Below are 226,163 nucleotides of genomic sequence, written 5' to 3'. Positions count from 1 at the left end.
CAGACCAAACAGAATCGGCTCGTTAATCTGGAAGATGCCTGACGGCAGCGCCAGCTTAGCCACCTGACGGTGATCCGCACGACGTGAGCCGATAAAGATGGCGATAATCAGACCGAGCGTTGCCCCGGAACCACCCAGCAGGATGTAGGAATCCAACATCGGCTTAGCCCAGAAGTGGAACTCTTTACCCGCGGCGATAGCGGCTTCAACAGAACCGTACTGGTTGTACAGCGCGATGTTTTCCAGCGCCCATGGGGTCATGATGCCGTTATCCAGCGCGGTCAGCGCCAGTGAACCGTGTACACCAAAGAACCACAGCAGGGAGTTGAAGATAACGTAAGCCCAGCCCACCACGCTGCCCATTGACGCCAGCGGTTTGGAGATGGAGTCCATGATAATCTGGTGGAAGTTGCTGCCATGGTTCGCCAGCAGCCACGAGATAATGCCGAATACGGACAGGATCAGGAAACCGGGAATCAACGCCGAGAATGAACGCGATACCGAGGCCGGTACGCTATCCGGCAGGGTGATAACCCAGTTGCGACGGATAACGAAGGTGAACATTTCTGCCACCAGCAGGCCAATAATCATGCCCGAGATAATGTTCGCCCCACCCAGCCAGTTGGCGCCGACCGCATAGGCTTCGCCCACGCTGTAGGGAGTCACGGTCATAAATGCGGCGACCGACAGCAGGCCTGCCGCCAGCGGATCGACTTTTCGCTCTTCGGCCAGCGCCATGCCGATAAAGAACGGCGCCATCAGCGACATAATGCCTAACGTACCGTTATAAACGTTACCGCCGATGGCTTTAAAACCGTTTAATGTTTCAATGGTTGAGCCATCCAGGCGAATACCCATTGAATAGAAGAAAGAACCTTCACCAAAACTCAAAAATACGTTGTTGATTAATACGAACATGGCCCCCGCAAGGGTCAGCGGCATTAATTTAATAAAGCCGTTTTTAATCGCATTGATGTGCGGTTGCTTTCCTATTTTAACAGCAAAAGGAAGGAGTACCTTTTCAAGCGAGTCAATCACTTTACTCATATCAAATACCCTTTAAAGCCGTAATTGAATAATTACGGCATGATGTATGAAATTACTCTTTGACGGGAAATAAACTCTCACTTTTCATTTATTCGCAAGTTCCATATTGCCGCAGTGGACATTGCCCCGGCGAAATCACGAAAAGATATCGAGTTTTAAAATAAAATTATTGTGCAGCAGCTTTCTTAATGGCCGCAACGGCCGCTTTCAGGACACCTAAACCATCGACTTTGCCATACAGCGTAGAGTCGATAACTTCCACCGGCTTATTCGACAGCAGCCGCTGAATTTCTGGGAGCATATACGCAATTTGTGGGCCTAATAATACGACATCAGCTTGCGGGCCTTTTTCTCCGGCCAGGGTTTCCGGATAGGCTTCAATGATGACCGGCACTTCATATTTTTCTGCCTGTGCACGCATTTTTGAGACCAGCAGTGATGTAGACATTCCAGCCGAACAGAACAAATAGATGTGTTTCTTTTCCATGAGCGCTTCCTCAATTTGTAAGACCTGGCGGCTTCAGAATCACCTTATGTCTGAAAGCCGGCTAAGGCGTGTCGTCATTCGATTAATATTGTTTATGCATTGAGTATACGGCATCGTTCGGGGCCTGGATAATTCCTGGTTAATCAAAATTGTCTCTCATTGACCTCGCGTTTTGACAACCTTCACATTTCCCTCAAATAATTCGCGCAATTAAATAAGCATCAGGTGCCATGAAAAAGCCCGACCGGTGGTCGGGCTTTCGTAGATCTAAGCGTGATGAACTACTTAGTCGTGCGCGGGTCGGTATCGTATTCGGCACAGGTCTGGTAGCCAGAGTTCATAACGTGTCCGGTCTCATCGAGGGCGACAAAGTAGGTCTCCATTTTACCATCTCGTTGACCCAGGATGTAGGTCTGACAGGTTCCGCGAGCATGGATCATGGTGACCTCAGATGCTGGTTTACCCGCAATCTGCAGGACCTGTGAACGGGTCATACCTTTTTTCACATCTTTAACCACCGGCTGCGTGAACTGGTCAGCGGTACGATCGTAGGCAGTACAACCAGCCAGAATGGTCAATACTGCTGCTGCGCCTAAAAATCCTGCAAAATGCTTGTTCATATTCCGTCCTCTTTTATTCGTGTGTTAATAAGCCTGGAATAAAAACCGTTATTTTTCAAGCTGAAGGTCCAAATCGGCTAAATTTAAGATCTTTCTAATAAAAAAACATAGCCTAAATAATTCGAGTTACAGGACAAGAGGCGAAGCCGAATTGAACAGCGCTTGCGCTGGCCCTGAAGGGGTGAGGCCATAGGCCGAATCACGCGGCGACGCAGGGAATCCCCAGGAGCTTACTCAAGTAAGTGACTGGGGTGAGCGAGGACAAATTCGTCGGGAACGAATTTGAACGCTGTTCACAGCGCCCGAAGGGCGAGGCCCAGGGATGGGCCGAGTATTGCCAACGTACATGTAACTTGAAGTATGACGGGTATATGTCGTTGATTGCCTTCTTTTACATCAGTCAAAACTGTGATCCTTGTCGTTTTACCGTCAAAGAGGTAGCTTAAACCCTAACTGGCAGCCAAACAGATTCACTTCCCGGAGGGCGCAATGACGCTACAACACGAAATTATTCAGGCGCTGGGTGCTAAGCCCCAGATTGATGCTGAAGGCGAGATCCGCCGCAGCGTGGATTTTTTGAAATCCTATTTGCAGACCTATCCTTTTATACAGTCCCTGGTGTTGGGCATCAGCGGCGGCCAGGACTCAACGTTGACCGGCAAACTGTGCCAGCAGGCTATCAATGAACTGCGTGCCGAAACCGGGAAGACAGACCTGCAGTTTATCGCCGTGCGCCTGCCCTACGGCGTTCAGGCGGATGAGCAGGACTGTCAGGACGCCATCACCTTTATTCAGCCCGATCGCGTGCTGACGGTGAATATTAAAGGTGCGGTACTGGCCAGCGAGCAGGCACTACGTGAAGCCGGCATCGAGCTTAGCGACTTTGTTCGCGGCAATGAGAAAGCCCGTGAACGCATGAAAGCCCAGTACAGCATTGCCGGCATGACTCACGGCGTGGTGGTCGGTACCGACCACGCCGCAGAGGCGATTACCGGCTTCTTCACCAAATACGGTGACGGTGGCACGGACATCAACCCGATCTTCCGCCTCAACAAACGCCAGGGTAAACAACTGCTGGCCCACTTAGGTTGCCCGGAGCATCTCTATAAGAAACTCCCTACCGCCGATTTGGAAGACAATCGCCCGTCCCTGCCAGATGAAGTGGCCCTTGGCGTGACTTACGAAAATATCGACGACTATCTGGAAGGCAAAACGCTGGATGCAAAAATCGCTGGCATCATCGAAGGCTGGTATCTGAAAACTGAGCACAAACGCCGCCCGCCGATCACCGTCTTCGACGATTTCTGGAAAAAATAGCGCCGCCCCTGTTTACCACACAACCCCGGATTCCACCGGGGTTATTTTTTGCGGCGAAGCGCAGAAACCGTATACCACACACACGAAAAAACCGCCGGTCCTGCCCAAAGCCATACGGCAAGTGTTGGGCAAGACCGGCGGTCTTCATTCAGTGTGCTGAATTACTCAGCTGGTACAGGCATTTTACCTTCTGGCGCTTTGCGATCTGTCAGATGCTTCTCAAAATTCGCATTGAACTGTTTTTTCTGTTCCGGCGTCAGAATGTTGTAAATCTTGTTCTGGGTTTCCATACGGGAAAGCGCCATTGCTTTGTGCTGGGCTTCCATCTTGTCAATCTGCGCTTCCGCCTTCGCTTTATCAAAGGTATCGCTGGCAATCAGGTCATGCATTGCGCGGCGCTCGTCCAGTGACGGACGTTTCATGTTGTCGCGCTGGCCTTTCATAATGTCGCGGACCTGCTGTTTCTGGGCATCGGTCAGGTTCAGACCTTTGAACATCATCTCATGCGGGCCGCCATGCATCCCTTTATGATGCATCATCGGTTTGCTATCGGTTTGTGTTGCAGTGGTATCGGCAGCGTGAGCCAGGTTAGCGGCACCCAGAGCCAGCGTAGAGGCAACAAACAGAGCAGTAATCTTCTTCATATTCAGTCCTTACTTTACGTTATTCTTACGGCGATTTGCCGTGTTTACGAGATAAACTTTACGACGTTTATCGTCAATTAGTCAGAGCAAGAGTAAAACAATGAAAGTGTAAAAAACAGTTTCTCGTCAATTATGGAGAAAATAAGGAAGGGAGGAAAATTATTGCAACAAATGTTATTTAACAGGCTGTTTTTAATGACATTCACCAAAACTATAAAGCAACACAGATTAAAAACAAAGCATTTATCCAGGAATAATCCGCAATCAAATCTCAAAGCACGAAAAAATAAGAACGGAAATGAAAAATGGCTGCGGGCAATTAACAAAGCCGCTCGCTTGAGCGGCAATGATATTCAGGTTCTGGTTCAGGTGATGCGCTCCAGCATCAGCCCGGCGCGCAGGCCCGTCGCCACTGATGGGTTAGGAAACAGCACGTACTCCTGGGCCTTTTCCACCGTATAACGCGTTTCACCATCTTCTGCCAGCAGGGTACCCGCCGTAAAGGCGGTAAAGTTGAGGGTCTGCGCCGACATATGCAGCTGGAAGTTATCACTCTTACGGATAATCTGCTGCACCACCCGGTAGCGCAGCGGCGCCGCGTCGCTGTCGACCACCGTCAGATCCCCCACCAGCAGGCGTATTAAAGCCTTGCGAGTCATGGCGAATTGCGTAAGGTCATTCTCACCAAACGGCAGCGCCTTACCCAGCTCAAGCGTGCAGGAGAGCGCGTCAAAATGTTCGCTGCTGTAATGACTGAAGGTTCCCGCCGGCTGCTGATGGAACACCAGCGCCTCCAGCCCGGATCCTGCCAGCCAGTGTAAGAATCCCTCGTCCCACGGCGTTTCCCGCGCCGGAAGCACGCCAAAGCGTGTATGCCGCGACCCGCGGATGGCCGTATGTAAATCCAGGTGCCAGCGCAGTCCCGTCGAAGCGGCATAAAACCGAGTCAGCGTCTTTTCCAGCAAACGCGCTCTGCGGGTCTCCTCACCGGCGGGAAACTGCTGCCAGCGCCCACCAAACATCCGATTGATATCGCTATCGAGGTAGCGTTTGTCCGCGCGTAGCGCGCCAGGGTTGCCAAAAACCACCAGCAGCCGCCAGCGCAGCGGTAGCTCGCCGGTAAACAGCTGCTGGAGCAGATCATGCGTCATCTCTACCGGTGCGGTTTCATTGCCGTGCAGGCCTGATGAGAGCACCAGCGAACGCTCACAACGGGCGTGTGGAGTCAGTTGCAGCACGCCGCAATCCAGCCAGTGCCAACGAAAATGGGCGGTTTCGCCATGAAAATGATGGGGCAAGCGCCCCGCCAGGGTTAATGCCAAAAAGTCGTCCACGACGCCTCCTCGTAAAGATAAACACAACCGCCGCTATTGCTGGAACGGGTAGACAGAGCCGATCTGCAGGATTTGCGTCAGCCGGTCGAGAGCCTCGCGGCCTTCGCTCAGCAGCTGCGGGTCCGCCAGATCCGCCTGGGTCAGACGGTCGCGATAGTAACGCTCAACCCAGTCGTTGAGGGTGGCGAATAGCGCGTCGTTCATCATGACCGCCGGGTTGACGGCCCGTAGTTCCTCTTCACGCACCACCACCCGCAAGCGCAGACAGGCCGGACCGCCGCCGTTGGCCATGCTTTCGCGCAGGTCGTACACCTGCAGCTCATCAATCGGGTTATCTTCCGCCAACAGCTGGTTCAAATAGCGCCAGACTCCAGCATGTTCCTGTGCCTCCTGAGGCAAAATCAAACGCATCGTGCCATCGGGTTTACTCACCAGCTGGCTGTTGAACAGATAGGTCGCCACCGCGTCTTCTACGCTGACGGCGCGGGTCGGCACCACTAACGGCATAAAACCGACCACCTGCCCGGCCAGCTGCTGCATCAGCCGAGACTGATCGACAAACGCCTGCTCATGACAAAACAGCACCTGTTGATTGCTGACCGCAATCACATCGTTATGAAACACGCCTTTATCAATGATCGCCGGGTTCTGTTGGGCAAAAATCACCTGCCGCGGGTTAACCTGATTCAGGCGCGCCACCGCTTCACTGGCTTCGCGGGTCTGTCGCGCCGGATAGCGCTGTGGGCGATCGCCATTGCCGCCCTGCTGACGGCCATAGATAAAGAGCTGCAGGCCGGGGGCGCCATACTCCGCGCCCAGCCGGTTATGATTTGCCGCCCCTTCATCACCGAACAGCGCTACCTGCGGGAGCGCCGAATGGACCGCAAAATGCTGCGGGTCGGGAAAGATCGCCCGCAGCAACGCCTCCGTGGTCGGCGCTTCACTGGCGCGATGGAATTTATCGTTAAGATTGGCAACCGTCAGGTGCACACGCCCGTCGAGGGAATCGGCGGATGGCGACACCGTAGCCGCGTTAGCCACCCACATCGAGGAAGCCGAACTGACAGCAGATAGCAGCTCCGGTGCCTGCCGGGCCGCCTTCTCGATAACCTGCGGGTCGCTGCCGCTGAACCCCAGCTGGCGCAACAGCGGCACATTCGGCCGCTCCTGCGGCGGCATCACCGCCTGCGGATACCCGGCATCCGCTAACACCTTCATCTTCTTGAGCCCTTGCTGTGCAGCCAACAGCGGACTGGAGACCCGATAGCGGTGTCGGGTCGAGGCCTCATTACCAAAGGATAACCCGGCATAGTGATGGGTCAGGCCCGGAAGCCCGTCAAGGTTCAGCTCCCAGGCTTTCATCGTGTCGTACCCCGCCAAAAGTCGAGACCTGGGCTGAGGGTTTCCGGCATGGTCAGTGTGGGTGTTTCGAGGCTGGCCATCGGCCAGGCGCAATAATCGGCAGCGTACCACGCTCCCGGGCGATGGTTACCGGAGGCACCGGTCCCGCCAAAAGGCGCGGTACTGGCCGCGCCGGTCAGGGGTTTATTCCAGTTGACGATCCCGGCCCGCGCCTCCAGCAGCAAGCGGTCGAATTTCTCCCGGTCGGCCGAGATCAACCCGCATGAGAGGCCGAAGCGGGTGGCGTTTGCCAGCGCTATCGCCTGATCAAAATCGTCATAACGCCAGACCCCAAGCAGCGGGCCGAAGACCTCCTCATCGGCTACCTCAACCACCTCTGTCAGCTCGATAATTCCCGGCGTTAACAGCGAGGTACCGGCCTGCAGCAGCCGGGGTTCCAGCAGCGTGATGCCGCCGCTGGCAACCAGTTTGAGCCAGGCCTGATGAACCTTGTGCGCCGCCTGGGCAGAGATCAATCCTCCCATGAACGGCTGGGGAGATGCATCCCATGCGCCAGGAATTAAATTCTGTGACACTGTCACTAATCGACTAAGGAAACGATCGCCGGTTTCGCCCCGCTTCACCAGCAGCCGACGCGCGCAGGTACAGCGTTGCCCGGCGGTGATAAAGGCCGACTGAATCGTCAGATGCACCGCCGCATCAATATCCTGCGGTTCATCAACGATCAGCGGGTTGTTGCCTCCCATTTCGAGCGCCAGAATTTTTTCTGGCTGCCCGGCCAGCTGGCGATGCAGCTGAAAGCCGGTCGCTGAACTGCCGGTAAACAACAGGCCGTCAATATCCGGCCGGGCGCTGAGCATTTCACCGGTTTCACGACCGCCCTGCAGCAGGTTCAATACTCCCGGCGGCAGCCCCGCTTCGGCCCACAGTTTCACCACCGCCTCACCGCTGTGGGGCGTCAGTTCGCTGGGCTTGAACACCAGCGTATTGCCGGCCAACAGTGCCGGTACGATATGACCATTAGGCAGATGACCGGGGAAATTGTAGGGGCCAAATACCGCCAGCACTCCGTGCGGCCGGTGGCGCAGCGTCGCGGCACCATCACTCATATCGGTCTGCGCTTCACCGGTACGGCTATGGTAGGCTTTCAGCGAAATGGCAATCTTGTTGATCATCGCGCCGATTTCCGTAGCGGCCTCCCATTGCGGCTTGCCGGTTTCCGCCGCGATAATCGCCGTCAGCGCAGCTTTATGCGTCTCCAGCAGCATGGCAAATTTTTCGACGATCGCCTGCCGGGCGCTCAATGGCTGTCTGGCCCACGTCGGGAACGCGCGGCGAGCGGCCTCCACCGCCTGGGCGACCTGTTGTGCATCGGCGTCATTACCCTGCCACAGCAGCAGCTGGCTGACCGGATCGGTTTTCGTGCGCGCCGGGCCGCGTCCGCTCTGCCAGTCGCCGTTAATCCATAAACTCATGATTTTTTCTCCTCTGGGATCAGCCGGACCAGCCGCAGCCGATCGCCGGCGTGGCATTTCAGGACATCCAGTTGACGGGCGCTTAATAGCAGACGATCGGTCTGTGGATCGGCCGGAACCAGCATGGCGCGAAACTGCTGATACTGTTCATTGGCCACCAGGCAAAGCGGCCACTCCCCTGGAGCAGGTTGTCCCTCAGCCACTGTCACCAGTCGGCTTTTACGAATCGCCCGCACCCGCTCAATGTCGCACTCCAGCGTCGGCCCGCCGTCGAAGATGTCGATATAGTTGCGGTATCGGAACCCTTCTTTCTCCAGCACCGCGCGAGCCGGTGCGGTTTGCGGGTGCACCTCACCAATCACCGCACGCGCTTCGTCGGATAAAAAGTCGATATACAGCGGATGTTTCGGCATTAAGGCAGCGATAAAGGCTTTTTGCCCGGTACCGCACAGATAGTCGGCGCGGGCAAACTCCATGGCGAAAAAGCGTTTGCCGAGGCTTTCCCAGAACGGCGAGTAGCCATTCTCGTCAATCACGCCGCGCATTTCTGCTACCACTTTTTCATTAAAGTGCTCGCGAAACGCGGCCATAAACATAAAGCGCGACTTCGACAGCAGGTAGCCGTTGCCCTCTTTGCGCCAGGCGGGGTCGAGGAACAGCGTGCACAGCTCGCTACTGCCGGTGTGATCGTTGCTGAGAAACAGGGTCGGCAGCGCGTTGTAGACGTTAAGCTCTTTCGAGGCATGCACCTGCGTCCCCACGCGGTAGTTGTACCAGGGATCGTTCAGCCCTACCGCTACTTCAATGGCGCAGATCCCCACCACCTTGCCGCTGACGCTGTCTTCCAGCACGAACACGTAACCCTGTTCGCTTTTTGGCAGCTCTCCACGCCAGGTCTTCATTGAGCGCTCAATGCGTGCCGCCAGCGTGGCTTCATCCGCCGGCAACGACGTCAGCCCGCCACCGGTCTCCCCGGCAAGGATCATCAGACCGGCCAGATCGTCTGGCGCAACCGGACGGATCACCATCATGATGACACTCCCGCAAGGAAGTGGCGGCAGGCCAGCTCAAAGCGATCCAGCCCGGTGTTCACCTCTTCCTCACTCACAATCAGCGCCGGGGCGAAACGCACCACGTTGGCCCCGGCAATCAAAATCATCAGCCCGTCTTCCGCAGCCTGCGTACTGATGGCTTTCGCCTTGCCGGCCCAGGCATCGTTCAGTACGCAACCGATCAGCAAGCCCATGCCACGGATCTCCTTGAACAGGCCGTAACGGGCGTTAATAGCGTGCAGTCGTTCGCTAAACCACTGATGACGTTGCTTGACGCCGTTCAGCACCGCCGGCGTATTGACGATGGACAGCACTTCGCCCGCTACCGCACAGGCCAGCGGGTTCCCGCCGTAGGTGGTCCCGTGGGTCCCCACCGTCATGACACTGGCGCAGGTTTCGCTCGCCAGCAGCGCGCCAATCGGGAAACCGCCGCCCAGCGCTTTCGCCGTCGACAGCAGATCCGGTGTCACGCCATAGTGCATGTAGGCGTACAGTTCGCCGGTACGCCCCACACCAGTCTGGACTTCATCAAAAATCAGCAGCGCCTGATGGGCATCGCACAGTTCACGCAGGCCGCGCAGAAACGCCGGGTCGGCAGGCACCACACCACCTTCACCCTGCATCGGTTCCACAATCACCGCGCAGGTGTTGTCATCGATCAGCGCGCGGGCGGCATCGAGATCGTTATAGGCGGCATGCTGGATCTGCGGCGGCAGCGGCGCGAAATCCTGAGAATAAGCCGGTTGTCCGCCAGCGGAGACGGTAAACAAGGTGCGCCCGTGGAAAGCGTTGTTGAATGCCACGATGCCGCTTTTCTGGCTACCGAAGCGATCGTGGGCGTATTTGCGCGCCAGCTTCAGCGCCGCCTCGTTGGCCTCCGCACCGGAGTTACAGAAGAACACCCGGTCGGCGAAGGTGGCGTCGATAAGCTGTTTCGCGAGACGCAGGACCGGCTCATTGGTGTAGCCGTTGCCGGTGTGCCAGAATTTTCCGGCTTGTTCCGTCAGCGCCTTAACCAGCCGCGGGTGAGCATGACCAAGCGCGTTAACCGCGATACCGCCGGCAAAGTCGATGTACTCTTTGCCCTGCTGATCCCACAGGCGCGACCCTTCACCACGTACCGGAATAAAAGCCGCCGGCGCGTAGACCGGCATCATCCATTCATCAAAGTTGCTACGCGTAATTGACTGAGACATATCGACCTCTTCCGGTAAATAAAAAGTATGAATAATGTTAAATATTATGGGTTGTTACGCTGTAAATGTAGATTGCACACTTCGTGCCAGCCAGCAGTAAAAGTGCATAAACCGGGGTCGATAACGGAATATCAAGGAGTTACAAAAGCATATTATTCACATTAAATGCATAATTAGTGAATAACTATCTTATATTGCGCCACAGGCAGTGAATAAAACAGGAGTGTTATGCATGAGTGAGATATAATTCTGCATTTGTGATCGTATACGAAATTTATCGTAAAAATCCGCCCTTTTTTGGCGCAACTTGCGCCAGCATGGTGCGCAATAGCAACCCACGCCACGCCTATAACACTAACAGGCACAATAAAATGCCTTCCGGCAGCCAGCCCGACGAAATTCTGCTACCATCCCTGCACTATTCACCTTGCACAGTGGCAGCGACTATGAAATTTGTCTCTTTTAATATCAACGGCCTGCGTGCCCGTCCTCACCAGCTGGCCGCCATCGTCGACAAGCACCAGCCCGACGTGATCGGCTTACAAGAAACTAAAGTGCACGACGACATGTTTCCTCTTGAAGAGGTCGCAAAGCTCGGCTACAACGTGTTCTACCATGGGCAAAAAGGCCACTACGGCGTGGCGCTGCTGACCAAAGAGACGCCGGTCTCGGTACGTCGTGGGTTCCCTGATGATGGCGAAGAAGCCCAGCGCCGCATCATCATGGCGGAGATTCCCTCGGCATTCGGTAACGTCACGGTCATTAACGGCTACTTCCCGCAGGGGGAAAGCCGCGATCACGAAACCAAATTCCCGGCCAAAGCGGCGTTTTATCAGAACCTGCAAAACTACCTCGAGAGCGCGCTGAATAAAGACAATCCGGTGCTGATCATGGGCGATATGAACATCAGCGCCACCGACCTGGACATCGGCATCGGCGAAGAGAACCGCAAGCGTTGGCTGCGTACCGGTAAGTGCTCGTTCCTGCCGGAAGAGCGTGAGTGGATGGATCGCCTGATGGGCTGGGGGCTGGTCGACACCTGGCGCCAGGCCAACCCACAAACTAACGATCGTTTCTCGTGGTTTGACTACCGCTCTAAAGGCTTCGACGACAACCGTGGGCTGCGTATTGACCTGCTGCTGGCCAGCCAACCGCTGGCCCAGCGCTGTGTTGAAACCGGCATCGATTACGAGATTCGCGGCATGGAAAAACCATCGGATCATGCGCCGATCTGGGCCACCTTTAAACCGTAACGCCATCGCACTACCGACTCTCCCGGCCTTCACGGTCGCGGAGAGTCGCGTTTTCCTGAGCAACATCAATAAATCAGCGGTAAGACATTGTTGTGATTCGTCATTTGTAATACTGTCTCGCCCACTTTTCCCGGTGGGAAAGCGCGCGCGACACAGGGTTGATACAGGAGACTCCGCAATGCAAAAGAAGCCGTTACCCGGCAGAATATAAGCTGCTGATTATTATCGCCCTGCTCTCTGTTCTGACCGTCGTTATCACCTTTTCCGGCTTCGCCGACCTGATTACGCATTTTCATCATCTACAAACCCTCATCCGCCAAAGCGGTGCCCTGGGCTGGACGCTGTACATCGCCCTGTTTATCGTCGCCACCCTGTGCCTGATCCCCGGCAGTATTCTGGTGATGGTGGGCGGCGTGATCTTTGGCCCGATCTGGGGAACGATACTCTCTCTGTGCGCGGCGACGACGGCATCGGCGTTCTCTTTCCTGCTGGCCCGCTGGCTGGGGCGCGATCTGCTGCTGAAATATGCCGGCCATAGCGCCACCTTTCAGGCGATCGAACGCGGCATGGCCCGTAACGGCAGCGATTTTTTAATTTTGACCCGCCTGATTCCCCTGTTTCCCTACAATATCCAGAACTACGCTTATGGCCTGACGGCCATTCCGTTCTGGTCATTCACGCTGATCTCCGCTCTGACCACTCTGCCTGGGCTGTTCATCTACACCCTGATGGCCAGCGAGCTTGTCCGGGAGGGGATCACCCTGGGGTTCGTGCTGAAGCTAAGCCTCGCAGGCCTGATCTTATTTGGCATCATTCAGGGGGCAAAAATCTTTGCCCGCCAGCGGCAGATTTCTGCCGACGGGTTACAGGTGAACGATGGCGAAAAATAGCGGGTCTTTAGTCTGGTACGGGCGTACCACGCTCATCGTCGCGGGGATAATTGCGCTGCTCGCCTGGTGGCTGATCCCCAGCGTCAACGCCTTTATTGAGCACAGCCTGGCGGCATTTTCCGCGTTAGATCAGCAGGCTATTGAGCGCTTTATTGACTCTTATGGCGCTCAGGCGGCGCTGGTCTCCTTTGCCTTAATGCTGTTACAAGCAGTGGTTGCCCCGCTGCCCGCCTTTCTGATCACCTTTGCTAACGCCTCGTTATTTGGTGCCTTCTGGGGCGGGCTACTCTCCTGGACCAGCGCCATGGCCGGCGCGGCACTGTGTTTTTATATCGCCAGAATTCTCGGTCGCGAAGCGGTGGAGAAACTGACCGGCAAAACGGTACTGCATGGGATGGACAGCTTCTTCGAGCGCTACGGCAAACATACAATTTTAATCTGCCGGCTTTTGCCGTTCGTCCCCTTTGACCCTATCAGCTACGCGGCCGGCCTGACCTCGATTCGCTTTCGCCAGTTTATGCTGGCCACCGGCATCGGCCAGCTGCCTGCGACTATCATATACTCCTGGGCAGGCAGTATGCTGACCGGAGGCACCTTCTGGCTGGTCACCACATTATCGATTCTGTGTGCTTTGGCGTTGATTATCTTTATCGCCAAAGCCTGTTATCTCGAACGACATAAGAGGAAGTCCTGATGCGACTGCCGCCGCTCGACACGATCCCCCTGATCCTGCGCCCGCAGGCGTGGCTCCATCGTCGCCACTACGGCGAGGTGCTCAGCCCCATCCGCTGGTGGGGACGTATCCCGTTGGTGTTTTATCTGGTGTCGATGTTCGTCGGCTATCTGGAACGTAAACGCTCGCCCCTCGACCCGGTGCTGCGCTCGCTGGTCAGCGCCCGTATTGCCCAGATGTGCCTGTGTGAGTTCTGCGTGGATATCACCAGCATGAAGCTGGCGGAACGCACCGGTAGCGTCGATAAACTACAAGCGGTGGCCGACTGGCGTCAAAGCCCGCTGTTCAGCGAGCTGGAACGGCTGGCGCTGAGCTACGCCGAAGCCGCCAGCCTCACGCCGCCCACCGTTGATGATGCGCTGCGTGCCCAGTTGGTCGACAGCTTTGCCCCTCAGGCCCTGACCGAGCTGACGGCGCTGATCGGTTTACAAAATCTCTCTGCCCGCTTTAATTCCGCCATGGCGATCCCGGCGCAAGGTTTGTGTCAGATCCCCACGGCCACCTCTTCCGACACCAGATCATAAGGATATGGGTATGCGCTATTGTTTACTCTGGCTGGCGGCGCTGTGGTTCACGCCGACCATCGCCAACGCCGGTGAAAGCTGGCAGCTCATCAAAGACCAGGCTCGCGGCCAGACCGTGTGGTTTAACGCCTGGGGCGGTGACCCCGCGGTGAATCGTTACCTCGATTGGGTCAGCGACGAAGTGAAACGCGACTATGCCGTCGATCTGCGGATCGTGCATATCGCCGATGCCGCCGATACTGTCAAACGCCTGAAAAGCGAAGCCCGGGCCGGGCGCAAGCATAATGGCTCGGTGGATCTGCTGTGGGTCAATGGCGAGAACTTCCACAGCCTGAAAGCCGCCAGGCTGCTGCAAACCGGCTGGGCAGAGTCGCTGCCTAACTGGCGTTACGTCGATACCCGTCTGCCGGTCCGGGAAGACTTCTCCGTCCCCACCGATGGCGCCGAATCGCCATGGGGTGGCGCGCAGCTGACCTTTATTGCCCGCCGTGCACAAACGCCGATGCCGCCCAACGATCCGCAGGCTCTGCTGGATTTCGCCACCGCGCATCCTGGCACCATCACTTACCCGCGCCCGCCAGACTTCACCGGAACCGCTTTTCTCGAACAGTTGCTGATTAACCTGACGGAACGACCGGAGGCACTGCGTCAACCGCCTAACGCCAAAAGCTATGCCGCGGTCACCGCGCCGCTCTGGCACTATCTCGATCAGCTCCATCCTCAGCTATGGCGCGCAGGACGGGACTTCCCCGCGTCCCCCTCGCGGATGGATGCGATGCTGACTAACGGCACCCTCGCATTATCAATGACATTTAACCCGTTGCACGCTCTGCAGAAAGCCGCCAGCGGCGAACTGCCGCCTGACAGCTACAGCTTTGGCTTCAAACGCGGCATGCTCGGTAACGTCCATTTTGTGGCGATCCCGGCCAGCGCCCGCGCCTCTGCCGGGGCCAAAGTGGTCGCCAATTTTCTGCTCTCACCCACGGCGCAATTGCGCAAAGCCGATCCGGCTATCTGGGGCGATCCGAGCGTGTTAAATCCCGAATCGCTCTCCCCCCAGCAGCAGCAAGCGTTGCAGGTGCTGATGCCGCAAAACAGACCGCCGGTGCTGGCGGAACCACACGCAGCCTGGGTTGATGCGCTGGAGCAGGAATGGTTGCGGCGTTACGGTACGCACTGATCCTGCTGGCGTGGGGAAGCATGGTGCTGATTTATCTGCCCGTGCTCCCCGGCATCGCGCTGATGATCGCCCCAGCGCTTCAGCTTACCAACTGGCAGGCGCTGTTTGCTGACCCACAACTGTGGCAGGCGTTGGCCGCCACCGTGGTTTCATCGCTGCTGGCGGTGGCGGGCGCGGCACTGATCACCCTGACGATTGTTAGCGCGCTGTGGCCCTCTCGCAGTTGGCAGCGGCTGGCATCCCGTCTGCCGCTGCTGCTGGCGGTGCCCCATATTGCTTTCGCTACCGCGGCGCTGCTGCTGTTTGCCGAAGGCGGCTGGTTCTATCATGTCTGTACCCTGTGTACCCCCTTCGCCGACCGTTACGGTATCGGCCTGGGGCTAACCCTCGCCGTCAAGGAGAGCGGTTTTTTGTTGTGGGTGGTGTATGGCCTGTTGGGAGAAAAACGGCTGGCGGAGCAGGTTACGGTGATGAAAAGCCTCGGCTACGGCCGCTGGCAGTGCCTGAAATGGCTTATTCTGCCGATGCTGCTGCCCGCGATGACGCTGGTGCTGATCGCCACCACCGCGTGGAGCCTGTCGGTGGTCGATGTGGCGCTGGTGATTGGCCCGGGAAACCCGCCGACGCTGGCGGTACTGGCCTGGCAATGGTTAAACCAGGGCGATGAACTCCAGCAGGCAAAAGGTGCCCTCGCCAGCCTGCTCCTGTTGCTGATCCTCGTGGGTCTGATCGCTGGCGTCTGGGGCCTGTGGCGTCTCTGGCAGCGGCAGCCCCCGGATCTGCGCGGTATTCGTCGCCCGCAGCCGAAAGCGCGCGCCGGTCGACTGCTGGCAGGCCTTCTGCCGTTTTGCGGCCTGGGCTGTGCGTTGTTTCTGATCTGGCTGGCATACGGCGCCGCGCCGGTCAGCGGCAGCCTCGGCACCAGCCTGACGCTGGCTCTGCTGGCCGCGCTCCTCGGTGGCGTGCTTTGCTTATTATGGTTGGAGTGCGGTCCGTCCCGCGGCGATAGCTGGGTCTGGCTGCCGCTGGTCTTACCCGCGCTCCCGCTGGCGGACGGACAGTATCAACTGGCGCTGTACGCCTGGCTGGACGGCCAACTGATGACCGTATTGTGGGGCCATTTGCTGTGGGTGATCCCATGGATGTTATTTATTTTGCGCCCGGCGTGGCGGCAGCGCGATCCGCGTATGACACTGGTCGCCCGCACCCTTGGCTGGGGACGCGGTAAGATATTCTTCCGGGTCACGCTGCCGTTGATGCTGCGTCCGCTACTGGCGGCGCTGGCGGTCGGTTTTTCGGTGAGTATCGCGCAATATCTGCCTACACTGTGGCTAGGGGCCGGGCGGATGACTACCCTCACCAGTGAAGCCGTGGCGCTTAGCGCCGGCGGCGATACGCAAACCCTTGCAGCACAGGCCTTATGGCAACTGCTGCTACCGGCGTTCTGTTTTACCCTGACTGCCCTGCTGGCCTTTGTGGCGGGCCGCTATCGCCGAGGATTACGCTAGTGCTCACCGTCAAGAATCTGACCCTGACACAACACCATCAGCCGCTGCTGCGCGAGGTCGGGTTTTCCGTGCGAGCCGGTGAAGTGCTGACGCTGATGGGTCCTTCCGGCAGCGGGAAATCTACGCTGTTTGCCTGGATGGTGGGCGCACTGGCGGAACATTTTCAGGCCAGCGGCGAACTGTGGCTGGCCGACAGTCGCTGCGACACGCTGCCCACCGAACGCCGCCGGATCGGAATTTTATTTCAGGATGCGCTGCTGTTTGACCACTTCAGCGTGGGGCAAAATCTGCTGCTGGCGCTGCCGGCAGAGGTACGCGGCGGCGAACGCAAACACCAGGTGCAACAAGCACTGGAGCGGGCCGGGCTTGCCGGGTTCTTTTCCCGCGACCCAGCTACCCTGTCCGGCGGTCAGCGGGCGCGAGTGAGCCTGCTGCGAGCGCTGCTGGCACGGCCGCTGGCGCTGCTGCTGGACGAGCCCTTTAACCGCCTGGATGCCGAACTGCGCGCTGATTTTCGCCAGTGGGTCTTCGATGAGCTGGCGCGACTGGCGATCCCCGCCGTGCTGGTGACTCACGACAGCCACGATATCCCCGAGCGTGGTCGCTGTCTGAAAATGAGCGACTGGCAATGAAACCCCGGCTAACCTGCGTTACCGCAAAGAATTCGCCAGCGCCGCAGTGGAGAATGTGCGCTCAATTTTCTCTTGTCGGGCATTTCGATGAAACGTGTTTCTCAACTGGCCGCACTCGCCCTGCTGATTGGGCTTGCTGCTTCTACCACCTCCGCCGCTGAAACCATGCCAACGCTGACGCTCTCCGCCTTGCAACAACAGCACGGTGTCGCTATCGATACCCGTCTGAGCGCGTTCTACAACGGCTGGCCCCAGTCCGCTAACGGTCCCCAGGGCCATGAGCCTCAGGCGCTGAACCTCTCCGCCAGCTGGCTCAGCGCCATGAGCGACGACCAGCTTGGCGCCTGGGCGAAACAGCACCAGCTGCGGGCGACCTCACCGGTAGCGCTGTACGGTAGCGAAGAGGACAACCGCAAAGTGGCGACTCGTCTGCAGGCCGCAGGATTTACCCATCTCAGCACGCTGAGCGATGCGCTTACCCAGGCCGACCGCTTGCAGAAATTGCCGCATTTTGAGCAGTTGGTTTACCCGCAGTGGCTGCACGATCTCCAGCAAGGCAAAGCGGTCACCGCTGCCCCGGCCGGAGAGTGGAAAGTGCTGGAGGCCGCCTGGGGTGCGCCGAAGTTTTATCTGCTGAGTCATATTCCCCGCGCCGGGTACATCGACACCAACGAGGTGGAGAGCGAACCGCTGTGGAACAAGGTCTCTGATGACAAGCTGAAGGCGCTGCTGGCAAAACAAGGGATTCGCCACGACACCACGGTGATTCTCTACGGTCGTGACGTGTATGCGGCGGCCCGCGTGGCGCAGATTCTGCTGTATGCCGGCGTGAAAGACGTTCGGCTGCTCGATGGTGGCTGGAAAACCTGGTCCGATGCGGGCCTGCCGGTAGAACGAGGCACGCCACCGGCGACGACACCGGCGCCGGACTTCGGTGCGCCGATTCCCGGTCAGCCGCAGCTGATGCTCAATGAGGAACAAGCACGCGCACTGCTGCATCGTCAGGATGCGTCGTTGGTCAGCATTCGTTCCTGGCCTGAATTTGTCGGCACCACCAGCGGCTACAGTTATATCAAGCCCAAAGGCGAAATCGCCGGCGCCCGCTGGGGACACGCCGGAAGTGACTCGACCCACATGGAAGACTTCCATAACCCGGACGGCACCATGCGCAGCGCCGACGATATCGCCGCCATGTGGCAGCAGTGGAACATCCGCCCGGATCAGCAGGTGGCGTTCTACTGCGGTACCGGCTGGCGCGCCTCTGAAACCTTCATGTATGCCCGGGCCATGGGCTGGAAAAATGTCTCGGTGTATGACGGCGGCTGGTACGAGTGGAGCAGCAACCCGAAAAACCCGGTACAGCGCGGAGAACGCGGCCCCCAGAGTAGTCTGTAATGTCCTACGCCTGACGCTGAAGCTGCTTCAGCGTCAGGTAGCCACTGTAAATCCGGGTGGCGGTCGTCAGCCAGCACAGCGCACCAAAAAGCCACGCCAGCCACGCAAAGTGCGCCGGAAACAGACAGCAGAGCACAAACAACAGGATCGTTTCACTCCCCTCCGTCAGCCCTCCCAGATAGTAAAAAGATTTGTGAGCGTAGCCCGGGTTATCAATCTGATGCTTTGCCGCCAGCGCAGCAAAGGCGAGGAAACTACTGCCGGTGCCGATGAAGGCAAACAGCAACCAGCCGCCTGCCACCGCGTTCTGTGCCGGATCGGCGAGAATAAAGCCAAACGGCACCAGCGCATAAAACAGAAAATCGAGCGCGATATCAAGAAACCCACCGGCATCGGTCAATCCCCGACGACGCGCCAGCGCGCCATCCAGACCGTCCAGCAGGCGGTTCAGCACAATCGCCACCAGCGCCGCGCCGTACCAGCCTAACGCCAGAAACGGTAACGCCAGTACGCCAATGGCGAAGCCGGTCAGCGTGACGCCATCGGCGGTCACACCGATGCGCTCCAGACGCGCGGCACAGGCATTGAGTAACGGTTTCAGGCGGGGGTGTAGATGACGATCGAGCACGACATATCTCCAGCGGGCTAAAGGTTGTCTGGTACAGACAAAGACGGTGATAATAGGCCATTATCCCGCAAGGAACGATGATTCAGATGCAAAAAACGCTTGATGTAGTCGCAGCCATTATTGAACAGGATGGCAACATTCTGCTGGCACAGCGCCCTGTCCACGCCGATCAGCCTGGATTATGGGAGTTTGCCGGTGGCAAAGTCGAGCCTGGCGAGAGCCAGCCCCAGGCGCTGGTCCGCGAACTGCATGAAGAACTCGGCATCACCGCCGAGGTGGAACGCTACATCGCCAGCCATCAGCGTGAGGTTTCCGGCCGCCTGATTCACCTGCACGCCTGGTGGGTGCCACGTTTTCGCGGGCTTCTCACCGCTCGCTACCACCAGCAACTGCACTGGTGCACCCCGCAGGAAGCGTTAACCTTCCCACTTGCCCCGGCGGATATCCCGCTGCTGCATGCCTTTATCGCTCAACGCACGACCGACCTTCCTCGCTAATCTTCCATCTGGCGTCATCGGTTTTAGTTATGACCGGCGCCAGATTATAAATTTTCCTGTCTGGTTAATTTTTCCTTGCTTGCCTAACGATTCCCGGTGGTATAGTCGGAAAACCGGCTTTTTCAAGGGCCGCATAATAAAAAAACAGACCCAAAATCATTCAGATTGCCGCGCAACGGCCGCTAACACACTTTGACGCTGGCGACGAGGCAATCTGAAATGTGACGCGAATACATGCAACCACAACCATAAGGTGAAATTATATCTATGGATCAGATGTGCACTCTGGAAAGTTTTCTCACCCGCGTTCAACAGCGCGATCCTCAGCAAACCGAATTTGCTCAAGCCGTCCGCGAGGTCATGACCACGCTGTGGCCTTTCCTTGAGGAAAATCCGCGCTATCGCCAGCTCTCGCTGCTGGAACGTCTGGTTGAACCAGAACGTGCTATTCAGTTCCGTGTGGTTTGGGTCGACGACCGCAATCAGGTCCAGGTTAACCGTGCCTGGCGCGTGCAGTTCAACTCCGCCATTGGCCCGTACAAAGGCGGGATGCGCTTCCACCCGTCGGTTAATCTGTCGATTCTCAAGTTCCTCGGCTTTGAACAGACCTTCAAGAATGCCCTCACCACGCTGCCAATGGGCGGTGGCAAAGGCGGTAGCGACTTCGATCCGAAAGGCAAAAGCGATGGCGAAGTGATGCGCTTCTGCCAGGCGCTGATGACCGAGCTGTATCGTCATTTAGGCCCGGATACCGACGTTCCGGCGGGCGATATTGGTGTTGGCGGTCGCGAAGTCGGCTTTATGGCCGGGATGATGCGTAAGCTCTCCAACAACAGCGCCTGCGTCTTCACCGGTAAAGGTCTCTCCTTCGGCGGCAGCCTGATCCGTCCGGAAGCGACCGGTTACGGCCTGGTCTACTTCACCGACGCGATGCTCAAGCGTCACGGTCTGGGCTTTGAAGGAATGCGCGTTGCGGTATCCGGTTCCGGCAACGTGGCGCAGTACGCAATCGAAAAAGCGATGGAGCTGGGCGCTCGTGTCATCACTGCCTCCGACTCCAGCGGTACCGTGGTTGATGAAGCCGGCTTTACGCCGGAAAAACTGGCCCGTCTGTGCGAAATCAAAGCCAGCCGTGACGGCCGGGTTGCCGATTACGCGCGCGAATATGGCCTGGTTTACCTCGAAGGCCAGCAGCCGTGGTCCGTGCCGGTTGATATCGCACTGCCATGCGCCACCCAGAACGAACTGGATACCGATGCCGCGCGTGTGCTGATTGCAAACGGCGTGAAGGCCGTCGCTGAAGGCGCCAATATGCCTACCACTATCGCCGCCACCGACCTGTTCCTCGAAGCCGGCGTCCTGTTCGCGCCGGGCAAAGCGGCCAACGCCGGCGGCGTTGCTACTTCGGGCCTCGAAATGGCGCAGAACGCCGCGCGCATGAGCTGGAAAGCCGAGAAAGTCGACGCGCGTCTGCATCACATCATGCTCGACATTCACCACGCCTGTGTTGAATATGGCGGCGAAGCTCAGCAGACCAACTATGTCCGTGGGGCCAACATCGCCGGGTTCGTCAAAGTGGCTGACGCCATGCTGGCGCAAGGCGTTATCTAACGCCCACCGGTTGCCCGGCGTCCTCTGTATAAGGACCAGGGTAGCACCTATAAAAAAACCCCGGTCAACCGGGGTTTTTTATGACATTTAATCATGTGAATTTTAACGGATTGTTTTTCCCGCTTTCCGCATATTTTTGTCTCTTACAGGGATTAGCTCAGATTCGGTCTGACTCGTTTCTCTACCCGTATGCAATCCTATCTAACAGTCCGTCTGGAGGAATTATTTCAGTTCCAGCGCGTCAATCACGCTGGCAATATCTGCGATATCACCTGCCGACAGTGGCTGAAGAGGACGAGGTAAACAATCTGTATCAGTCAACCCAAGTACGCCGGCGGCGGCGGCAATAACCCGTATACTTGCTCCATGTTTACGGAAAAGCGCCCACAAAGGCTTAAGGCGGTCTGTCAGGGCCGTAACGCGCTCATGATCGTTCGCCGCCGCTGCTTCAGTGATGTGTTTCGCCGTCTCAGGGAACAAACCACCGCACACGGAATACCAGACTTCACAGCCAGCGTTTAATCCCAGTCCGGCATAAGCATCTCCACTAATGCCGATGGTGACGCCTGGCCGAAGATGTTTGCGTAATGCCTGCACCCGCTGAGTCGCTGCTGCCTGGTTATCCGGGACGCCAGGGATCTTAACCGAATGAACCCCCTCCAGTGATGAGAGAAGACCGTGCAGTTCATCCGAAAAGGTACAATGCGTAGTGGCTGGATTATCGTAGATGCAAACCGGTACAGATACGCGCCGGGTAACGGTCTCAAATAGTGCGAAGATTTCTTCATCACGAAGCGACTGGTAGCTGACCGCCGGAAGAAGTAAGGCATCTGCGCCAGCAGTTTGCGCATCGTCAGCCAGTTGCAGAACGGCATCCGTGCTGACTGCCCCCACGCACACTATCACAGGGATGTCCCCGGCAAGCTGTTTTGCCAGAGTAGCGACGCGCTGGCGTTGTTCGCGGGTCAGATATGCGTAGCTTCCGGTTGAGCCCAGGATACCCATAGAATCAACCCTGGCATCTGTAAGACGGGAAAGAATACGACTGAAGCCCTTTTCGTCCACGCCACTGGCGGTGATTGGGGTTAATGGGAACGCAGACAGACCGGTAAACATGGTGTTTCTCCTGAATGATATTACTGGTGTTGTTCTTCTATGAGCGCAACATCAAACCACAGACCTGGCATCATTTTTTCCAGACCATTGGTCAGCATCGCCCCGGCTTCGTGAAGCTTCTCCAGCGGCATCTGCGGCAGACTCTCCAGAATGAACCACATCTCCTGAGCCTCCACGCTTAATCGAGTTCTGATCCCCTGTCGCCAGTTCCAGCGGCGGCAGGTTACGCCTGAATCATCGCACCAGATAACTTCGCCTTGTGAAGGATATTCAACGACGATTTTACCCTCTTTCACAGTATCAAAAGGCTCAGTGCCTTTTGCCACAACCAGACGTGGTAACCCCTGATAGACAGCAATGTTTTCGCCACCAACCGGTACGGCGTAGCGGAGGCTAACTGCGTTATAAAGATCAACGATGGGATCGAGCGCTGGCATAGTACCGTCACGTAACACGCGCTTACGTAACGCATCCGCTGAACAAGGAGTGCGCTTGGGTTTAGCGCCAAACTGTTGAAAAACCTCAGCCCATGCAGCCAGATGGGGTTCCGCCCATTCAGGCTTATCGGCCAGAACCGCTTCACATGCTTCTCGCAACGCAGCTTCTCCAATATCAGGGTTCGTCACCGGTGCGGCTTTTACGTAGATGCTCAGTGCCCGGAAGCCGGGTGCGATACGATAAATTTCAGGGGCAATTGACGGAGATACTGTTAACACGGGATAATCCTGTAATGACCAATTTACTCCATGATAATGACCGATGACCAAAAAAGTCAATTTAATGACCGATGCCAGTTCGATTGTCAGCACCGTGAATGAAGCGGTGTCTCAGCGGATAAAGCTGTACCGTAAGCAAAAGAAAATATCGCTCGATGAACTGTCCCGCAGGGCGGGCGTCAGTAAGGGGGCGCTGGTTGAGATTGAGGGATGCCGGGCGAATCCCAGCATTGCCCTGTTATGTCGCCTGGCTGCCGCGATGGGGGTTTCAGTGGCCGACTTTGTGGATGTCAGTTCAAAACCGACTGTGCATCTCATTGCTGAAGATGAGATCCCTGAATTGTGGGAAGGCGAAAAAGGCGGGAGAGCGAGGCTGCTCGCAGGGTCCGGTGGACCTGATATGACAGAGCTTTGGATGTGGGAAATGCAACCGGGGGAAAAATTTGCTTCGCCCGGCCACACGGAAGGGACGCTTGAATTGTTTTATGTTCAAACAGGCACGCTCACACTCGGCGTTCAGGATCACCTCTATCTGGTCAAGACCGGTTGCTCGGCAACCGCCAGAACGGACGTTCCTCATTTCTATGAAAATCAAGGGGAGCAGCCGCTGGTTTTCATCATGACAGTAAACGAAAAAGCGTCCTGAGCGTTACCCAATATAGAGGTCAATCCTGACCAGTAAGGTTGTCTCATCACCAGTAAGTCCAGAAGGATACTTTCAGTGAATAATCAGCATCTGAGTTTTACTAAAGATAATTTTACTGTCACAACCGATCCCTCTTTTTTCCAGCTGGAAGCCATTCAAGATTATCTCTCGCAATCGTCGTGGGCGCCTGGCATTGATATCGATACTGTCAGGTTATCAGTCCAGAACAGCCTTTGTTTTGCGCTTCTGGATGGAACAAGACAAATCGGCTTCGCCCGTCTGGTGACCGACTATGCCACCTTTGGCTATCTGTGCGACGTCTACGTACTGGACGATTATCAGAAAGGGGGTCTTGGTCGTTGGCTGATTGAATGCTGTCATGCCCATCCATTGATGTCACGTCTGCGACGGATAATGCTGGTAACCGACAGCGCGCCCTGGCTATACCAGAAGTTAGGGTATAGCCCATTGAACCGGACAGATTTTGTCTGGCAGATCAATCGACCAGACATTTATCGTAATAAGACAAGCCGATGACTTATACTTTCGGCTAATGATATCAACGTTATGAAAAACCCCGGATAACCCGGGGTTTTTCATTATGGATTGTCAGGCGCCGGATCTGCCGCCGGTTTTCGCGCTTTCGGTTTAGCTTTGGCCTTACCCTTGCTGAAGTTCTTTTTGCCATCGCCTGGGGCGACGATACCGCGGAACTGGCGCACCGGCGTGCTTCGGGCCTGCTCAATCAACTGGTGCAGCGTGCCGACCAACGGCTGCATAAAGTCCTGATAACGGCACTGCTTTTCGCTGATTTGCGTCAGCACTGACTCCCAGTGGGCGGTCATATCCGGACGGGCCGCCATTTCCGGCAGCGAGTGGATCAACGCCCGTCCCGCGTCGGAAGAGTGAATATAGCGCCCCTTTTTAACCAGAAAACCGCGCTTAAACAGCAGCTCGATGATCCCGGCGCGGGTTGCTTCCGTTCCCAGACCGTCGGTCGCGCGCAGGATTTTTTTCAGGTCTTTATCCTGCACAAAGCGGGCGATCCCGGTCATCGCCGACAGCAGCGTCGCATCGGTGAAGTAGCGCGGTGGCTGGGTCTGGCGTTCGACGACTTCGCCCTTTTCACACAGCAGTTCATCATCCTTCGCCACGACCGGCAGCGGCGTACCGTCGTTCTCTTCATCGCGCTCTTTGTTGCCGAGCAGCGTCCGCCAGCCGGCTTCCGCCAGGAAGCGCGCTTTGGCAACAAATTTACCGTTAGCAATGTCGAGATCGATCTGACACTTACGGAACACCGCATCCGGACAGAACTGCATCAGATACTGGCGGGCAATCAGGCCATAGACCTTCTCTTCGTTATCCGACAGCTTCACCTTGCTGCTACGGGCTGTCGGGATGATCGCATGGTGGGCATCAACCTTTTTGTCATCCCAGCAGCGGTTGCGGATCTCCGGGTCAACCACCGGCTGCGGCAGCAGATCGGCGGCATGCACCGCGATAGCATTCAGTACCGCATGGCGACCGGCGAAATGCTCCTCCGGCAGGTAGCGGCTGTCTGAACGCGGATAGGTGATCAGCTTGTGGGTTTCATACAACTTCTGGCAGATATCCAGCACGTTCTGCGCACTGAAACCAAAGCGTTTCGCGGCTTCAATCTGCAGCGCCGAGAGCGAAAACGGCAGCGGTGCTGGTTCGGAGTCTCGCTTATCGTTATAGGCGGTCACCAGCGCCGGCTGGCCTGCAATGCGCGCCACAACGTGCTCAGCCAACGGACGATGCAGTAAACGGCCCTCTTCATCTTGATAGGGTTCGCAGGCCTCGCTTGGCTGCCAGGTGGCGACGAAACGTTCCTCTTTCGGCGTCACGATATGCGCTTTGACGTCAAAGAAATCTTTGGCCACGAAGTTCTCGATCTCTTCGTCACGCCGCACCACCAGCCCCAACACCGGCGTCTGTACGCGGCCGACCGATAGCACGCCCTGATAGCCGGCATTACGGCCCAGCAGCGTATAGGCGCGGGTCATATTGATGCCATACAGCCAGTCGGCACGGGCACGCGCCAGGGCCGACACGCAGAGCGGAATAAATTCGCTGTTGGCGCGCAGACGCGAAATCGCCCGTTCTACCGCCTGTGGGTTCAGGTCGTTAATCAGGCAGCGCTGCACCTGCTGACGTTTTTCCGGCGCCAGCTGCAGGTAGTCGAGCACTTCGTCTACCAGCAACTGCCCCTCTCTGTCCGGGTCACCTGCGTGAATCACCTCCTGCGCATCGCCAAGCAGACGCTTGATCACGTTGAGCTGTTTGGTGACCGACGGTTTGGGCTGCAGCTGCCATTTTTCCGGCACGATGGGCAGGTCGAGCAGGTTCCAGCGCGCATAGCGGCCGTCATAGACGTCCGGCTGTGCCTGCTCCAGCAGATGGCCGATACACCAGGTGACCACCTGGCCGTTGCCACACTCGATATAACCATCACCTTTCCGGTGAGGTTTGGGTAGCACTTCAGCGATGGCACGCCCGAGGCTGGGTTTTTCCGCTATAAACAACCGCATGTAATCAACGGATCTCGATCATTGGGCGTCCGCCCCGGGCGGTCACCAGCTCGCCGATGGCGGCCAGTTGAATGCCGAACTCTTGCGCAGCGGCACAGACTTCGGCCTGCGCATCCGGCGTCACCGCCAGCAGCAGGCCGCCGGAGGTTTGCGGATCGCACAGCAGATCGCGCCACTCTGCCGGCATCTCGCCCATCAGGTGACCATAGCTGGCAAAGTTGCGACCGGTACCGCCAGGCACCGCGCCCGCCGCGATATATTCTTCCACACCCGGCAGTTTCGGGATATCGGCGTAGTTAAGCAGCGCCTGTACGCCAGCACCACGGCACACTTCACTCAGGTGGCCCAACAGACCAAAACCGGTGACGTCAGTCATCGCTTTGACCCCTGCAATGTTGGCAAAGGCCGCCCCGGCGAGGTTCATCTGACACATGGTTTCCGTTGCCAGTCCCTGGTGTTCGGCTTTCAGCAGCGATTTTTTCTCTGCCGTGGTCAACACGCCAATCCCGAGGGGTTTGGTGAGGTAGAGGGTGCAGCCCGCTTGGGCGGTGCTGTTTTTCTTGATGCGCTCCGTTGGTACGACACCGGTCACTGCAAGGCCGAAAATAGGTTCCGGGGCGTCAATGGAGTGGCCCCCCGCCAGAGAGATACCGGCCTGCTGACAGGCAAAGCGCCCACCATCTACCACTTCGCGGGCAACTTCCGGCGCCAGGGTATTGATCGGCCAGCCCAGAATGGCAATCGCCATGATCGGTTTACCACCCATCGCGAAGATGTCGCTGATGGCGTTGGTGGCGGCGATACGCCCAAAGTCGAATGGATTGTCGACAATCGGCATAAAAAAGTCGGTGGTGCTGATAATGGACGTGCCGTTGCCCAGGTCGTAGACCGCAGCGTCATCGCTGGTCTCATTGCCGACCAGCAGGTTCGGATCGATAAACTTCGCCCGATCGCTCTTGAGGATCGTTTCCAGCACTTTAGGGGAAATTTTACAACCACAACCGGCTCCGTGGCTGTATTGCGTTAAACGAATAGCTTGCTCGCTCATGGACATCTCCTGTCATTGCAATCCCGCTATGGTAGCGCTCAAACGCCAAGGTAGTAAGTCCGTCAGTCTTAAATCGCGAGTGGTTGCTCATTAAGCAGACAAAAGTCCGATTTTACCGCTGGAGGGGGTGACAAATACAAGTTCTGCTGCATTTATCGCAAATGGCACATTTTCCGTGCCAATTCAGTAGAGAGCGTTTCAACACTCGCCCGGCATGTCATACCTGCCGGGCTGTCAGATGGCGATCAGAAACGGATCACAAACGGTGCGGTATCAGGCTGCGAAACGGTGGTTGAAGCTTTCAGCTGCGGCGTACCGAGATAGAGAAAACCGACGATTTTATCCTGCTCGCGACAGGCAAACCCGTCACGAACCACCGGGCTTTCGGTCAGGGCGCCGCTGCGCCAGATGCCGTTAAAGCCCTGCGCGACTGCCGCCATCTGCATGGCCATCACCGCACATCCCGCCGACATCTCCTGCTCCCACTTAGGCACCTTCGGATGATCTTCGCAACGGGCGACGACGGTAATAATCAGTGGCGCACGGAACGGCGCGCTACGGGCTTTTTCAATCCCTTTTTCATCCTGCCCGGCGGCAATCGCCCCTTTTTCCAGCAGTTGGCTGAAGCGTTCGCGACCATCATCAGCAATAATATAAAAGCGCCACGGCTGCAGCGTGCCGTGGTCCGGGGCACGCAGGCCAGCGCGGAGAATATTTTCCAGCTGTTCACCGGCCGGAGCCGGCTCGGCCAGGCGTGAGGCGCTGCGGCGGTTAACCAGTAGTTCGAGAGCATCCATCTGTATAACTCCTGTGATGTCATTTTTCATAAAATTAACATGCGCGAGAATTTTGTTACAGCACGACCGGTGATTCCTGCTGACAACCGCCAGCCGTCTCTTTAGGATAACCGGACGCGGCAACCCCAGCGGTTAGCCCATTTTTAACAATGTTAGGGAGAATACATGCGAACTCTTTGGCGGCTGCTCGCCGGATTTTTTAAATGGACATGGCGGGTACTCAACTTTATTCGCCAGCTCGCACTGAACCTGGTATTCCTGCTGCTGGTCCTGGTGTGTGTTGGTATCTGGGCGCAGTTCAGCAGCACCACAACGGAACATGCCGCACGCGGCGCGTTGCTGCTGGATATTACCGGCGTGGTGGTGGATAAACCATCCGCCAGCAGCAAGCTCGGCGTTATCGGTCGTCAGATTTTTGGTGCCAGCTCCGATCGCCTGCAGGAAAACTCACTGTTTGATATCGTACAAACCATTCGTCAGGCCAAAGATGACCGTAACATCACCGGTATCGTACTGGATCTGAAAAATTTTGCCGGCGGCGATCAACCGTCGATGCAGTACATCGGTAAAGCCCTGCGCGAATTCCGCGACAGCGGTAAACCGGTTTATGCCATTGGCAGCAGCTACAGCCAGGGGCAATATTATCTGGCGAGTTTCGCCAATAAAATCTGGCTGTCACCACAGGGTGAAGTCGACCTGCACGGTTTTGCCACCAACGGGCTGTACTACAAATCACTGCTCGATAAGCTGAAAGTGTCGACCCATGTATTCCGCGTCGGTACCTATAAATCAGCGGTTGAGCCGTTTATCCGCGACGATATGTCACCGGCCGCCCGTGAAGCAGATAGCCGCTGGATTGGCGAACTATGGCAGAACTACCTCAACACCATCGCGGCTAACCGTCAAATCACGGCACAGCAGCTGTTCCCTGGCGCTCAGGGCCTGCTGGACGGCCTGCGTAAGGTGGATGGCGATACCGCCCAATACGCGCTGAGCAATAAACTGGTTGATGAACTTGGCACCTCCACCGAGGTGGAGAAAGCGCTCACCAAACAGTTTGGCTGGAGCAAAGCGGATAATAACTATCGCGCCATCAGCTATTACGATTACAACGTCAAAACGCCGGCCGATCAGGGCGCCTCTATTGCGGTGATCTTTGCTAACGGCGCGATCATGGATGGCGAAGAAACCCCAGGCAACGTCGGCGGTGACACCACCGCGGCACAGATCCGCGATGCCCGTCTCGATCCGAAAGTGAAAGCGATCGTCCTGCGGGTGAACAGTCCTGGCGGTAGCGTCAGCGCATCCGAAGTCATTCGTGAAGAGCTGGCGGCGGCGAAAGCAGCCGGTAAACCGGTAGTGGTTTCCATGGGTGGCATGGCTGCATCAGGTGGTTACTGGATCTCCACGCCGGCTAACTACATCGTGGCGAACCCGAGCACCCTCACCGGCTCCATCGGTATTTTCGGCGTGATTAACACCGTTGAAAATACGCTGGACTCGATTGGCGTGCATACCGATGGCGTGGCGACCTCTGCACTGGCGGATGTGTCCACCACCAAATCTCTGCCGCCTGAAGTACAGCAGTTGATGCAGCTGAGCATCGAGAACGGTTACAAGCGCTTTATCACGCTGGTGGCTAACTCACGTAACAGTACGCCGGAGAAAATCGATCAGATTGCTCAGGGCCACGTCTGGACCGGTGAAGATGCGAAGGCCAACGGGCTGGTCGATAGCCTTGGCGACTTTGACGATGCGGTGGCAAAAGCCGCTGAACTGGCGAAGCTGAAGCAGTGGCATATCGATTACTACCAGGAAGACCCGACCTTCTTCTCAATGGTGGTTGATAGCCTGACCGGTTCAGTGCGTGCTTCACTGCCGGCCGCGATACAGGCCTGGCTGCCGGCGCCAGTCGCCGCCGCGGCCAATGTGGTCAAAGCGGAGAGCGATAAGCTTGCCGCGTTCAACGATCCACAAAACCGTTACGCCTTCTGCCTGACCTGCGCCAACATTCGTTAATCCCTTCCCGGCAGATACGCCCCGCAGACGTTGTTGTTGATGTCAGCGGGGCGAACCCGCTCCAGCAATCTTAGTCTGAACTCCCCCCGACCAACGCAGCTGTGACCTTAAGTATGTGTAATTTTCGGTACGTCACTTTATACTGCGCCTGTCTACGTACAACCTAAGCGATGATATGCAAAAGAAATCGATTTACGTTGCCTACACCGGTGGGACCATCGGTATGCAGCGCTCTGAACACGGTTATATCCCCGTTTCCGGCCACCTGCAGCGCCAGCTTGCGCTGATGCCTGAGTTCCACCGTCCGGAGATGCCGGATTTTACTATTCATGAATATGAGCCGCTGATGGACTCTTCCGATATGACACCGGAAGACTGGCAGCATATTGCTGACGATATTCGCGCCCATTATGACGAGTACGATGGCTTCGTGATTCTGCACGGCACCGATACCATGGCGTTTACCGCCTCGGCGCTGTCGTTCATGCTGGAGCATCTGGGGAAACCGGTTATTGTGACAGGGTCACAAATCCCCCTGGCCGAGCTGCGTTCCGACGGACAAATCAACCTGTTGAATGCCCTCTACGTTGCCGCCAATTACCCCATCAATGAAGTATCGCTGTTTTTCAACAACCGACTGTATCGCGGCAACCGCACCACCAAAGCCCATGCCGACGGTTTCAATGCTTTCGCCTCCCCGAACCTGGCCCCGCTGCTGGAAGCCGGGATCCACATTCGACGCCTCGGGACGCCGCCTGCGCCACAGGGCCAGGGGGAGCTGATTGTCCACCCGATCACCCCGCAGCCCATCGGCGTGGTGACCATCTACCCGGGTATTTCTGCCGATGTGGTGCGTAACTTCCTGCGCCAGCCGGTTAAAGCGCTGATCCTGCGCTCTTACGGCGTCGGTAATGCCCCGCAAAACGGCGAGTTTATCCAGGTGCTCGCGGAAGCCAGTCAACGCGGGATCGTGGTGATCAACCTGACCCAATGCATGTCGGGTAAAGTCAATATGGGCGGCTATGCCACCGGTAACGCCCTCGCCCAGGCCGGTGTCATCAGCGGCTTTGATATGACCGTTGAGGCGACGCTGACTAAGCTACACTACCTGCTGAGCCAGAATCTGAGTGTCGAGGCCATCCGCCAGTTAATGCAGGAAAATCTGCGCGGCGAGTTGACCCCTGACGAGTAAGGAGAACCGATGACCCATCGCGCACTTTTGTTGGTTGATTTACAGAATGATTTTTGCGCCGGCGGCGCGTTGGCCGTGCCGGAGGGTGACAGCACTATTGATGTCGCCAACCGACTGATCGACGCGTGCCTGGCCCGGGGTGAACCGGTCGTCGCCAGCCAGGACTGGCATCCGGCGAATCATGGTAGCTTCGCCAGCCAACATCAGGTCGAACCCTACTCGCAGGGCCAGCTTGATGGCCTGGCGCAGACGTTCTGGCCAGATCACTGCGTGCAGAACAGCGAAGGTGCAGCGCTGCATCCGCTGCTTCAGCAGCAGGCTATCAACGAGGTGTTCCATAAAGGTGAAAACCCGGCGATCGACAGCTATAGCGCCTTTTTTGATAACGGACATCGCCACAAAACCCGGCTCGATGCGTGGCTGCGGGAACGCGACATCAGCGAACTCATCGTCCTTGGTCTGGCGACCGATTACTGCGTCAAATTTACCGTGCTGGACGCCCTGGCGCTTGGCTATACGGTGAACGTGATCGCTGACGGCTGCCGCGGGGTCAACCTCGAGCCGCAGGACAGCGCCCACGCCTTTATGGACATGGCCGCCGCTGGCGCCACGTTGTATACCGCCGACGACTGGCTGGAAACGCAGCCTTAATCCTGCCGTGAAGTGTGCTCATCAGCTCATCCCCCGGTCACGCCTTGCTTGACGGGGGATGAACTGGTGCCAACCGTCGCCGGGTCGTCCGGTCGGTTACTGCAGTTTAAACGTGGAGATCGGCTTGGGTGCAATGCCGAAATCTTCTTTCAGCTGCTGCTTGCTCTTCATCACCATCTGACCGTTGGTATCGATGGTCATATGCTGAGCGTCGCTGTTATGCCGCGCCTGATAGAGCATCACCAGCTGCAGGCTGTTCTCTTTCTGTGCCTCGGTTAACGCCACGCCATCCGGCCATTTTCCCAGCTCCACCGCGGTCACCAGACGTTGGTAAACTTCGGGGGTCATGCTGTCTATCATTTGTTCGATTTCCATGGTCCGCTCGACTCCACGTTGGAATAATTTGCTGAATCGTTTCTCTAACCTTTAATTTGCTCGCCGTTATCGTCGTCGTTGAAGCTTAATGACGCCGAATTTACGCAAAAACGCTCGCCGGTAGGTTGCGGGCCGTCGGGGAATACATGCCCCAGGTGGGCATCACAATTTCCACAGCGAATTTCGGTGCGCTGCATGCCGTGCGAGTAGTCGTTCAGATAACGAATTGCCTCGTCGCTGACCGGCTCGTAGAAGCTCGGCCAGCCGCAACCTGAGTCATACTTCGAATCCGAGCGAAACAGCGCCGCATCGCATACCAGGCAGTGGTAGATGCCGTCGCGCTTGTTGTGGAGCAGTCGTCCGGTGAACGGCGGCTCAGTACCGTGATTCTGCGTCACGTAAAACTGCATCTCACTCAAGTTTTTTTTGAGTTCGTCTGAGGAGGGTTTATTCGCCATGTGCATGCATCTCACTGTGAAAGGACAACGTTATCGGGCGATTCTAACAAAACATTAACAATGAAGCGTGGACTTTTGTTCTAAACTTATTCGATGCCAAAAGGCAGCCCAGATAATTGTGATTTACATCACATTTTTATCTTTCCCGACCTTTAAAATTCCGCGCGCAGCCCCAATATGGAATTGGGCTCAAAGGGAGAGTGAGGCAGATCAATGGTGCGAAGGTATGCTCAGTATTGATTTGTCGCAATGATTGACACGATTCCGCTTGACGCTGCGTAAGGTTTTTGTAATTTTACAGGCAACCTTTTATTCACTAACAAATAGCTGGTGGAATATATGACTATCAAAGTAGGTATCAACGGTTTTGGCCGTATCGGTCGCATTGTTTTCCGTGCTGCTCAGGAACGTTCTGACATCGAGATCGTTGCAATCAACGACCTGTTAGACGCTGACTACATGGCATACATGCTGAAGTATGACTCCACTCACGGCCGTTTCAACGGTACCGTTGAAGTGAAAGACGGTCATCTGATCGTTAACGGTAAAAAAATCCGTGTTACCGCTGAACGTGATCCGGCTAACCTGAAGTGGAACGAAGCAGGTGTTGACGTTGTTGCAGAAGCAACTGGTCTGTTCCTGACTGACGAAACCGCTCGTAAACACATCACTGCTGGCGCGAAAAAAGTCGTTCTGACTGGCCCGTCCAAAGACAACACTCCGATGTTTGTTAAAGGCGCTAACTTTGACAAATACGAAGGCCAGGACATCGTTTCTAACGCATCCTGCACCACCAACTGCCTGGCTCCGCTGGCTAAAGTTATCAACGACAACTTCGGTATCATCGAAGGTCTGATGACAACTGTTCACGCGACCACCGCAACTCAGAAAACCGTTGATGGCCCGTCTCACAAAGACTGGCGCGGCGGCCGCGGCGCAGCTCAGAACATCATCCCGTCCTCTACCGGTGCTGCTAAAGCAGTAGGTAAAGTACTGCCTGAACTGAATGGCAAACTGACTGGTATGGCGTTCCGCGTTCCTACTCCGAACGTATCCGTTGTTGACCTGACCGTTCGTCTGGAAAAAGCTGCTTCTTATGAAGAAATTAAGAAAGCAATCAAAGCTGCTTCCGAAGGCGCAATGAAAGGCGTTCTGGGCTACACCGAAGACGACGTTGTATCTACCGATTTCAACGGTGAAGTTTGCACTTCCGTGTTCGATGCTAAAGCTGGTATCGCACTGAACGACAACTTCGTGAAACTGGTTTCCTGGTACGACAACGAAACTGGTTACTCCAACAAAGTTCTGGACCTGATCGCTCACATCTCCAAATAAGTTGAGATGAGAATCTGATCCAAAAAGGCGACTTCGGTCGCCTTTTTTTATGTACACGCCACCCCGCATGCAGCCTGTGCACTGGCTGTCTTCTGGGGGATGGAGGTGTCACGCTAACGAAGGATTGCACCATGATTAATAAAATTTTTGCTCTCCCGGTTATTGAAGAAATCTCGCCTGTTCTGTCCCGCCGTCAGCTCGATGAGCTGGAACTGATCGTTGTTGACCATCCGCAGGTTAAAGCCTCCGTCGCCTTCCAGGGCGCTCATCTGCTGTCGTGGAAACCTGCCGGAGAAGAAGAAGTCCTGTGGCTGAGCGGGAACACGCCGTTCAAAACCGGCGTCGCGCTGCGCGGCGGCGTACCGGTGTGCTGGCCGTGGTTCGGCCCGTCGGCACAGCAAGGTCTGCCTTCCCACGGCTTCGCCCGTAACCTGGCGTGGACGCTGAAAGGCCATGATGAAGATGACAGTGGCGTGATGCTGACCTTCGAACTGCAAAGCAGCGATGAGACCCGTCAATACTGGCCGCATGACTTCACCCTCTATGCGCGCTTCAAACTGGGCAAAACCTGCGAGATCGAACTGGAAGCGCACGGCGAGTTTGAAACCACCTCCGCGCTGCACACTTACTTCAACGTCGGTGATATCGCAGCCGTTAAAGTGAGCGGCCTGGGCGATCGTTATATCGATAAAGTTCAAAACGCCGAAGAAGGCGTGCTGAGCGAGGGCGTACAAACTTTCCCGGATCGTACCGACCGCGTATACCTCAATGCCGAAGCCTGCAGCGTGATCCACGACGATGCGCTGAACCGCAATATCGACGTTGTCCATCATCATCACAGCAACGTGGTGGGCTGGAACCCAGGCCCGGCGCTGTCCGTGAGCATGGGCGATATACCGGATGATGGTTACAAGACCTTCGTTTGCGTGGAAACCTGCTGCGTTACCGAACCGCAGAAAACCAGCGAAGAGAAGCCTTCTCGTCTGGCACAAACTATCCGTGTCGTGAAACGCGGATAACCCCTGCCCTCCCGCGATGCGGGACACGCCGGATCAAAAACAGGGCGCTAGCGCCCTGTTTTTATAGCTGACGAACGTCCGTTACCAGAATCCCACCAGCTTCATCCACGCACCGCCCAGCACTAACCAGATAGCAATAGACGCCAGCGAAACCACAAAGCTGACGCTCCACCACTGCCCGGTGGTGTTATAGCCCGAACCAAACAGCGCCGGCCCCGGGCCACCCGAGTATTGCGTCAGACCCATCGACAGATTAGAGGTATACCCAAGCACCAGCGCGGCGAAAAGCGGCGGTACGCCGACGGAAACCGCTACCGCCAGGAAAGCCAGATACATCGCGGAAATATGAGCCATCGCCGAGGCGAAGAAATAGCGGGTATAGAAATAGACCACCACCAGCAGTAAGAACACGGTGATCCATTCAAAATGCCCGACATACCCGACAATGCGCTCCGATATCCATTTGATCATGCCATATTTGTTGAGCGCGTTAGCCATCATCACCAGCACCGCGAACCAGAACATGGTGTCCCAGGCGGTTTTTTCTTCAATGATGTTTTTCCACGACATGATGTTGCTGATCAACAGCACCATCAGCCCAATAAACGCCGAGAGCGTGGCGGGAATAGAAAAGAAGATGTCCCCGACGGTCCAGAGCAAAATCAGCAGCACAAAATCAAAAGCGAGGATTTTCTCTGCCAACGACATCGGCCCCATTTTGCGCAGCTCTTCACGGGCAATAGCGGGGATCTCCGGCGTTTTCTTCAGCTGCGGCGGATAAATCGCATAGATCACCAGCGGCAGCAGGATCAGTGAGGCAATCCCCGGCACGATGGCCCCAACAAACCAGGTCGTCCAGGTGATCTCGATTCCCTGACTTCTCGCCAGCTCAGCCACCAGCGGATTGCCGGCCATGGCCGTTAAAAACATCGTACAGACGATGGCATCGATCTGTGACACGCAGATCATCAAGAACGCCCCGGCTTTTCTCGCCGTCGCCCCAGGTTCGGACTGGTAGGCAGTGGCGATGGACTGGGTAATGGGGTACATAATTCCGCCCCCTCGCGCAGACGCCGAGGGGATCCCCGGCCCAAGCACCACGTCCGACAGAGCCAGGCCATAGGCTACCCCCAGCATGCTGGATCCGCACTTAGAGATAAACCACAGCGCTACCCGTTTCCCCAGCCCGGTCTTGATCACCGCCCGTGAGATAAACATCGCGATACCAATCAGCCAGATAGTGCCATTGGCAAACCCGGATAACGCCGCGACCTTGTCGCTCTTACCCGGCGAGAGAGGCGTCACCCCCAAAAAGGCGGAGACGATCAACGCAATCATCGTCACCGCGCCCATCGGGAGCACCTTCAGAATAATGGCAAAGATAGTGGCGGCAAAAATGGCAAACATCTGCCAGGCGTGGAGGGTGAGCCCATCGGGCGGTGGCGTAAACCAGATAATCACACCGAAGAGTATTGTCAGAACGGCTTTCCACAGCGGGAAAGCCAGCTTCACATCCAGGGGCTGAGTAGGTTCAGTCATATGCATCTCCTTTTTCTTGTATCTTTAAGGGGATACTCACAACTGAGCCATGATTCTCATCAACAAAGCGCCAAGGTTTTTTTAGCTAAAGAGTTCTCTTTTACACCATATCCAGCGGCGTTTTGTGGCCCGGAGCCGGAAAAGCCTGTTCCATCAGTGCGATATCGTGCTCATCCAGCACCACATCAAGCGCGGCGGCGTTCTCTTCGACGTGGGACACACTGCCGGCTTTTGGAATCGCGATCACGCCCTGATGACTGATGACCCACGCTAATAACAGTTGGGCTACGGTGATGCCTTTTTGCATAGCCAGTTGGTTCAACGCAGGATGGTTCATTAAGCCATTGCGCAGGCGACCTGCCTGGGCCAGCGGGCTGTAGGCCATCACCGGTAGCGACCGTTGCTGGCACCACGGCAGCAGGTCGTGCTCAATGCCGCGTGACGCGAGGTGATAGAGCACCTGATTGGTGGCACAGCGGGTGCCGTCAGCCACCTGCCACAGCGCCTGCATCTCGTCCACATCGAGGTTTGAGACGCCCCAGCGGCGTATTTTTCCCTGCGCGACCAGCTTCTCCATTGCCTCAACGGTCTCGGCGAAGGTGAACTCCCCGCACCAGTGCAACAGATACATATCGAGATAGTCGGTGTGCAGGCGGCGCAGGCTGGCCTCGCAGGCGGCCACTATTTTTTGCCCGCCGGCATTCCACGGATAGACCTTGGAAACCAGCATCACCCGGTCACGCAGACCACGAATCGCCTCGCCCACCACCTCTTCTGCCCCGCCATCGGCGTACATTTCGGCGGTATCGATCAACGTCAGCCCTTGCTCAACGCCCGCACGTAGTGCAGCGACTTCATGCGCGCGCCGGGCACTGTTTTCGCCCATAAACCAGGTGCCCTGCCCGATAGCAGGAACCACCGCACCCTCGCCAAAACACACTGTTTTTCCCATCATCGACTCCTCGGATTATGCTGCTGCACCACCGCAATGCAAAACGGGGCGCAACGCCCCGTTATGATGCATGAATTTCTTCATTGTGGTGCACAACGACTGCCAGTCAGAAGGTGTAGGTGATCCCGGTAGAGATCAGACCGCTCCAGGATTTGTCCACCATCGGGCTGTCGGTAATTTCATCGGCCAGGCGGGTGTAGCGTGCGACGCCATAGACGCTCCAGTCACCGAGGAAACGATAGTTTGCTGACAGCTCAAGGTAAGGATTCCAGCTGCTGTCCGGGTCGTAGCTGCGCATACCGCTACGATTTGACTCATGCTGTGACACACCGTAGTAGTATTCGTTCTGATTGTCGCTGTTCCACTCGAGGCCAATGCCCGGCGTCACGGTCAGGTTGCCGTTGGTATAGCGATACAACCAGGCCGCATCCCAGGTGATACCGTTGCTCTGATTTAGAGTATCGCCCGCGAGAGTGGTGCGCAGAAAGCCATATTGCGTGTTGTGGATATAGGTCAGCCCGGCCATCATGGTGGTTTTACGACGGTCCAGTTTGCGCATTTGCTCGCTGTCGCTGTCGCCCGGTTTGAAGTACATCGGCGACCAGTAGGCGGTAATAGACAATTTATCGCTATTGTCATTCCATAAATAGTAACCGCCACCTAAGCCGTGAAACCAAAAACTGTCGCTCTCATAGCTGATCGCCGGGACCGGATAGACATCGACATCATATTGTTTATACGGGCTCTCGACGATACCCACGCCGGCCCCTAACGTAAATTTCCCTTCAGCGTGGGCAGCTGAAACAGATGCTGCAAGGCACACACTGAGTGCCAGCGGTTTGATCTTATTCACAATCCATTTTCCCGTTTGTCAAATAATACGCCCCGGCAGTTTAACGTCGTAGACCTCATGCCTCAAATTCTTTACCCGTCATTACATAAAACCATTCAATTTGGCATCAACCTGTGACCATTCGCTTGCAATGAAATGACACCACGGTGACAGCACCTGGCAATAGATGCGAAATAGCCGCACTTTTCCGGATGAGTTATTGATATGTCATTGAAATTGTATTTTGGCGGCATGCAAGTTTTCTAAATGCATCTACGCTTTAATTTAGAAGACGTCTTTCTGCCGCACGCGATCTTTATCCCCCCAACAACCTGGCATAAGGGTTGCTGGAGAATCAGTGAACGTCGTGCAGTTTACCTCTTCCGGGAGCTCCCACTATTCATATGAACGGCTCTCAACTTGTGCTAAAAACGAAAGGACGGCATGCCATGAATATATTCGATCACTATCGCCAGCGTTATGAAGCTGCCAAGGACGAAGAGTTCACACTGCAGGAATTTCTGACCATCTGCCGGCAAGATCGCAGTGCTTATGCCAACGCGGCAGAACGGCTACTGATGGCTATTGGTGAACCAGTTATGGTCGATACGGCCCTGGAGCCACGGCTGTCCCGTCTCTTTTCAAACCGGGTAGTCGCACGCTATCCGGCATTTGAAGAGTTTTACGGTATGGAAGATGCTATTGAGCAGATCGTTTCTTACCTGAAACATGCCGCGCAAGGCCTGGAAGAGAAGAAACAGATCCTGTATCTGCTGGGGCCGGTCGGGGGTGGTAAATCATCGCTGGCCGAACGGCTGAAGTCCTTGATGCAGCGCGTTCCGATTTACGTCCTCAGCGCTAACGGTGAACGTAGCCCGGTCAATGACCATCCGCTGTGCCTGTTTAACCCGCAGGAAGATGCGCAGATTCTGGATAAAGAGTATGGCGTACCGACCCGCTACCTCGGCACTATTATGTCGCCGTGGGCGGCAAAACGTCTGCATGAGTTCGGCGGCGACATCACCAAATTCCGCGTCATCAAAGTCTGGCCCTCCATCCTTGAGCAGATTGCCATCGCCAAAACGGAACCCGGTGATGAAAACAACCAGGATATTTCGGCGCTGGTCGGTAAAGTGGACATTCGTAAACTGGAGCACTATGCCCAGAACGATCCGGACGCCTATGGCTACTCCGGCGCCCTGTGCCGTGCCAACCAGGGGATTATGGAGTTCGTCGAGATGTTTAAAGCGCCAATTAAGGTGCTGCATCCGCTGCTGACGGCTACCCAGGAAGGTAACTATAACGGTACCGAAGGTATTTCCGCCCTGCCGTTCAACGGCATTATTCTCGCCCACTCGAACGAATCGGAATGGGTGACATTCCGTAATAACAAAAACAATGAGGCCTTCCTCGACCGTGTGTATATCGTCAAGGTGCCTTATTGCCTGCGCATTTCCGAAGAGATGCGTATTTACGAAAAACTGCTCAATAACAGTGAGCTGACCCACGCACCTTGCGCGCCCGGCACCCTGGAGACGTTGTCCCGCTTCTCTATTCTCTCGCGCCTGAAAGAGCCGGAAAACTCGAGCATTTACTCCAAAATGCGCGTTTATGACGGTGAAAGTCTGAAAGACACCGACCCGAAAGCGAAATCCTACCAGGAGTATCGCGATTACGCCGGCGTTGATGAAGGCATGAATGGTCTGTCCACCCGCTTCGCCTTCAAAATATTGTCACGCGTGTTTAACTTTGACCACGCCGAGGTCGCGGCCAACCCGGTGCATCTGTTCTACGTGCTGGAGCAGCAGATCGAGCGTGAGCAGTTCCCGCAGGAACAATCGGAACGCTATCTGGAGTTCCTCAAAGGCTATCTGATCCCGAAATACGCCGAGTTTATCGGTAAAGAGATCCAGACCGCCTATCTGGAGTCCTACTCCGAATACGGGCAGAACATTTTCGACCGTTATGTCACCTATGCGGACTTCTGGATCCAGGATCAGGAGTATCGTGACCCGGATACCGGTCAGCTGTTCGACCGTGAGTCCCTGAATGGGGAGCTGGAAAAAATTGAGAAGCCTGCCGGGATCAGCAACCCGAAAGACTTCCGTAACGAGATCGTCAACTTCGTGCTGCGTGCAAGGGCCAACAACAATGGCCGCAATCCAAACTGGACCAGCTACGAAAAACTGCGCACGGTTATCGAGAAGAAAATGTTCTCGAATACCGAAGAGCTGTTGCCGGTCATTTCGTTCAACGCCAAAACCTCAACCGACGAGCAGAAAAAACACGACGATTTTGTCGACCGTATGATGGAGAAAGGCTATACCCGCAAGCAGGTCCGTCTGCTGTGCGAATGGTATCTGCGTGTACGTAAATCGTCCTGACGGAGCAGCCCGGCAGTGAGGTCACTGCCGGGTATATAACAACTGCGTATGCCCGAATCAGTCGGCGATGGGCGTGGGAACAGCCCAGGGACAGCGGCCTGCAAAGCAGACCGCCATGGCTTGAGTGATGAACGGCAGAGTTGGCAATTGCGGTACAGGAGGGCATATGACCTGGTTCATAGACCGGCGCCTGAACGGGAAAAATAAAAGTGCGGTGAACCGCCAGCGCTTTTTGCGCCGTTATAAGGCGCAGATAAAACAATCGATCTCCGAGGCAATCAACAAGCGCTCGGTCACCGATATTGACAGTGGAGAGTCCGTCTCCATCCCAACGGACGATATCAACGAACCGATGTTTCATCAGGGTCGCGGAGGGTTGCGCAGCCGCGTGCATCCCGGCAACGATCACTTCGTTCAGAACGACCGTATCGAACGCCCTCAGGGCGGCGGAGGCGGCGGCGGGAGCGGTCAGGGGCAAGCCAGCGCCGATGGTGAAGGCCAGGACGGGTTTGTCTTTCAGATCTCCAAAGACGAGTACCTTGATCTGCTGTTTGAGGATCTCGCCCTGCCGAATCTGAAGAAAAACCAGCAACGCCAGCTGACCGAGTTTAAAACCCACCGCGCGGGCTTTACCGCTAACGGGGTGCCGGCCAATATTAGCGTCGTCCGCTCGCTGCAGAATTCGCTGGCGCGGCGTACTGCCATGACCGCCGGAAAACGCCGCGAGCTACGGGCGCTGGAAGAGGATCTCGACACCATCAGCAAAAGTGAGCCGGCGCAGCTGCTGGAGGAAGACCGTTTACGCCAGGAGATCGCCGAGCTGCGGGCCAAAATCGACCGGGTACCGTTTATTGATACCTTTGATTTGCGCTATAAGAACTACGAAAAACGGCCTGAACCTTCCAGCCAGGCGGTGATGTTCTGCCTGATGGACGTGTCGGGTTCCATGGATCAGGTGACTAAGGATATGGCCAAACGTTTTTACATCCTGCTGTATCTGTTCCTCAGCCGGACTTATAAAAACGTCGAAGTGGTCTATATTCGCCACCATACCCAGGCCAAAGAGGTCGACGAGCATGAATTCTTCTATTCGCAGGAGACCGGCGGCACGATCGTCTCGAGCGCCCTGAAGCTGATGGATGAAGTGGTGAAAGCACGCTATGACCCATCGCAGTGGAATATCTATGCGGCACAGGCGTCCGATGGCGATAACTGGGCCGATGACTCACCGCTGTGCCATGAACTGCTGGCGAAAAACATCCTGCCGGTGGTGCGTTACTACAGCTACATTGAGATAACCCGCCGCGCGCACCAGACGCTGTGGCGTGAATACGAGCATCTGCAGGAGAAGTTCGATAACTTCGCCATGCAGCATATCCGCGATCAGGAAGATATCTACCCGGTCTTCCGTGAACTGTTCCACAAGCAGGGTACAGAAGTGAAAAACTAACCCGCAGATCGGCCAGCGACGCGACGTTGCTGGCCGATTTTTTATCTTCCCCTTCCCCGGCGACATGCACCAGCCATGAACGCCGTTGATACGGCATTCCGCATTAGAAGTTGTATTTCACACCGACGCGATAACGCGTTTGTCGCTCATCCGTCACTTTACTGCCCGAGATGTTGCCGATAGCCATATACGGCGACCAGTTCTTATCGATTTTGTAGGTCAGTTTGAAATCATGGGTCCATTCATAGCTTTCATTATCTGACAGAATCACCCCTGCAGAGTTGGCTTTTTTATAGTCAAACTCATAGTCCAACTGATAGTCAGTGAAGAACTTCCACGACAGAACGCTGGTCAGGTTATAGCCGTTCTCTGAAGTGTCCTTTTTGGAGCCGATATTGGTAGAGTTACGCTTGAAGTACGGGCGATAACGTAGCGTGGCGCTGACATCCTTACTCAGGTTGACCTTGCCACGCAGATAAGGACGATAGTTGTTTGAGGTGGAGCTACTATCCAGCGAAAAACCCGGTTCAACCTGAAAGGTGTCATTGATTTTATAGACATAGCTGGCGATCGCTTCTGTACCGTTACTGACGGTCTCATGCCAGGCTTTATCTTTCTTCTGTGATCCCTTCCATTTGCCTTCCAGCGACAGACCAAAACCATTGGCAAAGCGATGAGACATTAGCAATCTGTCTTTATGGTTATTACCACCGCTGTCGTTAATTTCGTGACGATAATCGAAAGTCACCGCCTGAGCTGAAATGCTTAAAAGTGAAGCTGTAAGTAATAAGAATGGACGTAACATATGACCCTCTATTTTTATATTCCAAAGGTAAGGAAATTCCCTGCGCATTACCCCCCAAAGAATTCAAATTGCTGGTAGGCGGCAAGGCCGCCAATCCCCAGACAACTTGAAGAATGAAAGGTATAGCCGGTGAATGAATAAAATCATTTTAATAATGGGTGTGTGGTGCCGGGTGCCTCCCGGTGAATTGGGTGCTGAAACACCAATCCGTCCATAAAAATAGAAACATCATCAGAGGATACTCTCATGTCAGCATGACCCCTCCGCATAGGGGGATTCACCACACATAATTCCACCACCTGTATTAAAAACAACAAGCAATGATTAAATGACTTTATGGATTACACTTTCACATAAATTGAAATATCGTTTTGAGATCGCGATCCAATTATTTATAGACAAATTTAAATTTATTAAAATACATTTACTAAAGAAAATCCTAAACAACCACCACAGTAAATACAATGAGTTACATAAAGTCACCAGCAACTCACCATTTAATCGTCTGAAAAAAACAGGCCAGAAATCCAAAATAAATTAAAAATCGCCCTGGAGAAAAGATAAGATATGAGCAATAAAATATCGTAAGCTTGCCTGGTAACTTTGCGACTGACAGCGGCTGCAGGCTAAACAAAAGACAAACCAATTTACTGACATGGTTGATTTGTTGGGGCCGCGACACAACACTCAGAGAAACATCTGCGGTGAATTCATAAAATAACCGCATCACGACCGCTGGAGTCTCACGATGACTATCTATGGAAAGGACAGCTTTTACCTCTATGGGATAGAGAAAATTCTGAAAGAGTTACATCCTGAAGGGAATAAAAACAATAATAGTGGACAACCATATGTGTATGTCACCGCCGGCATGGAGGTGCATGAAATATACTCTTTGTTATTGACCAGGCCGCCAGTGCACCACTCTGTATTTATAACGTCTGAGCGTTATTTGGATACGATAAATCAACTTTTCCCGGGATTAATAAAATTATATCTGCCGGAGCGGCTGGGCGTCGAAGCATTACGGCAGGCGCTGTGGGTGATGCGCTTGTTAGGGCAACAAAACAAAATGGCGGGCTATCTGCCCCATCCCTTCAAATTTACCACCGAGGAGCAACAGATCATGAGGCTGCTCATACGCGGGCACTCGTTGGGAGATATAGCCCGGATTCGGGGCGTCAGCCCGACCACGGTCAGCGTCCAACGCAATGGCCTGATGAAACGCACGGGTACGAAAAGCCTGCAGGAGCTCTGCTCACTCTATAGTGCTCTGAACCCCCATTAACAAAAACGGCCCACGGTGCAATACCGCGAGCCGTTGACGACGGAGCACAAGCCGTTAGTGAAGTCGCCGCGCGTCAGGCCGTTTCGACACTGGCGCTTTCTGGCAACACCCCACTCTTCATCTCCGCCATCACCAGGCCAGCGATGTCGGCGTGCTGATGCACTTTCCCGCACTGCAGAATGATCTGTCGTGCATTGTCGTAGCCCGGCGCCCACAGTCGGTTATTCAGCAGCACATCTTTATAGATGGCAATCAGCGGTTTCTTCCACGCTGCCGCCATATGCACAACTGAGGTATCAGGCGAGATAATCAGGTCGGCACCGGCAATGAGTGCCATCGCGTGATGCAGAGTCTTAAACGGGTTGATGCTCACCCCTTCCGGTAACGGGAGGCGGATTTCATTCCGGTGATCGAGCAAAATAATGTGCACGTCAGAGTAGGCTTCGCGCAGCCTGTCGATGATGGTCGACAGTTGCTCCTGCGACAAACTGCGGTCCGCATGGCCTGCAAAAATATTAATAACGATCTTTCTCCCGGCCAACCCGCCGAGATAGGCACGGACTTGCTGATCAATATCCGCTGGAATATGCAGGTCATATCCCTCAAGGTGGCTGGCATCAAGATGCAGATAGTCGGCAATAAAGGTAAAGGTTTTGCTGACATGCCAGTGTTCACAATCAAAGGCAAAAGATTTGGTGTAATGGTTAATCGATGCCCATTTATTAAAGCCCAGTACCGATTTTGCTTTTATTTGTCGCAGTAACAACATGCGGTGTATGGGCATATCGAAAAGCGAAGGGTCAATAACAATATCGTACTTATTATTCGCCAGCTCATTAATAACAGACTTAGGAACGTTATGGGTAAATTTACGCAGAAAATCGCTTGAGGAAACATTCTCTGCTTCATAGATCCGGCGGATGCCTGGATGATTTTTCATGACCAGGCTGTTCGATTTGGTCAGCAGAAAATCGACGATATAGCCCGACTCATGCAGGCATTTCACCAGCGCCGAATCAACGACGACATCGCCTATCGCACCTTCATTGCGCATCAGCAGCACCGTTTTCGCCGACGATAACGCGGTGTCACTGCGCTTGTGGTTGTCCCATAAGGTTTTCGCAATATAAACACGCATAACATTGCGGACTTTCTTAGTAAAGTAATTACGGCGCCTGTTCAACTCCCTTATTTTTTTGAATTTTCGGGGGGATACGCGCACCGCGGTGTTTGCTTTCATCATAACCTCGTAACCACAATCAATAACATTCCTGCTGGTTTTGTTAAGGACTAAATAAAATAAGAAAAGTTCGATTGCGTAATATAAATCTTTACACCAGGAACATTCCAGCACTTTCCTTTGGAGACAAAATGAGTAAATTATGAATTAATTACGGATAATACCGTAGGTCATTAACGCCGACCGGCATAGACTGGCAATTCATCGTCACCAACGGTTTTCATCTCTTAAGAAGAAGCTTATGCTGACGGTTTTGCCATGGTGGAAGTCATAAGATGAACGAGCCGGAAAAACAGGATACCCATCGTCAGTTGCTCGAACTGCTTGATAACAATCAGGCGCACTATCGCGTGGTAGAACATGAGGCCGTCGGCAAGTGTGAAGCCGTTTCAGACATTCGCGGCACGGCGCTGGGCCAGGGTGCAAAAGCGCTGGTCTGCAAAGTCAAAGGCAACGGCGTGAATCAACATGTGCTGGCGATCCTCGCCGCCGACCAGCAGGCCGACCTGTCGCGTCTGGCGCAGCATCTTGGCGCACGCAAAGCCTCACTGGCCAGCCCGGCCGAGGTCGATACCCTTACCGCCTGCGTTTTTGGCGCCATTCCACCTTTCAGCTTCCATCCCGCATTGCGGCTGATCGCCGACCCGCTGCTGTTCGATCGCTACGCTGAAATCGCCTTTAATGCCGGCCTGCTGGAAAAATCGATTATCCTCAATACCGCCGATTATCTGCGCATTGCCCGCCCGGAGCTTCTGGCGTTTCGTCGCGAATCCTGACGCCGCCTCTGGCATACCGTTGGTTATGATTATGCAAATGCATAAATACGCGGCCGGAGAGCAAAAAAAGCCTGTTTACTCACGCTATTACGCGTAAAGTAGACAGGCTTATTCTGTTGGCAAGGATCCCTTTTTATGTTCGATACCACCCTGTTTATTCTTCTGGGGCTGGCCGCGTTGGGTTTTGTTAGCCATAACACCACCGTCGCCATTTCTATCCTCGTGTTAATTATCGTCCGCGTCACGCCGCTCAACGTCTTTTTCCCGTGGATTGAAAAACAGGGGCTGACGATCGGCATTATCATTTTGACCATCGGGGTGATGGCACCGATTGCCAGCGGTACCCTGCCACCGTCTACGCTCCTTCACTCTTTCGTGAACTGGAAGTCGCTGCTTGCCATTGCCGTCGGGGTATTTGTTTCATGGCTCGGCGGGCGCGGCGTTGCGTTGATGGGCTCACAGCCGCAGCTGGTGGCCGGTCTGTTGGTCGGTACGGTGCTGGGGGTGGCGCTGTTCCGCGGCGTACCGGTTGGCCCGCTGATTGCCGCCGGGATTATCTCGCTGTTTATCGGGAAGTCGTAGTCAGACTCGCCAGGTAGCGTCCTGGCGTCTGCCCCAGCCCCTTTTTGAACATGGTAATAAAAGCGGTGGTCGAGTCGTAGCCCAGGGTTTGCGCCGTCTGCTGCACCGTCTGGCCGCGGATCAACATTTGCAGAGCCAGAATCAGCTGTAGCTGATGCCGCCAGCGGCGAAAGCTCAGCCCGGTCTCACGCACCACCAGCCGCGCCAGATTGCGTTCGCTCATGGCAAACTCTGCGGCCCACTGCCCCAGTGTCTGCCAGCGGGCCGGATCAACCGCCATCACCTCCGCCATTTGCCGGATCCGGGGGTGGGCGGAAACCGGCAGCTGAAGATGCTCCTGTGGCTGTTGCGGTAACTCATCAAACAACACCTGCACCAGCCGCTGGGTCGTTGGATGGGTTAATTCCGCCCCACTCCGACCGGCAAGCGCCAGAATCAACTCGCGGACCAGCGGCGAGATTTTTAGCGTACAGCAATGCGGCGGCATCGCTGCCGCCTCGGGCTCAATAAACAGAAAGCTGATTTGCGCCCCGGGCGTCGCGCGATTGCTGTGGGGCATCAGCCCGGGAACCCACACCGCATACTGCGGTGGCACCATCAGCATGGCGTTTTCCACCTCGCAGGTGAGCGCGCCGTGCAGCGCAAGAATCAGTTGGCCTTTACGGTGCTGATGCAGAGGAATGAACTGCTCGTCTTCCACTACCTGAATGCGAAATGCGAGGGCCGCTTCGTGACCGCTGTCGGGGTCGTAGCCGTCAAGACCGAGTCCAATCATCATTTTGTCCGATATTAGCGATAATCTGTCATTTTAGCTTGATTTAAACAGCGAGCAAACGCGCTAAGGTAAGCGCCCTGTTTATTCGTCAGAGAACGTTATGAGTTCTGTTTTATCTTCTGCTACCGGCCGCCGCAATCTGCTGCTGATTACCGGTATTTTATTGATTGCCGCCACGCTGCGGGTCACCTTTACCGGCACCGCCCCGCTGCTGGATGCCATTCGCGCTGAATATGCGCTAACGACCGCGCAAACCGGGATGCTCACCACGCTGCCGCTGCTAGCCTTTGGTCTGATCTCACCGCTGGCGGCGGGTGTCGCCCGGCGCTTCGGCATCGAGCGTAGCCTGCTGGTCGCGTTGATACTGATTTGCCTCGGTATCGGCCTGCGTTCGCTACCTTCAACCTTCCTGCTGTTTGGCGGGACGGCAATCATCGGCTGCGGCATTGCCCTCGGCAACGTGCTGCTGCCGGGCTTAATCAAGCGCGATTTCTCCGGGCATGTTGCCCGAATGACCGGTGCCTATTCACTTACCATGGGCGGCGCGGCAGCGCTGGGATCGGCGATGGTGGTCCCGCTGGCCATGGCCGGCTATGGCTGGCGCGGCGCGCTCCTGATGTTGATGGTTTTCCCACTGCTGGCATTACTGTTCTGGCTGCCACAATCACGTAAGCCCTCGGTCGCACCGCTGACCGGCTCCGGCGCGATGCATAACCGCGGGATCTGGCGCTCGGCACTGGCGTGGCAGGTGACGCTTTTCCTCGGTATCAACTCGCTGGTGTATTACGTGATTATTGGCTGGCTGCCCGCCATCTTGCAGAGCCTCGGCTACAGCGAGGCACAGGCAGGCTCCCTGCATGGCTTGCTGCAGTTAGCCACCGCCGTACCGGGTCTGGCGATTCCGCTGATTCTCCATCGGCTGAAGGACCAGCGCGGGATTGCAATCCTGGTGGCTTTACTGTGCGCCATCAGCGCCGGCGGTCTGTGGTTCTGGCCCGGGCAGGCGGTATTGTGGACGTTGATCTTTGGGTTTGGTTCCGGTGCAACGATGATCCTCGGACTGACCTTTATTGGCCTGCGCGCCAGTTCCGCGCATCAGGCGGCGGCGCTGTCGGGTATGGCGCAAGCGGTCGGCTATCTGCTGGCAGCCTGCGGACCACCGTTGATGGGGAGAATACATGACGCCAATGGCAACTGGCAGATCCCGCTGCTCGCCGTGGCGCTGATTTCGCTGGTGATGGCGGTGTTTGGCGCCCTCGCCGGCCGTAACCGGGAGATCGCCGGATAACCTGCCACTGCACCGCTAAGCCGCCAGCACGCTGGCGGCAGCTTCACGCCCAACGGCGGTGTTAATTGCTGGCCGCATATAATAACGCCTGCACCAACGGCGACGGTCGGCCTTCCAGGGCATGACGTTCATGCTGGAACAAGGTCGCCACGAAGAACGGGTGGGTGACCAGCTCTACTGCCCGGATTTCTCCTTCGTCATCCCAGCCGGTAACCCGCAGATCGCCCTGCTCCAGTTCAGCCGCAAAGCTCTCAGAAATGCCGTAGTTGCAGTGGTAGCCCTCTTCGATATTATCGCGGCCATAGGCACGCGCAATCAGAGTGTTGGCGCGCAATTCAATCGTGTCCGATTTTTCCACCAGCGAGCAACTTAATGGCGCAATGACCATCCGCCCTTCGGTGTCGGTTTCCGCATGCGCCGCGTCCTGCCAGCCCAGGACATTGCGGGCATATTCGATAATCGCGTGCTGAAAACCACCGCAGGTTCCGAGAAACGGCACGCTGTTTTCACGCGCATAGCGAATGGCGGTAAACGCCCCTTCGGCATGTTGGTACGGACTAGCTGGTACCACCCAAATCGCATCGTAGTCGGCGAGCGCATCGGCATCATGGATATCGCGAGTTGCCAGCCAGTCATAGCGTACCGGCAGTTCCAGTACGGCGGCGGCATCATCGATAGCAAGGGGAATCGCTTTATGGGCAATCACGTCAGGATTGTAGTCGCCAACCAGGGCAATACGCAGGGGGGAGTTCATAGCAGGTTCCTTATGTCATAGCGGTTTTCGGGTAACACAAGGAAGCTCAGGTTAGCGATCTCCGGTGCAGAACACAATCCCTATTTTTGCGGGGAGAGCCTGCCGTTTTTGCGGCGCTTTCCTGCGGGTAATTTTCACCTGAAAGCGCTATGGTATAGCACAGAGCAACACCGATGGACGGAATATGAAGAGCAAGATTCTGGTCAGCGCCTGCCTGATGGGGTTTCAGGTGCGTTATAACGGCAGCGAAAAGGCCCAGCTTGCCGGGATGCTGGCGCGCTGGCAGCGCGATAACCGGCTGGTGATCCACTGCCCTGAGCTGGCCGCTGGTCTGCCAGTTCCGCGGCTTCCCGCAGAAATTGTCAGCGCCCAGGGAGCCGAGGTGATGCGGGGCCGTGCGCAGATTGTTGAAAGCAACGGTCAGGATGTCACGGCGCATTATCAGCTTGCCGCCTGGCTGGCTTTGCAGGCCGCCCAGGAATCCGGTTGCGACGCCGCGCTGTTAACCGACGGTAGCCCAACCTGCGGCAGCCAGTTTATCTATGATGGTACCTTTAGCGGACAGCAAAAACCGGGCTCAGGCGTGGCCGCAGCCCTGCTGCGCGAGCACGGTATTACGGTTTTTTCCGACGGGCAGGTTCCGCAACTCCTCGCCTGGATGACAGCAAGAGAGCACAGCAATGATCCACTGTAAACGGGTATACGATCCGGCAGACCCCAGCGATGGCTATCGTGTGCTGGTGGACCGACTCTGGCCACGCGGGATCAAAAAAGAGGCCCTGCTGCACGATGAGTGGTGTAAAACGCTAACCCCGTCCGCGGCGTTGCGTAAAGCGCTGCACGGCGGGGCTATCGACTTTAACCATTTCAGTCAGCAATATCGCGAAGAACTCGACGCCCAGCGTGACGAGGGATTACGCCTTGCCACGCTGGCTCGCCAGCAGCCGCTAACCTTGCTGTATAGCGCCAAAGATACCCGGCAAAACCATGCGCTGGTGCTGGCCCAGTGGCTGGAGACGCTGGCCTGAAAGCGGTTTATCAGGATTTGGTGGGATGATCGCGACGCCAGAGCGCCCATTCGTCGATCGTTTCACCACTCGGTAGTTTACAGTCTGAACGCGCGCCCTGAGGGGTTTGTACCGGGATCAACGTTCCCCCTTTCTGCGTACAGCAAACGGCTGCCGGGTTGGCCATACCAATCTGTTGCGGCGGTGGCGGAGCATCCTGTTGCTGAGCACAGCCAGCCAGGATCAGCGGCAGCATAATCGTCATCCACTTCATGTCTGTTCCTTCTTTGCACAGAGCGCGTATACCCAAAATAACTCGAGTTGCTTGTAGGCGGCAAGGCCGTAAATCCCCAGGAGCTTACTCAAGTAAGTGACTGGGGTGAACGGGTGCAGCCAACCCCCAAGCAATTTAAAGGATGACGGGTATATTCGCCCTGATTCTTCATGGTTTCTCCATTTTACCTACACTTTTGCCCGGTAGAGTAGCCCTTGTTCTCGAACTGACCAGAGAACAGATCATTCCATAATCAATGAGTTTTTCCCCGTCGCCCCCGACGGGGCTTTTTTGAATTTAATAAATTGAAATAAAAGGATTTATTTCAAAAGTGTCCACATATCGACCACATTGACAAGAATAGCCCCCTCTCCAGGGGGCTATTTTTATACCGCAAGACTAAGTTGACTGTTCCCGTAATGAGAAGCCGGGAAAGCGTCGCTGGGGATAAAACCTGGCGGCAAAGGATCTGTACTAGTTGAGCGCTTTGTTACCCTGCGCTCTACGGTGTTCAGCGTCGTGAATGACTCGCTGCATTCCAGATTCTGGCATTGATGGTATTGCCGGATGGTGAACTCGCTTAACCGGCGGCTGGTGCGGGTGCGGGCGTTTGCGCCGCAGTAGGGACAAACAAACATGATGATCTCCCATAGGGAGTTGAACTCATGCCTATTATGAACGTTACTGTTCAGTTTCTGCAATCCAGTCGCTTATTTTCGCCTCAAGCTCCATTTTCGTGGTAAATCCGTTATCACCGACATCATGTTCTGCCCTGGCAATAATCCAGTCCTGGGAATCTATTTCAGACTTAAAACCCGACACGTTCAGATGCATCCCCGGATATAAATCAGCACGTCCTCGCGCCAGGGTGATGGAGAATTGCGCGGCCCCTTTCTGGAGCTGGATCCATTTTGCCGCTGCTGCGCGCCTGGCCGCCGTTTCGTTCTGATAGGTTTTACGCAAAACATACACATTACCTTCAGCGCCCTCCATGTAATCCCCCTCCGGCCGGCTGCTTTTCTCCTCAGCCTTTTTTCTGGCAGTATTTGTTTTACGCTTAGTGACCTTGACCGGTTTTTTCTTGCCGAAATTAAGATCCAGCCAGTACGCCCGCACGCCGGTGTAAGCATCGCGATCGGCAATGCGGAACCTGTGACGATCTCCGCTGGCACGGGTTATCTCAGCCGATGGCAGCGCCCTACCGGATGCACTGACGCCTCCCCCAGGCAGGATAAACAGCAGACAGCCATTTTTCACGGTGGCAATGGCCCCCAGCATCTCCGCCATGCGCGTTAAAAACGACATGTCGCTCTCTTCGGTCTGATCTGCATGGTCGATCTCAATGCCGATCAGGGCCTCGCTAATCATCGGCTTCAGGTCATAACGCCGGGCTATAGCCGATACCACCCGCTCTACCGTAACATCATGCCAGGACACTTCACGCCTGACGTTCATCTCTTCGCGAAAATCTGCGCTGTGCGCGGTGATGTCGATAACATCCGGCGGCCCGCTATGCCCCACCTCGTCAACAGTGTAGAGACCTTTATAGATCAACGCCTCACCCAGCCAGCCGATGGACACCGCCAGCTCCGCACCACGTGGGGGTAAATCTGTTACCCCGTCAGAGTCATCTACTGACAGGGTTAGCTGGTCAGCATCAAAACCGTTGTTATCCGTGATGGTGAGCGCCGTAATGCGCCCTGCCAGCTCGGCGAGCAAAAACCCACCCAGCGTGATACTAAAATCAGGCTTTTTTACCGCATCACGTAACGTTTCTGAATACGTCTCCGCCGCTGTTTTCAGTGTGTCTGCAATCGCCATAACGCCCCCGTTTTTTGCTGATGATTCCACGCCCGCGCGCGGGGCTGAATCCCTTTTTGTTGTCAGCGAACGGGCAGACCAGTAAGCGCGCGACGGCGACGGGCTGAACGTTGAATATTGCCCTGAACTCAAAGAGCAACATGATGGTGAACTTATGTCTGAAACTCGTTTTCATGGCGTCCGCTCACGCGAAACTACTGACCTGCAGCGGGCAATCAATGACATTGATTCCAGCGTGATCGGTATTGTCGCGATTGCTGATGACGCCGATCCCGACACTTTCCCACTGAATACACCGGTTTTACTGACGCGGGTGCGAAATGCGTTAGGTAAAGCCGGGCAGACCGGCTCCCTCTACAAAACCCTTAAGGCCATTTCCGATCAGTGCAGCCCGCGCGTCGTGGTAGTCCGGGTGAAAGAGGCTGCCGGTGACGGAGCCAGCCAGTCTCAGGCCATTATTGGCGGGACGGATGGTGACAGCTATACCGGCATGTATGCCCTGCTGACGGCGGAAGCTAAAACCGGCTATCGTCCGCGCATCCTGGCGGTACCGGACTACGACACAGCAGAGGTGACATCACAGCTTTGCGTGATTGCCCAGAATCTGCGTGCTTTTGTTTATGCCAGTTGTCAGGGATGCAACACCGTGGCGGAAGCTAAAGCCTATCGGACAACCTTTGCTTATCGCGAACTCATGCTGATCTGGCCGGACTGGATCGCCTACAATCCGGTGACCGATGACAATGAAACGTTTCCTGCACCGGCTTATGCCTGTGGATTACGTGCCGCTATCGATAACAGTCAGGGCTGGCATAAATCACTGTCGAACGTAGTAGTGAATAACGTACTGGGTATTTCGAAGGATGTTTTCTGGGCATTACAGGCAGAAGACAGCGACGCCAACGAGCTGAACAACAATGAGATCACGACGCTTATCAAGCGCGACGGATTCCGTTTCTGGGGTAACCGCACCACCGACACCGAAACCTACACCTTCGAGGTGTTTACCCGTACCGCACAGATCCTGGCGGACAGTATTGCAGAAGCCCAGTTTACCTCTGTTGATGATCCACTGACTCCGGCCAACGTGAAAGACGTGGTGAGTGGCATCCGCGCAGCGCTAAACAAAAAAGTCACTGCAGGCCAGCTTATCGGTGCTGACTGCTGGTATGACACGCTGGACAACGGCACCACAGATTTACGTCAGGGTAAACTGATTGTCCGCTACAGCTATAGCCCGGTCCCGCCACTCGAAGATCTGACGCTCTACCAGACCTTTACTGATGATTTTTACGAACCGGCGTTCGCGTCACTCGGGGGTGAATAATGGCTGTTCCTCATAAACTGCGGCTTTTCAGCTGCTTCGTTAATGGTGATAACTACCTGGGCAAAGTGACTTCCTTCACCCGGCCAAAACTATCACGAAAAATCGAGGATTATCAGGGCGGCGGCATGCTGGGCGCGGTCGGGGTTGATCTCGGCTTTGATGCGGGTGCGCTGGATACCACGGTTGTTTTTGGTGGTGTTATCAAGGCTCTGTTTCTTGAATACGGTGCAGAAATTGACGGCACACGGCTGCGCTTTGCGGGCGAATACTTCACGGATGGTGAGAGCCAGCTTGTCGAGGTGGAGCTGCGCGGGCGGTTTACTGAACTCGACGGCGGAGATTCGAAACAGGGGGAAGATACGGAGGAAAGCTACACGTTTAAATCTACCTATTACAAGTTCTCGATTGATGATCAGCCCATTATCGAAATCGACCTGCTGAACTTCATCTACAAAAAGAACGGTCAGAACATGATCCCGGACCGCATCACTTCCGCCCTGGGCATGGGCAATTAATCACCTTTCAGGGGCGGCAATACTGCCGTCCGGAGATATCAGAGATGACCAAAAAAGCGAAAAATAATTTCACGCTGACTCAGCCAGTCGTACGTAAAGACAGCGAGATTAACCAAGTAGAAATCACCGGTGCAATAAGCCAGGCCGGATCGTTGCGCGGTCTGAACCTTATCCGGGTTGCCAATATGGATGCAGACTCCATCGCAACGCTGTTAACACGAGTCACCGCCCCTGTGCTGACGCAAAAAGAAATCAACGAAATGCACACTCTGGACTTTATCGGGCTGGCAGAGCTTCTGGTCCCTTTCTTGAATCCGCCGGAGCCTGGAGCGTCGAACATGGCGGAGACGGAGAGCGAGTAATCACCGTCGCGTTTGACCAGATCGATGATCTGGTTGCTGATATTGCCGTTATTTTTAACTGGCCGCCCTCTGAAGTTTTCGGCATGGATCTTGGCGAGGTGATAGCCTGGCGCAAACGGGCGGCGCTTCGAAGTGGTGCCAGTGATGAAGAGTCTTGATATACGCGTTGCTTTCAGCGCGATCGACAGATTTACCCGCCCCGTTAATGCTGCCCGCCAGAGTGCGGGCGGACTTTCCGACTCCCTCAGAAAAACACAATCCGCCCTGAAAGGACTCGATAAGAGCAGTGCCACTTTTCAGAGAATGACCGCGGCCGTCAGCAAAACCGACCGTTCCATCTCACGTGCCCGTGCCCGCTTTGATGGCTTGTCTGAAGCGCAACGCAAAAACGGAACGCTGACGGAAAAACAGCAGGTATTGATGACCCGGTTGGGTGAGCGTCTCGACCGACTGACTGCAAAACGCGTGACGGAAGTGGCCCGCCTCCGTGAGAGTGCATCAGCCCTGCGCCAGCATGGCGTCATGCTTTCCGGTAGTAGCGCCACTATCGGTAATGCGATACGACGAACCGATCAACTTAGTCAGTCACTTGAACGAGAAAAGCGCCAGCTGGCTGCGGTGACCATGGCCCGCAAACGCTATGAAGCTGCGCAGCAGACCGCCGGGAAGCTGCGATCCGGTGGAGCGATGGCCGTCGCTACGGCTACTGCGGCCGGATATGGTGCCGGGCGTTTCCTGTCGCCTGCAGTGGGTTTTGATGAGGAAATGTCAAACGTCCAGGCGCTGACGCGGCTTGATAAAAGCGATTCGCAGCTGGCCGCCTTACGTGCTCAGGCTAAAAAACTTGGCGCTGAAACAGCCTTCACTACACGTGACGCCGCCAGCGGCCAGGCCTTTCTGGCGATGGCTGGCTTTACGCCTGATGCTATCCGTGCAGCGCTGCCAGGCGTGCTTAACATGGCACTGGCGGGCAGTATGGAGCTGGGCGAAACAGCAGACATCGGCTCAAATATTCTTTCTCAATTTTCCCTCGATGCCGGAGAAATGGACCGCGTCAGCGATGTGCTGACAGGTACATTTACCCGCACCAATACCACGCTTAGCAGCCTCGGCGAAACAATGAAAGTTGTCGGACCGGTAGCGGCAGGACTTGGGATTAGCCTGGAAGAAGCTGCGGCTATGACTGGCACACTGGCGCGGGTGGGGATCCGTGGCAGCGAAGCCGGGACGGCAATGCGTCGCTCGCTCTCCCGACTGGCCTCCCCTACAACGGCAGCAAAGAGAGCGCTTAAAGAGCTGGGTGTAGAAACTGCCGACGCAAGCGGAAAGATGCGCCGCCCGTTCGATATCCTTCTCAATCTGCAAAAGCGTGTCTCTCGTTTCGGTGATGTGGATCAGGTTTCATTTTTCAAAGACATCGCCGGTGAGGAAGGTTTTACCGGCCTTCAGTCTCTGGTCAAAGGAGCTGGTGACGGCTACCTTCAGTCACTCTACGAACAAATCGCTGAAACCCATAAAAACCAGGAAGCGCTCGCCGTCGCTAACAAGAAGAAAGACAACCTTGGCGGTGACCTGAAAGAGCTGGACAGCGCCTGGGAGGCGTTTCGCATCGCTGTGGCAGAAACAGTAGACGGTCCATTGCGAGGACTGACACAGGGGCTTGGCAGCGTTATCGGCAATATTAAAAGCTGGGTAGAAGAAAATCCCCGACTCTCACGGACGTTGTTACTGGCCGGCGGTACCGCGCTGGCGTTGACCGCCGTCATTGGTGGCTTGTCACTGGCTGCTGGTCTACTTTTGGGGCCGCTTGCAAAACTCAGGCTGGGGTTTGCGTTGCTGTCCGGTGGGAGCGGCATCGTAGGTACGGTATCAGCGTTCCGCATATTGAGTGCTGTGGGCGGCAGTTCACTGGCAAAAATTAGCGGATGGGGTGCTTTACTCGGCGGTGTGTCTGGGCGCGCCAGCGTATTAACCAGAATGATGGTACCACTGCGCAGTGCGTTATTTGGCGCCTTTGCCTCTCCGGGGGCGGCTATCAGCACCCTGTCAAAAAGCATTGGCGGGCTGGCGCTGCGGCTAACCGGGATCCCTGCTCTGCTCGGCATCGTGAAAGGTGGAATTGCCACGCTGGGCGGTGGATTGTCCTTGCTGTTGAGCCCAATCGGTTTACTGGGCGCCGCGTTTGTGGCGGCTGGGGTACTGATCTGGAAATACTGGGGACCGATTAAAGCCTTCTTTAATGGTTTTTTTACCGGCGTTATACAGGGACTGGCGCCAGTTCGTAACGCATTTTCCCGGCTGGCGCCCGTTTTCGGGGCTATAGGGGATGGCGTCAAAAACGTCTGGAACTGGTTTAAAAAAGTATTAACACCCGTTGAGGAGAGTCGCGAGGCGCTGAACAAGTGCGCCAGCGCCGGGCAGACCTTTGGAGAGGTTCTGGGTGCTGCGCTTAGCGTACTGCTTTGGCCACTTCAGAAATTAATGGAAGGCGTTGGTTGGCTACTGGAAAAGCTCGATCTCATCCCCGACGGCATTGAAAGAGCCAGGCTGGAAGCAGCCAGGCTCCGGGCTATCCCTGTAATGTGGGAATGGGATGAAAAATCGGGGCGCATGGTCAAAAGGGAGTGGCAATGGTCCACTGAAAAGCCTGCAAGCAAAGGCAGTGTGCCACCGCCCAATGTACTCGGGGGTGACTCTGGAACAGAGCGGCGGCTGGGCCAAATCGCGGATAACACCAAAGGCCTTTTAGATGAGGAAAAGCGCAAACGTATCGGGCCGGGTGACATTGTATTTAAAAATCTCCCCCCGGCCTTTGCGGTGCGTGGTGAATGGCAGGAATCTCGGCTTGTTCGACAACCTGTTAGTGCTCGTCCGGTTATTGCTGCCGGAGAGCCATTGATTAAGCAGGCACCCGCCTGGCAGGCAGTCCGCCGAAATGAAATTAAGCGCCCGGCGGCTGCGGTGCCGGCAGATGGTTTTTCTGGTGAGATTCACGTCCATTTGCATGGCATCAAGAGCGACAATCCGCGCGAGCTGGCTCGACTTGTCGGGGAGGCTGTCCGTACAGAGATGGATAAACAACAACGCGCTGCCCGGGGTTCGTTCCGGGATAGCGATTGATTGGAGGCAAAACAATGATGATGGTATTCGGGCTTTTTGTATTTGAACTCAGGACACTGCCCTATCAGCAATTGCAGCTTTCCCGTAACTGGCGGCACGTTAAAAATGATCGTGTTGGCCGTAGCGCAAAATGGCAGTACGTTGGCGCCGGTGAGAACCAGCTGACGCTAGGCGGGTTGCTGTATCCCGAAATTACCGGCGGAAACCTGTCGTTAGGCGCCGTCTCCACGATGGCATACACCGGACTTGCCTGGCCGCTGATCGATGGCGTTGGCTCCATTTACGGAATGTATGTCATCACGGGTTTGCAGGAAACTCATCAGGAGTTTGATCGCTATGGTAAGGCGAAAAAAATCGAGTTCACACTCTCGTTGCAGAGGGTTGATGAAGATATCAGGGAGCAACTGCAAAGTGCATCTGTTAGTGAACTGATGGTAACGCTAAAAGAAGGTGCGGAGACTGCATTAAATGCAGCTCAGGAGGCGCTCGGCGATCTGACTTCCTGAGATGTAGCATGGTCATTTCTGTGTATTAGTTCAGACTTGATCAGACAGCTTTCTCTGGCGGCATATAATCAAGTCTAGCAGTCAGCGAGGAACGTACGCTGGTCTTTTACCTTCCGCACACTCGATCAATGGGCCTTTGAGCATGGTGTGGAACTATGGCTTATCCAGCCAGGTAAGCCAACGCAGAACGGATTTATTGAAAGTTTTAACGGACGCTTTCGCGATGAGTGTCTGAATGAACACTGGTTCAGCGATATTCTTCATGCCCGGAAAACGATTAATGACTGGCGGCAGGATTATAACGAGTGCCGTCCCCATTCATCGCTGGATTACCAGACACCAGCTGAATTCGCAACGGACTGGCGAAACAGGAAATATGAAGAAAAACCAACCGACATTGCTAACTGAAGGTTGTATCTAATCTTGGGGGCAGGTCATCCTCATCACACTTACAAAACCATTATTAACATAGCTTAAGTGCTAATCAAAATTGAGCCATTCACATTATATTAAATATAGCACCTTACTCAAGGTATCGTAATGCTTTGTTTTTAAACATAAATGTTTAGATTGAAAACTAAAAAATTTTAGTTGAAAATATTTGTGGTGTATGTAAAAAATGATAAAATAGTGATAAGGCGTAAGTTTGTAAAACACATGTTACATTTAAATGCTGATGAAAAAGCTTAGCGTTAATCAAAACAGGAGCAAGAAAATTGAAAGTTATTAGCTTAATCAATATGAAAGGAGGCGTTGGTAAGTCAACATTGGCTACCAATATTGCTAATCATCTTTCAGATAAACTTGGGCAAAAAATATTATTAATAGATATCGATCCACAATTTAACGCTACGCAATGTGTAATGGATACAGGCAAATATGTTGCACATATGAAAAGTGGAGGCGATAACATATGTGATATTTTTATAGTTCAAAAATTCGACTATCCACAATGACTGGTCCTTTAGTTAACACACCTAAGGAATTAACCGAAATAAAACCAATTCAATTAAATGATAATTTTCATATTATCCCTGGTAGCCTTGGGCTATATAAAATTGAAATGAAACCAGGGGAAGGGATAGAAAACAAGCTTAGACGCTTTCTTAAAATACATGAGAATGACTATGATTACGTTATAATTGATACTCCACCAACCCCATCAGTTTGGATGTCAAGCGCATTGATTGCATCTGATTATTATCTCATTCCAGCCAAACCCGACCCTCTTTCGATAACTGGTATCGATCTATTAGATAGTATTATAAATGAGAAGAGAGAAAACTTCGATCTTAAAATTGAATGTGCGGGCATAGTTTTTAATATGGTTGAAGGTAATAGTACTTTATATGAGGAAAGTCTTCGTTACTTCAGCAATCAAACACGTTGGCGTGATAAGATCTTTAAGTCATATTTGAGCAAACGCGCTGAGTTAGCAAGAAATCAAACAAGAGGCTTATTTATTAATAATTTAACGGATGAAGACATGAAGTTTTCGCTGTCTAAAATTGCTGATGAACTTCTCTCTAGAGTAGGTGACTTATGATTGACAAAAAATAAATTCAAAAGAAATTAAGCAACTATTAAACTTTTTAGAGGAATTCTCTTTTATTTCAAAAAAATTCTCAAGAATCAACTTTATTGAATTACTTCAAGATAGTTATATTGATAATTTAGAAGTTAACGAAAGAAACTCAAAGGCTAAAAATAATGATATTAAAGGTTTCCTTGTTGGGTATCTTCCTAGGATCTTGTTAGATAAAGACCTCTTCCAAAAGAATAAAGACATAGATGATTTTGCACGTATGTTAGGTATCGAAATCACCAGGCCTGAAAAAAGATCTAGAGAAGAAATGATTGGCATAATCGTGTGTGACGTTCACGAGAAAAACTCATCCGACTTAGGTAAGGCTTATAATGTTATCAATTCAATGTCAAATAACCCTCTAGTTTTGAGTAGAATAAAAGAGAGGAAGAACCTTTCTAGCGCAAAAAATGAGATTTATGACTGGAATGAAGTTATAAAAGATATATTTAATAAGGACTGACAATGTCTAGAGAACTAAACAGCGATTTCACTGAGTTAGTTACTTATTTTTCCGAATACAAATTAAAAAATGTATTCGAAAATAGCAACTCAAGAGGAAAAGTAAGCATGATACATAAGAGATATTATTCATTCATGTGTCTTGTTTATTGTTTGTATCATTTCTCTAGGGGGAAAATAGACGCCAACTTATTGGAGCGATTGCAAGAAGCTTCATCTGACCTTGGTACAACTATGTTTTTGGTTATAAATGGTGCATATAAACCAGCAAACCTAATGATGCGTAGCTGCATTGAAAATTCTTTAAAATCAATTGGTTGCTTACTAGATCCCTCAATACTTGAAGAAAAGTCATTGTTTAAGGTAATTGAACGAACTGGGGAACATCCTGTCTTCAAAAAAAACCCTCAACTATATGAAACTTTAAAAGCTGAATACGCTTCTTTATGCAGTCATGTACATACAGCAACTGTAAAAGAAATGGCTCACATAAAAGCTTTAAATGTTTTTCCCGAAATCGATTTGGTTAAAATAGATAATATTTCGAAGGTGATTGATAAAGTAACTAAAACTATGATATCAACTATCATATTAATTTTTCCTGATACTTTCTTTTCCTTTGCACTTGAGTATCGGGAAAAAATCCTCCTTAGCTTAACCTCTGCACAACGAGCCTCACTTCATTCCTTAAGTGATTAACTAATATGTATGACATAAAAACTATCCTATTGTGGTAGTTTTTATGTTCATCAAGATTACCATATCAGATATTATTGACGAATTTTAACTTTCATATTGATTTTACCATCTCTCACCTACTCTTGTAAGCATCCTCCCGCTACAAGCGGACCATGTGCATTTAGATATCTGACCTAACGTGCCATAACGCCGTAATGTCCGCTGCTGGCACAGAGCAGCCCATCAGATTAGGTTAAGTTCTGTGCTATAAATATATCAGTTCGAGTCTTAGTCAATGCAATTTATGACGGTAGTCGATACTGCAAACACGATCATTACTAACTTTTTTTATTCCGTGCGCTTCCACATCATCATTGAGACATACTCGTTGGTAACATCTATCGCTTTGTTGCTAGATTCCTTCAGGCCAGCCGAATCAATGTAGGTTCCTTCAGTGAGCGCCAACGGGCCGCTTTTCTGATTATCGGTACCGTGAGTAGTGCTGGGATCCCACGTGGCCCCGGGTGATCTGTCACCTGAACGATGCCAGTGGGGAGGCAGGTTATCAGCCTCGAGCTTTACCTCATTACTGCCGCCGGTCACACCATACTGAGAGCTAATCCGTACAACCCTTCCATCAAAGGTTTCACTTAAATCAGCCCATGTCTGCCAGGGGAAGCGATCCGCCGGGCTCTGTTCTCCTGAGATAACGATCCCGACATAAAAAATGGCGTCAACAATAGTCTTGTATCCGGCTCCATCGCTTCCCAGCCCCAGCGCCTTTAGCGCCTCAGATGGATTACTCAGATCGGACAGGTTTTTCTCTTTTTGCAGTGCGCCGGTGATGCGCGAGTCATTTCCTGCAGCTACCGTTCCCGCTTCTGTGCCAACATCTCGTGTCGCTGAGTTGCCCAGCTCCAGATTTTCCCGAGCCTCTTCAGCATCAGTTAGATCCGAGAGGTTCTGCTCGCGCCGCAAATAGCGTTTATCACCCGTTTCCTGCGTGATGGTGGCAAGTGCCGGATCGATAACCAGCTGCACATTTGAGCTATGCGTCAGTGTCAGCACCAGCGTCAGAATGATCTCTTTGATGATGGAATCTGATTGCGCCGGGAGGTATGTTGCTGGGTACGCGCCGTAAGCTATGAGCGTTCCCTTAGCGCTGACCAGCCCAGCCTCTCTGAGTGTCTTACCCGGATAATCCTGGCAATTGATAACAATCTGACCGCTGATAAACCCCTCATCGCTTGAATCAGAATCAAAGGTTTCACGGCCAAACTGACCAAAAAGCGCCGTGACCGCCGCCAGGTCATCGGGTTCGGACGGCAAAGCCACGCCACCGCCATCGCCGATAAGCACAGCGGTAATATCCACAACCTCTCCCGCCTGATACGCGGCCTCGATTTCAGCGGCACCCGCCGTGGTTAGTGTCAGTCCTGCGGCCATTATGCCTCCTCATTTTTTATCGCTGGCTCAATGCCGTACACTCCGCCAAGGCGGTCATAAAAATCATCACTGACGGTCCTGCGTTCAGCATCAATATCGCCTTCATCAAGAGAAATCACGCCAGCAGCCTGGAGCCTGTTCAGGTGCTCAAGGAAAAACGCATCGGTCTGGCAAAAGTCGATCAGGCTTTTTAGTTCATTAAATGTCTTCATAATTTATTCGTTATCCAGTTGCCGGGTAAATCGTCGTAATCGTCGAGATCTGCGCATGAATAAAACGCGTAATAATGCGCGGTGACATTCGGCACCTTACCCATAAATACCAGCCCTTTGCCGGTCAGCAATGCGCAGCTCCTGAATATTGCAGTGGTAGTGACAATCGCCGGGTAACTCTCAAGATTGAATATCGTATTGATGTCACTGCGTAATGACGAACAGCCGTCAAACAGATAACCCACCGTCGTCACCTCCGTGGTGTTGAGTAATCCAGCTCCGACGATTTCCAGCGCTAGACAGTCCGCAAACACATTGGTAAATACTGTGGCATTTACGCTTGCGGCAAAAAGGCCGGCTGGCACTGAGCGCAGATTTTTACAGCCCCTGAAGGTCTGGCCGTATGCAGTCACCAGCGGGTTGCCGCTGAACAGGTTTTCCGGTATTTCCGCCACGCCGGTGTTCTGGAACGTCGCGCCAAACGCGGTGATAAGTGGGCAAGATGCAAACAGCATAGGCGGAATCTCCGCCAGTGAACTGCAGTCGTAGAACGTTGATCCGGCGCTGGTCAGCAGGGTGTTTTGTTCCAGTAAATCTGCAGGCACTACCGCCAGCGCGGTACAGCCGGAGAACGTCAGCGTTAACGAAGTGAGATTGACGCAACCCGCAAGCAGGCCGGATGGCAGCGCGATCAGTGCGCTACAGTCCTGGAATGTGGAACCCATGCCTTTCAGGGATACCATGTCGCTGAACAGTTCTTTCGGTAGCCCGGCCAGCGCAGAGCACTTATTGAACAGGTAATCGACGGCTGTCACTTTACCGCAACCAGCAAACATATCTCCCGCGAGGGAAACCAGTGAGCGGCAGCCGGAGAAGGTGTAGCCCAGGCTGGTTAACGCGCTACATCCACGAAATGCCCCTTCGCCCACAGATACCAGAGAATGACAGTTCAGAAATGCATAAACGAATGTCGTCACCAGCGCTTTATCGGCAAAAGCGCCGGCCTCTACTTTGATAAGTGATTCGCAGTTGGCGAAAGCGTATGAGTAAGTGGTAACTTTCACACAGTCAGCAAAAGACGGAAGTGCCGTCAGGCTGCTGCAACCATAAAATACGCTGGCGAACGTTGTCGCACTGTCGCAACCGCTGAAAATATCATCGGCAACGGTCTCAAGGGTGCGGCAGCTGTAAAATGCGGAGGCGAATGTTTGCGCCAGGCTGCACCCGGCAAACAAGCCCGCGCCGACGGTTTTCAGTGAACTACAACCAGAAAATACCGTCCCGAAATATGTCACTTTTGACAGGCCAGCAAACAATTCAACGGGAACAGCCAGGAGCTGTGAGCAGCCGCTAAACGCGCCGCCAAAATGACTCGCCTCAGAGCAGGCATGAAACAGGCTGGCAGGTAATTCTGTCAGCGCTGCGCAATTCTGGAATACACCTGTGAAAATGCCTCCCGGAACATCAGCGAACATGTCGCCACGCAACACCAGAAGGTAGCGGCAGCCCCTGAAGCAGTACGAAAAAGATGTGGCTGAAACGCACCCTTTAAATACCCCGGACCCGACACTTAACAGCGCCGTGCAGCCATCAAATGCACTGTTAAAACTGACCGCAGATGTGCAGCCACTGAAGGTACTATTTCCGGTACTGGTGAGAGCGGTGCATTTTTCGAAAACAGAGATAAAGTGCGCCACTGCAGCCAGGCCGCTAAACAGCCCGTCAGGGAGGATACCCAGTGCTGTACAGCCGTAGAATGCAGATGTGAAATCTGTGGCAGCAGTAAGACGTGAGAACAGCTCCGACGGTAATTCTTCCAGAGAGGTGCAATCCCTGAACAGGGACGTGCAGCTCTGCACTTTCGGAAGATCATCAAACGCCCCGGTATGCACTCTGACAAGCCCTGTCGCGCCTGAAGCAAAGGAGGTGAGATTATCCCGGTTCCCGGTGACATAAATAATTTCACGGACGGTGTTCAGCGTCACGGAGACGTTCCCGATAGCCCGCTGAAAGCTGGCGGTTTCGGTATTCTTGACCGTTACTGTGTATTCCCTGCCCTCCTCCAGTTCACGGGTCGGAACAACCCAGCCATAAGTGGCACTGGCCGGGTCGAGGCGATACTCCCGGCTGTCGATTCCGTCTCCATAATCAACGGTGAAATCCTCATCCATGCGGACAAAGAACAGCGGACGGTTTGCATTATCGATGCTAGTGACGAACTTCATCACTGCAACCACTTTCACGCCGATCGTCGCGCTAACGCCGTTAGTTGTGGTGACGGTGACCGAGCAGCTTCCCCGCTTCACGGCCATGACCACAATGGCGCCATCGACAATCCGGGCGGTCGCAATTGTTTTGTCCGACGTGGTTACCGTAAACGTTTTATCTTCTGCGTATTCAGGGAGGATGGTCACCGTGACTGTTTCCGAGTCACCGGGGGCCAGATTTAGCTCGTCGCGGGATAAAATCACCTGCAACGGGACAAAGCGCGGCGTGATTTTCTCTGTGGCATACATGTAACCGGCCACATATGAGGTTCCCTGAAGTCGGCCAAATACATGCACGGAAAACCAGCTGCGCAGGTTTCTGGCACGCAGCACCGCGATTTTCAGATCCTGCTGGTCGTATTCCGTCACCGGTAAATCATTCTGATGTACATTCAGCCGGAAGGTGTACGGATCTCCCTTCGGATTCTGGTTGAACCATTCGACAATGTCCGTACCGAAAGGGCTGTCCACCAGGGCATGGCGGACGGCGGCAACCGTACCGCGATGGCGGTGAATGTAGTGCGCGCGCTTGATCGCATCGCGTTTCTTTTGTTCTGACCAGTCAATATTCCAGGTATCAACCTGATATTCCCACGCCAGCCACGGCAGGAGCGCCAGCGGGCAGCTGTCGGGATCTTTCACCCAGCGGATCAGATGTACTGGCAGACTCGCCAGCGCTGCAGCGCTGGCCCTGTCAATGGCCCGCTCTACGGCGGTGCCGTTAGGTGGCAGAATGCTGGCGGGATAATTAGCGGTCATGGTCCATCACCACAAGGTTTATTTTGACGGAGGTGCAATGAGGCACTTCTCCCATCGTCGCCACGACGTCGGCGGCAGGTGAATGCAAATCGACGGTAACAACGCCATCCTGATGCAGCGCCCCATCTATGCCCGACCGTGCAGCGGTGGCGTTGATGAGATGCACAGAGGCGGTGTATTCGTTCAGTGCTGCGGTGGCATTTTCCAGCACCGTGGCAGTGTCCACGCCATAAGGGACATAAATATCAGCGACCACCTGATAATTCACAATCACAGCGGAGCGGACATAATCGGCCACATAATCCGTAATCGGACGCACGTCTTCCGGGTTCACCGCTGCCAGCACTTTATCAAGCAGAGCCTGCGGGGCGGTCCCATCTCCGGTACGTGACAACACGTAGAGGAAAACTCGGCCCTCCTGGTCATGCGTCTCCGGGCCATAGGCGCGCACGTCGAGCACATCCGCATCAGCTCCCAGTGCAAAATAGTGATAGGCATTTCGGGCACCAGCCGTGCTCAGGCGTGCCCATGAGAGCAGCGTGCGGGCGCGTAAGGCCTCATCGCTTTCGTATTCAGCGTCCGCCTCGTCAGTGGCTTCGGTAATCAGCAGGCGTTCAGTGTCAAAATTACCCGCGACCTGATCGAGATCCGCTCCCAGAGCGCTCGAAAGCAGCACCGCGCGCACGGCCTCATTGATACGTTGCAGCAGATGGATCTCGCGGTAGGTGAACGCCTGCGCCAGTGCAGCCATCGGTTCAGATTCCAGCAGTAGCGCAGCAGAAACAGAAGCCTGTTGTTCCGTAGGCATCGCCGCGACAATGAGCGCCTGAACATCTGCCAGCACGGTTTCAAAATCCGGCACCTCGACGATATCAGGCTGCGGTATCTGAGATAAATCGACCGATGTTTGCACGCTAGCTCCTTAGACTGATGGTGTTGCTGGTTTCTGTCATGGTTTCGGTGATTGTGCCGGTCAGTTCAGCGGTGACGGCGCCGGTCTCGGAAAACACCACATTGACGGTGGTCAGGCTGATCCGCGGCTCCCACTGTGCCAGCGCAATGGCGGTGGCGCCCATCAGCTGCATGCGGGTGACGGTGTTCTGTGGCGCATCGAGTAAATCAGGTACCACGCTGCCAAACTCCCGGCGCATCACACGGGAGCCTGTCGGCGTGGTGAGGATTTTTGTCACGGACTGCCAGAGCTGATCGTGATCGGTCAGCACGCCGGAGCCCTCCGGATTCATACCGGTGTAACTGGCTGTCATCGCGTTCCCTCCGTCCAGCTTCCGCCGGTCTGGACCTTGCCATGACCATGGCTGTCAACCTGGACACCATTGGACGTTAACGCGCCGTTGCTGTGGGTCATATCACCGGCCATCGTCCCGCCATGGGTCAGCTCAAATGTCCGTGTTTTGAGGTGGCTGGTACACTCCACCTCCGGCGTATCCAGCGTGACGCGGCTCTCTGCCTGGATAAACGCGGTTTTAATACCGGTCACGGCCAGCGCTCCGGCATCGTCAGCAGCGTCGTAATGCAGGCGCGCGCCATCCGGTGCGGTGATGCTGATTTCCAGCAGACTGCTACCCGTCGCCGGGTTGTCTGCACTGTATGCCGAACCAATCACAAACGCGTTTTCAGGGTTGCCGCCAGGACAACCAATCCAGACTTGCTCCCCGATAGAGGGAGGCAACCAGATTGTGAATGCTCCTGCACGAGTGACGTTCCAGCGGATCCAGGTGGTCAGCAGTCTGCCTGAGCGAACGCGCACTGCTTTTGCATCCGCACTGATTTGCTCAACCACGCCCAGACGCAGAATGTTTTCCAGCAGGCGAAATAAATCGGTATTCATGACGCACCGCCCAGGCTGCCGATCACGGCGTTTTCCGTTGCGGTCATATCGGCTAGCGTCATGCCCAGCAGCTCACGTGCGGGGTACTGCGCATAAGCGCCAGGACCTGCTTCATCTTTGAGGCCGTACTGGTGAATGCGGGCAATACGTGCGGCGATGCCATCAAATCCCACCGTAACGCCGCCCGCGTCCGGTCTGACTTTCATAAACCGCAGCGTGCGCAGGCGGGTAAACATCGGTGCTTTTTTTGTCTCCGTCTGTGTCGTTGACTGGGTTTTGATTTCCAGATAGCGCTCGATATCAGCCCGGTAAAATGTACGGACATCCCGGCGTTTCTCGTCAAAACCCGTGATCGTCTGCCCGTATTTACCGCGTCCACCGCGCCAGTTTTTCAGCACCCGGACTTCGTTATTCCAGAAGAACTTAATCCCCTGCTGGGTGCGGTAAACCTTGCGACGGCGTGCCGTATAGCCGCTGCCGTCCGGGTTTTTCTGTGACGCGATGCGGCGCTGCTGACTTCTGCGCACTGCCAGGCCAATTTTGCGCGCGGTGTGGGTGCGCCCCGCCGGGCTTACGCCGTCGAGGATCTCCTGAAAAATCCGGTCCAGTTCGCTGAACATCCGATCGCTCACGCTCCAGCCTCCTGAAGCATGCCTTCAAATACCAGCTCCCAGCCCGTTGCGTGAGGCGTCAGTACTCGCGGGCGCGGCTCCGGCAAATGCTCGGCATATGGCACACCGTTTTCATCCAGCTGCACCAGTACCCGCTGGCGAACCGGTAGCTCAAACATCAAATCAGCGGTATCGTCGCTGTTAATCAGCGTGGTGAACTTTATCTGCTGGTTTTTATCCGGGTTCAGCAGCAGATCGGGCTGATTGAACCACAGCCAGGCCATCAACGGTAACGTGAAGTCATCAATGCTCCCGGCGTAGTTCATCACGAATAGCACCAGGGAATAGCGATACATGAAAGATGGCGTTTCACCGGTGGTTTCAATGCCGCCCTCTTCAACGAACACCGTCCAGGCTTCCGGGTTCGCCCGGCACCAGGTATTTGCCTTCTCGATCGCGGCGCGCAGCGTGTTTATCTTCAGCATTTATGGCTCCTTACGGGGGATCTGGCGCAGCGTGTCCCACTGGCGGATCGCGGCTTTATCGGCATTGCAGGAATCAAGCGCATCAAGCAGCCGATCGCTGAATATTGCTACCGCGCCCCATGTCACCGGCTCATCCAGCGCCGGGGTCGGCGTCTCGTCGGTCAGGCTCTCCGGTACGGGTTCACGGAGCAGCTGTATGATCGGTGCGGGTGGCGCGGTTTTGCAGGCTGTGGCTGACAGCGTCAGGCACAACAGAAACAGCGCATGTGTCACCGCTGATCGCTGTTCGCATCTCTTCACGTCGGCGCTCTCCTTCGTCGTTACGCTGCTGATCGCGGGCTTTTAGTTCCGCCAGTAATTTATGAGTCTGTAAGGTGGTCGCCTTCACTTCCTCGATAACCTGGCCGTATCCGATTGCTGTTTCGGTCAGCAGCTTGTTGCGGGTGCGGATCTCGCTCAGGCTGTCGGTCTGCCACCAGACGATGACAAGAAGAACAAGCACGGCAACGGCATAAGCGGCCTTCATGGCAAGGCACCCGCACCCAGCAGACACCAGGCTGTAAAGTCGGTCCGTCGGTTAACTAGACCTGTGGAGCGTTTCCCCCCGACATTGACAAAATCAGTCAGCCTGTAGCACATCAGCGGCCATTGTCTGGCCTGCGCGTGCTTCCAGATTGTCGTTCTCTGTTTGCGACCGTTTTTATCGGTAAACCACATCAGCCCGGAACATCCCAGATTGAGCGCAGCATCCGTCATGGCTTCAAAGGTGAACTGCGGCATGTCGGCGCCGTGGAAGTTGTTATTGATGCAGTTTTCTGCTCGCTGCAGATCGTTTATCCAGCGTCGGGCAATCTCCTGGCTGGTGTACTCGCGATTTTCCACGCCGCCGGTAGAGCCAATGCCAATAGTCAGCACCCCTGCAGTACAGTAGTAAGGCGTGCTGCGGCAGTCCTCCCAGGCAGCGATTTTCTGCTGACCTTCCGGCGATGTTCTGACGCTGCCGGGTGCCAGCGAAACGCCCAGCGCCACAATCACCGCAATCGAACACTTTTTGATGATGTTCTTCATGTCGGGTTGTCTCCGTGCAACTGCTCCAGCAGCTGCCGTTCGCGGTCCGACAGGTTGCGAGTTTCCGCCAGGTGCACAATCTGCTCGATCAATTCGTTACGGCGTTTGCTGGCCTGTTCAATGCGGCGGCGGTGAATCGCCAGCCGGGCGGCGGAAACCAGCCCAAGGAGAAGACCTGCCAGCGCCAGCTTTTCACTGACGGTCATCACACCCACGCCGGTCACCACGCCAGATGCCAGAAATGTGATGTATTCGTTTATGCGATCCAGGGTCATTCCCATAACTGGACGGTTGCCCGTTCCACCTCGCTGGTTATCACGGGCATTTCGATCTCCTGCCCGGCGTTCAAAAATATCTGGTTGCTCAGCCCCGGATTGGCTTCGAGTACCTTCTCCGTGACGCCTGTGGTTTTGCCGTAATGGCGCCAGCAAAGCTGATCAACCGTGTCGTTTTGCAGCGCCCTGACTTTCATCAGAACAGCTCCGCATAAATACGGGCTTCTTCTCGAATGTCAGCGATGCTCCAGCGCCCGTCTCGCCAGAGATCGTCGATCTGCCGGTCCAGGGCTTCTGCATCCTTGTCACCCTTTGGTGTGGTACTAACGTCCCTGTATCCTTCCAGCACGCTGGCGCGCGTAAAGGAGTAGACCGCACGCCGGAAGCGGTAAACTTTTGCGCTTTCACCGTTAATCAGTTCGACGGGGTCACCGACAGACGTCAGCAGGACAGAGGCCAGTGATTCAGCACCTTCCGCCTCCCGTTGCCTGCGCCAGTCCTTCAGCTGGTCCGCAACATGCAGCGCGGCCTCAGTCGCCATGTGCATCAGCCGGGAGGTCGTAATATCCCCGGCGATGCGGGCAGCGAGGCGCAGATCGTGGAGTTTTACTGTCGGCCAGAATGTACTGACGGTGATCTGCGCGCCGCCGTCATCCACGTCCGTCACATCACTGTCGGCGGGTCTGACTGGACGCTGTGCGATAAAGCTCATCGACGTTTCTCCGGTAGATCAGGCGGTGGGCGTCCGGTAAAAAGACCGCATAACGGGCAGATCGCCGGGCGCGCCGCCTGTGGCGCGGGGCCAGTTCGTTACATTCAGGCATTTGCTCTGGCGGCGACTTTCGTGGTCTTCTTTGCCGCCGTTGTGCGGGTGGCTTTTCTGGTGCCGGTCGCCGCTTTCGCCTGCCTGCGTGTTCGTGTTGTTTTTTCTGCTGCGGGTGGTTCAGCTGCCGGCGCCTCAACTGCGGCGGCCTCGCTGAATACAGCGCTGGTCTGCGGTACCTTTTTCAGAGCGCTGACCAGAGAGGCGATCTCTCGCTTAACGCCTGCGCCAGGGTTCAGGCTCATGGCTTCACGGAAGAGTTTTAACGCCTCGCCTTTCGTCTCTGCGTCTTCGGTAGCGCGTCGGCAAAATGCCTGAACCTTGCATAGCTTCGCGCGGACCTCATCGGGCATATCGCTGGCCCCCACGATCCCGGCTAACTCATCAAGCATGGTGATATAGCCGGACAGGTCAGCTTCGGCGTCCGTGGTGGCGAGATTCAGAATGGGATTACAGATTTCCTCTGCCAGCACCGTGGCGGCCGATCTGCGGTAGTTGTCCTCCGGCATGCTCAGGCCATGCTTAACGACATAGCGCCCGATACGCAGTGCCAACGGATAATCAAAGCAGTCCGCGGCCCACACCATCAGCGTGGAGATAACCGGATCCGCGCGTCCGCTGTCACCTTCGATCGTCCCGTCAATCCACCCTTGAAACTCCGGGAGAATGCTGGCTTTCACAGCGGCTTTCGCCTGCCTGGACTGGATCTGACTTAGCGAGGATTTATGCATGCGCAGGCGAAAGAGGATCTGCTCATGCGCGGTGCGCGTCTCTGCATCCCGCTGATCGCTGCCGCCCCGCCTCTCTGCCATGACCTGCTGGAAGTGTTTTTGTGCTGGTGTAAGCATTCGTTAACTCCTGGCGGGCGCGTTGCCCGCCTGGTTGCGGTTATTATCAGGCGAATGTCACGCCATCGATCATGGCAATCATGCCGTACTCTTCAATGACATAGTCGTCATTGCTGGACTGATAGGTCGCAATACGGTTGTAGTGCGGTTCTTCCCGGATAGAGCGGCGCAGGGAGCCTTTCTGGTAGTACACAGAGAGGTTTTTCAGGTTGGTGATTAACACCACGTCTTCCGGGATCCCCGGTACAAACACGGTCGGCAGGCCGCCGATTTTTTCCTGGCTGACAATCAGCTGCGCAGCCAGCAATTCGGTATTCGGGTTGGTCTGACTGAGTGCGTTGACTTTTGGCAGGTTCACTTTCAGCAGCAGATCGGAAGAAAGCACGGTGACCAGGCCAGGGGTACGGCGGAACCATGGATCCATGAGGCTGTGACGAGCATCGAGCACGGCGGCGTCAATATTGCCGTAGGTGCCGGATGCAATTACCGCGTTGTTCTCATCGCGGGAGGTCAGCGTGATGCCTGGCATAATGCGCTGCGGCGCTTCATCGCGGATCTTTTGCAGCCAGCCCACGCCGCAATCCTGCAATAACGGATACGCCGTGCGATCGGAGTTTTCGGAGTAGTGCGTACCATTGAAGCCAACCATCTGGCGATCCAGCCCCAACTGACGGGCCATGGCATTGCTGATCAGCGACTGAAAGTCTGGGTGACCGGCCCACGCATCCAGCTCCGCATAGGAAAGCGCATAGTCATAGTTGGTTTTGCGGCAGTGGTAGTTCTGCGGCTCTTTGTTATGGTTCGGCGCCGGGTTGCGGCGGTTGGTGCCGTCCGAGCTGTTGTTGGTGCTCGCCATCGGCCCTTTACTGCCGATCTTCACTTTCTGGCCTTCCTGCTCCTTAACCCCAAAGTGGTTAACCTGCTTCATAAAGTCGTCCGACTCCATGGCGGCCTGTTCCAGCTTTTGCTGAATAGTCGGGTCAACGCTAAAGCGATTGGCAACAGCTGAAGGTGAAACGCCATTCAGTTGTGCCTGACGCACAATATAATTATCAAATAGTTCGCGGGTCTGGTTTTCCATGATTACCTCTTAAAATTCTGCAAGCTGGGTGCTGCTGGCGCCGGTCGCCGCCGGCCGCGCGCTGTAATTCTCTGCAGGCTGGTTCTGAAGTTGACCACGCAAGGCGTTGAGTTCACTGGTCAGTTGCTTGATATCCGCTTTATCCTGCTGACGTTCCTGCTTCAGGGTGCTTAACTGGTCAATCTGGTCGCCCTGTGATTGCGCCACAGCTTCAACAACCTGGTGCAGCTGGCTGAAGCGCTGATCGTCAGTTTTCTGGCCCTTATTCAGAATGCCCATCATACGGTTGAACCAGTTGGCCCCCTCTTCACTGCGCTGGGCTGCCAGCTCGACCACTTCGGCCTCCAGCGCATCAGAGAACAACGGCGCCTCAACCTGTTGGTTGTTGAAGGCCATCACCTGCACACGCTGCTGGGCGGCAAATTTGAGACGCTCAGTCCCCAGGCTTGCCGGCGTGTCTGTCATCGCAAGGCCAACCACGTACGCCTTACCGTTAAGAGCAAATTGCGGATGCAGCTCAATGCTGGAGTAGACTTTTTTCCCGTCATCAGTGAGCTGCTTCATACGCGTTGATGCGTCGATTTCGGCATACAGTGCAGTGCGACCAGAGAGCGGACCGTCAGTGATGTCTTCAACACTTAATGCCGCCACATCCCCCATAGCGCCGAAGTCACTGCCCGGATACGGGGAAAGGTAGTGCTCGACATTCACGCGGGCGCCGTAAACATCGGGATTGTAGTTAGCCGCAGCGTCGCGAAGGTGTTCCGGGCGGATCTCGCGCCCGTCAACCGTCGCGCCAGAAACCGCAACACGGAATTTTTTACGGGCTGGTTTAGTGGTGCTGGCCATGTCGTTTATCCTGTTGGTTTGTGTCAGTCGCAGCATCATGGCATTGCGTAAAAGCCCCGCGCCACGCGGTTTTGTTGTCGGAGAACGCCCAGACCTGAAACCCCGCGCCGCCGTGATCGCGCGCGGGTAATCTCCCTGCTCAAAAGGGGGTGTGAATGATTCAGGATGCGTTTATTCGATTGCGGGCTAAGCAGCTCTACTGGCAGGGGTATCCGCCCGCCGAAATATCCCGGCTGATGGGTATCAACCCGAACACGGTTTATTCGTGGAAAAAGCGTGATGAGTGGGACGAGACGACACCGATCAAACGGGTCACGCAATCCATTGACACCCGTCTCTGCCAGTTAAGTGCAAAGGACAATAAAACCGGTGGCGATTTCAAAGAGATCGATCTGTTAACCCGGCAGTTAAAAAAGCTGGATACCGGGCAGAGCACCACCCTCTCTGGCGTTAATAAAACCAGTCGTCGCAAGAAGAAAAACCATTTCACCGACGAACAGATAGAAGCGCTGCGCACAAAAATCATCGACTCTCTCGCCTGGCATCAGCGCGGTTGGTATGAGCAACGCGATATGCGTAACCGAATGATCCTCAAATCGCGCCAGATTGGGGCGACCTGGTACTTTGCCCGCGAGGCGCTGCTGGGTGCATTGAGGACTGATGTTAAGCACGACTATCAGCGCAACCAAATCTTCCTTTCAGCATCCCGTAAACAGGCGCTTCAGTTCCGAAACTTTATCCGTAAAGCGGCTGAAGAGGTGGATGTTGAGCTTAAAGGCGGTGAGCAAATTACCCTGTCAAACGGCGCAGAGCTGCACTTTCTCGGGACGTCAGCAGCAACCGCGCAGTCTTACACCGGCCACCTGCGATTTGATGAGTTTTTCTGGACCGGTAACTTTATCAACCTGCGTAAGGTCGCCGGGGCCATGGCGACGCTGAAGGGATTAACGCGCACCTACTTCTCCACCCCCTCCAGTGAAAGCCATGAAGCCTATCAGTTCTGGACCGGTGACCGTTGGAATGCGAAGCGGCCTAAAGCGCAGCGTGTTGATTTCGATGTGACCTGGAAGAAAACCCATAGCGGCGTGCTTTACCCGGACAAAACGTGGCGGCAGATCGTCACTATTCAGGACGCCATCAACAACGGCTGGGACTATACCGACATTGACGAGATCAGAGATGAAAACAGCCCTGATGAATTTGAAAACCTCTACATGTGCGAGTTCGTCAAAGACGGCGAAAGCGCGTTCAACCTGAGTCAGTTGCTGGGTTGCGGCGTTGACGGGTACGACGACTGGCCGGACTGGAAACCTTTCGCTGGGCGCCCCATGGGCCTGCGTGAAGTCTGGCTGGGTTATGACGCCAACGGCGGCAGTGGCAATGGCGATGCCGGCGCCCTGTCCGTCACTGTCCCTCCCCTGGTGGCCGGAGGGCGGTTTCGCACGATTGAAATTCAGCAGCTGCGAGGCCTTGAATTTGAGCAGCAGGCGGCAGTGATCAAGGAGGCGGCGGAACGCTACAACGTCACCCACATTGCCATTGACGGGCAAGGCATCGGCGAGGCGGTCTGGCAGATTGTTAAAAACTGGTTCCCGGCGGCTATTTGCTACCAGATGAGCCTCTCATCCAAGCGCGCCCTGGTCCTTAAAATGCTGCAGTTAATACGCGCCGGACGCTGGGAATATGACCGCAGCGAGCAGGGTCTGGTCAGAGCCTTTAACGCCGTTCGCAAAGTCGTTACGCCCGGTGGTTTCATGACGTACGAGACGGACCGGTCACGCGGAGTGAGCCATGGTGATATGGCGTGGGCAACCATGCTTTCGATTATTAATGAACCGCTGGGCCAGGAAAGTGGCGGCGGTGGTTTCGCGATGGGGTGGTAACAGTGAAAAAGAAATACAGTAAAAAACCGGTAACCAGCACCTCCGGTTCTGACATTGCGGAGTCACTGAAGGCCGATCCGGCGCTGACAGCGTTCAGCTTTGACGGCCCCTATCCCGTGCGTGATATGGCCGACCTGCTGGACAATCTTTATTGCCTGGATAACGGGCGATACTATGAAACACCGGTAGATTTTTATGGTTTGGCTAAAGCGCCACGCCAGAGCGCCTGGCATGAGTCTGCCCTGTACTTCAAACGTAATGTGCTGACCGGCTGCTTTATCCCGCACAAGCTGCTCAATCGCCAGACCTTTTCCGCGTTTGCACTGGACTGGTTCACGTTTGGCAATGCCTACCTTGAACTGCCGCGCAATCGCCTGGGCGGACCGCTTCCCTTCCGGCATTCACTGGCAAAGTACACCCGGCGCGGGAGCACAGATCTCGATCAATACTGGTTCATCAGGCGCTGGAAAGAGGAACATTCGTTTAAACCGGGTTCAGTGTGTCACGTTCTGAATCCGGACATTAATCAGGAGGTCTACGGCATGCCGGAATATATGGCAGCGCTGCTGGCGACCAGTCTGGCTCACTCCGCTGACATGTTCCGCAAGCTCTACTACGACAACGGCTCCCACGCGGGATGTATCGTCTATATCGGTGCGGGGCAGGTTGACGATAAAAGCATGAAGGCGGTCAAGGAGACACTAACCGGTGCGCGGGGTCAAGGCGCGTTTAAAAACCTGCTGCTGCATGCGCCAGGCGGCGGCAAGGATGGCGTGCAAATCCTCCCCTTCCAGCAGATCACGGCGAAAGATGAGTTTATCAACATTAAGAACGCCACCCGGGACGACATACTCGCAGCGCACCGTATCCCGCCGCAGCTGATGGGCGCCATGCCAGAGGGAAACGGATCATTTGGGGATATCGAGAAAGCCGCCCGGGTATACGCTATCAACGAGCTGACGCCCGTAATGGAAGCGCTGAAGGTGGTTAATGAGTGGGCGGGTGAAGAAGTGATCCGCTTCAATCCCTATGCGTTGCTTTCCCCTGAGAAATAACCGCCAGATAAGTCAGTTTCTTTAAACAACATCAGCCATTTATAGCAGGCCAGCGTTTTCGCTGGCCTCATCTTTTCTGCTTTAAAAAATCCCGCATCAGTTGCCCTCTACGCATCGCTGCTTTTTTCCTGCGCGAGGCATGCCTCCACCCAAAACGACCGCTCACCGTGACGCAGAAACCGTGAAAATGCGTGTTCTGCCACCCTCCCTATCCTGACCCGCTTGCGGGGGCTTGCCCCCCGTCACCTGCGCGCAGATATCCTGTTGTTTTTCGTACATGCACAAAACCAGCCCCAGACCACATATCATGCAGGGTTAAAGGGGTAGAGCACATCAAAAAAATTGTGCAAATTTTTGCGTTGTTGTACAACGCCTGCTCCTCACATAAGGCTGACAGACAAATATCTGATAAGGTCAGCTCCGTGCGAGCAGTTGATCTTGTATTGCCCTCTTTCAAGTAATGGTCAGACCCTCATGTCCAATATGAATGTTAGATTACCGAACGTAATAGAGTAGATTCAACATCAAACAAATCATTTAATATCATACAGTTAAAAACATTCAATAGGAAAATGATGGATTATCTTTTCAGTATGTGGAAATTTATAGATGATAGTGTAAAGATGTATGAACCATACACAAATGGGGGTTATCTATCGTGGCTGAAACTAAGAATATTGATGCTGTAGCTGGTATTATTTCCAGTAAGATATTTAGGGAACTAAAATGGGAGATGAGCAAACACACTGATCTCAATTGGCCGTGTTGTTTAGACTCGCACCTCAAGCATAATCAAAAAGAAAAAACACACCCTACCGATGTGGTTTTTTTCTATAAAGATCCATATAGTGATATATATCAATACATTCAGACAGATCTTAAGTCTTATTCAAATAAGACCATAACAGACTCTCAATATGGAAAAATACAATCTACAATAAAAAGCTTAGCCCAACAGGTAGATTGCAGCGTAAGAAACTCTGAGTGGAAAGGTCTATTTCTGAATGAGATCACAGATAAATTTCAAGTACATGGAATGCTTTTCATATATAACCATGACAATGAGTACGACAAGGAGTTGCTTGATAAGATTTCAAATATTCTAAATTCAGATCTAAAATTTCCAACTAATTCTTATCTCTTTATTTTAGACCCAGTTACAATCAGATTTCTATTAAGCGTGACTGAAGATATTGCGAAGCGAAGAAATTATGAAGATTATAATGGGCAGTTGGCCGAAATACTATGGGAGAAAATTCCCCCATGGGATAGTTGTGGATTTTTTTATCCTGACAAACATAACAAATTTGCGTCTAAAGACAGGCTATTACCAGCAACTCTTGAAATGCTTACATCAGGAATGATTTTCTTCCAATACAATCATGATTTCGTCCGCGACCAGAATGGCGCTAAAATCACAAAAAAATATTAAATATTTATTGGAAAGAAGTGATAACCAAAGAGGAACAATTTGTTTTCTTAATTGAATATATATTTAACTATCAATTATTAAACCAGTTTGATAAGATTTTCATTGTTACACCTTTTAGTTCCTCTTCATCTCAATTTTTAAGAGATGCAATTACAACTTATTCCAGGATTTATTCTTTTACACTTGATAAATTGAATCGACTAAGAGAGCAATTACATAATATTTCGATCGACATGGTAACCTCTAGTATATTCCCATTTAGAGTAACCAGCAAAGATGTTAAGAAAATTTGTGATTTTTCTGGAGAGTCTAAATGAATAAGTATCAAGCAACAATATTCTCAACTGATAGTGACATATATACAGCCCTGCAATCGAATAAAATTAAGCTATCAGATAATTCCATCCGTGAAATTGCGTTTAATCGTGGTGTTTTGTTTGCATCAAATCTTGAAAGAGATGTACTGATAGAAAAAGTGTCTGAACTCCCGTTCTCATATTCTCACATTGTATCAATTCAGGATCGACTGGCAACAAATACGAACCATGAAATATATTCAATATTGCGTGTTTACGAAGGCTTCGATGTTAACAATCTATATGAAGTAGTAGAGACCGTTAAATCAGAAAGGAACAACAAATATAAAGAAGAAATTATCACTCACAGCGGCGGCCTAGGAATATATACCATCGAAGTTAAGTATACTGAATACGATTTTAGACGAGGTAAATTTCAACAAAAAAAATTAAATGGTGGAAAGATAAGCTTTATTAAGTCCAAGAATTTCACATCCGTACGATTCACTCAAACTAAGAAAATAAAAAGTATCCTCAATGATATACTTAACTATTACAAGGTTAAGGTTTTAGACACAATAAACATACAGCACATCGATCTTGCACATATTTCAGACCAGAAACTGAGAAATATGTTCGCCAAACATCTCTACGACTTTGACAACAGATCTACACTCGATGGTTTTAATTACTTTGGTCTTGAGAAAGTTAGACTAAGCAGAATAAAAACAATATTTGAAGATGATGCAGATGATCTGAGTACCCCTTCTTCGGATTTAAACTCAGATTTTGAAGGAGATGAAGGTGATGAAGGTGATGAAGGTGATAGCTCGCAAGGAATGATAAGTAAAAGTGAGGAAAATAGAAAAGATGAACATAACCGAGTATTTAGACTTAATAATGCATCTTATGATGGACATTCATTAGTTGATGCCAAGCAGATTGAGGAGTTGTGTGATGAGGGTTTCTATAGAAGCTTTATAAGATGGAAGTCACGTGTTACTTTACTAAATAACAATCCAATTGTTACTTTTGAAATTGGGTTCGAGGACAAACATTTCTGTCGTGAAATTAAAATAAGAATACTTCATAAGCAGTATTCATACTCAGGGGATGACAAGGAAAAAATCGAACCTCATGAGTTTGATTTGATTATAAAATCATTAGAGGATAGAATATTTAATGCAAATGATTTAATTATAGAAGAACTGGCAAAGCAAACATCAACGCCGATTAAAACGTTAGAAGAAGAACCGGAGGCTGAATAATGATAAAAGTCAAGGTCTTTCACACTGATGAATGCCTAATGAGAGACTTCGCTCTTAGTAAGGTTAACTCAAAAAGCTATAATGACAATGATGGATTTGGATTTGTCATCCACGATGATTTTACTGATTATTGCAAAGTTCAATATGTTGAAAAAAACACTATTGAGCGACAAATTGAAACACCGATAGGTGATTTTAGTACTATTCAAGAAGTAACATATTACAAATTTTTCTTTATCCTAAGATATAACTCTAACAATTCAATAATATTCTTGAACCCCCCGCGAAATATAAAATACGCTTCTGATATTATTCGCAGTCTAATTCCTGAGGGCTGTCACGTAAGCCAGCTAAAGTTAGATTTAAAAACATAATAGAAAGTATTAAACACATACGAAAAGGGAAGCTAAAGCGCTACGCTTAGCAATATTCTATATGATACTCAAACCCATGCCAAAACAAAATTAAACTCAACAGATGATTTATATCATTTTTATACTGAAAATTATATGAAAACAATCGCAAAAGTAGATAGCGCCATTTTTGAAATAAATGGGAAACTTTATGAGTTAACAGAATCAGGACGGATAACTTTCCAGGGAGATGATATTGAGTCCGTACTTAACTTTCTTTGAACATAGCACCCTGCTCTGCCAGGGTGCTATTTTTTGAGTTGGATCGCTGCCGTGTAGTTTTGCTGAAGCAATGCTGCCTCTGATTTTTTCTTTTGGTACTCCGAAACCGCAGCGGCATAGTTGTCTGCCCGTCGTTCCGCCTCTTGCTGTAGCTGCCCGCGCCAGCGCTGCTCTGCTTCTTCCACTGTCAGGCTCATATCTTTCGCAGCAGTGACTTTTGGGCCCCACGTCAGCGCGGCTTCGTCATCAATTGATGCGCGCAGGTCGCGCGCTATGCGCACAAAGGCTTGATCAGAGCTTTCACGGCTGGATTTTTTCAGCCTGCTGATAATCTCCTGCCGTTGCTGGCGTGAACATCTCCTCAAACCCTCGATATTCAGCGGAACTTCTGTCACTGAACTGTCGCCTGGCGCTGTTTTGTCATCTGGTACCGCCAATTCTGACGATGGTTTTTCAGTCGAAACGGAGCGCCCCGTACAGTTATTGACAGAACTCCAAGGGGCCGCGTCGCGGCCTTCTAAGGTCAAATTCTCGACCGGCGATGGCTTACGCTTCGGTACAATTTTGTAATCGTTGGTACGGGTATAAATGACCGCTTCACTGATCGTAAAAGGACAATAGATGCCGGTGATTTTGGAGACTGTGTCACCATAATCATTGCCGTTTTCGGTGTATTCGTAATTGAGGCGCACGCGCAGGCAATCACGGGTTACAAACGGGCCGCCCTGGGCATTGATGTATCCCGGCCAGTCGGGCGCATCAGCTGCAGCGCGGGCAGCTTCAAGTTCCGGGTGCAAGACAAGCTCACGACTTCCTAGCCGCCGCAGCTCCCGCCAGGTGGATACAGGCGCGCCGCCAATCTGCTGGAATTGGCGAATACTCCAGCGCGAAGCCCACGCCCGCACGCGCTTTGCCATCTCTTTAACGGGCTTGCCTGACTCGTGATCAAACTCGCCATCCATTCCATAACCGTCGATATTTTTTGAGATGTACTTCGCGATGTATCCCGTTGCCGATCCAAACTCTTCATCAATTGGTTTGGCAGTAAAACGATACTCAGCCGCGCCGCGTTCGTTTCCATCCTCTTGGAGGGCGTACTCATGAAAAATATCAGTGGCAAGTTCCACCTCTTCAGGGCGGAGAAATAACAGCAGGTGCCAGTGTGGTGTTCCGTCGTGATGTGGCTCTGCGACACGAAAACCAAATGTGCGGATGCCTTCCCTCCCCCATTTGGCGCGGACACGCGACCAGACGTTACAAAGGTACTTTTGAGTTTTGCGTGGGCTGGCGTTGCAGTATTTATCGTTACGCTTGCCTGAATGCACATGCGTGGCGTGATAACGTGACGGTGCGGTCAATGTGTAGAACATGCCAACCAGTCCCATCTCGTTAGCCATATCCTCAAAGCCACGCATGCGCACCATCAATTCATGACGGGCGATCTTCGGGTTGGAAACGCTGCCCATGACCTTATCGAGCAAGGAGCTACGCTCGCCAGTGTCCTGGTCTTCCAGCTCCATTGCCTGAAGGTATTCAAAATTGGCTTTCTTTTGAGCTATCCACTCCCTGAGGCAAGGTTCAGAGCAATAGGGTGATGCCACTTTGCTGACATGGCTAGTGGCGATCATGAGGTGCTCGCGCCAGCGGTCATGGATTTTGCGGAGCTTACCCAGCCACCACTTTTCCTTTTGAAGCCTGGCAATAACACGCAATGCATCTTCTGCTGTCAGTACTTCATCGCAGTACTGTTTCCAGCCGGGGATCGCAATGTTGAGTGAGGTCGCTTTGCTGGCAATTGCGCCGTAAGCGTAGATCGTGGAAAACTCCACATCGGCGGTTTTCTCGTACCGAAAATCAAACTCACGCATAAACTCGCTTTTCATTAAATTGGCGAGCCTATAGGCCAGTCGTTTCAGGCGCTTTTTATCAGCCCAAGGCAGCAGATGAAAATCATCACGTAGCGGAAAGAGAATTGCAGGCAGATTACTTTGCGGCAGATATTGTGCGTTTACCGCATCAACACGACGCAATACATGGCGCTCAAACGTGTTGAATAACCAGCGTACAGCCTCTTTCGGATCCCTGCGGTCCAGAGTTTCCAGATGCATTGAAAAACGCTTGCGGATAAATGCGGGGAGAGCCTGGACGCGGCGACGCAAGTGACGGGCGAGCCTTGCTCGTTCAAATGCCTTGCGCGCCTCGTTATCGCGAGGTCGCAATGGTACCCGATAAGCAACATCAACAAGATCGCTATAGACGAGCGCCTTACGCTCGCCTTTAGGGGTGAGATACTCAATTGCAGGCTCTTCGGCGTCGCTTGGATTAATAGCCCGTCGCGGGGCATTCCAGCTCCATGCCAGGACTGTGGAATCAGGCATAGCTCACCGTCGTTATCTTATTTTGCCAGGTCAACGCCACAACAAGCCGGCGCGCCAAACATTTCGGCATATGTCGCATCACCCATCACCGCCCCACAGTCCGGGCAACCTCCACCACCAAAACGACCGCAACCACCACACACGCCAAGTACGCCAATCACTTCACCGGCCATATCGCGATTTTTGGCACTGATAAAACGGCGGACGCTAAGTGAGTGGAGATTGAAAGCGGAATAGATATCACGGGTTTCGGGGGTATCACTGTTTGAGATAACTGAGTGGTTGCCGCGCTGGCGATGGGCATCGAGCAGGGTTGCAACCAGAGCTCGATGATCGTCCAGGGTGAACGGCTTGCCGTATGCGGTGAAATTGGCGGTTTTACTGGCCGGGATATATGGTGGATCGCAATAAATGACAGCGTCATTGCTAGAATATCTGGCGGCACGAATTGAAAGGCGAAAATCGCTATGCATGAAAATAGCTTTTGTGTCATTGGCCTTTTCGGCAAACAGGCGCATTTCTTTTTCAGGAAAATATGGGGCTGCATTCCTTCCAAACGGAACGTTAAATTCTCCCTTCTGATTAACACGATAAAGCCCGTTAAAACCGTGGCGATTAAGGTAAAGAAACATAGCTGCCCACTGTACCTTGCGCACCGTTCCTGTTGCAGCCAGGCGGTTTTTGCTAATGAAATTGAAACCATCGCGACAAGCGTAATAGTCCTCGCAGAAATTTCCGTCCAGAAAGTACATTCGAGTGCTTCTTATTAGCTCTTCGGTAAATCTAGTTAATACGTCGAAAAAGTTGATCAATGCTAAGTTGCTGTCGCATAGAACATACCGACGGTAATCCGTATTCATAAATACGGTACCGCTGCCAACAAATGGCTCAATCAGGCAATCAGCTTTAGGTAGATGCTTTAGCAGTTCCGGCATCACGCGGGCTTTGCCGCCTGCCCATTTAATCGGTGACTTAATCATTTGCGGCATTCCTGGTTATAGGTTTCATGGGTCATCAGTCGCCACTGCTTACCACCGTTTTTGCTGAGCAAACGCCAACGCAGGCCAATGCGGATCACGAGGTAGGCGTGTGGCTTGACGCGGGTGTAATTACGCTGTCCACGAGCAAAGCAATTCAGGGCGGCAAGCGCTCTCTTACAAACCGGCAATGGTGCGTTACAAGCAACGGATAGGTGCGAATGCATGGCGGCCCTCACAGGGATCCAATGTGTGGAGAGGTCAAGCGCTGCCAGATTTCGCAGACCTGCTCCGCTTGATATCGCGCGTCAGTGAGCGTGTAACGTGCAAGAGCGCTTCTCGCATGAGGCGCATAGTCTGTGGCAGCAGCAAGGTCGAGAAGTGAACGAATGCAGCGGTATTTTGTGCCGTCAGGAAAGATGCCTGATACCCCTGAGCGATCCACGGCATAACGAAGTGAAACCAGTTTTTCCGGGGTATCTTTGAACCATACGAATAACGCCGCGTTCCGGGGACAGGTCTTATCGGCGATGAAAGCAGCAAGGCTGCAAAGTACATCTTCTTCAGCTTCAGTTGCGCTCATCACTTCGGCGCGCCAGTGAGAGTCTTTTTTCATCCAGTCGAATGCCGTACTAATGCTGATACGGCCCTTCAAGCTTTCAGATTTGCGAATGTCTATCGAAGAATAAAAAACCTTTCCGATCTGCCCTGTTGAGGGTTCAAAAAACACAGCTTCGATGGCACACAGAGGTGATGACGGTTTCTTATTGACGTTAATCAAATCGATCATTAAGTGATTCATGTTTTACTGCCCTCGCTGATGGTTATTTCGTGGTTGGCTATCCACTGCTCTAGTGCTGAATAAATCTCTTCGGGGGTAAGGCCTTGTTCTTTCAGCAGGCCCATGCGGATGCGCAGCAATCCGAGCAAGTGGGTGCGCTCGCCTTTGCGCGCATTGGTGCTGATTCCCATAAACTCCGGATCGCTTATTCCGCCCTCTAGCTTTATCGACGTAACCGACATGCAACCTCCTGAAAAAGGCAAAACGAATCCCCGGCAAAGTGAATGCCGTTATTTTTAACGCTGGTTAATTAGTGGTTAGGGCGCGGTTTTCTTTTTATCTGCTTGAATAACCTTTCATGCCAGTAATACATGAAATCAATAAAGGTCATCCGCGCGCGTTCGTGATTACCGCGAATTGCTTTCTCCAGACCGTAAATAATTATATCAATTGATGGGCTGTTAGAGCTGACTGTAATACGCGCACCATTTCTCAGGTGGACAGTGAAACCCTGCTCAGCATTTTCTATCGCCTCGCGTATCAGCATTTCCTGTTCCCAAGATGTTTTTTCTTCGGTGAACATGGCGTACTCCGATGATCAGTTAAAGCGAGGGGGCTCCAGCCGCCAGGAGGCTCTAGCTCCCAGTTTCAGGTGTTCCAGGATCTCCGGTGTAACCTCTACGGTTACCGCTTGCGGCTGAACAAACGTCATAGCCCTCTTCAGTTGCTCAGCGCCAAGAGATAGCAGGTCATATGGTTTAGGGATCTCACCATCGGTGACGGAAATAATGATGTTGCGGAGTTCTTCAAGGGTGCATTCATCATTCTCGCCTTGAAGCATTGCGAAATGATAAAGGTGGGATACGCCATGACGTAAAAGCTGGAGAGAGTAATCATGATTCCATTCCAGAAACTCTTTATTGAAATGGAAGCATTGTAAAAGCGAGTTAATTTTGTCTGCATATTCGAGTTTCATTTTCGCCCCCAGAGATTAAAAAGCAATAAACCGCTTTTTACTCATGATTCTGTCAATCGTTCGGCATGCTTCTGATAAAGCAAAGTCAATGCCGTAATAATGGCCTGTGTGCGTAATTTGATAGCGCTGGCGGTTGTACGGTTTTTTGCGTGGGAGTTTCAGAATAGTAAAACCACAGTAGAGGCTGGTTTTGCTATTGAGTTGTGATACTGATCCGCGGCTACCGTTCTTCATGTTTCCTCCCCTGAAACCGGCTATCGACCTGACTCACCGAGACCAAGCCACATCAACCACCCTTCCCTGATCTCCTTTGGACGACTTTCGTAGGCCAGTTTCATGCCGTTGTTCCAGGCTGGAAGGTAAACCCAGTACTCGCCCGCACGGCCAGAAGTAGACAGGGGATCGGTCATCTCGATTACAGGAAGCTTCCCTTTCTCGATCATTCCTCTTACCGCAGCCGGCGTTTTCCCGATGAGTCTGGCAAATTCCTGATAAGGAACCGCATCGGTCGTGCTTGTGATTTGCTTTACCATTAACATTTCCTCGTTATTCGGTTCATGGATTGCTCTTAATGGCTTATAGTTGGCTTTAGTGTTCAATACTAAACACTTAACTGTTTACATCTAAACACCATACTATTGAGATCTAAACACCATGTCAAACGCGTTAAACGAGAAAATCGTCTTAATAAGAAAGTCTGAGTATCTAAGTAGACAGCAACTAGCTGATCTAACAGGAATTCCTTATGGGACTTTAAGTTATTACGAAAGCGGACGCTCAACCCCACCAACCGACGTAATGATGAAGATTCTGCAAATACCTCAATTTACTAAATACACACTGTGGTTCATGACCGATCAGGTTTCGCCTGAAGCCGGTCAAATCGCACCGGCACTCGCACACTTTGGGCAAGACTTAACAACCTCGCAGCACTCAGACCAAAAGATTGGTTAACAATTAACCAGTCCTACATACATTTCAAATGTCTATTATTGGTCGAAAAGTATTCATCACATAATTGCAACGCGTTGAGGCCTAAAGGCAAACGCACCCATCGGAGGGTTTTCTTATGACTATTAAGAAACTCGATGATGGTCGATATGAAGTGGACATCAGGCCTGCTGGTCGCAATGGAAAGCGTATCCGCAGGAAGTTTGATAAGAAAAGTGAAGCGGTAGCTTTCGAGAAGCATACTCAGTTCAACCATCACACCAAAGAATGGTTATCAAAACCGACGGATAAGCGGCATCTGTCTGAACTGATACAGCTTTGGTGGAATTTGAAAGGCAAGCATGAGGAGCACGGTAGGATAAACCGCAACAAGTTAGATATTTTTTGCAGGATTACCGACGATCCTTGTGCTTTTCAGATTACGAAAGCGCTGATTAGTCAGTATTACGCGGCAAGAAGAAGTCAGGGCATTAAAGCTTCTACCATTAACCGTGACCTAAACAGCATCAGTGGCATGTTCACAGCGCTAATCGAGGCCGAGTTGTTTTCGGGTGAACATCCGATCAGGGGCAGGAAGAAGTTGAAAGAAGAAGTCCCCGAAACTGGCTATCTGACAGAGGACGAAATCAAGCACTTGCTCTTTAGACTGGATGGCGACAACAAGAAGATAGCCGTTCTCTGTTTGAGTACAGGTGCTCGTTGGGGTGAAGCGGCTCGACTCAAGGCAGAAAACATCATACAGAACCGTGTGACGTTCGTTAAAACCAAGAGTAACAAGCAGCGGACTGTTCCAGTTTCAGCGGAAGTGGCAAAACTCATAGCGGATGGTAAGCGAGGGTTGTTATTTGGTAAGGCGTCTTATTCTGACTTCAGACAGATACTCAGGGAAGTAAAACCTGATCTTCCGACCGGCCAGGCGACGCATGCACTACGCCACAGTTTCGCGACGCACTTTATGATTAATGGGGGAAGCATTATTACGTTACAGAGGATCCTTGGGCATGCACGAATTGAGCAAACTATGGCCTACGCTCACTTTGCGCCCGAATACCTCCAGGACGCGATCTCGCTTAACCCGCTGAGAGGTAGCGCTGATGTGTGAAACGTCCACATAATGTCCACAGATGGGTAATTAGTTATGGCTTTCAATGGTCTTGCGTGCCGCGCAACCCCGCATTGTACCGTTGAAAGCCCCTTGTTCCGGGTGTTTCCAACGCACCCGACGGGGCTTTTTTTTCCCCGCTGCGATCGCAGGTATTCCCTGAATTAATGTGTTAAATTTGATGTATCTATGTTTACTTTTCGTGGGTAGCCGTCCCCAGCTGGATCTGCTGGGTTGTCTCCACTCGCGATCGGGAGCCGTACATTCATGTCAGATTTTATTCTTGCTCGTGTTTCGCAAACACTCGCCAACGAACATTCACTTGAATTATTAGTTCGGCAGCTGCTTGAGATGCTGGAGCTGGTGACCAGAATGGAGTCGACTTATCTGACTCGTATTGATTTTGAAGCACAGCGTCAGCTTATTCTGTATGCGCATAACAGCAGCGTCATGCAGATCCCGGAAGGGTTTTCCGTGCCGTGGAATGATTCATTGTGCAAACGGGCCATCGACGATAACTGCCAGTTCAGCAATGATGTCAACCACCGCTGGCGTTCATGTATTGCCGCTCAGGATCTGGGGATCATGACCTTTTTCAGCATCCCCGTGCGCCTCGCCGATGGCTCGCTATACGGTACGCTGTGCGCAACCAGCCGTGATAAACAGCCCTACAACCTTGAGGGAGAGCAGGTCATGGGACTGTTTGCGAATTTAATCTCTCACTATATTGAGAAAGAGACGCTGGTCGACCAACTGCGTACGGCCAACATCGCGTTAGAAATGCACTCTTACACCGATGAACTTACGGGACTGGCAAACCGTCGCGCGCTGTTTAAACACCTGACGTCGATATTTCCCCGTGCACGTGAGCAGCAGCGCAATATCCTGATGGTCTTTATCGATCTTGACGATTTTAAAGCGATTAACGATCGCTTCGGTCATCAGTGCGGCGACAGTTTCTTGATTCAGATTGGCGAACGCTTAACTGCTCACCTTGAGCCTGGCGATCTGGTGGGAAGGCTTGGCGGCGATGAATTTTTAGTGGTAGGTGCAGAGCGGGACGCCGCGCAACAGCAGGCCTTCGTCGCCACTTTGCGCCAGGCGTTAAGCGGGGTGTATCATCTCGCTGGCCACCGGATTAACTACCCAGGGGCGAGCTTTGGCGTCATTGACGTCAATCCTCAAAACCAGGATGTCGAAAGCGCGTTACGTGCCGCCGATGATGCCATGTATCAGGATAAAAAATCCCGTCGCAAAGAAACCTTTCTGCATCTTGATTAAAACAGTCGGGTAATATCCGGTATGATAGCGAGGCTTTATATCCGTCATACTTCAAGCTGCATATGTAATGGGTTCTTTTATCGCGGGCACCATGTTTAGCCCCAGGGGTAACACAATGAGATTGGGTATTCTTTTCCCGGTGGCCATCTTTATCGTCGCCGTTATTTTTCTCGGTTGGTTTTTTGTCGGCGGTTACGCGTCGCCGGGAGGCGCGTGATGAAAAAAAGCACCATTATTATGCTTATCGTCGCCATTATTGCGCTGGCTGGCGTGCAGTTCGGCTGGTGGTAATCGTATTTTTTACCCAGCTGAAATTGCAGAGTTGTCTTATCCACTCAATAACTTAACGCTATACACTCACTTCATCAGCCGATTCCGCAGGCCCTTTGCCCGCGGACGGTGGACCAGTGGAGAAGTGAGAAATGAAAAAACCGATCGTGTTAACGTTGCTACTTACGCTATGCACGCTGTTATCGGGTTGTATCGTGCATGATGGCTATCATCACGGGCGCCACCACCATCATTATGACGGCCGCGGGTGGTAATTGAGGGATTAGGCGAGCGAAGGATCACACTGGGCGAACGTCGGTTCGCCCCGTTTTATAGCAACTGACGATCAGTCCTGACGATCGGAACCTAAAAAGAAGAACCCTAGTGGAATAGAAAACAGCAGCGTGAACACGGTGCTGTAAACGGTCACCATCGCTCCTTGCAGGAAGAACATCGACACTGTCCATTCCGAATACGGCATATTGTATTCGCTGACCACGCCGCCGAACGTTGCGCGCCCTACCACGGTAAGCGCGATGGCAAACACAATCCCTACCGACAAGAAAAATTTCTTGCTGTTTTTATTGCTGATGAGTTTTTGCAGAATCATCCGGGTTCCCTTTTCACTGACCGATAATCGGCTGTATATGTAACACCAATGCAATAAAAACTGAAGGGATTTTGTTACATCGCAGTGATTACCACTGCCTGGCCGGAATGATTACCGGCCAGCGGTTCAGGATTGCAGGGTTGCCAGTCGCGCGGCAAAACCGACGAAAACAAGGCCAATCAGACTGTTACCGATTTTAGCCAGCTTGGTTTTCGTTTTCACATAGCGCGTCACGAACGAACCGGAGAGGATCAGGAAGCTCATATACATAAAGCTAATGATCTCCAGCGTCAGCGCCAGAATAAAGAACGCCAGTCCCGGCGTTTTCGCGCTTACGTCAATAAACTGCACGAAAAACGAGACATAAAAGAGGATGGCTTTCGGATTGGTCAGGCTCAATGTCAGCGACCGTTTCAGGATCGCGCTCCCCGGTTCGGCACTGGTGTCAGCATGTCCGTCCCGCTGGGTTAGCACGGCGTACAGCATTTTACCACCAAGCCATAGCAGGTAAATCGCGCCCAGATAACGAACGATGTTAAATAACACCGGAGTGGTCTTAATGAGCGTCGCGACACCGGCAAAAGCCAGCAGCATCAGCACCGCATCACCGATGAACACCCCGGCTGCCGCCAGGTAACCTTTTTTAACGCCGTGAGCAATACCGGTTTTCAGGACAAAAAAGGTATTAGGGCCGGGAACCAGGATGATAAAAATAGCCCCGACCAGGTAGGTCAAATAATTCAGTACACCAAACTCAGCGAACACGCTGCACTCCTTCGCTTTCAACAAAAAACATGATCGCGCTCACGTTAACGCAACTGCTGCGATTTTGAAAGCGCTTACGGTGCTTGTCGAATTAGTAGAGTGAACCTTCACCCAGCGGACGTGTTTTGAAACGGCGGTGCACCCACAGATACTGCTCCGGTGCGCGCAGAATCTCTTTTTCGATGACTTTATTGATATAGCTGGCGGCATCCTGCTTATCTTCACCAGGATAATCGTTCAGCACATCACTGATATATAAGGTGTAGCCTTTTCTGTCGGCTTTGCGCACCATGCTGATGCTCAGCATCTTCGCCCCTGACAGACGAGAGAGCACATAGGTACCGTTAGTGGTAGCCGCCTGAGGGACAGAGAAGAACGGAGCAAACACGCTGCCTTTCGGGCCGTAGTCTTGATCGGGGGCAAACCACACCGCTTCACCGGCTTTCAGCGCATGCACCAGGCCAGATAAATTACGACGATCGATCATCGCTTTATTCGAACGCAGCCGTCCGCGGGTCTGTACCCACTCCATCAGCGGGCTGTTGTGCGGACGATAGGTCGCCATCATTGGCCGACACAGGCCCATAGTGCGACCGCCAAGTTCCAGCGACATAAAATGCACGCCAACCACCATCACGCCCTGCCCGGCACTCAGCGCCTTGCTAAGATTCTCGAAGCCTTCAACGTCAAACCATTTTTTAACCCGCTCGTCGCTCCAGAACCAGGCCATGCCGGTTTCGATAAGCCCCATACCCAGCGACATGAAGTTCTGTTCAATCATTTTTTCCCGCGCTTCGGCGGACATGTCCGGGAAGCACAGTTCCAGGTTACGCCGGGCAATATGCTCCCGACGCTTGAGAAAACGGCGTGAGGCCTTACCCGCGCTGGTACCAATAGTATGAAGAAGTGGATAGGGTAATTGCACGATTAACCAGAGTATGGCGAGGCCAAACCAGGTCCCCCAGTTGCGAGGGTGCAGTAGACTTTTATTAAAAGCGCAAGGCATGATTTTTCCTGTAAACGTCTATAAATGGGGTAACGCTTAAGGAAAAAACGAAGTCCCTTCATCAGTCGTTAGGCGGTACGTATAGCAACTTTGACAATAGTAATCCGGCTAAATTCACTCGGGCAAGTAAAAAACGCCGCTGGCGTGAAAAAAGCATAATAACGCCACAACTGTAACAGAATGTAAAATAAAAAAGAAGCGTTGATTACAATTATTTACCGTGGGAATACTTTTTACGCTAATTATACTGTTAAGCTGATTGCACATTATTAAATCAAACAAATGTCTACAGTGACTGTTCCCTGCTACAGCCCCCGCCATCACTGGCTAAATGATGGTCAGCACCTGCCGTCAGCGCTATCGATGTGTACGTTTTTTAAAACAATAAAGGCTGCCGGCATTCGCTTGATAAAAATAGTGGTTCATTATTGCCGTCAATAATAACATTCGAACATTACATGTTGCATAACCTTTTCATTCCTTTTTTATCTATGAAATAAGAATCCCCTCAATTTTATAAATTTTGCTAATGCTTTTTACTCTCACTAAATAAACGTTCCGTTACTCGATTATAACGAATAATTATCGTTCTTTACCCTAAACCAGTGATGATGCCCTGCTGACGCTGCCCTTCATGGTCTGATACACCGAATGCGAGACAATTCATCAATCGCAACAATCACTTATTGAAATTATTGCCCGTTAGCGCCATTTTAGCTGCATTTCAATTGTAATGAGAACCATTCTCATATTAACATAAACCTTATTGATAACTTGCTTCGAACCCGGTCATGTCTCAGCTTTCCGCCACCAGCACACCTTTGACGCTTGCGTCGCTTTACCAGGCCCATCACGGTTGGCTGAAAACCTGGCTTACCCGGAAGCTGCAATCTGCCCATGATGCTGACGACGTTGCGCAGGATACATTCTTACGCGTAATGGGTGGCGATGCGCTCGCCACTATCCGCGATCCAAAATCCTTCCTCTGTACCGTGGCTAAACGGGTGATGATCGATCTGTTCCGCCGTAACGCACTGGAACGCGCCTGGCTGGAGATGATGGCCCAGTTACCTGAAGAGCTGGCCCCTTCCCCGGAATTACAACAAAGCCAGCTGGAAACCTTGCAACAGATCGATGCCATGCTCGATGGTCTGAGCAGCAAAGCCCGCGAGGCTTTTTTGCTGTCGCAGCTTGAAGGCCTGACCTACGCTGAGATTGCGGTTCGGCTGGGAGTCTCCGTCAGCTCTATCAAAAAATATATCGCCAGAGCAACCGAACACTGCCTGCTTTTCCGCCTGGAGAATGGCCTGTGAACACGTCATTAACCGAGTCCCGTCGTCAGGCGCTACGTTCAGCTTCACAGTGGTACGCGGTGTTGAGCGATGGCCGGGCCAATCCTCAGCAGGAGGCGCGCTGGCAGCAGTGGTATGAACAGGATCGCGACCACCAGTGGGCGTGGCAACAGGTGGAAAATCTGCGCCAGCAGATGGGACAACTGCCCGGCACGCTTGCCAGCCGCACCCTCAACGACAGTCGCCTGACCCGCCGTCAGGTACTAAAAGGTGTGATGCTGCTGATTGCCGGCGGCAGCGGCTGGCAGATCTGGAACAGCGAGCTGGCCACCGGGTTCCGTGCGGATTACCGTACAGCCAAAGGCATGCCGCTGCGCCATACCCTCGATGATGGCACCTTGCTCACGCTGAATACCGACAGCGCCGCCGACGTCCGCTTTGACGCCAGCCAGCGTCTGGTCCAGTTGCGCTACGGCGAAATTGCCATTACCACCGCGCACGATAAACAGCAGCGACCGTTTCGCGTGCAGACTCGCGATGGTTTACTCACCGCTCTGGGGACCGAGTTTATCGTCCGCCAGTTTTCCGCTGAAACACGCCTGACGGTGCAGCAGCACGCGGTAGAGGTTGTCTTGCCCAACGGCCTGAACACCATTATCCACGCCGGTGAAAGCCTGCACTTTACCCGCGAGAGTTTCTCCCCTCTGCAGCCGGTAAACCACAGCGAAGAGAGCTGGACTGAAGGAGTGCTCAGCTTCCGCGACCGGCCGCTACGCGAAGTTATTGCCACTCTCTCGCGCTATCGGCCCGGCATTCTACGCTGCGATCCTGCGGTCGGCGATTTACGGCTGAGCGGCACCTTCCCACTGGGTAATACCGACGCGATTTTGCACATCATCGCCCAAACGCTCCCGGTGAAACTGCAGTTCGCCACCCGCTACTGGGTCACCGTTATCGCCGCCTGAGAAAAAAAATACAAAAAATTCTCATTCTCCATTGTCCCTTTTCATCTTCTCGTACGACTTAACAGATGAAGACAACCAAAAACGATCATGGAGAACACATGACGCCTTTCCGCGTTTTACGCAAACCGATGCCTCTGGTGATGGCCATCCGTTTAAGCTTGCTGCCGCTCGCGGCGCTGACCGTGGCACCAGCATTTGCCGCCGCCCAGTTTGACATTGCCGCCGGGGATTTAGACAACGCACTGAGCCAATACGCCGCGCGCAGTGGCATCGCCTTATCGGCAGATGCCAACCTGACGCGAGGAAAACACAGCAACGGACTGCACGGCAGCTATGACGTCGAAGACGGTCTGCAAACCCTGCTCGACGGCAGCGGCCTGCAGCTGAAATCGTTGGGCAATAATGCCTGGACCCTCGAGCCCGCGCCTGTCAGCACGGAATCGACGCTGACGGTGGTCGGCGACTGGCTGGGCGACGCCCGGGAAAATGATGTGTTTGAACACGCCGGCGCCCGCGACGTTATCCGTCGGGAAGATTTCGCCAAAACCGGTGCCACCACCATGCGCGAGGTGCTGAACCGCATCCCTGGCGTTAACGCCCCGGAAAACAACGGTACCGGCAGCCACGATCTGGCGATGAACTTTGGTATTCGTGGGCTCAACCCGCGCCTTGCCAGCCGCTCCACGGTACTGATGGACGGTATTCCGGTTCCGTTCGCCCCTTACGGCCAGCCGCAGCTGTCGCTGGCCCCGGTGTCGCTCGGTAACATGGATGCTATCGATGTGGTACGCGGCGGCGGCGCGGTGCGCTACGGGCCGCAGAGCGTCGGTGGCGTGGTGAACTTCGTGACCCGCGCCATTCCACAGGATTTTGGTATGGAGGCCGGTGTTGAAGGTCAGCTCAGCCCGACCTCTTCGCAAAACAATCCGAAGGAGACGCACAACCTGATGATCGGCGGCACCGCGGATAACGGTTTCGGCAGTGCCCTGCTTTATTCCGGCACCCGCGGCAGCGACTGGCGCGAACACAGCGCCACCCGCATCGATGACGTGATGCTGAAAAGCAAATATGCACCAAACGAGGTGCATACCTTTAACAGCCTGCTGCAATACTACGACGGCGAAGCGGATATGCCCGGCGGCCTCTCCCGCGCCGACTATAACGCCGACCGCTGGCAGTCCACTCGCCCTTATGACCGTTTCTGGGGCCGCCGTCAGCTCGCCAGTCTCGGCTATCAGTATCAGCCGGATGCCCAGCATAAATTTAATATTCAGGGTTTCTACACCCACACCCTGCGCAGCGGCTATCTGGAGCAAGGAAAGCGTACCACCCTCTCCCCGCGCGAATACTGGGTACGCGGCATCGAGCCACGCTACAGCCAGAGCTTTATGATTGGCCCTTCCGCCCATGAAGTCGGCGTTGGTTACCGCTACGTGAATGAAGCCACTCACGAAATGCGCTACTACACCACTACCGCCAGTGGCGAACTGCCGACCACCGCCAGCCCGTACGATCGCGATACGCGTTCCGGCACCGAGGCGCACGCCTGGTACATCGACGATCGTGTTGATATTGGCAACTGGACCATCACCCCTGGTATGCGCTTTGAACACATCGAATCCTACCAGGACAATAACCTGAAAGGTACTCACGAGCAGGTCAGCTACAACGCACCGCTGCCGGCCCTGAACGTGCTGTATCACCTCAACGACAGCTGGAATCTCTATGCCAACACAGAAGGATCGTTCGGAACCGTACAGTACAGCCAAATTGGCAAGGCTGTGCAAAGCGGCAATGTGGAGCCGGAAAAAGCCCGCACCTGGGAGCTCGGTACCCGCTACGACAACGGCGCGTTAAGCGCCGAAATGGGGCTGTTCCTGATTAACTTTAATAATCAGTATGACTCCAACCAGACCAACGATACCGTAACCGCCCGCGGCAAAACCCGACACAGCGGCCTGGAAACCCAGACGCGCTACGATCTTGGGGATCTCAACCCGCGTCTGGAAAACCTGTCGGTCTACGCTAGCTACGCCTACGTCAACGCCGTCATCCGGGAAAAGGGCGACACCTACGGCAACCAGGTACCGTTCTCACCGAAGCATAAAGGGACTCTCGGTGTGGACTACCAACCGGGCCACTGGACCTTCAACCTCAATAGCGAGTTCCAGTCCAGCCAGTATGCGGATAACGCCAATACCGTGGAAGAGAGCGCCGACGGCAGCACCGGGCGGATCCCCGGCTATATGCTGTGGGGCGCGCGCGTCGGCTACGATTTTGGCCCACAGATGGCAAATCTCAACCTCGCGCTGGGGGTGAAAAACCTCTTCGATCACGACTATTACACCCGCTCTTACGACGATAACAACAAAGGCATTTATGCCGGTCAGCCGCGCACGGTGTATCTGCAGGGGTCAATGAAGTTCTGACCCACCGCCCGCGGCGCCGTGATATTACGGCGCTGCGGGCGGTTTTTTGCTTGCCCGGCTTCCGCCGGGCCTTGTCATTTACAGGAGCACCTATGCCGTACGTTTTGCGTCTTTTCATCGCCATGCTGCTGGTGTTCAGCGGCCCGGTTTTTGCCGTCACGGTTCAGGATGAACATGGAACCGTAACCTTCAATAATGTGCCTCAGCGTATCGTGGTGCTGGAGCTCTCCTTCGCCGATGCGCTGGCGGCGGTGGATGTCTCCCCCGTCGGCATTGCCGATGATAACGACCCGTCGCGTATTTTGCCGGAAGTCCGTGCGCACCTGAAAACGTGGCAGTCGGTCGGCACACGCGCGCAGCCCTCGCTGGAAGCCATCAGCGCCCTGCGCCCGGACCTGATCATTGCCGACAGCAGCCGCCACCGCGGCATCTATGACGCGCTGCGGCAAATTGCCCCGGTGCTGTTGCTGAAATCCCGCAATGAAACCTACGAAGAGAACCTGCATGCAGCCGCCATTATCGGTAAGGTGATTGGTAAAGACGCAGCCATGGCCCAGCGTCTGACGCTGCACCATCAGCGGATGGCCGATTTTGCTCGCCAGCTACCGGCGGGGGCAAACGTCCTGTTTGGCACCTCCCGCGAGCAGCAGTTTACGCTGCACTCCCGCGACACCTATACCGGTAGCGTGCTGGTTGCGCTGGGGCTAAACGTCCCACAGGCCATCAACGGCGCACCGATGACCACCATTAACCTCGAGCAACTGCTGGCGATTAACCCGCAGTGGCTGTTGGTGGCCCACTATCGGGCGGAAAGCATCGTGCGTAAATGGCAGCAGGACCCGCTGTGGCAAATGCTACAGGCGCAGCAACTGCATCAGGTCGTCGCCGTGGACAGCAACAGCTGGGCGCGGATGCGCGGCATTTTTGCCGCCGAACGCATTGCCAGCGACATAGTAAAAATTGTTCACCACCAGGCGGTTGACGTGCAGCAATGAAGCTTTCTCGTGGTGCCCTGTTGAGTTGGCTTGCGCCGCTACTGATACTGGCCGGCCTGTTCTGGCTGAGCCTGTTTTGCTATTCCGCGATCCCGATTACGCCGCAGGATGCGCTGCGCGCGCTACTCGCTCCCGATTCACCCTCCCTGCCCCAGGCGCTGGTGTTGAATATTCGGCTGCCGCGCAGCCTGGTCGCGCTGTTGCTGGGTGGAAGCCTGGCGCTGTGCGGCACCCTGCTGCAAACGCTAACCCACAACCCAATGGCCTCGCCGTCGCTGCTCGGTATTAATAGCGGCGCAGCGCTGGCGATGTCCCTGACCAGCGCACTCAGCCCGGTGCCATTGGCCGGCTATTCGCTGGCATTTATTGCGGCCTGCGGCGGAGGTGTCAGCTGGCTGCTGGTGATGACCGCCGGTGGCGGCTGGCGTCATGAGCTGGATCGCAACCGCCTGATTCTGGCCGGGATCGCACTGTCGGCGCTATGTATGGCGCTGACCCGCATCACACTCCTGCTGTCAGAAGATCATGCCTACGGCATTTTATACTGGCTGGCCGGGGGCGTATCGCATGTGCGCTGGGCGGAATTCTGGCAGATGTTTCCCTTTGCACTGCTGATTATTCCGCTGGTCTGCCTCTTCGCCCATTCATTGAACTTGCTCAACGTCAGCGATACCGCCGCCCATTCGCTGGGCATAAATCTTCCGCGTCTGCGGCTGCTCATTCACGCGGCGGTGCTGCTGTTGACCGGTGCCTGCGTGAGCGTTGCCGGCCCGGTGGCGTTTATTGGCCTGCTGATACCGCACCTGGCCCGCCTGTGGGTCGGTCACGATCACCGGGTGCTGCTTCCGATGAGCGCTGTGCTCGGGGCGATGTTTATGCTGCTGGCCGATGTGGTTGCCCGCGCCCTGGCCTGGCCCGGCGAACTACCGGCAGGGGTAGTGCTGGCGCTGGCTGGCGCACCCTGCTTTGTCTGGCTGGTCAGGAGGCGGGGATGAAACGACGACTGTTCAGCCTGCTGTTGTTGCTGGTTATCTTCACCGTTCTGTCGCTGCGAATGGGGGCGATTGCCCTGCCCTGGCATGCCCTGCTAGACGGCTGGCGCAGCGACAGCGAGTACCATTATGTCCTCACGCAGTATCGCCTGCCGCGCGTGGTGCTGGCGCTGATTATCGGCGCGGCGCTGGCCGTCTCAGGGGTACTTATTCAGGGGATAGTGCGCAATCCGCTGACCTCACCGGATATTCTTGGTGTTAATCATGCAGCCAGTCTGACCTCGGTTGCAGCACTCGCTTTCCTGCCGTCGCTGCCGCTGCTGTGGCTGCCGATGCTGGCTTTTGTCGGCGGCATGACGGCCATGCTGGTACTGATTGTCCTGGCGGGTTTCGCTCGCCCGATGCGCCTGGCGTTAACCGGAGTCGCGCTCTCCGCGTGCTGGGCCAGCATCACCGATTACCTGCTGCTGTCACAGCCTCAGGAGATTAACAACGCGCTGTTATGGCTGACGGGGAGTTTATGGGCACGTGATAGCGCGTTCGTCATGGTGGCCCTACCGGTTCTGGCCGTATTGCTGCCGCTGAGCCTGCTGTTGAGTCGCGACCTCGACCTGCTGGCGCTGGGCAACGAACGCGCCGGAACTCTGGGAGTTAATATCAGCAGGCTCAACGGCTACGGCCTGACGCTGGCAGTGGCGCTGGCCTCGGTGAGCGTCGCGGTGTGCGGCCCCATTGCCTTTGTCAGCCTGGTGGTGCCGCATCTTGTCCGACGCCTGGCCGGGGGAAGCCATCGCTATGTGCTGCCCCTTTCCGCCCTGGTGGGCGGGCTGGTTCTACTGCTGGCCGATCTGCTGGCGCGGACGATTCATCCCCCGATGGAGCTTCCGGCCGGGGTATTAACCGCCATTATCGGCGCCCCGTGGTTTATCTGGTTACTGGTGAGAATGCGCTAAATGGAACTAAGAACGGAAAATCTGCATGCCGGGTATGGCGAAAAACAGATCCTTAACGGACTCAATCTGACGCTCCCTGGCGGGAAAATCACCGCCCTGCTGGGGCCAAATGGCTGCGGTAAATCGACGCTACTAAAGTGTTTTTCGCGCTTACTGACCCCGACAACAGGCAAAATATGGCTGGATGAACAGCCGCTGACAACCTTAAGCTCCCGGCAACTGGCTCGCCATCTGGCACTACTACCCCAGCAACATCTGGTGCCTGAGGGGATCACCGTCCGTGAACTGGTCGGCTATGGTCGTAGCCCGTGGTTGCCGCTGTGGGGACGGCTCTCGGAGAGCGATCGGCGTCTTGTCAGCGACGCCCTCGAGCAAACCGGCATGGCATCGTTTGCAGAACATCAGCTCAGCGCATTGTCAGGCGGCCAGCGGCAGCGGGCGTTTCTGGCGCTGATCCTCGCCCAGGATACCCCGCTGGTGTTGCTGGATGAGCCGACCACCTGGCTGGATATCAACCACCAGGTTGAACTGATGAAGCTGATGCGCCAATTGCAGCAGGCAGGTAAAACCGTCGTCACCGTACTGCACGACCTGAATCAGGCCAGCCGTTACTGCGATCATCTGGTGGTGCTGAACAGCGGCAAAGTGCAAGCCCAGGGTTCGCCCGAAGTCGTCCTGACGCCCGCCATGCTGCGCGACGTTTTCAGCCTGGATGCCGAAGTCCACCCCGACCCGATTTCCCAGCACCCAATGTGCGTGGTGAAATAACCAGCTGGTGTCGCCCGGTCATGCTAATTATCCGTGTGAACCACGAAGAATCTGAAATGGCTATTCTCTATGCAGCGATCGCCAGTTCTGTTCTAAAATAGCTAAGGGCTTATGGTGAAAATAGATATGTATCAAAGTGACGCTAAATTAATACCACGGCCCCTCGCCGTTTATTTTCTTTTTATGGACAAAATGATTAACTAGCGGCCTTCACAGATTTTCGCCATGACACGCGTTTTGGCACAATGCGCGTCGGTATTGGGCGTGGGTGAAAAGATACACACTCTGGTATTCACTCATTTGGCCATTTCATCCTGCACAACAGCGACGTTATCAGGATACTGACAACCAGAATCAAGCTATTTTTCCGGGGCCCGCGAAGGGAGCAAAACGATGCGTCTCGCCTTAAAATCAGCGTTAATGCTCACCACGCGCGTTATCCAGGTGATCAACCCGGCATTGCAGCTGCATATGCAACGTACGGCCTTAATTGCCCTTGAACTGTCGCTGGCATTAAAATTGCCGCGTCCACAGCAGCAAACTATCTTCTGTGCCGCATTGCTTCATGATATCGGGGTTCTCGGTGACAAACGGGTCGTCACTACCCTCAATGATATTGATAATATCGAAGATCCCCACCAGCACCGGGGGGCTGAGATGCTTGAAGGATTAGCCTCGCTTGCGCCGCTGCTGCCGATCGTTCGCCACCATCATTTTAGCCCTGACCATAAAGGGAGCCTGGAAGAGCACATCGTCTTTTTTGCCGATGCGTTTGAACGGCTGTTATCCACCAGCAATATCACCACCGACCAGCGACCTGGCGCGATCGTCGATACCTTCCGCGCCTTGTATTATCAGATTGACCCCATGCTCTGTCACACCCTGTGTCAACTTGCAGAGAAAGAGCATTTCTGGCTGCACCTTCATCCCGGGCATATCCAGCGGATGCTGGAAATCATCGGTCCGATTAACGAGCTGTACATCGATATTGATGGCCTGAAAGATATTTGCTTATTGATTGCCAAAATTGTCGATACCTACAGCAGTTTCACCGCCAGCCACAGCATTATGGTTGGGGAAATATCCCACCGGCTCGCTACCTGTATGCAGTTGCCAGAAATTGAGTGTAAAAAAATCGAAGTAGCGGGTTATCTGCACGATATCGGTAAAATTTATATCCCGCTGGCGATTCTGGAAAAACAGGGCCAGCTAACAGGCGATGAACTCCTGCAGGTTCGTGAACATAGCTATATGACTGGTGCCATTCTCAGCGCCTTTAGCGAACTCGGTGAAATCATAAACTGGGCCTCTAACCATCATGAAAAACTCGATGGCAGTGGCTACCCCCTGCACCTGAGTGCGGATTACCTGCATCTGCCTGACCGAATCATCGCCGTTGCCGATATTTTCACCGCGCTGACGGAAGACCGTCCCTACCGCGTCGCCATGTGCTACCAGGATGCGTTACAGCTGATCGAAAATGATGTTATAAAGGGCGCGCTGGATAAGGATGTCTTCTGCACCTTACGCCAGCATGCTGGCGCTCTGCATCGTAATATTATCAGTAAGCAGCGCCGCTAATCCCCTGCCCGAGAGTGGACGGGTCGGGGGTCTATAATAAATAGAATCATTTATTCATCTGCACGCAAGGAATACACCGGTGAGAATCGCCACCATGACCAACTGGGCGTACGGGATCACCGTGTGTCTGACTATTACCTCCGGCATTGCCATGCTGATGGCTTCAAACGCGGAGAAAAGCGAACGCCAGGCCGTTCAACAAAGGCAACAATTCGATCGCTTAACCGAAGCGGTGGAAACCGACACCTGGGCCCTCTCTGACCTCGCCCGCGCGTTCGTCATCAACAAAGATCCGGAAGTGCTGCAAGAATATCGGCAGAAAGCGCAAGCGCTCACCACCATCGAGCAGCGCCTGACAAAGCTGAAAGATCATGGCGCTACCGCCCAGGAACTCGCGTTGTTGCGCGAGGGGCTACATATTGCCGATGAGCTTCAGGACGAGCAGCAAAGCGCGCTTGCCAGTATCGATCGGGGGGCAGATAAAGAAGCGATCAACCTGCTCTACGGCCACACCTTTGAACAGGAGTTGGATCGGGTGCAGACCCAGATCGATCATTTCCGCTTGATGCTCGAAGGGCGGGCCAACAACGCTATCGCCGAGGCGACGGAAAAATCGCATACCTGGCGTACCTTATCAGAAGTGATGGTCGCACTGACGGCATTGATGTTTCTGTTTGTCCTTGGCTTTATCCTGCAACGACGGGTGTTGTATCCGGTCGTGCGCTTAAGTGATGTGGTGCAGCGCCTTGCCTCACAGGATTACGCCGTCGAAGCGCCTCAGTTTTCTCAGATCGATGAAATTGGCGATATGGCGCAGGCGATTCGCATCTTCCGTGAAAATGGTCTGGCGCGTCAGCGTCTTGAGCAAGAGCGCGATGCCGATTGGGCCATCAGAGAACTTCTTGCCCGTATGACACAACGTTTACAGGGCTGTGAATCTTTCGACGATGTGGTTAAGGTCGCAGAGCTGTTTGCCCCAAACGTAGCGCCAGGGATCCCCGGGAGACTGTATATTCTGGAGACCGATCCCTGGCAGTTGCGCTGTGCTGCGCAGTGGCTTTCTCCGCCAGATGAACCTGAAATGTTCTATCCCGACAACTGCTGGGCAGTGCGGCGTGGCCAGAGTCATCCTCCGGTTAACGGTGAGCCTGATGTCGCCTGCGACCACCTGCATGCATCGTCTGTCGGCCAGTCGCTGTGCGTACCGTTGATTGCCCAGGGGGAAGCCATCGGCCTGCTCACGTTTAGTAAAGTGACGGCTGAATCCGCTCCGTCTCGCGCCTATCTGGAAGTGATGGCCGAAGCGCTGGGCCTGGCACTGGCAAACCAGCGCCTGCGCAGCGCGCTGTTGGAAAAAGCGCTGTTCGACTCGCTCACCGGGCTGCGCAACCGTCACCATCTGGATGATGCCCTGCATACGCAAATCAGCCTCGCGGTGAACAACCATACCCCGTTGAGCTGCCTGATGATCGATATCGATCATTTCAAAGCGATCAACGATCAATACGGCCATGAAGCCGGCGATCTGGTGATCAAAAATGTCGCCGCAATTATTCAACGTGAAGTCCGCGATATCGGCATGGCGTTCCGCTATGGCGGCGAGGAATTTTTGGTGCTGCTGGGCGGCAGCAATGAAGAGTCAGCCCGGGCCTGCGCGCAGGAGATTTATAACCAGGTGCGCAGCCTGACCTTGCGCTATGGTCCGACCGATCTTGGACAGGTGGACGTCTCCATTGGCATTGCCAGTTTCCCGCAGCATACCCAGAGCGATAGTCTGCTGCGGGCCGCCGATGCGGCACTGTACCGGGCCAAAGAACAGGGGCGCTCCCGAATCGTCAGCTTCGGCATGTTGAAAGCGGGATAACGGCCGGACGGCGATAAGGTGTTTATCGCTGTTTTAACAGATGGGTGGCAATGCCCCATTTCACCAGAGAGAGTGTCCCTTCGGCATAGTTGAGAATCGAGTAGCTGCCGTTGGGATGGGCATAGTGTTGAAAGCGTTCGGGGCCCGCGTGGTTCAGGCAGGAGATAGCTGCCTGAATCACATGCCCGTGGGACACCACGCAGACGCAGTGGTCGGCCGACTCGCCAGTTGCCAGCAGCGCCGCCAGGGTTCTGCTGGCCGCAGCCGCAAGAGACTCTCCGTGCAGCGGCGTCACATCAGGATCAGCGGAATAGATACGCTCAAACAAGCGTTGCTCGTCCGGGTTTAGCTGGGGGTAACTTTTCCCCTCCAGCACGCCAAATCCCCGTTCATTCAACCGGGCATCAAGACGCGTAGGGCAGGAAAAATGGTCGGCGAGCTGTCTGGCCGCCGCCACGGCACGGCCAGAGGGGGATGAGACGATCCGCTCAATTTTTTCATCAGCCAGTGCGCCAATCAGCGCCGCAATTTGACCGCGTCCGCGCTCGGTGACCGGGCTATCAAGCTGGCCCTGGAGACGATTGACGCGATTCCATTCCGTTTCGCCATGTCTGACCAACAGGATTTTCATTGGCTTTGCTGATGTGCCCCGTTAGCGGCTACTCATTGCCCCACTGATTGAGGAAGTTCGCGATCTCATCGATACGCGCTGCATCAATGGTCGCTTCAAGGGCCATCTCATGCTGTGCCGCCTCGTCGATCTCTTCGTTATTCATTAGCCGGGTGAGCAGCAACTGAAAGTAACGCGCCAGGGAATCACGTTCCGTCTCACTGACCGGGTTGGCGGTTTCCGTCGAATACTCGTCAACGATGTCATAATATTTGAGTGGTATTTCATTATTCATAACTAGCCCCTGGTTTATTACCGGTGTGCATGACAGCCTTTATTATCGGGCGTCGATCATAGCATTCCTGTTAGTTTTTTTCTGCGCTCTCTGCAACACCAGGCCTGCACGCGCTGACGTATCAGACATCGAACAGCCTCTGCGCCAGACTAACGACAACGGTATTTCGCCCCTTGCGTTTGGCTTCGTACAGCGCGAGATCCGCTTTACGCAGGACGGTGTAAACATCATTCCCATTGTCATTGAATCCCGCGACCCCCAGCGAAATAGTGACCTTTTCGCCATGCGGGAAGTCGGCATTTTCGATCGCGGCACGGATACGTTCGGCCACCTCAGCAGCCTCGTCCACGCCGGTATCCGGCAGCAGGATGATAAATTCTTCACCACCAAAGCGGCTGACAATCTGCCCGCGAGTGGCGAGCTGGCGTAAGGTTTCACTGAATGTCACCAGTACCGCATCGCCGCCATCATGCCCATACTGGTCATTGATGGTTTTAAAGTGGTCGATATCAATGGCGATGATGCACTGCTCCGCCGACGGGTTGAACTGCTTAAGCAGCGCGTTGAAACCCCGGCGATTGTACAACCCGGTCAGCGGGTCGGTCATGGTTTCATCGCTGAGGGCATTGACCCTGCGGGTCATGGTCTGCAGATGCAGGCTAAGGGCCTCTTTAAGACGCTCCGCCTCTTTGTACCACACTCTGATGTTCGCCAGTTTTTTCAGGGTGGCTTCGCTGTCGTCTGTTTGGGTAAACTCCGCCAGCTTCTCCAGAGGGGTGGATATTCTGGCCGCAAACAGCGTCACCACCGTGGCCGTCAGCAGGACGATCGCCAGGGTAAACCAGAAGGCATTGACCACCGTCTGCATCAGAATACGCGACACGCTTTCAGAGGCGCCCGAAATCACGACCTTCCAGTCGGCCTGCTTCAGGCTGGCATAACCGACCAGGCTGCCGCCGCGTTTATCATCGCCAAAAAAGTGCCCACTCTGTTCCCTGACGACCTGCTCCTGCAGGCCGGGGACCGACTGATAGCCACCCCCGACTAATTTCGGATCACGATTGAAGATTATCTTCCCGTCATTATTTATCACACTGACATCGGTGGATTTGTCATAAAAATGCATGCTGAGGATGTCACTGAGCATGCTTTCTTTTTGCAGATAAATACTGCCGCCAATAAATCCGATGTACTCGCCGGCCTGGTTAAATAATGGCTGAGAAACAAACACCACATAGTTACCGGCGGCCGAAATGAACGGCTCAGAGATAAACAGTTTCTTTTCCGCAATGGCTTTCAGGCTGGCGTTAGAATGGAGTTTCACCCCTATCAGCTTCAGGCTTTCAGGGGATGCGGCGGCGATCACAGCGTTGGCGTTCACAATCACCACTGAGTTGAAAAAACCAGATTGCAACCGCAGTCGGTCTACTTCGTTTCTCAGGTATTGCGTATCGGTGAGGCCTTTTATCTGGCTCGCGCTGTAGCCCAGTTCGCGTTGTGCGGTCACCAGGTAGCGATCCGTGGTGTCGGCCAGTTTGCGGGCGTATGCAAGGTTATTCTCGAGTAACCGGTCTTCGATGTTACCCTTTTGGAAAAGCGTCAAGGCACTGAGCAGCAGCATAGATGTGAGCAGGATCCCTCCGACTGACAACATCAGCATCAGAGTGCGCAGATGCAATTTTTTCCTGAGCATAAGCCTTCACGGTCTTTAAAGTTTTCCTTATTTTATCAGCTTTTGTGCCGGGAACATAAACCGATATTATCGGCGCTCGGTACAAACCATCGCCAACCGGCCACCGTATTCACATTGTCCTTGTCGGATCACAGATTTCAGTGAAAGCCGTCATTTCGGGCGATAATCGCACGTATTTTCGATTATCGCCATTGACCACCTCTCTCTCGCCCTCCTATTGTCAGTACCGGTTTTGAGCCCATTACCCTACAGGTTAACGCCGAGCCCTGCGAGATGGTGCAAACCCGCGTCAGTCACCCTCTCTCTGAAAATGAATGACTGACGCCATCGCTCGTGGACTCATCACGACTGCAGCTCAAACACAACAAGAAACGCCATGCGCGCTGCCAACCAGGCCGCTATCCGACAGACCTGCCTGGCAGATAAAAACACCTGATATTGCAAGGAGCCTCCGGGTAATCCGGTAAACACACATGACTAAAATCACCCACTTTTTCACAGAACTGATGCGCCGTTATCTGCCCGACCCTTTTGTCTTTGCCATCCTGTTAACGTTGCTGACCATGGTGCTGGCTTTTGTGGTCGAAGGCCGTACGCCCTTTCAGACCACAATGGATTGGGGTAACGGTTTCTGGCAGCTATTAAGCTTCACCACACAAATGGCGGTGATTCTGGCCATGGGTTACGTTTTGGCAGCGGCCCCGCTGGTGGACCGTTTTCTGAATCGGATCGTCAGTCACGTTCACACCCCGCGCACGGCAATCATTGTTGCGACCCTGGTCGGCTCCATCGGTAGCTATCTCAACTGGGGATTCGGTCTGGTGATCGGCAGCATTATTGCCAAAAAGCTGGCCCGCAGTATTCCAGGCGTACACTACCCATTGATTATCGCGGCCGCGTACAGCGGATTCACTTTTTATGGGCTGGGATTTTCCGCCACCATCCCGCTGCTGATATCGACCCAGAGCCACGCTCTGGAAGCGCAAATGGGCATCATTTCATTGCGTGAAACGATATTTTCACTGCCGATGTTGCTGACCACCGCTGTGTTGCTCGTGACGCTGCCCCTGCTCAATGCGTCACTCCATCCGCGCAACGGGGAAAAGGTCGCCGAATACCACGAGCCAGAAGCGCAAGCCGCCCCCACAAGCAGTATGCATGACGACCTGGCGGGCCATACCACTTTCGCGGCGAAGCTAAACCACAGCAAGCTCACCAGCTACACCATCGGCACGGTGGGGATGGTGTATGTGGTCGGGCATTTCGTCAGCGGCGGCGTGCTGGACCTGAACATTATCAATTACTTCATTCTGTTCCTCGGTGTGATCCTGCTGGGGACGCCCCTCAACTATGTCGAAAAGCTCAACGAAGGTATCCGGACAATTGGCGGCATTATTCTGCAGTTTCCGTTTTATGCCGGGATCATGGCGATTATGGCGGCTTCAGGGTTGGTAAAAACCATTGCGGAACTGTTTGTCCAGATTTCAACGCCGGAGACATTGCCGTTTTGGGGGCTGATCAGCTCCTTCTTTATTAATTTCTTTGCCCCTTCCGGCGGCGGTCACTGGGTGGTGCAAGGGCCATTTATGATTGACGCGGCGCAGTCGATGCAGGCCTCTCTGGCCCAGACATCGATGTCCGTGATGTTGGGTAATGCCTGGAATGATCTGGTTCAACCGTTCTGGCTGCTGCCAGCCCTGGCCATTTCCAGACTGAAATTACAGAGCATTATGGGCTACACCGTGGTCATGATGATGTGGGTGGGGATCGTTTATATGGCGGCCATATTACTCTGGCCCCATCTGGGCTAACAACGGCGTAAACCGGTAGTCATCCAATAGTCATAATGAGCAGCAAACACGAGCGTCGCACCGCGCGTTCGTGTTTGTTGTTTGCCGCTGACGACTCATGAAGGCTTTTTACTTCCCCAAAATACGCTGTATTATATTGCGCAATAAAAACACAGGCGAACATAACGCGCGATTAACACGGAATAACATGACGAATAAACTCAGTGGCTACGTCTATATCCTCGAAGTTGCGGATATAGACTTACCGGTATGCAAAATTGGCATGACCACCAGAAACCCGGTTTCCCGCTGCCAGGAAATAAATAAAAGCTCTACCGGCGATTTTATTTGGTCCGTGGCCTATTCGTTTGCGGTTAATGACTGCCAAAAATTTGAGAGCCTGATTCATCACAAGCTAACGCCCTTACGCCAGAAGAGAAGAGAGTTTTTTAACCTCGGGGCTGATGATGCCTGTAAAGCAGTGGTGTCGATCCTGGAGTCTCAACAAGACATAACAATCATCACCCCCACCGATCCAGACACCTCAGCAGTACAGCGTCCTGAGCTGAAAACCAAAAAGAAAAAGAGCCCGCAACATACCTTCTCCAGCCGGCATGATGCAGCCGAGTACAGCGCCTTGCTGCAGTCTTTTTGCACCATTCTGGGAATAAAAGGCCGGCCTTTTGGCCAGCTGAATAAGCCGTATTTTGGTATGAGCGATGGCCATGAGGGCGTCCAGTGGAATATTTCTTTGCGGCCTCAGGAGAATATTGCCCGGGTCGGCGTAAATCTTGAAGGGTTAATGTACAATAACTGGCCTGTCTCCCGGCTTATCCAGTCAGAATTATCAACGCCCCGGCTGTTAAATGTTATCCAGGAACTGGGTTCTGCGAGTGAAGTGTCGATGACATTTGCGCGAGATGCCTGGCAGGTTGCCTCAAGACCTGACATCAAAGAGAAATATATCGGCGGCAAATCCTTTACGCTGAGCGAATTAACCGCAGAGCAATGGCAACGTGTATTAAAAGAGGCGCTGGAGTGCCTGGATAAAACTCACCATTATCAAAAACGCAACCAGCAGGATGTCACCGTTATCAAAAAAGACGGCGACCATCAGGTGCGGACCATGCAAGTGTCACCTCATTTAACCATCTGGTCATCATTTGCCTTAAATAATGCTGATGAACAGACGCTCCGGGACCAGATTAACCAACTGGGTGCGATTTATCGCTGGATGAACCAGGTAAGCTAACGCTTCCCCACGTTACTCCAGCAGTTTATCGATGACCGGTCGTAGCGCGCGGATTAACTCAGCAGGCGAAGCCGGTTCTGATTGCCGTGCCCAGGCATTCTGAAACTCAGCGATTTCCACGCCGACCACCCTGGACTCTGCCAGCACCGCGCAGGCCTGTTGCAGATCGCAAAGCCCCATGCCGCCCGGATGGTTATAGTCGGTCGGCACAATCCCCGGTTCAAGCACGTCGCAATCCAGATGCATATAGACGGGACGCTGGTTAATGGCCTCGCGTAATCGTTCAAGGTAACCGGCGGCGAAGGGAATACAGGTGATGGCCTGCTCAGCGATCAGCTGTTTTTCAAAGGGATCGAGATCGCGCTGCCCGACGAGAATAATCGACCCCAGCGCCAGACCGTCACCGAGCCCGGACTGCCACAGGCCAGCCGGGCCTGATAACGCTAATCCCCCCAGATATCCCGACGCGCTGGATGCCGGCGTGTTGAGGTCGGCATGCGCATCAAACCAGACCACGCAGGCCTCGGGATGGTGCTGCGCCACCACCGGCAGGGTCGCCAGCGAAACCGCGCAGCGGCTGGTGGCGGCGAGCGAACGCCCGCCAGCGGCGTAGATAGCCGTCATATGGTTTTGCATCTCTTTTAATACCGGTAAAGCCGCCTGGAGTTCGGTCGACCAGTCTCGGTTCAGCGCCGGTTCCGGCTCACCAATCCCAACCGGCGGTAAATCCGTGATGCGGGAGAGACAATCTGCCAGCGAACGGGCCCCCGGCATCGCCAGATCGTTATGGTCGCCCGCCCGTCCCTGAAAACAGGTAAGTGTTGTCGTCATTATGCCGTCCTGTGTTGTCAGATATTCACCGCAGACAGGTTGATGAATATTTCAAAGTAAGGCAAATTAATTAAAATAAAGATGCGTAAGTTTTGCTTAATATGAAATTAAATTACTCGTTCTTAGAGACGTTTATGGAAATCATCCGCTGCGGCAGTTTTGATATGGCGTCCAGAAAGTTGCATATCACCCCTTCCGCCGTAAGCCAGAGAATTCGCGCGCTTGAGGAAGAGATTGGCCAGGTGCTCATCGTCAGAGGCAGCCCGTGCCGGCCAACACAATCGGGGACAGAACTGTACCGTTATGCGGAAAAAATAGAGTTTCTGGAAAATGACTTTTTCTCCGTTCAGGAAAAAAAGCATCAGGGTAAAGCCGTGGTAGCAGTGAATGCCGACTCCGTTGACGGCTGGTTTTTAACCGCCATTTCCAGCGCTTTTCACGAACATGGCATCGTGGTGGATGTCAGAATCGAAGATCAGGATTTTTCCGCCTCATTGCTCCAGAGCGGTGAAGTGATGGCTGCCGTAAGCGCCGATGACGCCCTGCTTCAGGGATGCAAAGTGGAGTATCTCGGCACCATGAAATATAAAGCCTACGCCTCTCCCGAGTATTATCAGGACTATTTTCGCAACGGCGTCAGTGAAGCCGCATTAAGAAATGCACCGGTGATTATGTTTAATCATAAGGATGATCTGCAGAACAAATTTATTCAGACCTTGTACTCTTCGGATATGACGCCGCCCTCGCAATTTATCCCTTCGACCTCCGCGTATCTTTTGGCCGTTTCACGCGGGCTGGGCTGGGGAATGCTCCCGGAACATCTCTCAGCCCCGCTGTGTGAACAAGGGCGCCTGGTCGACATCGCCGGGGATCATTGCGTCGATACTCGCCTGTACTGGCATCGCTGGAGCCTGAAACTCACGTTATTAGAACAGCTGAGCGAGTGCGTGCACGCTGCCGCCCGACAGGAACTGCATGTCTAGCTCTCGTCAGGCCTGCGTAAGTTCACGCAGTACGCTGAGTAAGTGCTGCGTAGATTGTTCGTTATCGCTCTGGCGATAAGCCAGACCTAATTCTCGCCATAGTGCTGGATTTAAGGCGCGAGTGACGATGCGGCTATCCCCGGAAGCAGGCGTCCCCGACTCCAGTGGTAACAAGGTCGCGCCATACCCGGCCCCCACCAGGCTTTTGATCGCATCGTTGTAATCGAGCGTGATCCGCGGCGTGGGTCGATGGCCCGAATCAGCAAACCAGTTCCCGGTCAGTTGCGATAAATGGGTGCCCGAGCCGTTCAAAATCAAGGGTTTTTCGCTCAACCACGCAGGTGTCACTACATCTGGCGTCTGCCAGTTTTCCGGCAGGAAAGCGACCACCGGATCGCGACGCCACGCATCAATATTCAGACCGGCACAGCGCGGTTGCGGCAGCGCCACAATACCGATATCCAGCGCCCCGGACTTCAGTTGTTCAAGGGTCTGCTGCGACGTAAGCACGGCGATATGGACATCGATACCGGGGTGCGACTGCGCCAGTTTTTCAATCACCCGCGGCAGCAGGTTGGCGATGGCGCCGGTTGAAGCACCAAATCTGACGCGCCCGATCAACCCTTTAGCCTGGCGCGAGATATCCTCAAGCACATAGGCAGCGTCCGCCAGCAAGCGGCGGGCATGGGTGACCAGATTTTCCCCAATGGCCGTGGGTCTGACATTTCCGCGAGTACGTGACAGCAGTTTCGCCCCCACCCGCTGCTCCAGTTCAGAAATATGCAGGCTGACCGTCGGCGGCGACAGGTGCAGCCGTTGGGCGGCCTCGTTGAACGACCCGGTCTCGGCAATGGTCATCAGGGTGCGGAGCTGATCGAGGTTGATCTCACGCATGCACGTACCTCAGGAAAACTGAATTTGACGTTAGAGTAATTCAACTTTACCAATTCTTAAAGCGGGCACAACATCATGGTTTTCACCGACACCCCGATCACAGGAGAGAACGATGACCCAGCTGTTTATTGATGGCGAGCAGGGTACTACAGGCTTGCAAATCCACGATCGTCTGCGCCACCGTTCAGACATCACCCTCATGACGCTCCCGGTTTCGCAGCGTAAAGACAAGCACCTGCGGGCTGAGATGTTGAACAGCTGCGATATTGCGATCCTCTGTCTACCGGATGAAGCGGCGCGCGAGTCGGTAGCGATGATTGAGAACCCGCATGTCCGGGTGATCGATGCCAGTTCAGCGCACCGGGTCACCCCCGGCTGGGCCTATGGTTTCCCGGAGCTGAGCGCCGACCAGGCGGATCGCATCAGGGCGTCAAAACGGGTGACCAATCCCGGCTGTTATCCTACCGGTGCGATTGGTCTGCTGTTCCCGCTGGTGAACGCCGGACTGCTGCCCGCCGATTACCCGGTCAGCATTCATGCGGTTTCCGGCTATTCCGGCGGTGGCCGGGCGGCGGTGGATAGTTACGAAAGCAAGGACGCTGCCGGGCCAACGTTTCAGGTGTATGGCCTGGGCCTGAAGCATAAACACGTGCCGGAAATCGCGCGTTACGCCGGGCTCTCTGCCCCGCCCTTCTTCCTGCCCGCCTACGGCGCCTATCGCCAGGGGATCGTCCTGAGCGTGCCGTTGCAACGGCACCTGCTGGCAAAAAACGCCGATGCCCCCACGATACATGCCTGCCTCACGCAGCATTACCGCGAGAGCCGCCACGTCAGGGTGCTGGAATCCTTTAGCGCCGACGACGCGCAGCGCCTCAATCCTGAACGATTGAATGGCACCAACGACATGGAATTAGGCGTTTTTTCAAACCCCGACAACGGGCAAATACTGCTGACCGCGGTCTTCGATAACCTGGGTAAAGGAGCCTCCGGCGCCGCCGTGCAGAATCTGGATCTGATGCTTGAGGCTCGCTGAGAATGCAGTGAGATTGACGTACCAGCACGCTTGCTTTTAATAACCACTCCGTACATATAATTGAAAATATTACGTTCGACCCGTGACTCAGTTAGAAGTAACTGTGACCGCATCCTCTGCTGCCGGTTTTGGTCTGGTTTCGCCAAACTGGGCGGGGGCAATCCTGTCGTTTATCGCGCTCGGATTAGCGTTTCTCGCATGGCTAAGCGCCCGTAAAGGATTTGCTCTGCGAGCGAGTTCATGTTGATGACTGAATATTGACAGCTGATTTAAGGCTGTCTGGCAAAACAAGACGTCCGCTACGTGCCAAAAGCTGAAGTGACTTTTGTCACAGTGCGTTTTGTTTATGACACGATAGCTTTGAATGCTCTTTTCGCTGATTTGCCTGAGCAAAGTGCAATTCCGCAGATAATCAGTAGCGCGCTAACCAGATGATATAAATGTAATGGTTCACTGAGAAACATCACGCTGAATAAACCACCACTCAGCGGGATGAAATGGGAAAACACTTCTCCACGCGTCGCACCAATCGCCTGAATGCCTTTATTCCACAACAAATACGAGAGCCACGACGGAAAAATAATCAGGTACAGCAGACCAATAACCAAACCGCTGTGACTAAATTCGGCAAGCGCCGGAATGCCATTTTTTGCCATAGAGAAAATCAATATTGGAAGAAGCACTACAGCACCGATCGTCGCGCTAACGGCCACAAACGCATTACCCCCTACTTCACGAGGTTTAAGACGCAGAAACGCGCAATATACCGCCCAGCTTGCTGCCGAGCCCATCGTCCACAGATCGCCACGATTAAGATGCTTTAGGATATCCAGATGCCATAAATCCCCCTGCATCACCAGCCAGACCACACCGAAAGAACTGATAATAACCCCAGCGATATTCTGAGCTGTTATTTTTTCTTTGAAAATGGTTTTATTGATCAATAAAACCAATGCCGGAGTCGTAGACAAATAAATGGCAGCATTAAACGACGAGGTATATTGCAGACCAATGTACAGAGTCAGTGGAAAAAGCACCTGCCCAAACAAAGCCAGGAAAGTAATTATGTGAAAAGAACGCTGCATAGCGTTCCATTGTTCACGAATCTGCCTGTGGTAGAGCGCTACCAGCAACATGGCAGTGAATGTCCAGCGAGCAGAGGATAATAGAACAGGATCGACAAGACTGACTAACAGATGGCCTACCACATAATTCCCACCCCAAAAGCACGCGGCGAGAGTGAGTAATAAATAAGGCATAACCACACCCCTCAATAATACAATTTTGTTCCCGGAACATTACCGCGAAGAAAATGGAGATGCTAATATAAAGTTTTGTCCAAATGGTATCGTTTTAAACTATGAAGTTTACTCTCAGGCAACTTGAATTTTACATCGCCTTAGCAGAAACATTGCAAGTTTCTAAAGCTGCCAGTCGTTGTCACGTTTCGCAGTCTTCCATGACAGTCGCGTTACGGAATCTGGAAGAGGCACTTAATGCACAGCTCTTTCTGCGTCAGCCAAAAGGGATCCGACTCACTTTGTCCGGGGAACGTTTTCTGACGCATGCCCGCACGATCATCAGCAACAGCCACATCGCCCTGGAGGATTTGCATCGCCAACCGGAAACGACGGCCGGAAAAGTGCGAATAGGGATAGCCCAGACGCTCTCGGCATACCTACTACCGGAAATGCTTAGTGAGATTGAAAACCGTTTTCCCTTACTGGAAATCGACTATTTCGAGGCCACGGCACCTGACCTACTGACCGCTCTGCGCCAGCAGCAGGTTGATTTTTGTCTACTACTCACTTCAAACATTGAGCGCGACAGCAACCTTGAGGTCGAAACCATTATTCGATCGCTGCGCCAGTTGTGGATCGCCCCGGGACATGCTTTGCTGAGTCAGTCTGTTATCCGCCTACGGGATATCGAGAAGCTGCCCTTTTTGATGCTCGAAACCGACCAATATCCCACGGTGATCACCCAAGTCTGGCAGCACGCCGGCTATCAGCCCAGCATCCACTTCCGCAGTAACTCCTTTGAAGCTGTTCGCAGCCTCGTCGCCCAGGGCAACGGTATCACCATCTTATCCGACCTGGTCTACCGCCCCTGGTCGCTAAACGGTCAGCGTGTCATTCGCCGGACGATTGAGGACTGCATCACCTACATGGACGTCGGCGTGGTCACCAACACCGGACAACAACTGTCAGTTCCGGCTCAGCGATTAAGGGATTTTCTACGTACGCTGATTGTGAGACTTGAGGGTAAGAGCTAAGTGCGTTGTCAAAAATCGGTTCAGGGAAACTAAAGAATGAATAGCTACAGCTTCGGTAGCCATCTTTTAAGCTGGCAGATTAGTACTAGCTTCCGTTCTTCGCACATAGCTGCCTGTCATACTGTAAGCATCCCTGCAATCCACACCATTCTCTTTTAGAGAGTCGTTTACGCGACCTTCGACAGCATGTCCGGGCGCATAAACTTATGGATGACCAGCATAAACAACAGCGACGGCACCAGCAGAATCAGGGCCGTAATAGATGACACCTGATAGTTTCCCGACATACTGGCGTTGTACAGCAGCAGCGGCAGCGTGCTGATGTCCGGTGCCCCGACGAAAAACGTACCGGTAAATTCATCCAGCGATTCGAGGAAGACAAAAATACTGGCGGCAATAATGCCCGGCGAGGCCTGCGGCAGCACAATATGCCAGAAGGTGTAAATCGGCCCGGCGCCGAGGTTACGCGAAGCCCTCGCCAGCAGCGGGTCTACGGCGGAAAAGGCCGCCATGCAGATCCATACTGAGTACATCAGGCCGTGCATGCTGTGCACCAGCACGACGCCGGCAATCGTACCGTTTAGCCCCCACTGGTAGAAAAGCCGGGCGATATTCATGTACACCGTCAGATTCGGAAACGCCTGCGGAATCAAAAACAGCAGCATGAACAGCACCCGCAGCGGCATCCCTCGCCGTGAAAGCGCATAGCCTGCCGGCACTGAAATCAACAAACTCACCACCACCGACAGCACCGCAATGAGCACGCTGGTCAGCATCGAGCCGGAAACATCACTGTAGGGACTGAACACCTGATACCAGTATTTCAACCCCCATTGGCTCGGTAACGCATGGGGGAAAAACCAGCTCTCTGCTACCGTCCAGATAAGCAAGTTCAGCAGCGGGCCAAACATCGCCAGCAGCATAAAAATCAACAGCAGCGTCTGGAGCGGCAGACTGGCGCTCAGTTTTCGACGCCCTTTCGCCAGCCACGTTTTCGGCAACGTCATACTCACCTCTTTCATAAGTCACCCCCCTTCTGTTGCAGGCTGTGACGCAGGTAAAACCACGATAGCGCACCGCAAATCAACAATGACACCACGCCCAGCGCATTAGCCACCGCGTAGTCGCCGTAAGAGTTGACGCGAAACGCCATGTCCACGGTCATCATCGTCGGCGTGCCGACGCCAATCATCAACGGCACGGACAGCACCGACATCATGGTCACGGTAGAGAGCACCAGCGCCACACCGATAGCGGGCAGCACCTGCGGCAGAATAATGTCGAACAGAATGCCCGGGCGCGAAGCCCCAAGATTTCGTGCGGCCAGGATTTGCGACTGCTCCAGCGCCGCCATTGCGCCGCAAATAAGCAGCGTGGCGAACGCCAGCTGTTTCCAGACAAAGGTAATGATGATCCCTTTCCAGCCCAGCCAGGAAATCGTCTCAATCGGCGTAAACAGATCGGTTGCCACCAGCGCATTGTTCATCAGGCCGTTTTTGGCCAGAAAGGTGCGCATCATCTGTGCTGCCACAATAAACGGGATAAACAGCGGCAGGCGGTACAAGAACCCCAGCATGCGCACAATTGGCCGACAGGGTGACAACGTGATGACCGCCGAGAGCGTGATGGAAATGACAGCCAGCAGCGCCACGGAGATCAGCACAATCACCACCGTAAAGACGATATCGCTGGAATAGAGGGCATAGACCTTAGTGAAATGGGCCAGGGTCAGTTGCCCCGCATCGTTGGTAAACGCGGCAATCAGTGAGAACCCAAGCGGGTACAAAAAGAGCACGGCGATCATCAGCGCGGCAGGGACGACCAGTAACAGATATTTCAACGAACGGCGCATAGCAAACCTGACATCAGAAAAAGAAACGCTCAGGACGGCGTCATGCCGAACCTGAGCATTAGCGATAATTAATTGGCGACCTGGCTTTCGTAGCCTTCTTTTATGTCGTCAAAGTAAGGGGCGATCGGGAAACTTTTACCGTGATCCGCCAGCGCTTGCGGGGATATTTCCGCGAACAACTTCTGCCAGGTTGCCGGATCCAGCTTCGGCTTCACGTGCTCCGCATCGATACCTGGGTACCAGTTAAACTGTTTTACGATCCCCTGCGCCTGCACCTCCGGGCTGGTTGCCAGCTCGATAAACTCACGCGCCAGCTGCGGGTTTGCCGCCTTCGCCGGGGTCACGTAGTACATCGGTTGTCCAGGCATACCCGGCGACAGCAGCGCCAGCTTGATGGATGGCGGCAGCTTGCCCTGGTCTTTCCAGCTGTAGAACATATCCACCCACACCGGCCCCATGGTGATCTCACCACGACTGAGCATATCGAGCGTACCGGCATTGCCTGGGGTAAAGGTCACGTTCTTATTGAAGGCCTTCAGCTTCTCGTATGCCTGGCTCCAGTTTTTCTCCACGCCTTTGTCGTAAGGCAGCGCAGACAGGCGCCCGGCATCCGTACCGTAGGCGTACATCCAGCCCACCACGAAACTCACTCCGGACATGCCGTTTTTGATGCCGTTATAGCCGAAAGCCTGCGGGTTTTTCTGCGCCCAGCTCACCAGCTCGTCATAAGACGCCGGGGGCGTTTTGATGGCTTCGCTGTTCCAGGCGATGGCGGTCTGGCTTAAGAACATCGGCATCACGTAGCCATCGACATTCACGCCGAGGGCATTTTTCGCGCTATCCGCGCTCACCATGCTGCCGGTGCTAATCTGCTGACGATATTTGTCCAGCAGCCCCTTTTCCACGAGTTCACCACCGGCTTTCTGGTGAACGACTGCCACATCTATATCCCAGGTCTTCGCACCACTCTCTTTTTGCGCGCTCAGTTTCTCGATGATTTTATTCGAGCCAGCATCTCCAGGCCCCGTGCCCACCACCTGCACTTTCACCCCTGGATGCGCCGCTTCAAACTTCGGCCCCAGCCAGGTTTTCACGTAATCCACCATATTCTGATCGCCTGCTGTGGCAACGTTCAGAATGGTATCAGCCTGCACGCCGTAGCTCAGAAACAAGGCCGTCACTACTGCAGTTTTCGTTTTAGTAAACATGGTCTATCCCCAAAATGAACACAATGAAGTCAACTTGCTTGAGACGATGGAAAAATATGTAAAGCAGCGGCCGGAACGTGAAGTCGTACGGATGACTGCGCAGGCCAGCACTGGGTTGAATCCGCCAGTAATACGCGCTCGCGACAGCGCACGCTGTGGCGGTATAGATTGCCGAGAAAAGCACTTTGCTCGACCACGCCATTAAGGGTTACCCCCTCGCCAGGGCCGCTGTCGGTTAATGCGTAAAGTGCTGCATCGGCGCTACGAAAATAAAGGGTACAGTCGCGTAAATCGTCGGCATAACATTCCCCTTGCTCGCTCGCGGAAATATTTGTTTTGGCGAAGAAGTCGTTAACGTTGATTTTATTGTCCGCCCCCATGAAATCAGCAACGAATGGCGTTGCCGGTCGCTGGTAAATATCTTCCGGGGTTCCTATTTGCTCTATGCGCCCATTATTTAACACCGCGATACGGTCGGCCATGACCAGCGCTTCCTGCTGATCGTGGGTCACAATTAATGAGGTAAACCCGAGGCGTTTTTGCAGAGATTTAATTTCATGTCGCACGTTGAGACGCACTTTGGCATCAAGGTTCGACAGGGGTTCATCCAGCACCAGCACGTCCGGCTCAATGGCCAGCGCCCGCGCCAGAGCAACACGTTGCCGTTGCCCGCCGGAAAGCTCGGTGACCTTCACATCCGCCAGACCGGTCAGATTAACGATGCTGAGCAGTTCCGCAACGCGGCGGTCAATATCGTCACGACGCCATTTGCGCAGTTTCAACCCATAGCCAATATTGCGTGCGACCGTCAGATGCGGCCACAGTGCGTAGCTTTGAAATACCATGGTGATATTGCGCTGCTCCGGCGCACTATGGGTAATATCACGGCCGGCAACGATAATCTCCCCGTGTTTTACCGCAATAAACCCGCAAAGCGCATTGAGAAGCGTTGTTTTTCCGCAGCCGGACGGCCCCAAAAGGGCAATCATCTCGCCTTTCTCGACATGCAGATCGATATTATGCAACACCACCTTTTCGCCATAGCTAATTTTAAGCCCGGCTATCTGTAAATAACTCATTTTTATTACCCAAAAATCGCTGTGTTGACTTTTTTTACTGCAATGAACACGTGTTCATTTGAATGTAAAAAAAATGCAATGTTGACTCGACATTATGTGAGCCTACTTTGTCGGGTATTTGTGACAATTTAATTAAGCGTCAAACATTTTTGGTGAGAACATGAAAATAGATGTGCTTGGGTGCGGTAGCGCCTTCTCCCGCGAACAAAATACCTCTGCGCTGCGGATAATCGATGAGGTGAACCGACAATGGCTAATTGACTGCGGCCCCACTATTCCACGGGCATTGTGGCAGCGTGGAGGCGACGTCAATGATATCGACGCCGTCTATTTCACCCACGTCCACCCGGACCACTGTACCGGGCTGACGGCGCTGCTGAATCACTGGCACAGCTTCTCACGTCAGAAAACGTTGATTATTTACAGTCAGCCGCAGCAGCGCCCCGTGCTGATGCAGCTGGCCGCACTCGCCAACTGGCCGCAGACCACGCTGTGTTTTGATCTCGACTGGCGCGACACCACCGACGCATGGACGTGGCACGACTGGCATATCCAGACCGCCGAAACCCGGCATGAACTCGCCAACCGCGCCATTCGTATCACCCAGGGTGAGCAGACGTTATTTTACAGCGGAGACGGTCGGCCAACGCCAGAATCTGTGGCACTGATGGAGGGGGCCGGTCTCGCTTTCCAGGAATGTGCGTCACTGACGGCACTCGGCGATGATGCGTCCCACGGTGATTTTCCCTCCTGCCTGGCGCTGTTTCAGCACCTGAATCTCCCGGCACTGGGGCTCTATCATTGTAACGACGCGATTTTGCATGACCTTAAGCGCGCATGTCAGCCCAGCAACGGGTTGTTCGTCAGCTATGACGGTCTGCAATGCACGCTTAACACACCCGTGATTTCCAGCGAGGAACGCCCGGCATGAGTTCCGTCTCCCGTAAACAGAGCGTTACCGCGCAGGATGTCGCCTACCGGGCAGGCGTCTCACGGGCGGTGGTCTCACGTGCACTGAGCAACAACGGCAGTATCTCTCCCGCCACCCGGGAGCGGGTCCTGCGCGCGGCAACGGAGCTTGGTTATCAGGTTAACTTTCTCGCGCAAGGGCTGAACCGTCGCCGCAGCCATCTGGTCGGCGTGATTGTCTCGCGCATCAGCGACCCGTTTCGCAGTAGCCTGCTGGATGCCCTGCTGAGCGAGATCCAGCGGTGTGGTTTTCAGGCGCTGGTGAGTGAAATTCACAGCGAAAAGGAGCTGGCCCACACGATGCGTCGTTTTGCCCAGTTTCGGGTATCCGGGGTGATCGTGACCTCGGGTCAGCCCCCGGAATCACTGGTGAACGAGTGCGTGTCGCAGCTGATCCCGGTGGTGGGTATCAACCGCCAGCCGGATATCCCTTTCGTGGATTACGTCAGCTCAGACAACGTCTACGGCGCAACCCTCGCTGCCGGGCAACTGGTGCGCAACGGCTGCCGTCGTTTTGGCTGGCTCAATACCGCGCATTCCACCTGGGCCGGTCGCATGCGCGGCGAGGCCTTTTATCAGGCGCTACAGACCTTAGGTGTCGACACCGCCCGCAATCTACAATCGATTATCGCCCCCATCGAAGGCTATGACGGTGGGTTTCAGGCCGCCGTCGGGGCGGATGAGACTCTTGAGGGCATCTTCTGTGCCAACGCGCAGCTCGCCTGCGGTTTTCTTGACGGAATGCGCCAGCGCGGCAGACACAGTCCGGACGATTTTCAGCTCATCGGTTTTGACAATACGCCGCAAACGGCGCAATACAGTTACCAGCTCACCACCCTGCATCAGGATGTCGAGGAGATTTCCCGTCAGGCATTAACCCGCCTGCTGGAACGCGCCGACGATCCGCTACAACCCTCGCGGACCACCTGGGTAGATGTGCAACTCATTTCCCGGCGCACGTCGCCATTACCTCAATAAGAGCAGGCTATGACCGAACAACAACACCAGTCACTATGCGCATTGATTCGCCAACTGGGCGCAGAAGCACAGGCATTACGTAATGCCGGATTACAGGTGGATAAAAAAGCGCGTCAGGACTTTGTTTCACACGCCGATCTGTATGTCGAACAAGAGATCAAACACTGGCTGAACGCCCACTGCCCACAGGATGGCTTTCTCGGGGAAGAGAGCGGGCTGCAGGCCGGTGAGCACGGGACCTGGGTGCTGGATCCTATCGACGGGACGACCAACTATATTCAGGGAATGGATTACTGGTGCATCTCACTGGCTTACGTTCGCGGAAACACAACAGAGCTGGGAATTATCTACGCCCCGGATCGTCATGAATTTTTCTTCGCCCGCCGGGGTGAAGGAGCGTTTCTTAACGACCAGCGCCTGACGCTACGCGAGCCGGATCCAGAAACAGTGGTTATCGGTATGGGCCGATCCAGCCGCGCGCCGGTGGAAAACTATACCCGCACCCTTGCCCGGGTACTCAATGCCGGCATGGAGTATCGCCGCTTTGGTGCCGGAGCGCTGATGCTCGCTCACGTTGCTACCGGGCAGGTGCATGCCTATTACGAGGAGCACATGAACAGCTGGGACGCGCTGGCGGGAATGCTGATCATTGTTGAAGCGGGCGGTGCCAGCAATGCCTTTCTTGCCGGTAATGGCCTGGTAAACGGCAATCTGGTGCTGGCCGGATGTGCCGATGTGCAGGCGCGTCTTTCCGCCCTGCTGGTCAGCCACTAAACGCTCACGTCAGTCAGCCGTCAATCTGCAAGGCCAGTCATGTCTGCTCCGTGCCAGAAAGCGGACATAGCCTGAAACTGGCCTGAAAAAATAACTTTGTTCCTGTAATTAACTTAACGTGCCGTGCTGCTTGCCAAAGAACGCTGATTACACAAAAATGAATGAACGCTCATTCACAATCGGATTGTGATTTACTCAAATCAGTCCGTTGTCAAAACAAGCAAAGGCAAACTATGACCAGTAAAACGCTCAGACTTTTATTTCCTCAATGGCAAGGTGGCAATAATCCCCCCTATCACCTTGGGTCGCTTCTCCTCTCGTATCTTTCCCCCGAATCGGATGGCCCTGTTGAGTCTGTTGCAGTCGATGAGCCCACAACGGCGCCGCAGGCCGAAGTGGATGGCATTACCGCTAAACCTCAAATTATCAGGCAGCTCAACGATGCAGCCACTCTGATTGAGAAACATGATCCCGATTCGATTGTCGTTTTTGGTGGCGATTGTCTGGTATCACTGGCTCCGTTTTCACATCTGCTCAATAAGTACGGTGATAAACTGGGTGTGCTCTGGATCGACTCTCACCCTGACGTGCAGACTGCTAAACAGTATCCAAACGCCCATGCCCATGTTCTTGGGGCACTCATTGGAACGGGTGATAAAGATTTAGTTGCTCACGTCACCACCAGGCTCAATCCCTCAAAAATAATGATTGCAGGTATTCACGATCCATTGGCTTATGAAGCTGAATATCTTGCTCGTCATCACATTGCGACTATCGGTCCTGAACAAGTCAAAAAAGACGGGAAAGACGTTATGGAATGGATTGAGAGGGAAAGTATTGAGTATCTGGCGATACACTTGGATCTGGACGTTCTCGATCCGTCACTTTTCCGTTCTGTTCTTTTCGCCAGGCCTGGCAGAGGAGAGCACGACTTTGGTGACGTGGCAGAAGGCAAACTGACTATTGAAGATGTACTCAACCTGATAGCTCAGGCTACTTCAAAAACCGCACCAGTCGGCCTGACGATTGCTGAACATCTGCCGTGGGATATGCTGAACCTCAAGAATATGCTCAGTGCGCTACCGCTGATGAAGTAACATCTGATTCCGGGAGCCAGACGACAGAGTTCAACTCTGGCTCCCGGAAGAAAACAGCGTTAAAGTCCGGGCACAGGATTAAACATCATAGACAACATGTTAAAGAAAACCGAAACCTACCATAAGCTGATTACCGCTGCTGCTGCTTGCTTTGCCGAAAAAGGCTTTAGTGCGACAAGCGTGCGTGAAATTTCTACCCGGGCTGGGATCAGTCAGGGAGCGATGTATACGTATTTCAAAAGCAAGGATGTCCTCATCAAGGCTATCGTTCTTGAAGAGCAGAGTTCTGCGTTAACAGCCCATAATGCTCCATCTGACGGCACTTATTTCGACCGCCTTTGCGAGCAGATAACTTCGTGCATAAGCGATGTAGGATACCCAGTCACGCATCAACTGTGGGTTGAAATCATGGCGGAGTCTGCGCGGAACCCTGAATTGCAAAAAACGTATATTTCCAGTGATACCATTATGCGGCAAAGTATTGCAGGGATTATCGCAGAAGGCATTGCTGCGGGAGAGTTTCGCCGGGACATTAGCCTGGAGGAAACCACGATTATACTTTTTGCCTTTATCGATGGTTTAATCGCCCGCAAAGCCATAAACGCGTCCTTCTCTTTTAGCCGTGACCTGCCTATGTTTTTTGAGCTAATGTCAAAATTATTGAAATAATGCCACGCAGGTTTAGTCAAAACGATAGCCCACGAATCGCAAATGTCTGCTTCTCGCACGCAGTGGGCGTGGACCTTCTCACAAGTTCGCTTAAAAGTTTCATTTCCATTCATGAAAAAATATCATAAATCTATCAACAACCTGGCACCGCAGATCCCTCATAGCGGAGGACCGCCGAGGGCGGGTATTAGAGAAGGGCTCAATAGAAGAGCAATTGGCGTATATTTTGCCCCCCTCTGGATCGTCAGAGGTATGTTTATCGGTAAACGCGCAGTGCGGCTGGGAATACCTCGGTTAGCCAGTCAATAAACACTCGTAACCGGTGCGTCATGTACCTGTTCTGCGGATAGACGACATAAAAAGGATAACTCGCGGGACGCCATGCCTGTAGGATCTCAACAAGTGTGCCGTTGTTCAGTTCATCTTTCGCCGCATAGTAAAAAGTCTGGATAATTCCCATCCCGGCCACGGCCGCAGCCAAATGCGCATTACTTTCGTTAACCCCGATGTGATGCTGCATCTTCATCTCCCGCATTTCACCTTCTACGATAAAGCGAAAAGGAAAGGCTCTGCCCGTCAGCGGAGACAAATAGCTCACCAGCTTATGTCCATTTCTTAATTCATCCGGATACGCAGGTACGCCAGCGGCTTTCAGGTATCCCGGTGTAGCGCAGGTCACCATCGAGGCATCACCAATATGACGGGCGATCAACGATGAGTCATCGAGAGATCCACCACGGATTACACAGTCCACGTTTCCGCTAATTAGATCCACAGGCCTATCGGACACGCCTAAATCGATTTTGATTTCCGGATAGCGCTGCAAAAAATCCGGTAATGCCGGGATCAGGACCTCACGTGCGGTAGAGCCGCCGACATCAATACGCAGATACCCTTTAGGTCTGCTCTGCGAGGCGCTAAACGAAGTGTCTATCTCCTCAATATCAATTAGCACCCGAGAGGCTTTTTCATAATAGTCCTGACCCTCTGGCGTTGCGACAACGCGCCGGGTCGTGCGATGTAAAAGACGCACACCGAGATGGGCCTCCAGTGATTTAACCAGCTTACTTAATGTGGCATTCGGCAGATTCAGTGAATCCGCTGCCCGCGTAAAACTGCCGGTTTCCACCACCCGCGTAAACGCACGCATAGCCATTAACTGATCCACGTTCTGTTTCTCCGTGTGACATCTTATTATTCACCTGTAGAAATAGTGTTTTCTATTTTTACTAATTTATCAATAATTCTTCTGTGGCTAGAGTGTGTTCACCGGCTGAATGACGGCCAATTCGAAACAACGTCGAGGATATGAATCATGAGTAAACCACTTTCAGACAAAATTGCCCTGGTCACGGGCGGCAGTACAGGAATCGGTCTTGCCAGTGCTCAGGAACTGGCGGCGCAGGGGGCAAAAGTCTACATCACCGGACGTCGTCAGCAGGAACTGGATGCCGCCATCGCATTGATCGGCACGTCGGCTAAGGGGATTCGGGCCGATGTCTCCCGTCTTGACGATCTGGATAAGGTTTACGCGCAGATTGCAGAAGAGTCGGGACGTCTGGACATTTTGTTTGCTAACGCCGGTGGCGGGGACATGCTGCCGCTGGGTGCCATAACCGAAGAACATTTTGACCGGATTTTCGGGACTAATGTTCGCGGAGTGTTATTCACCGTCCAGAAAGCACTGCCACTGCTTGGCGCTGGTTCATCCATTATCCTCACCGGCTCCACCGTTTCGGTAAAAGGGACGGCTAACTTTAGCGTGTATAGCGCCAGTAAAGCCGCAGTGAGAAACTTTGCTCGCTCATGGGCGCTGGACTTGCAGGGGCGTGGTATTCGGGTGAATGTCGTGAGTCCGGGTCCGGTCAAAACGCCTGGATTAGGTGGACTGGTTGCCGAGGAAGAGCGTCAGGGCCTGTTTGATGCACTGGCAGCACAGGTTCCGTTGGGCCGGATTGGTGAGCCAGCGGAAGTCGGCAAAGCCGTTGCGTTTCTGGCTTCTGATGCCGCCAGTTTTATCAATGCCATAGAACTGTTTGTTGACGGCGGTATGGCGCAGATTTAAAGCTGATATCACACCGTCAAATCACCCGAGGCGACGGGTTTTCAATGGATGGCTGGCGTCACGCAATTTTAACTTCACGGTGTGACAGCGCACAATACGGCTCCAGCCATCCCTGATGGGTTTTATCATCTCGCAAAACATAGCGACCGTTTGCAAATCACTTCACCATCGTCGACAAAATTTGCGAATAACTCCCTTCTTATGACGAGTTTTGGTCAGAACGGCTGCTTTGTGCCAGGAGCAGACCTTACCTCTCAGGATCCACCTGACTATCCATTAGTATGTACTGCGCAGCTTTACGGGCGTATTGATCAATCAAAGGTACAAGCCGAGTGAAATGTTCGCTGGCATAATGTGCATCGAGTGCTGCCCGGTCAGGCCATTCTTCAATAAAAATAAAATGCCCCGGATCCCTTTCATCACGGTACAAATCATAAGCAATACACAGTGGCTCTCGCTTCGTCGCCGCGATGAGTTTGCGATATAGAGGGAGAACAGTGTCGACGTATTCGGGTTTGATAAAATCTTCGGCAATGACCTTTAGCATGCGAACTCTTTTATTGAAATGATCCAATGATTTATATGGATAATGCCAGCCTTCAGGCATTTTTCAAATCTAACTTCCGCTCCTCGCTCAAAGCAGACCTTCACAGTTGTCATACACGCTTAAACCTCATCGGAACTGGGGGAAGTTAAAACGGTCTGGCATGATCGACTAAATAAAATCTATTCATTTATAAACAAAAAGTTAATTTAAATATTGTAAGGTGTGACCACAATGACACGCGAAGGCGCTATTTCATTCTCTGTTTCCGGCAAAAAGCCATGGAAACGCAGGATGGCGCTAAATGCTGACCGAGCGTCTTCACACAGGTCATGATCAATCACCGCATCCATTTTTTCAGCAGCCAGCAAACTGCGGTTCTCCTCATCCAGATCGTGGCCAATAAAGACTTTTATCTCTCGTTGCATCGCTGCAAAAGCCCGTAGAATAGCGCTGTTTCCCCCGCCTACGCTGTAAACAGACTGGATTGAAGGGTCCTGTTCCAGCGCTTTGCGCATCTGCGTAAAAGTCAGCGTATCGATACCATATCCTTCACTGACGGCGATGGTCTTCAGATACGGTGCCCGATCGCTTAGCGCCTGGATAAAGCCTGCCATGCGCTGTTCTTCTCCGCGAAAATCCTTACTGCTGAGCACGACTGCGACCGTTTGCGCTTCTTTCAAAAGCCATCGCGACAGGAGCCATGCTGCTGTGCGCCCTGCTCCGGCATTATCCATTCCCACGTAACGGATACGCCTGCTGTGCGGCAGGTCAGTGACCAGCGTGACCACCGGAACATTAAGCTCCGCCAGTTCCGCAATAGCGCTTTCAAGCAACGGATGATCGCTGGCTTTGAGCAACACGCCGTAGCTGTCATTGCCGCAGCGGCGCAGTTCACGTTGCAACTCCTCAGGCGTGACTTCTTCAAAAATGTGGCAGCGTAGCGTCAGGCGAAACGGTGAAAAGGTTTTAATTTGGCTGAGCAGCGCCGCGACTGTCAGTGAACTGAAGCGTTCCGGCGTATGCATCACCAGGTCGATCGGCAACGTGCGGCCGCTTGCAAGGCTGGTGCGCTGTTGTAATTCCAGATCGCTGATTGCCTGCGCAATGCGTCGGGCTGTACGGGGACTCACGCTGCCGCGCTGGTGCAACGCCCTGTCGACCGTAGCTTTACTCACGCCAGACTGGGCTGCGATTTGTTTGATGGAAAATGACCTTGCCATAAATTGAGGTCTTTTTGAGGTTATGTGTACATATTGTTAACCGAATGTAGCTGCTAAGGTCAGGGTAAGCAAGCGAACAAACCCGATCTCTCCTCAATAAGAAAGGACAACAAATGGACATGATTAATGGCAGTGGTTTTAACAACAAAGTGTTCGTCGTTACTGGCGGAACCCAGGGACTCGGCGCAGCGGTTACCCGTCTGCTGGTAGAGCGTGGGGCACGAGGCATCGTCATTTGCGGACGTAACGTGAAAGCCGGACGCGAACAGGCGGAAACCCTTAGCCATGGTGGATGTGAAGTGATATTCGTCGAAGCGGATATCAGTTCGCCAGAAGCCTGCAAAAAAGTGGTGGGCGCCGCAGAATCGGCCTTTGGCACACTGCATGGACTGGTGAACTGTGCAGGCATGTCGGACCGTGGCACCATCCTTGATACCTCTCCGGAATTATTTGACGCCATCATGGCGGTCAACACTCGCGCGCCTTTTTTTCTGATGCAGGCGGCGATAAAACTGATGATTGCCAGGGGCGTAGAAGGCAGCATTGTTAATATCATTACCATGACTTCCCACGGAGGTCAGAGCTTCCTGACCGCCTACGCGGCATCGAAAGGCGCCCTGGTCACGCTGACCAAAAACGTGGCCTTCAGCGTTATGCGCAACCGGATTAGAGTAAACGGCCTGAACATTGGCTGGATGGACACGCCGCATGAACACGACATCCAGCGGCAATATCATGATGCTGAAGAAAACTGGCTTGCCAGTGCTGAGCAGGCCCAGCCTTTTGGCCGATTGCTGAAGCCTGACGAGGTCGCACGTGGCGTAGCATTTCTCCTTTCAGAGGAGTCGGGAATGATGACAGGCGCGGTGATCGATTTCGATCAAAGCGTGGTCGGTTGCGGTGACAACGGCGGTTTCCAGCCACCACATGCCCTGACGCTGTGAGGTAAAAAATGAATACGCCCTATATTAATGACAGCCATATTTCTCTCAATAAGTTCGCCACGCTATGCGCACAAACCTTGCGTAAGGACGATTTCCCGCTGGCGCGTTCCGCCGATAAAAACGTACTGATCTATCATCATGATGATCTGCTTGCAGCAGCCAGAGCCGATCGTCAAACCATGCTGGGCGAACTGCATCACGCACTGTCTGGCGGACCAGGCGTGTTCGTGGTTCAGGGCTTGTACCGCGATGTCTCAGCCATAGACAGCAGCAATAAGGTGTTTGACGATATCCTCGTGAGTGAAGCGGCAAACGGTGGCGGTGGCGATCACTTTGCCAAAGCCGGTAGCAATGGACGTATCTGGAACGCGCTGCAAAAAGTCGCTGAGCGTGATGCCGATATCTTCGTCGATTACTACAGCAATCCTTTACTGGCCATGATTTGCGAAGCCTGGGTTGGCCCCGGCTATGAAATCACGGCACAGGTGAATCAGGTCCGCCCGGGCGGTAAAGCGCAACAGCCGCATCGGGATTACCATCTCGGTTTCCAGATTAATGAGGTGGTCGCCCGCTTCCCGCTGCCTCTGCAGATTCTGTCGCAATACCTGACGCTTCAGGGTGCGGTCGCGCACAGCGATATGCCGGTAGAGTCAGGACCGACGCAGCTTTTACCCTGGTCGCAGCAATATGCTGAAGGATACCTGGCATGGCGCGATCCGCGCTTCATCGAATTTTTTCAGCAGCATGCCATTCAGTTGCCACTGAAAAAAGGCGACGGGTTGTTCTTCAATCCGGCGCTGTTCCATGCCGCAGGGAATAACGTTACGCAGGACCATGTGCGTACGGCTAATTTGCTGCAGGTCTCATCCGCATTTGGCAAAACAATGGAAAAAGTGAATCACGTCAAAGTCATGGAGGCGATCTATCCCATTTTGCTGGATAAACCATTAACCGATGAGCAGTTACAGGCAGTTGTGGCAGCAAGCGCTGAAGGCTATTCCTTCCCGACCAATCTTGATACCGATCCGCCGCTGGGTGGCCTGGTGCCAAAAACACAGCAGCAGCTGTTGCTTGAAGCGTTACAACAAGGTTGCACGGCTGAAGAGTTTATTCGGCAACTGGCAAATCACGAGAGCAAGAGAAAAGCTTAGCAGCGCATATGTGGCAGGCATGACGTCATTTCCTCACATGTGGATTGCGTCATGCCAATGAGACCGGGATTCGTTTTTATCAAGTGCTGTGGGCTGGTTTGCAGTGTCACCGGTTAAGCGAATATGTTCTTACGCTCGCTTTTCGCTCCTGGCAAAACGTCGCAGCGGTCGGTTAAGTGCCAACAGCAGACGTTATGCTAATCAATAACAACGTGGTCGGTCTGGTGAATACGTTTAGCCAGTTTTTTTTCCAGTACTATGACCATCAGGGGAAACCCCATCGCAGCTAATGCACAGACTACCAGCAATCTGTCTACGTTCTGTGTTGTTATGCCATGGTCGGGCAGTAACAAGGACGACAAAAAGAATGCAAGCGTTGTTATCAGGGACATTATCGCAGCCTGTAATGAAGAAAAACTGGCTCGTTGCTCATCCGTTGGATACTGGATCGTAACCGAAGATGATGAAACCAGTCGGCTATACGAAGCACCAAGAAATAAGATAATAAATAGAACCGCGTTATGATAACCCATTGCAGGGATCAGTAAACTGAGTACAAAAAGGAGCATTGAGATTGTAGCCAGCATTAGAGCGGAAAAACATGATGTCAGAACTCCTGTTATTTTTGTAGATAGATAACCTGCCATCCCTCCGCTTAAGAACAGCAAAGGCAGTTGCTCCTGCTGGGCCCCTAAATGTTCGGTCATTAATGGGGTCAAAATGGGGATGATCAGCATTGGGCTAAACTGGACCAGTGCATTACATGAGGCGAAAATCAGGGTTTGAGCATCAATAGATAGCTTGTTCTTAGCGCGTGATTGAACTGCATCCTTGGGAATAAAAAAGGCTATAAGTGGTAAAGACAGCAGACACAGAAAACTGATTGACCACAGAGAAATATGCCAACCATAGTGTGTGCAAAAAAATAATATCACTGGCATACCAACGATACTTACCATTGAAAATGATGCAATGACCGTTGCCAGCATTTTCCCGCGGATGTTAACGGGCGAATAGTTTATCAAGATACTCATCCCCACTCCCATCGTTGTACCCCCAACCAAGCCTGCGCAAAATCGTAGAGCCAACAGCACGTCAAAATGTGTTGTCAATGTAGACATCAACGTTAGCGAACCCAACAACAACATGTTCTGCATTAAGAATCGCTTTTTATCAAATCGGTCTATCCAATAAAAAGCAGCAACACCGGAAAGAACTGCACCTAATGTGTACATGCCCGAGACATATCCAGAAAATGAAACCGGAACCGAAAACGCGTCTGCCATAAAGAAAAAAACAGGCGTTAACGCCATATATTCCAGCGCATTAGTAAACTGAATAAAGGCAATGATGATGGCTATCCGCATGAGTGTTTTATGATTAAGCATCTGAGTAACCTGTGGCATAACAAACAACCTATAAGAGAAGGATGTCAAAAGCTTATCTGCTATCAATAACCAGGATAAGATGGTAAAAACGGCATATATTGTTATCAAATATGGGATTTACTATGCGTCCGGCTCTCGACTTTATTACCCTGAAAGTGTTCGTTGCCGTGGTTGATAGAGAAAGTTTCGTTGGAGCGTCCAAAGCCCTTGAAATGCCGACATCAAACGTAAGCCGTTGTATTTCTCAGTTAGAAGAAAAACTGAACCTTCAGCTTATCGAGCGCAGCACACGTCATATGAAGCTCACCCAGGCGGGACAACTGCTCTATGCGCGAGCAAGACCGCTACTTGAAGCACTTGAACAAACTGAGGCTGAATTAACACAGGGACAGGTTCAGCTCAAAGGCCCATTACGCATCTGTATTCCCAATGAAATAGGTCCTGCATTGCTGGGTTCTGTTATTGCCGATTTCGCCTGTCAGTACCCCGATGTGGAGGTCAGCTGTGTCACAAATTTGTCAGGTTTCGACTCTCTGCGAGATGATCTTGATTTAGCTATTATTGTTAGCCGTGGTCAGATGGATGACAGTGACTACATCGCCCGTCATCTGATAACCATCCCTTGTACCATTGTTGCCGCTCCCTCCATCATTCAGCGTTATGGCACCCCTTCCCATATCCAGCAATTTGAAGAATTACCCTGCATCACAACGGTAAGCGCACTGAAAGGGGCCCCCTGGCAATTTGTCAGTGCAAAAGGCAGGTTCGAGACTATCGCAGTTAAAGGGCATTATCGGGTAAACAGCGGAGAGATGGCTGGACGAGCAGCGGTAGCAGGTGTCGGTTTTGCCATTCTCTCGAAACAAGCCTGCCAACCCTATATCAACGATGGGCGACTCATCGAGATTGAGTTTGAACAGTCAGCAGCCCCATTGCACTTGTTTGCGCTTTATTCCAATCGACGCTACTTGCCCGCGAAAACCAGAACACTTATTGATTTTATGCATCAGACGTTGAGCCAGCTCCCCCTTGTAACGTAAGGCCGTATTGAATATCCACACCAAATTGAAGGCCCGTTACTCGCTCATAGCAGCCCTGATCCCCTGCCGATTCTCCCACTCGCCGCAAAAATGGACGTCGATTCTGTCGCTCATTCCAGGCGGTGAAACCGGTTTGTTTATGCTAAAAAGGAGTTTCCCGATATTTATGTTTACCACTTCACGGAGCAGAAAATGAGAACGCAGAAGCGATGCATAGGGTATGTGGCCGTCGTTGTTGATGACTACGATCGCGCCATTGAGTATTACACCAACAAGCTGGGCTTTACCCTCGTTGAGGATACCCCTCAGCCAGGAAAACGCTGGGTGGTAGTGACCCCGAATCCGCAAAGCGACTGCAACATTCTTTTGGCACGCGCCTCAAACGACAGGCAGGAAAGCTTTATCGGCAATCAGTGTGGCGGGCGGGTATTTCTGTTCCTTCAGACCGATGACTTCTGGCGCGACTACCACGCCATGAAGGCAAAAGGGGTTACCTTTTGCGAGGAGCCACGCGAAGAGGAGTACGGTACGGTCGTTGTATTTGAAGACCTCTTCGGCAACCGCTGGGATCTTTACCAAAACAAGTAAAGTTAACGTGCCCGACGCTTTTACTCATCACAAGGACTGCCATGAATGTGTCCCGCCTCGAAAACGAGTATCTCTCCGTTAATCAGAGAACACTGCATATCTGGCGGGAACATCCCGGAATCGGTGACATCAGGAAAGAGCGCTACTACGATCCCGTCAAACTGGCGCTGGCCACAGGAATTCAACCGTCAGTACCCGATCTCGTCACGGGTCTGCTACGTGAATTACACCTGCTTATGGCCGGCGATCGACTGGCTGATATCCTCCCGCTCAGCAGCTTCCATTTTACCTTTTTGCCCCTGACGCTACCGCTGTATGCGGAGAACGAGGCGCTGCCGGCTAAAACCGAACAATTGACGACAATCTGGAGCGAATACCAGGCCAAACTCATTGTGATCAAGCAGCTCAGGCTGGTAGCGTTGCCCAGTCAGTTATTGCTGGCAGGGATCCCTGATGATCCCGCTATTGCCCTGCGCCAGTCATTCTGTGAAAGCATTTTACATTCACAATGGAAAGATGAGCTGCTGGCGCGTCATGCCGGCAGTTCCTTGCCTGCGCCATTCTGGCACAGCACGCTTTTGCGCTACGATGCGGCATGCTTACCCGCCGAATTGCGCGAATTATTTATCCGGCATCAGGCTACTCGCTTCGGCAATGTTGCTGCGGATTTGACGTTAGCGAGAGTGAATTACAACTGGGAGAAGTGCTATCCGGTCAAAGAATTCTCGTCAAAAAATTCATTTAAGCTCAGCGAATGAATTACCGAATCCGCCTTACCTCAGGATGATTCTCCGTCGCGGCTTCATGAAAAATATCATCCAGCCAGCCGGGGATTTCAGCTTCTGTGAGGTCATCAGGAATAATGACATCATAAAGCCGGGAATACTTTTGCTCTGTCAGGTCAACACGTAAAACCAGCCAGCGATCGCCTTCTCGCTGGACCCCAATGTGTCGCCCGAAGACATCAAAAATCAGCATCATAACTGTGTTTAACTCCGTGATGAGCCTAAGCGAGGATGCGTTTTCCAAGACTAACGGAATCGCCAAAACTGAGCAAACGGAGTAAGCAGTGTTCGCTATGCTCATGAAGATTGAGCCGTAACAAGACAATGATAAGATTGATTTCTGTCTGGCCCATTAAGGAACCCATTATGAATAAGGTGATTCGCAAAAATTATCCTGAGTTAGGCGAGGTAAAGGCCCCCTATGTTCACTCCGTAAGGCATGCCGATACGCTCTATATCTCGGGGCTGACGGCATTTGGCACGCCCGCACAGCAATCAGGCATCGCTGAACAGGCAGAAGAAATATTCAGTCAGATTCATAAAATCGTCACCGCAGAAGGTGCTGATTTCTCCTCTCTCATTAAAGTGACTATTTTCATTACCTCTTTTGATGAGATCAACGCCCTGCGCGAGGTACTCTACCGACATTACGGCGATCACTTGCCTGCCAGTTCGCTGGTGGAAGTCAGCCGCCTCTTTTCACCCGATCTCAAGATTGAAATTGAAACGGTATTTTCCCTCTGATTTACGCTCGTGGGGATTGCGAAACGTCGGGGCAGTGCATTACCAGGCAGCAAGGGCTATCTGGTTTACAGACCCGGTTGTCGGATAAGCACTCTCGCCCGCTAATTGTTATGAGCGGGCTCTGATAGCCCGCTTTCTCTGCTGTAAGCAGCCATCTATTGAGCTTACAGCCAGAAGTGGACATACCGATTGCTTTAAATGATGAGGGCATAAATAATCGCTTTACTAAGACTCTGGTAATGAACCCTTTTCCATCAAAGAATATGACTAATCAACTGGAACTCCTAAAAATTTTCTGTGTTGCGGCAGAGAGTGATAGCTTCAAGCAAGCAGCGATTGCCCTGGGTAAATCGCCGCAGACGGTGACAAGAGCAATTCAGGAGCTTGAAGCCAGCCGGGGGGAAATTCTTTTCTACCGGACAACGCGCAACAGCAAAATTACCCGCGAGGGCGAACTCTTCGCTATAAAGGCTAAACAACTCATCCAGAGTATGGAAAACCTCTTCCGTGTACCGTCGTCAGACGATGACAATCTGATGTCAGGACAAATTAGTCTGACGCTCCCTGCTTCACTTGGCCGACGTTTTGTTCTCCCTGCATTGATTTCATTTCGTAAGCAGTACCCGAATGTGACCATTCGCTGCACCCTCACTGATGCCCATTCAGATGTGATCGACAGCCAGATCGATATCGGCTTAAGGACGGGTTTTTTGCGTGATAATCGATTTGTAGCTCGCAAGGTTCTGGATTTTAACTTCTACCTCCTTGGTGCGCCCGAGCTGATCCAACGAGTTGGCGCCCCATCAACACTGGAGCACCTGAATACTCTGCCGGTTGTAGCATTGCTGGATAATCAGACTAACCGGTACTGGCCGTGGGGATTTGAAAACGCCCGTAGCTTTATCCCGGAATCACCAGGTTTTGTAACAGACGACCTGGAAGCTTACTGTGACGCCGTTGTACAGGGACTTGGCTTTGGCCATTTGCCCGGCTTTCTGGCGTATCCCTTTATGGATAGCGGCAGGTTAATTCCCGTGATACCTGACTTAGCATCTTCTCCCTGGGGATTATATTTATTCAGGCCGCAAAGCGGACCAGTGCCTTTACGAATTCGTAAGCTTTATGACCATCTGCACGAAAGTCTGAGCGGTCTCAGGACTTAGCACGGTGAGACATGATGTCGGCACGATTAAGACCAATTGCCTTAATCTGCACCTGAACTTCATCCGCGGAGCGCGGCGCTAAATCAAGCTGATCCAGTTGCAGTACATCCGGCCCAACAAGACGGTGGAAGCGATAGACATTTGCCATTTCAAACCTCTTTAAAGCGACCGGCCTGCAATACCGGTCTCATCAACATCGTGGGGCATTAAACATGTCGCAGCCCTGCCACTCATCATTACAGAATATCGATAACGATTTTTACGTTCGCAGAGCCGTTTTCTACAGCATCCTGCGCATCCAGTGCAGAGTCCAGATTAAAGCAGCGTGAATCAACGACCGGGTACAGCTTGCCGGCTTCGACAAGCAGTGTCAGTTGACGAAGGATCTCACCGTGATGTGCGCGTCCCTCGCCAGACAGCATTGGCAGAAGCACAAAGACCCCAGAAATGGTCGCGCAACGTAAGGAAGATGGTGCAATATTGAACTCGCCGAAAGCATAGCAACTGGTGATATGGCCGTAGTGCTTCACTGCAGGAAGTGATGCGGTAAGGACATCTCCACCGACCGTGTCGTAGATAACATCAAAGCCTTTGCCCTGGGTATACTGCTGCACGTATTCATCAACACTTTGTGTACGGTAATCAATCGCCGTTGCACCGAAGCCTTCAACCATTGCTTTTTTAGACGCTGAGGTAGTGGCATACACATCTGCACCGAAGATTCTCGCCAGTTGTACGACCATATGGCCTACACCGCCTGAACCTCCTTGAACCAGAACTTTGTCACCTTCTTTGACCTGAGCACGGTCAACCAGACCTTCCCACGCAGTTAGGAAGACTAAAGGCAGAGCGGCTGCTTCGCGCATTGAAAGGTTCTTCGGTTTGAGAGCAATGAGGTCTGCATCAACTGCGGCATATTCTGCAAGAGAGCCTTGTAGGCCGCGCACACCACCGGTCAGGCCATAGACTTCATCACCAGCGTTAAACTGAGTAACCCCCTCACCGACGCTGACGACTTCGCCAGCCAGATCGGTACCCAGCACTGCGGGGAGTTCTGGTGTGGCGTAGGTAGCTGAGCCTTCACGAATTTTGTAATCGATGGGGTTAACGCCGCTGGCGTGAATTTTTACCAGAACTTCGCCTTTACCAGGGATTGGCATGGCGATTTGCGATTCAGTAAACGCTTTAACGTCATAGCTGTTAAGGATGAGAGCTTTCATTGTGTTAGTCGGCATAATCAATCTTGTATTTGTAGAAGATGAGATCAATTTAACGCTGCGATAATAATGCGTAAATGGAGCAATCAGGATTTGACAATTCCATTATTTGGAGTAATCAGCGTAAATATTGTTGACGCCACTTAAATTTTCAGCGTTATTTAAACTGCAACTTGCCCTGTTTGGCATGTATTTATTCTCAAGCGAAGTGAAGAGAGTCAATTTGTCATGATGACCGCTCCTCGTTGCCAATTGACCTTCAGCTCATTGAGCTGGTGCGCTTCGAGCCAGTCACGGATGTTGGTAAATCCGCACTGAATCAGTTAATAATCATCACCAGCTCTCCACAGCGGACATAATCAGTATGTCGGAAGGTCTCTCAAAGTGAATGGCGCGGATTGCAGGGATGCTTAGGCTCTTATCGCAAAGGGCTGCGCCGCGGTTCTTTTAATTTCATATTGGCAAAAACTGTTATATCCTCGAATAGCATCTGGCACCGCCCAGTCTCTTAGCTACGGCACCGCCCACCGCTATGCTCTAGATTAACAACCATGAGGTTGATCATGCGGCATCCCGTAAAATTTGGTCGTATAGCAGCTGTGTTACCTGTTAAAAACATCATGATTTCAAAAGATTTCTATATCAATGGGCTGGATTTCAAAGATGTTTTTGAAAATGGAGACCCTGTGGGCTTTATGATAATAAAGCGTGAAGAGGCTGAACTGCATTTGACTCTCCAGCCACAACACAAAGCAGCGTCTTTCCCTGTTGCTCATCTTCTTGTTGATGATGCAAATGCCTTATATACCCGTTGCCAGGAAATTGGTGCCCGAATTATTAAAGGCATACAAGATAAAGATTATGGTATTAGGGCGTTTGTTTTCGCCGATCCGGATGGAAATCGCATCGATGTGGGGCAGATTTTGAGGAAGTAATTAAGGGTAAGTTGACACACAAATAGCTTTTCAATGCCGTGTTTCAGTTCGCTAAAAGCAGACCAGGAGATCGTTCATCTGGTCCGCTTCGTGCAAGAAAGCAACTGGGCTAAAATATGCAAGCAGCGCAATTCATTGCGCTGCTATGCTCAACTACGTTTACTTTAGTGCAATACGCGCCACGCTATCTTTGCCCTGTGTGGAGCTATCTTCATTAAATGCCTGCTTCAGCGAGACATACAGCGTTTGACCATCCGCCGAGACCAGCAGGCTGTTCGGATTGGTGTCGAATGACCAGCTGTTTTTCACCGCATAAGTGGTAGCATCAAGCTGCAGCACTTTCTTCGACTCGCGCTGGGATATATAGATCTCATTACGTTTACTGTTGAATTTAATACCCAGCGCATCACCCGGAAGACGTTTGATTACTTTGCCAGTGTGTTCGTCGAAGACCAGAGTGGCCTTGCCTTTAGAGTCGTCTGTGACGAACAGGCGGCCCGTAGACGGATCTTCCGCCATATTCAGGAACAGATATTCCTTTCCATCACCTGCCGTCCAGCGCTGTTCAATTTTGTAGGTCCGTGGGTTAATGACCAAAATTTCACCCGCACCATTAGCGGCATAAACGCGTTCGGTTACCGGGGAGTAAATCAAGCCCGTTACCCATTTACCGGCATTCTTGATGGTTGTTTTCAAGGTGAACGTTTTGGTATCCACCACAGAGATATATCCAGGATCGGCTACGCGACCTATGTATAATTCGTCTCCCTGCAGCAGCATTTCACGTGCACCTGGCACATCGCCATCTTTGTCTTTCTTGCCCCCCAGCATCAGGCGTTTCTGCACCTTGCCGCTCTGCGCATCAACTTGCGACACGCCGCCGTCCAGCGAATTGGTGGTGTAGAAGACGCGACCGTCGTCTTCCATCGCCATACCAAAGTTTTTCAGATCGGTGTGGGTTTCAGCCTGAGTCTCCAGAGTCACGGGGTCGAGACGGTAAATCATACCGCCATTGACGTTTTTAAAGCCCTGAGCACTGGCGACATACAACGCCTTCTCTGCAGGAGAATAGGCCAGTTCATACAGGCCATCCCCTAGTACACGCTGAGTCAACTGCGTATTGACTGGCTTCACTACGGCGACAGGCACTTCTGTTTTTTTGGCCGGTGCCTGGCAAGCCGTCAGGCTAATGGCGGCGATGATCGCAGCGGCAAGGGGAACCTGACGCGGGCTGAAAAACAATTTCATTCTTAACTCCATCGATGGAAAAAGGGATCCCGGTAGGTGGCTGCCTTAACCGGAGGGCTGAAGAGAGAATGAGAATAATACGCATTAACCAAAATGACGCAAATGTGCAGAAAACCACAGATTGCTGTGCCCTGCCAATTCACAACATAAACACGTTTTTTAAGCTGAAAATGGCCAAATTTGGCAATGAATTCACGGCGATAAAAGCCTGAACGTCAACAACCAACGTTTCGATTTCACCGCTATACATTGATTTACAGTAATTTACACAACCAGTTACACAATTAAATGAGACATTTTTAGTTTTTTTAAAGCAAATGATTATCATTGGCTTTCTCAACAAGGGCGGTTATTAACGTTAAATGCCGCAGCACCGTGCGTAATACTAAAATGTTTGGGCACATGCCGTCGCTGTGACACCCCCCCGCAAAACTTGCGTGAGAAATCGCGCCGCTACGAAGCTGGTCTCCCCTGCCGGGTTCATCCGGTTGGCTATACGAGAACGCATAGCGCTGCAATAAAAAATAAGAATTAACACAACAACACTCTTTTCGGGCGGGAAATACTATGTTTTTGGATCGCAGGGAAATCTGTGCGGGTTCGAGCGAGCCACGCATCCGTAAAACCTTCACCATCTCATTTCTGACCATGGCGATACACGCCTTTCTCAATCCAGCCCTGGCGGCAGAGGAAACGCAAACGCCGGAAGTCATGGTCGTAAATGCCAATGCGGATAGCGACGCCACGGCAGCTCAGGACAAGACAGACTACCAGGTTAAAACCTCGCGTGCGGGGACAAAACTGTTGCTGACACCGCGCGATGTACCGCAGTCCGTCAGCGTGATCACTCAGCAACGTATGCAGGATCAACAACTGCAGACGGTAAATGATGTGCTCAATAACACCACGGGCATCACCAGTAATTTGATTGACAGCGAGCGAACCTACTACTTCTCGCGTGGATTTCAACTGAGCAACTTTACCTTTGACGGTATTCCTACCACGGTGGGTGATGCCTGGAACTATGGCGATGCGGCTTCAGACACGGCAATTTATGACCGTATCGAGGTGGTTCGTGGCGCCACTGGCCTGATGACCGGGGCGGGTAGCCCGGCAGCCTCCGTCAATATGGTGCGTAAGCATGCGGACAGCAAAGAATTTACCAGTTCATTCAGCGCCAGTTACGGCAGCTGGAATAAACAGCGTTATGTCGCCGATGTGTCCACCCCATTAAATGCATCAGGATCCGTGCGCGGCCGCGTCATTGCCGGTTACCAGAATCAGGACAGCTGGTTGGATCGGTATAGTAAAAACACCAAATTCTTCTATGGCGTGGTGGATGCGGATATTACCGATAACACCACGTTATCGCTTGGCTACGATTATCAGGATGCCGATACCAAGGATCCCACCTGGGGTGGCAACCCGGTGTTCTACAGCAATGGCGCCCTGACCCATTACTCGCGCAGCCTGAATTCAGCCGCCGACTGGACCTACTATCATACAACCGCGCGCAAAGTGTATGCCGACCTGACACATAACTTTGATAACGGCTGGACGTTCCGCCTGAACGGTACCCACGCTGAAAATACCTTCAGCGATAAGCTACTTTATGTGGGCTATTTGTCATACCCGGATCAGGATACCGGCGAAGGTGCCGATGGTTTTGGCAGCATGGACCGGGGCAAGCGTGAACTGACCTCCGTGGATGGTTACGCCAGCGGTCCGTTTGAGCTGTTCGGGCGTGAGCATCAGCTGATGGCGGGTATGAGCTACAGCCGCCAGCATAATGTGACCAACAGTAGCAACGGCATCACGGATGAAGATGCCGGTGATATTGCCACCAGCGATATCGGCATCTTCAACAATCACTGGAATGGCAATATTGCCGAACCAACATGGGGTGACTGGTATCAGAACGCGGATGACGTAGTGCGCCAGAAATCGGCCTACACCGCGGTGCGTTTCTCCCTGAGTGACCCGCTGTCGCTCATTGTCGGTGCACGTTATACCAGGTACAGCACCGATGGGACGAGCGGCAATATGGAAAAGAACAACATTACACCCTACGCTGGTGCTGTATATGACATCAATGACACCTGGTCTGCTTATGCCAGCTACACCTCTATCTTCCAACCGCAGACCTATCGCGACAGCAGTGGAAAATATCTGGCTCCCGTCACGGGGAAAAGCTATGAAACGGGTCTGAAATCGGCCTGGTTTGATGGCCGCCTCACCGCAACCGTGGCGGTCTTCCGCATAGAACAAAATAATGTTGGTCAGGCCGTTGATGGCAGTTTTGTCAATAACAGCAGCGAGCAGGCTTACGCGCCAACCAAAGGGGCCCGCAGCAAAGGAGCCGAGTTTGAGCTGAACGGCGCACTCACCGATAACCTGCAAATGACCTTTGGCGCAACCCGCTATGTCGCACGTGATTCGGAGGGTCGCTATAACCCGGATCAGCCTCAGACCGACCTGAAATTGTTTACCCGTTATCGCCTGCCGATGCTCCAGGCGCTGACCATTGGCGGGGGAATCAACTGGCAAAACCGTGTGTTTGAGGATGTCACCGCCCCCGATGGCAGCACCCAGCGGGTTTACCAGGGCAGTTATCCACTGGCTAGCCTGTTTGCCCAATATCAGGTTAATAAACAGGTCTCGGTACAGGCTAACGTGAATAACCTGTTTGACCGGACGTACTACACCTATATGAGTGGCTACGTCTACGGTGAGCCGCGTAATGTTTCAGTGACCGTTGCGTATCAATTCTGATAAAAGAAACCTGCAGCGAGGAGTCGTTTGAACAGCTAGTGTTTGCTCCTCGCGCATAGCAGTATTGAAACTAAAAAAGAAAAATGGAGAACGGCGTTTTGGACATTACGATAAGTGCTGCGAAGCCTGAACATTTTTCTTCACTCCGCGCCATTGAATTAGCGGCGTTTGAAACACTTCGTGAAGCAGGTGCGGTAACGGGTCAGGCTGTCGCAAATAGCCTAAAGGAATTTCATGATTTCAGCCGAGATGGCCTGCTGCTTGCAGCCTTTGCGGCTGATTTAACCCCTGTAGGGTTCGTTGCTGGTAATTATGAAAACATATGGATGCACATTGCTGAAATTGATGTGCATCCTGACTGGCAACGTCGTGGAATTGGCAGATTATTAATGCAAACGATCCTGGTTTATGGGCAGCAACGCGGCCTGACCGGCGCCACACTCACGACAGATAACATGGCCGCCTTTAATGCCAAATTTTACGCAGCGTTAGGTTTTGAGATTGTGGAAGGACTATCGTGTCCGCCACACCTGATGATCCAGAAAGCAGAGGAAGTTAAAATGGGCTTCAATCCGGCACGGCGCGTAGCTATGCGATTGAACTTCAAGGCCATGACAGAGTAATAACAATGACAAGTTCCGCTGCGCGCAGGAGTGGTCATTGCTGATTCCCCCCTGTATCACTGGTAAACCCCGTAAGGTGAGGTAAAGGCCCCCTACATTCACTCCGTGAGACATGCCGACACGCTCTATATCTCGGGGCTAACGGCATTTGGCACGCCCGCACAGCAATCAGGCATCGCTGAACAGGCAGAAGAAATATTCAGTCAGATCCGTAAAATCGTCACCACAGAAGGTGCTGATTTCTCCACCCTCATTAAAGTGACTATTTTCATTACCTCTTTTGATGAGATCAATGCGCTGCGCGAAGTACTCTACCGACATTATGGCGATCACTTGCCTGCCAGTTCGCTGGTGGAAGTCAGCCGTCTCTTTTCCCCCGATCTCAAGATTGAAATTGAGACAATTTTTGCCCTCTGATTCATAGCTGTTTAGTCATGCCAAATCAGCTTTATAACCTAATGGGCCAGGCGCTTAATGCGATGAAATAAATACCGACGCTTGCTGTGCTGGCGGAACGGCGAAATGACGCTGCATACGTTTTATCTCCTCTGCCGGTGGCAGGCCAAACAGGCGTTTAAACTCGCGATTAAATTGAGACGGGCTTTCATAGCCAACGGCATAACTCGCGGCGCTGGCGGTAATCTGCTGGCGTACCATCAACATCCGCGCCTGATGCAGGCGGACCGATTTCACATATTGCATCGGGGGCATCCGGGTAATCGCTTTGAAATGGCTATGAAACGTCGGCACACTCATTCCTGCTTCCTGCGCCAGTTGCGTCAGCGTGAACGGCTCAGCGTAGAGGGCATGAATGCGCTGTAGTACTTTACCGATTTTGCCGAACTGCCCTTGTAAGGCCAGCGCGGCGCGCATTGCATTGCCCTGCTCGCCCGTCAGTACACGGAAATAGAGCTCACGCACCCGCGCAGGGCCAAGGATCGCCGCCTCAAGCGGATTGTTCAGAACTTCTAGCAAACGCAGCACCGCTGTTTTTACCGCGTCATCCATGGGGCTCGACATCATGCTTTGCGGCACGGCGGGAGGATGTGGGGCTCCATGCTGTTCAATCTGTAACATCAGTTCAGCGGCAAGCTGAAAATTCAGGTGCATATAAATCGCCAGCAACGGATGTTCTGCCGAGGCGTCGGTTTCCATCACAAATGGCACCGGCACCGAAACCGCCAGGTAGTGCTGCTCATCATATAAATAGGTCTGCTGGCCAAAATAGCCCCGTTTGCTGCCCTGGCAGACAATCACGATCCCCGGGTCGTACAGCACAGGGGTTCTGGCAAGCGGCCGGTCGGCACGCAAGATTCGCACATCAGGCAACGCGGTCAGGTTGTAGCCCTCCTGCGCGGCCAGTGTTTTCATCATGCTAATCATCCCGGGCATCATAGCACCTCATAAAATCAGGCAATAAAAAGAGAAGATCCGGCCTCAAAATACCACAGTACAGAGAATACCATGCAACCTTCACTGTTCATGGGAGTTCATTTTATGGCATCTGTAAAAACGATTTTAATCACTGGCGTCAGCAGCGGCTTTGGCCGGGCGCTGGCGCAGGAAGCCCTCACCGCAGGTCATCGGGTCATCGGGACCGTGCGTAACCACCACGCCAGGCAGGCTTTCGAGGCGCTTGATGCACATCGGGCTTTCGGCCGCTTGCTGGATGTTACGGACACCGGGCGTATTGCTGAGGTAGTCGCGGAGGTTGAATCGACCGTCGGTCCGGTTGATGTGCTGGTGAACAATGCGGGTTACGGCCATGAAGGCATCATGGAAGAATCCTCGCTCGCAGAGATGCGCCACCAGTTTGACGTGAATGTGTTTGGCGCAGTGGCAATGATTAAAGCCGTGTTGCCAGGCATGCGCCAGCGCCATCGCGGCCATATTATTAATATCACCTCAATGGGCAGTTTTATTACCCTGCCCGGCATTAGCTATTATTGCGGCAGCAAATTTGCGCTGGAAGGCATATCAGAAACGTTAAGCAAAGAGCTGGTCCCGTTCAATGTACACGTGACCGCCGTGGCGCCAGGGTCTTTTCGCACCGACTGGGCCGGGCGCTCAATGGTACGCAGCGCTCGCAGCATTCCGGACTATGATGATCTTTTTGAACCCATTCGACAGGCGCGTATGGAAAAAAGCGGCAAGCAACTCGGCGATCCCGTGAAGGCCGCCCGCGCCATGCTGACGATCATTGAGAGCCACAACCCACCCACGCATTTATTGCTAGGCAGTGATGCATTGAGTTTAGTGCGGCAAAAACTCGCTGCATTAGATAAGGAAATCGAGCAATGGGAAACACTAACACGCTCAACGGATAGCGACTTACCGGCGTAGGCAGGGAGTGCATTGACTAGTAGAGAGCTCTACATGTTACTGATATGATCCTAAAATAGATAAAAGAGGTGACGCATGGGTAATGACACGATAGTTACGTTGTTTAGATATAAACGCTGGATCGATATTGAAACGCTACACGCTATGAAAAGAATTGACGCGTCTACTTTCGCAGAAAAGCACCATCTGACGCTCAGACTGATGAATCACGTACATGTGGTTGATCGGATCTTCAGAGCTAACATTACCGGCCAGAAGCATTCTTACACGGCACTAAACACGCCAGAAACCCCCTCAGCTGATGAGCTTCTGAAAACGATGACTGAATGTACAGACTGGTATATTCAACATGTCAATTCTATGTCCCCCGTTGATCTTGCTGAAACCATTAAATTCCAGTTTGTTGATGGCGGACATGGTGAGATGAAGGCAGTGGATATGCTCAATCATGTGCTGTTTCACGGGACGTATCATCGCGGCGCCGTAGGTTGGCTACTTTCAGAAAGCGGTGTAACCCCGCCCAAGGACGTCGTGACTGTTTTTCTAAGAGATCATAACCACGAGTAAACGATTGACAGGGCCATGCAGTTTAAAACTCCATTGGCCCTTAAGCCAAACGTGAGTGCATAAATGAATGTCAAGGAAGGCCCGCTTCATGCCTGGAACAGCAGTTGAAGGTGCATAACAGTCTTTCGATGTTAAATCGCAATGGAGCATGACTGAACTGATACATCACCTGCCAGGCTAATGTTTACGACATGAAGCATGCGTAATTTAAGACGGTTAAAGCTCACGAGGTTTAAAGGAATATTGGAAAAATCGAAAAAGAATTTTATCCGTACCGCCCTGCCCTGCAAAATATTTATTTTTCGGAAAAAGGTACATTGTTGATTAGGAAACTCCCAATCGATTCGATTAAACCCGGAGCTAAAGAAAGTGCTGGTTCCGCATATGAAGTGATATTTTCCTCGATATTGTCCGAAGTTACCTCTTTCATCACATGGTTCATGTTGGGAAGTATTACCAGGGATGCTTGAGGATTAGCTGTTTGAAGTTTTCTGGCATCCATTTCTTCTACCTGGATGTCGCGTTGGCCTTGTAGCACTAACACAGGTTTGGAAATGGTCGAAATGAGTTGGCTCGGGTTATATGAAAACGCATCGATCAAAAACCCCTGAACCTCGGGATTAAAGAGGTTTTGCAGCACCGGATGTATATTTTTTGTATTGACACGCCGCTGATGCTCCAAAGCATCAATTATCGGCAAAGCTTCCTCTAATAAAAATGCGTTTGCCGGATTAGCCTTAAATTGTCCTCTCAACACTTCGCCCATCGGCCTCCCGGGCGTTGCAACAAGGATCACTCCGCACACATCCTCGCCCTGAGCTGAGGCAAGTGCGACAAGACCTCCTTCGCTGTGTCCAATAATCCAAATACAGGGCGTTTGGATCTCGCGTCTAAGCACTTTTACCCAGGCTCGAACGTCGTCAACATAGTCAGCAATCGTCACCGCATTGGGATTATCTACAGCCGATGCACTTGCGAACATTCCTCGTTTGTCGATACGAAGCGTTGCAAAGCCTTTTGAAGCCAGGCCTTCGGCAAGAAGTCGGTAAGGTGATGTATTCACGCCAAGCGGGTTGTTTCCATCCCGATCTGTAGGCCCGGAGCCAGGAATTATAAGTGCAACTGAGGTTGGTTTTGAATTTGGGGTGAGTAACGTACCTTTCAAAGGGCCTGTTGGTCCCGGAGCTTCCAGGAATATTTCGGAAAAGGTTAGCGGCATCGACGCCTGACTCACAAATGAACATGCGCTCAAAAGAGCAATGCAGCCTGTAATATTCACCGGTTATGTTCCCGTAAAACTAAGCGTATGCGACAATTTATATGATAGCGAGGGCGTAGTATCAACTGAAGCTGAAATCATCACACATAGCAGTACTACAACATGACGGATACGTACTGGCGTAGAGGGTTCTTCAATGTGCCGGTAGTGAGTTCTCAACACTTTGGTAAAGACGGTGAGAACATCACGATTGTTCTTCGTGATGGCGTATCGTCCATTACGGCAATGATTAACAGAACAGCCAATCAGTCTGGCTCACCCCGCATCATGGGAAGCGTTGAGCTGAGATAGTATTTTCAACACCATTACACAATTGGTGATCTTGTCCCTTTCGGGTCAATCACACCAAACATGATGAAGCTAAAATAACAGGTGGCGTGATTTGCAGCAGTCATGGCGCATTTTGAATATAAGGTTCGGATTCGAAAGAATATAATGGTAGTTTCATCTCAGTTGAATATTCACTTCAGGAACCTGAAAATGGCTCGTAATCTCACGTTCTCACTTAATATCGGCTGGAGAACGTTGCTTAAGGACATCGGACTTAAATCTGAACACATCCTGCGCAGGGCACGTTTGCCGGACGATACGTTTTCGAGAACCGAGCATGGCCTCAGTACAGAGGAATACATCCGGTTGTGGCTCTCACTGGAAGCGGAAATAAATAATCCTTCATTCCCACTGCTTCTGGTTGAAAAGGTTTCAGCTGAGATATTTGATCCACCGATTTTCGCAGCATTGTGCAGTTCGAATATGATGCAGGCAGTCCAGCGTCTTGCCAGATATAAACAACTCGTTGCTCCAATGGTGCTGGAAACGGCAGTTGATCATAATGGCATTCTGACGGTTTCACCGCGCTGGTTGTCAGAAACGAATATTCCCACGTCCCTGCAGGTAGCAGAACTGGCTTTCATACTTCAGCTGGCACGACTTGCAACACGTGAACCGATTAAGGCATTAAACGTCTATCTCCCGCAACTTCTCACCAGAACCCAGGCAGGCCACTTTACACGATTCTTCGGTACTGCCGTCTCACAGGGTGAAAAACCAGTCATCAGCTTTTCAGCCACTGATGCGCTGAGGCCTTTTTTGACGGTCAATGAAGGTATGTGGCAGATATTTGAGCCTGAGTTACGCCGTCGTCTTAGTCAATTAGATATAACGGCTTCAACAGCTGAGCGCGTGCGTGCGGTACTTTTGGAGTTGCTGCCAGGTAACGAAGCCACTATCGAGAAAACCGCCGATCGTCTGGGGATGAGTAAGCGTACGCTGCAACGCAGACTTGAGGATGAGGGGTTGAATTTCCGCATGCTGGTCAATACCTGCCGCGAAAATCTGGCCCGCCATTATCTCAGTAATACCAGCCTGTCCGCATACGAAATCGCATTTCTACTTGGTTTCGAAGACCCGAATTCATTTTACCGTGCTTTTATGTCCTGGACAGGCCAGACCCCTGAAACCCTCAGAGGAGCCATGCGGCCTGATTAAAAGAGGTCACCATGGCAAACACAGAAAAGAATCGCTTTGATATCCAAAATGTTAGCTCCTTTTCTTCCTGATGATGACAAGCCAATAAGAGCCCTGGCAGTGGCACATTTTTTGTTGAAAAGTGTACGTATTGAAGTCGGACTTATTGTCCTGCTTCTAAGCAGTTAATCACGCTGGGGAACTGGCCGACTGATCTTTACGTGGCGTAGTTGGCAAGTCATATGGCGTATATCCCTATGCCATTCTGACCTGAGTGTATGCAAACTGAGACCAGTCCAATACGTGAGGTTCTTATGTTTATTCAGGAAAAGAAAACTGCGCTGGTTACCGGCGCATCGTCCGGCATGGGCAAAGCGATAGCCCGTCGTCTCATTGATGATGGTTACCAGGTCTACGTCGCCGCCCGTAGCCTTAATAAAATGACCGATTTGGCGGAGCTTGGCGCTCAACCATTACGGATGGATATTTCACGTGATGAAGAAATTGTTTCTGGCGTAAACACGATACTTTCTCAAACTGGGGGGGTTGATGTGCTGGTCAATAATGCCGGCTTTGGGCTGTACGGCCCCGTCGAAGAGATCGGTATTGATGAAGCTCGCTATCAGTTCGAGGTCAATCTCTTCGGCGCGGCAAGGCTTACGCAACTTTTGCTTCCGGCCATGCGTACCCGAGGAGCCGGACACATTGTTAACATCACCTCAATGGGTGGGAAAATGTACAGCGCTCTTGGCGCGTGGTACCACGCGACGAAACATGCGCTTGAAGGATGGTCAGACTGCCTTCGTCTTGAAGTCGCGGAATTCGGTATTAAGGTTGTCATTGTCGAACCGGGCGTGATTGAGACGGGTTTTGGAAATGCCGCCAGTGAAACTATTGTCAAACGTTCTGCTAGTGGGCCATACGGTCACCTTGTGCAGAGTGTAGCCAAGGCGATAAACAAAACCTACGGACATGGTACAGGTAGTAATCCTATGGTCGTCGCAGATGTCGTGTCCCTGGCTGTTAAAAGTGATAACCCACGAACGCGATATGCCGTCGGTAAGTTTGCCAGGTTGCTTATACGTATGCGAATCTGGCTGGGCGATCGCTTGTTTGACCGTATCATTCTTAGCCAAATGCGCTAATGGCTAAAAGATAATTTTTTTTATACCCACTTATTTTTATTAGGATAAACATTGATCTCATTGGGTAACAAGGCCCGCTTCGCGCCAGGAGCGGACGTTGTAACAGAGTGTACTCATTTCCTCTGAATGCCTGAAACCATCATCAAAAAAGATATCTAAACAGCCCCCTTATACTTAAGCACATCAATGAACAGAGAAAATGCCGATCCAGCATGGCGGCGATGTGGGTAGTACAGATGATACCCTGGTAAATCTGGGGTAAATTTGTCCAGGACGCGAGTCAGTTTATTTTCTTCAATAGCCTGCTGCACCTGGTCATAAGGTAGGTATGCCAGGCCGTGTCCATCAATAGCAGCATCCAGGATCAGGTCTATGGTATTCAATAAAAGCTGACCTTCCATGCGAACCCTAATTTCTCGCCCACCCCGCATTAATCGCCAACGATTTGCAGTACCCGATGAAGGAAGATACAAATTGATAGCCCGATGGTCGACCAAATGTGCGACAGATGTTGGAACCCCCTGTCGGGATAAATAATCTGGCGCACCGACAATCGCCATCGGAATATCAGGCCCAATTCGCACAGCAATCATATCCTTATCCATCTCTCCCCCCAGGCGAACCCCGGCATCAAAGCGCTCAGAGACGACATCGGTCAGGCCGTAATCGATAAGGAGCTGCACATCAATGTCAGGATTGGATTTCAACAGCGTGCGCATGGCGGGCAACAATATGGTCTTTGCGGCATGTTCAACCGTAGTCACGCGTATTGTGCCTGAGGGGCGATCGCGCAGATCCCCCAATGAAGCCAGAGCCGAATCGATATCATGCAGCATTGGACCAAGGACAGACAAAAGTTGTTCACCTGCTTCCGTCGGTACCACGCTGCGTGTGGTTCGCGTTAAAAGCCGTAATCCTAACCGCTCTTCCGTGCGACGAACTATCTGACTTAACGCTGACTGGGCCATGCCCAGACGGGCAGCAGCCCGGGTGAAACTACGCTCTTCGGCGACGGCTACGAATGCCATCAGATCTGCTATCTCATCACGTTTCATCTCTGCGTTTTCACCCAAGCAATTAATCATTTAAATGATAAGTTCAATCGTTATTTTGGGTCTAATCATCTTAATAATCAATGGCTATAGTTATCCCATCAAGCATGACAGATAACCGACAGCCCAATGAGGAACCGGATGATGAACCAGAAAATCAATTTCACCAACAGCAATATCCCGACAATCTCTTTGTCCGCCGTGCTTTATTTCCCACCCGTATTTGATGAAAGCCGCAAGTACCCGGCTATTGTGGTTTCTCATCCGGGAGGTGGCGTTAAGGAACAAACTGCCGGCACCTATGCCGAAAAGCTGGCAGAAAAAGGGTTTGTGACCGTGGCTTACGATGCGTCTTATCAGGGCGAAAGTGGCGGAGAGCCGCGCCAACTGGAAAACCCGCACATCCGTACCGAAGATGTCAGTGCGGTGATTGATTACCTGTCCACACTGCCTTATGTCGACACCGCGAGAATTGGCGCGATGGGAATTTGCGCCGGTGCGGGCTACACAGCCAATGCCGCGATTCAGGATCGCCGCATCAAAGCCATTGGAACCGTCAGCGCCATTAATATCGGCTCGATGTTCCGTAATGGCTGGGAAAACAATGTGAAGTCGATTGATGCACTGCCGTATGTTGAAGCAGGTTCCAATGCCCGTACCGGTGATATCAGCAGCGTTGCACATGCCACCATGCCGCTGGCGCCAATGAAGGAGTCTGATGCTCCAAATGAAGAGTTACGCCAGGCCTGGGAGTATTACCACACGCCACGGGCACAGTATCCGACGGCCCCCGGATACGCCACGCTGCGAAGCCTCAACCAGATCATTACCTATGACGCGTACCATATGGCGGAGATTTATCTGACTCAGCCGCTGCAAATTATTGCGGGTAGTGCGGCGGGAAGTAAATGGATGAGCGACGATCTGTACGATCGTGCCGCAAGCCAGGACAAGCGGTACCACATTGTCGAGGGCGCCAACCACATGGACTTGTATGACGGTAAAGCATACGTCGCTGAAGCTGTTTCCATATTAGCTCCGTTCTTCGAGGAGACGCTGTAATGAAACTTGTTCAAGTCCAGAACGCCGATATGGCCAGGCACATTGCCGCCAACGTTCAGTTTCCACCGGCGTTCGATGAGTCAAAACAGTACCCGACAATTATCAGCGTCCACCCTTTTGGTCGCTGTAAGGAACAGACGTCCAGCAATGTCTACGGAAAAGCGCTTGCTGAAGTGTTGCTGATTCAACCCGTTATGGTGGTGGTCGGTGAAAAAACAGGCGCTTTCGGGGCTTGCCGTGACGGGCTGGAAATCTATGGTCGGGCTGTAGTCTCCCGTTCTTTGCCGCACAGCTGGAGTAATACCCTGTGAAAAACATGATGCAAAGCGTCCTTATCCTGGGTGCCAGCGGGCAGATTGCCTGCCATGTTATCGACCAGCTGGCGGATAAACCGGGCGTCACACAGACGTTATTTGCCCGTCAGCCAGAGAAAATCACCCAGCCCCACCCGGCTAATAGCCGGATTATCATGGGCGATGTGTTAAACCATGCGGCGCTGGAACAGGCTATGGTGGGTCAGGATGTGGTTTACGCCAATCTGACCGGCGAGGATTTAGATCTTCAGGCGAAGGCGGTGATTGCGGCGATGAAAATCGCTGGCGTAAGACGCCTGATATTCGTCCTTTCTCTCGGTATTTATGATGAAGTCCCGGGAAAATTCGGCGAGTGGAATAACACCACTATTGGCGAACCTCTCAGGCCATTCCGCCGTGCGGCTGATGCGATTGAAGCCTCCGGGCTGGATTACACTATCCTGCGACCGGCCTGGCTGACGGATGAAGATACGATTGATTATGAACTCACTACCCGCAATGAGCCGTTCAAAGGCACGGTGGTATCCCGCAAAAGCGTTGCCGCATTAATCGCCGATATGATTGATAAACCTGAAAAACACATTGGTGAAAATATCGGTGTTAACCAGCCCGGGACCGACGCCGACAAGCCGTACTTTATGTAAATCAATTATGCCCTTTTACCCGTACAGCTTGTATTGCAGTACGGGTTCTTAAACTTATTAAGGTGAAATAAGATGAATCGTGTTTGGTTTATAACCGGTGCGGCCCGCGGTATGGGGGGACATATAGCGAAAGCCGCTTTGCAGCAGGGAGATAGTGTGGTGGCAACGGGGCGTAATATGGACAAATTACGCCAAATATTCAGCGGCGGAGAATATTGAGCTGCTGGCGCTTGATGTTCGCTATGAGCACCAGGCTAAGGTTGCTGTAGATGCCGCTATTCGCCGTTTCGGGTGAATTGATATTCTGGTTTTCGCTCACCGCTGACCTTCGCAGCAGTCAGCTCACTACCACATTCAGACGTTGAAACAATCATGTCTCTGTTGCGTCATGAAACAGATGACGACTGATGGTTATCTTCGTAAGGTAAGCGATAATTCGAAAGATCAAGACGGGGTAATCATGAGCAGATTTCTGGGAAAACGCATACTTATCACCGGCGGTACCAGCGGCATGGGATTCGCAGGTGCTCAGCGTATTGTCCGTGAGGGCGGTCATGTGGCCATCACAGGGCTTAATGAAGAACGGCTTGAACATGCCCGTAGTCTGCTACCTGAGACATCACTTATCCTCAAAAGTGATGCTGCCAGCGAAGCGGATATCGAAAAACTGCAAATGGATATCAGCCGCTGGGGCTCGCTTGACGGGCTATGGCTTAATGCCGGCTTCGCAGAAGTAGGTACGCCGGAATCTGTGACGGCTGATGCTTTCAACCACATGATGAATACTAACGTCCGGGGTCCGATGCTGCAGCTTGCCGCACTCTCCGCCTCACTCAATTCAGGAGCATCTGTTCTGGTCACCTCATCCTCTTCTGTCTATGAAGGTGCCGCAATGACAAGCCTCTATGCTGCAACTAAAGGCGCCGTTGTCGCCATGGTTAAAAGCTGGGCCTCTGCGCTGGCCGTACGTGGTATACGGGCCAATACCCTGGTGCCAGGTCCGATTGAAACGAACTTTAGACATTTTATGCCGGAAGAGTCGCGTCAGCAGTTTGAAGATTTTGTGGTCAGCCAGGTCCCTCTTGGTAGGGCAGGAACAGCAGAAGAAGCCGCTGCTGTTGCACTCTTTCTGCTTTCTGATGATGCATCCTATGTCACCGGCAGCCAGTACGCCGTGGATGGCGGGCTGGTGCATTACTAGATTTAGCAATAACGGCATCATTTCCTGAAGTTAGATTTTTTCCTGATTGACGCGGAGCGAAAGCTCCTCGTGCGTTTCCTTTCGTTCGCTGTAGCGGTCTGCCAGATAATCCCTCTGCCCTTTCAGTAACAAGGTTATCTTAAACAGCGCCTCAGACACATCGACCACCCGATCGTACCAGGGCGAGGGTTTCATTCGTCCATTTTCATCAAACTCTTGCCAGGCTTTAGCCACTGAGGACTGGTTAGGGATAGTGAACATTCGCATCCATCGGCCCAGAATTCGCATCTGGTTCACGGCATTGAAGGATTGCGAGCCCCCGCAAACCTGCATCACCGCAAGCGTTTTGCCCTGCGAAGGACGAACGGCACCTTCACTTAACGGTATCCAGTCAATCTGCGCCTTCATAACCGCGCTCATTGCTCCATGCCGCTCCGGTGAACTCCATACCATCCCGTCGCACCATCTGACCAGTTCACGCAGTTCGATGACTTTATGGTGCGTATCTGGTGAATCATCTGGCAAGGGCAAGCCGGAGGGATTAAACATTCTGACCTCCGCCCCCATTGCCATCAGCAGGCGGCCGGCTTCCTCCGCGGCAAAGCGGCTGTAGGAACGGTCTCTTACTGAGCCATACAAAATCAGGAACCGCGGCGGTTCCTGTTGTTTCAGGTGTTCCGCGATCTGTTGATCAAAGCATCCCGCGTTCAGGGCAGGAAATTGAACCATTTTTTCTCCTCCAGACGGTTGTGGTGATGTCAAACCTGTCACATATGATTTACCATATATGAACCCTAAAGGAAACGGAGTGATAAATGCTACAACCTGTTCAGCTTTTCAAAACTCTGGCAGATGAAACGCGTCTGACTATTGTCATGCTTCTCCGGGAAGCTGGAGAGCTTTGCGTCTGCGACATCTGCGCGGTCACTAGCGAGTCACAACCCAAAATCTCACGGCACATGGCTATTCTTCGTGAGTCCGGGCTGGTACTCGATCGTCGGGAAGGCAAATGGATCCACTATCGTCTGTCCCCCCACATGCCGGCATGGGCAGCAGAAGTCATCACAACGTCCTGGCAATGTCTGCGGGATGATGTGCGCGAGCGATTGGAAAAATCGGCCTGTAGCGCCTGCTAAGTGCGCAATCACATGCACATAATCACATATACTGGAGCCTGAAATGTTGTTGGCCGCAAGCCTCTTTTTACTGACCCTGGTGCTGGTCATCTGGCAGCCCAGAGGCCTCAGCATTGGCTGGAGCGCAAGTATCGGAGCCGCGCTGGCGTTGGCCACCGGGGTCATCCACGTTGGGGATATCCCCATCGTCTGGAATATCGTCTGGAACGCGACGGCGGCATTTATCGCGGTGATCATTATCAGCCTGCTGCTTGATGAATCAGGCTTCTTCGAATGGGCTGCGCTACATGTCGCCCGCTGGGGAAACGGACGAGGCCGGCTGTTGTTTACCTGGATAGTGCTGCTCGGTGCGGCCGTTGCTGCACTGTTTGCCAATGACGGTGCGGCGTTGATCCTGACGCCGATTGTCATCGCCATGCTGCTCGCACTGGGGTTCAGCGCAAGGTCGACGCTGGCCTTTGTTATCGCGGCGGGCTTTATCGCGGATACCGCCAGTTTGCCGTTGATAGTCTCTAACCTCGTGAATATCGTCTCGGCGGATTTCTTCAATCTTGGCTTTACCCGGTATGCCTCTGTGATGGTCCCGGTGAACCTGGCCGCCATTGCCGCCACCCTGATCATGCTGCATCTCTTCTTTCGCAAAGATATTCCTGCAACGTATGACATTACGCTGCTGAAAGCACCGCCCAGTGCGATCAAGGATCCGGCAACGTTCAGGGCGGGCTGGGTGGTGTTGTTATTCCTTTTAATGGGGTTCTTTATTCTGGAACCGCTGGGCATCCCCGTCAGCGCAATAGCAGCCACCGGCGCGGCAGTGCTTATGGTGGTGGCGAAAAGAGGCCATGTTATTAATACCGGGAAAGTTCTGCGCGGTGCCCCCTGGCAGATCGTGATTTTCTCGCTGGGTATGTATCTGGTGGTGTATGGGCTTCGCAATGCGGGGCTCACGGAGCATCTTTCATGGGTGCTGAACCAACTGGCCGACAAGGGGTTATGGGTTGCAACGTTCGGCACCGGTTTTCTCACCGCGTTGATGTCGTCGGTGATGAACAATATGCCGACGGTGCTGATTGGCGCGCTGTCGATTGACGGCAGCACGGCAACGGGTGTCATCAAAGAGGCGATGATTTTTGCCAATATCGTCGGCTGCGATTTAGGCCCGAAAATTACGCCAATTGGCAGCCTGGCCACCCTGCTGTGGCTACATGTGCTGGCACAGAAAAATATGACTATCTCCTGGGGATATTACTTCCGCACTGGCGTCATCATGACCCTGCCGGTGCTGTTTGTTACGCTGGCCGCGCTGGGATGGCGGCTCTCTGTCACTTTGTCGTGAGATACTGGAATGAGCAATATTATTATCTATCACAACCCGGCCTGTGGTACCTCGCGTAACACGCTGGCGTTAATCCGCAACAGCGGAGTGGAGCCGGAAGTGATCCTTTACCTTGAAGCACCACCGACACGTAATGAGTTGGTCACGCTGATTGCCGACATGGGTATCACGGCACGGGATCTTCTGCGCAAGAACGTGGAGCCTTATGAACAACTGGGGCTTGATGAAGACACGTTCTCCGAAGAGCAGTTGATCGATTTTATGCATCAGTACCCGATACTGATTAATCGCCCTGTGGTTGTCACTCCCCTAGGTACCCGTCTTTGCCGCCCTTCAGAAATTGTGCTGGATATTCTTCCCGATGGTCAGAAAGGCGCGTTTACCAAAGAGGATGGTGAAGCCGTGGTGGACCACGCGGGGAAGCGGGTTAAATAATCGTTCCCAACATCCGCCCTCGCACCAGGAGCCTCGTCAATTTGACGGTATGGTACGAAGGTGGATGCTGTTCACGCAGTACGTAACGGTGGACTATTGTGGCCGCGCGGCCTCGTTTAGATCAGTAATGTCAGCAGGTAAAACCCCGCCGCGGTCATGATCAGTGACCCCACCACGTGCACCATGACCGAAGTGAACGCCCATAAGATGTTCCCTGCCTGTAATAAGGTGAAGACCTCGACCGAGAAGGTTGAAAAGGTGGTCAGCCCGCCACACAGACCGGTAACGATCAACAGTTTCCAGGCCGGATCAAGCTGAGGATGACGCATAAAAAATGCCATCGCGGCGCCGATGATAAAAGCCCCCAGCAGGTTAACCACTAGCGTGCCGGGCGGCAGTGACGGAAAGAAACTATTGAGCTTGATCCCAAAAAACCAGCGGATAACACACCCCACTGCCCCGCCAACCATAATTGCTACCAACTGACTCACTGCGATACTCCCTACTTTATCTCAATATATATGCTGAACCATGAGGGATACCGGATAGACCCGACATCCCCTCTGCCGATACCGCTATGACTACCGCAAGCAGTCATAACTTCACAGGTGGTAATTTTTTAAGTATAAAATTCATAGCGTTATACTTTCCCTTTGTCGTAAACATGCTTAATCAGAACATCGACGTTCAGGTGATTGATATATTCATTTGACCGGGACGTCAGCGTTCCCATAAAGCGGTTGCGGTGGCCGGCGATTACAAGGTCAACCCCCATCTCGGCGATGCACTTCTGTACATCGTCAAAACGCCGCAGGGTAACCAGCTGACGAACATCAACATGCTCAGTCACCGAGGACGTCAGCTCGCTGAACAGTGCCTTTGCCTGCAGAACCTCCTGCGAAACTGCATCATCCATCCTGCTGTCCGAAACGTAGTTCAGCTCCCGATAATCGGTGCAGATATGGGCGAGCGTGATCTTCATCTGCAGCTGACGGGCCAGCGTAACCGCCTGCGCGAGCAGGGGCACCCCGTCCTTTTTACCCTCAACGAGAACAAGTGCGTGAAGGTAACTGTTCATGACTGACTCCGATGCTGGCGGAGGAAATGGTCAAGCCACGGCAGCAGTTGCTTCTTGCGGCTGACCATGCCCGGCTGGGCGCATGAAGCCACGTGGTTCCCCTCCGGCCCGGCAAAATAGAGTGTGGAGCTACATTCCCGGATATCGGTCACCATCAGTACGATCAGCCCGGCGCCGGTGGTTACTGCCATCTGCGCCATCGCATGTTGCAGTTCCCCCAGTAAAGGAGCGACCTGATCGGGGGAGCCCACCTCCAGTTGCGCAATCCGCACATCCGTACCGGCGAGAGAAAACGCTTTGAGATCCTTATTGAGCAACTGCCCGGCAGACTGTCCGTTGATATCGGTTTTGGCGGCCAGCAGTTGCTGAACAAAGGACTGACGCTCTACCCCTGCCAGGGCGCAGAGTTCAGTGGAGATTCGGATGTCATCTTCGGTAGTCGTGGGTGAGCGCAGGTTGACGGTGTCGCTGAGCAGCGCGCCAAGCAGCAGGATCGCGTACGCCGGAAGTGTCGTGCGACGCATCTCTTCGTCCATCAGCAGCCAGAGTACCGTTGCGCTACTCCCAACCGGTTTAACCCACACTTCCGGCGGCAGCTGCGTGATCAGCCCACCCAGGCGGTGATGGTCGATAACGCCGATAATATTGCTCTGTTCAAGGTCTGCTGGCCCCTGCGTCGGCTCGGTAAAATCCACCAGCCAGACCGGTTCATCGCTCAGGGGAATATCAAGGAGGGCTGGCAGGCTCATTCCGGCGGCGGCAAAAATAAAGCGCGTCTCAGGATTCGCCTCTCCAGGCCGCCAGGCACGAGCTGGACGACCGCACCGGTTCAGCCAGTCCGCCGTTACGGTGGCCGTACAGATAGCATCGCTGTCTGGGTTAAGGTGACCAAATACATTAATCAATGGTGTATCCCCACTAAAGGGAAGTACACAGGCCGGGAAGGATTTTCGACGGCCTGACATACCTCCTGGAAATCAAGAGTCATATCAGGCGTCATCAGCCCCGAACGGGGCGGTTGGGAAAGGTGGAACGCCATCACCTTGCAAGCAGTATAGGCCAGAAAAACCTGCCTGTCAGCCGCCATATTGGCTGATTACGCCCGGTTTATCGCTATTTCCTTTAGCGCCAGCTCTCACCGCAGCTCATCTCGTCGGCGATATGGAAAGTGACGCTGCGAGTACGATATCATGACTATCGTTTAATAATCGGAGGAAGCATGGAAAGTTTGTTTGTATACGGAACCCTGGGCCCGGGTCGCCCTAATGCCCATGTTCTTGAGAATATTGGCGGCACATGGCAGGAAGGCCGCGTTGGCGGCTCGCTGCTGAACAAAGGATGGGGCGCAGAAATGGGCTATCCCGGCATTGTGCTGGACAATTCAGGCAACCACGTCGATGGTTTCCTTTTCACCTCTGCGCATCTGGGCAATCACTGGCATGTGCTGGATGAGTTCGAAGGTGCGGAATACGAACGCGTGCCGGTGGATGTCACGACAGTTGACGGTCAAACGGTGAAATCCTTCATCTACATGCTCAAGTAGTTATGCCCCAAGCCCGCGACGCGGCGGGCCAAATGAACTTTCTGAAGCAGATCACATTTTTCCCTTTCCAAATACACCGGTAAACACTGTGTGTTATTATTCATCGCGTAAATACCTTTCAACTCAACCCGAGGCTTTGATGCTGGAGAATGTCATCATCTGATAATCAGCCCCCCGACCTCTTCAGGCCGGACTGATTATCACTGCGCTGAAATCGAATGCGGACACTGCTATGTGTTTGCACGTTTTGCACATGATGATGAAACAGGTTTTCCAGTATGAATTTATCCCGTCAGGAACAACGTACCTTACACGTACTCGCCAAAGGTGGACGTATTACGCACGTCCGCGATGTATCAGGCCGCGTCACCGCCGTTGAATGCTACAGCCGAGAAGGGTTGTTGCTCTCCGACTGCACGCTCGCCGTCTTCAAAAAACTCAGAACCAAAAAACTGATTAAGTCCGTGAATGGTCAACCCTACCGCATCAATACCACCGGCTTGAGTCAGGTTCGCGCTCAGCCCGATAACCGTTAAGGAGTGGATAATGGATATCCCACGTATTTTTACCATTAGCGAAAGTGAACACCGGATCCATAACCCGTTCACGCCAGAAAAGTACGCCACGCTGGGTCGCGTGTTACCCATGCCGCCGGATGCACGTATTCTCGATCTCGGCAGCGGCTCTGGCGAGATGCTCTGCACCTGGGCGCGCGATCATGGTATTCGCGGCGTCGGCATCGACCTGAGCCCCCTCTTCACCGCCCAGGCCAGACAGCGCGCGGAGGAACTTGGCGTTAACGGACAGGTGCATTTTATCCATCACGACGCCGCCGGTTACGTTGCCGATGAAAAATGTGATGTGGCGGCCTGCATCGGCGCGACCTGGATTGCTAACGGTGTCGCCGGGACGATTAAACTGCTGTCAAAGAGCCTCAAACCCGGTGGGATCCTGCTTATCGGTGAACCTTACTGGCGACAGGTCCCCGCGACAGAAGCAATCGCCAAAGCCTGTGGTGCCAGCGCCGTGACCGATTTTCTCCCCCTTCCCGACCTTGTCGCCTCTTTTGACAAACAGGGCTATGACCTGGTGGAGATGGTGCTGGCAGATCAGGAAGGCTGGGACCGATACGAAGCGGCAAAATGGCTCACGATGCGCCGCTGGCTGGAGCAACACCCGGACGATGACTTTGCAGCGGAGATACGTACGGCGTTGACCACCGCGCCGGAGCGTCATGTACGCTGGACGAGGGAGTATGTCGGCTGGGGTGTATTTGCATTAATGGAGCGGTCATCTCAGACGGAGTGATATTGCACAACAAACTCAGCCCCGCAACCGCGGGGCTTATCGCAATCCGGCTCGTTTAATCGAAAACACCGTTGATGATTGAGGTCACAATGGCGGTACTTAATGCAATCAGCACCAGGTCATCGCCAACGGCGCGCCATTCGTAACCCGGATAATAGGGTAAATCGTTAATCATGGACGCTGGTAAGGTTTTTTTGGCAATTCCTGGAGGTAACGGCTTACCGCGCGCCAGGTTTTTTGCGATACCCGGTGGCAGCGTTTTATATCCGACGAGGCCGTAATTCACCGCAAGCGAGCGCGCGCGGGTAAAGCTGATATCAGCGTCAACATGGTCCGGTTTGCCATAGTTTTTACGGCTACCGTGGTCGGCATTCGACTTGCCTTTATCCTGCCCGTTGTTGCCGTGATTACCGCTATTACCATGCCCGTTGCCGTTACCTGGGTTTGCATAAACCGGCGCGGCCAGCACGACGAGGGATATCATGGCCGCAAGAGCAGTTTTGAGGGTTCGACGCTTTAGCATTCTGTTTATTCCGTGAGGTGCAGTACACGATGAGAATATAGGATAGGGCAATACCCTTAACAATCTCATGCTTTCTGAATTTTAAACACTTTGCGGATAGTGATAGCCGGGATAGCCTGAGCAGGTTCCCGGCCAGCACATTCACTGTGATAACGCGAATTCGATAGCCTGGCGGATTGTGACTACCTGCGCCCGGGTACACTCCTGCGGCGAAGTCGATGCGCTGTCAGGATAGACTTCCGTGGTGGTGGTAAAGGGAGCGTTGGTCACCGTAGCGCATAAATGCCAGGCGCTATTGTCATACTCAACCACGCCGTGAGTCACCACCGGATAGCCCAGCATGCTGCCTTTCTGGTCCGCCGGGGCAATATGCGTCACCGCTTCCACAGCGGAAATAATCGCACTCTGGAAGTCCAGTCTGGAATTACGCGTGTCGCTGACCAGGTAAAAACCATCAGGTACACATTCTGGCTCGTACTGCCGGCCGTCTCTGGCGGCCAGCGCCGGACTGAACTCACTTTCATCGCTATCCGTCGTTTCATGCAAATCGACGTGTACCAGGAAACGTTCCTGTACCTGCGCGATAAATGCCATCACCTTTAACGACTCTTCCGCCTGACCTTGCGGATAAAACTGCCGGTTGGGATCCACAGCATGGAAGTTCCAGCGGGCAACACGCTCGTATGCCCAGGGGCTGACACAAGGGATAACCAGCAGATTGACCGCATCGGCATAGTCGTTCTGATAGTGCGATAAAAATTCCAGCGCGCCCAGGACGCCGCTGGTTTCATAACCATGGACACCGCCGGTAATCAGCGCCACAGGCAGGCTGGGATCCCACGCTTTAGACTTTGCCGCCATTAACGGGTAGTGGTCATCGCCGTAGCGCAGTTCGCCATACTCAACAAGATCGTAGCGGTCATTGAGCGACTGCAGAACGTCAAGGACATCACTTTTATAATATCTGACGCGCGTCTGGCGCTCTCGCCACAACTGCTTTTCAGTCTCGGACCAGGGCTGCCCAGGCGTACCGATGGGATAAAACGTTTCAGTTGTCATATTTCACTCTACAGAAAAATTAATCAGTTAAGCCGCGACGACGCGCTGGCAACCAGACGGATAATACCGAGGCGCCGATAATTAACACCGCCCCTATCAGGGTTTGTCCGCCGGGTTGCTGGTGCAAGAAAATCCAGGCCAGAAGCAGAGCATACACCGGCTCAAGGACAATCATCATGGATACGGTACTCGCCTGTAGCGTACGCAAACCCCAGGTCAGCATCCAGTATGCCAGGCCAGTACACAAAACGCCCAGTAAACCAATGAAAACCAGATCGTGGCCGCTGCTATTCACCAGGCCCGCAATCCCGCCCGGGAGGGTCACCAGAGCGCAGCCCAAGCACTGCCACCAGGAGGACTGTATTGCCGTTGCCTGAACGCGCAGGTACCGATTAAAAATGATCACCAACGCATGGATAACCCCCGATCCCAGCGCCCATAGTAGCCCGGTCAGGCTGCCGGCACTTTCGCGATTCATCGGCGCGAGTATGTAGACGCCGGCAACGATCATAGCCATCAACAATATATCGAAAAACGCCGGTTTTTTATGAAACAGCGCCGCCTCAATCATAATGACAAAAGCGGGGAACGTCGCAAAACCGAGCGTACCGATCGCCACACCCCCTTCTTTAACGCCCATAAAAAAGCAAAACCAGTGGCCGGCCAGCAGTGCGCCATTGAGCAGCAGCTTACTTTTATCCCGCCAGGGAATGCCTGCTCGCGTCCTGTCGAACAGGCACAGCAGCGCCCCGAGAAAAACCAGCGCAAACATCCCTCGTCCAAATACCACCGTCGTAATATCACTGTGGATTTGCTCTCCCATCAGCGCCGATAAACCGAACAAAACCGTGCATGCCTGGATGGCGAGATAAGCTCTGACGTTGCCCATATTTCACCTCAATTATCTGTAAGGCGAATTTACCCGTCAGACCATTACCCGTAAAATGAATAATACACTGTCTTAGCATTCGATTATCGGATAGGTAATATGAGCGAACCACATCTTGAAATTAGCTGGCTAAAAACCTTTATCACCGTGGCACGCACGGGTTCGATGACTGAAGCCACCTCGTCGCTGTGCCGCTCGCAATCGGCAATCAGTATGCACATCAAAAAAATCGAGGAGACGCTGGGCCGCAAGGTGTTCAATCGTGAGGTCAGACGGCTTACCCTGACGCCCGCAGGTCAGGAGTTGCTGCTCCATGCCCAGCGCCTGCTGGGAGTTTACTCCGAGGCTATGCAGAGCCTGACGGGCTCGAACGTACAGGGAAAAATCAGCCTCGGGATCCCCGATGACTACGCCGTTCGCTACCTTCCCCAGGTGCTGAAGGCCTTCGGGGAAAAATATCCGGCGATTGAGATATCGCTTTTCTGCGAGCCTTCCCTGACCCTCATTCCGAAAATCGAGTCCGGGATGCTGGATGTGGCGATTGTCACCCGGGATATCTCCGGGCGCGGCGAGCTGCTGTTCAGCGAACAGCTGGTGTGGACTGGCATAAAAAGCACGGTCATCAAGGAGGATCACCCCTTGCCTGTTGCCGTTTATGAATATGGCAGCGAAGCGCGGAAAAAGGTGCTGGCCGCGCTTGAACAGTTACCTTCAGGGTACCGAATCGCCTACAGCAGTCCCTATGTTGCTGGTCAGATTGCCGTGGTTGAAAGTGGCATGGCGGTCGCGGTACTGACGCGCTGCAGCGTCCCGGAGCATTTGCACATCATCCATTCGGAGAAACTCCCGGCGTTACCGTCGCTGGAGGTAGTCGTGATCTCCCGGGAAAATGCGGCCAGCGCAACGCTCAATCCGCTGCTGGTCAATGAGATAAAACTTCAGCTGCAACGGTAAACGCGCCAGCTATACGCCGACGTGATGGCTCGTCAGCGCGTTACCGGCATAGCGGTGAAGCATCAGCGCCGGCGGGTCGCTGACTGGCGGTACGTTCGCGGTTCCAAACCATACGGGATTGGCCGGGCAAACGGATCCGCAGATATACGCCGGAACCCCTGCAAAAATCCCCGCGACCGGTCGGTGTACGTGCCCGGCAGAAATGGCTAACAGCCTGGCCGGCGTGTCTCTTATCACTTGCTCCAGCCCGCTCAGCCCTCTGCACATCGATTGGTCCAGGGTCGGGATGCCCGAGGGAAACAGATGATGGTGGGTAAACAGCAGCACCGGAGAGCTCTCTACGTAACGGAGTTGATTCTCCAGCCATGCCGTGTGGTTGCTCAGATCGCCATAATCCTCTGCTTCAACCGTCGAATCGAGGCCAATCAGGCGCAACGCGCCGACCTGATGAACAACGTGTAACGCCCCCGCGGATGCATCCTGCGCCCATCGATTGTCGCCCCATGTCGCTCTCATCAGATGACGATCGTCAGCGTTACCCGGCAGGATCAGCGAAGGATAATCTTGTTGCTCCAGACGCGCCGCGATCTGTTGATAGCCTTCCAGCCATTGATCATCCGTCAGGTCACCGCTTAACACCAAGGCATCCGGCCGCACATGCGCAAGCCATGTCAAAACCCGGTCAAAGCGGTGCAAATGGTCATTGCCCGGTGAAGCGTGAATATCTGAAACCTGTGCTATCAGCATAACCCCCCTCTAAACGATCTCTTCAATGGGCGCTTATCGCCACTGTCTACTCTGCGTCAGCTAAGATTATCTGATTCAGAACTGCATGCTTGAATCTAACCAGATCCGTGTGGTGATGTCAGTACATTCAGATATGGCGTGATGGTTGTGCTCTCCGCGAGAAAGATACCGGTAGCCCTTGCTATTTATACTGCCTTTGATAGTTAAGCCCATTATTGAGATAAGCCCACTCACATGCTTATCGCATTACTACCATAGGACATTAAGTCATAAAATTATTTTGTTGTTCTGCTTGTTAATGCTATCCGTTCTTTTCCCGGGCTCACCACCAGCCACACCGATACACAAACAATAAACGCGCCGAAAATAAACCCTTCATTGATAGTTTCACCCAAGAAAATATATCCCCACAGTACTGCAAAGGGGGGAATTAAAAAAGTGACCGTGAGGGATCGTAGTGGACCGATATCAGCAATGAGGCGAAAATACAGAATATAAGCAAAAGCCGTACAAATGATGCCGAGAGCCAGAACGCTTGCCCATACATCCCCTTGCGACCAGTTGATCGACGGTCCGAACAGGGTACCCCAGATAAAAAATGGCAGTAAAAATAGTGTTGCCCCAAGTTGGCTACCGAAGGCAACAATTTTTGGATCACACCCCCCTTTGTTAGCGATCCATCGTCTGGTCAGGAAGCCGGCGACACCATAGCATCCTGTAGCAACCAAACAGACGACGACTCCGGCAATCGTGTCAGATGTAGACCGGGACTCGCCAAAAGTCGTCATTACCATAATACCCACCACACCAAGTATGACCCCAATCCATTTCCGGGCTGTCAATTTTTCACCAAAAAATGCACATCCAATTAATGTCCCCATGAGTGGAGTCGTCGCATTAAGCACGGCAGAATAACCCGCAGGCAACCATTTGGCAGCAAAGCAATACATAATGAAAGGTATCCCTGAGTTAATCACACCAAGAGTCAGCGATGAGGTTAACTTACCTTCAAAATTAACCCCTCGGTTAAGGAAAAAAAGAATCACTGCGAGTCCTGCGAAGCCAAAAAATACACGCAAAAAAGCCGTATTGAACACCCCAAACTCGGGCGATGAAATTCGCATAAACAAAAAACTCGCGCCCCAAATGGCAGCCAGAAATAATAATCTAATATAATCTGCAACACGCATTTTGATACCTCTTTTTATTAAAAGAAAAATGTTGTATAGATAACTTCGCGGTACAACACATAAAAACTTTAAAAACATGCGTGACAACAGACAAACAAGTTTTTCTTTTATCATTAAGTTTAACTAACGCATATAATCGGATGAGTCATGAAACTTCCACCTTTACATGCACTTATGTGTTTTGAAGCGGCAGCGAGACATTTAAGTATGAAAAATGCTGCAGAAGAACTGTGCATTACTTCCAGTGCAGTTAGCCAGCAAATTGCCAAACTCGAAGACATAACCAATACCCGTCTCTTTATCCGCAGCCCCAGAACGCTGGAACTGACCAACGAAGCTCGCATCTATCTACGCGCGATACGTCCAGCCTTTGGTCAGATATCCGAAGCGACACAACGTCTGATGAACGAAGGTAAACCTAATAAAATTACCCTCAGTTGTACCAGTGGCTTTGCGATCCAGTGGTTACTCCCGCGTCTGCCTGGATTTGAACGAGAGAATCCCGGGGTGGAAGTGCAAATCAGCACCACGAACCGACGCGTGGATCTCTTGTCAGAAGGGATCGATTTTGCTGTCAGGCACGGCACAGGGCGTTATCCGAATCTCGAATCTGAATGTCTTCTGAACGACAGGTTGAAACCAGTTTGCAGCCCACGTCTCATCCCCCCGGATCGACCATTATCCTCACCACGCGATATCACCAAATATACCTTGCTTCATGATGAACACCGCATGGATTGGGCGCTCTGGTTTAATACGGCAGGCATGCCAAATGTCGATGCAGACAAAGGCCCCGTCTTTGTTGACTCAAATGGGGTCCTGGAGGCGGCGCTCGCAGGAAAAGGGATTGCGCTTATCCGCAGCGCGTTAGTCCGGGACGAGTTGAAAAATGGAAAACTTATCAATCCGTTAAGCAGGGATATTGATTCCCCCCTGGCGTACTATCTGGTGTATGACGAATCAGCCATTTTGCAGCGGATAAGTCGACGGTTTCGGGACTGGATCTCAGCGGCTGCTGCAGCTGACAAAAATGAATACCCTGCCTGAACGGCCAGGGTAAGGATGTCAAAACAAATGATAAAACCCACCGCCGCATTCTGATGAGTTGCATGGGTATCGACTGAATCTGACACGGAATGGTCCGTTTTTAGAGGCCGTCACGCTGACGCTGAGTTAGCGGTTAACACCGTGGCGCGCCCCTTGTCACTGCCAAAAAACTCGCCATGATAAAAAATATGCAAAAGATTCTCCCGTGAATGGGAGCGATCGGCTCCGCCATTAAATTCTACAGCGCTCGTGATGTACGGTGGTGTGCAATACATTTCACCATCAGTGAATAGATGTCAGACGTCATCGTCTTCTTTCTTCTATTTCATAGCTGGAGCTGATACCCCACCAATAATATCAAGTCACAAATATCAATTAAAACTGAAACCTGATTGAAATATTCAATCCGTAGACTCCGGCACCTCATGATTAACTCAAAATAAGATACCAAATGATTAACAAGACTATATTTTCCGCTATAGCTAGTACCACCTTGTTTTTTACATCACATGCCGCCATTGCTCTGGAAATAAACTTTGAGCACAAATATGAGGACATTTCAAAAGAACATACGGATGAGGTGGAAATCTCCCATAATTTTGATTCAGGCATCGGCATTGGTAGTAAATTAAAATTCCATCCAGAGGAGAAATCAAATGGTGATGCTGGGGATTTTTTCGATCGCCGAAAACTCAGCGATAAAGAATTCAAAGTCAACTACACTCAAAAAATAACCAGCAAGTTTAGTATTGAGCCAGGAATGACCTTCACCATTAAAGAAGACGAAGAGAAATACAAGCCTTCAATCAAATTTAAGTATCGCCTGTTTGATTCAACAAAACTCGCTCTACGCTATCGTAAAGAAATCAGCGATCGTGATGAGAAACCCACCAAACGAGTTGACAGAATCGATGCTGAAATATCACAAGAGATCGGTGATTTCAAATTAAGCTATACCTTTACCGGGTACCATGGCAATGAAAACTTGTATAATAACAAACATTCAGATATTGAACATGAGTTTGAAATCGGCTATCAACTCAGCCGACATTTCTCACCTTATATTGGGGTTAAAAATATCGCCGTTTCGAAAAGCTCTGCCGAGCGGCAAACGGAATTTATTACCGGCATCACTTACGAATTTTAAAGACGGGGAACACGCAAATGAAGAAGTTACTGGCCTTATCACTGCTGCTTACCAGCCTGATACCCGCGTCGTATGCGGCTGCCGCAGAGAGTCCACGCTATGAACTTGAAAAGGTCGTGATGCTCAGTCGCCACGGCGTTCGTCCGCAAACAGATACTGCAGGACTGGAAGAAGCCACCGGGAGAAAATGGCCACAGTGGAGTGTTCCTGACGGATTTCTGACCGGACATGGTTATGCCGGGATGCTGGCTCAGGGCGCATGGCAGCTGGAAAACTGGCGCTCACGCGGACTAATGCTCGGTCATGAAGGGCGCTGCCCTATGCCTGGGAAAGTGTGGCTGTGGGCAGCCCCCGACCAGCGAACGAAAGCGACCGGTGTCGCCCTGCTGGACGGTATGTTCCCAGGCTGCGGCGTTGCGGTTCACACCTCTGAACATCAGCAAGACCCACTCTTTGATACCATTGAAATGGGCATTGCCAAACCGAACGAACAGCTCGTCTATCAGCAAGTGCGCGAAAGAACAGGCTCTTCCATTGAGGCACAAAAGAAGTATGCAGCCGCAGTCGCTGATTTACGCCGCGCAGTCTGTACCGATGAGCAAAAGAGTTGCGAATTCCTGGATAAAGCCTGGGAAGTAAAAATAAATGATAAAGGGAAGGCAAAATTAAGCGGACCGGTATCAAAAGGCGCATCGATTGGTGAAACCATCCGGCTGCAATACAGCGAGAACTTACCATTATCCGACGTTGCCTTTGGACATGCCCGCAATGCCCAGGAGGTGAATAAATTAATGGCCTTGCATGCCGCAAAGTATGATTTGGTGAGTAACACCATGGAATATGCTCGTCACGGTGGCTCGATATTAATGCGTCAACTAATTGGTGCATTATCCTCCGAAGTCAATCCTGATAATAATGCCAACAGCCCGACCCAATGGCACAGCCCGTTAATTATTTTCGTCGGCCATGACAGCAACATTTCGCAAATCCAGACAATGCTCGGTTTTAACTGGCAGTTGCCGGACTACCCTCGAAATGATATTCCACCTGGCGGTAGTTTAATTATGGCTCGCTACCTTGATAAACAGACGGGAGAAAGATGGGTTCAACTGACATTCAGTGCCAGAACATTGGATCAGTGGCGTCAACTTTCTCCGCTCAATATGCACAACCCCCTTCCGGTAGCCGAATTTACTCATGCCGGGTGCCATAAAACGGCTATCGGCGTGTTGTGCCCACTAAAGACTTTCGTGAGTCTGGCCGAGAAAAATATGGTGAGTGATGGTGAGAACGTCAGCGTATTTCAATAACGATAAGTGCCTCCCCGAGGGGTAAGTTCTTCGCCACAGAATTGACAGCCAATAATCCTGTTTGCGCTGTGGTTAATCGCCCTTCTATTTCCCCCCCGTGCTCATCGGGGGGAGAAATAATCTCGAAAATATTTGCACATAGGTGCAAACAATTCGCAAAACTGTCACATTCCGCCGATATATTCCTGACTGTCTTTCACAGCCAGGGGTAACCCCGTGTCTTACCAATACGAAATCAGCCACCGTCGTGCCGTATGGCCCAAACTCCGCCACACGCTGTCAATCATCAAACAAGAGCCCGCTAATCTGCTGGGGGCGCTGCTGTTGCTGCTGTTTAGTTGGATAATTCTCGCGCCAGTCGTTTCCGTGTTATTGAATGCCGTGCTGGTGCAAAGTGGTGACGAGGGTCGTATCGGGGCAGCGGAAGGCGATCTTACCGCCTGGTACATACTGCGCACGCTGACCTCACGGATGTCCGACCTGCTGCTCTGGACACCACTGCTTAATACGCTGGCCGTCGCCTTCACCACCGTAGCGACCGCGCTGGTGGTCGGCGTCTCGCTGGCATGGCTTATTCACCGGACAGATATTGCTGGCAGAAAAGGATTTGCCACCCTACTTATCGTGCCGTTTATGCTGCCCTCCTGGACCTTTGCCCTGGCCTGGAACACGCTATTCAAAAACCACGCCATTGGCGGCCAACCGGGATGGCTCGAGGCGATGGGGGTCCAGACGCCGGACTGGGTAGCCTATGGCTACTTCCCGATCGTCGCGATCATGGTACTGCACTACACCCCGCTGGTGATCCTGATTGTGGGCAACGCCCTCAAACGGATGGACAGCCAGATGGAAGAGTGCGCCCGGGTACTCGGCGCTTCACGTTCGGCGATTGCCTTTAAAATCATCATTCCACTCGTGCGTCCGGCACTGCTTTCCGCCGCGCTGCTCATTTTCGCCGACTGCATCGGCGAGTTCGCCCTCCCCTATATCCTCGGGTTGCCGGTGCATTTCGATACGCTTTCCACCGGGCTGTACCGGGCAATTGGGACGCGTCAGTCCGGCGTCGCGGCCGTCATCGCGACGGTAATTATGCTGATGGGCATGCTGACCCTGATACTGGATATGAAAATGCTGCGCGAGGCAAAACGCTTTGTCACGGTAGGGGGAAAAGGTGTGATGGAACGCCGCCGCAGCCTGGGCCGCTGGCGTACTGCCGCCGGGGCACTGCCGCTGGCCTTCGTGCTGCTGGGCGTGGCTATCCCGCTATTAACCCTGTTTTTGTCCACGGTGATGATCCTGCCAGGCCGCTTTAACGCCGATAACTTCACGCTTGCCTACTGGATCGGTCATAACCTCGACACCGTCGCGCTACATAACGGCATTTTGCTGTCGCCAGAGTTCTGGCAAGCCGCCGGAAATACCTTACTGATCGTGGGTTCAGCATCCATCGCCTGCGGCATACTCGGCCTGCTGGTCGGTTACGCCGTCATGCGCAGCCACTTTCGTTGGATGTCTGCCCTGCTGCGCCAGCTGACGTTTTTGCCCTATCTGGTGCCCGGTATCGCCTTTGCCGCCGCGTTTCTTTCACTCTTCGCCGTAGCGCGTGGGCCGGTGCCTGCGTTGTACGGAACACCACTTATTCTGGTACTGGCCCTCATCGCCGAAAAAATGCCTTACGCCAGCCGCTCCGGGATTGCGGCGATGACCCAGTTAGGCAAAGAAGCAGAAGAAGCGGCACGCATCGCCGGTGCCGGATGGTTCGCCCGTATCCGCCGTATCGTTATTCCTATTCAGGCCGCACCGCTGGCGACCGGGATCCTGCTGCCGTTTATCTCGGGCATTAAAGGCGTCAGCCTGTTCGTCATACTGGCCACCCCTGCGACGGACGTTTTGACCACCTGGTCTCTACGTCTGATTGACTACAACTACCAGCAGGCGGCCAACGCCGTCGTGCTGATGATAGCCCTGATTTCATGGGCCGGTACCGTGATGATCCAAAAGATCACCGGTACCGGTCTGGCTGATGGTCTGGAGAAATAAGATGCCTACGATCCAGTTAACGAATTTGACGAAAACCTACCCTGGTAGTGATGCCCCAGCAGTTAACCATATCAATCTGATGGTGAAAGACGGCGAGTTTATGTGCCTGTTAGGGCCCTCCGGCTGTGGCAAAACCACCATCCTGCGGATGATTGCCGGCATTGAGCACGCCAGCAGCGGTGAAATCCGTATCGCCGATAAGGTTGTAGACTCGGTCGACCGCGGCACCTATGTCCCCCCAGAAAAACGGGGGATCGGGCTGGTCTTCCAAAGTTATGCCCTATGGCCGCACATGACCGTTGAGCAGAATGTGGATTTTGGCTTGCGCCTGCAAAAAGTGTCCACCGAAGAGCGCCTCGCCCGCTGTCAGGACGTCATGGAAAAACTGCGCATTGCTGATTACGCCAAACGCTACCCGGCACAACTCTCCGGTGGCCAGCAACAACGGGTTGCCCTCGCCCGCATGCTGGCGGTAAACCCAGGGGTTTTGCTGCTGGATGAACCGCTCTCTAATCTGGATGCCACCCTACGCCTTGAGATGCGCGCCGAGTTACGTCGACTTCATGAAACCTTTGGCACCACCATTGTATTTGTCAGCCACGACCAGTGGGAGGCGATGACGCTGGCCACGACCATTGCGGTGATGAGCGCCGGGCACATGCAGCAGGTGGGGACACCAGATGAAATATATGCCACCCCGGCAAATCGTTTTGTTGCCGAGTTTATTGGCACCCCGCGCTTGAATATGATCCCACTTCACCATCCAGGTAGCGAGCTGGCACGGCACCTGCAGCAGCGGTTTACCCTGCACGACCAGACCCGACACTGCGGCATCCGCCCAGAAGAGATAGTACTCAGCGATGAGGCTGCCTCCAATGGCATTCCCATGACTATCGATAACATTATGCCTACCGGCGGTAGCTGGGTGATCGAGCTGGTCAGCGGTGAGGATCGCCTGTTCCACTCTACGCAGCTTCGACCGCGCTGGCAGGCGCGCCAACAGGTGCACTGCCAGCTACCGACGTCTTCCCTGCACTTCTTTAATCACCACGGGTTACGTCACGACGTTTCCGCCAGTTAACCGAAATTGACCTCTTAAGGATCCCCATGAAGCGTAACTTAACTGCCTTGTTTATCGCCTGCGCCCTGTTGAACAGCACTGCCGCCCGTGCCGAAAACGCCGATGTCGAGGCGCTGCTAGCAGCCGCGAAACAGGAGCAGCCGATAACCGTTTATGCCTCTACCGGCAAAATCGTGGAGCAGGCAAAAGCCTTTAGCAAACAATATGGCTTACAGGCCAACGGGGTGAAGGCCGATGCCCCACAGATTATTGAAATTATGAGCCGGGAAGCCCAGGCCAACAACGTCCGGGCTGATGTAGCCATTGTGGAGGATGCGCCAGCAGGGATAGCTCAACTGCTAAAAAAAGGCTATGTCCAGAGCTGGATCCCTGAGGACTTGAAAGGCCATATTGCTGCACGCTATCAGGACCCGCTGACCGTGGTGCTGGCGCCAAATGTGTTTGCTTATAACACTGCACATCACAGCACGTGTCCGATAACGAATATCTGGCAGTTGACCGAAACGCAATGGCGCGGCCGCATCGCCATGCAAGATCCCACCAGCAAACCGGCCTATACCGACTGGTTCAGCCAGATGGAGACCCACTATGACCAGCAGGTGCGCGACGCTTACCAGCAAGCCTTTGGCAAGCCGCTGCAAACCAATGAGCCATCCGCTACGGCGGCGTTTGTCAAAGCGCTGGCCGGCAATGGCGTCTTGCTGACTCATTCTGATAACGACGCCGCCTCCGCTATCGGCGCACCGGACGGTAAGACCGACTTTGTTGGCCTGATCTCTACCGCAAAATTCCGCGACAACAAACAGGGGATGAAGCTGGGACTGTGCGGCGAACTGAAGCCATTTATTGGCTGGAATTACCCCAGCCTCGGCGTCATTGCCACCGGCAGTAAAAGCCCGAATACCGCCAGATTATTTATGCGCTACCTGCTGACTGCAGAAGGGATTGCACCGCAGGGCATTGACGGAAAAATGTCCACCAACTCGACCGTCGCCTTGCCGGCGAATGAAGCATCCGGCATTGAGAAATATCGCGGCGCGCTGATGGAGTATCTGACCTCCACTGCGCAGGAGGACTGGAAAAGCCGCCAGGACTGGCAGGATATCTGGAGCCTGAACTATAAAAAGTAGTTCCCATTGATGATCAACAGGCACCTCTCTTTCATTGACAACAGGCAACGTATTTTGACCACTATCGATATTGAACAGCGCGAAGCCGCACTCAAACGCATTATTGTCGACGCCGGGGATACCGCCCTGCGTTTTTTCCTCTCTCGTAAAGCCGGCGAGTATGAACTAAAGGGTCACCAGGATATTCTGACCGAGGCCGATACTTTCGTTGAAGCGCTAATTCGGGATGCGCTCGGCAGTATGTTCCCTCAGGACACGATCCTTGGTGAAGAGGCAGCCTGCCAGCCCGACAGCGCAGAGAGCCTGTGGGTCGTAGATCCGATTGACGGCACCGCCAACTTTGCCCGCGGGATTGCTCATTTTTGTGTCTGCATCGCCTGGGTTCGTGACGGCATTACCGAGCTCGGAGCCATTTATAACCCGGTCAGCCAGGAACTGTATCTGGCTCGCCGCGGCCACTACGCGCTGAAAAATGACCAGCCGCTGCACTGCGCTACGGTTAGCGACTCCCGTCGGGCCGCCGTAGAACTAGGCTGGTCTGCGCGCCATAGCCAGCGCAACTATCTTGAAGTGATGTCCGCTCTCCTTAATCTGGGTACCAGCGTCCGCCGCGGCGGTTCCGGGGCGCTGGCGCTGGCGTGGGTGGCGGAGGGCCGTACCGACGGCTATATCGAGATTCATATGAATGCCTGGGACTGTCTGGCGGGGCTGCTGCTGGTAAGGGAAGCCGGTGGTAAAATCGGTGCCGTTCCCGATAACGCGGAGGGTATCTTCAACGGCCTGCCCGTCCTGGCAGCCGCGCCGGGCATCGCCGACGATCTGGCTCGTGCGTCAGGGATCCCGCTGGCGGCCGGCTCCCTTCCTCCGGCGACGGCAACGCTTGGGGACAAAGGCTACCTTCGTCCTCCTGTCAGTCTGATTGTGGAAGATTTTCCGGGTTGGGGCGTGGACATCTATATCGGCGGCTCCAGCGGGGTAAGCGATGTTGCACTGCTGGCAGCTCATGATATTGGTGTCGTGATTAACTGTGCGGTAAACCTCGATATTGACTGGGTGACGGTGCCGGAGAGCGGTGCGACGCCCCCTCTTCTCACCTTCGGTTCGGGCCCGGTGCGCTACTACAAACTGGGGCTGGTCGATGGCGACGGCAATGCGCCGGAGATGCTGCATGCGGGCTACCAGCTGATGCGTTCAGCGCTGTTGCAGCAGATTCCAGAAAAGGCCTCTTACCGCAACCGCAAGCGGGGCAATATCCTCGTTAACTGTCGTGGTGGGCGCAGCCGTTCTGTGGCTCTGGTGGCATTGTTCATGCACCTGGAGTGCCCCAGCCGCTTCCCGACACTCGATGACGCCATCGCATTGATCCGTGATAAACGCCAACTCCATCCGGATGAATGGTTTGAAACACCGAAGCCGTCGCTGATCCGTCTGGCGGAACATGCCATTCTGCGTGAACGGTCATGCAGCGCAGTGGAACACTGTAATGAGTCATAATAACCAGAACAAGACCACCGGTTTTGCCAGCGCCACCGAGGTGGCGCGTCTGGCGGGCGTCTCCCGTTCAGCGGTGTCACGTACGTTCACACCGGGCCGCAGCGTTTCCGAGGAAACTCGCCGTAAAGTGCTGGCCGCAGCCGAGGTGCTTAATTACCACGTCAACCATCTGGCCCGCGGTTTGTCCAAGGAAGCCAGTCGTCCGGTCTGTATTTTGGGTGGCAATCTCGCCTCCCCTTATCAGTCAAGTTTGTTGGACCATCTGACTCGCCGCCTCAATAAAGCAGGGCGCGCGGTAATGGTGATCAACACTGATGAGGGCGAAGTCAGCGCCCGGGAAGCGTTGCAGCAGACGCTGAACTATCGCTCCACGGCGACAATTGTGCTGTCGGGAAAGCCTCCTGAGTCACTGATCCAGCTCTGTTTGCAAAGCGGGCAACAGGTCATATTAATCAACCGTATGGGGCAATTTCCCAGCGCAGAGAACATTGATATTGACTACCGTACGACGATGACGGAGGCGCTTGACCATCTGATAGCGGCAGAGTGCCACCATCTGGCGCTGGTTTCCTCCTCCGCGCGATCGCCAAGTATGGTGATCCGCGAAACGCGCTTTTTGGACGCCGCCGCCGCCGCCGGCCGTGATGTCGCGTTCATTAGCCCAGGCACAACCAGTTATCAGACCGGCGTGCTTGCCGCGCGCGAATTGCTAAGCCAGGCGACACCTCCTGACGGCGTTTTCTGCGTCACTGACCTTATCGCCTGCGGCTTCATTGACGCCGCACGTCACGAGTTTGGTTTACGTATTCCGCAAGATATTTGCGTGATCGGCTTCGATGATATCGAACAGGCCAGTTGGCAGGGCTATCAGCTTACCACCTTCTCTCAGCCGCTGGCTGAGATGGCGAAAGCCGCTTGTGAACGGATTCTTTCCCCTGCCGGGGACCACCCAGGGAGCCAGTATTTTGATGCACGCCTGGTCAAGCGCAAAACGCTGCGTGAACCGGGCCAGGACGGTTAATCACCATATGGCTTCGTATCAGCCAGACGGTCGTTTTTCAACCGATACCGCCTATACATGCAGTGCCGTTATTTCGGGAGATGATTAACAATACAGATTGTGTCGTTCAGACTCACTCACGACCAAAATATATTGAGCAATGAAGCTGCGAGGTTAACAGAAGTGTTCTGCATATTCATTTCGTAAATATATATAGCCAATGGATGACAACCTGCAGGTCGCCGACAACTGAGCGAGCCCCGGTGAACTTACTTAAGTCAGAGATTTGGGTGAGTGATGGCAGTTGAAAGACGACGGGTATAACAGCAACAAATATTAGTCGCACAGACAATGGCAATCCCGCTCATCTTAATCGCAGCCCCTGCTAAGATGAGCGGGAAGATGATTACTTTGGCTGTTCGATGTTCTCTGCGATACGGCGCAGATATTCATTATTCTTGAAAGCAATCATGATCAGCTCAAAAGCGACCCGGCAGCCAATCAAACTGAAAATAGTGCCAAAGAATCCTGCGATGAATTGCCCGTTAAACATAGAAAAAACGCCGCCAACGATGATAATCACCATTAGCAACCAATACAGAAACACCAACACTTTAGGTGTAATCAAATGGTCAAAACCCAAGAGGACTTTCATTTTAACTCCTGTAAAAAATAAACTTCATCCAAAAGAAAAATGAATATACGAAGAACATTTCAAAATGTAAATATTTATTATTCCAATACTGTACTTTCAGAAGAGAGAAATTTTACACCTACCAATTGGCAACGATTTGAAAGCAAAAATAACGGGAGCCAAATAGGCTCCCGTTATTGTTTAACCCAGTAACTGGATTACATGTTCGCGATGATTGCGTCGCCAAACTCGCTACATTTCAGCAGTTTAGCGCCTTCCATCAGACGTTCGAAGTCATAGGTCACGGTCTTAGCGGCGATAGCGCCTTCGGTGCCTTTAACAATCAGGTCTGCGGCTTCGAACCACTGCATATGGCGCAGCATCATCTCAGCGGACAGAATAATTGAACCTGGGTTCACTTTATCCTGACCTGCATATTTCGGTGCAGTACCGTGGGTTGCTTCGAACAGCGCACACTCGTCACCGATGTTTGCGCCCGGCGCGATACCGATACCACCAACCTGTGCCGCCAGGGCATCAGAGATGTAGTCGCCGTTCAGGTTCATACAAGCAATGACATCGTACTCAGCCGGACGCAGCAGGATCTGCTGCAGGAAGGCGTCAGCGATAACGTCTTTGATGATGATTTCTTTACCGGTGTTCGGGTTTTTGATCTTCTGCCACGGGCCGCCGTCAATCAGCTCGCCACCGAATTCTTCGCGAATCAGCTGGTAACCCCAGTCTTTGAACGCACCTTCGGTGAACTTCATGATGTTGCCTTTGTGTACCAGGGTCAGCGAATCGCGATCGTTAGTGATAGCGTATTCGATAGCCGCACGAACCAGGCGCTTGGTGCCTTCTTCAGAGCACGGCTTGATACCGATACCGCAATGTTCCGGGAAGCGAATTTTCTTCACGCCCATCTCATCGCGCAGGAATTTGATCACTTTTTCAGCTTCAGCAGAGTCTGCTTTCCACTCGATACCAGCATAGATATCTTCGGAGTTTTCACGGAAGATAACCATGTCAGTCAGTTCAGGATGTTTAACCGGGCTCGGAGTGCCCTGGTAGTAACGTACTGGACGCAGGCAGACATAGAGGTCCAGTTCCTGGCGCAGCGCAACGTTCAGAGAACGAATACCGCCGCCAACTGGCGTCGTCAGAGGGCCTTTGATAGCAACACGATAGTCACGAATCAGATCAAGAGTTTCGGCAGGCAGCCAGACGTCCTGGCCATAAACCTGGGTCGATTTTTCGCCGGTGTAAATTTCCATCCAGGAAATTTTACGCTCGCCTTTATAGGCTTTCTCAACGGCGGCATCCACCACTTTCAGCATCGCTGGGGTCACATCAACACCGATACCATCACCCTCGATAAACGGGATGATCGGGTTGTTAGGGACATTCAGTTTGCCATCTTGCAGGGTGATTTTCTGACCTTCCGCCGGAACTACTACTTTGCTTTCCATTAACCTCTCCTTCGAGCGCTTCTGGTTCTGCTCTTCCTTTTCACACTAACCGAGCGTTGGCTTTATCCGCCCACTCCCGCCACCGGGTCGTCCCGCTAACCGGAGATTCGCGTCCGTGCCGCCTTCTAGTAGCGCGAATCAGTTTGAGCAATATTTTTGTTAAAAAATTGTGATGAGCATGTCAATACTACCTGAATGTTTGCGTCCATGAAAGGCATTCGTAATTAGGCTATAATGCGGCAATTGCCAGGATCTGAAAATACCATGCAGAAAACTTCATTTAGAAAACATCGCGTTGAGCGATTCAGCTCACAACAAAGTGCCAGACAACGCAAAGAACACCAGCCAAAACGCGTCATCTTGTTTAATAAACCCTACGATGTGTTGCCGCAATTTACCGACGAAGCCGGGCGCAGCACCCTAAAAGATTTTGTTCCGGTCACCGGCGTCTATGCCGCAGGTCGTCTTGACCGCGACAGCGAAGGGCTATTGGTACTGACAAACGACGGCACGCTGCAGGCGCAACTGACCCAACCGGGTAAACGCACCGGTAAAATTTATTATGTGCAGGTCGAGGGCCAGCCAACTGACGAAGCCCTGACTGCATTGCGCGATGGCGTCACGCTCAATGATGGCCCCACCCTGCCCGCCGGTATTGAACAAGTGGCTGAACCCGACTGGTTGTGGGCACGAAACCCGCCCATCCGCGAACGTAAAGCGATTCCGACCAGCTGGCTGAAGATCACCCTTTATGAAGGGCGTAATCGTCAGGTTCGCCGCATGACCGCCCATGTGGGATACCCCACGCTGCGTTTGATTCGTTACGCCATGGGTGGTTACACTCTCGACGGTCTGGCCAACGGTGAATGGCGCCAGGTTGAGTAATCACAAAAGGAACCCACCGAATGTTTAAACCGCACGTTACCGTCGCCTGCATCGTTCATGCGCAGGACAAATTTCTGATCGTTGAGGAAACCATCAATGGTAAAGCGCTGTGGAACCAACCCGCAGGTCACCTCGAAGCCGATGAAACGCTGGTCCAGGCGGCCGAACGCGAGCTGTGGGAAGAGACCGGCATTCGCGCGACGCCGCAACATTTTATCCGCATGCATCAGTGGATAGCCCCCGACAAAACGCCGTTTTTGCGCTTTCTGTTCGTCATTGAACTTAACGATATGTGCGCCACTGAACCGCATGACAGCGATATCGATCGCTGCCTGTGGCTGAGCGCGGAGGAGATCCTCAACGCGCCAAATCTGCGCTCCCAACTGGTTGCCGAGAGCATCCGCAGCTATCAACAGGACCCGCGCCAGCCGCTGTCACTGATTGGCGCATTTAACTGGCCGCTCCTGGGGGGTGCCTGAGCCGCTAGTGCGTGCTAGAATATGCCGCCTTGAAGTTCAATGTGGTGAATATTCCAATGTCAGAAAGCCAAAAAAAAGTGATCGTCGGCATGTCCGGCGGCGTCGATTCCTCTGTTTCTGCCTGGTTGCTGCTTCAGCAAGGTTATAAGGTAGAAGGCCTGTTCATGAAGAACTGGGAGGAAGACGATGGTGAGGAATACTGCACCGCCGCTGCCGACCTCGCCGACGCGCAAGCCGTCTGCGATAAGCTCGGGATTGAGCTTCATACCGTAAACTTTGCCGCAGAATACTGGGACAACGTGTTTGAACTGTTCCTGGCCGAATATAAAGCCGGGCGCACGCCGAACCCGGATATTCTGTGCAACAAAGAGATCAAATTTAAAGCCTTCCTGGAATTTGCCGCCGAAGACCTCGGCGCTGACTATATCGCCACCGGTCACTATGTGCGCCGTGCTGATGTCGACGGCAAAAGCCAGCTGCTGCGCGGCCTGGATGGCAATAAAGACCAGAGCTACTTCCTTTACACCCTCGGCCATGAGCAGATTGCCCAAAGCCTGTTCCCGGTGGGTGAACTGGAAAAGCCGCAGGTGCGTAAAATCGCCGAAGATCTCGACCTTATCACCGCGAAGAAAAAAGACTCCACCGGGATCTGCTTTATCGGTGAGCGTAAATTTCGCGAGTTCCTCGGTCGCTACCTCCCGGCCCAGCCTGGCAAAATCGTCACCGTTGATGGCGACGAAATCGGCGAGCACCAGGGTCTGATGTACCATACCCTGGGACAGCGTAAAGGCCTCGGTATCGGCGGGACCAAAGAAGGTAGCGAAGATCCGTGGTACGTTGTCGATAAAGACGTCGAAAACAATATTCTGGTGGTGGCACAAGGCCACGACCATCCGCGTCTGATGTCAAAAGGCCTGATTGCTCAACAGCTGCACTGGGTTGACCGTCAGCCTGTAACCGGTACCCTGCGCTGCACGGTGAAAACCCGTTACCGTCAGACCGACATCCCGTGCACGGTGAATGCCCTGGATGACGAGCGCATTGAAGTTATCTTTGACGAGCCGGTTGCGGCCGTTACGCCAGGCCAGTCCGCGGTCTTCTATCGTGGTGAAGTGTGCCTCGGTGGTGGCGTGATCGAGCAGCGCCTGCCGCTGCAGTCCTGACAGACCGTTTTTTACCGCCGGTGCGGCAGAGCCCGTCGCCGACGGTTTACAAGGAGTATGTGTGGCGAAGAATTACTATGACATCACATTGGCACTAGCCGGTATTTGCCAGGCCGCTCGTCTGGTACAGCAGCTGGCACATCAGGGCCATTGCGACAGCGATGCCCTGCACGTTTCACTGAACAGCATTATCGATCTCAACCCGAACTCCACGCTGGCGGTGTACGGTGGCAGTGAAGCTAATCTTCGTCTCGGGCTGGAAACCATGCTCGGCGTACTCAATAGCGGCAGTCGTCAGGGTCTCAATGCAGAACTGACCCGCTATACATTGAGCCTGATGGTGCTGGAGCGTAAGCTTGACGGAAGCAAAGGGGCGATGGACACCCTCGGCAACCGCATTTCCGGCCTGCGCCGCCAGCTGGAACATTTCGACCTGCAGTCTGAAACGTTACTTAGCGCCATGGCCGGGATTTATGTTGATGTTATTAGTCCGTTAGGCCCACGTATTCAGGTAACCGGCTCACCGGCCGTGTTGCAAAGCCCGCAGGTTCAGGCCAAAGTTCGCGCCTCTCTGCTGGCAGGCATTCGCGCTGCCGTGCTCTGGCATCAGGTCGGCGGTGGCCGCATGCAGCTTATGTTTTCTCGTAATCGTCTGGTTAACCAGGCAAAACAAATTCTTGCTCATTTAACCCCGGAGTTGTGATCTATGGAATTATCCTCACTGACCGCCGTTTCCCCTGTCGATGGACGCTACGGCGATAAAGTCAGCGCGCTGCGCGGAATTTTCAGCGAATTCGGTTTGCTGAAATTTCGTGTACAGGTTGAAGTACGTTGGCTGCAGAAGTTAGCCGCGCACGCAGCGATCAAGGAAGTTCCTGCTTTTGCTGCCGACGCAAACGGTTACCTTGATAAAATCGTTGCCGACTTCAGCGTGGAAGATGCACAGCGCATCAAAACCATCGAACGCACCACTAACCATGATGTGAAAGCCGTCGAATATTTCCTCAAGGAAAAAGTGGCCGATATCGCTGAACTGCACGCGGTTTCTGAGTTCATCCACTTCGCCTGTACCTCCGAAGACATTAACAACCTCTCCCATGCGCTGATGCTGAAAACCGCGCGTGATGAGGTGGTGCTGCCTTACTGGCGTCAGTTGATCGACGCAATTAAAGCGCTGGCGATTCAGTACCGCGACGTCCCGCTGCTGTCCCGTACTCACGGTCAGCCGGCAACGCCGTCGACCATGGGTAAAGAGATGGCGAACGTCGCTTACCGCATGGAGCGCCAGTATCGCCAGCTGAACCAGGTGGAGATTCTGGGCAAAATCAACGGCGCGGTCGGTAACTATAACGCCCACATCGCCGCCTATCCTGAAGTCGACTGGCACCAGTTCAGTGAAGAGTTTGTCACCTCGCTGGGTATCGAATGGAACCCGTACACTACCCAGATCGAGCCGCACGATTACATTGCCGAACTGTTTGACTGCATCGCGCGCTTCAACACCATTCTGATCGATTTCGATCGTGACGTGTGGGGCTATATCGCCCTGAACCACTTCAAACAGAAAACCATCGCCGGCGAAATCGGTTCTTCCACCATGCCGCATAAAGTTAACCCGATCGACTTCGAAAACTCTGAAGGTAACCTCGGTCTGGCAAACGCGATGATGCAGCATCTGGCCAGCAAATTGCCGGTCTCTCGTTGGCAGCGCGACCTGACGGACTCCACCGTACTGCGTAACCTCGGTGTCGGTATCGGCTATGCGCTGATTGCCTACCAGTCGACCCTGAAAGGCGTGAGCAAGCTGGAGCTGAACGGCGATCGTCTGCTGGACGAACTGGATCATAACTGGGAAGTTCTGGCTGAGCCGATCCAGACCGTGATGCGCCGATATGGGATCGAAAAACCGTACGAGAAGCTGAAAGAGCTGACCCGCGGCAAACGCGTAGATGCGGAAGGTATGCAGCAGTTCATCGACAGCCTGCCGCTGCCGGAAGCCGAGAAAGTTCGCCTGAAAGCGATGACCCCGGCCAACTATATTGGCCGCGCGACCACCATGGTTGATGAACTGAAATAATCGCTTTGCCTCACCGTCCTTCGGGAATCGGTGCGGAGCCAGTAGAAAAAGATAAACAGATGGCCGGGAATAACCCCGGCCATCAGATCGTCAGAACAATAAACACACACGACATCTCGCGCCTTAATTCGTTTTTTTCGTCACATCATCCATCGAGGCGCCATTTTCCATTTTTGCGTCATTTTTCATGTCATGTTTTTTTAACTCAGCCTGAGTTTTGCACCCTTCTTTCACCTGCGCACCGCTGACCGCTCGGCAGTCATCAATGATGTGATCCGGGTTTTTTAGCTGCTCTTTTTCTGCCTGTTTCTCTGAGGTGCTGCTGGCCGGGTTTTCCGCCAGAGCAGATGAACAGAAAACTAAGGTTAAACATGTTGTTAGCACCAACGGGAAGCCTTTTAACTCATTCAGTTTCATACAGGAACTCCATGTGCAGGGATATGCAGGGATAGTCATCAATAAGGATATACGGCTCCCCGTAAACTTCCTGATGCTGACGATAAATTATCCCCCGCGCCCGCACATCTGGAGCCATAATGCTGGTGAAACAGTTCTGGGCGCTGACCGTCTATAACTGCAAAACCCTGTATGTCAGTCCGGTGGCCCCTACTGGGCTGCAGAATAACTGGATCCCTATCAGCGGCAAGCGCCCGTTGCTCGCCATACGCTTTTAACCCATGAAGGGCTTTTTTATTCTAAAATAGCGCCAATGATTATTTTTTTACCAGGTTATTCATGATTACCCCCCCAGCCAGACCAACCAAATCTATCGAACGCTTAATCAGCGTACTAACGCCTTATGGAAAAACTATTGAAGCTGCCCCGCGAAAAAGGCTTTCCTGGGATAACAAGGGCATCCCGTATATCTACGTTTTTCTCGAAGGTGAGCTTTCTATATCGCGAATCACCGATGGCATTCTGATTGCCACGGTTGTTGAACCACATATTTTTGGTTTTTCCGAGATGTTTTATCCGATGAGAAGCAACGTGCTACGCGCGGAAACACAATGCCTGTTTTCACGTATAGAAAATCAACAGGCCGAGCAGTGTATTGAACAACATGGTCTGTGGCGTGAAGTCGCCGAGGTGCTCTCATTTCATACCAACACGATGGTTTGCCGCGATCTGCAAATTGTGAATCAACGTACTTTTCCCGTAGTCTGCCACTATCTGCGCGAGTTGGATCGTCTGCCAGACGTGACGAAAGAACGGGTCAATATCCTCAGCTATATCCAGGAACGAACAGGGCTTTCCCGCAGCAGCATTCTGAATATTGTCTCTGCGCTAAAAACCGAGCGCTATATTGATTTCGTGCGCGGCGGCTACAAATTGCGGATCAATGCATTACCCGACACCGCCGAACGCACTTAACCCTTTCCCAGCGTCAGCAATGCAGGTGTTTTCTGGCGGGCCAACTCGCGTATAGCTGGAAACGCGGGCCTAAACTTGCCAGTATATGCCCATGATATGCCACCCTGTCTTAGCGGGGGATATCGGGCGCGGGAGAGCCCCCTTTTCCCCTGCAGCATGGGAGGCCACAGCACAAAGGGCGACGGCAGGCCGGGTAGCAAAGAAAGCCTTTCATTTACAGCCGTTTAAATTCAGTATATCTAATCAGCGCTACACTACTCAAAACCAAAAAAACGGGAGAAAAGGCATGCGCGTACTCGTGGTTGAGGACAACGCTCTGCTGCGCCATCACCTCAAAGTTCAGCTACAGGAGCTGGGACATCAGGTGGATGCCGCGGAAGATGCAAAAGAGGCGGACTATTATCTGGGCGAACACGTGCCGGATATCGCTATTGTCGATCTGGGCTTGCCTGACGAAGACGGCCTGACGCTGATTCGCCGCTGGCGCAGCCATGATGTATCGATTCCGGTGCTGGTGTTGACCGCCCGCGAAAGCTGGCAGGATAAAGTCGAGGTGTTGAGCGCCGGCGCGGATGATTACGTCACCAAACCGTTCCATATTGAAGAAGTTGCCGCCCGGATGCAGGCATTACTGCGTCGCAACAGCGGCCTGGCCTCGCAGGTTATTTCTATTCCACCTTTCCAGGTCGACCTGTCGCGCCGCGAGCTATCAATTAACGATCAACCGATCAAACTAACCGCGTTTGAATACACCATTATGGAAACGCTGATCCGCAATCGCGGAAAAGTGGTCAGTAAGGACTCCTTAATGCTCCAGCTCTATCCCGACGCCGAACTGCGCGAAAGCCACACCATCGATGTCCTGATGGGACGACTGCGGAAAAAAATCCAGGCACAACACCCGAATGATGTGATTACGACGGTACGCGGCCAGGGTTATTTATTCGAACTCCGCGGATGAAAGGCCCGTTACGGCATATTTTGCCGCTGTCTTTACGCGTTCGCTTTTTACTGGCGACGGCCGCGGTGGTGCTGGTGCTTTCACTGGCTTACGGCATGGTCGCGCTGGTGGGCTACAGCGTCAGCTTTGATAAAACCACCTTCCGCCTGCTGCGTGGTGAAAGCAACCTGTTCTATATGCTGGCGAAGTGGGAAAATAACAGCATCGATGTTGATATCCCCGAAAATCTCAATATGCAAAGCCCGACGGTCACGTTGATTTATGACGCGAAAGGCAATCTGCTGTGGATGCAACGCGATGTCGCATGGCTGGCCAAGCGCATTCAGCCCGAGTGGCTCAAAAGCAACGGGTTCCACGAAATCGAATCCGACGTCGACAGCAGCAGCAAGTTGCTGCGGAACAATCAGGAAGTCCAGGAACAACTGGATGAGCTACGTCAGCAGGACGACGGTTCAGAAATGACCCACTCGGTGGCAATCAATATCTATCCGGCCACCGATAAGATGCCGCAGTTGAGTATCGTGGTGGTCGATACGATCCCGGTCGAACTGAAGCGCTCCTACATGGTGTGGAGCTGGTTTATTTACGTGCTGGTCGCCAACCTGCTGCTGGTGATCCCGCTGCTGTGGGTGGCTGCCTGGTGGAGCCTGCGGCCGATCGAGTCGCTGGCAAAAGAGGTGCGCGAACTCGAAGAACATCACCGTGAGATGCTCAACCCAGACACCACGCGCGAACTGACCCGTCTGGTCAGCAATCTTAACCGGCTGCTCAAAAGCGAGCGCGACCGTTACGATAAATACCGCACCACCTTGACCGACCTCACCCACAGCCTGAAAACCCCACTGGCGGTGCTGCAAAGCACGCTGCGTTCTTTGCGCAGCCAGAAGCTGGATGTCGCAGAGGCGGAACCAGTGATGCTTGAGCAGATCAGCCGTATCTCGCAGCAAATTGGTTACTACCTCCATCGCGCCAGTATGCGCAGCGGCAGTACGCTCCTGAGCCGTGAACTGCACCCGGTCGCCCCGCTGCTCGACAAGCTGACATCAGCCCTCAATAAAGTTTATCAGCGCAAAGGGGTCAATATCACCCTCGATATCTCGCCAGAAACCAGCTTCGTCGGCGAACAGAATGACTTTATGGAAGTGATGGGTAACGTACTGGATAACGCCTGTAAATATTGTCTGGAGTTTGTCGAGGTGTCCGTGCGTCAGACCAACGACCATCATCTGCATATTCTGGTGGAAGATGACGGCCCCGGCATTCCGATGAGCCTACGAGATAGCGTGTTTGACAGGGGCCAGCGCGCCGATACGCTGCGCCCTGGCCAGGGGGTTGGACTCTCCGTAGCTCGTGATATTGTCGTGCAGTACGACGGCGAGATTATTGCCCGTGAAAGCCTGCTCGGCGGCGCCTGCATGGAAGTGATTTTTGGTCGCCAGCTGCCGGATGATACCCAAAGCTGACCCGCCAGGCGACGGAGGTGACTGAACTCTGTGACTGGGCAAGACAATCGCCGTCAACAAAGAGGCAGTTTGAAAGATGGCGTGTATAATCCCAAACAAACACCTGCTGTGGAATAAATAAAATGGATTATCAATTAACGCTTAACTGGCCTGACTTTATCGAACGCTACTGGCAAAAGCGCCCGGTGCTACTGAAACGCGGGTTTGCCAATTTCATCGATCCAATTAGCCCGGACGAACTGGCCGGGCTGGCGATGGAAAGTGAAGTCGACAGCCGCCTGGTCAGCCATCAGGACGGAAAATGGCAGGTCAGCCATGGTCCCTTCGAAAGCTACGATCACCTGAGTGAAAACAACTGGTCGTTGCTGGTTCAGGCGGTGAATAACTGGCATGAACCCACCGCCGCGCTGATGCATCCGTTCCGCGCCCTGCCCGACTGGCGTATCGACGATCTGATGATCTCTTTCTCGGTACCCGGCGGTGGCGTAGGCCCGCACCTCGATCAGTACGATGTGTTTATCATCCAGGGGACGGGGCGTCGTCGCTGGCGCGTGGGCGAGAAAGTGCCAATGAAACAGCACTGCCCGCATCCGGACCTGCTGCAGGTTGATCCATTCGACGCCATCATCGATGAAGAGATGGAGCCGGGCGATATTCTCTATATCCCGCCAGGTTTCCCACACGAAGGTTATTCGCTGGAAAACTCCCTCAACTATTCCGTGGGCTATCGCTCGCCTAACGCTCGTGAACTGTTCAGCGGTTTTGCCGATTATATTCTGCAGCGTGAATTGGGTAGCCAGCGCTACGCCGATCCAGATGTGCCAGCGCGCGATCATCCTGCGGATATTCTGCCGTCAGAGCTGGATCGTTTACGTGACATGATGCTGGGGCTGATCAACCAGCCAGAACATTTCAAACAGTGGTTTGGCGAATTTATTACCCAGTCACGTCATGAACTGGACGTCGCACCAGCAGAACCACCATATCAGCCAGATGAGGTTTACGATGCGCTGCAACAGGGCGATAGCCTTGTGCGCCTTGGTGGGCTGCGAGTGCTGCGCATTGATGGCGAGGTTTTCGTCAACGGCGAGAAAATTAATTCGCCACACCGCCCGGCGCTGGACGCCCTGGCGACCCATCTGTCGTTGAAAGCGCAGCATTTTGGCGATGCGCTGGAAGATCCGTCCTTCCTCGCCATGCTGGCCGCGCTGGTCAACAGCGGATACTGGTTCTTCGAGGACTAAGTTCCTTCCCCACTGAACCGGGTGCAGGAAACCAGATTACGCAGTCACCACCCACCTGAGGCCGGATTATTCCGGCCTTTTTTATTTAAATCAAAGAACATGCAGATCGTTTAATACCCACACAGCGCAAAAATTAAGAGACAGTCAGTTCTATCCTTATCATTATAAGACCGTGATAACCGGGCAAAAGCTTATATTAGCCGAAGTGAAATATTACCGAATAACCGATGCCGGTCAGGAGGTCATCAACTGGCCGGATCTTTCGAACTCGCGGGATAAGTAACCCTTCTGACCGCTGATGATAAAAAATGGCAATCTGATAGCCACCTGCCCATACTAAGGTAACGTTAATAGGGACATTGAGCGCCATCCTATGAGCAAATCTCTGAGTATCTTCCTCACCACCTGCCTGCTATTTGTCGGCCTGTTTCTGGCTTCACAAACTAGCTTCGCGGCACAGACTGAAGGCCAGGATCCCAGCCTTAAGGAGATTGCCGGGCAGCTAAAGCAATATAAGACGCAAATAGACAACATTAAGCAGCAGGTTTCCCAGACCAATACCGACAGCAGGCTGATAAAGTTGTTCGACACCACGCAAAAGCTGGGCGTGGAGGCGGATAGTCTGGCCGCCCTGTTACAGCCGATGCATGACAAAGTTCAGGCTCAGTTGCAGGTTCTTGGACCGGCCCCGGAGGCTGGGGTGGGAACAGAAATCACCAGCGTTGCTCAACAGCGCAACACGCTGAACAAGGAGAAGCAGCAGATTGATGAGGCCATCGCCACCTCGCAAAGCCTGCAAACGACTATCCGTGCGCTGGGTATTCAGATTAACGATCTGCGCCGTACCTATTTTAAATCTCAACTGGCCTCCAACAGCGGCAGTATCTTAAGCGGCACCTTCTGGTTCCAGGAAGCCGATACCCAGGCGGTCGATATCCAGCGCTTCAATGACTTCTGCCAGCAGTTGTTGAAAACCTGGCAGGCGGGCTGGCAGCCTGAGTGGTTCTGGGGCACCTTCTGGCTGCTCGCGGCCGCCATCGTGATTGCGTTCTCTGGTAGCCATCTGATTGAGCGGCTGCTGGTCTGGATCAACACCACTTATTTGCCGGATGGCCGTATTCGCCGCAGCTTCAACACCCTGGCCAACACGTTGGCGACCATGTTCACCCTTACGTTGGCACTTTCCATTGTGATTGGAGCCTTTTCACGGGTGGAAGAACTCTCTCCACAGGTTAGCGATTTTGTGGATGGATTCTTTCAGTTAGCCGTTTTCTGCTCATTAATTTATGGCGCTGGCCGCGCTTTTCTCTGTCTCAATCGCCCTTCATGGCGGCTGGTGCAAATCGACGACAGTGTGGCCGAAAGCGTGCGTTACTTCCCGCCGCTGTTGGCGATTCTGGGCCTTGTCATTGGCTGCCTCGACCTCTTTAATAATACGATTGGCGCCAGCCTCGGCACCACGATACGCGCCAACGGGCTGATTTCCGCCGTTATGGCCAGTGTGCTACTGGTGATGATGCTGCGCGTCCAGCATGCTCACCGGCGGCTGGAAACAAACGGCGAACCTGCAGAGAAACGATCCCGGCTCGACGCCTTGGTCTGCCTGCTGGTCATGATCTCTTCGCTGGCAACGCTGGCGGCGTTGCTGGTCGGCTACATTGCCTTTGCCCGCTACCTGACCTACCAGGTCATCTGGTTTGGCATGGTACTGATGGCGTTTTATTTTCTGGTGACCTTCGCCACCGACTTGTTCGCCGCCGTTTTTTCACCGCACACCGCCACCGGCCAGGTGATGAAAAAGTCGCTGCGGTTTAAAGACCAGCACCTTGAGCAGCTAACCGTAGTGTTTACCGCCTTCACCAAATGCGCCCTGTTATTACTAACCATTATCGCGCTGTTTAACGGGACTTTTGGTTCGACGACGCCAGGCCTGCTGATCAATAAGCTGGTGACGATTTTAAGCGGTGACGGCCTGAAGCAACTGCACATCGTGCCCGGTAATTTGCTGAATGCCGTCCTTTGCCTGGTGATTGGCCTGTACATCCTGCGCGTAACCCAGCGCTGGCTAAGCCTGGAACTGTTACCCAAAACCATCACCGATATCGGCATTCGCGCCTCGCTGATTACGCTGTTTACCAACGTCGGCTACGTGCTGCTGATCCTGATCACCCTCGCCGCGCTGGGCATTCAGTGGAACAACCTGGCCTGGATTGTCAGCGCTCTGTCGGTGGGCATCGGTTTTGGCCTGCAGGAGATTGTGAAGAACTTTATCTCCGGCCTGATCCTGCTCACGGAGCGCCCGGTCAAGGTCGGCGATATGATCGGCATCGGAGGCATTGAGGGCGACGTGCGGCGGATCAACGTGCGCGCCACGGAGATCCAGCTCAGCGACCGCTCGACGATGATCGTCCCCAACTCACAGCTGATTTCCCAGAACGTGCGCAACGCGACGATGGGCAACGCCCAAGGGGTTGTGACCATCGCCCTGACCTTCCCGACCAGTATTGACCCGGAGCTGGTGCGTGATTTACTGCTCCGCGCCTATCAGGACTATGAGGTAATTTTGCCAACGCCTGCGCCGTATGTACGCTTCAGCCAGCTGGGGCCGGAGGGCATTATCCTGAGCGTGACCGGCTACGTCGCCAGCCCACGGATGGTCGGATCCAGCAAAAGTGAACTGCTGTTTACTATCCTCAAGCTGCTGCGCCAAAATGAGGTCAACCTCTCCAGCCCGCAGGAAGTTGTTTTTATGAAGCAGCGAGAGAAAGCTTTAGATAATGACGATGAGTTTTCTTCTTAGGTTGAACCTGGTTTCCGGAGCTGCTTAACACTGACTGACTATTCAGGAGAAACGGGCATATCAGGTCAACCACAACACCTGACTGTGTATGACGAAAGGACGTTTGTACAAAAAAACACATCATTTTCCATTGCACTCATATTGATGATCCATCATTAAAATTGAGCAGCGCGAAAAATTCAAAATATTAATTTAGCCAATCCCGGACAATAAAACTCTCGTGGCTGCCGATAAAGAATCGGCATAAATACACGAATCTCACCCAAGGGATAATAAGGCGCTGACGTCAGCCAGCACCAACCTATCCATTACCCCTTCCTGGCCGTCAGCTCGGCAATACGAACAATCACCTGCACCGCTTTCTCCATGCCTTCCAGGGTCACGAACTCATGTTTACCGTGGTAGTTGTAGCCACCGGTAAACAGGTTCGGGCAAGGTAACCCCATAAACGACAGCTGAGCGCCGTCGGTGCCGCCGCGAATCGGCTTCATCTGCGGTTCAATATCGCAATCCACCATCGCCTGACGGGCAATGTCGACCACATGCGGATGGGCAATCACTTTTTCATGCATATTGTAGTAGCTGTCTTCAATCACCAGCTCAATATAGCAATCCGGGTGCAGCCCCTTCCCGACCTTTTTGGCAATTTCCATCATCTTGCGTTTGCGGGCTTCAAACTGCTTGCGGTCAAAATCGCGGATAATGTAATGCATCTCCGCGCGATCAACCGTGCCTTTGATATTCGCCAGGTGGTAAAACCCTTCATAACCTTCGGTGGTCTCGGGTGCCTCGTCAGCCGGGACTTCAGCATGGATGCGTGCCGCCAGCGACAGCGCATTCACCATCACCCCTTTTGCCGTCCCTGGATGGACGTTGTTGCCCACAATCTTAATGGTCACCGACGCGGCATTGAAGTTTTCACACTCCAGCTCACCCACGCCACCGCCGTCAACGGTGTAGGCCCAGCGGGCATCAAAGGCTGCAACGTCAAAATGCTTCGCCCCTTTGCCCACTTCTTCGTCCGGCGTAAAGGCTACACGGATGTCACCGTGCGGGATCTGTTTGGCCTTTAACGTGGCCAGCGCGGTCATAATTTCGGCAATGCCGGCTTTATCGTCGGCGCCAAGTAACGTTTTACCGTCGGTGGTAATCAGCGTGTGCCCCAGCAGCTGATGCAGCACCGGGAACATCACCGGCGACAGCACTTCATCGCCAATCCCCAGCGCGATGTCGCCGCCGCGGTAGTTTTCGACGATCTGCGGGTTTACATTCTTGCCGCTGAAATCAGGTGCCGTGTCAACGTGAGAAATAAAGCCGATGGCTGGAATTTCGCCGGCGACGTTTGCCGGAAGCGTTCCCATTACCGTCCCTTTGTCACTCAGCGTTACGTTGGCCAGCCCCATCTCTTCAAGCTGCTTCTGTAGCAGGCGCAACAGCTTCCACTGCCCTTCCGTGCTTGGTACCTGACGCACGCCAGGCTTCGACTGTGTGTCCAGAGAAACGTATTGTAAAAAACGCTCAAGCAATTTATCCATGTAGCCACCCTCTTCTTTTGTGACAACATTATTCATAAGCCCGAAAAGACAAATATTGCGTCAGGTCATTTTTAACCCGGCAAATAAGAATTTAATACATTAACCGGCGTAATGTTGTAAAGGTCATGCATCTGTATGCGACAGGGTTTGGCTATCGCAAGCGTTTGCCGTAGAATGTTGGCCCTTAAATAATCATGTGCAGCCCCAAAGGTGGTTAACCACAAACCCCGCAACGACCCGTTTTTCGTTGCGTCTACATGGGACAGAGTCAAAAATTGAATATACAACCGCGTTCGCTTTCTCCGCTGGTGCAGCTGGCGGGAATTGGCAAAAGCTTTGATGGAAAAATGGTCATCGCCGATCTCAATCTGACCATCAACAATGGTGAATTTCTCACCCTGCTTGGCCCCTCTGGCTGCGGTAAAACCACCGTTCTTCGTCTTATCGCCGGGTTGGAAAATGTCGACACCGGGCGAATTCACCTCGAAGACCAGGATATCACCCATGTTCCGGCGGAAGACCGTCACGTCAATACCGTCTTTCAAAGCTACGCCCTGTTTCCCCATATGAGCGTCTTCGAAAACGTCGCCTTTGGTCTGCGCATGCAGAAAACGCCGGCGGCGGACATCACCCCTCGCGTCCACGAGGCGCTGCGGATGGTACAGCTCGAAGAGTTTGCCCAGCGTAAACCCCATCAGCTGTCAGGCGGCCAGCAGCAGCGAGTCGCCATCGCCCGGGCCGTCGTTAATAAACCGCGTCTGTTACTGCTCGACGAATCGCTGTCGGCGCTGGATTACAAACTGCGCAAACAGATGCAAAACGAACTGAAAGCGCTCCAGCGCAAGCTCGGTATCACCTTCGTGTTCGTCACCCACGATCAGGAAGAGGCCTTGACCATGTCTGACCGTATCGTGGTCATGCGCGATGGGAAGATAGAACAAGATGGCACACCGCGTGAAATTTACGAAGAGCCGAAAAACCTGTTCGTCGCCAGCTTCATCGGCGAGATCAACCTCTTTAACGCCACGGTCATTGAACGTCTGGACGCGCAGCGCGTTCGCGCCAGCGTCGAAGGCCGGGAATGCAACATCTACGTCAATTTCCCCGTTGAAAAGGGCCAACGGCTCAACGTCCTGTTGCGGCCGGAAGATCTGCGGGTTGATGAAGTCCACGACGGCAGCGACGCCGACGGGCTCATCGGTTACATCCGCGAGCGCAACTACAAAGGGATGACGCTGGAATCGGTCGTCGAACTGGAAAACGGCAAAATGGTGATGGTCAGCGAATTCTTTAATGAAGACGACCCGGATTTTGACCACCCGCTGGACCAGAAAATGGCCATTAACTGGGTAGAAAGCTGGGAGGTTGTGCTGGCCGATGAAGAACACCAGTAAATTCCAGAATGTGGTGATCGCCACTATCGTGGGCTGGCTGGTGCTGTTTGTCTTCCTGCCCAACCTGATGATTATCGCCACCAGCTTCCTGACCCGTGACGACGCCAGTTTCGTCAAAATGGTCTTTACGCTGGATAACTATGCGCGTCTGCTGGACCCGCTCTATTACGATGTGCTGCTGCACTCGTTGAATATGGCGCTGCTGGCGACGCTGGCCTGTCTGGCGCTGGGCTATCCCTTCGCCTGGTTTCTGGCCCGGCTGCCGGAGAAGGTGCGTCCGCTGCTGCTGTTCCTGCTGATCGTGCCGTTCTGGACCAACTCACTGATCCGCATCTACGGGCTGAAAATATTCCTCAGCACCAAAGGCTATCTCAACGAGTTCCTGCTGTGGCTGGGTGTCATCGATACGCCGCTGCGCATCATGTACACCCCGTCAGCGGTTATCATTGGCCTAGTCTACATTCTGCTGCCGTTTATGGTGATGCCGCTGTACTCCAGTATTGAGAAGCTGGATCGCCCGCTGCTGGAAGCGGCGAAAGATCTCGGGGCCAGCAAGCTGCAAACCTTTATCCGCATTATCATTCCGCTGACCATGCCGGGCATTATTGCTGGCTGCCTGCTGGTGATGCTGCCGGCAATGGGGCTGTTCTACGTTTCCGACCTGATGGGCGGCGCGAAAAACCTGTTGATCGGTAATGTCATCAAGAGCCAGTTCCTCAATATTCGCGACTGGCCGTTTGGTGCCGCCACCAGCATTACGCTGACCCTGGTGATGGGCCTGATGCTGCTGGTTTACTGGCGGGCAGCGCGTCTGCTGAACAAGAAGGTGGAACTCGAATGATCGGTCGACTGCTGCGCGGCGGCTTTATGACCGCCATCTATGCTTATCTTTATATTCCGATCATTATTCTGATCGTCAATTCGTTTAACAGTTCGCGTTTCGGCATCAACTGGCAGGGCTTCACCAGCAAATGGTATGGCCTGTTGATGAACAACGACAGTCTGTTGCAGGCGGCCCAGCACTCGTTGACCATGGCGGTGCTGTCGGCGACTTTTGCAACGCTTATCGGCTCGTTGACCGCCGTGGCGCTGTATCGCTATCGTTTTCGCGGCAAACCGTTCGTCAGCGGCATGCTGTTTGTGGTGATGATGTCGCCGGATATTGTCATGGCGATCTCGTTGCTGGTGCTGTTTATGCTGATCGGCATTCAGCTTGGCTTCTGGTCGCTCTTGTTCTCGCACATCACCTTCTGCCTGCCTTTCGTGGTGGTGACGGTTTATTCGCGGCTCAAAGGTTTTGACGTGCGGATGCTGGAGGCGGCGAAAGATCTCGGCGCTAGTGAACTGACGATCCTGCGCAAAATCATTCTGCCGCTGGCGATGCCGGCGGTGGCGGCGGGCTGGCTGCTCAGCTTTACGCTGTCGATGGATGACGTGGTGGTCTCTTCGTTCGTTACCGGGCCGGGGTATGAGATTCTGCCGCTCAAGATTTACTCGATGGTTAAAGTGGGCGTTTCACCGGAGGTGAATGCGCTGGCGACCATTCTGTTACTGCTTTCTCTGGTTATGGTGGTTGCCAGCCAGATTGTTGCTCGTGATAAAACGAAATCTCAGGGGACATCGAAATGAAAAAAATGCTCGCCGCCGCGGCGCTGGTGCTCGGAATGGGTGCCGCGCACGCCGATGACAGCAAAACGATCTACTTCTACAACTGGACCGAGTACGTGCCGCCAGGACTGCTGGAACAGTTCACCAAAGAGACCGGGATCAAGGTTATCTACTCGACCTACGAGTCGAATGAAACCATGTACGCCAAGCTCAAAACCTACAAAGACGGCGCTTACGACCTGGTGGTCCCTTCCACCTATTTCGTCGATAAGATGCGTAAAGAGGGGATGCTGCAGAAGATCGATAAGAGCAAGCTAAGCAACTTCGGCAATCTCGATCCTGAAATGCTCAATAAACCGTTCGACCCAGGCAACGATTACTCTATTCCCTACATCTGGGGCGCCACCGCGATTGGCGTGAACAGCGATGCTATCGACCCGAAAACCGTCACCAGCTGGGCCGATCTGTGGAAGCCGGATTACAAAAGCAGCCTGCTGCTGACCGATGATGCGCGTGAGGTGTTCCAGATTGCCCTGCGTAAACTGGGCTATTCCGGCAACACCACCGACCCGAAAGAGATTGAAGCGGCTTACCAGGAGCTGAAAAAGCTGATGCCTAACGTCGCAGCGTTCAACTCCGATAACCCGGCCAACCCGTATATGGAAGGCGAAGTGAATCTCGGAATGGTGTGGAACGGCTCAGCCTGGGTGGCCCGTCAGGCCGGCACGCCGCTGGAGGTAGTATGGCCGAAAGAAGGCGGGATCTTCTGGATGGACAGCCTGGCAATTCCGGCCAACGCCAAAAACGTCGACGGCGCGCTGAAGCTGATTAACTTCCTGCTGCGCCCGGAAGTGGCCAAACAGGTCGCCGAGACTATCGGCTACCCGACGCCTAATCTGGCGGCGCGCAAGATGCTGAGCCCGGAGGTTGCCAACGACAAATCACTCTATCCGGATGCCGACACCATCGCCAAAGGCGAATGGCAGAATGATGTTGGTAGCGCCAGCACGCTGTATGAAGAGTATTACCAGAAGCTGAAAGCGGGCCGTTAATCCGCCACAACACCCCCGCCCCGGCCTGAACGCCGGGGCGTTTTTATTTATGCTTCGTCGCCCATCAGAATCTGACCGAACTCGGCACGCAGCTGGTTCTTCAGTACCTTACCGGTGGCGCTGACCGGCAGGCTGTCGATAAACAGAATCCGGTCCGGGAGCTGCCATTTCGGTATTCGCTGCTGATACCAGGCCAGCAGCTCATGCTCTTCAATCTCGCCGCCCTCCTCCCTGACGCACAGCACCACCGGTCGTTCATCCCAACGCGGATGCTGCGCCGCAATCGCCGCCGCGCTGCGAATCGCCGGGTGGGCGATGGCAATGTTCTCCAGCTCAACCGTGGAGATCCACTCGCCGCCGGACTTAATAATATCTTTCGCCCGATCCTGTATGACCAGGTAACCATTTTGATTGAGGGTGCCAATGTCGCCGGTATCGAACCAACCGTCCGGGGTCATTGCGCTCTCCGGTCGACCATAATAACTGGCGACCACCCAGTGGCCACGTACCTGCAGATATCCCTGTGTCTCACCGTCGGCAGGCAGCGGTTGGCCGTCCACATCCACTACCCGCAACTCAATACCAAAAATTGCCCGCCCCTGGCCGTGGCCCAGCTTATCCTGCACCTCCTGGGGCAGCGCCTTGTGTTTGCTTAACGGCGTGTTGATCGTGCCGATCGGCGAGGTTTCCGTCATTCCCCAGGCGTGGATCAGTTCAATACCATAATCGCGGCGGAACACCTCAATCATCGACGGCGGCAAGGCCGATCCGCCAACAAAAGAGCGTTTAAAATGCGGCAAGCGAATCTCTGATTTGCGCAGCGCCGCCAGCAGGCCCGCCCAGATCACCGGAACGCCAAACGCCACGCTGACCCGCTCTTCACTCAGCAGTCGCAGCAGGCTTTCACCATCAAGATGCGGCCCCGGCAGCACCAGCCGCGCCCCTACCATGGCGGCGATAAACGGCGTTCCCCAGGCATTGACGTGGAACATTGGCACCACCGGCAACAACGAGTCCTGCGCCGAAATACCGGCAGCATCCGGCTGGTTACCGCTGAGCGCATGCAGCACCAGCGAACGATGGGTGTTCAATACCCCTTTCGGCTTTCCCGTCGTTCCCGAGGTGTAGCACAAGGAGGCGGGAGACTGCTCGCTGAGATCGGGCCAGCGATACTGTGGGTCCGCATTGGCGAGCAGTTCATCGAAGAACAGCAGCGAGTCCACGGTGGCAAGCGCCTCCTCGTTGTGGGGCTCCAGCAGAACAAAATGTTTCACCGTCGGTAAGTGAGGGCGCAGCGCGGCGATCAGCGGCAGGAAGGTATAGTCGAAAAACAGGACCTCGTCGGCAGCGTCATTGATGATAAACACCAGGTGCTCGACGGACAGACGCGGGTTGATGGTATGCGTCACCCACCCACCTGAACTGATACCAAAATAGATTTCCAGATGCCGGCGATTATTCCACGCCAGCGTGCCGCAGCGGGCACCTTGCGTTATCCCCAGACGCTGCATGGCACAGGCCAGACGCCGAGCATTCTCTGCCACCTGCCCCCAGCTGCTGTACTCCCGTCCTGCTAACGTCCCGACCGAGACAATACCGGTATCGGTGTGATACCGCGCGGCATGTTCGATTAGCGCTCGGGTCGTTAAATCCTGATACATCATCGATGGATGCATGAATAATACTCCGCGACTGGCTGATAGTGTTGTGTGTTGGGCTACCACTAAATCTGGCAACAACCCAGAGAACCGACCAAAAGAGATGTGCAAAATTTAGCGTTGACGCACAACAATCGCCCTCTGGCGGTGGGGAATGTGATGGAAGCTGGTTTTTTACAACAGCTTACGACTGGTAGCGAGTCGGGAGAAACCGGTAAGGCAGCGGATAAGTATCCGGCAGAAGTTATCACAATTAATTTAAGGTTTTGTGATACATCGGGGACCACTTTTGAGCCACACTGTTTTTAACGCACTAACCGGAAATATAACAATGAACACCCCAATGTTTCAGGTTACGCCCGCGACCATTCATCCTTTATGGTTAAGAATATGTCACTGGGTGAATGCCCTCGCGATATTAATAATGGTCACCAGCGGCTGGCGTATTTATAACGCATCGCCACTATTTGATTTCAATATTCCGGATATTATGACTCTCGGTGGCTGGTTAGGTGGGGCATTACAATGGCATTTCTTCGCTATGTGGTTATTTGCGATAAATGGCCTGGCGTATTTCATACTGAATATCTGTAGCGGGCGATTAACACGCCAGTTTTGGCCGCTGTCGCCGCGAGGCCTGGTGCAGGATTTACTTTCGGCTCTGCGCGGTAAGCTGGCCCATGACCATGCCGGACAGTATAACCACGTTCAGAAACTGGCTTATCTGTTTGTGATGGTCGATAGCATTATTCTGGCAGTATCTGGTTTAGTTATCTGGAAATCGGTGCAGTTTCCCCTGCTGAGAGAATTACTCGGCGGCTATGACAATGCCCGCGTTATCCATTTCCTGGCGATGTCGGCACTTGTGGGGTTTGTGGTGATTCATCTGATCATGGTGCTGTTAGTACCGAAAACATTACTCGCCATGCTCCGTGGACGATAAGGGGTTTCTGATGAGCCAACGTGATAAATCACTGTCGACTGCCGATAAGAACATTATTATCCAGGATGCCAGCCGGGAAATAAATAAACAATTGTCTGCCGAAGGCCGTCGTCGTTTTTTAAAACAAGGCTTAACCCTTGGTGGTTTAATGATGTTGAGCGGTTGTGATATCAGTAATAATAGCTCGATCGAAAATACCCTGAGCCGTATTTCCCGATTTAACGATCGTATTCAGCAATGGTTATTTAACCCTAATGACCTCGCACCGGTATATCCCGAAAGCATGATAACGCGCCCTTTCCCGTTTAATGCGTTTTATAGCGAAGATCAAGCGCCGACGATCGATGGCAGCGATTATCGCCTGCAAGTCAACGGACGCGTGAGCGACAGGCGTGCCTGGAGCCTCGCCGAACTGCATAACATGGCGCAGGTCAGCCAGGTCACACGGCATATTTGCGTGGAAGGATGGAGTGCCATTGGTCAATGGGGCGGCGTACCCTTTGCTTTATTTCTCAAAACGATCGGCGCGGACCTGAATGCCAGCTACGTCAGCTTCCGCTGCGCGGATGATTACTACACCAGTATTGATATGGCAACCGCCCTCCACCCGCAGACCCTGATGGCATTAACCTACGACGGTCAGATTTTGCCTCGCAAATATGGCTTCCCGATGAAGATAAGGATCCCTACCAAGCTGGGCTATAAAAACCCCAAACATATTTTGGCTATTGAAATCACCAATCGCTACCCCGGCGGTTACTGGGAGGACCAGGGCTATAACTGGTTCGGCGGTAGCTAATTCACTGTGGTCATCATCTGTGATTGATCCAGAACTCATACAATATGAAGGAATGACGAAATGAAAAAGCTCAATACCCTGCTGATGTGCTCTGCTTTGTTGTTTGGAATGGCCGGCGCCCATGCGGCCGACAATATGGCCAAGGATAATATGGCGAAAGACAGTATGGGAAAAATGTCCCATGACTGTACTAAAGACAGCATGAAAAAAGAGTGTATGTCGAAAGATAGCATGGCCAAAGACGGGATGAATAAAGATGGCATGTCGAAAGACAAGATGGCCAAAGATGCGATGAGTCATTAATTATCGTCGTACCCGACGCCAGGAAAAAAGCGATTGCCCGGCCAGGCAATCGCTTTTTTATGAGCGGGTAACGCCCCGACGCTTACAGATCTTTTAACAGCTGCTCGACGAATACCGGCACCACTTCACTCGCCAGCCCGTAGTGTTTTTCAGCAAATTCGCTGCCCACCTGGCTTGGTTCAAGGTTTAGCTCTACCGTATGCGCCCCCTGCAGACGGGCTTCGTGTACAAAACCTGCCGCCGGATAGACATGCCCGGAAGTGCCGATGGCAATAAAGATATCGGCATCGGCCAGCGCGCTGTAAATATCATCCATTCCCAGCGGCATCTCACCAAACCAGACCACGTGCGGGCGCAGCGGCGCCGGGAACTGACAGCAGTGACACTTATCCTCGGCGGTGACGTCCCCGGTCCACTCCAGCACCTGCCCGCTCCACGAACAGCGGACTTTGAGTAATTCACCATGCATGTGAATTACCCGCTGATTCCCGGCGCGCTCGTGCAGGTTATCAATGTTCTGCGTCACCAGCAGGAAGTTGTCGCCCAACGCCGCTTCCAGCCGCGCCAACGCCTGATGCGCCGCATTGGGAACAATATCAGGACCTTGCAGTTGTCGGCGACGGGCGTTGTAAAACGCCTGCACCAGCGCGGGGTCGCGGGCGAAACCTTCCGGCGTCGCCACATCTTCAACCCGGTGCTCTTCCCACAAACCATCGGCAGCACGGAAAGTTTTTATACCGGACTCCGCCGAAATCCCAGCGCCGGTCAGCACCACAACCTTAGGTTTATCCATTGTTTCCACCGCCGTCTTATCCTCTTTAAAGAAAATTCGCTGGCGCAGACGTTCACGCAAGCGACGTTTGTTACGGCGAAAACGGCTCAATCGGTGTAAGCGGCGCGACAACATAGCTACCCCTGTGGTTAACGAGTCAAATGAAGGAAGGCCGCACCGCGCATACCCCCAGCATCACCATGACGCGCGCGTTCAATTCGCGGTACCCTGGCAACCGGCAGTAAATGACGCGGCAGGCGCTGCGCCAGCCCTTCGCTTATTGCTGTAAAGTTAGACAACCCACCGCCAAGCACCAGCAGATCCGGGTCGACAATGGTCAAAATATTTCCCAGACAGACCGCCAGCAGATCGAGATAGCGCTCGACGTGCTCACGCGCCCGCACCTCGCCCTGTTGCCATTGGGCGACGATCTCGGGGGAGGTTAAGGTGTGTTGATAAAAGTGTTCATACAGCCAGGCGAAACCACGGCCGGAGAGATAATTTTCAATGCAGCCCAGCTGGCCGCAGCCGCAACGGGTGAGCGGGAAATCACGCCCCACCACCTCGAGGGCATCAACCGGCAGGCGGATATGGCCAAATTCGCCGGTGATATAACTATGTCCGGTAATCGATTTACCGTTGAGTACCAGTCCGCCGCCAACGCCGGTGCCGAGGATCAGCCCCATCACCAGCGGATATTGCGTGAACTCGTCGTCCCAGGCTTCTGAGAGGGCAAAACAGTTAGCGTCGTTGTCCAGACGAACCTCGCGCCCGAGACGGGCGCTGAGGTCGGCACGAAGCGGCTGGCCGCTGGCGGCGGGAACGTTAGCAGCGTACAGCGTGCCGTCCGCCGTTTCAGGCATCCCGGGGATGCCAATGCCTACCGTTCCCTGACAATCAAAACGGCTGTCCGCTTCGCGTACCAGCGACTCCACCGCCTGCTGAAAGTCCTCATAACCTGTTGTCGGTGTGGCAACGCGCTTTTCCCAACGCAGTTGCCGCTCCTGATCGAAGACACCCAGTGCTATCTTGCTGCCGCCAATGTCAAATCCGTAGTACATTCAGCAATTCCTCTTGTTAACCAGCAAAGCCGGTTATGACGATAAATTACTGGCCACTCAGCACCCTCGCCGGGTCAATGCGGCTGGCGCGGCGGGCGGGATACCAGCTGGCCAGCAAACTCAGCAACAGTGCCGTCACCAGCACGTAAACGACGTCCAGCCAGTGCAGTTCAGACGGCAGGAAGTCAATAAAATAGATGTCGCCGGACAGAAGTTTGTGCCCAATCAGATATTCGATCCCGTTAATCACCGATGTCAGCTTCAGCGCGCCAACCACGCCGATCGCCACCCCGATCAGGCTGCCGACCGAACCGGCAAGTAAACCATACCAGACAAAAATGGCGCGGATCAGGCCGTCTTTGGCCCCCAGCGTGCGCAGGACCGCAATATCGCTACTTTTATCTTTCACCGCCATCACCAGAGTGGAGACAATGTTAAAGCAGGCCACGCCGATCACCAGCACCATCGCAAGGTACATAATGGCGCGGATCATCTGAATATCACGATACATATAGCCGTACGTCCCGATCCAGCTCTTGATGTAAACGTAGCTGTTGGTCACTTCTCCCGCATCACGCACCAGCGTGTTGGCGTGGAAGACATCGGTGACTTTAATCGCAATCCCGGTGACGCTGCTACCCATATCCAGGTACTGTTGGGCATCGCCCATCGGGATCATCGCAAAACTGTGATCGAGCTGACCGCTTAACTGCAAAATCCCGGTCACATGCAAGCGGACGCGTTTAGGTTGCAGGAGCTGATGTTCGGAGTCGGAATTGGGGATCATTATCGACACCCAGTCGCCCTGCTTCACGTGCAGCGCATCCGCAACCCCTTTGCCCAGAATCACCTGCTGCTCGCCGGCTTTAAAGCTGGCCCAGGCGTTATTCTGGATATATTGCGGCAGCGAACTCAGGCGGCTCTCCTGTTGTGGATCAACGCCCTTCACCTGGATCGCGCGCATGTTGCTGCCGCTCTCCACCAGCCCGGTAAAGTTGATATAGGGGGCAGCGGCCACGATACCCTTCACCTTCTCCACTTTCGCCAGCGCTTCGTTCCAGTTGGTCCAGGGCTGTTTGACCGGTTCAATTTCGCCATGAGGCACCACCGCCAGAATGCGGTTATTCAGCTCACGTTCAAAGCCGTTCATCGCGCTGAGGCCAACGATAAGTACCGCCACCCCAAGGGCAATGCCGATGGTCGAAATCACCGAGATCAGCGATACCATGCCACCACGTCGCCGTCCGCGGCTAAAACGCAGGGCAATCAATAATGATAACGGAGCCGTCATTACCTGGCCCCCATCAGGGTCAGTTCCGCGTTCAGGCGCCCGTCACGCATCTCCAACTGGCGGTTCATTCGCTGTGCCAGTTGCAGGTCGTGGGTCACCACCAGGAACGCGGTGCGCTGGGCTACGTTCAGTTCTCCCAGCAGTTGGAAAATGCTGTCAGCATTGCGCGCATCGAGGTTACCGGTCGGTTCATCCGCCAGCACCAGACGCGGTTTATTTACCAGCGCACGGGCGATTGCCACGCGCTGACGTTCGCCGCCGGAAAGCTCGGACGGACGGTGATGGCTACGGTGTTCAAGCCCTACCGCGTGCAGCATTGCTTTCGCCTGTCGCTCAATATCCGAGGCCTTCTGTTTGCCGATCAGCAGCGGCATCGCCACGTTTTCGAGGGCGGTGAAATCAGGTAACAGATGGTGGAACTGGTAGATAAAGCCCAGCTCGCGGTTACGCAGGTCGGCACGGGCGGCAGCAGAAAGCTGGTTCATCGACTGGCCGGAGAACACCACGTCGCCGGAGGTTGGCGTGTCCAGCCCACCGAGCAGATGCAGCAGCGTACTTTTGCCGGAGCCCGAAGTTCCAACTATCGCCATCATCTCCCCTTCCTGAATGCTGAAGCTGACATTGTGCAATACATCCGTTTGCACATTGCCTTCCTGATAGCGTTTGCACAGATTGTCGCATTGCAGCAGGATATTATTCATAACGTAAAGCCTCAGCGGGTTGAGTGGCGGCAGCGCGCCAGGAAGGATACAACGTAGACAACAATGCCAGCACCATGGCGACCAGGGCGATAATCGTGACCTGTAACGGTTCGATAGCCACCGGCAACGCCGCGCCATCCAGGAACGCGCCGATCACGGGCATTAAATTATTTAACTGACTGGCAAGCAGCACACCGAGGATCGCCCCCAGCAGCGCGCCGACGATCCCGGCGCTGGCCCCCTGGACCATAAAGACCACCATGATCTGCCGCGGCGTTAGCCCCAGCGTTTGCAGGATTGCCACTTCGCTTTGTTTCTCCATCACCATCATCCCCAAAGAGGTGATGATGTTAAACGCCGCCACGGCAACGATCAGGCTCAGCAGCAGTCCCATCATGTTTTTTTCCATGCGCACGGCCTGGAACAGCTCGCCTTTCCGCTCGCGCCAGTCCTGCCACTTGGTTCCCTGCGGCAGCGTCTGTTGGCTAAGGGTATCAACCTGCAACGGCTGGTTAAGCCACAGGCGCCAGCCGGTAATATTCCCCAACGGATAGCGCATCAGGCGCGAGGCATCGTCGATATTGGTCAGCATCTGGTAGCCATCCACTTCGCTATTGGCGGCGAAGGTACCGATGACGTTAAACAGACGTTGGCTGGGCACACGCCCCATCGGCGTGAACTGACTGGCTGAAGGGACCATCACGCGGATCTGGTCGCCGCGATTCACCCCAAGCTGACCGGCCAGTTGCTCGCCGAGGATCACGTTATATTTCCCGGCGGCGAGGTCGCTTTGCTTGACGTTAACAAGGTACGGAGTGAGCGGATCTTTTTGTGCCGGGTCGATACCCAGCATCACGCCCACCGCGACGCTGCGGGCGCTCTGCAGCACCACATCGCCGGTAGTGATCGGCGCCACGCGGGTAACGCCCTGTAATTTGACAGCGCTTTCCGGCAGTTGTTGAGGATTCACCGAGCCCTGCTGGGCGCTGAGGATGGCCTGCGGCATCAGCCCCAGGATATTGTTCTGCAGCTCGCGCTCAAAGCCGTTCATGACCGATAGCACGGTGACCAGCGCCATCACACCTAGCGTGATGCCGATGGTGGATAGCCAGGAGACGAAACGACCGAAGCGGTCGGCTGCACGCCCACGCATGTAGCGAAGACCAATAAAAAGTGCGGCAGGTTGGTACATGTAATCCATCTGGTTGCTGATAGCCGATGCACGAGTATATATGTCATCACCCAACGCGTAAATCACTGAAACGGTAAGTTTTTGTCGCAGAAAGAGGAAAAAACAATGAAAAATCAACTGGATATTTGGTTCTTCTGCGCTTATCTATCAGAATCTTTCCCCCTGACGCCCCTAACCTGCCGTCAATCGGGTTGGCGAATGCGGGTCAATCACGGATAATCATCATCATTGAATATTAGCGGTTTGCCCTTATATACCCCTCATACTTCACGCTGCAACGCGAAAGATTTACGGTATCCACATAGAGCGAATCACGAAGGGATCCTGATAACAGCTATGTCTCAACATTATCGATACACACTGCCGGTGAAGCCCGGCGATCAGCGGCACCTCGGTGAATTAACCGGTGCGGCCTGCGCCACCCTGGTGGCGGAAATGGCCGAACGCCATGCTGGCCCGGTGATACTCGTCGCCCCGGATATGCAAAATGCCCTGCGTCTGAATGATGAAATCCGCCAGTTTACCGACAGCATGGTAATCGGCCTGGCGGACTGGGAAACCCTCCCATACGACAGCTTCTCGCCGCATCAGGATATTATCTCTTCCCGCCTCGCCACGCTTTACCAGTTACCGACTATGCAACGCGGCGTACTGATCGTGCCGGTCAGCACTCTGATGCAGCGCGTCTGCCCGCACAGCTTCCTGCACGGACATGCATTGGTGATGAAAAAAGGCCAGCGCCTGTCGCGCGATGGTCTGCGTACGCAACTGGACAGCGCCGGCTATCGCCATGTGGATCAGGTAATGGAGCACGGCGAATATGCCACCCGTGGCGCCCTGCTCGACCTGTTCCCGATGGGCAGCGAACAGCCCTATCGTCTTGACTTTTTTGATGATGAAATTGACAGCCTGCGCCTGTTTGACGTCGACAGCCAGCGCACGCTGGAAGAAGTACAGGCCATCAATCTGCTGCCAGCCCACGAGTTCCCGACCGATCAGACCGCTATCGAGCTGTTCCGCAGCCAGTGGCGCGACCGTTTTGAAGTGAAACGCGATGCCGAACACATCTATCAGCAGGTCAGCAAAGGCACGCTGCCGACCGGGATCGAATACTGGCAGCCGCTGTTCTTCAATGAACCGCTTCCGCCGCTGTTTAGCTACTTCCCGGCGAACGCCCTGCTCGTCAACACCGGCGATCTGGAAGCCAGCGCCGAGCGTTTTCAAAATGAAACCCGTGCGCGCTTTGAAAGCCGTGGCGTTGACCCTATGCGCCCGTTGCTGCCGCCTGAGCTGCTCTGGCTGCGGGTCGATGAGCTGTTCAGCGAGCTGAAAAAGTGGCCGCGCGTGCAGCTAAAAACCGAGCGTCTGGCCGAGAAAGCCGCCAATACCAACCTCGGCTATCAGACGCTGCCGGATCTCTCCATTCAGGCGCAGAGTAAGGCGCCGCTGGATAATCTGCGCCGCTTTCTCGAATCGTTTAACGGTCCGGTGATCTTCTCGGTAGAAAGTGAAGGCCGCCGCGAAGCGCTCGGTGAAGTGCTGGCGCGGATCAAAATCGCCCCGAAACATATTCTGCGACTGGAAGAGGCGAGCGGTAATGGTCGCTATCTGATGATTGGCGCGGCTGAGCACGGGTTTATCGATGGGCAACACTCGCTGGCGCTGATTTGCGAAAGCGATCTGCTGGGCGAGCGCGTGGCGCGTCGTCGTCAAGATTCACGGCGCACCATCAACCCCGATACCTTAATCCGCAACCTGGCAGAGCTGCATGAAGGCCAGCCGGTGGTGCACCTCGAGCACGGCGTTGGCCGCTATGCCGGGATGACCACTCTGGAAGCGGGTGGGATCACCGCCGAGTATCTGATGCTCATCTACGCCAATGATGCCAAGCTGTACGTGCCGGTCTCTTCATTGCATCTGATCAGCCGCTATGCCGGCGGCGCGGAAGAAAACGCGCCGTTGCATAAACTCGGCGGCGATGCCTGGACTCGTGCGCGGCAGAAAGCGGCGGAAAAGGTCCGCGATGTGGCGGCGGAACTGCTCGATATCTACGCCCAGCGGGCTGCAAAATCGGGCTTTGCCTTTAAACACGATCGCGAACAGTATCAGCTATTTTGTGACGGTTTCCCCTTTGAAACCACCCCGGATCAGGCGCAGGCCATCAACGCCGTACTCAGCGATATGTGTCAGCCGCTGGCCATGGATCGTCTGGTGTGCGGCGACGTCGGCTTCGGCAAAACCGAAGTGGCGATGCGCGCCGCCTTCCTGGCGGTTGAGAACCACAAACAGGTAGCGGTGCTGGTGCCAACTACCCTGCTCGCTCAGCAGCACTTCGATAACTTCTGCGACCGTTTCGCCAACTGGCCGGTTCGCATCGAAATGCTGTCGCGTTTTCGTAGCGCAAAAGAGCAGGCGCAGATCCTGGAACAGGCGGCGGAAGGCAAAATCGATATTCTTATCGGGACGCACAAGCTGCTGCAAAATGAGGTCAAACTGCGCGACCTTGGGCTGCTGATCGTCGATGAAGAGCACCGCTTCGGGGTCCGACACAAGGAACGCATCAAAGCCATGCGCGCCGATGTCGATATCCTGACCCTGACCGCCACGCCGATTCCGCGAACCCTGAATATGGCGATGAGCGGAATGCGCGATCTGTCCATTATTGCCACTCCGCCGGCCCGCCGTCTGGCGGTGAAGACCTTCGTGCGTGAATACGACTCGTTGGTGGTGCGCGAGGCCATCCTGCGTGAAGTGCTGCGCGGCGGCCAGGTGTACTACCTCTACAATGACGTGGAAAATATCCAGAAAGCCGCCGACCGCCTGGCGGAGCTGGTGCCGGAAGCGCGCATTGCCATCGGTCACGGGCAGATGCGCGAGCGCGAGCTGGAACGCGTCATGAACGATTTCCACCACCAGCGGTTCAACGTGCTGGTATGTACCACCATTATCGAAACCGGGATCGATATCCCCACCGCCAATACCATTATCATTGAGCGGGCTGACCATTTCGGCCTGGCACAGCTGCACCAGCTGCGCGGGCGCGTCGGGCGCTCGCATCATCAGGCCTACGCCTGGCTACTGACGCCGCATCCGAAAGCCATGACCACCGATGCGCAAAAGCGCCTCGAAGCCATCGCTTCGCTGGAAGATCTCGGGGCCGGCTTTGCGCTGGCAACCCATGACCTGGAGATCCGCGGGGCCGGTGAACTGCTGGGCGAGGACCAGAGCGGACAGATGACGACCATCGGCTTCTCGCTATATATGGAGCTGCTGGAAAATGCCGTCGATGCGCTGAAAGCCGGACGTGAACCTTCCCTTGAGGATCTCACCAGTCAGCAGACCGAAGTCGAGCTGCGGATGCCGGCCTTGCTTCCGGATGATTTTATTCCTGACGTCAATACCCGGCTGTCGTTCTACAAGCGGATCGCCAGCGCGAAGCATGAGCACGATCTGGAAGAGATTAAAGTTGAGCTAATCGACCGTTTCGGCCTGCTGCCGGATGCGGCGAGAAACCTGCTGGACATCGCCCGCCTGAGACAACAGGCGCAAAAACTCGGCATCCGTAAGCTGGAAGGCAACGAGAAAGGCGGCGTGATTGAGTTCAATGAAAAGAACAACGTCAACCCGGTATGGCTGATTGGGCTGCTGCAGAAGCAGCCTCAGCATTTCCGCCTCGACGGACCGACCCGCCTGAAGTTTATGCAGGACCTCGGCGAACGTAAAACCCGTATGGAGTGGGTGCGTCAGTTTATGCGCCAGCTCGAAGAGAACGCCGCAGCATAATCATCTCAGGGATACGGTGGCAGCAACCGTATCCCTGCTCTTCTGCCGTCAGCATCTGACATCCCTGGCAAACTTTACAAATGTTTTGCAATATACCAGGGTTTCCCCACATTCACCCACGCGATAATTCCCGTCTGTTTCCTCATAAAAAATAACCACTTATTTATTATGACTATTTTCGTATCGCGTTTATCTCTCTGGCTGGCAGCACTGGCCGTCGTCGCCGTCATGGCGCTTCCCGCCCGCGCCAACACCTGGCCGCTACCGCCGGCGGGCAGCCGCGTTGTGGGGCAGAACCAGTTTCACGTCGTGCAAAACAACGGAGGTTCACTGGAGGCTATCGCCAAGCGCTACAACGTCGGCTTCCTGGCCTTGCTGCAGGCCAACCCTGGCGTCGACCCTTATGTGCCACGGGCCGGAAGCGTCCTGACCATTCCGCTACAGACCCTGTTACCCGATGCGCCACGCGAAGGTCTGGTGATTAATCTCGCCGAACTGCGCCTCTATTATTACCCGCCGGGTAAAAACGAGGTCACCGTCTACCCTATCGGTATTGGTCAACTGGGGGGCGATACGATTACGCCCACTATGGTTACCACCGTCTCCGACAAGCGGGCCAACCCGACCTGGACGCCAACCGCCAACATTCGGGCCCGCTATAAAGCGATGGGGATAGACCTCCCTGCCGTGGTGCCTGCCGGGCCGGAAAACCCGATGGGCCATCACGCCATTCGCCTTGCGGCCTACGGCGGTGTCTATTTGCTGCATGGTACCAATGCTGATTTTGGTATTGGCATGCGCGTCAGCTCCGGCTGCATCCGTCTGCGTGATGATGACATCAAAACGCTGTTTAACAAGATCACCCCAGGCACCAGAGTCAACATCATCAACACGCCGATTAAGGCCTCCGTTGAGCCGGACGGAACGCGTCTGGTGGAAATCCACCAGCCCCTGTCCAAACATCTGGATGACGATCCGCAAACTCTGCCGATAGTCCTGAACAGCACGATGGAGAGCTTTAAACAGTCACCGGCAACCAATCAGGAGGTGATGAACTACGCCATGGAACTGCGCTCAGGCATGCCGATTAACGTGACCCGCCACCATGTGGCGCACGAGCAAGCAATGTAAGGGAATCAGTCGGGCTCCCGACATGAAAAAAAACCGCCTGCAGGTAACCTGACAGGCGGTTTTTTTATGGATATCTCACAAACAAGATAACGCGAAAGGTCGACATGCAGCGGTCTCATAAAGGGGTGAGAACCGCCTCACGTCTGTGGCATAGCAGGGAACATCTTACAGCGTACTACTCGCGAGCTGATAAAGGGGTCAGGCTCGCGTATTGTCAGTGGCATGACAGGGGTAAAACAGACTTATTTATAGATAACAGCTGTTCCGTGCAGGGTGTTCGGACCCGTGACGGAAGTAATACGGAAAGAGGTGGCGCCCATTTCTTCCGCTTTTTGTGCCAGCTGATCTTCCAGAGAACCTAAGTTGGTGCCAGCGGTCGCGGAAACGGTACCAATTTTGTGTTGGTTAGCTGGAGTGGATTGCACTTCAACAGCAGCAAAACTGGCGAAAGAGAGAGAGCTCAGCACAGCGGCCAGCGTCAGAGTTTTGATGTTTTTCATGATTATTATACCTATGCAGATGATTTTAGTAGGGTCGCAAGAATTAACTTAACGATCGATAGGTAAATATTAATGTGATCCATATCACACGTCAAATCATTTTTATAACGATCGTTTATTTATTTATAAACAACTTAAAATTCATACATATATGAATTATTTATTTTTGCGGGTTCGGCGCTGGTAGGTTGCGGCGTTTATTTTTATAATGCCCACTCAACAAACCAACATAGGTACAGCGGCACCATGACAACTGACGTTCAAAGTTGCGTAAAAAAAAGCCGTGGCCGACCAAAAGTGTTCGACAAGGAAGCGGCGCTGGATAAGGCCATGGCACTTTTCTGGCAGCACGGCTACGAGGCAACTTCTCTTGCCGATCTTGTAGAAGCGACCGGGGCAAAAGCGCCGACGCTGTATGCGGAATTCGTCAACAAAGAAGGGTTATTCCTGGCGGTACTCGATCGCTATATTTCGCGCTTCGCGGCCAGGCACGAAGCGGTGCTGTTTGCCGAGGATAAATCTGTCGACCAGGCGTTGCGCGACTACTTCACCGCCATCGCGACCTGCTTTACCAGCAAAGATACGCCGGCGGGCTGTTTTATGATCAACACCTCAGCGGCACTGGCGGCCTCGTCAACCGATATCGCCAACACCATCAAATCGCGCCATGCGAAGCAAGAGCAGACCCTGGCCCAGTTTCTGCAGCAGCGTCAGCTACGCGGAGAGCTCCCGGAAAAAGGTGACGTCCAGCAGCTGGCGCAGTTTTTGAACTGCGTTTTACAAGGGATGTCTATCAGCGCGCGCGAAGGCGCTGACTTCGAGAAACTGATGCGCATCGCCGACACCACGCTGCGGCTGTGGCCACAAATCCTTCAGCACTAATCTGCACTGCCGCCCGGTGACACTCGCCACCGGGCCTTCACTCCCTTCCTGCTTTAACCTTATTTTTATTAATGTTTTCATATTATTAAGTCGTTATTTTGTTGTAAATGATATTGATAACGATAATCAATATGTGCAAAATTCGCATTTGCTTTTCGAAATATTTCAGTCTGTAACCGTCGGGGCATCAGTCCCGGAATAAAAAAACAACGCTGCAATTAACTCATAAAAGGAATGCGAATGAACACGCGTCTCTGGGTGCTTAACCCACTGCTGCTGGCTACTGCCCTGCCCGCGTTTGCCGCACAGGTCGATGAAGAAAACATTATCGTGAGTGCCAACCGAACCCATCGCACCGTCGCCGAAATGGCACAAACCACCTGGGTTATCGAAGGTCAGGAAATTGAACAGCAGGTACAGGGGGGCAAGGAGTTTAAAGACGTACTGGCCCAACTGATCCCCGGTATTGACGTCAGCAGCCAGGGACGCACTAACTACGGTATGAACATGCGTGGCCGGGCCATCGTGGTACTGATTGACGGCGTGCGCCTCAATTCATCCCGTACCGACAGCCGCCAGCTCGATTCTATCGATCCGTTCAATATTGAACACATTGAAGTGATTTCTGGTGCCACCTCTTTGTACGGCGGTGGCAGTACCGGCGGCCTGATCAATATCGTCACCAAAAAAGGTCAGCAGGAACGCCAGGTGGACCTTGAGCTCGGCGGTAAAACTGGTTTTGCCAACAGCAACGACCATGACGAGCGAGTGGCGGCGGCAGTCAGCGGTGGAACCGATCACGCTTCCGGGCGTTTATCTGTCGCCTATCAGCGCTTCGGTGGCTGGTATGACGGCAATAACGATGCGCTGATCCTTGATAACACCCAGACCGGCCTGCAGCATTCTGACCGCCTGGATGTCATGGGTACTGGGACGATTAACATCGACGAAAACCGCCAGCTGCAGCTGGTGACGCAATACTATAAAAGCCAGGGGGACGATTACGGCCTCTATCTTGGCAAAAATATGTCGGCAGTCACCGGTGACGGGAAAGCCTACACCACCAACGGGCTGGACTCTGACCGCGTTCCCGGTACCGAACGCCATCTGATTAGCCTGCAATATTCCGACGCCGATTTCTATGGCCAGAACCTGGTCAGCCAGATCTACTACCGCGACGAGTCGCTGAGCTTCTATCCCTTCCCAACGCTCAGCAAAGGCCAGGTCAGCAGCTTCTCCTCCTCAAAACAGGATACCGATCAGTACGGCGCGAAAATCACCGTCAACAGCCAACCACTTGACGGCTGGGATCTGACCTGGGGACTGGATGCCGATCACGAGACCTTCAACGCCAACCAGATGTTCTTCGACCTCAATACCTCGATGACATCCGGCGGCCTGCACAACGACGCGATTTACACCACCGGCCGCTACCCGGGCTACAGCATCACCAACCTGGCGCCGTTCCTGCAAAGCAGTTATGACCTTAATGATATCTTCACCCTGAGCGGCGGCGTGCGCTATCAGTGGACGGAAAACCGGGTCAATGATTTTGTCGGCTATGCTCAGCAGCAAGACGTGGCGAACGGCAAAGTCAACTCGGCTGATGCCATCCCGGGTGGCAAAACCGATTACGATAACTTCTTGTTTAACGCCGGGATTGTCGCCCACCTCACCGACCGCCAACAGACCTGGTTCAACTTCTCACAAGGGGTCGAGCTTCCGGATCCGGGGAAATACTACGGCATCGGTAAATATGGCGCGGCGGTAAACGGCAACTACCCGCTGCTGTCGAGCGTCAACGTCGGCGACTCGCCGTTGCAGGGGATTAAGGTCAACTCCTACGAGCTGGGCTGGCGTTACACCGGCGATAACCTGCGCACGCAGCTGGCGGCATACTACTCCACCTCAGACAAAACCATCGTCGTTAACCGCACCGATATGACCATCGACGTACAGTCTGACAAGCGACGTATTTACGGCGTGGAAGGCGCGGTTGACTACGCCTTCCCGCAGAGCGACTGGAGTACCGGTGCGAACTTCAACGTTCTGAAATCGCAGGTGAAGACGGATGGTAGCTGGCAGAAATGGGATGTCACCCTTGCCTCGCCATCGAAAGCCACCGCCTGGGTCGGCTGGGCGCCGGATCCGTGGTCACTGCGCGTGCAGACCCAGCAGGTCTTCGATCTGAGTGACGCCAGCGGCAACAAGCTGGATGGCTACAACACCGTCGACTTTATCGGCAGCTATGAACTGCCGCTGGGTAAACTGACCTTCAGCATTGAAAACCTGCTGAATGAAGATTATGTCACCGTCTGGGGTCAACGAGCGCCGCTGCTGTACAGCCCGACCTACGGCAGCAGCTCACTGTATGAGTACAAAGGTCGCGGACGCACCTTTGGTCTGAACTACGCCCTGAGCTTCTGATAAAAAAAGCCCCCCAGCCTGAAAGGATGGGGGGCTTATGGTGAATGGCATCTTTTTTACGCTTTATTGTTCAGAATTAACTGGCCGTTGTTGTCCAACGGAATTTGCGTGCCGGGATCGCGATCCATACGGATTTTGCCCTGCTGGTCGCCAATTTTATAAGTGACGTCGTAACCCAGCATTTTATCCGACTTATCGTACACCGTTTTGCAGCGCTGCTGCGTTGTGGTGTAGGTATCGCCTTCCTGCATCGCCCCCTGGATCTGGTTGCCGGCATAGCCGCCACCCAGCGCGCCCGCTACTGTCGCTACGCTACGACCGCGACCGCCGCCAAACTGATGACCGATAACACCACCCGCCACGGCACCCAGTACCGAACCGGCAATGCGGTTTTCATCCTGCACCGGACGACGATGGGTTACGGTGACGTTACGGCACTCCTGACGCGGGGTTTTTACCGTCTCTTTAATCGGTGTACTGGAAACCACCTGCGCATATTGCGGTCCGCGATCTAACACGTTCAGACCAGCGACGGCTGCTACGCCCAGCGCGGCAGCGACGCCAATCCCTATACCCGCCAACATTGATTTATTCACGGGACATCCTCCCTTGTTGCTGATAACCGTAATTTTGCGATCGCGCAGGGAACCTTGCAAATGAGAAAGCGGATGAAAAATGCGAGAAGCAGCGGCAAATAGCGGGGATTCAGAGGAATCTGAGACGATATAGCGAGCAAAGCAGACGGATATTCTGGAAATAACCCGGCGAGTCGACGCTTCGCCGGGTGATGGCTCCGGACAGGCTGATGGCCTGCTCCGGACGCTAATGATTCAGGACATTAGTGCAGTTTCAGACGCGGGCGAATAATACGGTTGATACGCCCTACCAGCATCATCAGCCCGGTTTTGCAGTACCCGTGCAGCGCAATCTGGTGCATGCGGTACAGCGAGATGTAGACAAAGCGCGCGATACGCCCTTCCACCATCATCGAACCGCGCATCAGGTTACCCATCAGGCTGCCGACCGTCGAATAGTTGGACAGCGACACCAGGGAACCATGGTCTTTATAGACGTAGGATTTCAGCGGTTTGTCTTTCATCTGCGCCAGAATATTGTTCAGCGCGCAGGTAGCCATCTGATGCGCGGCCTGCGCACGTGGAGGTACGAATCCACCTTCCGGGCGCTCGCAGGAGGCACAGTCACCGATAGCATAGATGTCCGGATCCAGCGTCGTCTGCAGCGTTGGCTGCACCACCAACTGGTTAATGCGGTTGGTTTCCAGACCGCCGATCTCTTTCATAAAATCAGGCGCTTTGATCCCCGCAGCCCAGACCATCAGGTCGGCATCGATAAACTCGCCATCCTTGGTGTGCAGGCCGTTGGCGTCGGCGCTGGTGACCATGGTTTTGGTCAGCACGCGCACGCCAAGCTTGGTCAGTTCGCTATGCGCCGCGCCGGAAATACGCGGCGGCAACGCCGGCAGAATGCGCTCACCGGCTTCCACCAGCGTCACGTTCAGCGCGTCGTTGGTCAGCCCTTTGTAACCGTAGCTGTGCAGCTGTTTCACCGCATTATGCAGCTCAGCAGACAGCTCAACGCCGGTCGCCCCGCCGCCGACGATAGCGATATTCACTTTACCGTTAGCACCCAGGTTGGCCGAGTACTTCAGAAACAGGTTCAGCATCTCCTGGTGGAAACGACGCGCCTGGTGCGGATTATCAAGGAAAATACAGTTTTCTTTGACGCCCGGGGTGTTGAAATCGTTGGAGGTACTCCCCAGCGCCATCACCAGGGTGTCATACGGCAGCTTACGTTCCGCTACCAGCAGTTCGCCCTTCTCGTCACGCAATTCCGACAGGGTAATGGTTTTGGCTTCACGATTGATATCCGCTACGGAACCCAGCTGGAACTGGAAGCCGTGATTGCGGGCATGCGCCAGGTAGCTCAGCGCATCAACACCTTCATCGAGTGAACCGGTCGCCACTTCATGCAGCAACGGCTTCCATAAATGACTATGGTTACGATCGACCAGCGTGATTTTCGCTTTTTTATGACGTCCCAGCTTTCTTCCCAGCTGAGTCGCCAGTTCCAGCCCGCCAGCGCCGCCACCTACGATGACGATTCTTTTCAATGGTGTAGTCACGAGACCCCCTAAAATTATTAACCAATTGTTAATTAAAAGTTATAAAAATAGCTCTTATTTAACAACAGGTTACAACAGTGAAACCATTCAGCGATATTGAGAATACCATGAACGGGTCATTGGTCATACCAAAATTGATATGCATCAAGTTTTACCGCATGTTTTTTGAGCGGGCAATAAAAATGGCATAAAAAACCCGCTGTATGGTCATACAACGGGTTGTGGGGAGGGGTCAGCCGAGGGTCTTAAAGGCTTTTATACGCTGCAGATGCGGTGAGATGTTTTTGAATTTATGGGTCTGCTCGTTATCCCAGATTATCTCATAGTAGTGATGTAGCAGGTCAGCGGAACGCTGGCTGTCCAGCGCCTCATCCTGACGAGAGAGAATCACCAGGCAACGGTCGCGATTTTTTTCGCGGAAGTTGTTCACGCATTTGGTGCCGATATCCGCGTACTCTTCAGGCCGGTCAATCTTGCCTTCCATGTTTTCAGCCGGAAACAGATTGGGGTTGAAAACCGCCTGACGGACATCGCACAGAAAGCCGATCCGTTCTGCCCAGTAACCGCCCAGACCCACACCGCAAATCAGCGGCCGATCGTCGGTATTGAGCTGCAGCATTTTGTCGACCTCTTTTAACAAATGCTGCATATCATGTTTCGGGTGCCGCGTGCTGTAACTTATCAGGCGCACATCGGGATCGATAAACTGCAGCTGGAGCACCTTTTCATGGTTGCCGGGGCTGTTTGAGTCAAAACCGTGTAAATAGATAATCATCGCATCCTCACCAGACTTCAGGTCAATTACGCAGACTTCGCCTCTTGCCAACGCGCGTGGAGCTGTTCCAGCTGCGCATTAACCGTCTTCCAACGGGCAGAATCCCTTAACTCCTGACGGGTAAATGAACCTTTATGATACAATTTCGTAACACGCTCTGCTTTGATCGGCGACAGGTTATCCAGCACGCTGACCGCCCCCTTACGATTATTGCAGACCAGGATCATATCGCAACCGGCATCCAGAGAGGCCTGCCCGCGTTCAGCATAGCTGCCCATGATTGCCGCCCCTTCCATCGACAGGTCGTCGGAGAAAATCACCCCGTCAAACCCTAGCTCGCCGCGCAGCACCGTCTTCAGCCAGTGTGCCGAACCGCTGGCCGGACGTGGGTCGACGTCGCTGTAGATAACGTGTGCCGGCATAATGGCATCGAGGCGGTTCTCCGCCACCAGGGTGCGAAATACCGCCATATCCCGGGCCCGGATCTCGGCTTCTGCGCGAGGGTCACGCGGCGTCTCTTTATGAGAATCGGCGGTCACTGCGCCGTGTCCCGGGAAGTGTTTGCCGGTGGTTTTCATACCAGCGTCGTGCATCCCGTCAATAAAGTGACGGGCAATGGCCAACGCTTTCTGCGGATCCTCATGATAAGAGCGCTCGCCAATGGCGGCGCTGATATGCCCGACGTCCAGAACCGGCGCAAAGCTGATATCAATGTCCATGGCAATCATTTCGCTGGCCATTAACCAACCGGCCTCGGCCGCCAGCGCCCCACCAGCTTCCATACCCAGCAGGGCAGCAAAAGATTGCGCGGCAGGCAGACGGGTAAAGCCTTCACGAAAACGTTGAACGCGGCCCCCTTCCTGATCGACCGCCACCACCAGATGGTTGCGTGAAGCCTCGCGGATCTGGCGAACCAGTTCCCGTAGCTGTGCCGGATCGTGGTAGTTACGGGTGAATAAAATCAATCCGCCAACCAGAGGATGCGCCAGAATCTCGCGCTCTTCTGCATCCAGTTCAAACCCTTCAACATCCAACATTACCGGACCCACACTGACCTCTCTTATCCTTTTATTCTTTGTCTAACTGACACCATGTTTCATCTGCCAGCGTGATAAATTGCCGGTCGCCGGTCTGCTGCCAACGACGCTCATACCAGCCCGCCATCAATAAGATGACCCACGGGCGCCAACGTTGAACCTGTCGCCATAGCTGGCGCTCATCAATACGCGCCAGCCGGGCATAATCGCTCACTAGCTGGCGATGCGCCTCAGAGGCGATCCACACCGCCGCCAGCTCCAGCGCGATGTCACCATCGCCTGCATATTCCCAGTCGATCAGCCGCAAGGTCGTTCCGGCGTGGACGATATTGCCGGCGTGCACGTCCATATGTAACGGCGCCAGACGCAGAGGACGAGGTTCACCACGCCGCAGCAAACGGCGGTACCAGCGCAACCATAATGGCGTACGCCGTGCGCTATTGCACTGTTGCCAGTAGCGTGTAAGTAGTGACGTCAGCGCAATACGCCAGCCCAGCCGCGGCTGCTGGTGCAGATGATACAATAATCCCGCCAGCTGCGGACTGCCCGGCAGCGCGCTTTTTATCTCGCCCGCGCAATAATCCACCACCATCCAGTTCGGGGAGTAAAAACGCGCTGTGGGGACGATTGTCGCCGGCAGGCGAGACAACGTGCGATACTGACGAAGGAAGTCGCTGATGGGGGCTTCAGGGTCGTGCGGCTGGCGAAGCACCAGCCGTCTGACACCATCGCTGATAATACAGCTGCCGCCGCTCAGGCCTTGCTGGCCCGGGTCGACGACAGGTGAATAGCGGGGAAAATAGCGCGACAACACCTCATCGCGCGTCAGTTTACTGTTGCTGAACTGCACCTTTACCTGACCAAATAATCTCGCCAGTCTGCACCAGCATCAGCTGCATTTTCAGCTCCGGCGAATTGACGTTGCCGGTGGCGTTAGAGTACAGCACGTACTGCGCGCCGACGGTGCGGGCAATGCCCATCGCTTTACTGCGGCTGCCAAGGCTATCCTGCGGCGACAGGCCAAGCTGCTGTTTTGCCACGTTCAGCTGCTGAGCAGAGACCAGGGTAAATTTTCCATTGCCGCTCAGGGCATTACGCAGTGCGCTGGTGGCATCGGCGGCGTTGAGAGAACCGTTGGTGCGGTTATTCACGCTGTCGACCAGCAAAATGCTCCCGGCACTGACGCCGCCGGCCTGCAGCATTTGCCCTGCCAGCGGTTGAACAGCAGCATTCCAGTCGTAATGACGCACGCGTGGCGCCGGCTGTGCCGGTTGCTGCTCGTGCTCGATCGGCCCCGGTTGCTCAGGAATGGTCGGCACCGAAGGCACCGTCGGGACCGTTGGCTGAGGCTGAGCGGGCTGCTCAGGCTTCGGCTTAGCCTCCTCGACGGGAGCAGGCTCTTGACGTTGCCCGACGCACCCAGCAAGGAATATCGCCAGTGCTGTGATTAACGCATAGCGACACATTTTAATCATTACAATTACCCCTTACAGATAAAGATAAAGGCGGGCTTTGTGCGCCCCCAGAAGATTTGCGCTGCCGTATAAGGTGACGGAGGAGCGTGCTGGCACCGTGATGCTGCGGGCCGGTTCCAGCGGATGCATTTCCAGCCCTCGTGCGTCATACCAGAAGAAGCGGTAATGCACGACGATCGGCTCCGACCGTTCATTAAACAGTCGGGAGGTGGCAGTGGCCTGAATCTCTGACGCGGTGACCGACGGTGGATCGGCGCTGATGCCCGCCGCCAGCACGTTGGATTCCATCACCAGCGTCTGTTGTTCGCCTACCGGGATTTCCGGATGTGAACCGCACCCAGCCAGGAGTACCGCCGCCAGAAGTGTGCCGAAATGAGCTGCGCGCATCGATTAACCTTTATGTGCCAGCATCGGACCCAGCGGGCGACCGCCCAGCAGGTGCATGTGGATATGGTAAACTTCCTGACCGCCGTGGCGGTTGCAGTTGACGATCAGGCGATAGCCGTCGTCAGCCAGACCTTCGTCACGCGCAATTTTCGCGGCAACGGTCATCATGCGGCCCAGCGCCAGTTCATGTTCAGTGGTCACATCGTTGACGGTCGGAATCAGGATATTGGGGATGATCAGAATGTGGGTTGGCGCCTGAGGGGAAATATCGCGAAATGCGGTCACCAGTTCGTCCTGATAAACCATATCCGACGGGATCTCCCGGCGAATGATTTTGCTAAAAATCGTTTCTTCTGCCATGACTGATTCCTTATAAATTTTTATACCGTGCTCTGGCCTGCCTCTGCAGATAAACGCGGATGCACAGGATTCGCCTAAGAGTATGAGCGAGTTACTCCCTCTCTTTCAACCTGATTGCGCTTTTTCTTATGCCACAACGCCGCTGGCTGCTGGCGGATTAATCATATCGCGGGTGACGACCTTTCGCCTGCCGCGCTGTTGCGTGTTGTTGAGAACTTTTCTTACGCTTATTTACACATTAAATACTAATGCGTATATTTCTCATTTGTATTCATTGAGAATGCAGTGCGCTCTAACACAACGATGACCGTGGCCGCAGAGCCCCGGCGCATAACAATAACCATTCGATTAAGGGTTCATGATGTCTCCCACTCTCCACTCCGGGGAATGGCGCCTCGCGCCTTCCCTGCTGGCTGTCGGCATTGCGCTGGCGCTGCACCCCACCCTCAGTTCCGCCGCCGACAACACTGAAGATACTATTATTGTAGAAGGCACAACGGACACCAGCGCTGAGGCGCAGCAGCAGGATTACAGCGTCAAAACCACCACTACCGGCACCAAGCTGCTGTTAGTGCCGCGGGATATCCCGCAATCCGTCAGCGTCATCAGCCAGCAACGCATGGAAGATCAAAACCTGCAGACCATCGGTCAGGTGCTAAGCAACACCACCGGGATCACGCAGCAGGTGCAGGACAGCGACCGTACGGTCTTTTATTCCCGCGGTTTTTTTGTCAGTAACTACGCCTACGACGACCTTCCGACCTCGATCAGCGAAGTGTGGAACTTTGGCGATACCACCACCGATACCGCGATTTATGACCGTATCGAAGTGGTGCGCGGCGCCACCGGCCTGATGAGTGGCTCAGGCAATCCATCAGCCTACGTCAATATGGTGCGTAAACATGCCGATAGCCGTGAGTTCAAAGGCAATGTCTCCGCCAGCTACGGCAGTTGGGACAAGCAACGTTACGTGCTGGACTTGCAGGCTCCTCTGGTCGAATCAGGCAACGTGCGTGGACGCATGATTGCCGGCTACCAGGATAACGATTCCTGGGTCGACAACTACCACTACCGCAAAAAATTCCTCTACGGCGTGATAGATGCCGACCTCACCGACAGCACCACCCTGTCGCTGGGCTATGAGTATCAGGAAAGCACCACCGAAGACCCAACCTGGGGCGGACTGCCGACCTGGTATAGCGATGGCAGCAAAACTCATTACAACCGTAGCGATACCGTTGCGCCGAACTGGGCATACTCCGATAAAGACAGCAAAAAGGTGTTCGCTAACTTCACCCAGCGCTTCGATAACGGCTGGGAAGCGCACATCAACGGTATGCACACCGATACTAACTTCGATACCAAAATGATGTACATGTACGGTTACCCGGATAAGGACACCGGAAATGGCATGGTGGGATACGGCGGCTGGAACCGCGGTGAACGTAAACAGGACGCGGTTGATGCCTTCCTGCGCGGGGGCTTTGACCTGTTTGGCCGCCAGCACGAAATGATGATCGGTGGCAGTCTCAGCCGTCAGCGTAACCACTACGATAACTCGCTCCCGGATTCGCTGTACGGGATGGTGGATGTCGGCAGTTTCCGTAACTGGAACAGCAATATTGCCGACCCGCAGTGGACCGACTGGCAGCTGTACAGCAAGGACGACATTCGTCAGTCATCGGCCTATACCTCGGCCCGCTTCTCGCTGGCTGACCCGCTGCACCTTATCCTTGGCGCCCGCTATACCAGCTATAACATTCGTTATAACCCTGCCGGTTCGCCGCAGACGCGCCTCGAAAGTACCAAAGATGATGTGACCCCGTATGCCGGCGTGGTGTATGACATCAACGATGCCTGGTCGGCCTATGCGAGCTACACCTCGATTTTCCAGCCGCAGGATAAGCGTGATGCCAACGGCCGTTATCTCGACCCGACAACCGGAAAAAGCTACGAAGCCGGCGTCAAAGCCGACTGGTTTAACACCCGCCTGACCACCTCGCTGGCCATCTTCCGCATCGAGCAGGATAACGTGGCCAACAATACCTATACCTACCTGCCGAGCGGCGAGTCTATCTACGAGTCGCTGGATGGTGTGGTTAGTAAAGGGGTGGAGTTCGAGTTGAACGGCGCGCTGACCGATAACTGGCAGCTTACCTTTGGTGCGACCCGCTATATTGCCGAAGATAAGAGCGGTAATGCCGTGAGTTCCGACCAGCCGCGAACCACCATGAAACTGTTCACCCGCTATCAGCTGCCAATGATGCCGGAGCTGACCGTTGGCGGTGGGGTTAACTGGCAAAGCAAAATCTGGAATGACGTGAGCGGCGGGCCAAACGGTCGTGATTACATCGATCAAGGCAGCTATGGCCTGGTGAATCTCTTCAGTCGTTATCAGGTGACCAAAAACTTTGCTCTGCAGGCGAATATCAACAACCTGTTTGATAAAGAGTACTACGACTATGTCGGCTCCTACCTGGTATATGGCGCCCCGTTGAACGTCTCGGTATCCGCCAGCTACGACTTCTAACCTCCTCCTTTCCGGGCAGACATCCTGCCCGGGTATCGACTTTATTTCAGACAATAAAAAAGGCAGCCATTCGGCTGCCTTAGTCTCCCCACATCACTACTTAGTTGCTGCGGATGTACTCATCCATTTCAGTTTTCAGGTTATCGGATTTAGTCCCGAAGATAGCCTGAACACCTGAACCTGCAACAACCACACCTGCAGCACCCAGTTTTTTCAGGCCAGCCTGATCAACTTTTGCCACGTCAGCAACGCTGACACGCAGACGGGTAATACATGCGTCGAGGTTAGTAATGTTTTCTTTACCGCCGAAGGCTGCAATCAGTGCTGGCGCCATTTCGCTGGTCGCACCGACTTTGCTGTCTTCAGTCGAATCTTCACGGCCCGGCGTTTTCAGATCCAGTGCTTTAATCAGCACGCGGAAGACAACGTAGTAAACGATGGCGTAGCAGATACCGACGATCGGGAACAGCCACAGTTTGCTGCTATTACCGGACAGAACGATAAAGTCAATCAGACCGTGTGAGAACGACGTACCGTCACGCATACCCAGCAGGATACAGATCGGGAATGCCAGACCAGCAAGAATCGCGTGGATGATGTACAGGATCGGCGCAACGAACATGAAGGAGAACTCGATCGGCTCGGTGATACCGGTCAGGAACGAGGTCAACGCTGCGGAGATCATGATACCGCCCACTTTCGCGCGGTTTTCCGGTTTAGCGGAGTGCCAGATAGCGATAGCAGCAGCCGGCAGACCGTACATTTTAAACAGGAAGCCGCCAGACAGTTTACCTGCAGTCGGGTCACCTGCCATGTAGCGCGGGATATCGCCGTGGAAGACCTGGCCTGCGGCGTTGGTGTATTCACCAATCTGCATCTGGAAAGGAACGTTCCAGATGTGGTGCAGACCAAACGGTACCAGGCAACGTTCGATGAAGCCGTAGATACCGAATGCCACAACCGGGTTCTGATATGCAGCCCACTGAGAGAAGGTCTGAATAGCACTACCGATCGGTGGCCAAATGAAGGAGAGGATCACGCCGGTGAAAATAGCGGCCAGACCGGAGATAATCGGAACAAAACGCTTGCCCGCGAAGAAGCCCAGATACTCTGGCAGCTTGATGCGATAGAAGCGGTTGAACATGTAGGCTGCAATAGCACCAGAGATAATACCGCCAAGTACACCAGTATCTGCCAGGTGTTTGGCCGCAATTTCTTCAGCAGGTAAATGCAGAACCAGCGGTGCAACGACTGCCATGGTTTTCACCATGATGCCGTACGCCACAACGGAAGCCAGCGCAGAAACGCCGTCGTTATTGGTGAAGCCAAGTGCCACACCGATAGCGAAGATCAACGGCATATTGGCGAAGACTGAACCGCCCGCTTCTGCCATGACGTGGGAAACAACGGCTGGCAGCCAGCTGAAGTTTGCGGAACCGACGCCCAGCAGGATACCTGCGATAGGCAGTACGGAGACCGGCAGCATCAGCGATTTACCGACCTTCTGCAGGTTAGCAAATGCATTCTTAAACATAATTGAGAGTGCTCCTGAGTATTTGGTACTTTTTTACGCTTTCACGCATTGGCCCGGGGGGAGAACCGTGCCGTGGACAGGACATCTAAGCGCCCTTTATTTATTACACAGAGTAAAATAATTACCGAAAAGATTGTTTGACGGCTATCACGTTTCAATCAGTCAGCGCTGAAAAATTTACACCATCTTACATAAGCTGTATCTGGATGTTGCAAAAAGCCGTTCACCGCCTGTTTTGTGGCGGTGAACTTTACTCGCTTTGCGTATTAATTACGAGCCTTAAAATAATAGAAAGATCGACAGGTTACAGCCGGGAGGGGTCAATGTGGAACAGGCTGGCAAAGTTCTGTGTGGTCTGTTGTGCCAGCTGTTCGAGCGAAACGCCCTTCAGCACCGCCATGTACTCAGCAACGTCGCGCACCATCGCCGGCTGGTTCTCTTTGCCACGATGCGGAACCGGTGCCAGGTACGGCGAATCGGTTTCCACCAGCAGGCGATCGAGCGGCACATAGCGCGCGGCATCGCGTAGCTGCTCGGCGTTACGGAACGTCACGATGCCGGAAAACGAGATATAGAAGCCCATATCCAGCAATTTACCCGCGGTCTCCCTGTCCTCAGTGAAACAGTGTAGTACGCCACCGCAATCCGTCACCTTTTCTTCCTGCAAAATAGCCAGGGTATCGGCACGCGCATCACGGGTATGAACGATGACCGGCTTGTTGAGTTCGCGGCCGATGCGGATGTGGTCGCGGAACGAAGCCTGTTGGCGGGGTTTCGTTTCTGGCGTGTAAAAATAATCCAGCCCCGTCTCTCCCATCGCGACAACGCCCTCTTCTGCCGCCAGCAGACGCAGTTCTTCAACGTCGTACTCTTCGTCCTGATTGAGCGGGTGAACGCCACAGGAGAAAACCACGTTGTCACGCGGCCCGACCAGCTCACGCATTCCGCGGTAACCCGGCAGGGTCGTGGCGACTGCAAGGAAAAACTTCACGTCACGCGCGGCGGCTTTTGCCAGCACATCGTCCACGTCTTTATGCAGCGTTTGATAATCCAGACCATCCAGATGGCAGTGGGAGTCGACTAAAAACATAATGTCTCGCTCAGAGGTGGGATACGGGAAGTACCGTCCCGGGTTGCAGGTAATGTTCCCAGCGCAGGAGGCGCTCGGTTAGCAGCAGTTCGCGATTGACGCCGACAACGTTCAGCAGCCGATCGCGGCAGGTACTGACATCGCGAGCAATGGCCTGTAACCGGGCAGCAGGCAGCGTCTGAGCCAGTTGGTTGACCAGCGTCCAGGCATCAGGGTTGCTCACCTGGGCAATGCCCTGTTGCCGTTTTTGTGCATCCAGCAGCAGCGATGCCAGCCAGTGCAGACGAACTGCAGCCTGTTCATGGTTCAGAATAGACAGCAGCGACAACCAGTCGCCGCTGGTTGTGACATTTTCCAGTGCCGCGATCAGCTGTTGGCGGGCGGCCCAATGGCTCTCCTGCAGCAGCTCCAGCGCGGCAGCGGGCGCGTTGGCGCTCAGTCGCAGCGCAGAAAGCAATGCTTCCTGCGGCAATGCCACCTCACGTTCCAGCCACGCCAGCCCATAGGATTCCGTCGGCGGCATCAGGTGATACATACGACAGCGGCTACGCAGCGTGGCTAGCAAACGTGCAGGCTCCTGGCTGACCAGGAAAAACCAGGTATTCTCCGGCGGCTCTTCCAGGGTTTTTAACAACGCATTAGCCGCGGCATCGGTTAACTGCGCGGCATCAGCGATCCACACCACCTTGGCGCCGCCGAGACGTGAACGCTCATACAGTTTTTCGTTGACGTCACGTACGGCGTCAATTCCAAGGGCGCTTTTGCCCTTTTCCGGCGCCAGGGTGTAGTAGTCGGGGTGCGTGCCCGCCTGCATCAGCTGGCAGCTATGGCAATGTCCGCAGCTTTTGTTCCCTTCAGGCTGCCGGCACATCAGATAACGACATAGCGCGTAGATAAGCGCATCGCCTCCCATGCCAGGCAGTGCCTGAAGCAGTAACGCATGGTGACCCCGTCCAGCCTGATAGCTGGCGACTAATTGCTCAAATGACGGGCGTAACCACGGGTACCATTTCATGCGCGTTGCTCCGCAACCCACTGGCTGATGAGCGCATGGATATCACGGGCGACAGCATCCAGCGGCTGAGTGGCGTCAATGGTGCGGATCGTCGGGTCCTGCGCCGCCAGCTCCAGATAACGAGCCCGGGTACGATTGAAGAAATCCAGCGACTCCTGCTCGATACGGTCGAGATCGCCGCGGGCACGCGCGCGTTTCAGCCCGACTTCTGGCGTCACATCCAGGTACAAGGTCAGGTTCGGACGGAAATCGCCCAGTACGGCATCACGCAGGGTAGCGAGCATAGTCTGGTCAATA

The 226,163-nt window shown here is 53.5% G+C and carries 232 protein-coding genes, 2 pseudogenes and 1 riboswitch (2 of these 235 running past the window's edge); of the genes and pseudogenes, 125 read left to right on the top strand and 109 right to left on the bottom strand.

The features are described from left to right. From chbC to osmE, 3 genes are all read right to left on the bottom strand, one after another. Nucleotides 1-1,047: the 5' portion of a PTS N,N'-diacetylchitobiose transporter subunit IIC gene (gene chbC, locus ACMYSO_RS24780; RefSeq protein ID WP_123754009.1), read on the bottom strand. It extends 312 nt beyond the left edge of the window; only the first 1,047 of its 1,359 coding nucleotides appear in the window; its start codon is at nt 1,045-1,047; its stop codon lies beyond the left edge, outside the window. A 166-nt stretch (nt 1,048-1,213) separates the two neighbouring features. Further along, nucleotides 1,214-1,534 (bottom strand): PTS N,N'-diacetylchitobiose transporter subunit IIB, encoded by a 321-nt coding sequence (chbB, locus tag ACMYSO_RS24775; protein ID WP_123754008.1) that lies wholly within the window; start codon nt 1,532-1,534, stop codon nt 1,214-1,216. A 281-nt stretch (nt 1,535-1,815) separates the two neighbouring features. Next, nucleotides 1,816-2,154 (bottom strand): osmotically-inducible lipoprotein OsmE, encoded by a 339-nt coding sequence (gene osmE, locus ACMYSO_RS24770; protein WP_123754007.1) that lies wholly within the window; start codon nt 2,152-2,154, stop codon nt 1,816-1,818. Between the two features lie 489 nt (nt 2,155-2,643). Here osmE and nadE point away from each other — a divergent pair, with 489 nt between their 5' ends. Beyond that, complete coding sequence (gene nadE / locus ACMYSO_RS24765; protein WP_434668656.1) at nt 2,644-3,471, top strand: ammonia-dependent NAD(+) synthetase; 828 nt, start codon at nt 2,644-2,646, stop codon at nt 3,469-3,471. A gap of 161 nt (nt 3,472-3,632) precedes the next feature. Here nadE and spy read toward each other — a convergent pair whose 3' ends face one another. The 6 genes from spy to astC form a co-directional block, all read right to left on the bottom strand. After that, nucleotides 3,633-4,115 carry an ATP-independent periplasmic protein-refolding chaperone Spy gene (spy, locus tag ACMYSO_RS24760; RefSeq protein WP_434668655.1) on the bottom strand — a complete coding sequence of 161 codons (483 nt, stop codon included), beginning with the start codon at nt 4,113-4,115 and terminating at the stop codon, nt 3,633-3,635. A 365-nt stretch (nt 4,116-4,480) separates the two neighbouring features. Next, the gene (gene astE / locus ACMYSO_RS24755; RefSeq protein WP_434668654.1) at nt 4,481-5,449 is read right to left on the bottom strand and encodes a succinylglutamate desuccinylase; all 969 of its coding nucleotides are present in this window, start codon (nt 5,447-5,449) and stop codon (nt 4,481-4,483) included. Between the two features lie 33 nt (nt 5,450-5,482). Further along, complete coding sequence (astB, locus tag ACMYSO_RS24750; RefSeq protein WP_434668653.1) at nt 5,483-6,811, bottom strand: N-succinylarginine dihydrolase; 1,329 nt, start codon at nt 6,809-6,811, stop codon at nt 5,483-5,485. Beyond that, the gene (gene astD / locus ACMYSO_RS24745) at nt 6,808-8,286 is read right to left on the bottom strand and encodes a succinylglutamate-semialdehyde dehydrogenase (protein ID WP_434668652.1); all 1,479 of its coding nucleotides are present in this window, start codon (nt 8,284-8,286) and stop codon (nt 6,808-6,810) included. The genes astB and astD overlap by 4 nt, the downstream gene beginning before the upstream one ends. Then, entirely contained in the window at nt 8,283-9,317 is a 1,035-nt protein-coding gene (gene astA / locus ACMYSO_RS24740) for an arginine N-succinyltransferase (protein WP_434668651.1), read from the bottom strand. The genes astD and astA overlap by 4 nt, the downstream gene beginning before the upstream one ends. Then, complete coding sequence (astC, locus tag ACMYSO_RS24735; protein WP_434668650.1) at nt 9,314-10,534, bottom strand: succinylornithine/acetylornithine transaminase; 1,221 nt, start codon at nt 10,532-10,534, stop codon at nt 9,314-9,316. The genes astA and astC overlap by 4 nt, the downstream gene beginning before the upstream one ends. Before the next feature lie 446 nt (nt 10,535-10,980). Here astC and xthA point away from each other — a divergent pair, with 446 nt between their 5' ends. The 8 genes from xthA to ACMYSO_RS24695 all read left to right on the top strand — a co-directional run bounded on the left by xthA (nt 10,981) and on the right by ACMYSO_RS24695 (nt 18,649). After that, nucleotides 10,981-11,787 (top strand): exodeoxyribonuclease III, encoded by an 807-nt coding sequence (gene xthA, locus ACMYSO_RS24730; RefSeq protein ID WP_434668649.1) that lies wholly within the window; start codon nt 10,981-10,983, stop codon nt 11,785-11,787. 224 nt (nt 11,788-12,011) lie between these two features. After that, entirely contained in the window at nt 12,012-12,677 is a 666-nt protein-coding gene (locus ACMYSO_RS24725; RefSeq protein WP_434670874.1) for a TVP38/TMEM64 family protein, read from the top strand. Continuing rightward, the gene (locus ACMYSO_RS24720; protein ID WP_434668648.1) at nt 12,664-13,371 is read left to right on the top strand and encodes a TVP38/TMEM64 family protein; all 708 of its coding nucleotides are present in this window, start codon (nt 12,664-12,666) and stop codon (nt 13,369-13,371) included. The genes ACMYSO_RS24725 and ACMYSO_RS24720 overlap by 14 nt, the downstream gene beginning before the upstream one ends. Beyond that, nucleotides 13,371-13,934, top strand: coding sequence for a carboxymuconolactone decarboxylase family protein (locus tag ACMYSO_RS24715; protein ID WP_434668647.1), 564 nt, complete (start codon nt 13,371-13,373; stop codon nt 13,932-13,934). The genes ACMYSO_RS24720 and ACMYSO_RS24715 overlap by 1 nt, the downstream gene beginning before the upstream one ends. Nucleotides 13,935-13,944: 10 nt before the next feature. Next, nucleotides 13,945-15,114 (top strand): ABC transporter substrate-binding protein, encoded by a 1,170-nt coding sequence (locus ACMYSO_RS24710; RefSeq protein WP_434668646.1) that lies wholly within the window; start codon nt 13,945-13,947, stop codon nt 15,112-15,114. Further along, complete coding sequence (locus tag ACMYSO_RS24705) at nt 15,087-16,622, top strand: ABC transporter permease subunit (RefSeq protein WP_434668645.1); 1,536 nt, start codon at nt 15,087-15,089, stop codon at nt 16,620-16,622. The genes ACMYSO_RS24710 and ACMYSO_RS24705 overlap by 28 nt, the downstream gene beginning before the upstream one ends. Beyond that, complete coding sequence (locus ACMYSO_RS24700; protein ID WP_434668644.1) at nt 16,622-17,254, top strand: ATP-binding cassette domain-containing protein; 633 nt, start codon at nt 16,622-16,624, stop codon at nt 17,252-17,254. Before ACMYSO_RS24705 ends, ACMYSO_RS24700 begins: the two co-directional genes overlap by 1 nt. Before the next feature lie 87 nt (nt 17,255-17,341). Then, complete coding sequence (locus ACMYSO_RS24695) at nt 17,342-18,649, top strand: sulfurtransferase (protein ID WP_434668643.1); 1,308 nt, start codon at nt 17,342-17,344, stop codon at nt 18,647-18,649. Between the two features lie 4 nt (nt 18,650-18,653). Here the strand turns inward: ACMYSO_RS24695 and ACMYSO_RS24690 are convergent, their stop codons facing one another. Continuing rightward, on the bottom strand, nt 18,654-19,277 hold the full coding sequence (locus tag ACMYSO_RS24690; RefSeq protein ID WP_434668642.1) for a CDP-alcohol phosphatidyltransferase family protein: 624 nt from the start codon (nt 19,275-19,277) through the stop codon (nt 18,654-18,656). An 86-nt stretch (nt 19,278-19,363) separates the two neighbouring features. Here ACMYSO_RS24690 and ACMYSO_RS24685 point away from each other — a divergent pair, with 86 nt between their 5' ends. Together ACMYSO_RS24685 and gdhA are read left to right on the top strand one after the other, a co-directional pair. Next, nucleotides 19,364-19,774, top strand: coding sequence for a pyrimidine (deoxy)nucleoside triphosphate diphosphatase (locus ACMYSO_RS24685; RefSeq protein WP_434668641.1), 411 nt, complete (start codon nt 19,364-19,366; stop codon nt 19,772-19,774). 267 nt (nt 19,775-20,041) lie between these two features. After that, the gene (gdhA, locus tag ACMYSO_RS24680) at nt 20,042-21,385 is read left to right on the top strand and encodes an NADP-specific glutamate dehydrogenase (protein WP_123753991.1); all 1,344 of its coding nucleotides are present in this window, start codon (nt 20,042-20,044) and stop codon (nt 21,383-21,385) included. Between the two features lie 222 nt (nt 21,386-21,607). Here gdhA and ACMYSO_RS24675 read toward each other — a convergent pair whose 3' ends face one another. Continuing rightward, the gene (locus tag ACMYSO_RS24675; RefSeq protein ID WP_434668640.1) at nt 21,608-22,501 is read right to left on the bottom strand and encodes a dihydrodipicolinate synthase family protein; all 894 of its coding nucleotides are present in this window, start codon (nt 22,499-22,501) and stop codon (nt 21,608-21,610) included. Nucleotides 22,502-22,521: 20 nt separating this feature from the next. Then, nucleotides 22,522-23,217 (bottom strand): B3/B4 domain-containing protein, encoded by a 696-nt coding sequence (locus tag ACMYSO_RS24670; RefSeq protein ID WP_434668639.1) that lies wholly within the window; start codon nt 23,215-23,217, stop codon nt 22,522-22,524. A gap of 43 nt (nt 23,218-23,260) precedes the next feature. Here ACMYSO_RS24670 and ACMYSO_RS24665 point away from each other — a divergent pair, with 43 nt between their 5' ends. Beyond that, complete coding sequence (locus tag ACMYSO_RS24665; RefSeq protein ID WP_434668638.1) at nt 23,261-23,863, top strand: helix-turn-helix domain-containing protein; 603 nt, start codon at nt 23,261-23,263, stop codon at nt 23,861-23,863. Nucleotides 23,864-23,938: 75 nt separating this feature from the next. Then, entirely contained in the window at nt 23,939-24,400 is a 462-nt protein-coding gene (locus ACMYSO_RS24660; RefSeq protein WP_434668637.1) for a GNAT family N-acetyltransferase, read from the top strand. Nucleotides 24,401-24,462: 62 nt separating this feature from the next. Here ACMYSO_RS24660 and ACMYSO_RS24655 read toward each other — a convergent pair whose 3' ends face one another. The 3 genes from ACMYSO_RS24655 to ACMYSO_RS24645 all read right to left on the bottom strand — a co-directional run bounded on the left by ACMYSO_RS24655 (nt 24,463) and on the right by ACMYSO_RS24645 (nt 28,260). Beyond that, on the bottom strand, nt 24,463-26,415 hold the full coding sequence (locus ACMYSO_RS24655) for a DNA topoisomerase III (RefSeq protein WP_434668636.1): 1,953 nt from the start codon (nt 26,413-26,415) through the stop codon (nt 24,463-24,465). Nucleotides 26,416-26,419: 4 nt separating this feature from the next. Further along, entirely contained in the window at nt 26,420-27,463 is a 1,044-nt protein-coding gene (gene selD, locus ACMYSO_RS24650) for a selenide, water dikinase SelD (protein WP_434668635.1), read from the bottom strand. 245 nt (nt 27,464-27,708) lie between these two features. Next, complete coding sequence (locus tag ACMYSO_RS24645; protein ID WP_434585306.1) at nt 27,709-28,260, bottom strand: NAD(P)H nitroreductase; 552 nt, start codon at nt 28,258-28,260, stop codon at nt 27,709-27,711. A 165-nt stretch (nt 28,261-28,425) separates the two neighbouring features. Between ACMYSO_RS24645 and sppA the strand changes: the two genes are divergently transcribed. The 3 genes from sppA to pncA all read left to right on the top strand — a co-directional run bounded on the left by sppA (nt 28,426) and on the right by pncA (nt 32,122). Next, complete coding sequence (gene sppA / locus ACMYSO_RS24640; RefSeq protein ID WP_434668634.1) at nt 28,426-30,279, top strand: signal peptide peptidase SppA; 1,854 nt, start codon at nt 28,426-28,428, stop codon at nt 30,277-30,279. 175 nt (nt 30,280-30,454) lie between these two features. Further along, nucleotides 30,455-31,471 carry an asparaginase gene (gene ansA, locus ACMYSO_RS24635; protein ID WP_434585309.1) on the top strand — a complete coding sequence of 339 codons (1,017 nt, stop codon included), beginning with the start codon at nt 30,455-30,457 and terminating at the stop codon, nt 31,469-31,471. Nucleotides 31,472-31,480: 9 nt separating this feature from the next. Beyond that, entirely contained in the window at nt 31,481-32,122 is a 642-nt protein-coding gene (gene pncA, locus ACMYSO_RS24630; protein ID WP_434668633.1) for a bifunctional nicotinamidase/pyrazinamidase, read from the top strand. Between the two features lie 96 nt (nt 32,123-32,218). Here the strand turns inward: pncA and ACMYSO_RS24625 are convergent, their stop codons facing one another. Both ACMYSO_RS24625 and msrB read right to left on the bottom strand, forming a co-directional pair. After that, complete coding sequence (locus tag ACMYSO_RS24625; RefSeq protein WP_123753984.1) at nt 32,219-32,497, bottom strand: YeaC family protein; 279 nt, start codon at nt 32,495-32,497, stop codon at nt 32,219-32,221. Between the two features lie 44 nt (nt 32,498-32,541). Then, entirely contained in the window at nt 32,542-32,955 is a 414-nt protein-coding gene (gene msrB, locus ACMYSO_RS24620) for a peptide-methionine (R)-S-oxide reductase MsrB (protein ID WP_123753983.1), read from the bottom strand. Between the two features lie 339 nt (nt 32,956-33,294). Here msrB and gapA point away from each other — a divergent pair, with 339 nt between their 5' ends. Continuing rightward, nucleotides 33,295-34,290 carry a glyceraldehyde-3-phosphate dehydrogenase gene (gapA, locus tag ACMYSO_RS24615; RefSeq protein ID WP_004860805.1) on the top strand — a complete coding sequence of 332 codons (996 nt, stop codon included), beginning with the start codon at nt 33,295-33,297 and terminating at the stop codon, nt 34,288-34,290. 131 nt (nt 34,291-34,421) lie between these two features. After that, entirely contained in the window at nt 34,422-35,309 is an 888-nt protein-coding gene (locus ACMYSO_RS24610) for a D-hexose-6-phosphate mutarotase (protein ID WP_434668632.1), read from the top strand. Between the two features lie 81 nt (nt 35,310-35,390). Here the strand turns inward: ACMYSO_RS24610 and ACMYSO_RS24605 are convergent, their stop codons facing one another. From ACMYSO_RS24605 to ACMYSO_RS24595, 3 genes are all read right to left on the bottom strand, one after another. Further along, nucleotides 35,391-36,848, bottom strand: coding sequence for an anion permease (locus tag ACMYSO_RS24605; RefSeq protein ID WP_174508950.1), 1,458 nt, complete (start codon nt 36,846-36,848; stop codon nt 35,391-35,393). A 100-nt stretch (nt 36,849-36,948) separates the two neighbouring features. Further along, nucleotides 36,949-37,803, bottom strand: coding sequence for an aldo/keto reductase (locus tag ACMYSO_RS24600; RefSeq protein WP_434668631.1), 855 nt, complete (start codon nt 37,801-37,803; stop codon nt 36,949-36,951). Nucleotides 37,804-37,906: 103 nt separating this feature from the next. Next, complete coding sequence (locus ACMYSO_RS24595; RefSeq protein ID WP_434668630.1) at nt 37,907-38,653, bottom strand: MipA/OmpV family protein; 747 nt, start codon at nt 38,651-38,653, stop codon at nt 37,907-37,909. 428 nt (nt 38,654-39,081) lie between these two features. Between ACMYSO_RS24595 and yeaG the strand changes: the two genes are divergently transcribed. Further along, entirely contained in the window at nt 39,082-41,016 is a 1,935-nt protein-coding gene (gene yeaG / locus ACMYSO_RS24590) for a protein kinase YeaG (protein WP_434668629.1), read from the top strand. Between the two features lie 166 nt (nt 41,017-41,182). Continuing rightward, nucleotides 41,183-42,466 carry a YeaH/YhbH family protein gene (locus ACMYSO_RS24585; protein ID WP_434668628.1) on the top strand — a complete coding sequence of 428 codons (1,284 nt, stop codon included), beginning with the start codon at nt 41,183-41,185 and terminating at the stop codon, nt 42,464-42,466. A 103-nt stretch (nt 42,467-42,569) separates the two neighbouring features. Here ACMYSO_RS24585 and ACMYSO_RS24580 read toward each other — a convergent pair whose 3' ends face one another. After that, a complete protein-coding gene (locus ACMYSO_RS24580; RefSeq protein ID WP_434668627.1) occupies nt 42,570-43,271 on the bottom strand; it encodes an oligogalacturonate-specific porin KdgM family protein in 702 nt (233 codons plus the stop codon). Nucleotides 43,272-44,019: 748 nt separating this feature from the next. Between ACMYSO_RS24580 and ACMYSO_RS24575 the strand changes: the two genes are divergently transcribed. Then, nucleotides 44,020-44,559: a helix-turn-helix transcriptional regulator gene (locus tag ACMYSO_RS24575; protein ID WP_434668626.1), complete on the top strand. Its 540-nt coding sequence runs from the start codon at nt 44,020-44,022 to the stop codon at nt 44,557-44,559. Nucleotides 44,560-44,632: 73 nt separating this feature from the next. On the opposite strand, the gene ACMYSO_RS24570 is transcribed toward ACMYSO_RS24575, so the two are convergent. Beyond that, nucleotides 44,633-45,799, bottom strand: coding sequence for a glycosyltransferase family 9 protein (locus tag ACMYSO_RS24570; RefSeq protein WP_434670873.1), 1,167 nt, complete (start codon nt 45,797-45,799; stop codon nt 44,633-44,635). 275 nt (nt 45,800-46,074) lie between these two features. Here ACMYSO_RS24570 and ACMYSO_RS24565 point away from each other — a divergent pair, with 275 nt between their 5' ends. After that, on the top strand, nt 46,075-46,575 hold the full coding sequence (locus tag ACMYSO_RS24565; protein ID WP_434668625.1) for a YbaK/prolyl-tRNA synthetase associated domain-containing protein: 501 nt from the start codon (nt 46,075-46,077) through the stop codon (nt 46,573-46,575). A 135-nt stretch (nt 46,576-46,710) separates the two neighbouring features. Continuing rightward, complete coding sequence (locus ACMYSO_RS24560) at nt 46,711-47,157, top strand: DUF441 domain-containing protein (RefSeq protein ID WP_123753972.1); 447 nt, start codon at nt 46,711-46,713, stop codon at nt 47,155-47,157. Here the strand turns inward: ACMYSO_RS24560 and ACMYSO_RS24555 are convergent. Further along, the gene (locus tag ACMYSO_RS24555; protein ID WP_434668624.1) at nt 47,141-47,935 is read right to left on the bottom strand and encodes an AraC family transcriptional regulator; all 795 of its coding nucleotides are present in this window, start codon (nt 47,933-47,935) and stop codon (nt 47,141-47,143) included. The genes ACMYSO_RS24560 and ACMYSO_RS24555 overlap by 17 nt on opposite strands. A gap of 97 nt (nt 47,936-48,032) precedes the next feature. On the opposite strand from ACMYSO_RS24555, the gene ACMYSO_RS24550 reads away from it, so the two are divergent. Further along, nucleotides 48,033-49,220 (top strand): CynX/NimT family MFS transporter, encoded by a 1,188-nt coding sequence (locus ACMYSO_RS24550; RefSeq protein ID WP_434668623.1) that lies wholly within the window; start codon nt 48,033-48,035, stop codon nt 49,218-49,220. Between the two features lie 61 nt (nt 49,221-49,281). Here the strand turns inward: ACMYSO_RS24550 and ACMYSO_RS24545 are convergent, their stop codons facing one another. Continuing rightward, on the bottom strand, nt 49,282-49,974 hold the full coding sequence (locus ACMYSO_RS24545) for a CTP synthase C-terminal region-related (seleno)protein (protein ID WP_434668622.1): 693 nt from the start codon (nt 49,972-49,974) through the stop codon (nt 49,282-49,284). Between the two features lie 184 nt (nt 49,975-50,158). Here ACMYSO_RS24545 and ACMYSO_RS24540 point away from each other — a divergent pair, with 184 nt between their 5' ends. Further along, entirely contained in the window at nt 50,159-50,668 is a 510-nt protein-coding gene (locus ACMYSO_RS24540; protein ID WP_434668621.1) for a DUF523 domain-containing protein, read from the top strand. Then, complete coding sequence (locus ACMYSO_RS24535) at nt 50,655-51,002, top strand: DUF488 domain-containing protein (RefSeq protein WP_434668620.1); 348 nt, start codon at nt 50,655-50,657, stop codon at nt 51,000-51,002. The genes ACMYSO_RS24540 and ACMYSO_RS24535 overlap by 14 nt, the downstream gene beginning before the upstream one ends. A 10-nt stretch (nt 51,003-51,012) precedes the next feature. Here ACMYSO_RS24535 and ACMYSO_RS24530 read toward each other — a convergent pair whose 3' ends face one another. The 3 genes from ACMYSO_RS24530 to ACMYSO_RS24520 all read right to left on the bottom strand — a co-directional run bounded on the left by ACMYSO_RS24530 (nt 51,013) and on the right by ACMYSO_RS24520 (nt 53,076). Further along, nucleotides 51,013-51,255 carry a putative hemolysin gene (locus ACMYSO_RS24530; protein ID WP_434668619.1) on the bottom strand — a complete coding sequence of 81 codons (243 nt, stop codon included), beginning with the start codon at nt 51,253-51,255 and terminating at the stop codon, nt 51,013-51,015. A gap of 386 nt (nt 51,256-51,641) precedes the next feature. Beyond that, nucleotides 51,642-51,893 carry an ogr/Delta-like zinc finger family protein gene (locus ACMYSO_RS24525; RefSeq protein ID WP_072051814.1) on the bottom strand — a complete coding sequence of 84 codons (252 nt, stop codon included), beginning with the start codon at nt 51,891-51,893 and terminating at the stop codon, nt 51,642-51,644. A 43-nt stretch (nt 51,894-51,936) separates the two neighbouring features. Continuing rightward, complete coding sequence (locus ACMYSO_RS24520; protein ID WP_434668618.1) at nt 51,937-53,076, bottom strand: phage late control D family protein; 1,140 nt, start codon at nt 53,074-53,076, stop codon at nt 51,937-51,939. A 154-nt stretch (nt 53,077-53,230) separates the two neighbouring features. Between ACMYSO_RS24520 and ACMYSO_RS24515 the strand changes: the two genes are divergently transcribed. The 11 genes and pseudogenes from ACMYSO_RS24515 (at nt 53,231) to ACMYSO_RS24465 (ending at nt 61,652) form a co-directional block, all read left to right on the top strand. Continuing rightward, the gene (locus tag ACMYSO_RS24515; protein WP_434668617.1) at nt 53,231-54,403 is read left to right on the top strand and encodes a phage tail sheath subtilisin-like domain-containing protein; all 1,173 of its coding nucleotides are present in this window, start codon (nt 53,231-53,233) and stop codon (nt 54,401-54,403) included. Continuing rightward, nucleotides 54,403-54,918 (top strand): phage major tail tube protein, encoded by a 516-nt coding sequence (locus ACMYSO_RS24510; RefSeq protein ID WP_224256216.1) that lies wholly within the window; start codon nt 54,403-54,405, stop codon nt 54,916-54,918. Before ACMYSO_RS24515 ends, ACMYSO_RS24510 begins: the two co-directional genes overlap by 1 nt. Before the next feature lie 44 nt (nt 54,919-54,962). Beyond that, the gene (locus ACMYSO_RS24505; RefSeq protein WP_434668616.1) at nt 54,963-55,280 is read left to right on the top strand and encodes a phage tail assembly protein; all 318 of its coding nucleotides are present in this window, start codon (nt 54,963-54,965) and stop codon (nt 55,278-55,280) included. Then, the gene (locus ACMYSO_RS24500; RefSeq protein ID WP_032440702.1) at nt 55,280-55,438 is read left to right on the top strand and encodes a GpE family phage tail protein; all 159 of its coding nucleotides are present in this window, start codon (nt 55,280-55,282) and stop codon (nt 55,436-55,438) included. Before ACMYSO_RS24505 ends, ACMYSO_RS24500 begins: the two co-directional genes overlap by 1 nt. Next, on the top strand, nt 55,425-58,400 hold the full coding sequence (locus ACMYSO_RS24495; protein ID WP_434670872.1) for a phage tail tape measure protein: 2,976 nt from the start codon (nt 55,425-55,427) through the stop codon (nt 58,398-58,400). Before ACMYSO_RS24500 ends, ACMYSO_RS24495 begins: the two co-directional genes overlap by 14 nt. Before the next feature lie 14 nt (nt 58,401-58,414). Beyond that, entirely contained in the window at nt 58,415-58,906 is a 492-nt protein-coding gene (locus ACMYSO_RS24490) for a phage tail protein (RefSeq protein WP_434668615.1), read from the top strand. A 105-nt stretch (nt 58,907-59,011) separates the two neighbouring features. Beyond that, nucleotides 59,012-59,314, top strand: a pseudogene (locus tag ACMYSO_RS24485) (integrase core domain-containing protein); the annotation flags it as partial. Between the two features lie 308 nt (nt 59,315-59,622). Further along, entirely contained in the window at nt 59,623-59,862 is a 240-nt protein-coding gene (locus ACMYSO_RS24480; protein ID WP_434668614.1) for a ParA family protein, read from the top strand. Continuing rightward, complete coding sequence (locus ACMYSO_RS24475) at nt 59,859-60,452, top strand: ParA family protein (RefSeq protein ID WP_434668613.1); 594 nt, start codon at nt 59,859-59,861, stop codon at nt 60,450-60,452. The genes ACMYSO_RS24480 and ACMYSO_RS24475 overlap by 4 nt, the downstream gene beginning before the upstream one ends. A gap of 205 nt (nt 60,453-60,657) precedes the next feature. Next, nucleotides 60,658-60,954 (top strand): hypothetical protein, encoded by a 297-nt coding sequence (locus tag ACMYSO_RS24470; RefSeq protein ID WP_434668612.1) that lies wholly within the window; start codon nt 60,658-60,660, stop codon nt 60,952-60,954. Nucleotides 60,955-60,956: 2 nt separating this feature from the next. Continuing rightward, a complete protein-coding gene (locus tag ACMYSO_RS24465) occupies nt 60,957-61,652 on the top strand; it encodes a hypothetical protein (protein WP_434668611.1) in 696 nt (231 codons plus the stop codon). Between the two features lie 327 nt (nt 61,653-61,979). Here ACMYSO_RS24465 and ACMYSO_RS24460 read toward each other — a convergent pair whose 3' ends face one another. The 17 genes from ACMYSO_RS24460 to ACMYSO_RS24380 form a co-directional block, all read right to left on the bottom strand. Further along, on the bottom strand, nt 61,980-63,077 hold the full coding sequence (locus ACMYSO_RS24460) for a phage tail-collar fiber domain-containing protein (RefSeq protein WP_434668610.1): 1,098 nt from the start codon (nt 63,075-63,077) through the stop codon (nt 61,980-61,982). Next, nucleotides 63,077-63,289, bottom strand: a complete 213-nt coding sequence (locus ACMYSO_RS24455) for a hypothetical protein (protein WP_434668609.1) — start codon at nt 63,287-63,289, stop codon at nt 63,077-63,079. Before ACMYSO_RS24455 ends, ACMYSO_RS24460 begins: the two co-directional genes overlap by 1 nt. Beyond that, nucleotides 63,286-66,315 (bottom strand): phage tail protein I, encoded by a 3,030-nt coding sequence (locus ACMYSO_RS24450; protein WP_434668608.1) that lies wholly within the window; start codon nt 66,313-66,315, stop codon nt 63,286-63,288. Before ACMYSO_RS24450 ends, ACMYSO_RS24455 begins: the two co-directional genes overlap by 4 nt. Beyond that, nucleotides 66,305-67,228 carry a baseplate assembly protein gene (locus tag ACMYSO_RS24445; RefSeq protein WP_434668607.1) on the bottom strand — a complete coding sequence of 308 codons (924 nt, stop codon included), beginning with the start codon at nt 67,226-67,228 and terminating at the stop codon, nt 66,305-66,307. Before ACMYSO_RS24445 ends, ACMYSO_RS24450 begins: the two co-directional genes overlap by 11 nt. Before the next feature lies 1 nt (nt 67,229). Then, nucleotides 67,230-67,580 carry a GPW/gp25 family protein gene (locus ACMYSO_RS24440; protein ID WP_434668606.1) on the bottom strand — a complete coding sequence of 117 codons (351 nt, stop codon included), beginning with the start codon at nt 67,578-67,580 and terminating at the stop codon, nt 67,230-67,232. Further along, complete coding sequence (locus tag ACMYSO_RS24435) at nt 67,577-68,164, bottom strand: phage baseplate assembly protein V (protein ID WP_224256409.1); 588 nt, start codon at nt 68,162-68,164, stop codon at nt 67,577-67,579. Before ACMYSO_RS24435 ends, ACMYSO_RS24440 begins: the two co-directional genes overlap by 4 nt. Continuing rightward, complete coding sequence (locus ACMYSO_RS24430) at nt 68,161-68,796, bottom strand: phage virion morphogenesis protein (RefSeq protein ID WP_434668605.1); 636 nt, start codon at nt 68,794-68,796, stop codon at nt 68,161-68,163. Before ACMYSO_RS24430 ends, ACMYSO_RS24435 begins: the two co-directional genes overlap by 4 nt. Continuing rightward, on the bottom strand, nt 68,793-69,260 hold the full coding sequence (locus tag ACMYSO_RS24425) for a phage tail protein (protein WP_224256411.1): 468 nt from the start codon (nt 69,258-69,260) through the stop codon (nt 68,793-68,795). The genes ACMYSO_RS24430 and ACMYSO_RS24425 overlap by 4 nt, the downstream gene beginning before the upstream one ends. Next, complete coding sequence (gene lysC, locus ACMYSO_RS24420; protein ID WP_434668604.1) at nt 69,261-69,533, bottom strand: Rz1-like lysis system protein LysC; 273 nt, start codon at nt 69,531-69,533, stop codon at nt 69,261-69,263. Beyond that, complete coding sequence (locus ACMYSO_RS24415; protein WP_434668603.1) at nt 69,442-69,786, bottom strand: DUF2570 domain-containing protein; 345 nt, start codon at nt 69,784-69,786, stop codon at nt 69,442-69,444. The genes lysC and ACMYSO_RS24415 overlap by 92 nt, the downstream gene beginning before the upstream one ends. Beyond that, complete coding sequence (locus ACMYSO_RS24410; RefSeq protein ID WP_434668602.1) at nt 69,783-70,328, bottom strand: lysozyme; 546 nt, start codon at nt 70,326-70,328, stop codon at nt 69,783-69,785. The genes ACMYSO_RS24415 and ACMYSO_RS24410 overlap by 4 nt, the downstream gene beginning before the upstream one ends. After that, on the bottom strand, nt 70,325-70,609 hold the full coding sequence (locus ACMYSO_RS24405; protein WP_224256414.1) for a phage tail protein: 285 nt from the start codon (nt 70,607-70,609) through the stop codon (nt 70,325-70,327). Before ACMYSO_RS24405 ends, ACMYSO_RS24410 begins: the two co-directional genes overlap by 4 nt. After that, nucleotides 70,600-70,800: a tail protein X gene (locus ACMYSO_RS24400; protein ID WP_224256415.1), complete on the bottom strand. Its 201-nt coding sequence runs from the start codon at nt 70,798-70,800 to the stop codon at nt 70,600-70,602. Before ACMYSO_RS24400 ends, ACMYSO_RS24405 begins: the two co-directional genes overlap by 10 nt. Then, nucleotides 70,800-71,315 carry a head completion/stabilization protein gene (locus ACMYSO_RS24395; RefSeq protein ID WP_224256416.1) on the bottom strand — a complete coding sequence of 172 codons (516 nt, stop codon included), beginning with the start codon at nt 71,313-71,315 and terminating at the stop codon, nt 70,800-70,802. The genes ACMYSO_RS24400 and ACMYSO_RS24395 overlap by 1 nt, the downstream gene beginning before the upstream one ends. Nucleotides 71,316-71,419: 104 nt before the next feature. Continuing rightward, the gene (gene gpM, locus ACMYSO_RS24390) at nt 71,420-72,274 is read right to left on the bottom strand and encodes a phage terminase small subunit (protein WP_434668601.1); all 855 of its coding nucleotides are present in this window, start codon (nt 72,272-72,274) and stop codon (nt 71,420-71,422) included. 46 nt (nt 72,275-72,320) lie between these two features. Further along, a complete protein-coding gene (locus ACMYSO_RS24385; protein ID WP_224256418.1) occupies nt 72,321-73,355 on the bottom strand; it encodes a phage major capsid protein, P2 family in 1,035 nt (344 codons plus the stop codon). A 9-nt stretch (nt 73,356-73,364) separates the two neighbouring features. Beyond that, nucleotides 73,365-74,204 carry a GPO family capsid scaffolding protein gene (locus ACMYSO_RS24380; RefSeq protein WP_224256419.1) on the bottom strand — a complete coding sequence of 280 codons (840 nt, stop codon included), beginning with the start codon at nt 74,202-74,204 and terminating at the stop codon, nt 73,365-73,367. A 155-nt stretch (nt 74,205-74,359) separates the two neighbouring features. Between ACMYSO_RS24380 and ACMYSO_RS24375 the strand changes: the two genes are divergently transcribed. The 5 genes from ACMYSO_RS24375 to ACMYSO_RS24355 all read left to right on the top strand — a co-directional run bounded on the left by ACMYSO_RS24375 (nt 74,360) and on the right by ACMYSO_RS24355 (nt 80,512). Continuing rightward, nucleotides 74,360-76,087 carry a terminase large subunit domain-containing protein gene (locus ACMYSO_RS24375; RefSeq protein ID WP_434668600.1) on the top strand — a complete coding sequence of 576 codons (1,728 nt, stop codon included), beginning with the start codon at nt 74,360-74,362 and terminating at the stop codon, nt 76,085-76,087. A gap of 2 nt (nt 76,088-76,089) precedes the next feature. Further along, nucleotides 76,090-77,142, top strand: a complete 1,053-nt coding sequence (locus ACMYSO_RS24370) for a phage portal protein (RefSeq protein ID WP_434668599.1) — start codon at nt 76,090-76,092, stop codon at nt 77,140-77,142. A gap of 658 nt (nt 77,143-77,800) precedes the next feature. After that, the gene (locus tag ACMYSO_RS24365) at nt 77,801-78,574 is read left to right on the top strand and encodes a hypothetical protein (protein ID WP_434668598.1); all 774 of its coding nucleotides are present in this window, start codon (nt 77,801-77,803) and stop codon (nt 78,572-78,574) included. 313 nt (nt 78,575-78,887) lie between these two features. Continuing rightward, nucleotides 78,888-80,138 (top strand): hypothetical protein, encoded by a 1,251-nt coding sequence (locus ACMYSO_RS24360; RefSeq protein WP_155032192.1) that lies wholly within the window; start codon nt 78,888-78,890, stop codon nt 80,136-80,138. Beyond that, the gene (locus tag ACMYSO_RS24355; protein WP_434668597.1) at nt 80,138-80,512 is read left to right on the top strand and encodes a hypothetical protein; all 375 of its coding nucleotides are present in this window, start codon (nt 80,138-80,140) and stop codon (nt 80,510-80,512) included. Before ACMYSO_RS24360 ends, ACMYSO_RS24355 begins: the two co-directional genes overlap by 1 nt. A 287-nt stretch (nt 80,513-80,799) precedes the next feature. Here the strand turns inward: ACMYSO_RS24355 and ACMYSO_RS24350 are convergent, their stop codons facing one another. The 9 genes from ACMYSO_RS24350 to ACMYSO_RS24310 form a co-directional block, all read right to left on the bottom strand. Continuing rightward, entirely contained in the window at nt 80,800-83,151 is a 2,352-nt protein-coding gene (locus ACMYSO_RS24350; RefSeq protein WP_434668596.1) for a replication endonuclease, read from the bottom strand. 17 nt (nt 83,152-83,168) lie between these two features. Then, nucleotides 83,169-84,131, bottom strand: coding sequence for a Dam family site-specific DNA-(adenine-N6)-methyltransferase (locus ACMYSO_RS24345; protein ID WP_434668595.1), 963 nt, complete (start codon nt 84,129-84,131; stop codon nt 83,169-83,171). Further along, on the bottom strand, nt 84,128-84,355 hold the full coding sequence (locus ACMYSO_RS24340; RefSeq protein WP_423202343.1) for a ParE family toxin-like protein: 228 nt from the start codon (nt 84,353-84,355) through the stop codon (nt 84,128-84,130). Before ACMYSO_RS24340 ends, ACMYSO_RS24345 begins: the two co-directional genes overlap by 4 nt. A gap of 8 nt (nt 84,356-84,363) precedes the next feature. Beyond that, nucleotides 84,364-84,918, bottom strand: coding sequence for a 3'-5' exonuclease (locus ACMYSO_RS24335; RefSeq protein WP_434668594.1), 555 nt, complete (start codon nt 84,916-84,918; stop codon nt 84,364-84,366). Between the two features lie 8 nt (nt 84,919-84,926). Next, on the bottom strand, nt 84,927-85,151 hold the full coding sequence (locus ACMYSO_RS24330; RefSeq protein WP_434668593.1) for a hypothetical protein: 225 nt from the start codon (nt 85,149-85,151) through the stop codon (nt 84,927-84,929). A gap of 68 nt (nt 85,152-85,219) precedes the next feature. Continuing rightward, on the bottom strand, nt 85,220-85,492 hold the full coding sequence (locus ACMYSO_RS24325) for a hypothetical protein (protein WP_434668592.1): 273 nt from the start codon (nt 85,490-85,492) through the stop codon (nt 85,220-85,222). Nucleotides 85,493-85,507: 15 nt separating this feature from the next. After that, nucleotides 85,508-85,885, bottom strand: a complete 378-nt coding sequence (locus ACMYSO_RS24320) for a hypothetical protein (protein WP_004131517.1) — start codon at nt 85,883-85,885, stop codon at nt 85,508-85,510. A gap of 15 nt (nt 85,886-85,900) precedes the next feature. Further along, complete coding sequence (locus ACMYSO_RS24315; protein ID WP_004131515.1) at nt 85,901-86,119, bottom strand: hypothetical protein; 219 nt, start codon at nt 86,117-86,119, stop codon at nt 85,901-85,903. A gap of 20 nt (nt 86,120-86,139) precedes the next feature. Continuing rightward, nucleotides 86,140-86,418, bottom strand: a complete 279-nt coding sequence (locus tag ACMYSO_RS24310; protein ID WP_160183639.1) for a regulatory phage cox family protein — start codon at nt 86,416-86,418, stop codon at nt 86,140-86,142. Between the two features lie 121 nt (nt 86,419-86,539). On the opposite strand from ACMYSO_RS24310, the gene ACMYSO_RS24305 reads away from it, so the two are divergent. The 5 genes from ACMYSO_RS24305 to ACMYSO_RS24285 all read left to right on the top strand — a co-directional run bounded on the left by ACMYSO_RS24305 (nt 86,540) and on the right by ACMYSO_RS24285 (nt 89,764). After that, nucleotides 86,540-86,839 (top strand): helix-turn-helix domain-containing protein, encoded by a 300-nt coding sequence (locus tag ACMYSO_RS24305; RefSeq protein ID WP_094898250.1) that lies wholly within the window; start codon nt 86,540-86,542, stop codon nt 86,837-86,839. 115 nt (nt 86,840-86,954) lie between these two features. Further along, nucleotides 86,955-87,938 carry a phage integrase gene (locus ACMYSO_RS24300; protein ID WP_024359508.1) on the top strand — a complete coding sequence of 328 codons (984 nt, stop codon included), beginning with the start codon at nt 86,955-86,957 and terminating at the stop codon, nt 87,936-87,938. A 267-nt stretch (nt 87,939-88,205) separates the two neighbouring features. Continuing rightward, nucleotides 88,206-89,219 (top strand): sensor domain-containing diguanylate cyclase, encoded by a 1,014-nt coding sequence (locus tag ACMYSO_RS24295; RefSeq protein WP_434668591.1) that lies wholly within the window; start codon nt 88,206-88,208, stop codon nt 89,217-89,219. Nucleotides 89,220-89,334: 115 nt separating this feature from the next. Next, complete coding sequence (locus ACMYSO_RS24290) at nt 89,335-89,436, top strand: YoaK family small membrane protein (protein ID WP_123755447.1); 102 nt, start codon at nt 89,335-89,337, stop codon at nt 89,434-89,436. 205 nt (nt 89,437-89,641) lie between these two features. Continuing rightward, on the top strand, nt 89,642-89,764 hold the full coding sequence (locus tag ACMYSO_RS24285) for a hypothetical protein (protein WP_227540094.1): 123 nt from the start codon (nt 89,642-89,644) through the stop codon (nt 89,762-89,764). A 71-nt stretch (nt 89,765-89,835) separates the two neighbouring features. Here the strand turns inward: ACMYSO_RS24285 and ACMYSO_RS24280 are convergent, their stop codons facing one another. The 3 genes from ACMYSO_RS24280 to lpxP all read right to left on the bottom strand — a co-directional run bounded on the left by ACMYSO_RS24280 (nt 89,836) and on the right by lpxP (nt 91,870). Further along, on the bottom strand, nt 89,836-90,099 hold the full coding sequence (locus tag ACMYSO_RS24280) for a DUF2534 family protein (RefSeq protein WP_434585336.1): 264 nt from the start codon (nt 90,097-90,099) through the stop codon (nt 89,836-89,838). Between the two features lie 126 nt (nt 90,100-90,225). Next, nucleotides 90,226-90,864, bottom strand: a complete 639-nt coding sequence (gene leuE, locus ACMYSO_RS24275) for a leucine efflux protein LeuE (protein ID WP_434668590.1) — start codon at nt 90,862-90,864, stop codon at nt 90,226-90,228. 91 nt (nt 90,865-90,955) lie between these two features. Beyond that, on the bottom strand, nt 90,956-91,870 hold the full coding sequence (gene lpxP / locus ACMYSO_RS24270; protein ID WP_434585338.1) for a kdo(2)-lipid IV(A) palmitoleoyltransferase: 915 nt from the start codon (nt 91,868-91,870) through the stop codon (nt 90,956-90,958). Nucleotides 91,871-92,661: 791 nt separating this feature from the next. Between lpxP and fecI the strand changes: the two genes are divergently transcribed. From fecI to ACMYSO_RS24225, 9 genes are all read left to right on the top strand, one after another. Then, a complete protein-coding gene (fecI, locus tag ACMYSO_RS24265; protein WP_434668589.1) occupies nt 92,662-93,183 on the top strand; it encodes a ferric citrate uptake sigma factor FecI in 522 nt (173 codons plus the stop codon). Further along, a complete protein-coding gene (gene fecR, locus ACMYSO_RS24260) occupies nt 93,180-94,127 on the top strand; it encodes a ferric citrate uptake sigma factor regulator FecR (RefSeq protein WP_434668588.1) in 948 nt (315 codons plus the stop codon). The genes fecI and fecR overlap by 4 nt, the downstream gene beginning before the upstream one ends. 98 nt (nt 94,128-94,225) lie before the next feature. Beyond that, on the top strand, nt 94,226-96,556 hold the full coding sequence (gene fecA, locus ACMYSO_RS24255) for a TonB-dependent Fe(3+) dicitrate receptor FecA (protein WP_434668587.1): 2,331 nt from the start codon (nt 94,226-94,228) through the stop codon (nt 96,554-96,556). Between the two features lie 92 nt (nt 96,557-96,648). Further along, nucleotides 96,649-97,551: a Fe(3+) dicitrate ABC transporter substrate-binding protein FecB gene (locus ACMYSO_RS24250; protein WP_434668586.1), complete on the top strand. Its 903-nt coding sequence runs from the start codon at nt 96,649-96,651 to the stop codon at nt 97,549-97,551. Then, a complete protein-coding gene (gene fecC, locus ACMYSO_RS24245; protein WP_434668585.1) occupies nt 97,548-98,546 on the top strand; it encodes an iron-dicitrate ABC transporter permease FecC in 999 nt (332 codons plus the stop codon). Before ACMYSO_RS24250 ends, fecC begins: the two co-directional genes overlap by 4 nt. A 17-nt stretch (nt 98,547-98,563) precedes the next feature. Further along, nucleotides 98,564-99,496, top strand: a complete 933-nt coding sequence (fecD, locus tag ACMYSO_RS24240) for a Fe(3+) dicitrate ABC transporter permease subunit FecD (RefSeq protein WP_434670871.1) — start codon at nt 98,564-98,566, stop codon at nt 99,494-99,496. Next, entirely contained in the window at nt 99,497-100,264 is a 768-nt protein-coding gene (gene fecE / locus ACMYSO_RS24235; protein WP_434668584.1) for a Fe(3+) dicitrate ABC transporter ATP-binding protein FecE, read from the top strand. It abuts the gene before it with no gap. 393 nt (nt 100,265-100,657) lie between these two features. Next, on the top strand, nt 100,658-101,845 hold the full coding sequence (locus tag ACMYSO_RS24230) for an HD domain-containing phosphohydrolase (RefSeq protein WP_434668583.1): 1,188 nt from the start codon (nt 100,658-100,660) through the stop codon (nt 101,843-101,845). Nucleotides 101,846-101,924: 79 nt separating this feature from the next. Continuing rightward, nucleotides 101,925-103,709 carry a diguanylate cyclase gene (locus ACMYSO_RS24225; RefSeq protein ID WP_434668582.1) on the top strand — a complete coding sequence of 595 codons (1,785 nt, stop codon included), beginning with the start codon at nt 101,925-101,927 and terminating at the stop codon, nt 103,707-103,709. Nucleotides 103,710-103,731: 22 nt separating this feature from the next. Here the strand turns inward: ACMYSO_RS24225 and ACMYSO_RS24220 are convergent, their stop codons facing one another. The 3 genes from ACMYSO_RS24220 to ACMYSO_RS24210 form a co-directional block, all read right to left on the bottom strand. Continuing rightward, on the bottom strand, nt 103,732-104,340 hold the full coding sequence (locus ACMYSO_RS24220) for a histidine phosphatase family protein (RefSeq protein ID WP_434668581.1): 609 nt from the start codon (nt 104,338-104,340) through the stop codon (nt 103,732-103,734). A 28-nt stretch (nt 104,341-104,368) separates the two neighbouring features. After that, on the bottom strand, nt 104,369-104,614 hold the full coding sequence (locus ACMYSO_RS24215) for a DUF2543 family protein (RefSeq protein WP_434585351.1): 246 nt from the start codon (nt 104,612-104,614) through the stop codon (nt 104,369-104,371). 121 nt (nt 104,615-104,735) lie between these two features. Then, nucleotides 104,736-106,307, bottom strand: a complete 1,572-nt coding sequence (locus tag ACMYSO_RS24210) for a sensor domain-containing diguanylate cyclase (protein WP_434668580.1) — start codon at nt 106,305-106,307, stop codon at nt 104,736-104,738. 473 nt (nt 106,308-106,780) lie between these two features. Here ACMYSO_RS24210 and ACMYSO_RS24205 point away from each other — a divergent pair, with 473 nt between their 5' ends. After that, nucleotides 106,781-108,118 carry a short-chain fatty acid transporter gene (locus ACMYSO_RS24205; protein ID WP_434668579.1) on the top strand — a complete coding sequence of 446 codons (1,338 nt, stop codon included), beginning with the start codon at nt 106,781-106,783 and terminating at the stop codon, nt 108,116-108,118. A 187-nt stretch (nt 108,119-108,305) separates the two neighbouring features. After that, nucleotides 108,306-109,349 carry a GIY-YIG nuclease family protein gene (locus ACMYSO_RS24200; RefSeq protein WP_434668578.1) on the top strand — a complete coding sequence of 348 codons (1,044 nt, stop codon included), beginning with the start codon at nt 108,306-108,308 and terminating at the stop codon, nt 109,347-109,349. Between the two features lie 12 nt (nt 109,350-109,361). Here the strand turns inward: ACMYSO_RS24200 and ACMYSO_RS24195 are convergent, their stop codons facing one another. Next, nucleotides 109,362-110,180 (bottom strand): arginase family protein, encoded by an 819-nt coding sequence (locus ACMYSO_RS24195; RefSeq protein WP_434668577.1) that lies wholly within the window; start codon nt 110,178-110,180, stop codon nt 109,362-109,364. A gap of 101 nt (nt 110,181-110,281) precedes the next feature. Here ACMYSO_RS24195 and ACMYSO_RS24190 point away from each other — a divergent pair, with 101 nt between their 5' ends. Next, complete coding sequence (locus ACMYSO_RS24190; RefSeq protein ID WP_434668576.1) at nt 110,282-111,163, top strand: LysR family transcriptional regulator ArgP; 882 nt, start codon at nt 110,282-110,284, stop codon at nt 111,161-111,163. A 6-nt stretch (nt 111,164-111,169) separates the two neighbouring features. Here the strand turns inward: ACMYSO_RS24190 and ACMYSO_RS24185 are convergent, their stop codons facing one another. Beyond that, entirely contained in the window at nt 111,170-112,057 is an 888-nt protein-coding gene (locus ACMYSO_RS24185) for a LysR family transcriptional regulator (RefSeq protein WP_434668575.1), read from the bottom strand. Nucleotides 112,058-112,169: 112 nt separating this feature from the next. Between ACMYSO_RS24185 and argC the strand changes: the two genes are divergently transcribed. After that, entirely contained in the window at nt 112,170-113,090 is a 921-nt protein-coding gene (argC, locus tag ACMYSO_RS24180) for an N-acetyl-gamma-glutamyl-phosphate reductase (RefSeq protein ID WP_434668574.1), read from the top strand. Nucleotides 113,091-113,434: 344 nt separating this feature from the next. Here argC and ACMYSO_RS24175 read toward each other — a convergent pair whose 3' ends face one another. Beyond that, on the bottom strand, nt 113,435-114,349 hold the full coding sequence (locus tag ACMYSO_RS24175) for a DMT family transporter (protein ID WP_434668573.1): 915 nt from the start codon (nt 114,347-114,349) through the stop codon (nt 113,435-113,437). 101 nt (nt 114,350-114,450) lie between these two features. On the opposite strand from ACMYSO_RS24175, the gene ACMYSO_RS24170 reads away from it, so the two are divergent. Further along, nucleotides 114,451-115,365 carry a LysR family transcriptional regulator gene (locus tag ACMYSO_RS24170; protein ID WP_434668572.1) on the top strand — a complete coding sequence of 305 codons (915 nt, stop codon included), beginning with the start codon at nt 114,451-114,453 and terminating at the stop codon, nt 115,363-115,365. Between the two features lie 167 nt (nt 115,366-115,532). Here the strand turns inward: ACMYSO_RS24170 and ACMYSO_RS24165 are convergent, their stop codons facing one another. The 4 genes from ACMYSO_RS24165 to ACMYSO_RS24150 all read right to left on the bottom strand — a co-directional run bounded on the left by ACMYSO_RS24165 (nt 115,533) and on the right by ACMYSO_RS24150 (nt 119,504). Beyond that, nucleotides 115,533-116,387, bottom strand: a complete 855-nt coding sequence (locus ACMYSO_RS24165) for an ABC transporter permease (protein WP_434668571.1) — start codon at nt 116,385-116,387, stop codon at nt 115,533-115,535. Beyond that, a complete protein-coding gene (locus tag ACMYSO_RS24160; protein ID WP_434668570.1) occupies nt 116,384-117,217 on the bottom strand; it encodes an ABC transporter permease in 834 nt (277 codons plus the stop codon). The genes ACMYSO_RS24165 and ACMYSO_RS24160 overlap by 4 nt, the downstream gene beginning before the upstream one ends. Nucleotides 117,218-117,285: 68 nt before the next feature. Continuing rightward, the gene (locus ACMYSO_RS24155; protein WP_434668569.1) at nt 117,286-118,425 is read right to left on the bottom strand and encodes an ABC transporter substrate-binding protein; all 1,140 of its coding nucleotides are present in this window, start codon (nt 118,423-118,425) and stop codon (nt 117,286-117,288) included. A gap of 29 nt (nt 118,426-118,454) precedes the next feature. Continuing rightward, nucleotides 118,455-119,504: an ABC transporter ATP-binding protein gene (locus ACMYSO_RS24150; protein ID WP_434668568.1), complete on the bottom strand. Its 1,050-nt coding sequence runs from the start codon at nt 119,502-119,504 to the stop codon at nt 118,455-118,457. A gap of 160 nt (nt 119,505-119,664) precedes the next feature. Between ACMYSO_RS24150 and ACMYSO_RS24145 the strand changes: the two genes are divergently transcribed. The 5 genes from ACMYSO_RS24145 (at nt 119,665) to ACMYSO_RS24125 (ending at nt 123,991) form a co-directional block, all read left to right on the top strand. Further along, nucleotides 119,665-120,435 carry an MBL fold metallo-hydrolase gene (locus tag ACMYSO_RS24145; RefSeq protein ID WP_434668567.1) on the top strand — a complete coding sequence of 257 codons (771 nt, stop codon included), beginning with the start codon at nt 119,665-119,667 and terminating at the stop codon, nt 120,433-120,435. Beyond that, nucleotides 120,432-121,451 (top strand): LacI family DNA-binding transcriptional regulator, encoded by a 1,020-nt coding sequence (locus ACMYSO_RS24140; RefSeq protein ID WP_434668566.1) that lies wholly within the window; start codon nt 120,432-120,434, stop codon nt 121,449-121,451. The genes ACMYSO_RS24145 and ACMYSO_RS24140 overlap by 4 nt, the downstream gene beginning before the upstream one ends. Nucleotides 121,452-121,460: 9 nt before the next feature. Beyond that, nucleotides 121,461-122,225, top strand: a complete 765-nt coding sequence (locus tag ACMYSO_RS24135) for an inositol monophosphatase family protein (RefSeq protein ID WP_434668565.1) — start codon at nt 121,461-121,463, stop codon at nt 122,223-122,225. A gap of 233 nt (nt 122,226-122,458) precedes the next feature. Then, on the top strand, nt 122,459-123,322 hold the full coding sequence (locus ACMYSO_RS24130) for an arginase family protein (protein ID WP_434668564.1): 864 nt from the start codon (nt 122,459-122,461) through the stop codon (nt 123,320-123,322). Nucleotides 123,323-123,418: 96 nt separating this feature from the next. Then, on the top strand, nt 123,419-123,991 hold the full coding sequence (locus ACMYSO_RS24125) for a TetR/AcrR family transcriptional regulator (protein ID WP_434668563.1): 573 nt from the start codon (nt 123,419-123,421) through the stop codon (nt 123,989-123,991). Nucleotides 123,992-124,247: 256 nt separating this feature from the next. Here the strand turns inward: ACMYSO_RS24125 and ACMYSO_RS24120 are convergent, their stop codons facing one another. Beyond that, nucleotides 124,248-125,159 carry a LysR family transcriptional regulator gene (locus ACMYSO_RS24120; RefSeq protein ID WP_434668562.1) on the bottom strand — a complete coding sequence of 304 codons (912 nt, stop codon included), beginning with the start codon at nt 125,157-125,159 and terminating at the stop codon, nt 124,248-124,250. Nucleotides 125,160-125,306: 147 nt separating this feature from the next. Between ACMYSO_RS24120 and ACMYSO_RS24115 the strand changes: the two genes are divergently transcribed. Next, nucleotides 125,307-126,056 (top strand): SDR family NAD(P)-dependent oxidoreductase, encoded by a 750-nt coding sequence (locus ACMYSO_RS24115; protein ID WP_434668561.1) that lies wholly within the window; start codon nt 125,307-125,309, stop codon nt 126,054-126,056. 247 nt (nt 126,057-126,303) lie between these two features. Here the strand turns inward: ACMYSO_RS24115 and ACMYSO_RS24110 are convergent, their stop codons facing one another. Then, nucleotides 126,304-126,603 (bottom strand): putative quinol monooxygenase, encoded by a 300-nt coding sequence (locus ACMYSO_RS24110; protein ID WP_434668560.1) that lies wholly within the window; start codon nt 126,601-126,603, stop codon nt 126,304-126,306. Between the two features lie 206 nt (nt 126,604-126,809). Beyond that, nucleotides 126,810-127,823 (bottom strand): LacI family DNA-binding transcriptional regulator, encoded by a 1,014-nt coding sequence (locus ACMYSO_RS24105; RefSeq protein ID WP_071359347.1) that lies wholly within the window; start codon nt 127,821-127,823, stop codon nt 126,810-126,812. Nucleotides 127,824-127,936: 113 nt separating this feature from the next. On the opposite strand from ACMYSO_RS24105, the gene ACMYSO_RS24100 reads away from it, so the two are divergent. Both ACMYSO_RS24100 and ACMYSO_RS24095 read left to right on the top strand, forming a co-directional pair. Beyond that, nucleotides 127,937-128,767, top strand: coding sequence for an SDR family oxidoreductase (locus tag ACMYSO_RS24100; RefSeq protein WP_015584518.1), 831 nt, complete (start codon nt 127,937-127,939; stop codon nt 128,765-128,767). Between the two features lie 8 nt (nt 128,768-128,775). Then, nucleotides 128,776-129,918 (top strand): phytanoyl-CoA dioxygenase family protein, encoded by a 1,143-nt coding sequence (locus tag ACMYSO_RS24095; protein ID WP_434668559.1) that lies wholly within the window; start codon nt 128,776-128,778, stop codon nt 129,916-129,918. A 197-nt stretch (nt 129,919-130,115) separates the two neighbouring features. On the opposite strand, the gene ACMYSO_RS24090 is transcribed toward ACMYSO_RS24095, so the two are convergent. Next, complete coding sequence (locus ACMYSO_RS24090; protein ID WP_434668558.1) at nt 130,116-131,324, bottom strand: MFS transporter; 1,209 nt, start codon at nt 131,322-131,324, stop codon at nt 130,116-130,118. Nucleotides 131,325-131,428: 104 nt separating this feature from the next. On the opposite strand from ACMYSO_RS24090, the gene ACMYSO_RS24085 reads away from it, so the two are divergent. The 3 genes from ACMYSO_RS24085 to ACMYSO_RS24075 all read left to right on the top strand — a co-directional run bounded on the left by ACMYSO_RS24085 (nt 131,429) and on the right by ACMYSO_RS24075 (nt 133,692). Beyond that, nucleotides 131,429-132,346, top strand: a complete 918-nt coding sequence (locus tag ACMYSO_RS24085) for a LysR family transcriptional regulator (protein ID WP_434668557.1) — start codon at nt 131,429-131,431, stop codon at nt 132,344-132,346. 192 nt (nt 132,347-132,538) lie between these two features. After that, on the top strand, nt 132,539-132,934 hold the full coding sequence (locus ACMYSO_RS24080) for a VOC family protein (RefSeq protein WP_434585398.1): 396 nt from the start codon (nt 132,539-132,541) through the stop codon (nt 132,932-132,934). Nucleotides 132,935-132,975: 41 nt separating this feature from the next. Then, on the top strand, nt 132,976-133,692 hold the full coding sequence (locus ACMYSO_RS24075) for a hypothetical protein (protein WP_434668556.1): 717 nt from the start codon (nt 132,976-132,978) through the stop codon (nt 133,690-133,692). Nucleotide 133,693: 1 nt separating this feature from the next. On the opposite strand, the gene ACMYSO_RS24070 is transcribed toward ACMYSO_RS24075, so the two are convergent. After that, a complete protein-coding gene (locus tag ACMYSO_RS24070; RefSeq protein ID WP_434670870.1) occupies nt 133,694-133,912 on the bottom strand; it encodes a DUF7661 family protein in 219 nt (72 codons plus the stop codon). Between the two features lie 173 nt (nt 133,913-134,085). On the opposite strand from ACMYSO_RS24070, the gene ACMYSO_RS24065 reads away from it, so the two are divergent. Beyond that, a complete protein-coding gene (locus ACMYSO_RS24065) occupies nt 134,086-134,463 on the top strand; it encodes a RidA family protein (RefSeq protein ID WP_434668555.1) in 378 nt (125 codons plus the stop codon). 158 nt (nt 134,464-134,621) lie between these two features. After that, on the top strand, nt 134,622-135,626 hold the full coding sequence (locus tag ACMYSO_RS24060) for a LysR family transcriptional regulator (protein ID WP_434668554.1): 1,005 nt from the start codon (nt 134,622-134,624) through the stop codon (nt 135,624-135,626). Here the strand turns inward: ACMYSO_RS24060 and ACMYSO_RS24055 are convergent. Together ACMYSO_RS24055 and ACMYSO_RS24050 are read right to left on the bottom strand one after the other, a co-directional pair. After that, complete coding sequence (locus tag ACMYSO_RS24055; RefSeq protein WP_434668553.1) at nt 135,616-135,774, bottom strand: hypothetical protein; 159 nt, start codon at nt 135,772-135,774, stop codon at nt 135,616-135,618. The two genes, ACMYSO_RS24060 and ACMYSO_RS24055, sit on opposite strands and share 11 nt — an antisense overlap. Nucleotides 135,775-135,862: 88 nt before the next feature. Further along, on the bottom strand, nt 135,863-136,861 hold the full coding sequence (locus ACMYSO_RS24050; RefSeq protein WP_434668552.1) for a zinc-dependent alcohol dehydrogenase family protein: 999 nt from the start codon (nt 136,859-136,861) through the stop codon (nt 135,863-135,865). A 545-nt stretch (nt 136,862-137,406) separates the two neighbouring features. On the opposite strand from ACMYSO_RS24050, the gene ACMYSO_RS24045 reads away from it, so the two are divergent. Further along, the gene (locus ACMYSO_RS24045; protein WP_434668551.1) at nt 137,407-137,778 is read left to right on the top strand and encodes a VOC family protein; all 372 of its coding nucleotides are present in this window, start codon (nt 137,407-137,409) and stop codon (nt 137,776-137,778) included. 159 nt (nt 137,779-137,937) lie between these two features. On the opposite strand, the gene ACMYSO_RS24040 is transcribed toward ACMYSO_RS24045, so the two are convergent. Then, nucleotides 137,938-139,026: a YncE family protein gene (locus ACMYSO_RS24040; protein ID WP_434668550.1), complete on the bottom strand. Its 1,089-nt coding sequence runs from the start codon at nt 139,024-139,026 to the stop codon at nt 137,938-137,940. A gap of 567 nt (nt 139,027-139,593) precedes the next feature. Between ACMYSO_RS24040 and fhuE (ACMYSO_RS24035) the strand changes: the two genes are divergently transcribed. The 3 genes from fhuE (ACMYSO_RS24035) (at nt 139,594) to ACMYSO_RS24025 (ending at nt 142,838) form a co-directional block, all read left to right on the top strand. Beyond that, nucleotides 139,594-141,798 (top strand): ferric-rhodotorulic acid/ferric-coprogen receptor FhuE, encoded by a 2,205-nt coding sequence (gene fhuE, locus ACMYSO_RS24035; protein WP_434668549.1) that lies wholly within the window; start codon nt 139,594-139,596, stop codon nt 141,796-141,798. Between the two features lie 83 nt (nt 141,799-141,881). Then, nucleotides 141,882-142,421 carry a GNAT family N-acetyltransferase gene (locus ACMYSO_RS24030; protein ID WP_434668548.1) on the top strand — a complete coding sequence of 180 codons (540 nt, stop codon included), beginning with the start codon at nt 141,882-141,884 and terminating at the stop codon, nt 142,419-142,421. Nucleotides 142,422-142,526: 105 nt separating this feature from the next. After that, nucleotides 142,527-142,838 carry a RidA family protein gene (locus ACMYSO_RS24025; protein ID WP_434668547.1) on the top strand — a complete coding sequence of 104 codons (312 nt, stop codon included), beginning with the start codon at nt 142,527-142,529 and terminating at the stop codon, nt 142,836-142,838. Nucleotides 142,839-142,892: 54 nt separating this feature from the next. Here the strand turns inward: ACMYSO_RS24025 and ACMYSO_RS24020 are convergent, their stop codons facing one another. Then, nucleotides 142,893-143,813: an AraC family transcriptional regulator gene (locus ACMYSO_RS24020; RefSeq protein ID WP_434670869.1), complete on the bottom strand. Its 921-nt coding sequence runs from the start codon at nt 143,811-143,813 to the stop codon at nt 142,893-142,895. A gap of 105 nt (nt 143,814-143,918) precedes the next feature. Between ACMYSO_RS24020 and ACMYSO_RS24015 the strand changes: the two genes are divergently transcribed. Continuing rightward, the gene (locus tag ACMYSO_RS24015; protein ID WP_434670868.1) at nt 143,919-144,764 is read left to right on the top strand and encodes an oxidoreductase; all 846 of its coding nucleotides are present in this window, start codon (nt 143,919-143,921) and stop codon (nt 144,762-144,764) included. A 75-nt stretch (nt 144,765-144,839) separates the two neighbouring features. Beyond that, entirely contained in the window at nt 144,840-145,331 is a 492-nt protein-coding gene (locus ACMYSO_RS24010) for a DinB family protein (protein ID WP_434668546.1), read from the top strand. 295 nt (nt 145,332-145,626) lie between these two features. Here ACMYSO_RS24010 and ACMYSO_RS24005 read toward each other — a convergent pair whose 3' ends face one another. Further along, entirely contained in the window at nt 145,627-146,610 is a 984-nt protein-coding gene (locus tag ACMYSO_RS24005) for an alpha/beta hydrolase (protein ID WP_434668545.1), read from the bottom strand. A gap of 480 nt (nt 146,611-147,090) precedes the next feature. On the opposite strand from ACMYSO_RS24005, the gene ACMYSO_RS24000 reads away from it, so the two are divergent. After that, nucleotides 147,091-148,098: an AraC family transcriptional regulator ligand-binding domain-containing protein gene (locus tag ACMYSO_RS24000; protein WP_434668544.1), complete on the top strand. Its 1,008-nt coding sequence runs from the start codon at nt 147,091-147,093 to the stop codon at nt 148,096-148,098. A gap of 293 nt (nt 148,099-148,391) precedes the next feature. Then, nucleotides 148,392-149,222, top strand: a complete 831-nt coding sequence (locus ACMYSO_RS23995; RefSeq protein ID WP_434668543.1) for an oxidoreductase — start codon at nt 148,392-148,394, stop codon at nt 149,220-149,222. A gap of 155 nt (nt 149,223-149,377) precedes the next feature. Here ACMYSO_RS23995 and ACMYSO_RS23990 read toward each other — a convergent pair whose 3' ends face one another. Beyond that, the gene (locus tag ACMYSO_RS23990) at nt 149,378-150,277 is read right to left on the bottom strand and encodes a LysR family transcriptional regulator (RefSeq protein ID WP_434668542.1); all 900 of its coding nucleotides are present in this window, start codon (nt 150,275-150,277) and stop codon (nt 149,378-149,380) included. Between the two features lie 138 nt (nt 150,278-150,415). Between ACMYSO_RS23990 and ACMYSO_RS23985 the strand changes: the two genes are divergently transcribed. From ACMYSO_RS23985 to ACMYSO_RS23965, 5 genes and pseudogenes are all read left to right on the top strand, one after another. Next, nucleotides 150,416-151,336, top strand: a complete 921-nt coding sequence (locus ACMYSO_RS23985; protein ID WP_434668541.1) for an alpha/beta hydrolase — start codon at nt 150,416-150,418, stop codon at nt 151,334-151,336. Next, nucleotides 151,336-151,509: pseudogene (locus ACMYSO_RS23980) on the top strand (alpha/beta hydrolase); the annotation flags it as partial. The gene ACMYSO_RS23985 and the pseudogene ACMYSO_RS23980, both read left to right, overlap by 1 nt. A 146-nt stretch (nt 151,510-151,655) precedes the next feature. Next, a complete protein-coding gene (locus ACMYSO_RS23975) occupies nt 151,656-152,294 on the top strand; it encodes an SDR family oxidoreductase (RefSeq protein ID WP_434670867.1) in 639 nt (212 codons plus the stop codon). Between the two features lie 72 nt (nt 152,295-152,366). Beyond that, on the top strand, nt 152,367-152,513 hold the full coding sequence (locus tag ACMYSO_RS23970; RefSeq protein ID WP_434668540.1) for an SDR family NAD(P)-dependent oxidoreductase: 147 nt from the start codon (nt 152,367-152,369) through the stop codon (nt 152,511-152,513). A gap of 241 nt (nt 152,514-152,754) precedes the next feature. Then, nucleotides 152,755-153,495 carry an SDR family oxidoreductase gene (locus ACMYSO_RS23965; RefSeq protein WP_434670866.1) on the top strand — a complete coding sequence of 247 codons (741 nt, stop codon included), beginning with the start codon at nt 152,755-152,757 and terminating at the stop codon, nt 153,493-153,495. A gap of 30 nt (nt 153,496-153,525) precedes the next feature. Here the strand turns inward: ACMYSO_RS23965 and arsH are convergent, their stop codons facing one another. Further along, nucleotides 153,526-154,224, bottom strand: coding sequence for an arsenical resistance protein ArsH (gene arsH / locus ACMYSO_RS23960; RefSeq protein ID WP_434668539.1), 699 nt, complete (start codon nt 154,222-154,224; stop codon nt 153,526-153,528). Between the two features lie 86 nt (nt 154,225-154,310). Here arsH and ACMYSO_RS23955 point away from each other — a divergent pair, with 86 nt between their 5' ends. The 3 genes from ACMYSO_RS23955 to arsC are packed head-to-tail and all read left to right on the top strand — an operon-like array spanning nt 154,311 to nt 156,402. Further along, entirely contained in the window at nt 154,311-154,631 is a 321-nt protein-coding gene (locus ACMYSO_RS23955) for a metalloregulator ArsR/SmtB family transcription factor (RefSeq protein WP_434668537.1), read from the top strand. Between the two features lie 43 nt (nt 154,632-154,674). Then, nucleotides 154,675-155,967 (top strand): arsenic transporter, encoded by a 1,293-nt coding sequence (locus ACMYSO_RS23950; protein ID WP_434668535.1) that lies wholly within the window; start codon nt 154,675-154,677, stop codon nt 155,965-155,967. Nucleotides 155,968-155,976: 9 nt separating this feature from the next. Next, nucleotides 155,977-156,402 (top strand): glutaredoxin-dependent arsenate reductase, encoded by a 426-nt coding sequence (arsC, locus tag ACMYSO_RS23945; RefSeq protein ID WP_434668533.1) that lies wholly within the window; start codon nt 155,977-155,979, stop codon nt 156,400-156,402. Nucleotides 156,403-156,518: 116 nt separating this feature from the next. Here the strand turns inward: arsC and crcB are convergent, their stop codons facing one another. From crcB to ACMYSO_RS23930, 3 genes are all read right to left on the bottom strand, one after another. Continuing rightward, a complete protein-coding gene (gene crcB, locus ACMYSO_RS23940) occupies nt 156,519-156,872 on the bottom strand; it encodes a fluoride efflux transporter CrcB (RefSeq protein WP_434670865.1) in 354 nt (117 codons plus the stop codon). 170 nt (nt 156,873-157,042) lie between these two features. Beyond that, a complete protein-coding gene (locus ACMYSO_RS23935) occupies nt 157,043-157,480 on the bottom strand; it encodes a universal stress protein (RefSeq protein ID WP_434668531.1) in 438 nt (145 codons plus the stop codon). Beyond that, nucleotides 157,477-158,385 carry a DHHA2 domain-containing protein gene (locus tag ACMYSO_RS23930; protein WP_434670864.1) on the bottom strand — a complete coding sequence of 303 codons (909 nt, stop codon included), beginning with the start codon at nt 158,383-158,385 and terminating at the stop codon, nt 157,477-157,479. The genes ACMYSO_RS23935 and ACMYSO_RS23930 overlap by 4 nt, the downstream gene beginning before the upstream one ends. Before the next feature lie 78 nt (nt 158,386-158,463). Then, nucleotides 158,464-158,532, bottom strand: a riboswitch (Fluoride riboswitch). A 167-nt stretch (nt 158,533-158,699) separates the two neighbouring features. On the opposite strand from ACMYSO_RS23930, the gene ACMYSO_RS23925 reads away from it, so the two are divergent. From ACMYSO_RS23925 to ACMYSO_RS23915, 3 genes are all read left to right on the top strand, one after another. Further along, nucleotides 158,700-159,023, top strand: coding sequence for a gamma-glutamylcyclotransferase family protein (locus ACMYSO_RS23925; protein WP_434585417.1), 324 nt, complete (start codon nt 158,700-158,702; stop codon nt 159,021-159,023). A 278-nt stretch (nt 159,024-159,301) separates the two neighbouring features. Then, entirely contained in the window at nt 159,302-159,559 is a 258-nt protein-coding gene (locus ACMYSO_RS23920) for a YjhX family toxin (RefSeq protein ID WP_434585418.1), read from the top strand. Nucleotides 159,560-159,569: 10 nt separating this feature from the next. Beyond that, nucleotides 159,570-160,331 carry an SAM-dependent methyltransferase gene (locus ACMYSO_RS23915; RefSeq protein ID WP_434668529.1) on the top strand — a complete coding sequence of 254 codons (762 nt, stop codon included), beginning with the start codon at nt 159,570-159,572 and terminating at the stop codon, nt 160,329-160,331. Between the two features lie 55 nt (nt 160,332-160,386). On the opposite strand, the gene ACMYSO_RS23910 is transcribed toward ACMYSO_RS23915, so the two are convergent. The 3 genes from ACMYSO_RS23910 to ACMYSO_RS23900 form a co-directional block, all read right to left on the bottom strand. Further along, nucleotides 160,387-160,854 (bottom strand): anti-virulence regulator CigR family protein, encoded by a 468-nt coding sequence (locus ACMYSO_RS23910; protein ID WP_434668527.1) that lies wholly within the window; start codon nt 160,852-160,854, stop codon nt 160,387-160,389. Between the two features lie 141 nt (nt 160,855-160,995). After that, a complete protein-coding gene (locus tag ACMYSO_RS23905; RefSeq protein WP_434668525.1) occupies nt 160,996-161,913 on the bottom strand; it encodes a M14 family metallopeptidase in 918 nt (305 codons plus the stop codon). A gap of 19 nt (nt 161,914-161,932) precedes the next feature. Continuing rightward, nucleotides 161,933-162,802, bottom strand: a complete 870-nt coding sequence (locus tag ACMYSO_RS23900) for a DMT family transporter (RefSeq protein ID WP_434668523.1) — start codon at nt 162,800-162,802, stop codon at nt 161,933-161,935. Between the two features lie 99 nt (nt 162,803-162,901). Between ACMYSO_RS23900 and ACMYSO_RS23895 the strand changes: the two genes are divergently transcribed. Further along, on the top strand, nt 162,902-163,756 hold the full coding sequence (locus ACMYSO_RS23895; protein ID WP_434668521.1) for a LysR family transcriptional regulator: 855 nt from the start codon (nt 162,902-162,904) through the stop codon (nt 163,754-163,756). A 9-nt stretch (nt 163,757-163,765) separates the two neighbouring features. On the opposite strand, the gene ACMYSO_RS23890 is transcribed toward ACMYSO_RS23895, so the two are convergent. Both ACMYSO_RS23890 and ACMYSO_RS23885 read right to left on the bottom strand, forming a co-directional pair. Further along, on the bottom strand, nt 163,766-164,503 hold the full coding sequence (locus tag ACMYSO_RS23890; protein ID WP_434668519.1) for a metallophosphoesterase: 738 nt from the start codon (nt 164,501-164,503) through the stop codon (nt 163,766-163,768). 275 nt (nt 164,504-164,778) lie between these two features. Continuing rightward, entirely contained in the window at nt 164,779-165,693 is a 915-nt protein-coding gene (locus ACMYSO_RS23885; protein ID WP_434668517.1) for a DMT family transporter, read from the bottom strand. 147 nt (nt 165,694-165,840) lie between these two features. Between ACMYSO_RS23885 and gcvA the strand changes: the two genes are divergently transcribed. The 8 genes from gcvA to ACMYSO_RS23845 all read left to right on the top strand — a co-directional run bounded on the left by gcvA (nt 165,841) and on the right by ACMYSO_RS23845 (nt 175,963). Continuing rightward, entirely contained in the window at nt 165,841-166,740 is a 900-nt protein-coding gene (gene gcvA / locus ACMYSO_RS23880) for a transcriptional regulator GcvA (RefSeq protein ID WP_434668515.1), read from the top strand. Between the two features lie 451 nt (nt 166,741-167,191). Beyond that, nucleotides 167,192-167,887 carry an oligogalacturonate-specific porin KdgM family protein gene (locus ACMYSO_RS23875; RefSeq protein WP_434668513.1) on the top strand — a complete coding sequence of 232 codons (696 nt, stop codon included), beginning with the start codon at nt 167,192-167,194 and terminating at the stop codon, nt 167,885-167,887. Nucleotides 167,888-167,904: 17 nt separating this feature from the next. Then, complete coding sequence (locus tag ACMYSO_RS23870) at nt 167,905-169,197, top strand: histidine-type phosphatase (protein ID WP_434668512.1); 1,293 nt, start codon at nt 167,905-167,907, stop codon at nt 169,195-169,197. 216 nt (nt 169,198-169,413) lie between these two features. Beyond that, the gene (locus ACMYSO_RS23865) at nt 169,414-171,237 is read left to right on the top strand and encodes an ABC transporter permease (protein WP_434668510.1); all 1,824 of its coding nucleotides are present in this window, start codon (nt 169,414-169,416) and stop codon (nt 171,235-171,237) included. A gap of 1 nt (nt 171,238) precedes the next feature. Then, on the top strand, nt 171,239-172,318 hold the full coding sequence (locus ACMYSO_RS23860; protein ID WP_434668508.1) for an ABC transporter ATP-binding protein: 1,080 nt from the start codon (nt 171,239-171,241) through the stop codon (nt 172,316-172,318). 26 nt (nt 172,319-172,344) lie between these two features. Next, a complete protein-coding gene (locus ACMYSO_RS23855) occupies nt 172,345-173,448 on the top strand; it encodes an ABC transporter substrate-binding protein (RefSeq protein WP_434668506.1) in 1,104 nt (367 codons plus the stop codon). Nucleotides 173,449-173,502: 54 nt separating this feature from the next. Further along, on the top strand, nt 173,503-174,942 hold the full coding sequence (locus ACMYSO_RS23850; RefSeq protein WP_434668505.1) for an inositol monophosphatase family protein: 1,440 nt from the start codon (nt 173,503-173,505) through the stop codon (nt 174,940-174,942). Beyond that, the gene (locus tag ACMYSO_RS23845; RefSeq protein WP_434668503.1) at nt 174,932-175,963 is read left to right on the top strand and encodes a LacI family DNA-binding transcriptional regulator; all 1,032 of its coding nucleotides are present in this window, start codon (nt 174,932-174,934) and stop codon (nt 175,961-175,963) included. Before ACMYSO_RS23850 ends, ACMYSO_RS23845 begins: the two co-directional genes overlap by 11 nt. 385 nt (nt 175,964-176,348) lie before the next feature. On the opposite strand, the gene ACMYSO_RS23840 is transcribed toward ACMYSO_RS23845, so the two are convergent. Next, nucleotides 176,349-176,597: a DUF4282 domain-containing protein gene (locus tag ACMYSO_RS23840; protein WP_434668501.1), complete on the bottom strand. Its 249-nt coding sequence runs from the start codon at nt 176,595-176,597 to the stop codon at nt 176,349-176,351. Between the two features lie 197 nt (nt 176,598-176,794). Further along, entirely contained in the window at nt 176,795-178,045 is a 1,251-nt protein-coding gene (gene icd, locus ACMYSO_RS23835; protein ID WP_434585434.1) for an NADP-dependent isocitrate dehydrogenase, read from the bottom strand. Nucleotides 178,046-178,279: 234 nt separating this feature from the next. Here icd and rluE point away from each other — a divergent pair, with 234 nt between their 5' ends. The 5 genes from rluE (at nt 178,280) to purB (ending at nt 182,649) form a co-directional block, all read left to right on the top strand. Further along, nucleotides 178,280-178,930, top strand: a complete 651-nt coding sequence (gene rluE / locus ACMYSO_RS23830) for a 23S rRNA pseudouridine(2457) synthase RluE (RefSeq protein WP_434668500.1) — start codon at nt 178,280-178,282, stop codon at nt 178,928-178,930. A 20-nt stretch (nt 178,931-178,950) separates the two neighbouring features. Beyond that, nucleotides 178,951-179,409 carry an NUDIX hydrolase gene (locus ACMYSO_RS23825; protein ID WP_434668498.1) on the top strand — a complete coding sequence of 153 codons (459 nt, stop codon included), beginning with the start codon at nt 178,951-178,953 and terminating at the stop codon, nt 179,407-179,409. Between the two features lie 56 nt (nt 179,410-179,465). Then, entirely contained in the window at nt 179,466-180,572 is a 1,107-nt protein-coding gene (gene mnmA, locus ACMYSO_RS23820) for a tRNA 2-thiouridine(34) synthase MnmA (RefSeq protein WP_148060366.1), read from the top strand. 61 nt (nt 180,573-180,633) lie between these two features. Then, a complete protein-coding gene (gene hflD / locus ACMYSO_RS23815; protein ID WP_123753863.1) occupies nt 180,634-181,275 on the top strand; it encodes a high frequency lysogenization protein HflD in 642 nt (213 codons plus the stop codon). Nucleotides 181,276-181,278: 3 nt separating this feature from the next. Then, complete coding sequence (purB, locus tag ACMYSO_RS23810; protein WP_434668496.1) at nt 181,279-182,649, top strand: adenylosuccinate lyase; 1,371 nt, start codon at nt 181,279-181,281, stop codon at nt 182,647-182,649. Between the two features lie 123 nt (nt 182,650-182,772). On the opposite strand, the gene ACMYSO_RS23805 is transcribed toward purB, so the two are convergent. Beyond that, nucleotides 182,773-183,066: a hypothetical protein gene (locus ACMYSO_RS23805; RefSeq protein WP_434668494.1), complete on the bottom strand. Its 294-nt coding sequence runs from the start codon at nt 183,064-183,066 to the stop codon at nt 182,773-182,775. Nucleotides 183,067-183,185: 119 nt separating this feature from the next. Between ACMYSO_RS23805 and ACMYSO_RS23800 the strand changes: the two genes are divergently transcribed. From ACMYSO_RS23800 to ACMYSO_RS23775, 6 genes are all read left to right on the top strand, one after another. Beyond that, nucleotides 183,186-183,323 carry a hypothetical protein gene (locus ACMYSO_RS23800; RefSeq protein ID WP_434668492.1) on the top strand — a complete coding sequence of 46 codons (138 nt, stop codon included), beginning with the start codon at nt 183,186-183,188 and terminating at the stop codon, nt 183,321-183,323. 61 nt (nt 183,324-183,384) lie between these two features. Then, nucleotides 183,385-184,020, top strand: coding sequence for a helix-turn-helix domain-containing protein (locus ACMYSO_RS23795; protein WP_434668491.1), 636 nt, complete (start codon nt 183,385-183,387; stop codon nt 184,018-184,020). Between the two features lie 286 nt (nt 184,021-184,306). Further along, nucleotides 184,307-184,981 (top strand): two-component system response regulator PhoP, encoded by a 675-nt coding sequence (gene phoP / locus ACMYSO_RS23790; protein ID WP_434585442.1) that lies wholly within the window; start codon nt 184,307-184,309, stop codon nt 184,979-184,981. Then, entirely contained in the window at nt 184,978-186,444 is a 1,467-nt protein-coding gene (gene phoQ / locus ACMYSO_RS23785; RefSeq protein ID WP_434668489.1) for a two-component system sensor histidine kinase PhoQ, read from the top strand. The genes phoP and phoQ overlap by 4 nt, the downstream gene beginning before the upstream one ends. 122 nt (nt 186,445-186,566) lie before the next feature. Then, entirely contained in the window at nt 186,567-187,688 is a 1,122-nt protein-coding gene (locus tag ACMYSO_RS23780; protein WP_434585444.1) for a JmjC domain-containing protein, read from the top strand. Between the two features lie 373 nt (nt 187,689-188,061). Beyond that, on the top strand, nt 188,062-190,488 hold the full coding sequence (locus tag ACMYSO_RS23775) for a DUF3772 domain-containing protein (RefSeq protein ID WP_434668488.1): 2,427 nt from the start codon (nt 188,062-188,064) through the stop codon (nt 190,486-190,488). Between the two features lie 308 nt (nt 190,489-190,796). Here ACMYSO_RS23775 and pepT read toward each other — a convergent pair whose 3' ends face one another. Next, nucleotides 190,797-192,023 carry a peptidase T gene (gene pepT / locus ACMYSO_RS23770; RefSeq protein ID WP_434668487.1) on the bottom strand — a complete coding sequence of 409 codons (1,227 nt, stop codon included), beginning with the start codon at nt 192,021-192,023 and terminating at the stop codon, nt 190,797-190,799. Between the two features lie 257 nt (nt 192,024-192,280). Here pepT and potA point away from each other — a divergent pair, with 257 nt between their 5' ends. The 4 genes from potA to potD are packed head-to-tail and all read left to right on the top strand — an operon-like array spanning nt 192,281 to nt 196,077. Continuing rightward, nucleotides 192,281-193,417 (top strand): spermidine/putrescine ABC transporter ATP-binding protein PotA, encoded by a 1,137-nt coding sequence (potA, locus tag ACMYSO_RS23765; protein WP_434668485.1) that lies wholly within the window; start codon nt 192,281-192,283, stop codon nt 193,415-193,417. Then, nucleotides 193,401-194,258, top strand: coding sequence for a spermidine/putrescine ABC transporter permease PotB (potB, locus tag ACMYSO_RS23760; RefSeq protein ID WP_434668483.1), 858 nt, complete (start codon nt 193,401-193,403; stop codon nt 194,256-194,258). Before potA ends, potB begins: the two co-directional genes overlap by 17 nt. Continuing rightward, the gene (gene potC / locus ACMYSO_RS23755) at nt 194,255-195,046 is read left to right on the top strand and encodes a spermidine/putrescine ABC transporter permease PotC (RefSeq protein WP_123753853.1); all 792 of its coding nucleotides are present in this window, start codon (nt 194,255-194,257) and stop codon (nt 195,044-195,046) included. Before potB ends, potC begins: the two co-directional genes overlap by 4 nt. Then, nucleotides 195,043-196,077 carry a spermidine/putrescine ABC transporter substrate-binding protein PotD gene (gene potD, locus ACMYSO_RS23750; RefSeq protein ID WP_434585448.1) on the top strand — a complete coding sequence of 345 codons (1,035 nt, stop codon included), beginning with the start codon at nt 195,043-195,045 and terminating at the stop codon, nt 196,075-196,077. Before potC ends, potD begins: the two co-directional genes overlap by 4 nt. Nucleotides 196,078-196,124: 47 nt before the next feature. On the opposite strand, the gene ACMYSO_RS23745 is transcribed toward potD, so the two are convergent. Then, nucleotides 196,125-197,753, bottom strand: a complete 1,629-nt coding sequence (locus ACMYSO_RS23745; RefSeq protein WP_434668482.1) for a long-chain fatty acid--CoA ligase — start codon at nt 197,751-197,753, stop codon at nt 196,125-196,127. 313 nt (nt 197,754-198,066) lie between these two features. Here ACMYSO_RS23745 and ACMYSO_RS23740 point away from each other — a divergent pair, with 313 nt between their 5' ends. The 3 genes from ACMYSO_RS23740 to ACMYSO_RS23730 are packed head-to-tail and all read left to right on the top strand — an operon-like array spanning nt 198,067 to nt 199,780. Then, a complete protein-coding gene (locus ACMYSO_RS23740) occupies nt 198,067-198,678 on the top strand; it encodes a cytochrome b/b6 domain-containing protein (RefSeq protein ID WP_434668481.1) in 612 nt (203 codons plus the stop codon). Between the two features lie 10 nt (nt 198,679-198,688). Beyond that, nucleotides 198,689-199,477, top strand: a complete 789-nt coding sequence (locus tag ACMYSO_RS23735) for a molybdopterin-dependent oxidoreductase (RefSeq protein ID WP_434668479.1) — start codon at nt 198,689-198,691, stop codon at nt 199,475-199,477. A 60-nt stretch (nt 199,478-199,537) separates the two neighbouring features. Continuing rightward, nucleotides 199,538-199,780, top strand: a complete 243-nt coding sequence (locus ACMYSO_RS23730; protein WP_434668477.1) for a pentapeptide MXKDX repeat protein — start codon at nt 199,538-199,540, stop codon at nt 199,778-199,780. An 82-nt stretch (nt 199,781-199,862) separates the two neighbouring features. On the opposite strand, the gene cobB is transcribed toward ACMYSO_RS23730, so the two are convergent. Genes cobB through lolC form a run of 5 tightly spaced genes read right to left on the bottom strand, consistent with a single transcriptional unit; the run spans nt 199,863 to nt 204,797 of the window. Continuing rightward, complete coding sequence (gene cobB, locus ACMYSO_RS23725) at nt 199,863-200,687, bottom strand: Sir2 family NAD+-dependent deacetylase (RefSeq protein WP_434668475.1); 825 nt, start codon at nt 200,685-200,687, stop codon at nt 199,863-199,865. A gap of 14 nt (nt 200,688-200,701) precedes the next feature. Then, entirely contained in the window at nt 200,702-201,613 is a 912-nt protein-coding gene (gene nagK / locus ACMYSO_RS23720; protein WP_434668474.1) for an N-acetylglucosamine kinase, read from the bottom strand. A gap of 46 nt (nt 201,614-201,659) precedes the next feature. Next, nucleotides 201,660-202,904 (bottom strand): lipoprotein-releasing ABC transporter permease subunit LolE, encoded by a 1,245-nt coding sequence (gene lolE / locus ACMYSO_RS23715; protein WP_434668472.1) that lies wholly within the window; start codon nt 202,902-202,904, stop codon nt 201,660-201,662. Next, complete coding sequence (gene lolD, locus ACMYSO_RS23710; RefSeq protein WP_434668470.1) at nt 202,904-203,605, bottom strand: lipoprotein-releasing ABC transporter ATP-binding protein LolD; 702 nt, start codon at nt 203,603-203,605, stop codon at nt 202,904-202,906. Before lolD ends, lolE begins: the two co-directional genes overlap by 1 nt. Then, nucleotides 203,598-204,797 (bottom strand): lipoprotein-releasing ABC transporter permease subunit LolC, encoded by a 1,200-nt coding sequence (gene lolC / locus ACMYSO_RS23705; protein ID WP_434585457.1) that lies wholly within the window; start codon nt 204,795-204,797, stop codon nt 203,598-203,600. The genes lolD and lolC overlap by 8 nt, the downstream gene beginning before the upstream one ends. A 336-nt stretch (nt 204,798-205,133) precedes the next feature. Here lolC and mfd point away from each other — a divergent pair, with 336 nt between their 5' ends. Together mfd and ldtC are read left to right on the top strand one after the other, a co-directional pair. After that, on the top strand, nt 205,134-208,580 hold the full coding sequence (gene mfd, locus ACMYSO_RS23700) for a transcription-repair coupling factor (protein ID WP_434668469.1): 3,447 nt from the start codon (nt 205,134-205,136) through the stop codon (nt 208,578-208,580). Between the two features lie 168 nt (nt 208,581-208,748). Continuing rightward, nucleotides 208,749-209,711, top strand: a complete 963-nt coding sequence (ldtC, locus tag ACMYSO_RS23695; protein WP_434668467.1) for a L,D-transpeptidase LdtC — start codon at nt 208,749-208,751, stop codon at nt 209,709-209,711. A 242-nt stretch (nt 209,712-209,953) separates the two neighbouring features. Here ldtC and bhsA read toward each other — a convergent pair whose 3' ends face one another. After that, a complete protein-coding gene (bhsA, locus tag ACMYSO_RS23690; RefSeq protein WP_434585460.1) occupies nt 209,954-210,211 on the bottom strand; it encodes a multiple stress resistance protein BhsA in 258 nt (85 codons plus the stop codon). 246 nt (nt 210,212-210,457) lie between these two features. On the opposite strand from bhsA, the gene ACMYSO_RS23685 reads away from it, so the two are divergent. After that, complete coding sequence (locus tag ACMYSO_RS23685; RefSeq protein ID WP_434585461.1) at nt 210,458-211,093, top strand: TetR/AcrR family transcriptional regulator; 636 nt, start codon at nt 210,458-210,460, stop codon at nt 211,091-211,093. A 240-nt stretch (nt 211,094-211,333) separates the two neighbouring features. Beyond that, nucleotides 211,334-213,520 (top strand): TonB-dependent siderophore receptor, encoded by a 2,187-nt coding sequence (locus ACMYSO_RS23680; RefSeq protein ID WP_434668465.1) that lies wholly within the window; start codon nt 211,334-211,336, stop codon nt 213,518-213,520. Nucleotides 213,521-213,576: 56 nt separating this feature from the next. On the opposite strand, the gene ACMYSO_RS23675 is transcribed toward ACMYSO_RS23680, so the two are convergent. From ACMYSO_RS23675 to hinT, 8 genes are all read right to left on the bottom strand, one after another. Further along, on the bottom strand, nt 213,577-214,116 hold the full coding sequence (locus ACMYSO_RS23675) for a glycine zipper 2TM domain-containing protein (RefSeq protein ID WP_434585463.1): 540 nt from the start codon (nt 214,114-214,116) through the stop codon (nt 213,577-213,579). A 242-nt stretch (nt 214,117-214,358) separates the two neighbouring features. Beyond that, nucleotides 214,359-215,663, bottom strand: coding sequence for an NAD(P)/FAD-dependent oxidoreductase (locus ACMYSO_RS23670; protein ID WP_434668463.1), 1,305 nt, complete (start codon nt 215,661-215,663; stop codon nt 214,359-214,361). A 232-nt stretch (nt 215,664-215,895) separates the two neighbouring features. After that, a complete protein-coding gene (ycfP, locus tag ACMYSO_RS23665; RefSeq protein WP_434668461.1) occupies nt 215,896-216,438 on the bottom strand; it encodes an alpha/beta hydrolase YcfP in 543 nt (180 codons plus the stop codon). Between the two features lie 26 nt (nt 216,439-216,464). Next, nucleotides 216,465-217,475 carry a beta-N-acetylhexosaminidase gene (gene nagZ, locus ACMYSO_RS23660; RefSeq protein WP_434668459.1) on the bottom strand — a complete coding sequence of 337 codons (1,011 nt, stop codon included), beginning with the start codon at nt 217,473-217,475 and terminating at the stop codon, nt 216,465-216,467. 31 nt (nt 217,476-217,506) lie between these two features. Beyond that, complete coding sequence (thiK, locus tag ACMYSO_RS23655; protein WP_434668457.1) at nt 217,507-218,325, bottom strand: thiamine kinase; 819 nt, start codon at nt 218,323-218,325, stop codon at nt 217,507-217,509. Next, on the bottom strand, nt 218,306-218,941 hold the full coding sequence (lpoB, locus tag ACMYSO_RS23650; RefSeq protein WP_434587002.1) for a penicillin-binding protein activator LpoB: 636 nt from the start codon (nt 218,939-218,941) through the stop codon (nt 218,306-218,308). Before lpoB ends, thiK begins: the two co-directional genes overlap by 20 nt. Nucleotides 218,942-218,962: 21 nt before the next feature. Next, nucleotides 218,963-219,337 carry a YcfL family protein gene (locus ACMYSO_RS23645; protein ID WP_434668455.1) on the bottom strand — a complete coding sequence of 125 codons (375 nt, stop codon included), beginning with the start codon at nt 219,335-219,337 and terminating at the stop codon, nt 218,963-218,965. Nucleotides 219,338-219,340: 3 nt separating this feature from the next. Continuing rightward, on the bottom strand, nt 219,341-219,697 hold the full coding sequence (gene hinT, locus ACMYSO_RS23640) for a purine nucleoside phosphoramidase (RefSeq protein ID WP_123753830.1): 357 nt from the start codon (nt 219,695-219,697) through the stop codon (nt 219,341-219,343). A 358-nt stretch (nt 219,698-220,055) separates the two neighbouring features. Between hinT and fhuE (ACMYSO_RS23635) the strand changes: the two genes are divergently transcribed. Next, nucleotides 220,056-222,227 carry a ferric-rhodotorulic acid/ferric-coprogen receptor FhuE gene (gene fhuE / locus ACMYSO_RS23635; protein WP_434668454.1) on the top strand — a complete coding sequence of 724 codons (2,172 nt, stop codon included), beginning with the start codon at nt 220,056-220,058 and terminating at the stop codon, nt 222,225-222,227. Between the two features lie 100 nt (nt 222,228-222,327). Here fhuE (ACMYSO_RS23635) and ptsG read toward each other — a convergent pair whose 3' ends face one another. From ptsG to tmk, 4 genes are all read right to left on the bottom strand, one after another. Then, nucleotides 222,328-223,761, bottom strand: coding sequence for a PTS glucose transporter subunit IIBC (gene ptsG, locus ACMYSO_RS23630; RefSeq protein ID WP_123753827.1), 1,434 nt, complete (start codon nt 223,759-223,761; stop codon nt 222,328-222,330). 304 nt (nt 223,762-224,065) lie between these two features. Then, on the bottom strand, nt 224,066-224,851 hold the full coding sequence (locus ACMYSO_RS23625; RefSeq protein ID WP_434668452.1) for a metal-dependent hydrolase: 786 nt from the start codon (nt 224,849-224,851) through the stop codon (nt 224,066-224,068). A 10-nt stretch (nt 224,852-224,861) separates the two neighbouring features. Then, on the bottom strand, nt 224,862-225,866 hold the full coding sequence (gene holB / locus ACMYSO_RS23620) for a DNA polymerase III subunit delta' (protein WP_434668450.1): 1,005 nt from the start codon (nt 225,864-225,866) through the stop codon (nt 224,862-224,864). After that, nucleotides 225,863-226,163: the end of a dTMP kinase gene (gene tmk / locus ACMYSO_RS23615; RefSeq protein WP_434668448.1), read on the bottom strand. 341 nt of this gene lie beyond the right edge of the window; the window shows 301 of its 642 coding nt (coding positions 342-642); its start codon lies off the right edge, out of view; the stop codon is at nt 225,863-225,865. Before tmk ends, holB begins: the two co-directional genes overlap by 4 nt.

The organism is Klebsiella sp. B345, from assembly GCF_051131735.1.
Lineage (GTDB): Bacteria > Pseudomonadota > Gammaproteobacteria > Enterobacterales > Enterobacteriaceae > Klebsiella.
Note: the sequence above shows the minus strand (reverse complement) of the source record. Positions and strands in the feature narration are given on the sequence as shown.

What these genes read in the sequence shown, in the direction of transcription:
- ACMYSO_RS24685 (WP_434668641.1), top strand. Translation starts at nt 19,364, where the DNA reads ATGCAAAAAACGCTTGATGTAGTCGCAGCCATTATTGAACAGGATGGC.
- ACMYSO_RS24315 (WP_004131515.1), bottom strand. Translation starts at nt 86,119, where the DNA reads ATGAAGAACGGTAGCCGCGGATCAGTATCACAACTCAATAGCAAAACC.
- astB (WP_434668653.1), bottom strand. Translation starts at nt 6,811, where the DNA reads ATGAAAGCCTGGGAGCTGAACCTTGACGGGCTTCCGGGCCTGACCCAT.
- ACMYSO_RS24425 (WP_224256411.1), bottom strand. Translation starts at nt 69,260, where the DNA reads ATGCTGAAGATAAACACGCTGCGCGCCGCGATCGAGAAGGCAAATACC.
- ACMYSO_RS23860 (WP_434668508.1), top strand. Translation starts at nt 171,239, where the DNA reads ATGCCTACGATCCAGTTAACGAATTTGACGAAAACCTACCCTGGTAGT.
- rluE (WP_434668500.1), top strand. Translation starts at nt 178,280, where the DNA reads ATGCGGCAATTGCCAGGATCTGAAAATACCATGCAGAAAACTTCATTT.
- ACMYSO_RS24475 (WP_434668613.1), top strand. Translation starts at nt 59,859, where the DNA reads ATGACTGGTCCTTTAGTTAACACACCTAAGGAATTAACCGAAATAAAA.
- ACMYSO_RS24415 (WP_434668603.1), bottom strand. Translation starts at nt 69,786, where the DNA reads ATGAAGGCCGCTTATGCCGTTGCCGTGCTTGTTCTTCTTGTCATCGTC.
- ACMYSO_RS24405 (WP_224256414.1), bottom strand. Translation starts at nt 70,609, where the DNA reads ATGGGAATGACCCTGGATCGCATAAACGAATACATCACATTTCTGGCA.
- ACMYSO_RS24460 (WP_434668610.1), bottom strand. Translation starts at nt 63,077, where the DNA reads ATGGCCGCAGGACTGACACTAACCACGGCGGGTGCCGCTGAAATCGAG.
- ACMYSO_RS23745 (WP_434668482.1), bottom strand. Translation starts at nt 197,753, where the DNA reads ATGCATCCATCGATGATGTATCAGGATTTAACGACCCGAGCGCTAATC.
- ACMYSO_RS24030 (WP_434668548.1), top strand. Translation starts at nt 141,882, where the DNA reads ATGGAGAACGGCGTTTTGGACATTACGATAAGTGCTGCGAAGCCTGAA.
- ACMYSO_RS24190 (WP_434668576.1), top strand. Translation starts at nt 110,282, where the DNA reads ATGAAATTAAATTACTCGTTCTTAGAGACGTTTATGGAAATCATCCGC.
- ACMYSO_RS24295 (WP_434668591.1), top strand. Translation starts at nt 88,206, where the DNA reads ATGTCAGATTTTATTCTTGCTCGTGTTTCGCAAACACTCGCCAACGAA.
- arsC (WP_434668533.1), top strand. Translation starts at nt 155,977, where the DNA reads ATGAGCAATATTATTATCTATCACAACCCGGCCTGTGGTACCTCGCGT.
- ACMYSO_RS24140 (WP_434668566.1), top strand. Translation starts at nt 120,432, where the DNA reads ATGAGTTCCGTCTCCCGTAAACAGAGCGTTACCGCGCAGGATGTCGCC.
- arsH (WP_434668539.1), bottom strand. Translation starts at nt 154,224, where the DNA reads ATGGTTCAATTTCCTGCCCTGAACGCGGGATGCTTTGATCAACAGATC.
- ACMYSO_RS24070 (WP_434670870.1), bottom strand. Translation starts at nt 133,912, where the DNA reads ATGCTGATTTTTGATGTCTTCGGGCGACACATTGGGGTCCAGCGAGAA.
- ACMYSO_RS23975 (WP_434670867.1), top strand. Translation starts at nt 151,656, where the DNA reads ATGCAAAGCGTCCTTATCCTGGGTGCCAGCGGGCAGATTGCCTGCCAT.
- ACMYSO_RS24375 (WP_434668600.1), top strand. Translation starts at nt 74,360, where the DNA reads ATGATTCAGGATGCGTTTATTCGATTGCGGGCTAAGCAGCTCTACTGG.
- pepT (WP_434668487.1), bottom strand. Translation starts at nt 192,023, where the DNA reads ATGGATAAATTGCTTGAGCGTTTTTTACAATACGTTTCTCTGGACACA.
- ACMYSO_RS24205 (WP_434668579.1), top strand. Translation starts at nt 106,781, where the DNA reads ATGACTAAAATCACCCACTTTTTCACAGAACTGATGCGCCGTTATCTG.
- gdhA (WP_123753991.1), top strand. Translation starts at nt 20,042, where the DNA reads ATGGATCAGATGTGCACTCTGGAAAGTTTTCTCACCCGCGTTCAACAG.
- icd (WP_434585434.1), bottom strand. Translation starts at nt 178,045, where the DNA reads ATGGAAAGCAAAGTAGTAGTTCCGGCGGAAGGTCAGAAAATCACCCTG.
- ACMYSO_RS23925 (WP_434585417.1), top strand. Translation starts at nt 158,700, where the DNA reads ATGGAAAGTTTGTTTGTATACGGAACCCTGGGCCCGGGTCGCCCTAAT.
- ACMYSO_RS24695 (WP_434668643.1), top strand. Translation starts at nt 17,342, where the DNA reads ATGAAACGTGTTTCTCAACTGGCCGCACTCGCCCTGCTGATTGGGCTT.
- sppA (WP_434668634.1), top strand. Translation starts at nt 28,426, where the DNA reads ATGCGAACTCTTTGGCGGCTGCTCGCCGGATTTTTTAAATGGACATGG.
- ACMYSO_RS24530 (WP_434668619.1), bottom strand. Translation starts at nt 51,255, where the DNA reads ATGAAGTGGATGACGATTATGCTGCCGCTGATCCTGGCTGGCTGTGCT.
- ACMYSO_RS24220 (WP_434668581.1), bottom strand. Translation starts at nt 104,340, where the DNA reads ATGAAAATCCTGTTGGTCAGACATGGCGAAACGGAATGGAATCGCGTC.
- ACMYSO_RS24200 (WP_434668578.1), top strand. Translation starts at nt 108,306, where the DNA reads ATGACGAATAAACTCAGTGGCTACGTCTATATCCTCGAAGTTGCGGAT.
- ACMYSO_RS23735 (WP_434668479.1), top strand. Translation starts at nt 198,689, where the DNA reads ATGAGCCAACGTGATAAATCACTGTCGACTGCCGATAAGAACATTATT.
- ptsG (WP_123753827.1), bottom strand. Translation starts at nt 223,761, where the DNA reads ATGTTTAAGAATGCATTTGCTAACCTGCAGAAGGTCGGTAAATCGCTG.
- ACMYSO_RS24350 (WP_434668596.1), bottom strand. Translation starts at nt 83,151, where the DNA reads ATGCCTGATTCCACAGTCCTGGCATGGAGCTGGAATGCCCCGCGACGG.
- ACMYSO_RS23795 (WP_434668491.1), top strand. Translation starts at nt 183,385, where the DNA reads ATGATTACCCCCCCAGCCAGACCAACCAAATCTATCGAACGCTTAATC.
- holB (WP_434668450.1), bottom strand. Translation starts at nt 225,866, where the DNA reads ATGAAATGGTACCCGTGGTTACGCCCGTCATTTGAGCAATTAGTCGCC.
- osmE (WP_123754007.1), bottom strand. Translation starts at nt 2,154, where the DNA reads ATGAACAAGCATTTTGCAGGATTTTTAGGCGCAGCAGCAGTATTGACC.
- phoP (WP_434585442.1), top strand. Translation starts at nt 184,307, where the DNA reads ATGCGCGTACTCGTGGTTGAGGACAACGCTCTGCTGCGCCATCACCTC.
- ACMYSO_RS24330 (WP_434668593.1), bottom strand. Translation starts at nt 85,151, where the DNA reads ATGTCGGTTACGTCGATAAAGCTAGAGGGCGGAATAAGCGATCCGGAG.
- ACMYSO_RS24465 (WP_434668611.1), top strand. Translation starts at nt 60,957, where the DNA reads ATGTCTAGAGAACTAAACAGCGATTTCACTGAGTTAGTTACTTATTTT.
- ACMYSO_RS24010 (WP_434668546.1), top strand. Translation starts at nt 144,840, where the DNA reads ATGGGTAATGACACGATAGTTACGTTGTTTAGATATAAACGCTGGATC.
- ACMYSO_RS23645 (WP_434668455.1), bottom strand. Translation starts at nt 219,337, where the DNA reads ATGCGCGCAGCTCATTTCGGCACACTTCTGGCGGCGGTACTCCTGGCT.
- ACMYSO_RS24285 (WP_227540094.1), top strand. Translation starts at nt 89,642, where the DNA reads ATGAAAAAACCGATCGTGTTAACGTTGCTACTTACGCTATGCACGCTG.
- ACMYSO_RS24580 (WP_434668627.1), bottom strand. Translation starts at nt 43,271, where the DNA reads ATGTTACGTCCATTCTTATTACTTACAGCTTCACTTTTAAGCATTTCA.
- ACMYSO_RS24290 (WP_123755447.1), top strand. Translation starts at nt 89,335, where the DNA reads ATGAGATTGGGTATTCTTTTCCCGGTGGCCATCTTTATCGTCGCCGTT.
- nadE (WP_434668656.1), top strand. Translation starts at nt 2,644, where the DNA reads ATGACGCTACAACACGAAATTATTCAGGCGCTGGGTGCTAAGCCCCAG.
- ACMYSO_RS24605 (WP_174508950.1), bottom strand. Translation starts at nt 36,848, where the DNA reads ATGACTGAACCTACTCAGCCCCTGGATGTGAAGCTGGCTTTCCCGCTG.
- chbB (WP_123754008.1), bottom strand. Translation starts at nt 1,534, where the DNA reads ATGGAAAAGAAACACATCTATTTGTTCTGTTCGGCTGGAATGTCTACA.
- fecC (WP_434668585.1), top strand. Translation starts at nt 97,548, where the DNA reads ATGAAGCTTTCTCGTGGTGCCCTGTTGAGTTGGCTTGCGCCGCTACTG.
- ACMYSO_RS23730 (WP_434668477.1), top strand. Translation starts at nt 199,538, where the DNA reads ATGAAAAAGCTCAATACCCTGCTGATGTGCTCTGCTTTGTTGTTTGGA.
- ACMYSO_RS24325 (WP_434668592.1), bottom strand. Translation starts at nt 85,492, where the DNA reads ATGTTCACCGAAGAAAAAACATCTTGGGAACAGGAAATGCTGATACGC.
- ACMYSO_RS24115 (WP_434668561.1), top strand. Translation starts at nt 125,307, where the DNA reads ATGAGTAAACCACTTTCAGACAAAATTGCCCTGGTCACGGGCGGCAGT.
- ACMYSO_RS24045 (WP_434668551.1), top strand. Translation starts at nt 137,407, where the DNA reads ATGCGGCATCCCGTAAAATTTGGTCGTATAGCAGCTGTGTTACCTGTT.
- ACMYSO_RS23915 (WP_434668529.1), top strand. Translation starts at nt 159,570, where the DNA reads ATGGATATCCCACGTATTTTTACCATTAGCGAAAGTGAACACCGGATC.
- ACMYSO_RS23900 (WP_434668523.1), bottom strand. Translation starts at nt 162,802, where the DNA reads ATGGGCAACGTCAGAGCTTATCTCGCCATCCAGGCATGCACGGTTTTG.
- ACMYSO_RS24675 (WP_434668640.1), bottom strand. Translation starts at nt 22,501, where the DNA reads ATGTTTACCGGTCTGTCTGCGTTCCCATTAACCCCAATCACCGCCAGT.
- lolE (WP_434668472.1), bottom strand. Translation starts at nt 202,904, where the DNA reads ATGACGGCTCCGTTATCATTATTGATTGCCCTGCGTTTTAGCCGCGGA.
- ACMYSO_RS24095 (WP_434668559.1), top strand. Translation starts at nt 128,776, where the DNA reads ATGAATACGCCCTATATTAATGACAGCCATATTTCTCTCAATAAGTTC.
- ACMYSO_RS24340 (WP_423202343.1), bottom strand. Translation starts at nt 84,355, where the DNA reads ATGCATTCGCACCTATCCGTTGCTTGTAACGCACCATTGCCGGTTTGT.
- ACMYSO_RS24600 (WP_434668631.1), bottom strand. Translation starts at nt 37,803, where the DNA reads ATGATGGGAAAAACAGTGTGTTTTGGCGAGGGTGCGGTGGTTCCTGCT.
- ACMYSO_RS24080 (WP_434585398.1), top strand. Translation starts at nt 132,539, where the DNA reads ATGAGAACGCAGAAGCGATGCATAGGGTATGTGGCCGTCGTTGTTGAT.
- lpoB (WP_434587002.1), bottom strand. Translation starts at nt 218,941, where the DNA reads ATGTGTCGCTATGCGTTAATCACAGCACTGGCGATATTCCTTGCTGGG.
- ACMYSO_RS24000 (WP_434668544.1), top strand. Translation starts at nt 147,091, where the DNA reads ATGGCTCGTAATCTCACGTTCTCACTTAATATCGGCTGGAGAACGTTG.
- phoQ (WP_434668489.1), top strand. Translation starts at nt 184,978, where the DNA reads ATGAAAGGCCCGTTACGGCATATTTTGCCGCTGTCTTTACGCGTTCGC.
- ACMYSO_RS24450 (WP_434668608.1), bottom strand. Translation starts at nt 66,315, where the DNA reads ATGACCGCTAATTATCCCGCCAGCATTCTGCCACCTAACGGCACCGCC.
- gcvA (WP_434668515.1), top strand. Translation starts at nt 165,841, where the DNA reads ATGAAACTTCCACCTTTACATGCACTTATGTGTTTTGAAGCGGCAGCG.
- ACMYSO_RS23935 (WP_434668531.1), bottom strand. Translation starts at nt 157,480, where the DNA reads ATGAACAGTTACCTTCACGCACTTGTTCTCGTTGAGGGTAAAAAGGAC.
- purB (WP_434668496.1), top strand. Translation starts at nt 181,279, where the DNA reads ATGGAATTATCCTCACTGACCGCCGTTTCCCCTGTCGATGGACGCTAC.
- ACMYSO_RS24585 (WP_434668628.1), top strand. Translation starts at nt 41,183, where the DNA reads ATGACCTGGTTCATAGACCGGCGCCTGAACGGGAAAAATAAAAGTGCG.
- ACMYSO_RS24145 (WP_434668567.1), top strand. Translation starts at nt 119,665, where the DNA reads ATGAAAATAGATGTGCTTGGGTGCGGTAGCGCCTTCTCCCGCGAACAA.
- fecA (WP_434668587.1), top strand. Translation starts at nt 94,226, where the DNA reads ATGACGCCTTTCCGCGTTTTACGCAAACCGATGCCTCTGGTGATGGCC.
- ACMYSO_RS24490 (WP_434668615.1), top strand. Translation starts at nt 58,415, where the DNA reads ATGATGATGGTATTCGGGCTTTTTGTATTTGAACTCAGGACACTGCCC.
- ACMYSO_RS24555 (WP_434668624.1), bottom strand. Translation starts at nt 47,935, where the DNA reads ATGATGATTGGACTCGGTCTTGACGGCTACGACCCCGACAGCGGTCAC.
- ACMYSO_RS23800 (WP_434668492.1), top strand. Translation starts at nt 183,186, where the DNA reads ATGCTGGTGAAACAGTTCTGGGCGCTGACCGTCTATAACTGCAAAACC.
- ACMYSO_RS24380 (WP_224256419.1), bottom strand. Translation starts at nt 74,204, where the DNA reads ATGGCCAGCACCACTAAACCAGCCCGTAAAAAATTCCGTGTTGCGGTT.
- ACMYSO_RS24105 (WP_071359347.1), bottom strand. Translation starts at nt 127,823, where the DNA reads ATGGCAAGGTCATTTTCCATCAAACAAATCGCAGCCCAGTCTGGCGTG.
- yeaG (WP_434668629.1), top strand. Translation starts at nt 39,082, where the DNA reads ATGAATATATTCGATCACTATCGCCAGCGTTATGAAGCTGCCAAGGAC.
- ACMYSO_RS24435 (WP_224256409.1), bottom strand. Translation starts at nt 68,164, where the DNA reads ATGAATACCGATTTATTTCGCCTGCTGGAAAACATTCTGCGTCTGGGC.
- potB (WP_434668483.1), top strand. Translation starts at nt 193,401, where the DNA reads ATGAAGAACACCAGTAAATTCCAGAATGTGGTGATCGCCACTATCGTG.
- ACMYSO_RS24570 (WP_434670873.1), bottom strand. Translation starts at nt 45,799, where the DNA reads ATGAAAGCAAACACCGCGGTGCGCGTATCCCCCCGAAAATTCAAAAAA.
- ACMYSO_RS24075 (WP_434668556.1), top strand. Translation starts at nt 132,976, where the DNA reads ATGAATGTGTCCCGCCTCGAAAACGAGTATCTCTCCGTTAATCAGAGA.
- potC (WP_123753853.1), top strand. Translation starts at nt 194,255, where the DNA reads ATGATCGGTCGACTGCTGCGCGGCGGCTTTATGACCGCCATCTATGCT.
- ACMYSO_RS24300 (WP_024359508.1), top strand. Translation starts at nt 86,955, where the DNA reads ATGACTATTAAGAAACTCGATGATGGTCGATATGAAGTGGACATCAGG.
- ACMYSO_RS24720 (WP_434668648.1), top strand. Translation starts at nt 12,664, where the DNA reads ATGGCGAAAAATAGCGGGTCTTTAGTCTGGTACGGGCGTACCACGCTC.
- ACMYSO_RS24495 (WP_434670872.1), top strand. Translation starts at nt 55,425, where the DNA reads ATGAAGAGTCTTGATATACGCGTTGCTTTCAGCGCGATCGACAGATTT.
- ACMYSO_RS24505 (WP_434668616.1), top strand. Translation starts at nt 54,963, where the DNA reads ATGACCAAAAAAGCGAAAAATAATTTCACGCTGACTCAGCCAGTCGTA.
- ACMYSO_RS23970 (WP_434668540.1), top strand. Translation starts at nt 152,367, where the DNA reads ATGAATCGTGTTTGGTTTATAACCGGTGCGGCCCGCGGTATGGGGGGA.
- ACMYSO_RS23920 (WP_434585418.1), top strand. Translation starts at nt 159,302, where the DNA reads ATGAATTTATCCCGTCAGGAACAACGTACCTTACACGTACTCGCCAAA.
- ansA (WP_434585309.1), top strand. Translation starts at nt 30,455, where the DNA reads ATGCAAAAGAAATCGATTTACGTTGCCTACACCGGTGGGACCATCGGT.
- lolD (WP_434668470.1), bottom strand. Translation starts at nt 203,605, where the DNA reads ATGAATAATATCCTGCTGCAATGCGACAATCTGTGCAAACGCTATCAG.
- ACMYSO_RS23780 (WP_434585444.1), top strand. Translation starts at nt 186,567, where the DNA reads ATGGATTATCAATTAACGCTTAACTGGCCTGACTTTATCGAACGCTAC.
- ACMYSO_RS23895 (WP_434668521.1), top strand. Translation starts at nt 162,902, where the DNA reads ATGAGCGAACCACATCTTGAAATTAGCTGGCTAAAAACCTTTATCACC.
- ACMYSO_RS24020 (WP_434670869.1), bottom strand. Translation starts at nt 143,813, where the DNA reads ATGCCCGGGATGATTAGCATGATGAAAACACTGGCCGCGCAGGAGGGC.
- fhuE (WP_434668454.1), top strand. Translation starts at nt 220,056, where the DNA reads ATGATGTCTCCCACTCTCCACTCCGGGGAATGGCGCCTCGCGCCTTCC.
- ACMYSO_RS24280 (WP_434585336.1), bottom strand. Translation starts at nt 90,099, where the DNA reads ATGATTCTGCAAAAACTCATCAGCAATAAAAACAGCAAGAAATTTTTC.
- ACMYSO_RS23875 (WP_434668513.1), top strand. Translation starts at nt 167,192, where the DNA reads ATGATTAACAAGACTATATTTTCCGCTATAGCTAGTACCACCTTGTTT.
- xthA (WP_434668649.1), top strand. Translation starts at nt 10,981, where the DNA reads ATGAAATTTGTCTCTTTTAATATCAACGGCCTGCGTGCCCGTCCTCAC.
- ACMYSO_RS24050 (WP_434668552.1), bottom strand. Translation starts at nt 136,861, where the DNA reads ATGCCGACTAACACAATGAAAGCTCTCATCCTTAACAGCTATGACGTT.
- nagK (WP_434668474.1), bottom strand. Translation starts at nt 201,613, where the DNA reads ATGTACTACGGATTTGACATTGGCGGCAGCAAGATAGCACTGGGTGTC.
- ACMYSO_RS24345 (WP_434668595.1), bottom strand. Translation starts at nt 84,131, where the DNA reads ATGATTAAGTCACCGATTAAATGGGCAGGCGGCAAAGCCCGCGTGATG.
- ACMYSO_RS23855 (WP_434668506.1), top strand. Translation starts at nt 172,345, where the DNA reads ATGAAGCGTAACTTAACTGCCTTGTTTATCGCCTGCGCCCTGTTGAAC.
- ACMYSO_RS24130 (WP_434668564.1), top strand. Translation starts at nt 122,459, where the DNA reads ATGACCAGTAAAACGCTCAGACTTTTATTTCCTCAATGGCAAGGTGGC.
- ACMYSO_RS24185 (WP_434668575.1), bottom strand. Translation starts at nt 112,057, where the DNA reads ATGCGTGAGATCAACCTCGATCAGCTCCGCACCCTGATGACCATTGCC.
- cobB (WP_434668475.1), bottom strand. Translation starts at nt 200,687, where the DNA reads ATGTTGTCGCGCCGCTTACACCGATTGAGCCGTTTTCGCCGTAACAAA.
- ACMYSO_RS24125 (WP_434668563.1), top strand. Translation starts at nt 123,419, where the DNA reads ATGTTAAAGAAAACCGAAACCTACCATAAGCTGATTACCGCTGCTGCT.
- nagZ (WP_434668459.1), bottom strand. Translation starts at nt 217,475, where the DNA reads ATGTTGGATGTTGAAGGGTTTGAACTGGATGCAGAAGAGCGCGAGATT.
- ACMYSO_RS23680 (WP_434668465.1), top strand. Translation starts at nt 211,334, where the DNA reads ATGAACACGCGTCTCTGGGTGCTTAACCCACTGCTGCTGGCTACTGCC.
- ACMYSO_RS23905 (WP_434668525.1), bottom strand. Translation starts at nt 161,913, where the DNA reads ATGACAACTGAAACGTTTTATCCCATCGGTACGCCTGGGCAGCCCTGG.
- ACMYSO_RS23740 (WP_434668481.1), top strand. Translation starts at nt 198,067, where the DNA reads ATGAACACCCCAATGTTTCAGGTTACGCCCGCGACCATTCATCCTTTA.
- ACMYSO_RS24015 (WP_434670868.1), top strand. Translation starts at nt 143,919, where the DNA reads ATGGCATCTGTAAAAACGATTTTAATCACTGGCGTCAGCAGCGGCTTT.
- spy (WP_434668655.1), bottom strand. Translation starts at nt 4,115, where the DNA reads ATGAAGAAGATTACTGCTCTGTTTGTTGCCTCTACGCTGGCTCTGGGT.
- ACMYSO_RS23955 (WP_434668537.1), top strand. Translation starts at nt 154,311, where the DNA reads ATGCTACAACCTGTTCAGCTTTTCAAAACTCTGGCAGATGAAACGCGT.
- ACMYSO_RS24230 (WP_434668583.1), top strand. Translation starts at nt 100,658, where the DNA reads ATGCGTCTCGCCTTAAAATCAGCGTTAATGCTCACCACGCGCGTTATC.
- ACMYSO_RS23995 (WP_434668543.1), top strand. Translation starts at nt 148,392, where the DNA reads ATGTTTATTCAGGAAAAGAAAACTGCGCTGGTTACCGGCGCATCGTCC.
- hinT (WP_123753830.1), bottom strand. Translation starts at nt 219,697, where the DNA reads ATGGCAGAAGAAACGATTTTTAGCAAAATCATTCGCCGGGAGATCCCG.
- astD (WP_434668652.1), bottom strand. Translation starts at nt 8,286, where the DNA reads ATGAGTTTATGGATTAACGGCGACTGGCAGAGCGGACGCGGCCCGGCG.
- ACMYSO_RS24410 (WP_434668602.1), bottom strand. Translation starts at nt 70,328, where the DNA reads ATGAAGAACATCATCAAAAAGTGTTCGATTGCGGTGATTGTGGCGCTG.
- gapA (WP_004860805.1), top strand. Translation starts at nt 33,295, where the DNA reads ATGACTATCAAAGTAGGTATCAACGGTTTTGGCCGTATCGGTCGCATT.
- ACMYSO_RS24610 (WP_434668632.1), top strand. Translation starts at nt 34,422, where the DNA reads ATGATTAATAAAATTTTTGCTCTCCCGGTTATTGAAGAAATCTCGCCT.
- argC (WP_434668574.1), top strand. Translation starts at nt 112,170, where the DNA reads ATGACCCAGCTGTTTATTGATGGCGAGCAGGGTACTACAGGCTTGCAA.
- ACMYSO_RS23685 (WP_434585461.1), top strand. Translation starts at nt 210,458, where the DNA reads ATGACAACTGACGTTCAAAGTTGCGTAAAAAAAAGCCGTGGCCGACCA.
- ACMYSO_RS24055 (WP_434668553.1), bottom strand. Translation starts at nt 135,774, where the DNA reads ATGGCAAATGTCTATCGCTTCCACCGTCTTGTTGGGCCGGATGTACTG.
- ACMYSO_RS24150 (WP_434668568.1), bottom strand. Translation starts at nt 119,504, where the DNA reads ATGAGTTATTTACAGATAGCCGGGCTTAAAATTAGCTATGGCGAAAAG.
- ACMYSO_RS24645 (WP_434585306.1), bottom strand. Translation starts at nt 28,260, where the DNA reads ATGGATGCTCTCGAACTACTGGTTAACCGCCGCAGCGCCTCACGCCTG.
- ACMYSO_RS23985 (WP_434668541.1), top strand. Translation starts at nt 150,416, where the DNA reads ATGATGAACCAGAAAATCAATTTCACCAACAGCAATATCCCGACAATC.
- ycfP (WP_434668461.1), bottom strand. Translation starts at nt 216,438, where the DNA reads ATGATTATCTATTTACACGGTTTTGACTCAAACAGCCCCGGCAACCAT.
- ACMYSO_RS24665 (WP_434668638.1), top strand. Translation starts at nt 23,261, where the DNA reads ATGACCAAAAAAGTCAATTTAATGACCGATGCCAGTTCGATTGTCAGC.
- ACMYSO_RS23845 (WP_434668503.1), top strand. Translation starts at nt 174,932, where the DNA reads ATGAGTCATAATAACCAGAACAAGACCACCGGTTTTGCCAGCGCCACC.
- ACMYSO_RS24565 (WP_434668625.1), top strand. Translation starts at nt 46,075, where the DNA reads ATGAACGAGCCGGAAAAACAGGATACCCATCGTCAGTTGCTCGAACTG.
- ACMYSO_RS24510 (WP_224256216.1), top strand. Translation starts at nt 54,403, where the DNA reads ATGGCTGTTCCTCATAAACTGCGGCTTTTCAGCTGCTTCGTTAATGGT.
- ACMYSO_RS24165 (WP_434668571.1), bottom strand. Translation starts at nt 116,387, where the DNA reads ATGAAAGAGGTGAGTATGACGTTGCCGAAAACGTGGCTGGCGAAAGGG.
- ACMYSO_RS24100 (WP_015584518.1), top strand. Translation starts at nt 127,937, where the DNA reads ATGGACATGATTAATGGCAGTGGTTTTAACAACAAAGTGTTCGTCGTT.
- ACMYSO_RS23625 (WP_434668452.1), bottom strand. Translation starts at nt 224,851, where the DNA reads ATGTTTTTAGTCGACTCCCACTGCCATCTGGATGGTCTGGATTATCAA.
- ACMYSO_RS24160 (WP_434668570.1), bottom strand. Translation starts at nt 117,217, where the DNA reads ATGCGCCGTTCGTTGAAATATCTGTTACTGGTCGTCCCTGCCGCGCTG.
- ACMYSO_RS23775 (WP_434668488.1), top strand. Translation starts at nt 188,062, where the DNA reads ATGAGCAAATCTCTGAGTATCTTCCTCACCACCTGCCTGCTATTTGTC.
- ACMYSO_RS24550 (WP_434668623.1), top strand. Translation starts at nt 48,033, where the DNA reads ATGAGTTCTGTTTTATCTTCTGCTACCGGCCGCCGCAATCTGCTGCTG.
- ACMYSO_RS24455 (WP_434668609.1), bottom strand. Translation starts at nt 63,289, where the DNA reads ATGAAGACATTTAATGAACTAAAAAGCCTGATCGACTTTTGCCAGACC.
- fecE (WP_434668584.1), top strand. Translation starts at nt 99,497, where the DNA reads ATGGAACTAAGAACGGAAAATCTGCATGCCGGGTATGGCGAAAAACAG.
- ACMYSO_RS23910 (WP_434668527.1), bottom strand. Translation starts at nt 160,854, where the DNA reads ATGCTAAAGCGTCGAACCCTCAAAACTGCTCTTGCGGCCATGATATCC.
- ACMYSO_RS23825 (WP_434668498.1), top strand. Translation starts at nt 178,951, where the DNA reads ATGTTTAAACCGCACGTTACCGTCGCCTGCATCGTTCATGCGCAGGAC.
- ACMYSO_RS24135 (WP_434668565.1), top strand. Translation starts at nt 121,461, where the DNA reads ATGACCGAACAACAACACCAGTCACTATGCGCATTGATTCGCCAACTG.
- ACMYSO_RS24355 (WP_434668597.1), top strand. Translation starts at nt 80,138, where the DNA reads ATGATAAAAGTCAAGGTCTTTCACACTGATGAATGCCTAATGAGAGAC.
- fecI (WP_434668589.1), top strand. Translation starts at nt 92,662, where the DNA reads ATGTCTCAGCTTTCCGCCACCAGCACACCTTTGACGCTTGCGTCGCTT.
- ACMYSO_RS24440 (WP_434668606.1), bottom strand. Translation starts at nt 67,580, where the DNA reads ATGACAGCCAGTTACACCGGTATGAATCCGGAGGGCTCCGGCGTGCTG.
- astC (WP_434668650.1), bottom strand. Translation starts at nt 10,534, where the DNA reads ATGTCTCAGTCAATTACGCGTAGCAACTTTGATGAATGGATGATGCCG.
- pncA (WP_434668633.1), top strand. Translation starts at nt 31,481, where the DNA reads ATGACCCATCGCGCACTTTTGTTGGTTGATTTACAGAATGATTTTTGC.
- ACMYSO_RS24170 (WP_434668572.1), top strand. Translation starts at nt 114,451, where the DNA reads ATGAAGTTTACTCTCAGGCAACTTGAATTTTACATCGCCTTAGCAGAA.
- ACMYSO_RS24360 (WP_155032192.1), top strand. Translation starts at nt 78,888, where the DNA reads ATGAATAAGTATCAAGCAACAATATTCTCAACTGATAGTGACATATAT.
- ACMYSO_RS23990 (WP_434668542.1), bottom strand. Translation starts at nt 150,277, where the DNA reads ATGAAACGTGATGAGATAGCAGATCTGATGGCATTCGTAGCCGTCGCC.
- ACMYSO_RS24705 (WP_434668645.1), top strand. Translation starts at nt 15,087, where the DNA reads ATGGTTGCGGCGTTACGGTACGCACTGATCCTGCTGGCGTGGGGAAGC.
- ACMYSO_RS24400 (WP_224256415.1), bottom strand. Translation starts at nt 70,800, where the DNA reads ATGAAAGTCAGGGCGCTGCAAAACGACACGGTTGATCAGCTTTGCTGG.
- ACMYSO_RS24575 (WP_434668626.1), top strand. Translation starts at nt 44,020, where the DNA reads ATGACTATCTATGGAAAGGACAGCTTTTACCTCTATGGGATAGAGAAA.
- ACMYSO_RS23870 (WP_434668512.1), top strand. Translation starts at nt 167,905, where the DNA reads ATGAAGAAGTTACTGGCCTTATCACTGCTGCTTACCAGCCTGATACCC.
- ACMYSO_RS24210 (WP_434668580.1), bottom strand. Translation starts at nt 106,307, where the DNA reads ATGCTCAGGAAAAAATTGCATCTGCGCACTCTGATGCTGATGTTGTCA.
- ACMYSO_RS23950 (WP_434668535.1), top strand. Translation starts at nt 154,675, where the DNA reads ATGTTGTTGGCCGCAAGCCTCTTTTTACTGACCCTGGTGCTGGTCATC.
- ACMYSO_RS24320 (WP_004131517.1), bottom strand. Translation starts at nt 85,885, where the DNA reads ATGAAACTCGAATATGCAGACAAAATTAACTCGCTTTTACAATGCTTC.
- ACMYSO_RS24065 (WP_434668555.1), top strand. Translation starts at nt 134,086, where the DNA reads ATGAATAAGGTGATTCGCAAAAATTATCCTGAGTTAGGCGAGGTAAAG.
- ACMYSO_RS24090 (WP_434668558.1), bottom strand. Translation starts at nt 131,324, where the DNA reads ATGCCACAGGTTACTCAGATGCTTAATCATAAAACACTCATGCGGATA.
- ACMYSO_RS24520 (WP_434668618.1), bottom strand. Translation starts at nt 53,076, where the DNA reads ATGGCGATTGCAGACACACTGAAAACAGCGGCGGAGACGTATTCAGAA.
- ACMYSO_RS24155 (WP_434668569.1), bottom strand. Translation starts at nt 118,425, where the DNA reads ATGTTTACTAAAACGAAAACTGCAGTAGTGACGGCCTTGTTTCTGAGC.
- ACMYSO_RS24525 (WP_072051814.1), bottom strand. Translation starts at nt 51,893, where the DNA reads ATGTTTGTTTGTCCCTACTGCGGCGCAAACGCCCGCACCCGCACCAGC.
- selD (WP_434668635.1), bottom strand. Translation starts at nt 27,463, where the DNA reads ATGAGCGAGCAAGCTATTCGTTTAACGCAATACAGCCACGGAGCCGGT.
- ACMYSO_RS24175 (WP_434668573.1), bottom strand. Translation starts at nt 114,349, where the DNA reads ATGCCTTATTTATTACTCACTCTCGCCGCGTGCTTTTGGGGTGGGAAT.
- ACMYSO_RS24085 (WP_434668557.1), top strand. Translation starts at nt 131,429, where the DNA reads ATGCGTCCGGCTCTCGACTTTATTACCCTGAAAGTGTTCGTTGCCGTG.
- lolC (WP_434585457.1), bottom strand. Translation starts at nt 204,797, where the DNA reads ATGTACCAACCTGCCGCACTTTTTATTGGTCTTCGCTACATGCGTGGG.
- potA (WP_434668485.1), top strand. Translation starts at nt 192,281, where the DNA reads ATGGGACAGAGTCAAAAATTGAATATACAACCGCGTTCGCTTTCTCCG.
- ACMYSO_RS24540 (WP_434668621.1), top strand. Translation starts at nt 50,159, where the DNA reads ATGAAGAGCAAGATTCTGGTCAGCGCCTGCCTGATGGGGTTTCAGGTG.
- fhuE (WP_434668549.1), top strand. Translation starts at nt 139,594, where the DNA reads ATGTTTTTGGATCGCAGGGAAATCTGTGCGGGTTCGAGCGAGCCACGC.
- ACMYSO_RS24515 (WP_434668617.1), top strand. Translation starts at nt 53,231, where the DNA reads ATGTCTGAAACTCGTTTTCATGGCGTCCGCTCACGCGAAACTACTGAC.
- ACMYSO_RS24545 (WP_434668622.1), bottom strand. Translation starts at nt 49,974, where the DNA reads ATGAACTCCCCCCTGCGTATTGCCCTGGTTGGCGACTACAATCCTGAC.
- ACMYSO_RS24040 (WP_434668550.1), bottom strand. Translation starts at nt 139,026, where the DNA reads ATGAAATTGTTTTTCAGCCCGCGTCAGGTTCCCCTTGCCGCTGCGATC.
- ACMYSO_RS24395 (WP_224256416.1), bottom strand. Translation starts at nt 71,315, where the DNA reads ATGAGCTTTATCGCACAGCGTCCAGTCAGACCCGCCGACAGTGATGTG.
- crcB (WP_434670865.1), bottom strand. Translation starts at nt 156,872, where the DNA reads ATGGTTGGCGGGGCAGTGGGGTGTGTTATCCGCTGGTTTTTTGGGATC.
- ACMYSO_RS24215 (WP_434585351.1), bottom strand. Translation starts at nt 104,614, where the DNA reads ATGAATAATGAAATACCACTCAAATATTATGACATCGTTGACGAGTAT.
- ACMYSO_RS24310 (WP_160183639.1), bottom strand. Translation starts at nt 86,418, where the DNA reads ATGGTAAAGCAAATCACAAGCACGACCGATGCGGTTCCTTATCAGGAA.
- ACMYSO_RS24625 (WP_123753984.1), bottom strand. Translation starts at nt 32,497, where the DNA reads ATGGAAATCGAACAAATGATAGACAGCATGACCCCCGAAGTTTACCAA.
- mfd (WP_434668469.1), top strand. Translation starts at nt 205,134, where the DNA reads ATGTCTCAACATTATCGATACACACTGCCGGTGAAGCCCGGCGATCAG.
- mnmA (WP_148060366.1), top strand. Translation starts at nt 179,466, where the DNA reads ATGTCAGAAAGCCAAAAAAAAGTGATCGTCGGCATGTCCGGCGGCGTC.
- ACMYSO_RS24715 (WP_434668647.1), top strand. Translation starts at nt 13,371, where the DNA reads ATGCGACTGCCGCCGCTCGACACGATCCCCCTGATCCTGCGCCCGCAG.
- potD (WP_434585448.1), top strand. Translation starts at nt 195,043, where the DNA reads ATGAAAAAAATGCTCGCCGCCGCGGCGCTGGTGCTCGGAATGGGTGCC.
- ACMYSO_RS23885 (WP_434668517.1), bottom strand. Translation starts at nt 165,693, where the DNA reads ATGCGTGTTGCAGATTATATTAGATTATTATTTCTGGCTGCCATTTGG.
- ACMYSO_RS24110 (WP_434668560.1), bottom strand. Translation starts at nt 126,603, where the DNA reads ATGCTAAAGGTCATTGCCGAAGATTTTATCAAACCCGAATACGTCGAC.
- ACMYSO_RS24335 (WP_434668594.1), bottom strand. Translation starts at nt 84,918, where the DNA reads ATGATCGATTTGATTAACGTCAATAAGAAACCGTCATCACCTCTGTGT.
- ACMYSO_RS24195 (WP_434668577.1), bottom strand. Translation starts at nt 110,180, where the DNA reads ATGACGACAACACTTACCTGTTTTCAGGGACGGGCGGGCGACCATAAC.
- ACMYSO_RS24535 (WP_434668620.1), top strand. Translation starts at nt 50,655, where the DNA reads ATGATCCACTGTAAACGGGTATACGATCCGGCAGACCCCAGCGATGGC.
- ACMYSO_RS23965 (WP_434670866.1), top strand. Translation starts at nt 152,755, where the DNA reads ATGAGCAGATTTCTGGGAAAACGCATACTTATCACCGGCGGTACCAGC.
- astA (WP_434668651.1), bottom strand. Translation starts at nt 9,317, where the DNA reads ATGATGGTGATCCGTCCGGTTGCGCCAGACGATCTGGCCGGTCTGATG.
- msrB (WP_123753983.1), bottom strand. Translation starts at nt 32,955, where the DNA reads ATGGCGAATAAACCCTCCTCAGACGAACTCAAAAAAAACTTGAGTGAG.
- gpM (WP_434668601.1), bottom strand. Translation starts at nt 72,274, where the DNA reads ATGCTTACACCAGCACAAAAACACTTCCAGCAGGTCATGGCAGAGAGG.
- lpxP (WP_434585338.1), bottom strand. Translation starts at nt 91,870, where the DNA reads ATGCCTTGCGCTTTTAATAAAAGTCTACTGCACCCTCGCAACTGGGGG.
- ACMYSO_RS24305 (WP_094898250.1), top strand. Translation starts at nt 86,540, where the DNA reads ATGTCAAACGCGTTAAACGAGAAAATCGTCTTAATAAGAAAGTCTGAG.
- ACMYSO_RS24250 (WP_434668586.1), top strand. Translation starts at nt 96,649, where the DNA reads ATGCCGTACGTTTTGCGTCTTTTCATCGCCATGCTGCTGGTGTTCAGC.
- ACMYSO_RS23890 (WP_434668519.1), bottom strand. Translation starts at nt 164,503, where the DNA reads ATGCTGATAGCACAGGTTTCAGATATTCACGCTTCACCGGGCAATGAC.
- ACMYSO_RS24710 (WP_434668646.1), top strand. Translation starts at nt 13,945, where the DNA reads ATGCGCTATTGTTTACTCTGGCTGGCGGCGCTGTGGTTCACGCCGACC.
- bhsA (WP_434585460.1), bottom strand. Translation starts at nt 210,211, where the DNA reads ATGAAAAACATCAAAACTCTGACGCTGGCCGCTGTGCTGAGCTCTCTC.
- ACMYSO_RS24560 (WP_123753972.1), top strand. Translation starts at nt 46,711, where the DNA reads ATGTTCGATACCACCCTGTTTATTCTTCTGGGGCTGGCCGCGTTGGGT.
- ACMYSO_RS23840 (WP_434668501.1), bottom strand. Translation starts at nt 176,597, where the DNA reads ATGAAAGTCCTCTTGGGTTTTGACCATTTGATTACACCTAAAGTGTTG.
- ACMYSO_RS23805 (WP_434668494.1), bottom strand. Translation starts at nt 183,066, where the DNA reads ATGAAACTGAATGAGTTAAAAGGCTTCCCGTTGGTGCTAACAACATGT.
- ldtC (WP_434668467.1), top strand. Translation starts at nt 208,749, where the DNA reads ATGACTATTTTCGTATCGCGTTTATCTCTCTGGCTGGCAGCACTGGCC.
- ACMYSO_RS24655 (WP_434668636.1), bottom strand. Translation starts at nt 26,415, where the DNA reads ATGCGGTTGTTTATAGCGGAAAAACCCAGCCTCGGGCGTGCCATCGCT.
- ACMYSO_RS24385 (WP_224256418.1), bottom strand. Translation starts at nt 73,355, where the DNA reads ATGGAAAACCAGACCCGCGAACTATTTGATAATTATATTGTGCGTCAG.